Annotated in this window: 224 protein-coding genes and 1 tRNA gene; 118 read left to right on the top strand and 107 right to left on the bottom strand. The window is 64.0% G+C overall.

The genetic code is table 11. The annotated features are described in order from the left end of the window. The first annotated feature begins 43 nt into the window (after nucleotides 1-43). Together DYZ14_RS06785 and DYZ14_RS06780 are read left to right on the top strand one after the other, a co-directional pair. Nucleotides 44-919, top strand: coding sequence for a 23S rRNA (adenine(2030)-N(6))-methyltransferase RlmJ (locus DYZ14_RS06785; RefSeq protein WP_154719993.1), 876 nt, complete (start codon nucleotides 44-46; stop codon nucleotides 917-919). 80 nt (nucleotides 920-999) lie between these two features. Further along, the gene (locus DYZ14_RS06780; RefSeq protein ID WP_154719992.1) at nucleotides 1000-1404 is read left to right on the top strand and encodes a hypothetical protein; all 405 of its coding nucleotides are present in this window, start codon (nucleotides 1000-1002) and stop codon (nucleotides 1402-1404) included. A 1-nt stretch (nucleotide 1405) separates the two neighbouring features. On the opposite strand, the gene DYZ14_RS06775 is transcribed toward DYZ14_RS06780, so the two are convergent. Beyond that, entirely contained in the window at nucleotides 1406-2359 is a 954-nt protein-coding gene (locus tag DYZ14_RS06775; RefSeq protein ID WP_154719991.1) for a lysylphosphatidylglycerol synthase domain-containing protein, read from the bottom strand. 119 nt (nucleotides 2360-2478) lie between these two features. On the opposite strand from DYZ14_RS06775, the gene DYZ14_RS06770 reads away from it, so the two are divergent. Then, on the top strand, nucleotides 2479-3105 hold the full coding sequence (locus tag DYZ14_RS06770; RefSeq protein WP_232365451.1) for a ribonuclease T2 family protein: 627 nt from the start codon (nucleotides 2479-2481) through the stop codon (nucleotides 3103-3105). Between the two features lie 50 nt (nucleotides 3106-3155). Further along, on the top strand, nucleotides 3156-3752 hold the full coding sequence (locus DYZ14_RS06765) for a glutathione S-transferase (RefSeq protein ID WP_154719989.1): 597 nt from the start codon (nucleotides 3156-3158) through the stop codon (nucleotides 3750-3752). A gap of 78 nt (nucleotides 3753-3830) precedes the next feature. Here the strand turns inward: DYZ14_RS06765 and DYZ14_RS06760 are convergent, their stop codons facing one another. Further along, on the bottom strand, nucleotides 3831-4475 hold the full coding sequence (locus DYZ14_RS06760) for an outer membrane protein (protein WP_115670715.1): 645 nt from the start codon (nucleotides 4473-4475) through the stop codon (nucleotides 3831-3833). A gap of 364 nt (nucleotides 4476-4839) precedes the next feature. Here DYZ14_RS06760 and DYZ14_RS06755 point away from each other — a divergent pair, with 364 nt between their 5' ends. From DYZ14_RS06755 to DYZ14_RS06735, 5 genes are all read left to right on the top strand, one after another. Continuing rightward, nucleotides 4840-5607 carry an SDR family oxidoreductase gene (locus DYZ14_RS06755; protein WP_154719988.1) on the top strand — a complete coding sequence of 256 codons (768 nt, stop codon included), beginning with the start codon at nucleotides 4840-4842 and terminating at the stop codon, nucleotides 5605-5607. After that, a complete protein-coding gene (gene uvrC, locus DYZ14_RS06750; protein ID WP_154719987.1) occupies nucleotides 5604-7628 on the top strand; it encodes an excinuclease ABC subunit UvrC in 2025 nt (674 codons plus the stop codon). Before DYZ14_RS06755 ends, uvrC begins: the two co-directional genes overlap by 4 nt. 118 nt (nucleotides 7629-7746) lie before the next feature. Beyond that, on the top strand, nucleotides 7747-8328 hold the full coding sequence (pgsA, locus tag DYZ14_RS06745; RefSeq protein WP_115670712.1) for a CDP-diacylglycerol--glycerol-3-phosphate 3-phosphatidyltransferase: 582 nt from the start codon (nucleotides 7747-7749) through the stop codon (nucleotides 8326-8328). A gap of 2 nt (nucleotides 8329-8330) precedes the next feature. After that, entirely contained in the window at nucleotides 8331-8585 is a 255-nt protein-coding gene (gene moaD / locus DYZ14_RS06740) for a molybdopterin converting factor subunit 1 (protein ID WP_154719986.1), read from the top strand. A gap of 25 nt (nucleotides 8586-8610) precedes the next feature. Beyond that, entirely contained in the window at nucleotides 8611-9075 is a 465-nt protein-coding gene (locus tag DYZ14_RS06735; RefSeq protein ID WP_154719985.1) for a molybdenum cofactor biosynthesis protein MoaE, read from the top strand. On the opposite strand, the gene DYZ14_RS06730 is transcribed toward DYZ14_RS06735, so the two are convergent. After that, nucleotides 9076-9972, bottom strand: a complete 897-nt coding sequence (locus tag DYZ14_RS06730) for a branched-chain amino acid ABC transporter permease (RefSeq protein ID WP_154719984.1) — start codon at nucleotides 9970-9972, stop codon at nucleotides 9076-9078. A gap of 58 nt (nucleotides 9973-10030) precedes the next feature. Here DYZ14_RS06730 and DYZ14_RS06725 point away from each other — a divergent pair, with 58 nt between their 5' ends. Both DYZ14_RS06725 and DYZ14_RS06720 read left to right on the top strand, forming a co-directional pair. Next, a complete protein-coding gene (locus DYZ14_RS06725) occupies nucleotides 10031-10582 on the top strand; it encodes a CGNR zinc finger domain-containing protein (RefSeq protein WP_154719983.1) in 552 nt (183 codons plus the stop codon). A 68-nt stretch (nucleotides 10583-10650) separates the two neighbouring features. Beyond that, entirely contained in the window at nucleotides 10651-11088 is a 438-nt protein-coding gene (locus tag DYZ14_RS06720) for a hypothetical protein (protein ID WP_232365465.1), read from the top strand. Nucleotides 11089-11161: 73 nt separating this feature from the next. Here DYZ14_RS06720 and ndk read toward each other — a convergent pair whose 3' ends face one another. Next, a complete protein-coding gene (gene ndk / locus DYZ14_RS06715; protein ID WP_154719982.1) occupies nucleotides 11162-11584 on the bottom strand; it encodes a nucleoside-diphosphate kinase in 423 nt (140 codons plus the stop codon). A 106-nt stretch (nucleotides 11585-11690) separates the two neighbouring features. Next, the gene (locus DYZ14_RS06710) at nucleotides 11691-12374 is read right to left on the bottom strand and encodes a glutathione S-transferase family protein (RefSeq protein WP_154719981.1); all 684 of its coding nucleotides are present in this window, start codon (nucleotides 12372-12374) and stop codon (nucleotides 11691-11693) included. 139 nt (nucleotides 12375-12513) lie between these two features. Between DYZ14_RS06710 and DYZ14_RS06705 the strand changes: the two genes are divergently transcribed. After that, nucleotides 12514-13023: a DinB family protein gene (locus DYZ14_RS06705; RefSeq protein ID WP_154719980.1), complete on the top strand. Its 510-nt coding sequence runs from the start codon at nucleotides 12514-12516 to the stop codon at nucleotides 13021-13023. 80 nt (nucleotides 13024-13103) lie between these two features. Here the strand turns inward: DYZ14_RS06705 and DYZ14_RS06700 are convergent, their stop codons facing one another. Both DYZ14_RS06700 and DYZ14_RS06695 read right to left on the bottom strand, forming a co-directional pair. Then, complete coding sequence (locus DYZ14_RS06700) at nucleotides 13104-14699, bottom strand: methyl-accepting chemotaxis protein (protein WP_195949861.1); 1596 nt, start codon at nucleotides 14697-14699, stop codon at nucleotides 13104-13106. Between the two features lies 1 nt (nucleotide 14700). Further along, nucleotides 14701-15000: a hypothetical protein gene (locus DYZ14_RS06695; protein ID WP_154719978.1), complete on the bottom strand. Its 300-nt coding sequence runs from the start codon at nucleotides 14998-15000 to the stop codon at nucleotides 14701-14703. A gap of 340 nt (nucleotides 15001-15340) precedes the next feature. Between DYZ14_RS06695 and DYZ14_RS06690 the strand changes: the two genes are divergently transcribed. From DYZ14_RS06690 to DYZ14_RS06680, 3 genes are all read left to right on the top strand, one after another. After that, a complete protein-coding gene (locus tag DYZ14_RS06690) occupies nucleotides 15341-16435 on the top strand; it encodes a GGDEF domain-containing protein (RefSeq protein WP_154719977.1) in 1095 nt (364 codons plus the stop codon). A 126-nt stretch (nucleotides 16436-16561) separates the two neighbouring features. Further along, a complete protein-coding gene (locus DYZ14_RS06685) occupies nucleotides 16562-18451 on the top strand; it encodes an ABC-F family ATP-binding cassette domain-containing protein (RefSeq protein WP_154719976.1) in 1890 nt (629 codons plus the stop codon). 91 nt (nucleotides 18452-18542) lie between these two features. Continuing rightward, entirely contained in the window at nucleotides 18543-20282 is a 1740-nt protein-coding gene (locus DYZ14_RS06680; RefSeq protein ID WP_154719975.1) for a hypothetical protein, read from the top strand. A gap of 9 nt (nucleotides 20283-20291) precedes the next feature. Here the strand turns inward: DYZ14_RS06680 and DYZ14_RS06675 are convergent, their stop codons facing one another. Both DYZ14_RS06675 and DYZ14_RS06670 read right to left on the bottom strand, forming a co-directional pair. After that, nucleotides 20292-20741, bottom strand: a complete 450-nt coding sequence (locus DYZ14_RS06675; RefSeq protein WP_154719974.1) for a DNA polymerase III subunit chi — start codon at nucleotides 20739-20741, stop codon at nucleotides 20292-20294. 20 nt (nucleotides 20742-20761) lie between these two features. Further along, complete coding sequence (locus DYZ14_RS06670; protein ID WP_154719973.1) at nucleotides 20762-22273, bottom strand: leucyl aminopeptidase; 1512 nt, start codon at nucleotides 22271-22273, stop codon at nucleotides 20762-20764. Nucleotides 22274-22503: 230 nt separating this feature from the next. On the opposite strand from DYZ14_RS06670, the gene DYZ14_RS06665 reads away from it, so the two are divergent. From DYZ14_RS06665 to rsmA, 7 genes are all read left to right on the top strand, one after another. Next, entirely contained in the window at nucleotides 22504-23280 is a 777-nt protein-coding gene (locus tag DYZ14_RS06665; RefSeq protein WP_232365450.1) for a phosphatase PAP2 family protein, read from the top strand. A 109-nt stretch (nucleotides 23281-23389) separates the two neighbouring features. After that, nucleotides 23390-24568: an LptF/LptG family permease gene (locus DYZ14_RS06660; RefSeq protein WP_154719971.1), complete on the top strand. Its 1179-nt coding sequence runs from the start codon at nucleotides 23390-23392 to the stop codon at nucleotides 24566-24568. Further along, nucleotides 24565-25647: an LPS export ABC transporter permease LptG gene (gene lptG / locus DYZ14_RS06655; RefSeq protein ID WP_154719970.1), complete on the top strand. Its 1083-nt coding sequence runs from the start codon at nucleotides 24565-24567 to the stop codon at nucleotides 25645-25647. The genes DYZ14_RS06660 and lptG overlap by 4 nt, the downstream gene beginning before the upstream one ends. Then, a complete protein-coding gene (locus tag DYZ14_RS06650) occupies nucleotides 25647-28004 on the top strand; it encodes an LPS-assembly protein LptD (RefSeq protein WP_154719969.1) in 2358 nt (785 codons plus the stop codon). Before lptG ends, DYZ14_RS06650 begins: the two co-directional genes overlap by 1 nt. A gap of 150 nt (nucleotides 28005-28154) precedes the next feature. Then, nucleotides 28155-29093 carry a SurA N-terminal domain-containing protein gene (locus DYZ14_RS06645; protein WP_154720170.1) on the top strand — a complete coding sequence of 313 codons (939 nt, stop codon included), beginning with the start codon at nucleotides 28155-28157 and terminating at the stop codon, nucleotides 29091-29093. A gap of 12 nt (nucleotides 29094-29105) precedes the next feature. Further along, on the top strand, nucleotides 29106-30131 hold the full coding sequence (gene pdxA / locus DYZ14_RS06640) for a 4-hydroxythreonine-4-phosphate dehydrogenase PdxA (RefSeq protein ID WP_154719968.1): 1026 nt from the start codon (nucleotides 29106-29108) through the stop codon (nucleotides 30129-30131). Further along, the gene (rsmA, locus tag DYZ14_RS06635; RefSeq protein ID WP_154719967.1) at nucleotides 30131-30958 is read left to right on the top strand and encodes a 16S rRNA (adenine(1518)-N(6)/adenine(1519)-N(6))-dimethyltransferase RsmA; all 828 of its coding nucleotides are present in this window, start codon (nucleotides 30131-30133) and stop codon (nucleotides 30956-30958) included. The genes pdxA and rsmA overlap by 1 nt, the downstream gene beginning before the upstream one ends. A 19-nt stretch (nucleotides 30959-30977) precedes the next feature. On the opposite strand, the gene DYZ14_RS06630 is transcribed toward rsmA, so the two are convergent. After that, nucleotides 30978-31928, bottom strand: coding sequence for a LysR substrate-binding domain-containing protein (locus tag DYZ14_RS06630; RefSeq protein ID WP_154719966.1), 951 nt, complete (start codon nucleotides 31926-31928; stop codon nucleotides 30978-30980). A gap of 120 nt (nucleotides 31929-32048) precedes the next feature. On the opposite strand from DYZ14_RS06630, the gene DYZ14_RS06625 reads away from it, so the two are divergent. Both DYZ14_RS06625 and betC read left to right on the top strand, forming a co-directional pair. Continuing rightward, a complete protein-coding gene (locus tag DYZ14_RS06625; RefSeq protein WP_154720169.1) occupies nucleotides 32049-32990 on the top strand; it encodes a choline ABC transporter substrate-binding protein in 942 nt (313 codons plus the stop codon). A 1-nt stretch (nucleotide 32991) separates the two neighbouring features. Then, nucleotides 32992-34521, top strand: a complete 1530-nt coding sequence (gene betC, locus DYZ14_RS06620) for a choline-sulfatase (protein WP_154719965.1) — start codon at nucleotides 32992-32994, stop codon at nucleotides 34519-34521. A 129-nt stretch (nucleotides 34522-34650) separates the two neighbouring features. Here the strand turns inward: betC and DYZ14_RS06615 are convergent, their stop codons facing one another. From DYZ14_RS06615 to fabD, 8 genes are all read right to left on the bottom strand, one after another. After that, the gene (locus DYZ14_RS06615) at nucleotides 34651-36813 is read right to left on the bottom strand and encodes a methyl-accepting chemotaxis protein (RefSeq protein WP_195949859.1); all 2163 of its coding nucleotides are present in this window, start codon (nucleotides 36811-36813) and stop codon (nucleotides 34651-34653) included. A gap of 165 nt (nucleotides 36814-36978) precedes the next feature. After that, complete coding sequence (gene gmk / locus DYZ14_RS06610) at nucleotides 36979-37638, bottom strand: guanylate kinase (RefSeq protein WP_115670690.1); 660 nt, start codon at nucleotides 37636-37638, stop codon at nucleotides 36979-36981. A gap of 4 nt (nucleotides 37639-37642) precedes the next feature. Then, on the bottom strand, nucleotides 37643-38533 hold the full coding sequence (locus tag DYZ14_RS06605; protein ID WP_154719963.1) for a YicC/YloC family endoribonuclease: 891 nt from the start codon (nucleotides 38531-38533) through the stop codon (nucleotides 37643-37645). Nucleotides 38534-38555: 22 nt separating this feature from the next. Further along, a complete protein-coding gene (gene mltG / locus DYZ14_RS06600; protein WP_154719962.1) occupies nucleotides 38556-39770 on the bottom strand; it encodes an endolytic transglycosylase MltG in 1215 nt (404 codons plus the stop codon). Between the two features lie 114 nt (nucleotides 39771-39884). Beyond that, nucleotides 39885-41144 carry a beta-ketoacyl-ACP synthase II gene (fabF, locus tag DYZ14_RS06595; RefSeq protein WP_154719961.1) on the bottom strand — a complete coding sequence of 420 codons (1260 nt, stop codon included), beginning with the start codon at nucleotides 41142-41144 and terminating at the stop codon, nucleotides 39885-39887. Between the two features lie 118 nt (nucleotides 41145-41262). Continuing rightward, on the bottom strand, nucleotides 41263-41499 hold the full coding sequence (locus tag DYZ14_RS06590) for an acyl carrier protein (RefSeq protein WP_028736116.1): 237 nt from the start codon (nucleotides 41497-41499) through the stop codon (nucleotides 41263-41265). A 281-nt stretch (nucleotides 41500-41780) separates the two neighbouring features. Then, nucleotides 41781-42518, bottom strand: a complete 738-nt coding sequence (fabG, locus tag DYZ14_RS06585; protein WP_154719960.1) for a 3-oxoacyl-[acyl-carrier-protein] reductase — start codon at nucleotides 42516-42518, stop codon at nucleotides 41781-41783. Between the two features lie 34 nt (nucleotides 42519-42552). Beyond that, on the bottom strand, nucleotides 42553-43497 hold the full coding sequence (fabD, locus tag DYZ14_RS06580; RefSeq protein ID WP_154719959.1) for an ACP S-malonyltransferase: 945 nt from the start codon (nucleotides 43495-43497) through the stop codon (nucleotides 42553-42555). Nucleotides 43498-43709: 212 nt separating this feature from the next. Between fabD and DYZ14_RS06575 the strand changes: the two genes are divergently transcribed. From DYZ14_RS06575 to DYZ14_RS06520, 12 genes are all read left to right on the top strand, one after another. Beyond that, nucleotides 43710-44753, top strand: a complete 1044-nt coding sequence (locus DYZ14_RS06575; protein WP_154719958.1) for an aldo/keto reductase — start codon at nucleotides 43710-43712, stop codon at nucleotides 44751-44753. Nucleotides 44754-44761: 8 nt separating this feature from the next. Then, the gene (locus tag DYZ14_RS06570; protein WP_154719957.1) at nucleotides 44762-45274 is read left to right on the top strand and encodes a ClbS/DfsB family four-helix bundle protein; all 513 of its coding nucleotides are present in this window, start codon (nucleotides 44762-44764) and stop codon (nucleotides 45272-45274) included. Between the two features lie 272 nt (nucleotides 45275-45546). Further along, a complete protein-coding gene (gene rpsF, locus DYZ14_RS06565; protein ID WP_110793507.1) occupies nucleotides 45547-46008 on the top strand; it encodes a 30S ribosomal protein S6 in 462 nt (153 codons plus the stop codon). Nucleotides 46009-46031: 23 nt separating this feature from the next. Further along, nucleotides 46032-46280 carry a 30S ribosomal protein S18 gene (gene rpsR / locus DYZ14_RS06560; RefSeq protein ID WP_003502063.1) on the top strand — a complete coding sequence of 83 codons (249 nt, stop codon included), beginning with the start codon at nucleotides 46032-46034 and terminating at the stop codon, nucleotides 46278-46280. Nucleotides 46281-46475: 195 nt separating this feature from the next. Then, the gene (locus DYZ14_RS06555) at nucleotides 46476-47447 is read left to right on the top strand and encodes a DUF2232 domain-containing protein (RefSeq protein WP_154719956.1); all 972 of its coding nucleotides are present in this window, start codon (nucleotides 46476-46478) and stop codon (nucleotides 47445-47447) included. 24 nt (nucleotides 47448-47471) lie between these two features. Beyond that, complete coding sequence (gene rplI, locus DYZ14_RS06550) at nucleotides 47472-48047, top strand: 50S ribosomal protein L9 (protein WP_154719955.1); 576 nt, start codon at nucleotides 47472-47474, stop codon at nucleotides 48045-48047. A 325-nt stretch (nucleotides 48048-48372) separates the two neighbouring features. Beyond that, complete coding sequence (locus tag DYZ14_RS06545; RefSeq protein WP_115670680.1) at nucleotides 48373-49869, top strand: replicative DNA helicase; 1497 nt, start codon at nucleotides 48373-48375, stop codon at nucleotides 49867-49869. A 160-nt stretch (nucleotides 49870-50029) separates the two neighbouring features. Continuing rightward, on the top strand, nucleotides 50030-51190 hold the full coding sequence (alr, locus tag DYZ14_RS06540) for an alanine racemase (RefSeq protein ID WP_154719954.1): 1161 nt from the start codon (nucleotides 50030-50032) through the stop codon (nucleotides 51188-51190). Nucleotides 51191-51305: 115 nt separating this feature from the next. After that, entirely contained in the window at nucleotides 51306-52709 is a 1404-nt protein-coding gene (gene radA, locus DYZ14_RS06535) for a DNA repair protein RadA (protein WP_154719953.1), read from the top strand. Nucleotides 52710-52799: 90 nt separating this feature from the next. Continuing rightward, nucleotides 52800-53411: a CvpA family protein gene (locus tag DYZ14_RS06530; protein WP_115670676.1), complete on the top strand. Its 612-nt coding sequence runs from the start codon at nucleotides 52800-52802 to the stop codon at nucleotides 53409-53411. Between the two features lie 127 nt (nucleotides 53412-53538). Then, nucleotides 53539-55029 carry an amidophosphoribosyltransferase gene (purF, locus tag DYZ14_RS06525; protein WP_154719952.1) on the top strand — a complete coding sequence of 497 codons (1491 nt, stop codon included), beginning with the start codon at nucleotides 53539-53541 and terminating at the stop codon, nucleotides 55027-55029. A gap of 18 nt (nucleotides 55030-55047) precedes the next feature. Further along, nucleotides 55048-55788 (top strand): SDR family NAD(P)-dependent oxidoreductase, encoded by a 741-nt coding sequence (locus DYZ14_RS06520; RefSeq protein WP_154719951.1) that lies wholly within the window; start codon nucleotides 55048-55050, stop codon nucleotides 55786-55788. A 9-nt stretch (nucleotides 55789-55797) separates the two neighbouring features. Here DYZ14_RS06520 and DYZ14_RS06515 read toward each other — a convergent pair whose 3' ends face one another. Together DYZ14_RS06515 and DYZ14_RS06510 are read right to left on the bottom strand one after the other, a co-directional pair. Continuing rightward, on the bottom strand, nucleotides 55798-56547 hold the full coding sequence (locus tag DYZ14_RS06515) for a glycoside hydrolase family 25 protein (RefSeq protein WP_445292310.1): 750 nt from the start codon (nucleotides 56545-56547) through the stop codon (nucleotides 55798-55800). An 81-nt stretch (nucleotides 56548-56628) separates the two neighbouring features. Then, the gene (locus DYZ14_RS06510) at nucleotides 56629-57885 is read right to left on the bottom strand and encodes a GGDEF domain-containing protein (protein WP_154719950.1); all 1257 of its coding nucleotides are present in this window, start codon (nucleotides 57883-57885) and stop codon (nucleotides 56629-56631) included. Between the two features lie 216 nt (nucleotides 57886-58101). Here DYZ14_RS06510 and DYZ14_RS06505 point away from each other — a divergent pair, with 216 nt between their 5' ends. The 7 genes from DYZ14_RS06505 (at nucleotide 58102) to cimA (ending at nucleotide 64326) form a co-directional block, all read left to right on the top strand. Next, nucleotides 58102-58506: a hypothetical protein gene (locus DYZ14_RS06505; RefSeq protein WP_154719949.1), complete on the top strand. Its 405-nt coding sequence runs from the start codon at nucleotides 58102-58104 to the stop codon at nucleotides 58504-58506. Between the two features lie 205 nt (nucleotides 58507-58711). Next, nucleotides 58712-60196 (top strand): cysteine--tRNA ligase, encoded by a 1485-nt coding sequence (cysS, locus tag DYZ14_RS06500; RefSeq protein ID WP_154719948.1) that lies wholly within the window; start codon nucleotides 58712-58714, stop codon nucleotides 60194-60196. 42 nt (nucleotides 60197-60238) lie between these two features. Further along, the gene (locus tag DYZ14_RS06495) at nucleotides 60239-60724 is read left to right on the top strand and encodes a GFA family protein (protein ID WP_154719947.1); all 486 of its coding nucleotides are present in this window, start codon (nucleotides 60239-60241) and stop codon (nucleotides 60722-60724) included. Nucleotides 60725-60850: 126 nt separating this feature from the next. Further along, nucleotides 60851-61315 carry a GFA family protein gene (locus DYZ14_RS06490; RefSeq protein WP_445292308.1) on the top strand — a complete coding sequence of 155 codons (465 nt, stop codon included), beginning with the start codon at nucleotides 60851-60853 and terminating at the stop codon, nucleotides 61313-61315. A 2-nt stretch (nucleotides 61316-61317) separates the two neighbouring features. After that, the gene (pip, locus tag DYZ14_RS06485) at nucleotides 61318-62274 is read left to right on the top strand and encodes a prolyl aminopeptidase (RefSeq protein ID WP_154719945.1); all 957 of its coding nucleotides are present in this window, start codon (nucleotides 61318-61320) and stop codon (nucleotides 62272-62274) included. A gap of 1 nt (nucleotide 62275) precedes the next feature. Continuing rightward, nucleotides 62276-62713, top strand: a complete 438-nt coding sequence (locus tag DYZ14_RS06480) for a hypothetical protein (protein ID WP_154719944.1) — start codon at nucleotides 62276-62278, stop codon at nucleotides 62711-62713. Beyond that, nucleotides 62710-64326, top strand: coding sequence for a citramalate synthase (gene cimA / locus DYZ14_RS06475; protein ID WP_154719943.1), 1617 nt, complete (start codon nucleotides 62710-62712; stop codon nucleotides 64324-64326). The genes DYZ14_RS06480 and cimA overlap by 4 nt, the downstream gene beginning before the upstream one ends. A 5-nt stretch (nucleotides 64327-64331) precedes the next feature. On the opposite strand, the gene DYZ14_RS06470 is transcribed toward cimA, so the two are convergent. Beyond that, nucleotides 64332-65222 carry a protein-L-isoaspartate O-methyltransferase family protein gene (locus DYZ14_RS06470; RefSeq protein WP_154719942.1) on the bottom strand — a complete coding sequence of 297 codons (891 nt, stop codon included), beginning with the start codon at nucleotides 65220-65222 and terminating at the stop codon, nucleotides 64332-64334. 149 nt (nucleotides 65223-65371) lie between these two features. Between DYZ14_RS06470 and rarD the strand changes: the two genes are divergently transcribed. Next, the gene (rarD, locus tag DYZ14_RS06465) at nucleotides 65372-66283 is read left to right on the top strand and encodes an EamA family transporter RarD (protein ID WP_154719941.1); all 912 of its coding nucleotides are present in this window, start codon (nucleotides 65372-65374) and stop codon (nucleotides 66281-66283) included. 53 nt (nucleotides 66284-66336) lie between these two features. Next, nucleotides 66337-66666 carry a DHCW motif cupin fold protein gene (locus DYZ14_RS06460; RefSeq protein ID WP_154719940.1) on the top strand — a complete coding sequence of 110 codons (330 nt, stop codon included), beginning with the start codon at nucleotides 66337-66339 and terminating at the stop codon, nucleotides 66664-66666. A 12-nt stretch (nucleotides 66667-66678) separates the two neighbouring features. Here DYZ14_RS06460 and DYZ14_RS06455 read toward each other — a convergent pair whose 3' ends face one another. Beyond that, nucleotides 66679-67299, bottom strand: coding sequence for an LOG family protein (locus DYZ14_RS06455; RefSeq protein WP_154719939.1), 621 nt, complete (start codon nucleotides 67297-67299; stop codon nucleotides 66679-66681). Nucleotides 67300-67455: 156 nt separating this feature from the next. On the opposite strand from DYZ14_RS06455, the gene DYZ14_RS06450 reads away from it, so the two are divergent. Then, nucleotides 67456-69504, top strand: a complete 2049-nt coding sequence (locus DYZ14_RS06450; RefSeq protein ID WP_154719938.1) for a LysM peptidoglycan-binding domain-containing protein — start codon at nucleotides 67456-67458, stop codon at nucleotides 69502-69504. Nucleotides 69505-69635: 131 nt separating this feature from the next. Beyond that, nucleotides 69636-71522 carry an ABCB family ABC transporter ATP-binding protein/permease gene (locus DYZ14_RS06445; RefSeq protein WP_154719937.1) on the top strand — a complete coding sequence of 629 codons (1887 nt, stop codon included), beginning with the start codon at nucleotides 69636-69638 and terminating at the stop codon, nucleotides 71520-71522. Nucleotides 71523-71556: 34 nt separating this feature from the next. On the opposite strand, the gene DYZ14_RS06440 is transcribed toward DYZ14_RS06445, so the two are convergent. Next, nucleotides 71557-72843 carry a sensor domain-containing diguanylate cyclase gene (locus DYZ14_RS06440; protein ID WP_154719936.1) on the bottom strand — a complete coding sequence of 429 codons (1287 nt, stop codon included), beginning with the start codon at nucleotides 72841-72843 and terminating at the stop codon, nucleotides 71557-71559. 243 nt (nucleotides 72844-73086) lie between these two features. Here DYZ14_RS06440 and DYZ14_RS06435 point away from each other — a divergent pair, with 243 nt between their 5' ends. The 3 genes from DYZ14_RS06435 (at nucleotide 73087) to DYZ14_RS06425 (ending at nucleotide 74985) form a co-directional block, all read left to right on the top strand. Continuing rightward, entirely contained in the window at nucleotides 73087-73785 is a 699-nt protein-coding gene (locus DYZ14_RS06435; protein ID WP_154719935.1) for a phosphatidylserine decarboxylase, read from the top strand. A gap of 24 nt (nucleotides 73786-73809) precedes the next feature. Then, complete coding sequence (gene pssA, locus DYZ14_RS06430; RefSeq protein ID WP_154719934.1) at nucleotides 73810-74661, top strand: CDP-diacylglycerol--serine O-phosphatidyltransferase; 852 nt, start codon at nucleotides 73810-73812, stop codon at nucleotides 74659-74661. A 66-nt stretch (nucleotides 74662-74727) separates the two neighbouring features. Further along, a complete protein-coding gene (locus DYZ14_RS06425; protein WP_154719933.1) occupies nucleotides 74728-74985 on the top strand; it encodes a hypothetical protein in 258 nt (85 codons plus the stop codon). A gap of 19 nt (nucleotides 74986-75004) precedes the next feature. Here DYZ14_RS06425 and DYZ14_RS06420 read toward each other — a convergent pair whose 3' ends face one another. Continuing rightward, entirely contained in the window at nucleotides 75005-75769 is a 765-nt protein-coding gene (locus DYZ14_RS06420) for an SOS response-associated peptidase (RefSeq protein WP_154720167.1), read from the bottom strand. 155 nt (nucleotides 75770-75924) lie between these two features. Between DYZ14_RS06420 and DYZ14_RS06415 the strand changes: the two genes are divergently transcribed. From DYZ14_RS06415 to DYZ14_RS06375, 9 genes are all read left to right on the top strand, one after another. Then, entirely contained in the window at nucleotides 75925-76344 is a 420-nt protein-coding gene (locus DYZ14_RS06415; protein ID WP_154719932.1) for an NUDIX hydrolase, read from the top strand. Nucleotides 76345-76402: 58 nt separating this feature from the next. Continuing rightward, nucleotides 76403-76840: a TIGR02301 family protein gene (locus DYZ14_RS06410; RefSeq protein ID WP_154719931.1), complete on the top strand. Its 438-nt coding sequence runs from the start codon at nucleotides 76403-76405 to the stop codon at nucleotides 76838-76840. Nucleotides 76841-76939: 99 nt separating this feature from the next. After that, entirely contained in the window at nucleotides 76940-77197 is a 258-nt protein-coding gene (locus DYZ14_RS06405; protein WP_115670854.1) for a hypothetical protein, read from the top strand. A gap of 17 nt (nucleotides 77198-77214) precedes the next feature. Then, a complete protein-coding gene (locus DYZ14_RS06400; protein WP_154719930.1) occupies nucleotides 77215-77976 on the top strand; it encodes a hypothetical protein in 762 nt (253 codons plus the stop codon). A 134-nt stretch (nucleotides 77977-78110) separates the two neighbouring features. Continuing rightward, entirely contained in the window at nucleotides 78111-78962 is an 852-nt protein-coding gene (gene ygfZ / locus DYZ14_RS06395; protein WP_154719929.1) for a CAF17-like 4Fe-4S cluster assembly/insertion protein YgfZ, read from the top strand. 3 nt (nucleotides 78963-78965) lie between these two features. Continuing rightward, nucleotides 78966-79595 carry an HD family hydrolase gene (locus DYZ14_RS06390; RefSeq protein WP_154719928.1) on the top strand — a complete coding sequence of 210 codons (630 nt, stop codon included), beginning with the start codon at nucleotides 78966-78968 and terminating at the stop codon, nucleotides 79593-79595. After that, on the top strand, nucleotides 79592-80125 hold the full coding sequence (locus DYZ14_RS06385; protein WP_154719927.1) for a tyrosine phosphatase family protein: 534 nt from the start codon (nucleotides 79592-79594) through the stop codon (nucleotides 80123-80125). Before DYZ14_RS06390 ends, DYZ14_RS06385 begins: the two co-directional genes overlap by 4 nt. Next, nucleotides 80122-81093, top strand: a complete 972-nt coding sequence (locus DYZ14_RS06380) for an NUDIX hydrolase (protein ID WP_154719926.1) — start codon at nucleotides 80122-80124, stop codon at nucleotides 81091-81093. Before DYZ14_RS06385 ends, DYZ14_RS06380 begins: the two co-directional genes overlap by 4 nt. Before the next feature lie 107 nt (nucleotides 81094-81200). After that, nucleotides 81201-82085, top strand: coding sequence for a mechanosensitive ion channel family protein (locus DYZ14_RS06375; RefSeq protein ID WP_154719925.1), 885 nt, complete (start codon nucleotides 81201-81203; stop codon nucleotides 82083-82085). Nucleotides 82086-82114: 29 nt separating this feature from the next. Here the strand turns inward: DYZ14_RS06375 and DYZ14_RS06370 are convergent, their stop codons facing one another. From DYZ14_RS06370 to nadA, 4 genes are all read right to left on the bottom strand, one after another. Continuing rightward, complete coding sequence (locus tag DYZ14_RS06370; RefSeq protein WP_154719924.1) at nucleotides 82115-82747, bottom strand: EF-hand domain-containing protein; 633 nt, start codon at nucleotides 82745-82747, stop codon at nucleotides 82115-82117. 244 nt (nucleotides 82748-82991) lie between these two features. Continuing rightward, nucleotides 82992-83897 carry a carboxylating nicotinate-nucleotide diphosphorylase gene (nadC, locus tag DYZ14_RS06365; RefSeq protein ID WP_154719923.1) on the bottom strand — a complete coding sequence of 302 codons (906 nt, stop codon included), beginning with the start codon at nucleotides 83895-83897 and terminating at the stop codon, nucleotides 82992-82994. Nucleotides 83898-83919: 22 nt separating this feature from the next. Beyond that, on the bottom strand, nucleotides 83920-85512 hold the full coding sequence (locus DYZ14_RS06360; protein ID WP_195949857.1) for an L-aspartate oxidase: 1593 nt from the start codon (nucleotides 85510-85512) through the stop codon (nucleotides 83920-83922). A 35-nt stretch (nucleotides 85513-85547) separates the two neighbouring features. Continuing rightward, nucleotides 85548-86627, bottom strand: a complete 1080-nt coding sequence (gene nadA / locus DYZ14_RS06355) for a quinolinate synthase NadA (protein ID WP_154719922.1) — start codon at nucleotides 86625-86627, stop codon at nucleotides 85548-85550. Nucleotides 86628-86836: 209 nt separating this feature from the next. Between nadA and DYZ14_RS06350 the strand changes: the two genes are divergently transcribed. The 4 genes from DYZ14_RS06350 (at nucleotide 86837) to DYZ14_RS06335 (ending at nucleotide 90430) form a co-directional block, all read left to right on the top strand. Next, nucleotides 86837-87505, top strand: coding sequence for an HD domain-containing protein (locus DYZ14_RS06350; protein ID WP_154719921.1), 669 nt, complete (start codon nucleotides 86837-86839; stop codon nucleotides 87503-87505). A 9-nt stretch (nucleotides 87506-87514) separates the two neighbouring features. Beyond that, nucleotides 87515-88363 carry an MOSC domain-containing protein gene (locus DYZ14_RS06345; protein ID WP_154719920.1) on the top strand — a complete coding sequence of 283 codons (849 nt, stop codon included), beginning with the start codon at nucleotides 87515-87517 and terminating at the stop codon, nucleotides 88361-88363. A 207-nt stretch (nucleotides 88364-88570) separates the two neighbouring features. Next, the gene (locus DYZ14_RS06340; protein WP_115670645.1) at nucleotides 88571-89791 is read left to right on the top strand and encodes an MFS transporter; all 1221 of its coding nucleotides are present in this window, start codon (nucleotides 88571-88573) and stop codon (nucleotides 89789-89791) included. 387 nt (nucleotides 89792-90178) lie between these two features. Continuing rightward, nucleotides 90179-90430, top strand: a complete 252-nt coding sequence (locus DYZ14_RS06335; RefSeq protein ID WP_154719919.1) for a hypothetical protein — start codon at nucleotides 90179-90181, stop codon at nucleotides 90428-90430. Here DYZ14_RS06335 and recO read toward each other — a convergent pair. After that, nucleotides 90358-91131 (bottom strand): DNA repair protein RecO, encoded by a 774-nt coding sequence (gene recO, locus DYZ14_RS06330; RefSeq protein WP_154719918.1) that lies wholly within the window; start codon nucleotides 91129-91131, stop codon nucleotides 90358-90360. The two genes, DYZ14_RS06335 and recO, sit on opposite strands and share 73 nt — an antisense overlap. A 172-nt stretch (nucleotides 91132-91303) precedes the next feature. Between recO and DYZ14_RS06325 the strand changes: the two genes are divergently transcribed. After that, nucleotides 91304-92404 (top strand): AbrB family transcriptional regulator, encoded by a 1101-nt coding sequence (locus DYZ14_RS06325; protein ID WP_154719917.1) that lies wholly within the window; start codon nucleotides 91304-91306, stop codon nucleotides 92402-92404. 7 nt (nucleotides 92405-92411) lie between these two features. Here DYZ14_RS06325 and era read toward each other — a convergent pair whose 3' ends face one another. The 8 genes from era to rpoZ all read right to left on the bottom strand — a co-directional run bounded on the left by era (nucleotide 92412) and on the right by rpoZ (nucleotide 99272). Next, nucleotides 92412-93356, bottom strand: a complete 945-nt coding sequence (era, locus tag DYZ14_RS06320; protein WP_115670850.1) for a GTPase Era — start codon at nucleotides 93354-93356, stop codon at nucleotides 92412-92414. Between the two features lie 9 nt (nucleotides 93357-93365). Beyond that, nucleotides 93366-94088 carry a ribonuclease III gene (gene rnc, locus DYZ14_RS06315; RefSeq protein WP_154719916.1) on the bottom strand — a complete coding sequence of 241 codons (723 nt, stop codon included), beginning with the start codon at nucleotides 94086-94088 and terminating at the stop codon, nucleotides 93366-93368. Continuing rightward, nucleotides 94085-94822: a signal peptidase I gene (gene lepB / locus DYZ14_RS06310; protein ID WP_154719915.1), complete on the bottom strand. Its 738-nt coding sequence runs from the start codon at nucleotides 94820-94822 to the stop codon at nucleotides 94085-94087. The genes rnc and lepB overlap by 4 nt, the downstream gene beginning before the upstream one ends. Nucleotides 94823-94921: 99 nt before the next feature. Beyond that, nucleotides 94922-95326: a holo-ACP synthase gene (gene acpS / locus DYZ14_RS06305; protein ID WP_154719914.1), complete on the bottom strand. Its 405-nt coding sequence runs from the start codon at nucleotides 95324-95326 to the stop codon at nucleotides 94922-94924. 214 nt (nucleotides 95327-95540) lie between these two features. Continuing rightward, nucleotides 95541-95693: a DUF3563 family protein gene (locus DYZ14_RS06300; RefSeq protein WP_154719913.1), complete on the bottom strand. Its 153-nt coding sequence runs from the start codon at nucleotides 95691-95693 to the stop codon at nucleotides 95541-95543. Between the two features lie 156 nt (nucleotides 95694-95849). Next, entirely contained in the window at nucleotides 95850-96524 is a 675-nt protein-coding gene (locus DYZ14_RS06295; protein WP_154719912.1) for a hypothetical protein, read from the bottom strand. 29 nt (nucleotides 96525-96553) lie between these two features. Beyond that, complete coding sequence (locus DYZ14_RS06290) at nucleotides 96554-98776, bottom strand: RelA/SpoT family protein (protein ID WP_154719911.1); 2223 nt, start codon at nucleotides 98774-98776, stop codon at nucleotides 96554-96556. 94 nt (nucleotides 98777-98870) lie between these two features. Beyond that, nucleotides 98871-99272 carry a DNA-directed RNA polymerase subunit omega gene (gene rpoZ, locus DYZ14_RS06285; protein ID WP_154719910.1) on the bottom strand — a complete coding sequence of 134 codons (402 nt, stop codon included), beginning with the start codon at nucleotides 99270-99272 and terminating at the stop codon, nucleotides 98871-98873. Between the two features lie 299 nt (nucleotides 99273-99571). Here rpoZ and DYZ14_RS06280 point away from each other — a divergent pair, with 299 nt between their 5' ends. Beyond that, nucleotides 99572-100153: a LabA-like NYN domain-containing protein gene (locus tag DYZ14_RS06280; protein WP_154719909.1), complete on the top strand. Its 582-nt coding sequence runs from the start codon at nucleotides 99572-99574 to the stop codon at nucleotides 100151-100153. Between the two features lie 327 nt (nucleotides 100154-100480). Then, entirely contained in the window at nucleotides 100481-101980 is a 1500-nt protein-coding gene (locus DYZ14_RS06275; protein ID WP_154719908.1) for a globin-coupled sensor protein, read from the top strand. A 73-nt stretch (nucleotides 101981-102053) separates the two neighbouring features. Here DYZ14_RS06275 and DYZ14_RS06270 read toward each other — a convergent pair whose 3' ends face one another. From DYZ14_RS06270 to dapA, 3 genes are all read right to left on the bottom strand, one after another. Further along, nucleotides 102054-102470, bottom strand: a complete 417-nt coding sequence (locus DYZ14_RS06270; protein ID WP_154719907.1) for a DUF3830 family protein — start codon at nucleotides 102468-102470, stop codon at nucleotides 102054-102056. 6 nt (nucleotides 102471-102476) lie between these two features. Beyond that, nucleotides 102477-102956, bottom strand: a complete 480-nt coding sequence (gene smpB, locus DYZ14_RS06265) for an SsrA-binding protein SmpB (protein ID WP_115670631.1) — start codon at nucleotides 102954-102956, stop codon at nucleotides 102477-102479. Nucleotides 102957-103109: 153 nt separating this feature from the next. Further along, nucleotides 103110-103994, bottom strand: coding sequence for a 4-hydroxy-tetrahydrodipicolinate synthase (dapA, locus tag DYZ14_RS06260; RefSeq protein WP_154719906.1), 885 nt, complete (start codon nucleotides 103992-103994; stop codon nucleotides 103110-103112). Nucleotides 103995-104214: 220 nt separating this feature from the next. Here dapA and DYZ14_RS06255 point away from each other — a divergent pair, with 220 nt between their 5' ends. Then, nucleotides 104215-106281, top strand: coding sequence for a lytic transglycosylase domain-containing protein (locus tag DYZ14_RS06255; RefSeq protein ID WP_154719905.1), 2067 nt, complete (start codon nucleotides 104215-104217; stop codon nucleotides 106279-106281). A gap of 87 nt (nucleotides 106282-106368) precedes the next feature. Next, complete coding sequence (locus tag DYZ14_RS06250; protein ID WP_154719904.1) at nucleotides 106369-107256, top strand: alpha/beta fold hydrolase; 888 nt, start codon at nucleotides 106369-106371, stop codon at nucleotides 107254-107256. Between the two features lie 163 nt (nucleotides 107257-107419). Here the strand turns inward: DYZ14_RS06250 and DYZ14_RS06245 are convergent, their stop codons facing one another. After that, nucleotides 107420-108415 (bottom strand): porin, encoded by a 996-nt coding sequence (locus DYZ14_RS06245; protein ID WP_154719903.1) that lies wholly within the window; start codon nucleotides 108413-108415, stop codon nucleotides 107420-107422. Nucleotides 108416-109060: 645 nt separating this feature from the next. Here DYZ14_RS06245 and DYZ14_RS06240 point away from each other — a divergent pair. The 6 genes from DYZ14_RS06240 (at nucleotide 109061) to DYZ14_RS06215 (ending at nucleotide 114292) form a co-directional block, all read left to right on the top strand. Further along, a tRNA-Ser gene (locus DYZ14_RS06240) sits at nucleotides 109061-109151 on the top strand. Between the two features lie 289 nt (nucleotides 109152-109440). Beyond that, a complete protein-coding gene (locus tag DYZ14_RS06235) occupies nucleotides 109441-110436 on the top strand; it encodes a porin (protein WP_115670628.1) in 996 nt (331 codons plus the stop codon). A gap of 452 nt (nucleotides 110437-110888) precedes the next feature. Next, nucleotides 110889-112727, top strand: coding sequence for a methyl-accepting chemotaxis protein (locus DYZ14_RS06230; protein WP_154719902.1), 1839 nt, complete (start codon nucleotides 110889-110891; stop codon nucleotides 112725-112727). A 261-nt stretch (nucleotides 112728-112988) separates the two neighbouring features. After that, nucleotides 112989-113213 carry a DUF2247 family protein gene (locus DYZ14_RS24645; protein WP_154719901.1) on the top strand — a complete coding sequence of 75 codons (225 nt, stop codon included), beginning with the start codon at nucleotides 112989-112991 and terminating at the stop codon, nucleotides 113211-113213. Beyond that, nucleotides 113155-113538 (top strand): suppressor of fused domain protein, encoded by a 384-nt coding sequence (locus DYZ14_RS06220; protein WP_445292304.1) that lies wholly within the window; start codon nucleotides 113155-113157, stop codon nucleotides 113536-113538. Before DYZ14_RS24645 ends, DYZ14_RS06220 begins: the two co-directional genes overlap by 59 nt. Before the next feature lie 133 nt (nucleotides 113539-113671). Next, the gene (locus DYZ14_RS06215) at nucleotides 113672-114292 is read left to right on the top strand and encodes a hypothetical protein (RefSeq protein WP_154719899.1); all 621 of its coding nucleotides are present in this window, start codon (nucleotides 113672-113674) and stop codon (nucleotides 114290-114292) included. 245 nt (nucleotides 114293-114537) lie between these two features. Here the strand turns inward: DYZ14_RS06215 and DYZ14_RS06210 are convergent, their stop codons facing one another. Both DYZ14_RS06210 and DYZ14_RS06205 read right to left on the bottom strand, forming a co-directional pair. Then, a complete protein-coding gene (locus DYZ14_RS06210) occupies nucleotides 114538-115755 on the bottom strand; it encodes an NAD(P)/FAD-dependent oxidoreductase (RefSeq protein ID WP_154719898.1) in 1218 nt (405 codons plus the stop codon). A 194-nt stretch (nucleotides 115756-115949) separates the two neighbouring features. After that, a complete protein-coding gene (locus DYZ14_RS06205; RefSeq protein ID WP_154719897.1) occupies nucleotides 115950-116390 on the bottom strand; it encodes a glyoxalase superfamily protein in 441 nt (146 codons plus the stop codon). Between the two features lie 336 nt (nucleotides 116391-116726). Here DYZ14_RS06205 and DYZ14_RS06200 point away from each other — a divergent pair, with 336 nt between their 5' ends. After that, nucleotides 116727-117074, top strand: coding sequence for a hypothetical protein (locus DYZ14_RS06200; protein ID WP_154719896.1), 348 nt, complete (start codon nucleotides 116727-116729; stop codon nucleotides 117072-117074). Between the two features lie 80 nt (nucleotides 117075-117154). Here DYZ14_RS06200 and DYZ14_RS06195 read toward each other — a convergent pair whose 3' ends face one another. Together DYZ14_RS06195 and DYZ14_RS06190 are read right to left on the bottom strand one after the other, a co-directional pair. Continuing rightward, entirely contained in the window at nucleotides 117155-117607 is a 453-nt protein-coding gene (locus DYZ14_RS06195; protein WP_154719895.1) for a baeRF12 domain-containing protein, read from the bottom strand. 99 nt (nucleotides 117608-117706) lie between these two features. Next, entirely contained in the window at nucleotides 117707-119257 is a 1551-nt protein-coding gene (locus DYZ14_RS06190) for a right-handed parallel beta-helix repeat-containing protein (RefSeq protein ID WP_195949853.1), read from the bottom strand. Between the two features lie 249 nt (nucleotides 119258-119506). On the opposite strand from DYZ14_RS06190, the gene DYZ14_RS06185 reads away from it, so the two are divergent. Both DYZ14_RS06185 and DYZ14_RS06180 read left to right on the top strand, forming a co-directional pair. Further along, nucleotides 119507-119890, top strand: a complete 384-nt coding sequence (locus DYZ14_RS06185; RefSeq protein WP_115670622.1) for a PilZ domain-containing protein — start codon at nucleotides 119507-119509, stop codon at nucleotides 119888-119890. Between the two features lie 128 nt (nucleotides 119891-120018). Continuing rightward, nucleotides 120019-121128 (top strand): pyridoxal phosphate-dependent aminotransferase, encoded by a 1110-nt coding sequence (locus DYZ14_RS06180; protein WP_154719893.1) that lies wholly within the window; start codon nucleotides 120019-120021, stop codon nucleotides 121126-121128. Nucleotides 121129-121299: 171 nt separating this feature from the next. On the opposite strand, the gene DYZ14_RS06175 is transcribed toward DYZ14_RS06180, so the two are convergent. Then, nucleotides 121300-121566 carry a sel1 repeat family protein gene (locus tag DYZ14_RS06175; protein ID WP_115670620.1) on the bottom strand — a complete coding sequence of 89 codons (267 nt, stop codon included), beginning with the start codon at nucleotides 121564-121566 and terminating at the stop codon, nucleotides 121300-121302. 537 nt (nucleotides 121567-122103) lie between these two features. Between DYZ14_RS06175 and DYZ14_RS06170 the strand changes: the two genes are divergently transcribed. Beyond that, entirely contained in the window at nucleotides 122104-122445 is a 342-nt protein-coding gene (locus DYZ14_RS06170) for a DUF2147 domain-containing protein (RefSeq protein WP_115670619.1), read from the top strand. Between the two features lie 74 nt (nucleotides 122446-122519). On the opposite strand, the gene DYZ14_RS06165 is transcribed toward DYZ14_RS06170, so the two are convergent. Then, a complete protein-coding gene (locus DYZ14_RS06165) occupies nucleotides 122520-123212 on the bottom strand; it encodes a glutathione S-transferase family protein (RefSeq protein WP_154719892.1) in 693 nt (230 codons plus the stop codon). A 183-nt stretch (nucleotides 123213-123395) separates the two neighbouring features. Between DYZ14_RS06165 and DYZ14_RS06160 the strand changes: the two genes are divergently transcribed. The 3 genes from DYZ14_RS06160 to DYZ14_RS06155 all read left to right on the top strand — a co-directional run bounded on the left by DYZ14_RS06160 (nucleotide 123396) and on the right by DYZ14_RS06155 (nucleotide 125368). Continuing rightward, on the top strand, nucleotides 123396-123563 hold the full coding sequence (locus DYZ14_RS06160) for a hypothetical protein (RefSeq protein ID WP_154719891.1): 168 nt from the start codon (nucleotides 123396-123398) through the stop codon (nucleotides 123561-123563). 23 nt (nucleotides 123564-123586) lie between these two features. Next, nucleotides 123587-123763 (top strand): hypothetical protein, encoded by a 177-nt coding sequence (locus tag DYZ14_RS24105; protein ID WP_181904008.1) that lies wholly within the window; start codon nucleotides 123587-123589, stop codon nucleotides 123761-123763. A gap of 102 nt (nucleotides 123764-123865) precedes the next feature. Next, a complete protein-coding gene (locus DYZ14_RS06155; protein ID WP_154719890.1) occupies nucleotides 123866-125368 on the top strand; it encodes an AMP nucleosidase in 1503 nt (500 codons plus the stop codon). A gap of 61 nt (nucleotides 125369-125429) precedes the next feature. On the opposite strand, the gene DYZ14_RS06150 is transcribed toward DYZ14_RS06155, so the two are convergent. Beyond that, entirely contained in the window at nucleotides 125430-126404 is a 975-nt protein-coding gene (locus tag DYZ14_RS06150; RefSeq protein ID WP_154719889.1) for a lysylphosphatidylglycerol synthase domain-containing protein, read from the bottom strand. Nucleotides 126405-126497: 93 nt separating this feature from the next. Between DYZ14_RS06150 and DYZ14_RS06145 the strand changes: the two genes are divergently transcribed. Both DYZ14_RS06145 and DYZ14_RS06140 read left to right on the top strand, forming a co-directional pair. Continuing rightward, nucleotides 126498-127502: a glycosyltransferase family 2 protein gene (locus tag DYZ14_RS06145; protein WP_269749436.1), complete on the top strand. Its 1005-nt coding sequence runs from the start codon at nucleotides 126498-126500 to the stop codon at nucleotides 127500-127502. Nucleotide 127503: 1 nt separating this feature from the next. After that, entirely contained in the window at nucleotides 127504-129000 is a 1497-nt protein-coding gene (locus DYZ14_RS06140) for an ArnT family glycosyltransferase (protein WP_154719888.1), read from the top strand. 17 nt (nucleotides 129001-129017) lie between these two features. Here the strand turns inward: DYZ14_RS06140 and DYZ14_RS06135 are convergent, their stop codons facing one another. Further along, entirely contained in the window at nucleotides 129018-129488 is a 471-nt protein-coding gene (locus tag DYZ14_RS06135) for an OsmC family protein (RefSeq protein WP_154719887.1), read from the bottom strand. A 181-nt stretch (nucleotides 129489-129669) separates the two neighbouring features. Between DYZ14_RS06135 and DYZ14_RS06130 the strand changes: the two genes are divergently transcribed. Then, nucleotides 129670-130257 carry a PadR family transcriptional regulator gene (locus tag DYZ14_RS06130; RefSeq protein WP_154719886.1) on the top strand — a complete coding sequence of 196 codons (588 nt, stop codon included), beginning with the start codon at nucleotides 129670-129672 and terminating at the stop codon, nucleotides 130255-130257. A 2-nt stretch (nucleotides 130258-130259) separates the two neighbouring features. Then, nucleotides 130260-130547 (top strand): DUF2218 domain-containing protein, encoded by a 288-nt coding sequence (locus DYZ14_RS06125; protein WP_154719885.1) that lies wholly within the window; start codon nucleotides 130260-130262, stop codon nucleotides 130545-130547. Between the two features lie 102 nt (nucleotides 130548-130649). Here DYZ14_RS06125 and DYZ14_RS06120 read toward each other — a convergent pair whose 3' ends face one another. Beyond that, the gene (locus DYZ14_RS06120) at nucleotides 130650-131249 is read right to left on the bottom strand and encodes an imm11 family protein (protein ID WP_154719884.1); all 600 of its coding nucleotides are present in this window, start codon (nucleotides 131247-131249) and stop codon (nucleotides 130650-130652) included. Nucleotides 131250-131525: 276 nt separating this feature from the next. Next, nucleotides 131526-132896: an aspartate aminotransferase family protein gene (locus DYZ14_RS06115; protein WP_154719883.1), complete on the bottom strand. Its 1371-nt coding sequence runs from the start codon at nucleotides 132894-132896 to the stop codon at nucleotides 131526-131528. Between the two features lie 214 nt (nucleotides 132897-133110). Between DYZ14_RS06115 and DYZ14_RS06110 the strand changes: the two genes are divergently transcribed. Further along, nucleotides 133111-134469, top strand: coding sequence for a glutamine synthetase family protein (locus DYZ14_RS06110; RefSeq protein WP_154719882.1), 1359 nt, complete (start codon nucleotides 133111-133113; stop codon nucleotides 134467-134469). 230 nt (nucleotides 134470-134699) lie between these two features. Continuing rightward, complete coding sequence (locus DYZ14_RS06105; RefSeq protein WP_154719881.1) at nucleotides 134700-135362, top strand: outer membrane protein; 663 nt, start codon at nucleotides 134700-134702, stop codon at nucleotides 135360-135362. A gap of 72 nt (nucleotides 135363-135434) precedes the next feature. Here DYZ14_RS06105 and DYZ14_RS06100 read toward each other — a convergent pair whose 3' ends face one another. The 4 genes from DYZ14_RS06100 to DYZ14_RS06085 all read right to left on the bottom strand — a co-directional run bounded on the left by DYZ14_RS06100 (nucleotide 135435) and on the right by DYZ14_RS06085 (nucleotide 139107). Next, nucleotides 135435-136061 (bottom strand): nucleoside triphosphate hydrolase, encoded by a 627-nt coding sequence (locus tag DYZ14_RS06100; protein ID WP_154719880.1) that lies wholly within the window; start codon nucleotides 136059-136061, stop codon nucleotides 135435-135437. Continuing rightward, entirely contained in the window at nucleotides 136058-136840 is a 783-nt protein-coding gene (locus DYZ14_RS06095; RefSeq protein ID WP_154719879.1) for an ATP-binding cassette domain-containing protein, read from the bottom strand. Before DYZ14_RS06095 ends, DYZ14_RS06100 begins: the two co-directional genes overlap by 4 nt. Next, on the bottom strand, nucleotides 136840-137922 hold the full coding sequence (locus DYZ14_RS06090; protein ID WP_154719878.1) for an ABC transporter permease: 1083 nt from the start codon (nucleotides 137920-137922) through the stop codon (nucleotides 136840-136842). Before DYZ14_RS06090 ends, DYZ14_RS06095 begins: the two co-directional genes overlap by 1 nt. A 159-nt stretch (nucleotides 137923-138081) precedes the next feature. After that, nucleotides 138082-139107, bottom strand: coding sequence for a sugar ABC transporter substrate-binding protein (locus tag DYZ14_RS06085; RefSeq protein WP_154719877.1), 1026 nt, complete (start codon nucleotides 139105-139107; stop codon nucleotides 138082-138084). 236 nt (nucleotides 139108-139343) lie between these two features. Between DYZ14_RS06085 and DYZ14_RS06080 the strand changes: the two genes are divergently transcribed. After that, nucleotides 139344-140588 carry an ROK family transcriptional regulator gene (locus DYZ14_RS06080; protein ID WP_154719876.1) on the top strand — a complete coding sequence of 415 codons (1245 nt, stop codon included), beginning with the start codon at nucleotides 139344-139346 and terminating at the stop codon, nucleotides 140586-140588. Continuing rightward, entirely contained in the window at nucleotides 140572-141006 is a 435-nt protein-coding gene (locus DYZ14_RS06075; RefSeq protein ID WP_154719875.1) for an RbsD/FucU family protein, read from the top strand. The genes DYZ14_RS06080 and DYZ14_RS06075 overlap by 17 nt, the downstream gene beginning before the upstream one ends. A 20-nt stretch (nucleotides 141007-141026) precedes the next feature. On the opposite strand, the gene DYZ14_RS06070 is transcribed toward DYZ14_RS06075, so the two are convergent. Then, nucleotides 141027-141947 carry a diacylglycerol/lipid kinase family protein gene (locus tag DYZ14_RS06070; protein ID WP_154719874.1) on the bottom strand — a complete coding sequence of 307 codons (921 nt, stop codon included), beginning with the start codon at nucleotides 141945-141947 and terminating at the stop codon, nucleotides 141027-141029. On the opposite strand from DYZ14_RS06070, the gene DYZ14_RS06065 reads away from it, so the two are divergent. Further along, nucleotides 141937-142230: a hypothetical protein gene (locus DYZ14_RS06065; protein ID WP_154719873.1), complete on the top strand. Its 294-nt coding sequence runs from the start codon at nucleotides 141937-141939 to the stop codon at nucleotides 142228-142230. The two genes, DYZ14_RS06070 and DYZ14_RS06065, sit on opposite strands and share 11 nt — an antisense overlap. 4 nt (nucleotides 142231-142234) lie before the next feature. Next, nucleotides 142235-143470, top strand: coding sequence for an MFS transporter (locus DYZ14_RS06060; protein WP_154719872.1), 1236 nt, complete (start codon nucleotides 142235-142237; stop codon nucleotides 143468-143470). Here the strand turns inward: DYZ14_RS06060 and DYZ14_RS06055 are convergent. Further along, nucleotides 143459-143872, bottom strand: coding sequence for a winged helix-turn-helix transcriptional regulator (locus DYZ14_RS06055; protein WP_154719871.1), 414 nt, complete (start codon nucleotides 143870-143872; stop codon nucleotides 143459-143461). The genes DYZ14_RS06060 and DYZ14_RS06055 overlap by 12 nt on opposite strands. A gap of 122 nt (nucleotides 143873-143994) precedes the next feature. Between DYZ14_RS06055 and DYZ14_RS06050 the strand changes: the two genes are divergently transcribed. From DYZ14_RS06050 to DYZ14_RS06040, 3 genes are all read left to right on the top strand, one after another. Continuing rightward, entirely contained in the window at nucleotides 143995-145011 is a 1017-nt protein-coding gene (locus DYZ14_RS06050) for a zinc-binding alcohol dehydrogenase family protein (RefSeq protein WP_154719870.1), read from the top strand. 111 nt (nucleotides 145012-145122) lie between these two features. Continuing rightward, nucleotides 145123-145368: a type II toxin-antitoxin system ParD family antitoxin gene (locus DYZ14_RS06045; RefSeq protein ID WP_154719869.1), complete on the top strand. Its 246-nt coding sequence runs from the start codon at nucleotides 145123-145125 to the stop codon at nucleotides 145366-145368. 1 nt (nucleotide 145369) lies between these two features. Continuing rightward, complete coding sequence (locus DYZ14_RS06040) at nucleotides 145370-145678, top strand: type II toxin-antitoxin system RelE/ParE family toxin (protein WP_154719868.1); 309 nt, start codon at nucleotides 145370-145372, stop codon at nucleotides 145676-145678. A 1-nt stretch (nucleotide 145679) separates the two neighbouring features. Here the strand turns inward: DYZ14_RS06040 and DYZ14_RS06035 are convergent, their stop codons facing one another. Beyond that, nucleotides 145680-146156 (bottom strand): Lrp/AsnC family transcriptional regulator, encoded by a 477-nt coding sequence (locus DYZ14_RS06035; protein WP_154719867.1) that lies wholly within the window; start codon nucleotides 146154-146156, stop codon nucleotides 145680-145682. Nucleotides 146157-146281: 125 nt separating this feature from the next. Between DYZ14_RS06035 and DYZ14_RS06030 the strand changes: the two genes are divergently transcribed. Next, nucleotides 146282-147193 carry a DMT family transporter gene (locus DYZ14_RS06030; protein ID WP_154719866.1) on the top strand — a complete coding sequence of 304 codons (912 nt, stop codon included), beginning with the start codon at nucleotides 146282-146284 and terminating at the stop codon, nucleotides 147191-147193. Nucleotides 147194-147218: 25 nt separating this feature from the next. Here DYZ14_RS06030 and DYZ14_RS06025 read toward each other — a convergent pair whose 3' ends face one another. Next, nucleotides 147219-147833 (bottom strand): L,D-transpeptidase, encoded by a 615-nt coding sequence (locus DYZ14_RS06025; protein WP_154719865.1) that lies wholly within the window; start codon nucleotides 147831-147833, stop codon nucleotides 147219-147221. Nucleotides 147834-148106: 273 nt separating this feature from the next. Between DYZ14_RS06025 and DYZ14_RS06020 the strand changes: the two genes are divergently transcribed. Further along, nucleotides 148107-148502 carry a DoxX family protein gene (locus DYZ14_RS06020; RefSeq protein WP_154719864.1) on the top strand — a complete coding sequence of 132 codons (396 nt, stop codon included), beginning with the start codon at nucleotides 148107-148109 and terminating at the stop codon, nucleotides 148500-148502. 94 nt (nucleotides 148503-148596) lie between these two features. Here the strand turns inward: DYZ14_RS06020 and DYZ14_RS06015 are convergent, their stop codons facing one another. After that, nucleotides 148597-149703: a branched-chain amino acid aminotransferase gene (locus tag DYZ14_RS06015; protein WP_154719863.1), complete on the bottom strand. Its 1107-nt coding sequence runs from the start codon at nucleotides 149701-149703 to the stop codon at nucleotides 148597-148599. Nucleotides 149704-149937: 234 nt separating this feature from the next. Continuing rightward, nucleotides 149938-151602, bottom strand: coding sequence for an electron transfer flavoprotein-ubiquinone oxidoreductase (locus tag DYZ14_RS06010; RefSeq protein WP_154719862.1), 1665 nt, complete (start codon nucleotides 151600-151602; stop codon nucleotides 149938-149940). A gap of 305 nt (nucleotides 151603-151907) precedes the next feature. Between DYZ14_RS06010 and DYZ14_RS06005 the strand changes: the two genes are divergently transcribed. From DYZ14_RS06005 to DYZ14_RS05960, 10 genes are all read left to right on the top strand, one after another. Beyond that, a complete protein-coding gene (locus tag DYZ14_RS06005) occupies nucleotides 151908-153317 on the top strand; it encodes an FAD-binding oxidoreductase (protein ID WP_154719861.1) in 1410 nt (469 codons plus the stop codon). A gap of 145 nt (nucleotides 153318-153462) precedes the next feature. Beyond that, entirely contained in the window at nucleotides 153463-153765 is a 303-nt protein-coding gene (locus DYZ14_RS06000) for a putative quinol monooxygenase (RefSeq protein WP_154719860.1), read from the top strand. Nucleotides 153766-153769: 4 nt separating this feature from the next. Further along, on the top strand, nucleotides 153770-154522 hold the full coding sequence (locus DYZ14_RS05995) for a helix-turn-helix domain-containing protein (protein ID WP_154719859.1): 753 nt from the start codon (nucleotides 153770-153772) through the stop codon (nucleotides 154520-154522). Nucleotides 154523-154707: 185 nt separating this feature from the next. Continuing rightward, nucleotides 154708-155496, top strand: coding sequence for an SDR family oxidoreductase (locus DYZ14_RS05990; protein ID WP_154719858.1), 789 nt, complete (start codon nucleotides 154708-154710; stop codon nucleotides 155494-155496). Nucleotides 155497-155657: 161 nt separating this feature from the next. Then, nucleotides 155658-155882 (top strand): hypothetical protein, encoded by a 225-nt coding sequence (locus DYZ14_RS05985; RefSeq protein ID WP_154719857.1) that lies wholly within the window; start codon nucleotides 155658-155660, stop codon nucleotides 155880-155882. An 88-nt stretch (nucleotides 155883-155970) separates the two neighbouring features. Continuing rightward, on the top strand, nucleotides 155971-156165 hold the full coding sequence (locus tag DYZ14_RS05980; protein WP_154720164.1) for a hypothetical protein: 195 nt from the start codon (nucleotides 155971-155973) through the stop codon (nucleotides 156163-156165). 464 nt (nucleotides 156166-156629) lie between these two features. Then, nucleotides 156630-157949, top strand: coding sequence for an Hsp70 family protein (locus DYZ14_RS05975; protein WP_154719856.1), 1320 nt, complete (start codon nucleotides 156630-156632; stop codon nucleotides 157947-157949). Between the two features lie 799 nt (nucleotides 157950-158748). Next, nucleotides 158749-159621: a uracil-DNA glycosylase gene (locus DYZ14_RS05970; protein WP_154719855.1), complete on the top strand. Its 873-nt coding sequence runs from the start codon at nucleotides 158749-158751 to the stop codon at nucleotides 159619-159621. Nucleotides 159622-159793: 172 nt separating this feature from the next. Further along, nucleotides 159794-159985, top strand: coding sequence for a hypothetical protein (locus tag DYZ14_RS05965; RefSeq protein WP_154719854.1), 192 nt, complete (start codon nucleotides 159794-159796; stop codon nucleotides 159983-159985). A 132-nt stretch (nucleotides 159986-160117) separates the two neighbouring features. Further along, the gene (locus tag DYZ14_RS05960; RefSeq protein ID WP_154719853.1) at nucleotides 160118-160276 is read left to right on the top strand and encodes a hypothetical protein; all 159 of its coding nucleotides are present in this window, start codon (nucleotides 160118-160120) and stop codon (nucleotides 160274-160276) included. 30 nt (nucleotides 160277-160306) lie between these two features. Here the strand turns inward: DYZ14_RS05960 and DYZ14_RS05955 are convergent, their stop codons facing one another. Together DYZ14_RS05955 and DYZ14_RS05950 are read right to left on the bottom strand one after the other, a co-directional pair. Then, nucleotides 160307-161215: a hypothetical protein gene (locus DYZ14_RS05955; protein ID WP_154719852.1), complete on the bottom strand. Its 909-nt coding sequence runs from the start codon at nucleotides 161213-161215 to the stop codon at nucleotides 160307-160309. A 257-nt stretch (nucleotides 161216-161472) separates the two neighbouring features. Next, nucleotides 161473-162411, bottom strand: coding sequence for a DMT family transporter (locus DYZ14_RS05950; protein ID WP_154719851.1), 939 nt, complete (start codon nucleotides 162409-162411; stop codon nucleotides 161473-161475). A 373-nt stretch (nucleotides 162412-162784) separates the two neighbouring features. Between DYZ14_RS05950 and DYZ14_RS24555 the strand changes: the two genes are divergently transcribed. Both DYZ14_RS24555 and pepN read left to right on the top strand, forming a co-directional pair. Then, entirely contained in the window at nucleotides 162785-163894 is a 1110-nt protein-coding gene (locus tag DYZ14_RS24555; RefSeq protein WP_154719850.1) for a methyl-accepting chemotaxis protein, read from the top strand. A 258-nt stretch (nucleotides 163895-164152) separates the two neighbouring features. Then, nucleotides 164153-166801: an aminopeptidase N gene (gene pepN, locus DYZ14_RS05940; RefSeq protein WP_154719849.1), complete on the top strand. Its 2649-nt coding sequence runs from the start codon at nucleotides 164153-164155 to the stop codon at nucleotides 166799-166801. 103 nt (nucleotides 166802-166904) lie between these two features. On the opposite strand, the gene DYZ14_RS05935 is transcribed toward pepN, so the two are convergent. Next, nucleotides 166905-167897, bottom strand: coding sequence for a DUF4344 domain-containing metallopeptidase (locus DYZ14_RS05935; protein ID WP_154719848.1), 993 nt, complete (start codon nucleotides 167895-167897; stop codon nucleotides 166905-166907). A gap of 244 nt (nucleotides 167898-168141) precedes the next feature. Between DYZ14_RS05935 and DYZ14_RS05930 the strand changes: the two genes are divergently transcribed. Continuing rightward, nucleotides 168142-170481, top strand: a complete 2340-nt coding sequence (locus DYZ14_RS05930; protein WP_154719847.1) for a PAS domain-containing sensor histidine kinase — start codon at nucleotides 168142-168144, stop codon at nucleotides 170479-170481. A 39-nt stretch (nucleotides 170482-170520) separates the two neighbouring features. Here the strand turns inward: DYZ14_RS05930 and DYZ14_RS05925 are convergent, their stop codons facing one another. Further along, entirely contained in the window at nucleotides 170521-171570 is a 1050-nt protein-coding gene (locus tag DYZ14_RS05925) for a GlxA family transcriptional regulator (protein ID WP_154719846.1), read from the bottom strand. Between the two features lie 194 nt (nucleotides 171571-171764). On the opposite strand from DYZ14_RS05925, the gene DYZ14_RS05920 reads away from it, so the two are divergent. Continuing rightward, nucleotides 171765-172841, top strand: coding sequence for a class I SAM-dependent methyltransferase (locus DYZ14_RS05920; protein ID WP_154719845.1), 1077 nt, complete (start codon nucleotides 171765-171767; stop codon nucleotides 172839-172841). A gap of 215 nt (nucleotides 172842-173056) precedes the next feature. Here DYZ14_RS05920 and DYZ14_RS05915 read toward each other — a convergent pair whose 3' ends face one another. Continuing rightward, on the bottom strand, nucleotides 173057-176020 hold the full coding sequence (locus DYZ14_RS05915) for a bifunctional [glutamine synthetase] adenylyltransferase/[glutamine synthetase]-adenylyl-L-tyrosine phosphorylase (protein ID WP_195949867.1): 2964 nt from the start codon (nucleotides 176018-176020) through the stop codon (nucleotides 173057-173059). A gap of 296 nt (nucleotides 176021-176316) precedes the next feature. Here DYZ14_RS05915 and DYZ14_RS05910 point away from each other — a divergent pair, with 296 nt between their 5' ends. From DYZ14_RS05910 to DYZ14_RS05895, 4 genes are read left to right on the top strand one after another with little or no spacing between them, the layout of a single operon-like run. Beyond that, nucleotides 176317-176565 carry a FeoA family protein gene (locus DYZ14_RS05910; RefSeq protein ID WP_154719843.1) on the top strand — a complete coding sequence of 83 codons (249 nt, stop codon included), beginning with the start codon at nucleotides 176317-176319 and terminating at the stop codon, nucleotides 176563-176565. A 5-nt stretch (nucleotides 176566-176570) separates the two neighbouring features. Continuing rightward, entirely contained in the window at nucleotides 176571-176819 is a 249-nt protein-coding gene (locus DYZ14_RS05905; protein ID WP_154719842.1) for a FeoA family protein, read from the top strand. Nucleotides 176820-176857: 38 nt separating this feature from the next. Continuing rightward, entirely contained in the window at nucleotides 176858-179185 is a 2328-nt protein-coding gene (gene feoB, locus DYZ14_RS05900) for a Fe(2+) transporter permease subunit FeoB (RefSeq protein ID WP_154719841.1), read from the top strand. Further along, complete coding sequence (locus DYZ14_RS05895; RefSeq protein WP_154719840.1) at nucleotides 179185-179421, top strand: FeoC-like transcriptional regulator; 237 nt, start codon at nucleotides 179185-179187, stop codon at nucleotides 179419-179421. The genes feoB and DYZ14_RS05895 overlap by 1 nt, the downstream gene beginning before the upstream one ends. Nucleotides 179422-179462: 41 nt before the next feature. Here the strand turns inward: DYZ14_RS05895 and DYZ14_RS05890 are convergent, their stop codons facing one another. The 29 genes from DYZ14_RS05890 to DYZ14_RS05750 all read right to left on the bottom strand — a co-directional run bounded on the left by DYZ14_RS05890 (nucleotide 179463) and on the right by DYZ14_RS05750 (nucleotide 207319). Then, nucleotides 179463-180875, bottom strand: a complete 1413-nt coding sequence (locus tag DYZ14_RS05890) for a sensor histidine kinase (protein WP_154719839.1) — start codon at nucleotides 180873-180875, stop codon at nucleotides 179463-179465. 7 nt (nucleotides 180876-180882) lie between these two features. After that, nucleotides 180883-181641, bottom strand: a complete 759-nt coding sequence (locus DYZ14_RS05885) for a response regulator transcription factor (RefSeq protein WP_154719838.1) — start codon at nucleotides 181639-181641, stop codon at nucleotides 180883-180885. A gap of 84 nt (nucleotides 181642-181725) precedes the next feature. Continuing rightward, a complete protein-coding gene (locus DYZ14_RS05880) occupies nucleotides 181726-183279 on the bottom strand; it encodes a Do family serine endopeptidase (protein ID WP_232365448.1) in 1554 nt (517 codons plus the stop codon). 152 nt (nucleotides 183280-183431) lie between these two features. Then, nucleotides 183432-183863, bottom strand: coding sequence for a cytochrome c-type biogenesis protein (locus tag DYZ14_RS05875; protein ID WP_232365462.1), 432 nt, complete (start codon nucleotides 183861-183863; stop codon nucleotides 183432-183434). Between the two features lie 167 nt (nucleotides 183864-184030). Further along, nucleotides 184031-186022 carry a heme lyase CcmF/NrfE family subunit gene (locus DYZ14_RS05870; protein WP_154719835.1) on the bottom strand — a complete coding sequence of 664 codons (1992 nt, stop codon included), beginning with the start codon at nucleotides 186020-186022 and terminating at the stop codon, nucleotides 184031-184033. Beyond that, nucleotides 186019-186468, bottom strand: a complete 450-nt coding sequence (gene ccmE, locus DYZ14_RS05865; RefSeq protein ID WP_154719834.1) for a cytochrome c maturation protein CcmE — start codon at nucleotides 186466-186468, stop codon at nucleotides 186019-186021. Before ccmE ends, DYZ14_RS05870 begins: the two co-directional genes overlap by 4 nt. Beyond that, nucleotides 186465-187622: a c-type cytochrome biogenesis protein CcmI gene (ccmI, locus tag DYZ14_RS05860; protein WP_154719833.1), complete on the bottom strand. Its 1158-nt coding sequence runs from the start codon at nucleotides 187620-187622 to the stop codon at nucleotides 186465-186467. The genes ccmE and ccmI overlap by 4 nt, the downstream gene beginning before the upstream one ends. 117 nt (nucleotides 187623-187739) lie before the next feature. After that, complete coding sequence (locus DYZ14_RS05855) at nucleotides 187740-188165, bottom strand: hypothetical protein (protein WP_154720163.1); 426 nt, start codon at nucleotides 188163-188165, stop codon at nucleotides 187740-187742. A gap of 115 nt (nucleotides 188166-188280) precedes the next feature. After that, on the bottom strand, nucleotides 188281-189687 hold the full coding sequence (locus DYZ14_RS05850; protein WP_154719832.1) for an ATP-binding protein: 1407 nt from the start codon (nucleotides 189685-189687) through the stop codon (nucleotides 188281-188283). Continuing rightward, nucleotides 189684-190355 carry a response regulator gene (locus DYZ14_RS05845; RefSeq protein WP_154719831.1) on the bottom strand — a complete coding sequence of 224 codons (672 nt, stop codon included), beginning with the start codon at nucleotides 190353-190355 and terminating at the stop codon, nucleotides 189684-189686. Before DYZ14_RS05845 ends, DYZ14_RS05850 begins: the two co-directional genes overlap by 4 nt. Nucleotides 190356-190406: 51 nt before the next feature. Further along, nucleotides 190407-190694 (bottom strand): hypothetical protein, encoded by a 288-nt coding sequence (locus DYZ14_RS05840; protein WP_154719830.1) that lies wholly within the window; start codon nucleotides 190692-190694, stop codon nucleotides 190407-190409. 79 nt (nucleotides 190695-190773) lie between these two features. Then, nucleotides 190774-190998 (bottom strand): hypothetical protein, encoded by a 225-nt coding sequence (locus tag DYZ14_RS05835; RefSeq protein WP_154719829.1) that lies wholly within the window; start codon nucleotides 190996-190998, stop codon nucleotides 190774-190776. 410 nt (nucleotides 190999-191408) lie between these two features. Then, nucleotides 191409-195251 carry a baseplate multidomain protein megatron gene (locus tag DYZ14_RS05830; RefSeq protein WP_154719828.1) on the bottom strand — a complete coding sequence of 1281 codons (3843 nt, stop codon included), beginning with the start codon at nucleotides 195249-195251 and terminating at the stop codon, nucleotides 191409-191411. A 317-nt stretch (nucleotides 195252-195568) separates the two neighbouring features. Continuing rightward, a complete protein-coding gene (locus DYZ14_RS05825) occupies nucleotides 195569-196006 on the bottom strand; it encodes an NlpC/P60 family protein (protein ID WP_154719827.1) in 438 nt (145 codons plus the stop codon). 271 nt (nucleotides 196007-196277) lie between these two features. Then, nucleotides 196278-197171, bottom strand: a complete 894-nt coding sequence (locus DYZ14_RS05820; protein WP_154719826.1) for a DUF2163 domain-containing protein — start codon at nucleotides 197169-197171, stop codon at nucleotides 196278-196280. Continuing rightward, nucleotides 197168-197809: a DUF2460 domain-containing protein gene (locus tag DYZ14_RS05815; protein WP_154719825.1), complete on the bottom strand. Its 642-nt coding sequence runs from the start codon at nucleotides 197807-197809 to the stop codon at nucleotides 197168-197170. The genes DYZ14_RS05820 and DYZ14_RS05815 overlap by 4 nt, the downstream gene beginning before the upstream one ends. 83 nt (nucleotides 197810-197892) lie before the next feature. After that, nucleotides 197893-198486: a phage tail tape measure protein gene (locus tag DYZ14_RS05810; protein ID WP_154719824.1), complete on the bottom strand. Its 594-nt coding sequence runs from the start codon at nucleotides 198484-198486 to the stop codon at nucleotides 197893-197895. A gap of 430 nt (nucleotides 198487-198916) precedes the next feature. Beyond that, nucleotides 198917-199162, bottom strand: coding sequence for a rcc01693 family protein (locus DYZ14_RS24550; protein WP_154719823.1), 246 nt, complete (start codon nucleotides 199160-199162; stop codon nucleotides 198917-198919). Then, a complete protein-coding gene (locus DYZ14_RS05800) occupies nucleotides 199159-199536 on the bottom strand; it encodes a gene transfer agent family protein (protein ID WP_154719822.1) in 378 nt (125 codons plus the stop codon). The genes DYZ14_RS24550 and DYZ14_RS05800 overlap by 4 nt, the downstream gene beginning before the upstream one ends. Beyond that, entirely contained in the window at nucleotides 199536-199943 is a 408-nt protein-coding gene (locus DYZ14_RS05795) for a phage major tail protein, TP901-1 family (protein WP_154719821.1), read from the bottom strand. Before DYZ14_RS05795 ends, DYZ14_RS05800 begins: the two co-directional genes overlap by 1 nt. Nucleotides 199944-200157: 214 nt before the next feature. Next, nucleotides 200158-200556: a DUF3168 domain-containing protein gene (locus tag DYZ14_RS05790; protein ID WP_154719820.1), complete on the bottom strand. Its 399-nt coding sequence runs from the start codon at nucleotides 200554-200556 to the stop codon at nucleotides 200158-200160. Further along, nucleotides 200553-200810, bottom strand: a complete 258-nt coding sequence (locus DYZ14_RS05785) for a hypothetical protein (RefSeq protein ID WP_154719819.1) — start codon at nucleotides 200808-200810, stop codon at nucleotides 200553-200555. The genes DYZ14_RS05790 and DYZ14_RS05785 overlap by 4 nt, the downstream gene beginning before the upstream one ends. Then, nucleotides 200807-201142, bottom strand: a complete 336-nt coding sequence (locus tag DYZ14_RS05780; RefSeq protein WP_154720162.1) for a phage head closure protein — start codon at nucleotides 201140-201142, stop codon at nucleotides 200807-200809. Before DYZ14_RS05780 ends, DYZ14_RS05785 begins: the two co-directional genes overlap by 4 nt. Before the next feature lie 2 nt (nucleotides 201143-201144). Next, the gene (locus DYZ14_RS05775; protein WP_154719818.1) at nucleotides 201145-201714 is read right to left on the bottom strand and encodes a head-tail connector protein; all 570 of its coding nucleotides are present in this window, start codon (nucleotides 201712-201714) and stop codon (nucleotides 201145-201147) included. A gap of 556 nt (nucleotides 201715-202270) precedes the next feature. After that, the gene (locus DYZ14_RS05770; protein WP_232365446.1) at nucleotides 202271-203557 is read right to left on the bottom strand and encodes a phage major capsid protein; all 1287 of its coding nucleotides are present in this window, start codon (nucleotides 203555-203557) and stop codon (nucleotides 202271-202273) included. Between the two features lie 3 nt (nucleotides 203558-203560). After that, nucleotides 203561-204136 carry an HK97 family phage prohead protease gene (locus DYZ14_RS05765; protein ID WP_154719817.1) on the bottom strand — a complete coding sequence of 192 codons (576 nt, stop codon included), beginning with the start codon at nucleotides 204134-204136 and terminating at the stop codon, nucleotides 203561-203563. Nucleotides 204137-204417: 281 nt separating this feature from the next. Further along, the gene (locus DYZ14_RS05760; RefSeq protein ID WP_154719816.1) at nucleotides 204418-204738 is read right to left on the bottom strand and encodes a DUF6107 family protein; all 321 of its coding nucleotides are present in this window, start codon (nucleotides 204736-204738) and stop codon (nucleotides 204418-204420) included. Between the two features lie 556 nt (nucleotides 204739-205294). Continuing rightward, the gene (locus DYZ14_RS05755; protein ID WP_154719815.1) at nucleotides 205295-206506 is read right to left on the bottom strand and encodes a phage portal protein; all 1212 of its coding nucleotides are present in this window, start codon (nucleotides 206504-206506) and stop codon (nucleotides 205295-205297) included. A gap of 204 nt (nucleotides 206507-206710) precedes the next feature. Then, entirely contained in the window at nucleotides 206711-207319 is a 609-nt protein-coding gene (locus tag DYZ14_RS05750; RefSeq protein ID WP_154719814.1) for a glycoside hydrolase family 19 protein, read from the bottom strand. A 244-nt stretch (nucleotides 207320-207563) separates the two neighbouring features. Between DYZ14_RS05750 and DYZ14_RS24545 the strand changes: the two genes are divergently transcribed. Continuing rightward, the gene (locus tag DYZ14_RS24545) at nucleotides 207564-207695 is read left to right on the top strand and encodes a hypothetical protein (RefSeq protein ID WP_268877540.1); all 132 of its coding nucleotides are present in this window, start codon (nucleotides 207564-207566) and stop codon (nucleotides 207693-207695) included. 244 nt (nucleotides 207696-207939) lie between these two features. Here the strand turns inward: DYZ14_RS24545 and DYZ14_RS05745 are convergent, their stop codons facing one another. The 12 genes from DYZ14_RS05745 to DYZ14_RS05690 form a co-directional block, all read right to left on the bottom strand. Further along, nucleotides 207940-209181 (bottom strand): DNA-packaging protein, encoded by a 1242-nt coding sequence (locus DYZ14_RS05745; RefSeq protein WP_154720160.1) that lies wholly within the window; start codon nucleotides 209179-209181, stop codon nucleotides 207940-207942. A 499-nt stretch (nucleotides 209182-209680) separates the two neighbouring features. Beyond that, nucleotides 209681-210322: a hypothetical protein gene (locus DYZ14_RS05740; protein ID WP_154719813.1), complete on the bottom strand. Its 642-nt coding sequence runs from the start codon at nucleotides 210320-210322 to the stop codon at nucleotides 209681-209683. 475 nt (nucleotides 210323-210797) lie between these two features. Beyond that, a complete protein-coding gene (locus DYZ14_RS05735; protein WP_154719812.1) occupies nucleotides 210798-211145 on the bottom strand; it encodes a hypothetical protein in 348 nt (115 codons plus the stop codon). A 159-nt stretch (nucleotides 211146-211304) separates the two neighbouring features. After that, a complete protein-coding gene (locus DYZ14_RS05730) occupies nucleotides 211305-211658 on the bottom strand; it encodes a carboxymuconolactone decarboxylase family protein (protein WP_154719811.1) in 354 nt (117 codons plus the stop codon). A gap of 460 nt (nucleotides 211659-212118) precedes the next feature. Then, entirely contained in the window at nucleotides 212119-212325 is a 207-nt protein-coding gene (locus DYZ14_RS05725) for a heavy-metal-associated domain-containing protein (protein ID WP_154719810.1), read from the bottom strand. Between the two features lie 89 nt (nucleotides 212326-212414). Then, on the bottom strand, nucleotides 212415-212867 hold the full coding sequence (gene cueR, locus DYZ14_RS05720) for a Cu(I)-responsive transcriptional regulator (protein ID WP_154719809.1): 453 nt from the start codon (nucleotides 212865-212867) through the stop codon (nucleotides 212415-212417). Nucleotides 212868-212878: 11 nt separating this feature from the next. Next, nucleotides 212879-215389: a heavy metal translocating P-type ATPase gene (locus DYZ14_RS05715; RefSeq protein WP_195949849.1), complete on the bottom strand. Its 2511-nt coding sequence runs from the start codon at nucleotides 215387-215389 to the stop codon at nucleotides 212879-212881. Between the two features lie 186 nt (nucleotides 215390-215575). Then, nucleotides 215576-215875 (bottom strand): type II toxin-antitoxin system RelE/ParE family toxin, encoded by a 300-nt coding sequence (locus DYZ14_RS05710; RefSeq protein WP_154719808.1) that lies wholly within the window; start codon nucleotides 215873-215875, stop codon nucleotides 215576-215578. Continuing rightward, a complete protein-coding gene (locus DYZ14_RS05705) occupies nucleotides 215872-216180 on the bottom strand; it encodes a type II toxin-antitoxin system RelB/DinJ family antitoxin (RefSeq protein ID WP_154719807.1) in 309 nt (102 codons plus the stop codon). Before DYZ14_RS05705 ends, DYZ14_RS05710 begins: the two co-directional genes overlap by 4 nt. A 137-nt stretch (nucleotides 216181-216317) precedes the next feature. Further along, nucleotides 216318-218237 (bottom strand): FAD-binding monooxygenase, encoded by a 1920-nt coding sequence (locus tag DYZ14_RS05700; RefSeq protein ID WP_154719806.1) that lies wholly within the window; start codon nucleotides 218235-218237, stop codon nucleotides 216318-216320. Nucleotides 218238-218389: 152 nt separating this feature from the next. Further along, nucleotides 218390-219025, bottom strand: a complete 636-nt coding sequence (locus tag DYZ14_RS05695) for an NrsF family protein (protein WP_154719805.1) — start codon at nucleotides 219023-219025, stop codon at nucleotides 218390-218392. Continuing rightward, nucleotides 219022-219537, bottom strand: a complete 516-nt coding sequence (locus DYZ14_RS05690; protein WP_445292330.1) for a sigma-70 family RNA polymerase sigma factor — start codon at nucleotides 219535-219537, stop codon at nucleotides 219022-219024. The genes DYZ14_RS05695 and DYZ14_RS05690 overlap by 4 nt, the downstream gene beginning before the upstream one ends. 266 nt (nucleotides 219538-219803) lie before the next feature. On the opposite strand from DYZ14_RS05690, the gene DYZ14_RS05685 reads away from it, so the two are divergent. The 3 genes from DYZ14_RS05685 (at nucleotide 219804) to bufB (ending at nucleotide 221344) form a co-directional block, all read left to right on the top strand. Then, entirely contained in the window at nucleotides 219804-220076 is a 273-nt protein-coding gene (locus DYZ14_RS05685; protein WP_154719804.1) for a BufA1 family periplasmic bufferin-type metallophore, read from the top strand. Nucleotides 220077-220120: 44 nt separating this feature from the next. Next, the gene (locus DYZ14_RS05680) at nucleotides 220121-220411 is read left to right on the top strand and encodes a BufA1 family periplasmic bufferin-type metallophore (protein ID WP_154719803.1); all 291 of its coding nucleotides are present in this window, start codon (nucleotides 220121-220123) and stop codon (nucleotides 220409-220411) included. 78 nt (nucleotides 220412-220489) lie between these two features. Next, nucleotides 220490-221344: an MNIO family bufferin maturase gene (gene bufB / locus DYZ14_RS05675; protein ID WP_154719802.1), complete on the top strand. Its 855-nt coding sequence runs from the start codon at nucleotides 220490-220492 to the stop codon at nucleotides 221342-221344. The last annotated feature ends 99 nt before the right edge of the window (nucleotides 221345-221443 follow it).

The following is a 221443-nucleotide window of genomic DNA, read 5'->3' as shown; positions in this document are numbered from 1 at the left end:
AAAAGCCCCATTCCAACAAATCATCGAACGATCAGGACGACAGATGAACTATCGCCACATCTACCATGCGGGCAATTTCGCCGACGTGCTGAAGCATGCGGTGCTGGCGCGGCTGATCGTCTATCTGCAGCAGAAGGACAAGGCCTTCCGCCTGCTCGACACCCATGCCGGCATCGGCCTTTACGATCTGTCCTCCGAGGAGGCACAGAAGACCGGCGAATGGCGGGACGGCATCGGCAAGCTTCTGGATGCGGAACTGCCCGCGCCCGTCGCCACGATCCTCGCACCCTATCTCGACGCGGTCCGCAGCCTCAACCCTGAGGGCGAGATCACGCTCTATCCCGGCTCGCCGAAGCTTGCCCGCATGCTGTTCCGTCCGCAGGACCGTCTCTCGGCGATGGAACTCCACCCCGACGACAGCCGTCGGCTGGCCCGACTGTTCGAGGGCGACTACCAGGTCCGCGTCACCGAACTCGACGGCTGGCTGGCACTCGGCGCGCACCTGCCGCCGAAGGAGAAGCGCGGCATCGTGCTGGTCGATCCGCCCTTCGAAGAAGAGGGCGAATACGACCGGCTGATCGACGGGCTTTCGCGCGCCTGGCGCCGCTTCCCGGGCGGCGTCTATTGCCTGTGGTATCCGATCAAGAAAGGCGCTCCCATTGCCGCCTTCCACGAGGGGCTGAAGGCGCTCGAGATTCCCAAGATGCTGTGCGCCGAGCTTTCGGTGAAGAGCGACCGCGACACGACCGGACTGTCCGGCACCGGTCTCATCATCGTAAACCCGCCCTTCACGCTGAAGGACGAGCTGCACGCGACGCTTCCCGAGCTGAAGCGCGTGATGGCGCAGGATCGCTACGCCTCGCATCGGTGCTTCTGGCTGCGCGGCGAGACGACGGAGGCGGAGCGGCGGGACGACTGAGAGGTCGCACGAGCCCACCCTCGCCGCCCTTGACCTCGCCCTGCTTTGCCAACATTCTGACGGCAAAAGGGAGAGCCGCCATGTCCGCCCGCCTGCCGTTTCGCACGACGCTTTCGCTCATCAGCCTCCTGTTTCTGAGTGTCGCGACCGGAGCTTTGGCGGGTACGCCGTCCTGCGAACAGGTGACCGGCATGGTGTCCAGCCGCTTTGCCCAGAACATGCGCGGCTTTCTCGGCCTCGACCTGTCGATCGCCGAGTTCGGCCCCGTTCACCAAAGCAGGCTCGAGCCGCGCTACGACACGCATCCGGTCGAACGGCGCTACTGCGAGGCCAAGGTTACCACCACGGATGGCGAACAGCGCCGGCTCTGGTATGTGGTCGAAGACAATTGGGGCTATGCCGGGCTCGGCTCGTCGGTGGAGTTCTGCATGAGCGGCCTCGACCCGTGGCACGTCTACGGCGCGCACTGCAAGTCGCTGCGCTAGCTCAGCCCTCCCCGCCGCCGCCCGGCGCCTGGCCGGCGCGAAACTGCAACCGCTCGAAAATCGGGATCACCGGCAGGGCGATCACCAGCGGGATCAGCAGATAGAACAGGCGGAAGACCAGCAAGGCCGCGATGACGTCTGCCTGGTCCATTTCCGGCAGGCCCATGACGAAGACGAGTTCGAGGACGCCGAGTCCGCCCGGCGCATGCGAGATCAGCGCGGCGGAGAAGGACACCAGGAAGATGCCGAGCACCACGACGAAGCCGGGATTTCCGACGTCCGGAAGGGCGAAATAGATGATGCCCGCGGCGCCGATCAGTTCGAGCGGGCCGACCAGCAATTGCGGCAGCACGACGCGCGGTGCCGGATAGGTGATCTGGAAGGTTCCGATGCGCAAGGGACGGAGCCGCAGCAGGCTGGCAAGCGCATAGAGGCCGACCAGGGCAAGGATGACATAGCCGGTCGCCGTCGAGGCGCCGATCGGCAAGAGGTCGACGAAGCGCTCGGTGATGTCGGGTTCCAGCACGAGGACCAGACCGACGAGCAGCGCCGCCCCAAGCAGAAAGGTGAAAGAGCACATGGCAATCAGGCCACCGATCTCGCGTGCGCTCAAGCCCTTGGAGGAATAGGCCCGGTAGCGCACCATGCCGCCGGAAATGACCGAGGCGCCGACATTGTGCGAGAGCGCATAGGCCGTGAAGGAGGCGATGGCGATGAACAGCCAGTTGACCTTGCGGCCGAGGTGCATCAGCGCGATGCGGTCATATCCGGCAAGCGCCGCATAGGCCGCGAGCGAGCACAGGCCTGCCGAAATCCAGCTATCGGTCGGTATTCGGGAAAGGCTGTCTTGCAGGTCGCCAAATGACAGCCCGCGCAATTCCTTGTAGAGAAGCCAGGCGGATATCGCTATCGTCACGGCGCCGATCACGGGCCAGAAATATTGCTTCAGGGTCATCCAGTCTTGCCGATCATCTCTCCTCGATACCGAGCGCGCCGCCACAAGAGATCCGGCTGCCCGCGCATTTTGGAGGGGAAGGATTAATGGTTCAACCCGCGAGACGGTTTTTTGGGCTTATGCTTTGGTCCCTCGCCTCGCTTGGGGCGAGCGTCGCGCACGGCAATGACCGCGGGCGCGATTTCGACTTCTACGTCCTGTCGCTCTCCTGGTCGCCGACCTTCTGCACGACCGCGGATGCGGCGAGGAACCGCGATCAATGCGGGACGTCGCGCCAGTTCGGCCTGATCGTCCATGGCCTTTGGCCGCAATATGAGCGCGGCTATCCGGAAACATGCCCCAGCAACCAGCCGAGCCGGGTGCCGTCGAGCCTCGGCCGCCGGTATTTCGACATCATGCCGTCCATGGGGCTGATCGGCCATCAATGGCGCAAGCACGGAACCTGTTCCGGTCTCAGCCAGCAGGACTATTTTTCGACGATGCGCAAAGCCTTCGAGCGTGTGCGGATACCGCCGACGTTGACGCGTGCATCGCGGGAGACCAAGGTTGCGCCGGACAATCTCGAACAACAGTTCATTACCGCCAATAGGGGTCTCAGCCCGCGTGGTATCGCCGTCACCTGCGAGGCGGGCAAACTGGATGAGGTGCAGATCTGCCTGACAAGGGATCTTCGGTTTCGCACCTGCCCCGAGATCGACGGCAATGCCTGCCGTCAGCGCTCGATTTCCGTTCCGCCGATAGACTGAGACCACCATCGACCGAAAACGACCAGCCCCGCATCCAGGATGACCACCCGATGAAGCTACTCTACTCCCCGACCTCGCCCTATTCCTCCAAGGTCCGCATGGCGGCCCGTTATCTGGACATCGCCATCGAAGACGTGGCGGTCAACACGGCCGACGAGCCGCCAGCACTGATCGAAGCCAATCCGCTCGGCAAGATCCCGACCCTCATCACCGACGACGGCGAGGCGATTTTCGACAGCCGCGCCATCATGCACTACCTGCACCGAACGGCGAAGAAGCGGCTCTACCCCAAGAAGCACAGCAAGCGCACCGAAGCCGAAGTGCTGGAGGCCCTGTGCGACGGCATCAACGACAGCCTTCTGGCGATCGTCTATGAAAAGCGGCTGCGGCCGCCGGAGCTCCAGAGCCCGGATGCGATCCAGCGCCAATGGGCCAAGGTCGAGCGCGGCCTCGACCATCTGGAAAGACATATGCCGAAGTTCGGCAAGACGCTGCATGGTGGCCACTTCGCGCTTGCCTCGCTGCTCGGCTATCTCATGCTGCGCTTTCCCGGCGAATGGGAGAATGGCCACACGCGGCTTGCCGCCTGGCCTGGCAAGTTTGCCGATCGCTTCAAGCCCTATGCGGCACTGAAACCGCAGACCTGAGCGACACGGCGAACGTCGTTGAGACAACAAAAAAGCCGGGCGCAAACCCGGCTTTTCCGTAACTGCGTGTCGTTCGGATCAGAACTTGACGCCGATACCGACCTTGACCGAGTGATCGTCGAAACCGCGCGAAACGGTCGCGCCGTCGATGTCGAAGTCACGCGAAGCGTAGTCGGTGTAGCGATATTCGACGCGGGCCATGATGTTGTCGGTAACGAGGGCTTCGACACCGGCACCGACGGTGTAGCCGATGGCGGCCTTTTCGTCTTCGTCCGTCGCGCTCTCGATCGTGTGGTTGGCGGCGGCAATACCACCGGTACCGTAGATCAGGAACGGGTTCATGTCGTAACCGACGCGGGCGCGCAGCGAGCCGTTGACGCCCTGCTTGCCGTCGAGAACAGTGCCGGCCGAACCTTCGACGCCGCTGTAGCCGATGTCGGCTTCGGCACCGTAGACGATCTGGCCGCTCTGCATGTTGTAACCGCCATAGAGCGAACCGCCGACGCCATCAGCATCGCGTTCGTCGCTGCCGTCGAAGCGACCCCAGTCATAGGTGACCGCGCCACCGACATAGGCGCCGGTCCAGTTGCCAGCCGGAGCCACATAGGCTTCGGTCGCAGCCGGTGCTTCCGGAATCTGCTCGACGGCGTCCGCCGCCCTGGCAGCCTGGAAAGCCATCAGGCTGGTGGCGGAAGCCAGAAGAATCATAGTGAGGGTACGCATACGTGTCTCCTTTCAGTTCCGAGCCGCGCCCAATCAAAAATCAGGGCCGACCGAACGATAGATGTAAATCCCTGCCCGTTCCGAACTGAAGATGGGCCGCAATTGAGGATTTGAAAGAGCCGAAATATGAATTCATTGTGGCACACAGGTGACCGAATCTGGATGTTGCCTAAACGCAACAAAGGATTCATTAACCATAGCAATAACCACACGAAGATATACTCAGTAAACAGGAGATTAAACTGTAGAACTCTATCTTAATACGTTCATGCTCGGCAAGAAGAGATTTGCGGAAGCCCTATGCAAATCGCCTTGTGCAGACCTATATGCCAAGCACAACCATGGAAGACCAAGCAAGATCGCTATGAAAGACAACATTCCAAAGGCCGCTCTCGTCACCGGAGCGGCGAAGAGACTTGGGCGCGCCATCGCGCTGGATCTGGCGCGCCACGGTTTCGCCGTCGCGGTCCATGCGAACCGATCTCTCAACGAGGCGCAAGCCGTGGTCGACGAGATTCTGGGCTTTGGCGGGACCGCCGTCGCCCTGCAGGCCGACCTTCGCGACAGGCTTGCCACAGCTGCGCTCGTGCCGGATGCCGCGGCGGCGCTCGGCCCGATCGGCCTTCTGGTCAATAACGCCTCCGTCTTTCTGGACGACAGCGCGCAAGCCTTCGATGCCGACGTTTTCGACCAGCATTTCGACCTGCATGTGCGGGCACCGGCGATTCTCGCATCCTCCCTGCTGCAGGAGCTTCCGGCCCGGCAGAACGGCCTGATCGTCAATATCATCGACCAGCGGGTTCTGGCGCCGAAACCCACCTTCTTTTCCTACGGCCTGTCGAAATCGACGCTGCTGGCGGCTACCCACACCATGGCGCAGGCCTTTGCCCCACGTATCCGGGTCAATGGCATCGGGCCTGGGCCGACACTGAAGAGCGCCCGGCAGGCGGACGAGGATTTCCAGGCGCAGATCGACGCGCTTCCCCTGGGTCGCGGTCCGGAACTGGGGGAATTCGGGCGGACGATCCGCTTTCTTTTTGACACGCCGTCGATCACCGGCCAAATGATTGCGCTCGACGGCGGCCAGCATCTCGCCTGGCGTATGCCGGGCGAAACGGAGATCACTGAATGACCGGAGGAAAGCTGCCGGACGGCGGCATTCTCTATGACGGCACGGAAGAGGACGACGACATCGTCGTCGAAAGCGATGCGCAGCGTCCTCTGCTGGCCGTCGACTGGAGCCTGACAAATGTCAACGAGACCGGTCTCGTCGGCGCCGACCTGATCGGCGAATTCGTCAAGCAACTGCCAAACAGCCCCGGCGTCTATCGCATGCTCAATGCCGAAGGCGACGTGCTCTACGTGGGCAAGGCGCGCAGCCTGAAGAAGCGCGTCAGCAACTATGCCCAGGGGCGGCTCCATTCCAACCGACTGACGCGGATGGTGCGCGAAACCGCCAACATGGAATTCGTCACGACCCGCACCGAGGTCGAGGCCCTGCTGCTGGAAGCCAATCTGATCAAGCGCCTGCGCCCACGCTTCAACGTGCTGTTGCGCGACGACAAGAGCTTCCCTTACATACTGATCACCGGCGACAGCCGGGCACCGGCGATCTACAAGCACCGCGGTGCGCGCGGGCGCAAGGGCGACTATTTCGGCCCCTTTGCGTCGGCCAGCGCCGTCGGCCGCACGATCAATTCGCTGCAGCGCGCCTTCCTGCTTCGAACCTGCACCGACAGTGTCTTCGAAAGCCGCACCCGTCCCTGCCTGCTCTATCAGATCAAGCGCTGCTCGGCCCCATGCACCCATGAGATCGCCGATGACGATTATGCCGCGCTCGTCAGCGAGGCGAAGGACTTCCTCTCCGGCAAGAGCCAGAACGTCAAGGCTTCGATCGCCGCTGCCATGAACGAGGCGGCGGAGAACCTCGATTTCGAACGCGCCGCCGTCTTTCGCGACCGGTTGGCGGGCTTGAGCCACGTGCAGAGCCACCAGGGCATCAATCCGGCCAATGTCGAGGAAGCGGACGTGTTCGCCATTCATCACGAGGGCGGGCTCACCTGTATCCAGGTGTTCTTCTTCCGCGCCGGGCAGAACTGGGGCAACCAGGCCTATTTCCCCAAGGCCGATCCGCAGATGAGCGGCGCGGAAGTGCTCAACGCCTTCCTCGCCCAGTTCTACGACGACAAGCCCTGCCCGCGGCAGATCCTCTTGTCCGAGGTGATCGAGGAGCAGGAACTGCTCGCGGCCGCGCTCACCGCGCGTGCCGGCTACAAGGTGCAGATTCTCGTGCCGCAACGCGGCGACAAGAAGGATGTGGTCGATCACGTGGCAGCCAATGCCCGCGAGGCGCATGGCCGCAAGCTGGCCGAGACGGCATCGCAGGCGCGTCTGCTGCAGGGTTTCGCCGAGACCTTCGCCCTACCTTACGTGCCGCGCCGCATCGAGATCTACGACAATTCCCACATCATGGGCACCAATGCCGTCGGCGGCATGGTGGTCGCCGGGCCCGAGGGCTTCGTCAAGGGCCAGTACCGCAAGTTCAACATCAAGTCGGAAGACATCACGCCGGGCGACGACTTCGGCATGATGCGCGAGGTGATGACCCGGCGCTTCTCGCGCCTTCTCAAGGAAGAGGGAAAGCCCGACCGCAGCGTCATGCCCGAGGATTCGGCCGAGGCCGCCTTTCCCGCCTGGCCCGACGTGATCCTGATCGACGGCGGACAGGGACAGATGACGGCGGTGCGGGCCATTCTCGACGAACTCGGTATTGCCGACTGCGTGACCGCGATCGGCGTCGCCAAGGGTGTCGACCGCGATGCCGGGCGGGAGCGATTCTTCGCGCTGGGTCGCCCCGATTTCACCCTGCCGCCGCGCGATCCGGTGCTCTATTTCATCCAGCGCCTGCGCGACGAAGCCCACCGCTTTGCCATCGGCTCGCACCGCGCACGGCGCAAGAAGGAAATGGTGAAGAACCCGCTCGACGAGATCGCCGGCATCGGCCCGACGCGCAAGCGGGCGCTGCTGCAGCACTTTGGTACGGCCAAGGCCGTTTCCCGCGCCGCCGTTACCGACCTGACCGCTGTCGAGGGCATCTCCGAGGCCGTCGCCAGGCTGATTTACAACCATTTTCACGAAAAAGCCGCGGATTGACGCCACCAGACGCGCTTTGGCGGCTCACGACCTTAAGAACAATTAAGAAATCTTGTGTTGACGGTCGCGTCGGGAAACCGTCATCTACACGCCAAACTTATCCGACAGACAGGGCATCATGGCTTCGCGCGCTTACAATATCCCCAATCTCCTGACCTATGCCCGCATCCTCGCCGTGCCGTTGATCGTCGTGTGCTTCTTCATCGAGGGCCGGCTGGAGAGCTCCGACTTTGCCCGCTGGACCGGCCTTGGAATCTTCATCGTCGCCTCGATCACCGATTATCTCGACGGCTATCTCGCCCGCATCTGGAACCAGACCTCCAATATCGGTCGGATGCTCGATCCGATCGCCGACAAGCTGCTGGTCGCCTCGGTCCTGCTCTTGATGGCGGCCGACGGGACGATCGCCGGGTGGTCGCTCTGGGCCGCGATCACCATTCTTTGCCGCGAGATTCTTGTGTCCGGCCTGCGCGAGTATCTCGCCGCGCTCAAGGTCAGCGTGCCGGTGACCCGGATTGCCAAGTGGAAGACGACGGCGCAGATGTTCGCGCTCGCCTTCCTGCTGGCGGGGCCGGCCGGCGACAAGGTGCTGCCCTACACGACGGAAATGGGCATCACCCTCTTGTGGATCGCCGCCGTGCTGACATTTTATACCGGCTACGACTATTTCCGCGCCGGCGTGAAGCACATGGTGGACTGAAAATGACGAAGCTCGTTTATTTCGCCTGGGTCCGGGAACGGATCGGCAAGGGCGAGGAGGACATCGACCTCCCCGACCACGTGAAGACGGCGGGCGACCTCATCGCCCATCTGGCGACGCTCGGCGAGGAATACGAAAACGCCCTGCAGTTTCCCAAGGCCATCCGGGTTGCGATCAACCAGGAGCATGTCGAGCACGACGAGCCGATCGCCGGCGCCCGCGAGATCGGCCTGTTTCCGCCGATGACGGGCGGATAACGCTCGTCAAGGCAAGGATTGAAAGATGACCCGCCCTGCCCTCACCATCCGTGTCCAGCACGAGGACTTCGACCTTTCCGCCGAAAGCCGGGCGCTCACCCAGGGCCGAGCCGATATCGGCGCCGTCGTTTCCTTCGTCGGCCTGTGCCGCGACGAGGCCGGCACGCTTTCGACCCTCGAACTCGAGCACTATCCCGGCATGGCCGAGGCCGAAATCCGGCGCATCGGCGAGGAAGCGATTACCCGCTTCGGCCTGATCGGCCTCACCGCCATTCATCGTTTCGGCAAGATCGCCCCCGGCGGGCAGATCGTCCTAGTGATCGCCACCGCTTCGCATCGCCAGGCCGCCTTCGACGGCGCCAATTTCATGATGGACTACCTGAAGACCTCCGCCCCCTTCTGGAAGAAGGAACATCTGACGGACGGCACCGCAGGCGACTGGGTCTCGGCCAAGGATGCCGACGACCGCGCGCGCGACAAGTGGCGATAGTCAGGGGATGTCGCGCTCGCGGCGGCTGATGACCAGCACGAGCACCAGCCCGCTGATGACAGCCGCATCGCGCCAGAGCGTCGCCGCGTAGCCACTCCAAAGAGTCTCGGCGAATCCGACCGCTGCGGCACCGCAGGCCGAACGCGTTGGAACGCCATGGCCGCCCGCCGCCGCGATCAGCACGATCTTCAGACCGAGCATCAAGCCCGAGCCAAAGTCCATCGTGCCGTAGTAGGACGTGGCCAGCACGCCAGAGACGGCAGCGATGACCGCCGCGGGCAGATAGGAGAGCGTGAAGACGGTATCGGAATTGATGCCACACAGGCGTGCCGCCACCGGATCGTCGGCCACGGCGCGCCAGGCCCTGCCCGCGCGCGTGCGTCCCAGCGCCAGATGCCCCAGGGCCACCATGGCCGCCATGATCGCCGCATTGCCGAGCTGCATCACGGTAAGACCAACCTCGGATCCGTCTCCCACCGCCAATACGACGCGGTGGTGGAGGAGAGGCGAAATCCAGAGCTCCCGGCTGTCCATGGCCAGTCGCATCCCTTCGGACAGCACGATCAGAAGGCCAAGTGAGGCGACGATCACGGCGTTCGGGGAATGGGCGCGCAGGGGACGCATGACATAGTGGGCCACCGCGCCAGCCGTGGCCAGCGTGTAGAGGAGCGCCATGGCGGCCGCCAGCGAAAGGGTGGCCGGCAATACCAGGAAGAGCTGCTGCCAACCGAACTGGGCAAACAGCAGGAAGACCTGGCCGGAAAACGCGATGAGCGCGCCATAGGTGATGTCGGGTCGTCGCGTCATGCCGAAGATCACGGCGTAGCCGAAGGCGAGCGCCGCATAGAGCGCCGCGATCGGCACGGCATTGGCGATTTGCTGCAAGAGATAGACCATCATCTCCTCCCTGCGCATTTATAACTGGCAATTTGCCTTTTGCCAGTTATAATTTCGCATGACCTTTTCCTGGACTCCGCATCGTTTTTCCGGTGGCGCGCTCGCGCTCGATGTCGCCAACAGCGTGATCCTGCGCTTCGACCGCAACCGCAGCATCGACCGTTTCGCCGTCGAGGAGCAGTTCGTCGCCTTTCCGGCCGCAGCCGAACAGTTTTGCGCCGAACGCGCCCTGTTCGGCTCGATCACCCCGGTCGAGGCGTCCAACACCTATGGCTTCCTGCGCCTGCGCGAGACGATCGACCGGCATTTTCGCGCGCAAGTGCTGGGGCAGGCCAATCGCAAGACCCTGGCCGACCTGCTGGAGGCCGCGGCCTTGATGCTGCGTGCGGCATCGTCGGAGATGGCGCTCGAGGCGGCAACCGCGCGCTCGGCGCTGCACCTCGTCGCCATGCCGGAGCCGGATCGCCTGAAGATCTGCGGCAATTGCGGCTGGCTGTTTCTCGACCGCAGCAAGAACCGCAGCCGCACCTGGTGTGACATGGCCGTATGCGGCAACCGCATCAAGGCAAACCGCCACTATCAACGGGTCAGGCAGGGAGGCACGACGTGACAGACCTTTGGAAAGCCGTGAGCTTCGCGGCCCTGACCCTGGCGCTCACGGCTTGCCAGCGCGACGACATGGAGAAGCCGCTGGTCATCTCCGGCAAGGTGTTCATCTTCAACTATCGCGTGGCGCAGGCCACCGCCGTCATCACGCTGGCGCGCAATGGCGCCTTGCCGGACGAGAGCTATGTCGAGACGAGCTTCGAGAACCCGGCGGGCGGCGCGCCACACCTGACCCGGTCGAGGATCTTTCCCTTCTGGAAGAAGGTGACGGTCGAGAGCCCGCCGATGCGCTGCGTTGCAAAGGACCGTCCCTATGCGGTCGCGATCCGGATCGTCGATGCCGACGGGCGCGAATTGCAGTCGATCGAGACGACCATCGTCTCCAGCCTGGATCAGTCGATCCTGCCGTCGAAACCGCTGGTGGTCGGGCCGGTCTACACCAGGAACCCGGAGGTCTTCAAAGCCGACGGCAGCACGGATTATGCGCCGGATCTCTCCTGCCCGAAATGAAAGAACCGGGATCTTTCGACCCCGGTTCCCTCAAACTGTGCAAAGCCTTGTGCGGCCGTGCGCAAATCCCGATTCAGCCGACGATTTCGGTGTCCGAGAACCAGTACTTGATTTCCTGGGCAGCGGTTTCCGGGGCGTCAGAGCCGTGGACCGAGTTCTCGCCGATCGACAGGGCGTGGGTCTTGCGGATGGTGCCTTCGGCGGCCTGGGCCGGGTTGGTGGCGCCCATGATCTCGCGGTTCTTCAGGATGGCGTTTTCGCCTTCGAGAACCTGAACGACGGTCGGGCCCGAGGTCATGCCTTCAACCAGTTCGCCGAAGAAGGGGCGTTCCTTGTGCACGGCGTAAAAGCCTTCGGCTTCGCGCACGCTCATCCAGACGCGCTTGGAAGCGACGACACGCAGGCCGGCGTCTTCGAGCATCTTGGTGATGGCGCCCGTCAGGTTGCGCTTCGTTGCGTCCGGCTTGATCATCGAGAAGGTGCGTTCAATCGCCATCGGTCTAGTCCTTTTGTCCTATTGGGAAAGTGGGCGGTTTCTAGCCGTGTCAGGCCCTGAAAACAAGGGGTCCCAGCGAATTTCACGCCCGCGTCACACAACGACCTCAGGCAATCCGGCGCGCCTCTCCGTCATGAAGGTCGAGGCAGCGTTCGAACCAGTCGAGAACCGGATCATCGGCGGGAAGATGGACCGAACCACTGGTGATCTTCAGCCATTGGAGCGCCCCGAAGACGATGTAATCGGCAAACAGTGGCGCCTGGCCGCCGATGAAGGGCTGATGGCCAAGCATGTGGCGCAGCGGCTTCAACGTCGCCGGGAAGTCCCTGATCTCGGCATCCCGACCGGCCGCCACCTCCTCGACCGTGCGACCAAGCCGTTCCTTGCGGCTCTCGCGAAAATAGGCCTGGTCGTGCGGGTCGAGCATGTCATGGATCTGCTGTATGGCGATCCGTGTGACGGCAGGGTGGATGGTGGTCTGGGAATAGCTCTCGACGAACCGCGCCATCGCCTTGCCACCCTCGCCGGCGAACAGCGACGGCCGCTCCGGATAGGCCTCCTCCAGATGGAGTGCGATCGCAAAGCTGTCGGCGACCAGCCGGTCGCCGTCGCGCAGGACCGGCACGGTCTTCGACACACCGCCTTCGATTTCACTGATTGCGGTGAAGGGCAAGGGTTGCTCGACATAGGCGAGCCCCTTGTGCTTCAGCGCCATGACAACCTTCCAGCAATGGGGCGAAAATGGGCGGGCGCGGTCGGTGCCGCACAGGCTGTAAAGCGTTCTGGACATGGGGTCTTCCTCGTGGCGATTGTGGCCGACACTCGACCGCAAAAATTGCGAACAATCAATTCAGGAAATTTCATCGGTTTCATCACATCCGTTTGTGGCGATCTCGGCTAGGATGCGAGACACTTTCGGGAGAACAGCCATGCTGCAACATTTCCAGATGTTCGCCGCCTACAACCAGTGGGCCAATCGCACTCTCTACTCGGCGGCCCAAGACCTCACTGCGGAAGAGTTGAATGCCGACCGCGGCGCATTTTTCGGCTCGTTGTTCGCAACATTGACACACATCGTGGTCGCCGATCGGATCTGGCTCAGACGCTTCACGAATGCGGGACCTCTGCATTCGGCACTCGACGAGAAACCGTTTGAGACCTTCACCGAACTCGCACGGGCGAGACAGGACGAAGACCGGCGCATCATCGACTGGTGCGAGGCGCTCACGCAGGAGCAGTTAAGCGGCGACTTCACCTATAGTCCGATCACCAATCCCACACCGGTCAGCCAGAAGCTCGGACCAGCGCTCGCCCATCTGTTCAATCACCAGACCCATCACCGCGGACAGGCGCACGCCACCCTGACGGCGCTCGGCAAGCCGTCACTCTCGCTCGACCTGATCTACTTTCTTCGGCAGGAAGGACGGCAGTGGCTTTAGCCGCCCCCGCTTCCCGCAAACGAAAGAAGCCGGCGGATCGCTCCGCCGGCTTTCACCTTGATTGAGTTGCGCAGATCGGATCAGGCGGCGCGCTGCTGGCGAGCGTAGCTTTCCCCGGCCGAGATCTGGAAGCGGACCATCAATTGCTCGAGTTGCGAGGCTTCGTTGGCGAGCGACTGAATGGCGGCCGAGGATTCCTCGACCATCGCGGCGTTCTGCTGGGTGTTGCGGTCGATATGGCCGATCGCGGCATCGATCTCCGTGAGGCCGTTGGACTGCTCGCGCGCGCTGTGAACGATCTTGGCGACCTCCCGGCTGATGGACGTGACTTCGTTGGCGATCGTGTGCAGCGCCTCGCCCGTCTGGTCGACCAGGGCGACACCATTCTTGACCTCCGCACCCGACGCATTGATCAGCGCCTTGATGTCCTTTGCGGCATTTGCCGAGCGCTGGGCCAGTTCGCGCACTTCCTGGGCGACAACGGCAAAGCCCTTGCCGGCCTCGCCGGCGCGTGCCGCCTCGACACCGGCATTCAGCGCCAGAAGGTTGGTCTGGAAGGCGATCTCGTCGATCACGTTGATGATCTGGGAGATTTCGCGCGAGGATCCCTCGATCTTGCCCATGGCCTCGACCGCACTGGTGACGACCGAGCCGGAGCGTTCCGCACCCTGGCGAGCCGCCTCGACCATGCGGCCGACCTGGTCGGCGACGCTTGCCGTCTGCTTGACCGTTTCCGTCACATTGCTGAGCGCGCTTGCGGTTTCCTCGATCGAGGCGGCCTGGCGCTCGGTTCGTGAAGAAAGGTCGTGGTTCGCATGACTGATTTGACCCGTTCCATCGCGGATGATGCGGACCACCTGGCTGACCTGGCCGATGACCGATTCCAGCCCTTCCACTGAGGTATTGAACGAGCAGCGCAGCTTGTCGAGCTCCCCCTTGAACTCCTGCGAGATGCGATGGGTGAGATTGCCGGCGGCGAGTTGGCTCAGCGCTTCATCGAGCTTGCGCACGACGAAGTCGACGGCTTCGGCCTCGCGGGCCTTCTCCTGCTCGCGCTCGGCGCGCATCTCTTCGGCATGGGCGTCGGCCTGCCGGGCCTGCTCGGCCATCGTGGTTGCCTTGCGCTCCGCGCTGGTGGCCGCCTCGACGGCCGCCTCTGAGGCGACGAAGGCACTGACCACCGAATGGGTGAGCGCGATCAGCACGCCGCTCTGGAGCACCAGCACGACCGCATGCAGCACGACGCGGGAGAAATCGGATTCACCGGGGAAGATGGCGAACGGCATGACGAAGAAGAGAAGCACGTGGTGCACGGCGACCAGCGCCGCGTAGCCGACCAGTGCCCGCCAGTCGACCCACACCGCACAGATCGCCAGCGAGGCGAAGAAGTACATGTGGATGTCGATCTGCAACGGCGAACCGGCAAAGGCGTAGACCATGATGGCGACCGTGGCGGCGTGCGCCATCGATGTCACGATCCTGGTCGTCGGACCGGTGCGGTCCTTGGCCCACAAAAGCGTCGCCGAGCCGACGATCAGCAATGTGGCGGCGATGGAGAAGAGATCGAAGCCGTCGGCGCGCATGAAGTTGCGCAACGCGATCAGCGCGAAGTTCAGCCACAGAAGCGCGACGATGCCAATCGAGGCCTTGTGCCGCAGAGCATAGAGAGCATTCATGTCAATTCCCTTCAAGGCAGCCGACTGCCAGATCATGGTTCAGCACAAGGAGAGCCCCGGCCCGCATCAGGCGGCCGGTAAAGTCGTTCGCATCGGAGTAGGCAACCGATATCCAGTCATAGCGCCCGGACCAGACCAGCCGGCCTCCGGCATCGCCGATCACCTGCATATTGCCGCTCGCTTCACCGTCCGGGTCCGTCACGACCAGGACGAAAGGCCCGGCAGGGCGCGCCCAGACCGCCACGATCAGCAGCAGGAAGAACGCAAAATTCGCCAGGACGATCGACCTGTGGATTGCCATCAGCCGTTTTTCCCTGGTTTCATTCCCCGCACCCGCTCCTTCAGTGGCTCGCCGCTACGTATGGTCCAAAAGAGACCATCCGGGCCCCGCACTGCAAAATTAAGGTACAGGCTCGTAACTAAGAATTCATTAAATGGGGATTGCCGCATCGTCGCTGCCGACGAGTTGGGCAGATCCCGCCCAACTCCGCCGTATATTGGTGCAGGCAAGCAAACATTAACCGCGAGCGAAGGGAGGCGGGCGCGTGGGCGTGCCGCGGCGGCGATTTAACGGAATCCAGAAGGTTGCACGATATGCTCGCGTGAAAAGCCCGAACCGGCGCGCACCAAGGGGAAATACAATGCAGCAAGACGTCTATGGCGCATCTCGCAAGTCCCATCCGCCTCAGGCCGGCGCCCGGCAGGGATCGGGCCTGGACCCGCTGCAGAAGATCGCGAGCTTCATGGCAAAGCACGAGATCGCCGGATTGCCGCGCAACTACCACCTGGTTCACGAGGCATTCGACGGGCACAATCCCGGGCTTGCCCGCGACCTCGGCGCCCTTGGCCAGCGTCCCACGCAGCATGCCCTGGACCAGCTGGGCCTGAAGCATCGTCTTGCCAGCCATTGCGGGCTTGCCGAAGAGAAATTGCAGTCCGAGGGCGTGGCACTGCTCGCCAAGCTGAGCGAGCATGTCGGCCTCGGCATCCTGCACAAGCAGACCTTTGCGCACGCCCTCGAGACGATCAGCCGCTCGATCCGCGAGGACGAGACGCGCGGCATCGGAGAACTGATCGCCGAACTCGACTTCCTCGCGGCCGCGGCGGCGGATCTGCTGCAGACGGAAACCGAACTGGCCCTCAAATTGAAGAATGGTCTGCAGCAGATCGAAGCGGCAAACCGCGCGGCCGAGGCGGCCAAGGCGATGATGATGAAGGATGGGCTGACCGGCCTGCCCAATCGCCTCGCCTTCATGAAGCGGCTCGACGAACTTCTGGAAGACAGTGCCGCGCCCGCAGCGGCGCTGATCGTCGTCGACATCGATGACTTTCGCTCGATCAACCAGCAATTCGGCCAGGACGCCGGGAACCGGCTGCTGAAGCACATGGCCGCCATTTTTCGCAAGACGATCAAGAAGAACGATTTCGTCGCACGGATCGACGGTGATGCCTTTGCCTTCCTCTTCCGCGACGTCACGGTCGAAGACGCCCATGTGATCGCCGAGCGACTGCACGCCGCGATCGAGAACAATCTCGTCTTCGCCGCAGAACCGGGCGCCCATTCCGGTGGTCTCGGCCTGTCGATCGGTATTGCTCTCAGCCCCACGGCGGCCTCGCCGATGCAACTGCTCGCCAATGCCGAAAAAGCGCTTCATGTTGCCCGTGCCAATCCACGCCAGCCGATCGCCGTCTATCCGGCGGCGGTGGGCCGCGCCGCCGGACGCCAGGTCGCCTGACGGCTTGGTGGGCGCCGCTTGCGGCTGTTGCCGCGATGCCACCATGGCGCACGCTTGCTTGCCGCTGGCGGACACCCACCCGGCGACGCCTTGCCTTTGCACCCCACATCGGCCAAAACCGCCGGCATGATCACCATCAACGACATATCCGCGCGCATTGCCGGCCGCCTCCTGATCGACCATGCCAGCGTCGCGCTGCCCTCCGGCACCAAGGCCGGCCTCGTCGGCCGCAACGGCGCCGGCAAATCGACACTGTTTCGCATCATCACCGGCGACCTGTCGGCCGAGAGCGGCTCGATCTCCATCCCGAAGAACGCCCGCATCGGCCAGGTGGCGCAGGAAGCACCGGGAACGGAAGAATCGCTGATCTCCATCGTGCTCTCCGCCGACAAGGAGCGCGCCGCCTTGCTGGCAGAGGCAGAGACCGCGACCGATCCGCACCGTATCGCCGAGATCCAGACGCGGCTCGCCGACATCGGCTCGCATTCGGCCGAGGCGCGCGCCGCCACGATCCTGTCCGGGCTGGGTTTCGACCATGAGGCGCAGCTACGGCCGGCCTCGTCGTTTTCCGGCGGCTGGCGGATGCGCGTGGCGCTCGCCGCCGTGCTGTTCGCCGAACCGGATCTGCTGCTGCTCGACGAACCGACCAATTATCTCGACCTGGAAGGCACGCTGTGGCTGGAAGACTATGTGCGGCGCTATCCGCATACCGTCATCGTCATCAGCCACGACCGCGACCTGTTGAACACCGCCGTCAACTCGATCATCCATCTCGACCAGAAGAAGCTGACCTTCTACCGCGGCGGCTATGACCAGTTCGAGCGCCAGAAGGCCGAGGCCGACGAACTGCAGATGAAGGCCAAGGCGAAGAACGACGCCGCCCGCAAGCACCTGCAAAGCTTCATCGACCGTTTCAAGGCCAAGGCATCCAAGGCCAAGCAGGCGCAAAGCCGCGTGAAGGCGCTGGAGCGCATGGGCACCGTGGCCTCGGTGATCGAGGACCATGTCCAGCCGATCTCCTTTCCCCAGCCGGAAAAACAACCGGCCTCGCCGATCGTCGCGATCTCCGGTGGCGCCGTCGGCTACGAACCGGGCAAGCCGATCCTGAAGAACATCAACCTGCGCATCGACGCCGACGACCGCATCGCCCTTCTCGGCTCGAACGGCAACGGCAAGTCGACCTTCGCCAAGCTGATCGCCGGTCGTCTTGCGCTTCAGGCCGGCGAAATGAAGCTCGCGCCGAACCTCTCGGTCGGCTTCTTCGCCCAGCACCAGCTCGACGACCTGATCCCGGAGCAGACGCCGGTCGACCATGTGCGCCGCCTGATGCCCACCGAGCCTGAGGCCAAGGTTCGCGCCCGCGTCGCGCAAATGGGACTTGCTACGGAGAAGATGGCGACCGCCGCCAAGGATCTGTCGGGCGGCGAGAAGGCCCGGCTGCTGATGGGGCTTTCGGCCTTCCACGCCCCGAACCTCTTGATTCTCGACGAACCGACCAACCATCTCGACATCGACAGCCGCCGGGCCCTGATCGCCGCCCTCAACGACTATGACGGCGCCGTCATCCTGATCAGCCACGATCGCCACCTGATCGAGGCGACCGTGGACCGGCTATGGCTGGTCAACAATGGCACGGTCAGCGTCTTCGAAGGCGACATGGAGGAGTATCGCAGCCTGGTCGTCTCCTCCGGCAAGAAGAAAGACGAGAAGGACAAGTCGGACGCCGCGCAGGAGCAGGTCAACAAGGCCGACCAGCGCAAGCTCGCCGCAGAACGCCGTGCCTCGCTTGCCCCGCTGAAGAAAAAGATCAATGAAATCGAGTCTCTGACGAAGAAACTGGAGACATTGATTCAGGCGCTTGATGCGGAGCTTGCGGATCCGGTTCTCTACGAAAAGCATCCGGCCAAGGCCGCCGACAAGGCCAGGCAACGCGGCGAGGCCGCAGCAAAGCTCTTAGCGGCGGAGGAGCAATGGCTGGAACTGTCAGCGGAGTATGAAGAGGCGATGGCGTCTTAAGAGTTGAGAAGCAAAAATTATCGGTACTTTGCTGAGGTAAATGTGATATTCTTATTGTGATAGATCAGTTTTCTGTTGGGAGGATGACCCAATGAGTGCCAAGGCAATACTGATTTCTTTTTTTTCACTTCTCATAACTACCAGTACACCGGCGTTCGGACAGCAATCCCCATATGAGCATCAAAAATACTGGGATGGAGTTAAGTCTCCAAAGCTAAAATGGAGTGATGGCTGTACTCTGGATCCGGCGGTATTCGCGCGGGATAATCCTGCCTACACGTCTCCGCCCCTGATGGCGCTGGGTGACAGCCTCTACAACGGGGTACAATCTCTGCGCATAAACTGGTGGCTTTCGGAATGGTCTGCACCTTCTCTGATTGCCATCCGCCTCGGCCTGATTGAGGAGTTCGGGGCGGACAGAACTGGGAGGAGGCAGTTTTATGGGCCCCAATACCCAAGTCACGGGGGCCCTCCCGATGAGGTGCTCCACTATGGCTTCAATCTCGAAACACCGGGGCTGAAAAATGGACTGGCCAGAATAGGCAATCTGCTTTCCGTACCGGCCGGGCAGAGAAAAAACCTTGGCGAATTGCTGACCCATCGGCCGCCGAATGGTCGAGCGATGGTCGACAATCTGGCTTTTTCCGGTGCCAACTCGCGGGATCTCATCGACTGGACACCAGAAGACTATCGTGCACAGGCAATAATGGGCCTGGAGCGAATGCGGGACTGGCGGATCGATAGAGCGTTTGGAGCACTGGGCGACACTTTTACTTATGCGAATGCGGCATTTGTTCTTAATCCGATGCAGGACGATTGCCTGGAAAAACTCACCCCCTTGGAACAGGTGGAACTCCGGCGGCCGAAACGTCTGTTGATCAATATCGGCTCCAACAACGGTCTTTACAAAGTCGCATTTCAAGGCGTGGACATCGACGATATGAGAAGCTGCGGCGGGGCGGAGAGACTCGTCGGAGTGAGAGGCAAGCCGATATGCGTGCAGCCTATCAGACGCTTCCTGCAAACACAGTTCATCGAGGACATGGAGACGCTAACTGCGCGCCTGTCTCGCATCGACGGTCTTGAGTATGTTTACGTGAATAATCTTGCTCTTCCGAGCCAGACCGCAAATGTCATATTCAGCGGAAGCTCAAAAGAGCAGGGTATTTTCAAGCTAGACATATCGAACAATAGAGTTAAGCGCGAGGTAATTGACCGAGGCGACCGTTCTGTGGATGATGTGAATGAACATCTCCAGGAAATTCTTAGAGAATACAACACGCTTGGAGGGCCCCACTTCGTGTATGTGGACCAGTCGGAAGCTCTCCGTGTTAAAGACTACAAGAAGTGCGTCTATCTCGGAGAAGGCGCCTGCGCGGAGGAGAGGAGGCTGAAGGTCCCGAAATCCATGAGCGGCACACGACGGGACGTTTATTTCGACAACAGGCCAATGAAAGTGAGAGGAGGAAGCGGTTACATTACGGGTGACGCGTTCGCGTCCAAGATCGCCCAAGGTGGGCTTTTCAGTTTTGATAACATGCATCTTTCGTCACTTGGCTATGAACTAATGGCTTTGGCAGTTAGGGTCGCGATGAAACAGGAAAAGGATCCTGCACTCATTGTACTGCCGCGAGGTAAAAACGACAGATGCCCCGGTGCCGGTCAAACTAGAGAACACTTGAAAATTGGCGACTGCATTGGGCAATTAACCCAAGCCGGTTGGTCCGTTGCCGACTATACTCGCAGGGACTTCGTGTTCCAGCGACTGGGAGGGGACCGTGAAATGCGGAACAGGGAATTCATAAGCGCTGTCCTCGCGTTCATGAATTGACATCCCGGCTTACGCCTTCTTCTCCCAGCGCCCTTCGTTGGTCTGTTGCCAGTAGGTGAGCTTGTGGCCCTCGGCCTTCAGCTTCTTCCACTGGCCACGCGCGCCTTCGAGCTGTTCCTGGTCGTGCCCGTCGAAGACGAAGACCAGGCGGTCGTAGCCGAGCGCGTCCGGCGGCTCGGCGCCATCGACGATGAAGCGGACGGTTGCCCCGTTGATGTTGTCCGGCACGGTCGAGATCAGCACCGGCTGCCCTTCCGGCGCCTCGCCGGCATCGGTCCCGTGCGGCAGGAAACTCTCGTCGCGCCAGGTCCACAAATGCGTGTCGAGCGCATCGCGGCGCGCCGGATCGGCGGTCTGCACCGCCACCCTCCAGCCGCGCTCGACGCTCTTTTCGAGAAGCGGCGGCAGGGCATCCTCAAGCTTCGATTCCGTCAGATGGTAGAAGAGAATCTCGGCCAAGGCCCCTGCCCTTTCCAGTGTCACGCTTCGTAGTTGGCGCGGACCAGTTCGTCGAGCAGGCGCACGCCGAAGCCCGAGCCCCAGGACTGGTTGATCTCGTCCGACGGCGAAGCCATGGCCGTGCCGGCAATGTCGAGATGGGCCCAGGGCGTGTCCTTGACGAAGCGCTTGAGGAACTGCGCAGCCGTGATCGAACCCGCGTGGCGGCCGCTCGAGTTCCTCATGTCGGCGAACTTCGAATCGATCATCTTGTCGTAGTCCTTGCCCATCGGCAGGCGCCACAGGCGCTCGTTGGTGGCAAGACCTGCGGCGAGCAGCCTTTCCGAAAGCGCGTCGTCGTTGGAGAACAGGCCGGCATGCAGGTTGCCGAGCGCCACCAGGACGGCACCCGTCAGGGTCGCCAGGTTGACCATGAATTCCGGCTTGAAGCGGTCGTTGCAGTACCAGAGCGCATCTGCGAGCACGAGGCGACCCTCGGCGTCCGTGTTGATGACCTCGATGGTCTGGCCCGACATCGAGGTGACGATGTCGCCCGGACGCTGGGCATTGCCGTCCGGCATGTTCTCGACGAGGCCGATAATGCCGACGACATTGGCCTTGGCCTTGCGGGCGGCGAGCGTGTGCATCAGGCCGGTGACGGCGGCGGCCCCGCCCATGTCGCCCTTCATGTCTTCCATGCCGGCGGCCGGCTTGATCGAAATACCGCCGGTGTCGAACACCACGCCCTTGCCGACGAAGGCGATCGGCTTGTCCTTGGCCTTGCCGCCCTTCCACTGCATGACGACGAGACGGGGCGGGCGCACCGAGCCCTGCGCCACGCCGAGCAGCGCGCCCATGCCAAGCTTTTTCATGTCCTTCTCGCCGAGAATCTCGACCTCGACGCCGAGCGCCTCGAGCTTCTTGGCGGTCTCGGCGAATTCTTCCGGCCCCAGCACGTTGGCCGGCTCGTTGACGAGATTGCGGGCGAGGATCACCCCTTCGGCAATGGCCTCGGCATCGGCGAAGGCCTTCTTCGCCGCCGCCGCGTCTGTGGTGACGATGGTAACCTTCACATCCTTGTCGTCCGACGCGGCGTCGTCATCGCCATTGTTGTCGTTCTTCTTCTTTTTAGTCTTGTAGCTGTCGAACTTGTAGGCGCGCAGCAGCATGCCGAGCGCGAAGTCGGCTGCGGCCTTTGGCGAAATCGCCAAACCGTCAACGTCGAGGAAGACGGTGGCCTTGTCCGACCCCTTCAGCAGGCCGGTGGCCTTGCCGCCGGCCTTCAGCCAGTCGTGACCGGTCAGCGCATCCGCCTTGCCGAGCCCGACGACGACGATCCGATCGGCTTCCGAGCCGTGCGGCGCGACGATGTCGAGCGTACTCATCGACTTGCCGGTGAATTTTGCCACCTTGGCGGCGCGGGCATAGACGCCCGCCGGATCGGCCTCGACCGCCCCCGACGGCACATCCGCCTCGACCGTCTTCAACAGCACGGCAACACCACCCGTGACGCGATGGGACTTGGAGAATGTAATGTCGATCTTGCTGGCCATAGGGACTCCACGAGCATGGATGGATTTTGAGAGAAGCGGAGGCGATCTTGTCCTTTTCCGCTGCGAAGGCAAGGAAAACCGGATGCGGCACCACGACAATCCCCGATGGATGGGCGATGGACCGAACGTGATCGCTGAGCCTCTTGTCAGGGCAAGCCCAGTGCGGATAGGTTCCGCCCGCTTCGCGCCGGCCGCGCAGCAAGAGAGTGTTTTTCGAAATGGAACCGCCTTTGCCGAAGCCAAACGACCATGTCCTGTTCGATGCCGTTCGTCGAGACGCGGACGCCTATCGCGCCGTGGTGCTCGCGCTGGCGTTGTTCGCGTTCTGGTGGCTGCTGCTGGCGATCTTCCATTTCTTTCCCATGCTCGACATTGCCGCCAGTGCTGCCTTCTTCAAGAGCGCCGCGTGCCCCGAAGGAATGGCGGAAGGGGTCGTCTGTGGTGATTTCCCCTACCGGCTGGACGGCCTATTCGTCTTTCTGCGCAGGGTGCTGTTCTACGCGCCATCGGCCGCGGCCGTGGTCGTCGTGATCGCGCTGATCATGGCCTTGCAGCACCACGGAGCGACTTATGAACCGCAGAAGGTGCGCCGCTACGGCCTATCACTGATCGCCTTCTTCCTCGGCCCCTACGTTCTGGTGAACCTGCTGCTCAAGAGCTTTTCCGGCCGTCCACGGCCGCACCAGACGGACCTCTTCGGCGGAGAACTGCCTTTCATGCCGGCAGGCTCCTTCAGCGGGCAATGCGAGAACAACTGCTCGTTCATTTCCGGCGAGGCTGCCGGCGCCGGATGGCTGATCTGCCTGATTCCGCTTCTGCCGCAAAGGCTACGCCTCGTCATGGCGCCCGGCATAATCGCAGTGTCTGTGGTCACGCCGGCCTTGCGCTTCAGCTTCGGCGGTCACTATCTATCGGATGTCATGCTCGGCTGGCTGTCATCACCGGTCGTCTTCCTGCTGGTCGTGGCCGTGTTCGAAATAGCGCGGGTCAGGAAAAACGCAGTATGACACGCGGGAAAAGCGGGAGCGCGCTGTCGCCAAAATGCCGCAAGCGTCGTAGACAGAGCCAAACCTCACTCGTGGGCGCGATCCGATTGCAGCGCTCCCAGGCAACCGCATGAAGCTTCTCGAACTCTACATCCTGCGGCGTGTCGGCCAGATGTTCCTCACCGCGCTCCTGCCGGTGCTGGCAATCATCTGGACGACGCAGGTGCTGGCGCGAATCAATCTGGTCACCGACAGCGGCCAGTCGGTCGGATCGTTCATGAAGCTCGCGACGCTGATCCTGCCGACCATCATTCCCGCCGTCCTTCCCTTCGCGCTGGTGATCGGGATTACCCAGGCGCTGACGGCGATGAACAATGATTCGGAACTGGCGGTGATCGACGCGGCGGGTGCGCCGCGCCGTACGATCACCCGGCCGCTTCTGCTGTTTGCCGCGGCCCTCAGCGTCTTTTCCTTCCTCATGGCCAATTTCGTCGAGCCGAAGCTTCGGGTCGGCACGCGCGAGATGATCGCGGCCGCCTATGCCGACCTCTTGTCGACCGTGATCGAGGAGAAGAACTTCCGTCGCATCGAGGACGGTCTCTACGTGCAGATTTCCGAGCGCCTGTCGGGACGCGTGCTGCGCGGGCTGTTCGTCGCCGATTCGCGCGATCCCGCCTATTCGCTGATCTATTATGCCCGCGAGGGCGCCGTCGACGAGAGTGGCACGGCGCTGGTGATGAAGGACGGCGAAGTGCAGCGCAAAACGGCCGAAGGCGAAGTGTCGATCGTGCGATTCGATTCCTATTCCTTCGACCTGTCCGATCTGTCGCAGACCCGCAGCCAGGCCCGGCTGCATGCGATCGATCGGGACCTTTCCTTCCTGCTTAATCCCGATCCCGATGATCCGGACGTGCAGAAGAATGGCGGGGAATACCGGAGCGAACTGCATCGACGGATGAGCACCTGGGCGATGCCGCTGGTATTCGCCCTGATCTCGCTGGTCATCTGCGGCAATGCCCGTTCGCATCGCGAAGCCCGGCTGCATCCGATGGCCTCGTCGCTCGCCATCGCGCTCGGTCTCTATTGGCTGTCGAACTATACGGTGAAGCTGGCCGAAGGCGACGCGGTCTATGTGCCGCTCGTTTACGCCGTACCCGTGGTCGGCGGCGGCCTTTCCGCTTTCCTTCTGTTCAGCGGGCGCCAGTTACGCTTCCCCCGCTTTATCCGCCATCCAGCGGCGCGCCTGTGGAACGCCTTGTCGGCCTACGTCCCGCGTCGTGAATCATCCGGCAAGGGGTCGGCGCCATGATGTTCACGCTCGGCCGCTATTTCTTCCGTCGTTACGTGACGACGATGCTCTGGTTCCTCGCCGGGGTGATCGCCATCGGCTATCTGATCGACTTCAGCGAGACGTCCGGGCGACTTGCCGGTCGCGGCGTGTTTTCCGTCTGGGGCCTCTTGTGGCTGACGGCGCTTCGCCTGCCGCTGATCCTGCAGCAGACGATCCCCTTCATTACGCTGTTCGTCGGCATGACGACACTGATCGCCCTCAACCGGAAGTCCGAACTCGTCGTGGCCCGGGCGGCAGGCATTTCCGTCTGGCAGTTCATGGCACCCTTCCTTGTTGGCGCCTTTCTGGTCGGCCTCGCCACTTCCTTCGTCGTCAACCCGCTTGCGGCCTGGGGCCAGCGGCAGGCTTTGCAGATCGAGGCGAGTTCGCGCGAGAGCGGCGGACGGCCCTCCACCAATGCGGTGCCGTGGCTGCGGCAGATCAGCGGCAAGGCCGACGTCATCATCGGCGCCGAGACGGTGCTCGAGGACGGAACCTTCCTCGTCGATGCGGTGCTGATCCACTTCGACAGCGACGGCCGCATCATCCTGAGACAGGACGCGCACTCGGCCAAATTGAAAGATGGTTACTGGATGCTTACCGATGTGACGGAAACCCGTCCCGGCGAGATCCCCACCAGGCTCGCCACAGCCCAGGTCAGTACCAATTTGAAACAGGAATTCGTCCAGGAACGCCTGGCGCAGCCGGAGACCGTTGCTTTTTATGAGCTTTCTCGAAAGATCGCGGTGGCCAAATCATTCGGCGTGTCGACCAAAGCGCTTGAGACGCAATTCCATTCGCTTCTTTCGCTTCCCTTCCTGCTGGTCGCAATGACGCTGATTGCTGCAACCGTTTCATTAAAATTCAGCAGGTTCAACCAGTCGCGCTCGGTGATTCTGGGTGGAATCCTGTCCGGCTTCGTGCTTTATGTGGTGACCGTGCTTGTAAAAGCATTCGGAAGCAGCGGTGTCGTACCGCCGTTCGTCGCGGCCTGGGTTCCGGTCGTCGTGGCGATGGCCTTGGGAGCGACGATCCTGCTTCATCAGGAGGATGGTTAGTGGCGGTAAGTGACCGCGTGAATATCAGAAGGCTAGCCCTAGCCCTGCTGACGGGAGTCGCCGTGTGCGCTTTGGTGTCGCCGGCCGTCGTCGCGCGTGCGCAAGACAGCCAGCCGGCTGCTTCGCTTGGCACTGATATTCCCGAAGATGCAAAGCTTCTGTTGGCAGCCAATGAACTGCTCTATGATCGTGACGCTGAACGCGTGACGGCGATCGGCGGTGTGCAGATCAATTACGGCGGCTACCAGATGGTCGCGCGCAAGGTCGTCTACGACCAGAAGAGCGGCCGGATGACGGCCACCGGCAATATCGAGATGATCGAGCCGGGCGGCAACCGCATCTATGCCGACACGCTCGACGTGACCGACAATTTCGCCGACGGCTTCGTCGAGGCGCTGCGAATCGAAACCACCGACAACACCCGCCTTGCCGCTGAACGCGGCGAGCGGGTGAACGGCACGGACATGATTCTCCACAAGGGCGTCTACACCGCCTGCCTACCCTGCGCCGACCATCCGGAACGCCCGCCGCTCTGGCAGGTCAAGGCCGAGCGCGTCATCCAGAACGGCCAGAAGCACACAGTGCGGCTGGAAAAGGCACGATTCGAACTGTTCGGCCGCACCATCGCCGTCCTGCCGGCGATCGAAGTGCCCGATCATACGGTCAAGCGCAAATCCGGCTTCCTTTTCCCCGAGATGCGCACCTCGGAAAACCTCGGCTTCGGCCTGACGGTCCCCTACTATTTCGCCCTCTCCAACCAGCGTGACGCCACCGTCAAGGCGACCGGCTTCACCAGCCAGGGCGTTCTGCTGGAGGCGGAGATCCGCCAGCGATTCGAGCGTGGCACCGCGACCTTGCGTGCCGCCGGCATCGACCAGTTGCACCGCGAGAGTTTCGACGCCAACACCAGCGATGCCAATCGCGACCTGCGCGGCATGGTCGCGTCCGAAGGCAAGTTCGAGATCAATCCGCGCTGGACCTTCGGCTGGGACGTGATGCTGCAGAGCGACAACAACTTCGCTCGTACCTACAGCCTCGAGGGGCTGGACGACACAACCCATACGAACCAGATCTACCTGACCGGTCTCGGCAAGCGCAATTCCTTCGACATGCGCGGCTACTACTTCGACGTTCAGGATGCGGATACCGAAAACACCGCGGAGAAGATGCAGCCGACCGTGCTGCCGTCGGTCGATTATGCCTATTATGCGCCCGAGCCGGTCGCCGGCGGCCAGCTTTCGGGCAATCTGAACTTCACCGCCCTGTCGCGGTTCAAGTCGGATGAAGTCGACGTCGATACTAATGGTGACGGCATAGACGACCTGACGCGGTTCCGCGGCCTTGACGGCACCTCGAGCCGCCTGACCGGCGAACTCGAATGGAAGCGGACGCTCAGCGTCCCTGGCGGCCTGCAACTGACGCCGTTGCTTGCCGCACGCGGCGACGCCTATGGCCTCGATCTCAACGCGCCGGTTGGCTACACCGGCAACTTCACGACCGAAACGGCGGAAACCCGTTACATGATGACGGCCGGGCTCGAAGCCCGCTACCCCGTGCTTTTGACGACCAACAACAGCAGCCACATCATCGAGCCGATCGGCCAGATCTATGCGCGCAACGACGAGCAACTGGCCGGCCGTCTGCCGAACGAGGACGCCCAGAGCTTCGTCTTTGACGCCACCAACCTGTTCGACCGCGACAAGTTCTCCGGCTATGACCGGGTCGAAGGCGGCACTCGGGCCAATGTCGGGCTGCGCTATACCGGCTCGTTCGACAATGGTTTCGGCGTGCGCGGCGTCGTTGGGCAGTCCTACCACATCGCCGGCCTGAACTCCTTTGCCACCGACGACCTCGTCCAGGTCGGCGCGGATTCCGGCCTCGAGACCGAGGTTTCCGATTTCGTCGGCATGGCCGGCATCGACATGCCGAACGGCATGTCGGTCGCCACCAATCTGCGCCTTGACGAGCGCACGCTGGCGCTGCGCCGCACCGATGCTAACGTCTCCTTCTCCAACGAGAAGCTGCAGACGAGCCTGACCTACTCGCAGATCGCCGCGCAGCCGGAATACGGATTGTCGAAGCGCAATGACGAAATCCAGTCGGCGAGTTCGGTCAAGGTCAGCGAGTACTGGTCGCTGTTCGGCTCCGTCACCTGGGACATCGACGACAGCGTGATCAACCGCAAGGGCATCGGCGTCTCCTATGCCGACGAATGCACGGTCTTCTCGCTCGTCTACTCCGACAAGTACGATCCCGAGGAAGAATCGGCGAGCGACTGGTCGATCGGTGCGCGGCTGACTTTCCGCACGCTGGGCGACGTCAAGGTCGGCGATACGGAGCTCGCCGGGTTCAATTAAGCCCGGTTTCACGGCAAAACCCCTTGCGATTGGGGGTCATCGTCATTGTTTCGCCGCACGGATTGTGCAATCGGTGCGGCAGATTATACTTTCACCGGACTATGCGTAGGCGGGTTGAGCACTGTTTTGCTCCCGCTGGAAAGGAAGATGATGGCCATTGCAAAGAAGGGAAAGCGGATGCTGCTCGCCTGCACGGTCGCGCTGGCGATCATTGCGGGTGACGCGTCCGTCGTCAATGTCGCTCAGGCTGCGAGCCAGGTCGTCGCCGTCGTCAACAAGACGGCCATCACCAATGGCGACGTTGCCCGCCGGGTCGCCTTTCTTCGCCTTCAGCGCCGCAAGGGCAATCTGAACCAGATCGCCAAGGAAGAGATGATCGAGGAAGCCTTGAAGCGGCAGGAAATCGCCCGCGTCGGCATGTCGGTCAGCACGTCCGAGGTTGATGCGGCCTATGCGCGGTTTGCCTCGGGCAACAAGCTTTCGCCGCAGCAGATGACCCAGATCCTCGGCCAGGCCGGCGTCGGCGTCGAGCATTTCAAGGCCTATATCGCCGTTTCGATGAGCTGGCCGCGCCTGATCAACGCCCGGTACGGTTCCAAGAACAAGATGTCGAACCAGGATCTCGTCACCCGCCTCCTGGAAAACAAGCAGAAGCCGGTGACCACCGAATATTTCCTCAAGCAGGTCATTTTCGTCGTGCCCGCTTCGAAGAAGGGCATCACCGGCAAGCGCAAGGCCGAGGCGGAAGCCTCCCGCGCCAAGTTCCCGGGCTGCGACGGCGCCATGGACTTCGCCAAGAACTATCTCGACGTGTCGATCCGCAATCTCGGCCGCGTGCTCGAGCCCGAACTGCCGGCGGACTGGAAGCCGCTGATCGAGAAGGCCAAGGGCGGCACGACCGGCACACGCGTGACCGAGCGTGGCGTCGAGTTTCTGGCGATCTGCAACCAGCGCCAGGTCTCGGACGACGTGGCGGCCGAAGTCGTGTTCCGCGCCGAGGACCTCGGCAAGGAGAAGCAGGACGACAATCCGAATGCCAAGAAATACCTGGACGAACTGCGCGCGAAAGCACAGATCGTCAACAACTGAGCCGAGCACCGGATGACTCCTGCCGACCATCTTCCTCTTGCACTGAGCCAGGGCGACCCGGCAGGCATTGGTCCCGACATCGCGCTCGCCGCCTGGGTGAAGCGGGCGGAGCATCGGGTGCCGCCTTTCCTCTACATTGGCGACCCCGCCGTTCTTGCCGTTCGTGCACGCCAGCTCGATCTCGACGTGGCGCTCAAGGAAACCGATGCCGCCGGTGCGGTCTCCGTGTTCGACACGGCGCTTCCGGTTCTTTCCGTGCCGATCGGCTTCGATGTCGTTGCCGGCGAGCCGCATGTCGCCAATGCCAAGGGCACGATCGCGGCGATCGAAACCGCCGTTCAGCTGTGTTTCGATGGCAAGGCGCGCGCCATGGTCACCAACCCGATCGCCAAGTCCGTGCTTTACGAGGCGGGTTTCGGCTTTCCTGGCCACACCGAATTTCTCGCCGAACTCGCTAAGCGCCGCACCGGCGAGACCTATCGCCCGGTGATGATGCTGGCCGGTCCGAAAGTCCGCGCCGTGCCCGTGACGATCCACATCCCGATCAAGGACGTCCCCGGGGCGCTCAGCGAGGCCGTCATTGTCGAAACCTGCCGGATCGTCGCCGCCGATCTCAAGAACCGTTTCGGCATCGCCCATCCCCGCCTCGCCGTCGCCGGCCTCAACCCGCATGCCGGCGAAGGTGGCGCGATCGGCCACGAGGACGAGGGCATCATCCATCCGGCCGTCATGACGCTGCGCAGCGAGGGTATCGATGCCTTCGGCCCGCTGCCGGCCGACACCATGTTCCATGACGAGGCCCGCCGCCGCTACGACGTGGCGATCTGCATGTATCACGATCAGGCGCTGATCCCGGTCAAGGCCCTCGGCTTCGACGATTCGGTCAATGTCACGCTCGGCCTTCCCTTCGTCCGCACCTCGCCGGACCACGGGACCGCCTTCGGCATTGCCGGCCAGGGCATCGCCCGCGAGGACAGCCTGGTCGCGGCGCTGAAGCTCGCCGACGAGATCAGCCGGACGAGCGAAGCAAGATCCTGATGGCGGCCATCGACGGACTGCCGCCACTGCGCGACGTGATCGCCCGCCACGGGCTCGACGCGCGCAAGGCGCTCGGCCAGAACTTTCTGCTCGACCTAAACCTGACCCAGAAGATTGCCCGGACAGCCGGACCGCTCGAAGGCGTGACCGTGTTCGAGGTCGGCCCCGGCCCCGGCGGCCTGACGCGCGCCATCCTGTCGCTCGGCGCCAAGAAGGTCATTGCCGTCGAGCGCGACGCCCGCTGCCTGCCGGCGCTTGCCGAAATCGCCGAGCACTATCCCGGCCGTCTCGAGGTGATCGAGGGCGATGCGCTGAAAACCGATTTCGAGGCGATGGCGCCGGATGGTCCGGTGAAGATCATCGCCAACCTGCCCTATAATGTCGGCACGCAACTCCTGATCAACTGGCTTCTGCCGCGAAACTGGCCGCCGTTCTGGCAGTCGTTGACGCTGATGTTCCAGCGGGAAGTGGGCCTGCGCATCGTCGCCGACGAGAGCGACGATCACTATGGCCGGCTGGGCGTGCTGTGCGGCTGGCGCACCGAGGCACACATGGCCTTCGACGTACCGCCGCAGGCGTTTACACCACCGCCGAAGGTCACCTCCTCGGTCGTGCATTTGGTGCCGAGACAGGAACCGCTTCGCTGCGACGTGGAGAAGCTGGAACGCGTGACGCAGGCCGCCTTCGGGCAACGCCGCAAGATGCTGCGCCAGAGCCTGAAATCGCTCGGCGGCGAGGCGTTGCTGGCCAGGGCGGGGATCGATCCGGCGCGGCGAGCCGAGACCTTGTCGGTCGAGGAGTTCTGCCGCATCGCCAATCTTCTGTAACAAAAGACCTCGAGCGATTCTATTCCGAGGCTTCGTCTGCCGGTTCCAATGTGATATCCGCGCCCTTGGTACCGCCGCGTGCTTCCTTGACCAGCCAGGCGGCCAGTTGGGCGACGCTTGCTCGTCGCGCCCGAGGAACCAGAAGCCAATAGCCGCGATCCGCGCCTTCGAGCACGCCACCCGCCGGGCAGAGCAGACCACTGTCGAGTGTCTGGTCGACGAGGCCGAGCCATCCCAGGGCCAGACCCTGCCCTCCCAGCGCCGCCTGTATGACCATGGCATAGGTGTTGAAGCTCATGTCGCCATGGCCGGCATCCGGTTTGCGGCTCGTCTCCGTCCTGCCGAGATAGCTCGGCCACTCGAACCACGGCGACGGGACTGCCGCATCCAGATGGATGAGCGGAACTGCCGTCAGGGCTTCGGGATGATCGAACGGACCATGACGCTCGAGAAAGGCCGGTGTGCAGACCGGCACGACACGCTCCGGCATCAGCAGGATAGCATCCTGACCGAGCTCGCCATGCGAACCGAAGGCGACGGCGATGTCGGCCCCCTCCTCCCAGTCGCTGGCGAGGCGCTGCGTCGCGACGATCTGCAGATCCAGTTCGGGATGGGACTGGCGAAACGCGTGCATGCGGGGAATGAGCCAGAGGCTGGAGAAGGCATAATCGGTGCACAGCCGGATGACGGGCCTCTGGCTGGCGGCACGAATGACCCGCTCGACCTCATCCAGTTCCTGGACCGTGCGCGCGGCGATGTCGAACACCCGCCGGCCCTCGTCCGTCAGTGCCACGCCGCGATGCAGACGGCGCAACAGGGGCGCCCCGAAACTCTGCTCGAGGAGCCGGATCTGGTAGCTCACCGCCGGTTGGCTCAATCCCCGTGCACGTGCGGCGGCCGACAGGGAGCCACGCCGGCCGATCTCGACCAGAAGCCGCATCCATCCGAGGTCCACCGGCGCATCTGCCATAAGGTATCCTTATGTCAACGATCAGAACTTTCGAGCTTCACAGCCTAACGTAGTTTCCGCTTCAATAAACCTGGCGAATATCAAAAAAGAGGGAACGAAGACATGCACCAGAATAGAAGCATGACCAGGCTGTGGCTCGGCGGCGTCGCGCTCGCGGTTTCCATGGCCTTAGCCGCTCCGGCTCTGGCCGCCGATGCCGAGAGCTGCAAGACCATTCGCCTGTCTGATCCCGGTTGGACCGACATTACAGCCACCAATGGCGTCGCATCCGTGCTCCTCGAAGCGCTCGGCTATCAGCCCGAGGTCAAGACGCTCGCCGTGCCGATCGGCTACCAGTCGATGAAGAACGGCGAGATCGATGTCTTCCTCGGCAACTGGATGCCGGCGCAACAGGCCTTCATCGACGACCTGAACGCCGCCAAGGCGGTCGAGGTGCTGAACAAGAATCTCGAGGGCGCCAAGTTCACCCTGGCGGTGCCGACCGCCTCGGCCGAGAAAGGCGTGAAGGATTTCGCCGATCTCGAAAAGCATGGCGACGAGTTCGAACGCACGATCTACGGCATCGAGCCCGGCGCACCGGCCAATCTCAATATCCAGAAGATGATCGACGCCGGCGAGTTCGGCTTGAAGGACTGGAAGCTGGTCGAATCCGGCGAACAGGCCATGCTCTCGCAGGTCGAACGAGCGACGAAGGAAGGCAAGGGCGTGGTTTTCCTTGCCTGGGCACCGCATCCGATGAACGAGCGCTTCCAGATCACCTACCTCTCCGGCGGCGATGCCCATTTCGGACCCAATTACGGGGGCGCCGAGGTCTATACGCTGGCGCGGACCGGCTGGTCGGAAAGCTGCCCGAATGCGGCCGGTCTGTTCAAGCAGCTGAAGTTCGAAGTGAGCATGGAGAACGTGCTGATGGGCGAGATTCTCGGCGGCAAGGATTCCAAGGATGCGGCGAGCGCCTGGCTCAAGGCCAACCCCGCCGTGCTCGAAAGCTGGCTGTCCGGCGTAACGACGCTCGACGGCAAGCCCGGCGCGGAAGCCGTCAAGACGTCTCTCGGGCTCTGAGATGGACAGCATCGTGCAAGCCCGTCCGAACATCCTGATCCTGATGGTCGACCAGTTCAACGGCACGCTCTTCCCCGACGGGCCGGCTGAGTTTCTTCATGCACCGAATCTGAAATCCCTGGCGAAGCGCTCCGTGCGCTTCGCCAACACCTATACGGCCAGCCCGCTCTGCGCGCCGGCGCGGGCCTCGTTCATGTCGGGGCAATTGCCGAGCCGCACCCGCGTCTACGACAATGCGGCGGAATTCGCCTCCGACATTCCGACCTTCGCCCACCACCTGCGCAATGCCGGCTACCAGACCAGCCTGTCGGGCAAGATGCACTTCGTCGGCCCGGACCAGTTACACGGCTTCGAGGAGCGGCTGACCACCGATATCTACCCGGCCGACTTCGGCTGGACGCCGGACTATTCCAAACCCGGTGAACGCATCGACTGGTGGTACCATAATCTCGGCTCCGTCACCGGGGCGGGCGTGGCGGAGATCACCAACCAGATGGAGTATGACGACGAGGTCGCCTACCATGCGACACGCCGGCTCTACGATCTGTCGCGCGGCCAGGACGAGCGGCCGTGGTGCCTGACGGTGAGTTTCACCCATCCGCACGATCCTTACGTGGCAAGGCGCAAGTTCTGGGACCTCTACGAGGACTGCCCGGCGCTCGACCCCACCGTGCCGGCGATCCCCTATGACGCCCAGGACCCACATTCGAAGCGGCTGATGGATGCCTGCGACCATACGGCCTTTGCCATCAGCGACGAGGACATCCGTCGCGCCCGCCGCGGTTATTTCGCCAACATTTCCTATGTCGACGAGAAGATCGGCGAGATCCTCGACGTGCTGGAGCGGACCCGGATGGCGGACAATACGGCGATCCTGTTCGTCTCCGACCATGGCGACATGCTGGGCGAGCGCGGCCTGTGGTTCAAGATGAACTTCTTTGAAGGTTCGGCCCGCGTGCCGCTGATGTTGTCGGCGCCGGGGCTGGAGGCAAGGCTGGTGGCCGAGCCCGTTTCAACGCTCGACGTGACCCCGACGCTTGCCAGTCTTGCCGGCATCGACATGTCGACGCTTGCCGCCTGGACCGACGGCGAGGATCTGATGCCTCTGGCACGAGGTTCTGGCGAACGCGGTGCCGTGCCGATGGAATATGCGGCCGAGGGGTCGATCGCGCCGCTGGTCGCGATCCGGGACGGCAGCTTCAAGCTGACGCTGTGCGACCGAGATCCGCCGATCCTCGTCGATCTGGACAGCGATCCGCAGGAATTGCAGAACCTGGCAAGCCAGCCGGCCCATGCCGAGACCCTCCGGCGGCTCGAAGCTTTGGCGGCAGGGCGCTGGGATCTCAAGCGCTACGACGCCGCCGTGCGCGAGAGCCAGGCCCGGCGCCGCGTGGTCTATGCCGCCTTGCGCAACGGGGCTTACTTCCCCTGGGACTACCAGCCGCTGCAGAAGGCATCGGAGCGCTATATGCGCAATCACATGGACCTGAACATCCTTGAGGAGAGTCAGCGATTTCCGCGCGGCGAATAGGTCGGGAGAATGGGCGCGCTGCGCCGTCTGACGATCCCTGAAGGGGTTTGTTTGCGCTGGGGCATCATGACCAGGAAACGTGAACGGGGGCCTCAAGGCCCCCGTCACCCTTTCGGATGGACGAACCGATTACGCGGCGCGTAGGGAACGGCTGCGGCTGGCCTCGGCCAGGCGGAACAGCGCCACCTGCTCGTTCAGCCGGTCCGCCTCGTTGGCGAGACCGTGCGTGGCGGCGCTGGTTTCCTCGACCATGGCGGCGTTCTGCTGGGTCACCTGGTCCATCTGCCCGACGGCGGCGCTGATCTCGCCAAGCGCGGCGGACTGCTGGCGGGCGGCCGAGACGATCGCCATGATCTCGTCATTGATCGTTTCCACATGGGACTCGATGCCCTTCAGCGCCTCTCCCGTCTGCCCGACCAGCGTCACGCCGGTCCTCACCTCGCTCGCGGAACGGGCGATCAGTTCCTTGATCTCGCGGGCGGCATGGGCGGATCGCTGGGCGAGTTCGCGCACTTCCTGGGCGACGACGGCAAAGCCCTTGCCGGCCTCGCCCGCACGGGCCGCCTCGACCCCGGCATTGAGGGCCAGGAGGTTGGTCTGGAAGGCGATGTCATCGATGACGCCGATGATCTGGCCGATCTGACCCGAAGACTGCTCGATCCGCCCCATGGCGTCCACCGTCTGCCGGACGACTGCCTCGGAATGCCGGGCGTCCACCGTCGCACGCTGGACCAGCCCGCCGGCGTGTTCTGCCCTGCGGCTGACGTCGCGAATTCCCGAGGTGATCTCGGTGATCGAGGCCGAGGCCTCCTCCAGCGCGGCAGCCTGGCGCTCGGTACGATGGGCAAGGTCGTCGGCGGCCTGGCGGATTTCCAGCGAGCCATGGTGAATCGTCGACGTGCTTTCGCTGATCGAGGCAATCACCGTCTGGAGCTTGTCCAGCGAGGCGTTGAAGTTGAGGCGCAGCGCGTCCAGTGCCGGCGCAAAGCTCCGGTCGATGCGCTGCGTGAGATCGCCGGCGGAGAGATGGTCGAGACCGATGCCGAGTTGCTCCACCGCAAAGCCGATCTCGGCGGCACGTTCGGCCCGCTCGCTGTCGGCGGCATCGCGCCGGGCCTGTTCCACTTGTGCCAGGCGAGCCTCCTCCTCGCGCTCACGCCGGACGCGGTCCCGGGACATGGTGATGAAACTGCCCACGGCCTGCCCCATCGCCCCGATTTCGTCCCGGCTGTCGGACTGCGTCAGGTTCACGTCGACTTCGCCGGTCGCCAGCTTTTTCATCGCATTGGTCAACACGCCCAGCGGCCGGATCACGGTGAAGGCGAGCGATACGGCAAGGAGGAAGGCCAGCACCACGCCGCCGAGGCCAAGAGCCAGCACGGTAACGAAGCTCTGCATTTCAACGGCGGCAATGTGGTTAGCCTCGGTCACGATCGCCTTGAGGGTCGCATCCTCCGCCGTCTTCAGGCGCTGGATGCGTTCGCTCGCCAGGGAAAACCACTCGGGAGCCTTAAGACCGTTCAGATCGCCCGCGACGCCGCCCTTGAGGATGCGGGCACGCATGGTTTCCAGCGCTTCGCCATTGCCCTGCAATTCGCCCACCACCTGTTGGCGCAGGTCTCCTGGCAGAAGCTCTACATAAGCGTTGAGCAGCGCCGTCTGCGCGCCGAACAGGCCGGCAAAATCCATGAAGCGCCGTTCGTCGATGCGAGCGGCCGACAGGAAGGCATTGCCGAGCGCGCGCTCCTGGCCCGCCAGTTCCTTGGCGTTCATCAGGAGGTTGTAGGCGATCATGTGCCCGATCGTGCCCTCGCTGCCGATCGCCAGCGAAAAGTCGCGCGAAAGATCGGTCAGTTGGCCGATCAGACCCGTGTAGAACTTGAAAGAATCCGCCGCTGTGGCGGAGAGCCCGTCCACCGCCTTGCGTCGATCGGCCAGTTGGGCGAGTTCCGCCGCGACGCGATCGGTGCGCGCCTTGAGAGAAGAATTGTCCTCGGCAGCGACCGTGGCAAGAACGCCCGTCATGGCGACGACGTGCGGATCGCTCTTGCCTCGGGCTGCGGCCAGGGCATCCGCGCCCTGATTGCCCTGCGCACCGATGAAGCCGGCCGTCTGGCCGCGCTCGACCTGCAAGGCGTGCACCAGGCTGCCCAGGGTCGCGATCTCCTCCGTCGCTTCGACCAGGCGCTCGGCATGGCGGTAATTGTCATAGCTGGCGCTCATCTGCATCCAGGCCAGCACGACCACCGCCACGAGTGGAACGGCCATGGCCGCAGCAAGGCGCCATTTCACGGATATGTCTTTCAAACGCATTTTCTCGTCTCACGATGGGAGGATGGCACGCTCCTGGCGGGCCTTGTCGCGAAAACAAGTAAACGGCGCTCAACTATTAACTTTAGCTGAAGCTCACTTTGTATTTTCTAGCCTCGGCGGTGCCGATGCGCGCATGGGTCGCAGTCAGCGTCCGTCCGATTCGACGAGGGTGCTGACGAAGTCGAACAGCCCATGACGGCGGTCACGACGGAGCCGCTCGGCCTTGACGATCGACTGGACGGCGTCGAAAGCCGTCTGCAGGTCGTCGTTGACGATGACATAATCATACTCGCGCCAGTGGCCGATCTCGGAGCGGGAATTGGCAAGCCGCGTCTGGATGACCTCTTCGGTGTCCTCGGCGCGGCGATGCAGGCGCGACTGAAGCTCGGCCATGGTCGGCGGCAGGATGAAGATCGACACCACGTCCGCCTTCATCTTGTCCTGCAACTGCTGCGCACCCTGCCAGTCGATGTCGAACAGCATGTCACGGCCCTCGGACATGGCAAGCTCGACAGGCTCGCGCGGCGTGCCGTAGAAATTGCCGTGAACCTCGGCCCATTCCAGCAACGAGTCCGAATCGCGCATGCGCTCGAATTCGCGTTGCGAGGCGAAGTGGTAATGCACCCCCTCGATCTCGCTCTGGCGCCGCTGGCGCGTGGTGACGCTGACCGACATGCCGATCTGGCGGTCGCGCTCCATCAGCGTGCGAGCAATCGTCGACTTTCCCGCGCCCGAAGGCGACGAGATCACCAGCATCAACCCCCGGCGTGCGATCTGGACGACCGCCCCCTTGCCCTCTGCCATCAGTTCACTCCAAATTCTGGACCTGTTCGCGGAACTGGTCGATCACGACCTTCAACTCGATGCCCGCGGCGGTCACGGCCACGCCATTCGACTTCGAACAGATGGTATTCGATTCGCGGTTGAATTCCTGCGCAATGAAATCGAGCTTGCGACCGACGGGGCCGCCAAGCGCCAGGAGATCACGGGCGGCGGCGACATGCGCCTTCAGCCGGTCGATCTCCTCGCGCAGATCGGCGCGGGTGGCCAGAAGCGCCACCTCGGCATGCAGCCGGTCACGGTCGAGCGTGCCGGCGGCGCCCATCAGCGTGGCGATCTGGCTCTCCAGGCGCCGGGCAATTTCGCCGGGCTGGCGCGACGGATCGGCCTCGACGGTCAGCGCCAGCTCCTCGATACGCGTCACCTGGTCCGAAAGCAGTCGACAGAGCGCATCACCCTCGATGCGCCGCATCTCGCACAGCGCATGCACGGCCTGTTCCAGGCCGGCGAGAATATCCGCCTCGCGCCGGGAAACCGCTTCGGCGTCGTCGACCGCTTCCTTGAATTCGACGAGACCACGGATCGACAACAGGGCGTCGAGTCTCAGCGGCGCAGGATCGACCAGCGCCGCACCGAGTTCATCCCTTAATTTCAGCAGAGCATCGAGCGCGTCGCGATTGAGCACGGCCTCGACGCGGTTCTCGCTCACCTGCACCGTCAGTCCGACCTGGACATTGCCGCGCGTCACAAATTGCGACAGCAGACGCCGGATGTCGCTTTCAAGGCCTTCCATGCCCTGCGGAAGGCGCATCCGGATGTCGAGCCCCTTGCCATTGACCGAGCGTAGCTCCCAGGCCCAGCGATGCCGACCGCTGGTTCCCTCGCTCCGGGCAAAGCCGGTCATGGATTGCAGTGCCATCGCCCTGTCCTCGGTTAGCTGCTCAGCTCTTCTTCTTCGCGGCGGCGGCGTCCGGATCGGCTTCCGGCGGCGCATCGACCGCTGCACCCGGATCCTCCCCACGTTCGGCCTCGATCTTGCGCCAGTTGCGCACATTCGCATTGTGCTCGTCGAGCGTCGCGGCGAAGACATGGCCACCGGTCCCGTCCGCGACGAAGTACAGGTCCTTGGTCTTCCACGGATGGGCGACGGCCTCGAGCGCGGCGCGGCCCGGATTGGCGATCGGGCCCGGCGGCAGTCCCTTGATGACGTAGGTGTTGTACGGCGTTTCCTTCTTCAGATCCGACTGGTAGATCGGCCGGTCGGACGGCTTGCCGTCACCGCCGAACAGGCCGTAGACGATCGTCGGGTCGGACTGCAGCCGCATGCCCTTGGCCAGGCGATTGATGAACACTGACGCGACATGGGCGCGTTCGTCGTCCTTGCCCGTCTCCCGCTCGACAATCGACGCCAGGGTGACGAACTCTTCCTTCGTCTTGATCGGAAGGTCGGGATCCCGCTTTTCCCAGATCTGGTCGACGAGTCGCTGCTGCGCCGCCGCCATCTGGCTGACGATCTCGGTGCGCTTGGTGCCGCGCGAGAACTTGTAGGTATCCGGGCGCAGCGAACCCTCGACCGGCAGTTCGGCCGGCAGTTCGCCTTCCAGAACCGGATCGTCCGCCAGCCGCTTGAACATCTGCTTGACCGTCAGGCCCTCCGGCATCGAGACGGAGTAAAGAATTGACTTGCCCGACTTCAGCAGATCCATGACCTCCTTCATCGACGCGGACGCCTTGATCTCGTATTCGCCGGCCTTGAGGCTCTCGCCTTCCTGGAGGTAGGTCGCGGTCACATGGCGGAAGATGCGGGAATCGGTGATGATGCCGTTGCGCTCGAGGCTGCCGGCGATCTCGGCGAGGCCCGCGCCGCTGCGCACGACGAAATTGGTGTTGGTGGCGAGCGGACCGGGATTCTGGTAGGCCGACATCGCATAGAAGAACACGGCGACCGCAATCACGCAGACCGCCACCACCATCGTCATCAGGAAGTTGAGGAAAATCACCACCTGGCTGCGCGCCTTGCGCGAACGCCGGGGCGGAGCGGGAACGCGCTCCGGACGGAGTGCCTCGGTCGGAGACTTCGGAATGATCGGCCCCTTTGCAGAGGTTTCCGCTCCGCGGCCAAAGGAAATCCCGCTGTTCTGGCTATCGTCGGTCACAGGCAATCCTCTTCAGTTCGGTATCGCTGCTGTCTGGCCAAGCAATACGGCAAAAAGCAGGTGGAAGCGGGACTTGCGCCCCGGCATCCACAAACTTTGCCATGGTCGCGGCGCTCAGCCCTCGTAGCGCCGAAGCACCAGGGAGGCGTTCGTACCGCCAAATCCGAAGGAGTTGGACAGCGCGACGTTGATTTCGCGCTTGCGCGCCTTGTGGGGCACGAGGTCGATCGCCGTCTCGACATCGGGATTGTCGAGGTTGAGCGTCGGAGGTGCGACATTGTCGCGAATGGCAAGTGCGGAGAAGATCGCCTCCACGGCACCCGCCGCACCCAAAAGGTGGCCGATCGCCGACTTGGTCGAGGACATCGATATCTTCGAGGCCGACTCGCCGACGAGACGCTCGACCGCGCCAAGCTCGATGGTGTCGGCCATGGTCGATGTGCCATGGGCATTGATGTAGTCGACATCTGCCGGGGTGAGGCCGGCGCGCTTCAGCGCCATGGTCATGCAGCGGAATGCGCCATCGCCGTCCTCGGAGGGAGCGGTGATATGGAAGGCATCGCCGGACAGGCCGTAACCGACCACTTCGGCATAAATCTTGGCGCCGCGCGCCTTGGCGTGCTCAAGTTCCTCGAGCACGACGATGCCGGCCCCCTCGCCCATGACGAAGCCGTCGCGATCCCTGTCATAGGGACGCGATGCGGCCTTCGGATCGTCGTTGCGTGCCGTCGACAGCGCCTTGCAGGCGGCAAAGCCGGCGAGCGAAATGCGGCTGATCGGCGATTCCGTGCCGCCGGCCACCATGACGTCGGCGTCGCCGAATGCGATCAGGCGGGCCGCGTCACCGATCGCATGGGCGCCGGTGGAGCAGGCGGTGACGACCGAGTGATTGGGACCGCGCAGCTTGTGGCGGATGGATACCTGGCCAGAGGCCAGATTGATCAGTCGACCGGGAATGAAAAACGGCGACAGGCGACGGGGGCCCTTGTCGCGCAGGATGTAGCCGGCCTCGACGATGCCTTCGATGCCGCCGATGCCGGAGCCGATCAGAACGCCGGTGGCACACTGGTCGTCATCGGTCTTCGGATGCCAGCCGGCATCGTTCAGCGCCATGTCGGCGGCTGCGATCGCATAGATGATGAAATGATCGACCTTGCGTTGCTCCTTGAGCTCCATCCAGTCGTCGGGATTGAAGGCGCCCTCGGCATTGCCGGTCGGGATACGGCAGGCGACCTTGGCCGGCAGGTCATCGACCTCGAATTCGGTCACGAGGCGGGCACCACTTTCCCCGGCGAGAAGTTTCGACCAGGTTAGTTCAGTTCCACACCCTAGCGGAGATACCATGCCGGTACCGGTGATAACGACACGTCTCATCGCCCGTAGTCCACCCCACTCTTGCAGTCGATGCCATCAGAAAACAGTAAGGCCCGCATGTCGCGGGCCCCGGCGGGAAAGGCAGCCACAGCCGCCGTCCCGCTATGCATGCAATCGATCAGGGCTGAGCCTTTTCGATGAACTTTACGGCGTCGCCGACCGTCAGGATCGAGTCAGCCGCATCGTCCGGGATCTCGACGCCGAATTCTTCTTCGAAGGCCATGACTAGTTCGACCGTGTCGAGCGAGTCCGCACCCAGATCATCGATGAAGCTTGCGCCTTCAACAACCTTTTCAGCGTCTACGCCGAGATGATCAACAACAATTTTCTTAACGCGTTCTGCGATATCGCTCATGTCGGTTTCCTCGACCTTCTTAATCTCAGGGGCGTCTGGACGACTTCCCTACCCTGTTCAAACCGGCGAACACTTCATCGCCACCGGCAAACCCGTTCAGCCCCGTCTCAATGAACCAACCATACAATCAAGTGCATAGCAATCGCCTTGGGAGACGGAACGACTGTTCACAGTCATGGCCCGCTTAACACGGTTTAGCCGCGCCGCAAAGCCAGAAAAATCGCGCGAGGCCAGTGCTCAACACCCAATTGGGCAAGCAGTGGCTCACGCGCGAGACTTGCTCAGATCATCGCCATGCCGCCGTTGACGTGCAAAGTCTGCCCGGTCATGTAGCTCGCCTCGTTGGATGCGAGATAGACGACGGCGGAGGCGACTTCCGAGCCGGTGCCCATGCGACGCATCGGGATGGCGCCCATGATGGCGTCCTTCTGCTTGTCGTTGAGCTTGCCGGTCATGGCGCTTTCGATAAAGCCCGGAGCGACGCAGTTGACCGTCACGTTGCGGGTGGCGATTTCCTGAGCGAGCGACTTGGAGAAACCGATCATGCCGGCCTTGGAAGCGCAGTAGTTCGCCTGGCCCGGATTGCCCGTGACCCCGACGACCGAGGTGATGTTGATGATGCGGCCGAAGCGGCGGCGCATCATCGGATGGGTGAGTTCGCGCGTCAGGCGGAAGACCGCCGTCAGGTTGACTTCGAGCACTGCGTCCCAGTCGGCATCCTGCATTCGCACGAACAGGCCGTCCTTGGTGATGCCGGCATTATTGACCAGGATGTCGACGCCTTCGAGGTCCGCCTCGGCCTTCTCGCCGAGTGCCTTGACCTCGTCGCGGTCGGACAGGTTGGCCGGGAAGATCTTGACCCGGTCGCCGAGTTCGGCGGCGAGCGCCTCGAGCTTTTCGACGCGGGTGCCGTGCAGGCCGACGATGGCGCCCTGGGCGTGCAACTGCCTGGCGATTTCCTCGCCGATGCCACCGGTCGCGCCGGTGACGAGGGCCTTGCGGCCGGTCAGGTCAAACATGTTCCTAGTTCCTTGTTCCAGATCATCCAGACAATCAGCCGAGAAGCGCAGCAAGCGCCGCGTCGATGTCGGCCGCAGAATTGACGGCAATGCCGCTGACGTTCTTGTCGATGCGGCGGGCAAGCCCGGTCAGCACCTTGCCGGAGCCGATTTCATAGAGCGTGGTGACACCGTTAACGCCGAACCATTCGACGGTCTCGCGCCAGCGGACCTGGCCGGTCACCTGCTCGACCAGCAGGTCGGCGATTTCGCCGGCGTCGGTGACGGGGGCGGCACGCACGTTGGCGATCAGCGGTACGACCGGATCGTGCTTCTCGACCTTGGCCAGCGCCTCGCGCATGGCGTCGGCCGCCGGGCCCATCAGGGCCGAGTGGAAGGGAGCCGAGACCGGCAGCATAATGGCACGCTTGGCGCCTTTTTCGGTGGCAAGGGCCGCTGCCTTCTCGACGGCCGCCTTGGCGCCGGAGATGACCAGCTGGCCGCCGCCATTGTCGTTGGCGATCTGGCACGGTCCGGCAGCGGACGCCTCCTGGCAGGCAGCCTCCACATCGCCGTGCTCGAGGCCGATGATCGCCGCCATGGCGCCCTCGCCGACCGGAACGGCCGCCTGCATGGCATTGCCGCGAATGCGCAGCAGGCGCGCGGTGTCGGCGAGCGAGAAGGTGCCTGCGGCACAGAGCGCGGAATATTCGCCGAGCGAATGGCCGGCGACGAAGGAAACCCTGGATTTCAGGTCGAGGCCACGGGTCTGCATGACGCGGATCACCGCCATCGACACGGCCATCAATGCCGGCTGGGCGTTGGCGGTCAGGGTCAAGGTCTCTTCCGGTCCATCGAACATGGTGGCCGAGAGCTTTTCGCCGAGCGCCTCGTCGACTTCCGCAAAAACCGCCTTGGCTTCCGCATAGGTTTCGGCAAGCTCCTTGCCCATGCCGACGGCCTGACTGCCCTGGCCGGGGAATGTGAATGCAATGCTCATGGGGATATTCCTTCTCGGGATGATGTTCTTCCCTGACTTTTTCCTTTCCCATTGACGTGTTTTTCCGGTGAGTCAAGACCGGGGGCCCTCGGTGGACTTTTTGCCCACGGAACCGATTCGGCGCATTTTGCCCTTGCGAATGATCGAGGCGCCCCTAAATTTCCGCCGGTCCTCTCCACCTTTCCGAAGCCCCCACCACGGATTCCTTTTTCATGAAGCACAATACACTCGGCCGCACCGGCATCTCCGTCTCCGAAATCTGCCTCGGCACCATGACCTGGGGCTCGCAGAACACCGAAGCCGAAGCCTTCGAACAGATGGACTACGCCGTCGAACACGGCGTCAATTTCTTCGACACCGCCGAACTCTATCCGACCACGCCGCTTTCGCCCGAGACCTACGCATTGACCGAAACGATCATCGGCAACTGGTTCAAGAAGACCGGCAAGCGCAAGGACATCGTGCTCGCCACCAAGGTCGCCGGCGCCGGCCGGCCCTATATCCGCGAGGGCAAGCCGATTACCGGCGCTTCGATCCGCGAGGCGGTCGATGCCAGCCTCAAGCGCCTACAGACCGACTATATCGACCTCTACCAGATCCACTGGCCCAACCGCGGGCACTTCCACTTCCGTCAGGCCTGGACTTACAACCCTTACGGCCAGGACCGCGAACGTACTCTCGCCGACATGAACGAGAAGCTCGAAGCGCTCGACACCTGCGTCAAGGCCGGCAAGATCCGCGCCATCGGCCTGTCCAACGAGACGACCTGGGGCACGCAGAAGTTCATCGCGATCGCCGAAGCGCGCGGCCTGCCGCGCGTCGCCACGGTGCAGAACGAATACAGCCTGCTCTATCGTCACTATGACCTCGACATGGCGGAACTCTCCCACCACGAGGACGTCGGCCTGCTCGCCTATTCGCCGCTCGCCGCCGGACTTTTGACCGGCAAGTATCTCGGCGGCATCAAGCCGGCGGGTTCGCGCGCGGCGATCAACGGCGACCTCGGCGGTCGCCTGCAGCCGTTGCAGGAACCGGCGGTTCGCGCCTATGTCGACATGGCAGCGAAGCATGGCATTGACCCCTCGCAACTGGCCATCGCCTTCTGCCTGACGCGCCCCTTCATGGCGTCCGTCATCATCGGCGCGACGACGATGGAGCAGTTGAAGACCGACATCGGTTCGGCCGACATCACACTGTCGGACGAGATCCTGAAGGAGATCGGCAAGGTTCACCGGGTCTATCCAGCGCCGATCTGAGCGGCCCGATGACCGTTCCGGCGAACAGGGCCGCGCTCCTCGAGGCGATGACGCAGAACTTTGCCAGGCTCGAGGCCGAGCTTTCGTCGATCAGTCCCGCGGAGGCGCAGCATTCGGGCATGGAGGGCCATGCCCGGGATACGGTGATCAGCGTCAACGATCTCGTCGCCTATCTTTGCGGCTGGGGCGAACTGGTGCTGAAGTGGGTCGAATTGCGCGACCAGGGCCTGGAACCGGACTTTCCGGAAACCGGTTACAAATGGAACGAGCTCGGCGCGCTGGCGCAGAAATTCTACCGCGACCAGCAGGGCCTCGACCTTCCCGACCGCCTGGAAAGATTGAAAACCAACCATGCACGGCTCGTGGCGCTCGTCGATCATCTTGACGACGACGCGCTGTACGGGCGCTGCTGGTACAATCAATGGTCGCTCGGGCGCATGATCCAGTTCAACACTGCCTCGCCTTATGCCAATGCGCGGGCGCGAATCCGCAAGTGGAAGAAGGCGAAAGCGGCGGCCTGAGGGTTTTTCCCGGATTTGCCTTGCCATCGCGCCGAAAATCCGTATAAGCGCGCTGTTCACAACACCCGGTCTCCTGGCTGGTGGCTGAACGGAGGGCCGGCTTCCGATGCGGAAGCCGCAGGAACCGAAGGGTTTTCCGGCCTCCCGTGTCTCCGCTCTCGACCGTCTCGAACACAACGCTTTTCTTGCCTCGGCCTGGCCGAACAGGAGCAGTCGTTGAGGCTTAGCGCCGGATCCGGGTGATGACAACCGCAAGAAAGGCAAAGCTTACAATGGCTCTTTACGAACATGTATTCCTTGCCCGGCAGGATATGTCCGCACAGCAGGTTGATGCCCTCGTCGAACAGTACAAGGGTGTTATCGAAGCGAATGGCGGCAAGGTCGGGCGCGTAGAAAACTGGGGCCTCAAGTCCCTGACCTACCGCATCAAGAAGAACCGCAAGGCTCATTACGCCCTGATGGACATCGAAGCTCCGGGTGCAGCGATCCACGAGATGGAACGCCAGATGCGCATCAACGAAGACGTACTTCGTTACATGACCATCGCCGTGGAAGCCCACGAAGAAGGCCCGTCTGCCATGATGCAGAAGCGCGACCGTGACGACCGTCCGCGTCGTGACGGCGACGATCGTGGCCCGCGCCGCGAAGGTGGCTTCGGCGACCGTGGTCCGCGTCCGGACCGTGGCCCGCGCGAAGGTGGCTTCGAGCGTCGTCCGCGCGAAGACCGCGCGTAATCTGAGCAAAAGGAGAAATTACAATGGCTGATGCATCCTCTTCTCAGGCACGTCGTCCCTTCCATCGTCGTCGCAAGACCTGCCCCTTCTCGGGCGCCAATGCTCCGAAGATCGACTACAAGGACGTTCGCCTCCTGCAGCGCTACATTTCCGAGCGTGGCAAGATCGTTCCCTCGCGTATCACCGCGGTTTCCCAGAAGAAGCAGCGCGAACTGGCCCAGGCCATCAAGCGCGCCCGCTTCCTCGGCCTGCTGCCCTACGTCGTAGCGTAATCTGATCCGAAGCCTGCCGGTCACCGACCGGCGGGCTTCATCCCTTCCGCGTTGGGCGCGGATCGGAACCATGCCGAAGGTCGCTCGCTTGATGAAAAGCATGAACGACCTCAGGCGAAATCCCATGTTGGGGACGGACTTCAGGATTTGAATCCGATCCATCCCCTAACTGCTTGAACCGGCAGGACAGCGAACGTGAAACAAGTGAACGGACAATTGCTGCTGATCGGCGTGATCGCCGGTGTTACCGCCGCCCTGCTGGTGCTGGGCGCGAATGCGCAGCCGTCCTTTTCGTCTATTCTCTATGCGGCCTCCGCCCTGCCCGTGCTGATCGTCGGCCTCGGCTGGGGCAATGCCGCGGCGATCGCCGCCGTCGGCACCGCTGCCCTCCTGGGAGCGCTCGCCATCTCGCCGCTGTTTGCGTTGGCCATGGCGGTCTTTACGCTCCTGCCCGCCGGCTGGCTCAGCCATCTGGCCAATCTCGCCCGCCCGGCCTCCGAGATCGGCGGCCCTGACGACCTGATGGCCTGGTATCCGATGTCGGATATCCTGCTGCATCTGTGCGCCCTGGTCACGCTCGCAGTGATCTTCCTCGGCGTGATGATCGGCTATGGCCCCGAACTGACGGGCCAGATGGTCGACATGCTGTTTTCCTCGATCAATGCGCGCGATCCGAGCCTTGCGGCCGATCCGGCAGCTGTCGATCAGATCAAGGGCATGATGGTCCTGCTCCTGCCGATCGTCCAGGGCGGCATGTGGGTGCTGATGCTATTTGCCGCCTACTATATCGCCATGCGCGTCGTCAGCGCTTCGGGCCGGGCACTGCGTCCGCGCGAGGATCTGCCGTCGTCGCTCCGGATGAACCGCAATGCGGTCTTCGTCTTCCTCGCCGGCATCGTCGCCTGCTTCATCGGCGGCACGCCTGCCCTGATCGGCGCCACGGTCTGCGGCACCTTCGGCGCGGGTTTCCTGCTTGCCGGCTTCGGCTCGCTGCACCTGAGGACGCGCGGCAAGGACTGGCGCCTGCCGGTGCTGGTGCTTGCCTACCTGTCCGCGCCGATGATCCTGCCGGCCTTCCTCATTCTCGTCCTCGGACTTTCCGATACCCGGCGGACCGTGGCCCTGACCCCGGCTGCCAAGGCCGAAACCGACAATTCCAAGTCTTGAACTCAAACTGAAAGGAACAGAAACATGGACGTCATTCTTCTCGAACGCATCGCCAAGCTCGGCCAGATGGGCGAAACCGTCAAGGTTCGCGACGGCTTTGCCCGAAACTACCTCCTGCCGCTCGGCAAGGCTCTGCGCGCCAACGCCGCCAACAAGGCACGTTTCGATGCCGAGCGTGCGACGCTCGAAGCGCGTAACCTCGAGCGCAAGTCGGAAGCCCAGAAGGTCGCCGACGTGCTCGACGGCAAGTCGTTCATCGTCGTCCGCTCGGCCGGCGAAACCGGCCAGCTCTACGGTTCGGTCGCAGCTCGCGACGTCGTCGAAATCCTCGGCGCCGAAGACTTCGTCATCGGCCGCAACCAGGTCGAACTGAACACCCCGATCAAGACCATCGGCCTGCACAAGGTGGTCATCCACCTGCATTCCGAAGTCGAGATCTCGGTCGAACTGAACGTCGCCCGTTCGGCTGAAGAAGCAGAACGCCAGGCCAAGGGCGAAAGCCTCACCTCGGCCGACGCCATCTACGGCATCGACGAAGACGCACTTCGTCCGGAAGACTTCTTCGATCCGGAAGCCGACCGCGACGGCGACGAAGAATAAGCCTCAAGCCTTTGCCGAAAGATTGCGCCCGGGTCGGACGACCCGGGCGTTTTCGTTTTTTCGTGCCTCCCGGCACGAGGACAGGACGCAAGGCTTGCGGCAAATCTCAGCACTTTGCGATATGATCGGACGTGGTTGTCGATTCGTTTGGCTAAGGGCCTTGCAAGCGCTTTCCGCATCCGACGTGCGGATTTTCTTCCGCCCCCTGTGGATAAAAGGGGACAAGCCAGATGCGCGTGATTGAAGTTGACTCGCACCGGCCCAGCCGCCAAATCCTAGGACCAACACGATAGACATTCCCGAGAAGAAAAGACGGTAGCCCGCGATGAACGATGCTGCGCGCAAGATTGCCCCGCTTCAACCGGCCGAGCCCCATTACCGGGAAGCGCCGAACAATATCGAGGCCGAACAGGCCCTTCTGGGCGCGATCCTGGTCAACAACGACGCCTATTACCGCGTCTCCGACTTCCTCAAGCCAGACCACCTTTACGAGCCCCTGCACCGCAAGATATTCGAGGTCGCCTCGGAAATCATCCGCATGGGCAAAACGGCCAATCCGGTCACCATCAAGACCTTCCTGCCGGCCGATCAGAAGGTCGGCGATCTGACGGTTGCGCAGTACCTCGCGCGCCTGGCTTCCGAAGCCGTTACCATCATCAACGCCGAGGACTATGGCCGGGCGATCTACGATCTTGCGCTGCGTCGCGCCCTGATCCAGATCGGCGAAGACGTCGTCAACATCGCCTATGACGCTCCGCTCGACATGCCGCCGCAGGCGCAGATCGAGGACACCGAGCGCCGTCTCTTCGCCCTTGCCGAGAACGGCCGCTATGACGGCGGTTTCCAGTCGTTCAACGATGCGGTCGCGCAGGCGATCGACATGGCGGGCGCCGCCTTCGAGCGCGACGGCCACCTGTCGGGCATTTCCACCGGCATCATGTCGCTCGATGCCAAGATGGGCGGCCTGCAGCGCTCCGACTTGATCGTGCTCGCGGGACGTCCCGGCATGGGCAAGACCTCGCTTGCGACCAACATCGCCTACAATATCGCGGCGGCCTATGAGCCGGAAATCATGCCGGACGGCTCGTTCAAGGCCAAGAACGGCGGCGTCGTCGGCTTCTACTCGTTGGAAATGTCGTCCGAACAGCTCGCCACCCGTATCATTTCCGAGCAGACGGAAGTCTCGTCGTCGAAGATCCGCCGCGGCGACATCACCGAGGCCGATTTCGAGAAGCTGGTCGCCTGCAGCCAGATGATGCAGAAGGTGCCGCTGTTCATCGACCAGACCGGCGGTATTTCCATCGCCCAGCTGTCGGCGCGCGCCCGCCGCCTCAAGCGCCAGCGCGGCCTCGACTGCCTGGTGGTCGACTATATCCAGCTGATGACCGGCACCGGCAAGGCGGGCGAGAACCGCGTGCAGGAAATCACCCAGATCACCACGGGCCTGAAGGCGCTCGGCAAGGAACTCAATGTGCCGATCATCGCGCTGTCGCAGCTGTCGCGCGGTGTCGAAAGCCGCGAAGACAAACGTCCTCAGCTTTCCGACCTTCGCGAATCGGGCTCGATCGAGCAGGATGCCGACGTCGTGCTCTTCGTGTTCCGCGAGGAATATTACGTGAAGAACAGCGAACCACGCGACCTGGCAGACCCGAAATATCCGGAATGGGAAGCGCTGATGGACAAGGTCAAGGGCACGGCCGACGTCATCATCGCCAAGCAGCGTCACGGACCGACCGGCACCGTCAAGCTGGCCTTCCAGTCGGAATTCACCCGCTTTGCCGACTTGGCCGATCCGAGCTTCGTCGAATATCAGGAGCCTTGAGCGGTGGTGTCGAGCGCGGTTCGCACTCGACACCACCGCAGACCCGCATGCGTTCCAAACAATTGTGCATTGCGAGAATTTGGCAGCCCTTGGCGTTCTCGAACGCGGGAAAAATGCTAGGGTCAATACCAATATCTTTTGACGAGTGGTGCACCAAAGAATGACCGCCTTCGATCTTACCGACGCCTCCGATGAATTCCTCGCCGCTCCGCTGCGTCTGACCATCGACCTTTCCGCCATTGCCGAGAACTGGCGCGACATGGCTCGCCGCTCTGGCAAGGCGCGCACGGCCGCCGTGGTCAAGGCGGACGCCTACGGCCTTGGCATCGAGGATGTCGGCCAGACGCTCTATCATGCCGGCGCGCGTGATTTCTTCGTCGCGGTGCCTGCCGAAGGCGCGACGCTCAGGCCCTATGCGCCCGAGGCACGGATCTTCGTACTCTCCGGCATCTGGCCGGGCATGGAGGCCATCTTCTTCGAGCACGATCTGGTGCCGGTCATCGCCTCGCAGGAACAGCTCGCCTTCTGGATGTCGGTCGTCGCCGAGCATGGGGATCACCCATGCGCGCTGCATGTCGATACCGGCTTCAACCGTCTCGGCCTGCCGCTCGAGGATGCCTTGGCGCTGGCCGACGACGTGTCGCGCCCGGCAAGCTTCTCGCCCGTGCTCGTTCTCAGCCACCTTGCCTGCGGCGACGATCCGGCCTCGCCGATGAACCGCCAGCAACTTGAATCCTTCCGCAGGGTTAGCACCGCCTTCGAAGGCATTGATTCAAGCCTTTCAGCGTCTGCCGGAACTTTCCTGGGCGCCGACTATCACTTCGACCTGACCCGTCCCGGCATTGCGCTTTATGGCGGCGAAGCCGTCAACGGGATGGACAACCCGATGCGACCCGCCGTGACGGCCGAGGCCCGCATCCTGCAGATCCGTGAAGCCAAGGCCGGGGAGACGGTCAGCTACGGCGGCACAGCCATGCTCAGCCGCGACAGCCGGCTGGCCATCGTCTCGGCCGGCTATGCCGACGGCTATCTGCGCGCCCTTTCGGGTAGCGGCGTGCCCTTGCGCGAGACCGGCATTCCCGGCGCCTTCGGCTTCATCGCCGGTTACAAGGTGCCGGTCGTCGGCCGCGTCACCATGGACCTGACGATCTTTGACGTCACCGATGTTCCGCCGAACGCGATTGCCGCGGGCGACTATATCGAACTGTTCGGCGCCAACATGCCCCTCGACTATGTCGCACGCGCCGCCGGCACCATCGGCTACGAATTGCTGACCAGTGTCGGCCTGCGTTACGAACGCCGCTATATCGACGCGCTCTGAAGACTCGCGGGCTGAAGACTTGCGGGAGCCGCTTGCCTCTTGTGGCGTTTTCTCCTAACTGAGAGAGCGATATTCACTCTTTGTTCCGCATTTGCGCGGCGACGGACTCCACGGCATGGCAAAAGCGAAGACCCAATTCATCTGCCAAAACTGCGGCACGGTGCATAACCGCTGGGCGGGCAAATGCGACGGCTGCGGCGAATGGAACACCATCGTCGAGGAAGATCCGATGGGCGGCATCGGTTCCGGCCCCGGCAAGACGCCGAAGAAGGGCCGCCCGGTCACCCTCACCTCGCTGTCCGGCGAGATCGAGGAAGCGCCGCGCATCCCGACCGGCATGGGCGAACTCGACCGCGCGACCGGCGGCGGCTTCGTGCGCGGCTCGGCGGTCCTGATCGGGGGCGATCCCGGCATCGGCAAATCGACGCTTCTGATGCAGGCGGCGGCTGCCCTGTCGCGCAAGGGGCATCGCGTGATCTACGTCTCGGGGGAAGAGGCCGTCGCGCAGGTTCGGCTGCGTGCCCAGCGTCTTCATGCCGCCGACACCGAGGTTCTTCTTGCCGCCGAGACCAATGTCGAGGACATCCTCGCCACGATTTCCGAGGGCAAGCGTCCCGATCTGGTCATCATCGATTCGATCCAGACGCTGTGGAGCGACACGGCGGATTCGGCGCCCGGCACCGTCACCCAGGTCAGGACCGGCGTGCAGGCAATGATCCGCTTCGCCAAGCAGACCGGCGCCACGATGGTGCTGGTCGGCCATGTCACCAAGGACGGCCAGATCGCCGGGCCGCGCGTGGTCGAGCACATGGTCGATGCCGTGCTCTACTTCGAGGGCGATCGCGGCCATCACTACCGCATCCTGCGCACGGTAAAGAACCGCTTCGGCCCGACCGACGAGATCGGCGTGTTCGAAATGTCCGACAAGGGCCTGCGCGAGGTTGCCAACCCGTCGGAACTCTTCCTCGGCGAACGCAATGCCAATTCGCCCGGCGCCGCCGTGTTTGCCGGCATGGAGGGCACCCGGCCCGTTCTGGTCGAAGTGCAGGCGCTGGTGGCACCGACGACGCTCGGCACGCCGCGCCGCGCCGTGGTCGGCTGGGATTCGTCGCGTCTTGCGATGATCCTCGCCGTGCTCGAAGCCCATTGCGGCGTTCGGCTCGGACAACACGACGTCTACCTGAATGTCGCCGGTGGATACCGCATATCGGAGCCGGCGGCCGACATGGCCATTGCCTCGGCCCTTGTTTCGTCGCTGGCCGGTCTTGCCCTTCCCGCCGATTGCGTCTATTTCGGCGAAGTCAGCCTGTCGGGTGCCGTCCGTGCCGTCTCGCACACCGCTCAAAGGCTGAAGGAAGCGGAAAAGCTCGGCTTCTCCTCCGCTGTTTTGCCCGCCGCCTCGTCGGAACTGCCGAAGGGGACGACGGGAAAGTGGAATGAAGTCGAAAACCTGCCCGATCTCGTGGCGCGGATTGCCGGTTCCCGGCTGAAGGCGCGCTCGGAAGAGGCCGGCGACTGATCCAATCCGGCGCGCCCGGCCGGTTGAAGCGGCAGCGGTCGCATTGGCAATCATGCGGGCGTTGGCCGGCAAGTCTTGGAGTTGGTATTTATGCCCATTACGATTTTTGACGGTATTGTCATCGGCGTCGTGCTGTTCTCGGCCGTGCTCGCCATGGTGCGCGGTTTCTCGCGCGAAGTCCTTTCGATCGCCAGTTGGGCCGGCGCGGTTGCCGCCGCCTATTATCTCTATCCGATGCTCGTGCCCTACGTGAAGAACTACACGAGCGACGACCGCATCGCGGTTGCCGGCTCGGCCGGCATCATCTTCCTCGTCGCGCTGATCGTCATCTCGTTCATCACCAGCCGGATCGCCGATTTCATCATCGACAGCCGCATCGGCGCGCTCGACCGCACGCTGGGCTTCCTGTTCGGAGCGGCGCGCGGCATCCTGCTGCTGGTCGTCGCCGTCGCCTTCTGGAACTGGCTGGTCGACGTCAAGCATCGGCCGGACTGGGTCAACAACGCCAAGTCCAAGCCCTTCCTCGACACGCTGGTGCTGAAGCTCGAAGCCGTTTTGCCGGAAGACATCGAGCCGCAGATCCGCTCCCGCATTCTCGGCAAGCAGGAACCTGCCGCAGAGGCGCCTGCAGACCAGGCTCCGGCGGATCAGGCGCCCGCAGAACAGGCACCGGCCGAAGACGCGCCGGCCGCCAACAACTGACCGGGCTGCGGCCTTGGGCCGCGCCCTCGAAATCCCCAAGCGGGCGCCGCCGGATCAGGACAGACCGGCGGCTTCCGTGTTAAAGCCGTCCCGGCGCATCTGTCCGATCGAGCAAAGGCCTGCTTCCATGTCTCAGTCTGATTTTTCCGGTTTCGAATGGACGCTCGAAGACGACACGCTCCATGAGGAATGCGGGGTGTTCGGCATTCTGGGCCACACCGACGCGGCAACCCTGACCGCGCTCGGCCTGCATGCGCTGCAGCATCGCGGCCAGGAAGCGGCCGGCATCGTCTCCTTCGACGGTCGGCAGTTCCACACCGAAAAACACATGGGCCTGGTCGGCGACCACTATACCAACCCGGCGACGCTGGCGAAGATGCCGGGTTCGGCTGCGATCGGCCACACGCGCTATTCGACCACCGGCGAAGTGGCGCTGCGCAACGTGCAGCCGCTGTTTGCCGAACTGGAAGAAGGCGGCATCGCCATTGCCCATAACGGCAATTTCACCAATGGCCTGACGCTGCGCCGCCAGATCATCGCCACAGGCGCCATCTGTCAGTCGACCTCGGACACCGAAGTCGTGCTGCATCTCATCGCCCGCTCGCGCCATTCCTCCACCGCCGATCGCTTCATCGACGCCATCCGCCAGATGGAAGGCGGTTATTCGATGCTGGCGATGACGCGCACCAAGCTGATTGCCGCCCGCGACCCGATCGGCATCCGCCCGCTCGTCATGGGCGAACTCGACGGCAAACCGATCTTCTGCTCGGAAACCTGCGCGCTCGACATCATCGGCGCCAAGTTCGTCCGCGACGTCGAGAACGGTGAAGTCATCATCTGCGAGATCCAGCCCGACGGCTCGATCACCATCGACGCCCGCAAGCCGGCCAAGCCGCAGCCCGAGCGGCTCTGCCTGTTCGAATATGTGTACTTCGCCCGCCCTGACAGCGTCGTCGGCGGCCGCAACGTCTACCAGACGCGCAAGGCCATGGGCATGAACCTTGCCGCCGAAGCGCCCTGCGACGCCGACGTGGTCGTGCCGGTTCCCGATGGCGGCACACCGGCAGCGCTCGGCTATGCCCAGGCGAGCGGCATTCCGTTCGAATACGGCATCATCCGCAACCACTATGTCGGCCGCACCTTCATCGAGCCGACCCAGCAGATCCGCGCCTTCGGCGTCAAGCTCAAGCATTCCGCCAACCGGGCGATGATCGAGGGCAAGCGGGTCGTGCTGGTCGACGATTCGATCGTGCGTGGGACCACCTCGGTCAAGATCATCCAGATGATCCGCGATGCCGGCGCCAAGGAAGTGCATATCCGCGTCGCCTCCCCGATGATCTTCCACCCCGACTTCTACGGCATCGACACCCCCGACGCGGACAAGCTGCTGGCCAACCAGTATTCCGGCGTCGATGCGATGGCCAAATATATCGGCGCGGACTCGCTTGCCTTCCTGTCGATCGACGGGCTTTACCAGGCCGTTGGCGGCAAGCCGCGCGACAACGCCGCGCCCCAGTTCACCGACCACTATTTCACCGGCGACTATCCGACCCGTCTGCTCGACAAGGAAGGCGAGAAGATGGGCCGCAAGGTCTCCATGCTGGCCACCAACGGCTGAGCTTGAAGGATAGATATCATGACTGTTGACCTTAAGGGCCGTATCGCGCTCGTCACCGGCGCCTCGCGCGGCATCGGCTATTACACCGCCCTGGAGCTTGCCAAGGCGGGTGCGCATGTGATCGCCTGCGCCCGCACGGTCGGCGGCCTGGAAGAACTCGACGATGCGATCAAGGCGGTCGGCGGCAGCGCCACCCTCGTGCCGTTCGATCTGGCCGACATGAACGCCATCGACGCATTGGGTGCATCGATCGACGAGCGCTGGGGCAAGCTCGACATCCTGGTCGCCAATGCCGGCATTCTCGGCGTGATTTCGCCGATCGGCCATATCGAGGCGAAGGTGTTCGAGAAGGTGATGACCATCAACGTCACCGCCACCTGGCGCCTCATCCGCTCGCTCGAACCGCTGCTGGTCAAGTCCGACCAGGGCCGCGCACTGATCCTGTCCTCGGCCGCAGCCCACAAGTGCCGGCCGTTCTGGGGCGTCTATTCAGCCTCCAAGGCCGCCGTCGAGGCGCTGGCCCGCACCTGGGCCGGCGAAACCCAGCGCCTGCCGCTGCGCATCGTCTCGGTCGACCCCGGCCCGACCCGTACCGCGATGCGCGCGCAGGCCATGCCGGGCGAGGATCCGAGCACCGTTCCGCACCCGTCGGAAGTTGCCGCAAGGCTTCTGCCGCTCTGCGGTCCCGAGCTGACGGAAACCGGCAAGCTGTTCGTCGTCCGCGAGGAGAGACTCAAGGATTATCGCCTGCCGGAGTGATCGGCACGGTCATTTTCCCGCTCCTGTTCGGAAAAGGCTAGCGAATCCCTCCTCGGACGGACACAGGACATTCAGGTCGACGGGGCCTTGAATGCCGTCCAGGGAGCCGTTGTCGGCAAACTGCCAGATCGACCAGCGACGGCAGTCCTGCTGCTTCGGCTCACGGGCGATACTGCGCAGCCAGAGAAAGTGCTCCGGAAAGACCGCCTCGTTTCCCCTCAGGTAGCGATCGTGGAAATCCTCGTCGACGTAGAAGATCGGCTTGCCCGGAAACACCGCGCCGAGTTCGTCCATGAAGGCGTGGAGTCCTGCGGCCAGTTCATCCACTGTCGGCACCTTGTCGCAATTGCCGTGGAACTCGATGTCGACCGCGATCGGAAGCGTGTCCGGCTCGCGCGGCACCGTGGCGATTACATTTCGCGCCTGATCCCTGCCCGGCCGGCAGAAGGTGAAGAAGTGATAGGCGCCGCGCACGATGCCGGCCTGTTTGGCGCGTTGCCAGTTCTCGGCGAACTTGCGATCCCGGAAATCGCCGCCCTCGGTCGCCTTGATGATGGCGAAGCGCGCCCTCTGCTGCATGGCAAGCCTTGGCCAATCGATGTCGCCCTGGTGGTGGCTGACGTCGATGCCCTGGATCGGGTAGTCCTTGGGGGACGGAGGTTCGAAGGGGGCCATTTCGGTTCCATACCAGACATGGAGCGCTCCCGCAGCGGCAAGAATCACCGCACCGATGATGATCGTCTTGATCGAATTCCTCACGACGACGCTCCTTTCTCCCCGCCCCCGCCCCGCGATCGACAAGGGGCCGGACGGCGTCATCGGGACAGTTTATGACCGATCTCAATTGCGGCCATCGGCCCGCGTCACCCGCTTGTGCCCCAGCGGCTGATTGGCGGCGTTCGGCTGCGCATGGTCTTTTGCGAGCATGGTCCGCCGAGCAAAACCCGGGACGTGCCTGCGAACCCGGTTTCGACCGTCGGCCTTCGCCTGGTAGAGCGCAACGTCGGCGGCGGCGAGCAGCGGATCGAGACTTGGTGCCGCCTCGTCGGTCGCGGCGACCCCGATGCTGACCGTCACCAGAACGGAGCGTCCGTCGACCGCCGTGTGCAGGCGTTCGACGGCCCTGCGCATGGCCTCGGCGATATCGGCGCCTTCCGAGATCCCGGCATTCGGGATCAGGCAGGCGAATTCTTCCCCGCCTATACGAGCGAGGAGCCAGTCGGACTGCATCCGTCCTTCCAGCAAGGCCGAGAACTCCATCAGCACCTTGTCGCCGGCGGCATGGCCATAAGTGTCGTTGATCTGCTTGAAATGGTCGATGTCGAAGAGCAGGAGCGCGGCCGGCGCGGATTGGCGGGACAGCATCGCCTCGGCCTCGGCGACAAACGAACGGCGATTGCGGACATTGGTCAACGGATCCCGTTCGGATACGAGCCGGCTTCTGCGCTCGTCGCGCTCCAGCGCCAGGATCATCAAGGTGATGACGGAAAGAATGATCAGGAGCGTCTGCGCAAGGGAGGCGAGAACGAACCACGTCGGATACGGACCCTGATCGGTATAGACCGGTCCGAAGGCGAACGTGCCGACGAGCACCAGGTACCAGACGACGGCGCGGGCACAATGCACGCCCGCCGCCAACTTGCGGGACGGCAAGGGCTCCCTCAGCCTGCCTCGCCAGATTTCCAGCGCGCCGAGCAGGGAATAGGTGCCCATGATCAAGCCGAGAACGGTCGTACGTACATTGATGGATGATTGAAACAGCGGCGTGAAGAACAGGCAGGCCCAGATGATCGCACCGGCAGCGGCATGCAGGTAGCGGGGTCGCTTCCCTTCGAAGACGACGATTGCCTGCCAGAACAGGCCCATCGCAAGCATGCTGGCACCGAGGCCGAGGCCGGAGGAGACCGGGAAGGGCAACGCGCCACGCATCGCGTGGAGAATGGTCCCGACGAAGCCGACCGTGGCCGCGAAGGTCAGGATGCCGAGAAGGACGCTGTCGCGACGCCGGCGCCAAAGCGTGCCGACCAAAAGCGCGGAGATCAGCGTCGAGCAGGCGTGGAACACAAAAATCGTCGGAAGATGCAGCAATTGATCCATGGGAGTGTAAGAGCGTCCATCGCGCGACTGAATTTTCTGGATGATGGCGCATCTTGCCTTTCAGAACCCTTACACGGCATCAACGGGAACGCCCAAAATTGGTCTTGCAGCATTGCCCCTTTCCCGCTCCACCGGGCCTTCCCGCGTCGCTCCTGTCCTTCCTTCCGGACCAGGGCGACGCTATTCTGTTGCATCTCCATGCTGGAACTCTTCGCCATGACCTTCCTACGCTATGCAACCGTGGCCTTTCTCCTTGGCGCCAGCCCGAGCCTTGCCGACGATCTGGTTGCCTTGAGCACCACTGCGACCGCGATCACCGGCGACATCAGCTTCGATGATTTCGAAATGGTTTTCGAAAACGGCGAAAGGATCGAGTTCGAGGACCTGATCGCCGATCATTTCACGGTGGACGGCAAGGACGTGCCGGCCTCCGTCTACAGCGTGAAGGCGCCCGGCAATCCGGTACTGCTGAACGGCAACCGCCTCTGCGGCGAAAGCCCGGTCACCTATCTCGCCTCCTGGCTGGACGGCGATGTGACCATGGTCGCCGTGTTCGAGACGACGGAGGCGCCGACACGCAACGACAGCATGTGTGCTCTCTACACCTACGTCTATCCCTGACATTGCCGCGCGATGGGGGACCTCCCCCTTGACCTCGCCTTCGGCCCAAGCCATAACTCGCCCCATGAAAACGACCATCTGCATTATTTGCGGGATCATTATTCGCTAGCGTCAGCGCTGGCCCGGCCGTTTTCGTCTCCCGACCCAAGTCCCAGATGACAAACGCCCCGGTCCAGCCGGACGGGTTGGCTATCGGGAGACGGGAATGGCGACGAGCCTCAAGCTTTACAACACATTGACGCGCGACAAGGTCGAGTTCGCCCCGATCGATGCCGAAAAGGTGCGCATCTATGTGTGCGGCCCGACCGTCTACGACTTCGCCCATATCGGCAATGCGCGCCCGGTGATCGTTTTCGACGTGCTCTACCGGCTGCTGCGCCACGTCTATGGCGCGGATCACGTCACCTATGTGCGCAACATCACCGACGTGGACGACAAGATCAACGCCCGGGCACTGCGCGATTTCGGCGCGAAGATCGCCGATGGCTCGATGACGCTGAATGACGCCATCCGGGCCGTGACGGAAAAGACCGAGAGCCAGTTCCACGCCGACGTCGCGGCGCTGGGCTGCCTCAAGCCCACAGTCGAGCCGCGCGCGACCGACAATATCGTTCAGATGATCGCTATTATCCAACGGCTGCTCGACCAGGGCCACGCCTATGTGGCCTCCGGCTCCGAAGGCCAGGAGGTGCTGTTCGCCACCGCCTCCATGGCCGACTACGGCCAGCTTTCCAAGCGCAAGCTCGAGGACCAGCAGGCCGGTGCCCGCATCGCCGTCGAAGCCCACAAGATGAACCCCGGCGATTTCGTGCTGTGGAAACAATCGGCCGATACCGAGCCGGGCTGGAGCGCCAGTTTCGCCTTCGAGGGCAAGACGGTGGCGATCCACGGCCGCCCCGGCTGGCATATCGAATGCTCGGCCATGTCGGACCGTTATCTGTGGGAGGAGATCAAGGATCGGCTTTCGCCGCGCGCCAAGGCCCGCCCGCACCAGTTCGACATCCATGGCGGCGGTCTCGACCTGATCTTCCCGCATCACGAGAACGAGATCGCCCAGTCCTGCTGCGCCTTCGACACCGACGTCATGGCCAATGTCTGGATGCACAACGGCTTCCTGCAGGTCGAGGGCCGCAAGATGTCGAAGTCGGAGGGCAATTTCGTCACGATCAACGAGTTGCTGGAGACGGACAAGTTCGGCGGCCGCAAATGGCCGGGCGAAGTGCTCCGCCTCGCCATGCTGATGACGCATTACCGCGAGCCGATCGATTTTTCGGTGAAGCGGCTGGAAGAGGCGGAGCGGCTGCTCGCCAAGTGGCCGGTGGCCGAGGCCGGTGACGCCGCGCCCGACGCTGCGGTCATCGAGGCGCTCGGCGACGATCTCAACACGGTTGCCGCCATCCAGAGCGTGCATGCACTGGCCCAGGCCGCCAATGCCGATGCGTCGAAGCTTGGCGTGTTTGCCGCCAGCGCCGCCCTGCTCGGCATCGTCCCAAAGAAGGCAGCCCTGAGCGACGACCTTGCCGCCGCCGTCGAGGCGCTCGTCGCCATGCGTCTGGAAATGCTGAAGACGAAGAACTTCGCCGAGGCCGACAAGATCCGCGACGATCTGCTGGCCAAGGGCATCCAGCTCAAGGACGGCAAGGACAAGGAAACCGGCGAGCGGGTGACCACCTGGGAGGTCAAACGGTAGGATGTTGGCCGTGGCGCGACATGCCCCAAAAGGAGAACCATCATGACCGATGCCATCTACACCGGCGGATGCCAGTGCGGCGCGATCCGCTTTCGGGTCGCGGGCGTTCTCAAGGATTCGTCGATCTGCCATTGCCGGATGTGCCAGAAGGCCTTTGGCGCCTATTATGCGCCGCTCGTCTCGACCCGGGGAGCGGACCTCGAATGGACGCGTGGGCGCCCGAAGACCTTCCGTTCGTCGAACTTCGCCAGTCGCGGCTTTTGCGACAATTGCGGTACGCCGCTGACGTATGAGGCACCCGACGGCGTGGCGATTGCCGCCGGTGCCTTTGACGATCCCTGGCTTCTGCCTCCGGTCGTGCAGTTCGGGATCGAATGTAAGATCGACTTCGTCGACCGCCTGCACAAATTGCCCGGCCACCGCACGGAAGAGGATGCCGACGAGGCCCCGTTCGTGCTGGAGATCGTGTCCTTCCAGCATCCCGACCACGATACCGACGGCACCTGGCCGAAGGAGATCCCACAATGACGCAGAAAAATCCCAATACCCAGATGCCGAAATGGCTGCTCTACGGCCTGATCGGCAAGGGCATCGTGGTCGTCCTCATCACCGTCGGCGTCGTCGCCTACGTGGCACTGCGCTAGGAGACAATTGATGGACGGAGTTTTCACCGGCGGATGCCAGTGCGGCGCGGTCAGGTTTCGGGCGGAGAAGCTCGGTCGGCCGTCGATCTGCCATTGCCGCATGTGCCAGAAGGCATTCGGCTCGTTGTTCGGCGCGCTGGTGACGGCCGACCATGCGCACCTGACCTGGACCCGCGGCCAACCCTCGCTTTTCCGCTCCTCGGCCAAGGTCAAGCGCGGCTTCTGCAACAAGTGCGGCACGCCGCTGTCCTACCATGTCGGCGAAAGCATCGAGCTTGCGATCGGCGCCTTCGACCATCCGGAAGCGCTCGAACCGCAGGTGCAGGTCAACCACGACAAGCGCCTGCCCTGGATCGACCACCTGTTCGACAAGCCGGCGGTGAAGACACCGGAAATGGAGGCGTTCTTTGCCTCGGTCGTTTCCAACCAGCATCCCGACCATGATACGGCGGTCTGGCCGCCCGAAGAGGATTGACCATGACCAGTGACTTGCGCGGCTTCTACCCGGAGATCGAACCGTTCGAGGCCGGCTTTCTCGATGTCGGCGACGGCCATACGATCTACTGGGAACGCGTCGGCACCCGGGGTGCCAAGCCCGCCGTCTTCCTGCATGGCGGTCCGGGCGGCGGCACCAGCCCGACGCAGCGGCGCCTGTTCGACCCCGCGCTCTACGACGTCCTGCTGTTCGACCAGCGCGGCTGCGGCAAGTCGACCCCGCATGCCGGACTGGACGCCAATACCACCTGGCACCTGGTGGCCGACATGGAACGGCTTCGCACGCTGATGGGCGTCGAGAAATGGCTGGTCTTCGGCGGCTCCTGGGGCTCGACGCTGGCTCTCGCCTATGCGGAGACGCATCCGGAGCATGTGTCTGAACTGGTCCTGCGCGGCATCTACACGCTGACTAAGGCGGAGCTCGACTGGTACTACCAGTTCGGCGTGTCGGAAATGTTCCCCGACCGGTGGGAGCTCTTTCAGGCACCGATCCCGGAGGATGAGCGCCACGACATGATGGGCGCCTATCGTCGCTATCTCACCGGCACGGACAAGAAGAAGCAGCTCGAATGCGCGATTGCCTGGAGCACCTGGGAAGGCGCGACCATCACGCTTCTGCCCAATCCGGACTATGCCGCGCATTTCGGCGAGGACGATTATGCGATCGCCTTTGCCCGGATCGAGAACCATTTCTTCGTCCATGCCGGCTGGCTGGAGGAAGGGCAGTTGCTGCGCGACGCCCATAAGCTCAAGGACATTCCGGGCGTCATTGTCCACGGCCGCTACGACATGCCCTGCCCGGCCAAGTATGCCTGGCAGTTGCACAAGGCCTGGCCCAAGGCCGATTTCCACCTGATCGAGGGAGCGGGACATGCCTATCTCGAGCCCGGTATCCTCGACCAGCTGATCCGCGCGACGGACCGGTTCGCGGGGAAATAGAATGAGCAATGGGGGAAGGCATCAGACACAGTGGGCTGCGCAGTTCGCTGTCGCAAGCGAGCTTTGCAAGAGAGGCTGCGATGTCGGATTCACAATGGGTCATAATACGCCGCTAGCAGATCTCTTTGTTTTGGCACCCGACAAAAAGACGACTTTCTTGGTCGACGTGAAGGGGATGAAAACGAAAAATTTTTGGCAGATAAAACAGAAAAAACAAACGGATAATCTGTTTTACGTTCTGGCCTACGTTCCCACTGGCTTGCCCAACAGATTCTTCATATTCAACCAGAAACGCCTAACCGAAGCGATGAACAACTATCAATTTAGCGGCGTAAAGTTTGATCTTCGCTTCTCAGGCATCAACTGGGGCATGGCTCTCCCACAGGAAGGCATGTGGGAGGAGCTACCCATTGCAGACAAGGTAGAGGCAGCACAATGAGCATAGAAAGAATCTACCTCTTCGACACGACGCTGCGGGACGGCCAGCAGACGCCGGGTGTCGATTTTTCGGTCGAGGACAAGATTGCCATCGCCGCCATGCTGGACGAGTTCGGTCTCGACTATGTCGAGGGCGGCTATCCGGGCGCCAACCCGACGGACACGGCCTTCTTCGCCAAGAAGCGCACCACGCGGGCCTCCTTCGTCGCCTTCGGCATGACCAAGCGGGCCGGCGTCTCGGCCTCTAACGATCCGGGTCTTACGCAGCTGCTGCAGGCCAGGAGCGATGCCGTCTGCCTGGTCGCCAAGACCTGGGACTATCATGTGGAGGTGGCGCTCGGCTGCACCAACGACGAAAACCTCGACAGCATCCGCGAGAGCGTCGAGGCGGTCGCCGCCGCGGGCAAGCAGCCGATGGTCGATTGCGAACATTTCTTCGACGGCTACAAGGCCAATCCCGCCTACGCGCTGGCCTGCGCCAGGGCGGCCTATGAGGCCGGGGCGCGCTGGGTGGTGTTGTGCGACACCAATGGCGGCACACAGCCGGCGGAAATCCGCGACATCGTCCAGGCGGTGATCGCCGCCGGTGTTCCCGGCGCCTCGCTCGGCATCCATGCCCACAACGATGCCGGCCAGGCGGTTGCCAATTCGCTAGCCGCCGTGGAAGCCGGCGTACGCCAAATCCAGGGCACGCTGAACGGCATCGGCGAGCGTTGCGGCAATGCCAATCTGGTGACGATCATCCCGACGCTCTGTCTGAAGGAGACCTATGCGTCGCGCTTCGAAACGGCGATCGACACGGACAAGCTGGTCGAGCTCACCCGGCTGTCGCACGCCTTCGACGAGCTCTTGAACCGCTCGCCCGACCATCAGGCGCCCTATGTCGGGGCGTCTGCCTTCGCCACCAAGGCCGGCATCCATGCCTCGGCGCTGCTGAAGGACCCGCGCACTTACGAGCATGTCGTGCCCGACAGCGTCGGCAATTTCCGCAAGGTCATGGTTTCCGATCAGGGCGGCAAGGCGAATTTCATCAACGCGTTGAAGCGGCGCGGCATCGAGGTCGACAGACAGGATCCGCGCCTCGACAAGCTGATTGCGATCGTCAAAGAGCGCGAGGCGTCGGGCTATGCCTATGAGGGCGCGGATGCGAGCTTCGAACTGCTGGCGCGTCGCACGCTCGGCACCGTGCCGGACTTCTTCGCGGTGGAGAGTTTCCGCGTTATGGTCGAGCGCCGCTTCGACAGCCATGGCCGGCTGAAGACCGTGTCCGAGGCGGTGGTGAAGATGGTGATCGACGGCAAGACCGTGATGTCGGTCGCCGAAGGCGACGGTCCGGTCAACGCGCTCGACCTGGCGCTGCGCAAGGATATCGGCAAGTTCCAGGCCGAGATCGCCGATCTCGAGCTTGCCGACTACAAGGTGCGCATCCTCAACGGCGGCACCGAAGCCATCACCCGCGTGCTGATCGAATCCACCGACGATACCGGCGTGCGCTGGTGGACCGTCGGCGTGTCGGAAAACATCATCGACGCCTCGTTCCAGGCGCTGATGGATTCGGTCGTCTACAAGCTGATGAAGAACCGACAGTTGGCGGGCAAGATCGCGGCGGAATAGCGGCGTCACTCCGCCGCGGCAACGGCCAGCGCATGGGTGGACAGCCCCCAGTCCGGCTCGGAGTACCATTCGTCCTCCGCCGGTATGCCCTTCCAGCGCAGGCTCTGGACCGCCCGCCAATTGTCGGCGAAGGCGGCGCGCAGGCGCGTGTGGCAGGCCCAGTCGGACGGGGTCACCCCCTCGCCCCAGATGAACGAGACGCCTTCGATGAACCGGGCGGAGTAGCCTCCGGCTTCCCATCTCACCAGCAGGAACCCGGCCATGGCGGTGTATTCCGGACCCTTGTTGCGCCCCTCGAAGACGGGGACGCCCAGCGGGAACAGCAGCCTTCCACCCGGCCTTAGCCGCTCGATCCAGGCCTCGGCCGGCCGGTCGACGGCGAAATTGACGTAGATGATGTCGGCCTCGTGCTTCGGCCATTCCAGGGCATTGCCGCAGACAACCTCGACGTTGAGGTGGCCGGCCAGGCAGGTCCGCGCCCGGTCGGCAAGCACGGCATCGTATTCGACGGCAAGCACACGCCCCTGCGCGCCGACAAGCTCAGCCAGGATTGCGGTGTAATAGCCTGTTCCGGCACCCGCATGGACCACCGTTTCGCCCGCCTGGGGCGACAGCGAATGAAGGGCCAGCGCGTGTAGCGAGGGGCTGCCATTGTTGACGCCGCGCGAGGCGTCGAGAGCCACCAACACATCCTCATAGAGCGTCGCCACGTCATGCGAGGGCGCCTCACGATAGCCGCCACGCTCCTGTATCAGCCAGGGCGGCGGGCCGAGGAAATCCTCGCGCCTGACCCGCGAAAAGGCATCCGCCAGGCGGTCATCCGACAGGACACCCGCCTTCTGCAGCATCCGCACCGCATAGTGCCGACGCTGCTCCATGGTCGAACCGGCCAGCATGATCCGCCTCCATCTGCGTGGCCCCCGACTGCAAATTTGCCGTGTGCACGCATCAAAAGCAATCGACCATTGTTCACCCGAATGAATTTGCCCATTCGCAAGCCATCCGATAACTCGCATGGCCGAGATATCGATCAGGAATGTCCATCATGACCGAACAGATTGCACCTGCGGTGAAGAACGAGGACAGCGCGCGCGGATTTGCCTTCGCTTTCGCGGCCTATTTCATGTGGGGCTTCCTGCCGCTCTACCTCAAGCTGGTGGCGCATATTCCGCCGATGGAGGTGGTTGCCAACCGCATCGTCTGGTCGCTGCCGATCACCGGTGTCATTCTGTATTTCCTCAAGCGCGGCGGCGACGTTTGGAAGGCGATCCGCACGCCGTCCATGCTCGCCATGGCGTTCGTCACGGCCACCCTCGTGACGATCAACTGGCTGGTCTATGTCTATGCGATCACCTCCGGCCAGGCCCTGCAGGGCGCACTCGGCTACTACATCAACCCGCTGATCTCGGTGCTGATCGGCGCCATCCTGCTCAAGGAGCGGATGATGCTGCCGCAGAAGATCGCCGTGCTCCTGGCGGCAATCGCGGTTGCCATCCTCACCTATGATGCCGGCGGGCTGCCATGGATCTCGCTGGCGCTTGCCTTCAGCTGGGGCTTTTACGCCTTCTTCCGCAAGACGCTGCCGATCGGGCCCAACCAGGGCTTCTTCCTCGAAGTCCTGATCCTGTCCGTACCGGCCTGCCTCTATATCCTGTTCATTGAACTGGCCGGCACCGGGCATCTGTCCAACGGCTCCGGCGCAACCGATATCGGCCTTCTGTTCTTCAGCGGCATTGCCACGGCCATCCCGCTGATGACCTACGCCAACGGGGCAAAGCTGCTCCGGCTGTCAACGATCGGCATGATGCAGTACATCGCGCCGACCATGGTGTTCATCACTGCGGTCTTCGTATTTAACGAGCCCTTCGGACAGACGAAGTTCATTGCCTTCCTGTTCATCTGGGCCGCCCTGATCACCTATTCCTGGCCGATGATCCGCGAGTATCGCAACCGCTGAAAGGCGGGCTCGGGCGGGCGGCCGCTCGGCCCAAAACAAATCGGAGACGTCAGATGCAGATGTCGGACATTCCCTTCGGCACCACCGACTGGAGCATGGTCGAGACGACGGAGCATAAGGGGGAGACGGGCTCCGCCAGCTGGCGCACACGCCAATTCGGTCCGGTCCGGGTTCGGATGGTCGAATACACGCCCGGCTATCTGGCGGATCACTGGTGCGTCAAGGGGCATGTCCTGCTCTGCCTCGAGGGCGAACTGACAACCGAGCTTGCCGACGGCCGCGTCTTCGTACTGAAACCGGGCATGAGCTATCAGGTGGCCGACAATGCCGAGCCGCACCGCTCCTCCACAAAGATCGGCGCCCGGCTGTTCATCGTCGATTGACCGGCTCTGGCCTCAAAGCCGGGAAATGACCTCGTCGGCCCCGTCGAGGTCGGTGACCGTTTCGAGCTTCTCGAGGATCGCCGGCACGATGTCGTCGATCTCGGCGATCACCATCGGCTGAACCCTGTGGGCGGTATGGATGAAGCCCTGCTCGCGCATGTGGCGCACGAGGTCGAGCATCGGATCCCAGAAACCGTTGACATTGGCAAACACCATCGGCTTCTCGTGTCGGCCGAGCTGCGCCCAGGTCATGATCTCGACGATCTCTTCCAGCGTGCCAATCCCGCCCGGCAGGGTGACGAAGGCATCGGCGCGCTCGAACATGGCGTGCTTGCGCTCGTGCATGTCCCTGGTCACGATCAGTTCGTCGAGCTGGCCCAGAGAATGGCGCGTGGCTTCCATGTCGACGAGGAATTCCGGGATGATGCCGGTCACCTTCCCGCCGTTCGACAGGACGCCGCTGGCGACGGCGCCCATGATCCCCTTGGTGCCGCCGCCATAGACCAGCTGCAGACCATGTGCCGCGATCGAGCGGCCGAGCGCACGGCCCGCGGCGAGGTAAGACGGATCGCGTCCGGGCTGGGAACCGCAATAGACGCAGACGGATCGAATCGAAGATGCTTTTTCACTCATGTCCGAAACATGAGCGTGGAGCGACGGCGAGGTCAACAAAATTGACGGAAAGCTGTTTGCCACAATCCCGAATCCCTTGGGAACGCTTGTGAAAGTCGAAATATGGGGCTAGCAATTTTTAGAGATTATGGCGGCTGTTCCGCCCGGAGACTGACGATGATGAAAAACCGCGCCCTTTGGGTCGCCCTGTTGGTGCTCGGCGTTTCGACCCTGCTGATGGTGTTCTTCGTCCTGCCGCGCGTCTCGCCGGTCAAGGAGGATGCGTCGAAGGTCGCGACCCCGGCCGTCGACACAGCCAAGGACGCGGCGACACAGGCGGAATCAGCCGTGGCGGATACTGCCAAGGCGGCAGCTGAAAAGATGGACCGGCTGAAGGCGGAGGCTGTAACCGCGGTGACCGGCATGAAGGCGTTGTTTGCCGAGGGCCGTACGCCTGCGGCCGACGCGTTCGCCACCGCCAAGGCCGTAGCGAGGGCAGCCGTCCAGGCGCTCGTCACCCTCGACATTCCGGCCGGCATCGACGCGACGCTCGACACGGCGATGAAGACGGCCCGCGACGGCGCCGCCCAGGCACTCTCCCTGATCGAGGCGCTGCCCGACGATCCGGCCAAGGCCGCCGGGCTGATCGCCGCGATCGAAGGTGCGCTTACGGGCACAGCGACACCGGAGGCGGCCCCTTCCGCCCCCGCGCCAGCGCCCGACAACGCCGCCGACGCCGCCTTGCCGCGCTTCGACATCCTGCGCGTCGAGCCCGACGGTTCGACCGTGATCGCCGGCAATGCGGCTGCGGGTTCGAGGCTGGAGATCATGTCCGGCGACAAGGTGATCGCCACGCTCGACGTCGATCCGAGCGGCGATTTTGCCGCCGTACTCGACCAGCCGCTGCCGCCCGGCGACCACAGCCTGCAGCTCAAGGCGACCGGCAAGGACGGAAAGTCGGTCACGTCGGAGGAAGTCGCGACGATCTCCGTTCCCGCCAATGCGGACGGCAAGCTGCTCGCCATGGTGTCCAAGCCCGGCGAAGCGAGCCGGCTGATCACTTTGCCGGAAAGCGTCAATTCCGCAGCCAAGCAGGAGCGTGTCGCGGCGGCCGACGGCGCAAGTACGCCAGCAGCGCCGGCAGCGCCCGAGAGTGGCCAGACCGCAACCGCGCCGACGGCCGACCAGCCGGCAGCCGGTGACGGTGCGGCGGTCGTGAACCCGGAAATCCAGGTGTCCGCCGTCGAAATAGAGGGCGACCGCATCTTCATAGCCGGCAAGGCGCCGGTCGGCGGTACGGTCCGGGGCTTTGCGGACGACACGGTCATCGGCAATGCCGTGGCCGACGCCAGCGGCAATTTCGTCATCGAAGGGCGCATCACGCTTTCGGTCGGCGCGCATGTCATTCACGCCGAACTGCTCGATACCGCCGGTCAGGTGGTCGTGCGGACCTCGGTGCCGTTCAATCGCCCGGAAGGCGAACAGGTTTCCGTCGTCGCGCAGAACAGCCAGACGGCCTCGGGTCAGGGCGGCGCCATGGTGCCGGTCGATCTCGCCGCCTTCGAAAAGTTGCGTGGCTCGCTCGGCCAGGCCTTCGCCCTGCTGCAAGGTCTCTATGCGGACGGAAAGAAGCCGGTTCTCGAAGAGCTTGCCGCCGCCCGCTCGGCGAGCGAAATCAGCTTGAAGTCGATCGCCGATTTCCGCCCCGCGGCAGCGGCAGCCAAGCCAATCGTCGACTTCGTCGCGGCAACGGCGGTGAAGGCGGCAAAGGCCTATACCGCCCTCCAGGGCCTGCCGAACGATATCGAGGCGGTCGGCGCCGAACTGCCGAAGATCGCCGCGCTGGTCGAGGCGGTCCTTTCGCCTTCGGCACCGTCGTCGGATCTGGCCTTGCCCACCGCGGAAGCCCCGGCCACCCCGGGCACCGCGCCCGCTGAACCGGTCACGCCTCAGACGACGGCCGCCGCGCCGAAGACGATCGAGCAGCCGCCGCTGACCGAAAGTCGCAACAGCGTGATCATCCGTCGCGGCGATACGCTGTGGCAGATCTCGCGCCGCGTCTACGGCCAGGGCGTGCGCTACACGACGATCTACCTCGCCAATTCCAATCTGATCAACAATCCTGACCTGATCGAGCCGGGCCAGGTATTCGAGGTTCCGAGCGAAGCTTTGCCCGATGCGGAGGAAATCCACCGCAGGCGCCTGAGCGGCGAAAGCGGCAACTAGGCCGGCGGGGAAGTTTCTCCGCCACGACATTGCATTGGGCAAGGTGAGGCCCTATGTGCGAGATCAGGCGGCGGCTCCCAAGGGGTCGCCGCTTTTTTGGCGCGAAAGAGACTTTCGGGGTGGATCAAGGAATGGCTGGCAACAAAAAGACGGTTTCGGCAGACAGCAGCAATCCCCTCAATACGCTCGTCAACCTCTGGCCCTATATGTGGCCGCGCGACCGGCTGGACCTCAAGATGCGGGTCGTCTGGGCAACAGTCTTCCTGCTCGTTTCGAAACTCGTCCTGATCCTCGTCCCCTACTTCTTCAAATGGGCGACCGACGCGCTCAACGGCAAGCTCGACATGGCCGGCATACTGCCCGCCTTCCTGCTCGGCGCCGTGGCGCTGGTCATCGTCTACAACCTCACCCGCATCGCCCAGGTCGGCCTCAACCAGTTGCGCGACGCGCTGTTTGCCAGCGTCGGGCAATATGCGGTGCGCCAACTCGCCTACCGGACCTTCGTGCACATGCACAAGCTGTCGCTGCGCTTCCATCTGGAGCGCAAGACCGGCGGCCTGTCGCGCATCATCGAGCGCGGCACCAAGGGCATCGAGACGATCGTCCGCTTCACCATATTAAACTCGGTTCCGACCTTCATCGAATTCCTGCTGACCGCGGCGATCTTCTGGTGGGGTTACGGCTTCTCCTATCTCGCGGTCACCGCCGTCACGGTCTGGGCCTATATCTGGTTCACCATCCGCGCCAGCGACTGGCGGATCGGCATCCGCCGCTCGATGAACGACAGCGATACCGACGCCAACACCAAGGCGATCGATTCGCTGCTCAACTTCGAAACGGTCAAATATTTCGGCAATGAAGACATGGAAGCGAGCCGTTTCGACCAGTCGATGGCGCGCTACGAGAAGTCGGCGACCCAGGTCTGGACCTCGCTCGGCTGGCTGAACTTCGGCCAGGGCGTGATCTTCGGCCTCGGAACGACCGTGATGATGGTGATGTCAGCCATGGCGGTGAGCCGTGGCGAGCAGACGATCGGCGATTTCGTCTTCGTCAACGCCATGCTCCTGCAGCTCGCCGTACCGCTCAATTTCATCGGTTTCGTCTACCGGGAAATCCGCCAGGGCCTGACCGACATCGAACAGATGTTCGACCTGCTCGAGGTCGAGGCGGAGGTGGTGGACAAGCCCGGAGCACCTGACCTCGTCATCGGACAGGGCGCCATCGTATTCAAGGACGTGCATTTCGCCTATGACCCGCAGCGCCCCATTCTCAAGGGCGTGTCGTTCGAAGTGCCGGCCGGCAAGACGGTCGCCGTGGTCGGCCCCTCCGGTGCCGGCAAGTCGACCATCTCGCGTCTTCTCTATCGATTCTACGACATCCAGCAGGGGTCGATCACCATCGACGGCCAGGACGTGCGCGACGTCACCCAGAAGAGCCTGCGCTCGGCGATCGGCATGGTGCCGCAGGACACCGTGCTGTTCAACGACACGATCGCCTACAATATCCGCTACGGGCGACCGTCGGCCAGTGACGCCGAGATCACCCAAGCCGCCGACGTCGCCCAGATCGGCCACTTCATCACCGACCTGCCGGACGGTTTCCAGACCAAGGTCGGCGAGCGCGGGCTGAAGCTCTCGGGCGGGGAAAAGCAACGCGTGGCGATCGCCCGCACCGTGCTGAAGGCGCCGCCGATCCTCATCCTCGACGAGGCGACCTCGGCGCTGGATACCACGACCGAGCAGGAGATCCAGGCGGCGCTCGACATCGTGTCGAAGAACCGCACCACGCTCGTCATTGCCCATCGGCTCTCCACCGTCGTCGACGCCGACGAGATCATCGTGCTCAAGGGAGGCGAGATCGCCGAGCGCGGCACGCATGCGGCATTGCTCGACTTGGGCGGGCTTTATGCCTCGATGTGGAACCGCCAGCGCGAGGCGACCCAGGCGGAGGAACACCTGCGTCAGGTGCGCGAGAGCGACGAATTGGGGATCGTGGTGCGCAAGCCGCCAGCGGTCTGAGCCACGGACCGCGGCCGGAGCGGGTGGCCTCGGCTTAAGCCGCGACGCAAAGTCGATTGCGGCCGCTGTTCTTGGCCCGATAGAGCGCGTCGTCAGCGCGCTTCAATGCCTCATCCAGGTTCTCTTCCCGGGGGCGGAAAGCGGCAAGACCGATGCTGACCGTGCCGGCCAGCGCCGACAAGGCTGTCGTCTGACAAATGCGCTCGACTTCCATGCGCATGCGATCGGCGGTTTGTTTTGCCTCGGTGATCGACCCGCCGATGAACAGCGCGTAGAACTCCTCCCCGCCGGCGCGGGCGATGACATTGCCCTTGCCGACCGTTTTCTCCAGTGTTCCGGCGATCATCCGCAGTGCATTGTCGCCTTCGGCATGGCCGAGCCTGTCGTTGATCAGCTTGAAGTGGTCGACATCAATGACCGCGACCGCCAGGGGCTTGTCGTCATCACGGGCCTGTTGCACCATCTGCTCGGCCAGATCGAAGAACTTGCGACGGTTATAGGCATTGGTCAGCGGATCGCGCTCGGCGGCCTCGGTCAGGCGTGCTTCGAGCGTCTTGCGCTCGGTGATGTCGAGGATGGCTCCGGCAATGCCACGGACACGCCCGTCCCCACCCTTGATCGCCGCCTTGTGGAACATGACATGGCGCCGCGTTCCGCCCGAGTGGCAGACCTCGCTCTCGTAGACCTGGGTGCCGCCGCGCTCCAGCAGTTCATCGTCGGCTGCCTGGTAGCGCTGGGCCAAGGCTTCGGGCGCCACGTCGTAGACGGAGCGGCCGACCACGCCGTCCGGCGGGCTGCCGATGAACTCGGCGAAGGCACCGTTGCAGCCGACATAGATACCTTCCGAGTTCTTGAAGAAGATCGGCGCCGGCAGGTTGTCGATGCAGGCCTGCAGGTAGTCACGCTCCATGGCGAGGCAGGCATGCTCGGTCTGCGCACCGCGCGCCCGTTCGATCGCCCGGCTTGTTCGGGCGAGACAGATGGCGACATCTTCCGCCGAAGTCGGATCGACGACATCGTCGGCGCCGAGCGTGATCGCGCGCTGGATCCAGGCGGGGCTCAACCTGTCGGAGGCAAGGACGAGATAAGCGTGCTCGCCCAGCGTTCGGCGCAGTTCCCCGATGGCGCTGCCCAGGCGCTCGGCCTCGACCGGCACGAAGTAGGCCACCGGCGCCTTCGGAATCTCGATCGAAACCGGCGCGGCCACGCCATGTTCAGCTACAAATCGCGGGATCGGGCGCCCGTCGACCGCCAGCCAGAAAACCGCGCGGTGTCCCGTCAGATCGGGTTGCCGGATCACTTTTTGTTCAATACTGGACAATTATGCTTCCATCATGCGGGGGATGCCGGATGAGAACTTTCCAAAACGGGCCGATGCAAGTTTTTACCTATCGTTCTAGGGGGGAAATATTGACGGATGGTGCACGCGGCCCCACCTACCAAAAATGGTCGGACCGAAGCTCGTGATGACGCGGCATGGGGTTTCCGATGCGAGAGCATTGCCCCCGGCACGCTTTCGGGTTAGTCAGCCACGTCGATCCTTTGCAGCGAAACGAGGTTTTTCATGGATCTGTTCGAGAGTATCCGTAAGGCTATCGTGCCTGTGCACAAGGAAGGCTATCCCTTCGTCGCCATCTTCTTCGTCGCCTCCCTGATCCTCGGCTGGATCTTCGAGCCGCTGTTCTGGGTCGGAATGGTGCTGACCCTGTGGTGCGCCTATTTCTTCCGCGATCCTGAGCGCGTCACGCCGCAGGATGACGACCTCGTCGTCAGCCCGGCCGATGGCCGCGTCTCCGCCATCCAGATGACCGTTCCGCCAGAGGAATTGCACCTGGGCATCGAGCCGATGCTGCGCATCTCGGTCTTCATGAACGTGTTCAACTGCCATGTGAACCGCTCGCCGGTGCGCGGCCGGATCGACAACATCGTCTATCGCGAAGGCAGCTTCCTCAATGCCGAGCTGGACAAGGCGAGCGAAGACAATGAGCGCAACGGCCTGGTCATTGAGACCGGCCATGGCAAGATCGGCGTCGTGCAGATCGCCGGCCTGGTGGCCCGCCGCATCGTCTGCTGGGCCAATCCCAACGATCCGCTGGCCGCCGGCGAGCGCTTTGGCCTCATTCGCTTCGGCTCGCGTCTTGATGTCTTCCTGCCCGCCGGTGCCGAACCGCGGGTGTCGATCGGCCAGACCGCCATTGCCGGCGAGACGGTGATCGCCGAGTTCGGCTCGACCAAGGGGCCCGTGGTCAGCCGCCGCAGCTGAGGCGAGGAAGGACTAGAGAGCGCCATGCAGACGCAGAAGCCGCCGGCCGAAGAGAATGGGCATCACGATCGTGCAAGAGGACCGCGGCTGCGCGAAATTCCGTTGCGCCTGGTCGTGCCCAATCTGATCACCGTGCTGGCGATCTGCGCCGGCCTGACCGGCATTCGCCTGGCCTTCGAGAATCGCTATGAACTGGCCGTCATGATGGTGCTGGCGGCGGCCTTCCTGGACGGGATCGACGGACGTATCGCGCGCATGATGAAGGCCACGTCCAAGTTCGGCGCGCAGATGGATTCGCTTGCCGACATCGTCAATTTCGGTGTCGCCCCCGCCCTGGTGCTCTACGTCTTCATCCTCGACCAGGCCAGGTCGTTCGGCTGGATCGCCGCCCTGATCTATGCGATCGCCGCCGGGTTGCGCCTGGCGCGCTTCAATGTCATGGCCGAGCGCGAGACCAAGGTTCCGTGGCAGTCGGAATTCTTCGTCGGCGTGCCTGCCCCGGCCGGCGCCATGCTCGTGTTGCTGCCGGTCTATCTGGGCTTTCTTGGGGTGCCGCCGAGCGCGCCGGTGGCTTTTGCGGGCTCCGTCTACACCATCCTGATCGCCTATCTGCTGGTCAGCCGCCTGCCCGTCTGGTCGGGCAAGTCGGAGACCAGCCGCATTCGCCGCGATCTCGTCCTGCCGATGATCCTCGGCGTGGTGCTCTATGTGGCACTGCTGATGAGCTTTACCTGGGAGGTGCTGTCGCTCACGGTCCTCGGCTATATTCTCTCCCTGCCCTTCGGTGCCCGCTTTTGGCACCGCCGCTACGGCACGCTGACCATCGGCGAAGAGGCTCCGGAAAAGGGTCTCTCCGAGATCGATCGCGGCCTCTAAGGCACGTTTCCACCACCGGACGGCATGTTTTTTCCGCGAGAATGGCGCTCAACTCGCGAAATATGCTTGCTTCTGATCAAAATTGATTTGCGTGGATGCCTGCGTCACGCTTTTGTCATGATCTGCTCAAATAGAGCGAAAAAGCAAAAACAAGAAAATATCTGGGAAACGCTGCAGGAGCATGACATGACCACCAAGGCCCCCGCCGAGCAAAAGCCGGCGCCACAGAATCTCGATTCCTATTATCGTCCACTCGGCCTGAAAGCTGTTCTCGCCGCGGCATTGATGCTGAAGCGCAAGCCAGCCAAGAAGGCCACCGCCTGAAGGCTGGAGCGTTTCCTGGCTAGAACAAGCTCATCTGGCCACCGCCGGATGACGTCTTCTTCGGCTTGGCCACCGCCAGGCTTTCCCCGACGGGTGCTTGCACTTCCGGTCCGGTGTTCTTGACCTTGTTGACTAGGTCGGAAACGGGGACGGCCTCGAAAAAATCCTCCTCGGCAGATGTCATCAGATCGGCGACGTGCCGAGGCTCTCCGCTCTTGCAGTCGAGCCAGCGCTCGTAATCCTCCGGCTTGATCACGACCGGCATGCGGTCGTGAATGCGGCCGATCGTCTGGTTCGAATTGACCGTCAGAATCGCGGCCGTATCGACTTCGGAACCGTCCGCGGACGCCCAGGTCTCCATCAGCCCGGCGAAGGCAACGATCTTGCCGTGGCGCGGCCTGATCCAATAGGCCTGCGATTTCTCGCCGCTCTCCTTCGCCGGCCGATGCCACTCGTAAAAACCGGAGGCGGGGACCAGCACGCGACGGTGGCGCATGGCGGCCCGGAACGAGGCCTTGCCGATCGCCGTTTCCGCGCGGGCATTGATCAGCAGCGGAAACTCCTTCGGATCCTTGACCCAGGACGGCATCAGCCCCCAGCGGACGAGGACGGCCTTGCGATCCGGCAGATTGCTGCCCGGCTCGTGTCGGTCGCCGGCGACGACGACCAGGATCGGCTGGGTCGGGGCGATATTATAGCGCGGCGGGAAATCTTCGAGCTCCAGAAGCCCGAGGAATTCCCGAACATCTTCGGGTGTCGCCGTCAGTGAAAAGCGTCCGCACATGAGGATGTGCATCGCACCTGGCGCCGTACCGGTCAAGCCGCCGCCGCCGTGCATGGTCGCTTGCAGCCTCCGGCAAAGCTGTCGATAGTCGGAGGGTCGATTCTCCGCCGGGCGAACGTGCCTGCCGACGAGATCCATCAGGAGATCCGGTCATCATGCGTACCCGCCCACGCCTCGCCTCCTCCGCAATCGTCGAACGCGACGGCCGGTTCCTGCTGGTGCGCCGCCGCAATCCGCCAGCCGCGGATCTGTTCGCCTTTCCCGGCGGCAGAGCGGAGCCTGGCGAAACACCGGAGGAAACGGCGATCCGGGAACTGTTCGAGGAGACCGGTCTCCTCGGACGCGAGCCCCGCCTGTTCGAAACGGTCGAACTCTTTCCCGAGGACGGTACGCCGGAAAGCCATTTCCTGCTTTCGGTGTTCCGCGTCGAGGCCGAGCCGGAAACCGTGGCGATCGCCGATGACGACGCACTTGAGGCAGGGTGGTTCCTGCCGGAGGAGATCAGCCGACTACCGGTCCCAGACAGCGTGCGCGCCTGTATCGAGAGACTGGTCAGGGCCGGCGAAGCGGGTTAAACAATCACATGGCGCATCGATCGCCCAACACGTGACGGAAGCGACGACAAGGCAGGGCATGCGCGCGACAAGATCTTTTGCCACGGCAGTCTTCGCCTTAGCCCTGTTCGCGCTCGGCCCGGCCTCGGCAATGGCTCAATCGGCCGATGCCCCCGCGGCACAGGAGCCAGTTCCGGAAACGGTGGAAAAGCCGGCGCCCTACGACGACAAGCTCGCCCGCCTGTCCGAGATCCTGGGCGCGGTGCATTACCTGCGCAATCTATGCAACACGGACGGCGAGCCGGGATGGCGTGAAGCCATGCAGGCGCTGATCGACACGGAGACGGCGAGCGAGCCGAAACGGCGGGCACGCATGGTCGCCGCCTATAATCGCGGCTACCGATCCTTTGCCTCCGTCTATACGACCTGCACCGCGTCGGCGGTCGCGGCGGAGGGGCTCTACCGTAACGAAGGCGCAACACTGGCCGTCGAAATCGCCGCCCGCTATGGAAATTAACGATTAATTCACCTGTTTTGGTCTCGGGCCGTGTCGTTTTGATAAAAGACTGATAGTGTCATTAACAGGTGAGTAAGGACTACGCTTCGGGGAATGACCATGGAACCGCGCCGCAACGAGATCGACGACATGATCGTGCATGAGAAGACGCAGGTTGCGCTGGAGTACCAGAACGAAGCCTGGGCCGATGGCATCGCCGACGGCATCGAGCCGGAAATCATCGCCGACGCAGCCTTTGCACTGGCCATGCGCGAGACCATTCGCATTCATGGAGAGGGCGGAGCGGAGGCGATCCTCGATTCGCTGCGCGCCCGCATGCTGGCCGGAGAATTCTCCCCCGAACGGCGTATGCAGTAAGAGGCTCAGAGGCTGTCATGCAAAGCAGGCCGAAGCCCTCATGGCGCGATCGCCTCGCGCCCCTTTTGTCCGTTGCGCTGGCGCTTGGCTTGACGTTCGGCGCCGTTGGTCCCGCCTTGGCGCTTTCCGACATCCCGCCTTTGCCGGCGCCGCAGCAGGATCCCGCCACACCGCAACAACCGGTTGAGGGCGAGGAAACCGAGGAGCTTCCCGATTCCGGACCGATGGGTATTCCCGACCCCGATCCGCTGATCAACAAGCCGGCCGATGCCGTGCCTCCGGGTGAGGCACAGGCCGATCCCGACCAACCGCCCCCGGAGGTCATCTACGACCTGTCCAAGGCACCGGAACCGGTGCGGCGCATGCGGGACCTGCTGATCGAGGCCGCGACCTCCGGCGATATCGAACGCCTGCGCGTGCTGATGAATCCCGGTCCGAATCAGACCCGGATCGTTCTGGAAAGCAGTGATGCGGATCCGGTCGCCGCGCTCAAGCAATTGTCGGGGGACGAGGAAGGGCTCGAGATCCTCGCAATCATGATCGACATCCTGTCGACCGGCTTCGTCAGGGTCGATGCCGGGACGCCGGACGAGGCTTATGTCTGGCCCTATTTCGCCGAGAAACCGCTGGCGCTGCTGACACTGCCGGAAAAGGTGGAACTGCTGCGGATCGTCACGGCCGGCGATGTCGCCGAGATGCAGGAACTGGGCAATTACAACTTCTTCCGCATGGGCATTTCGCCCGACGGACAGTGGAAATTCCTGACCGCCGGCGACTGAGCCTTTTTCGCTTAGCAGGCCACCGGCGGTACGCCTTCATGGTGGATGATTTACCCTCGGCGGATCGGAAATGATTCCCTTTTTCGATCCGATGTTCTAACTCTCGGGCATCGACCAACCGGAAGGGACCGACGATGCCAGAAGCCTCCTTGCCCGATCGTGCCCTGATCCAGGTGTCCGGTGCCGATGCCGAGCATTTCCTCCACAATCTGGTGACCACCGACATTGCCGCCCTGCCGCAAGGCGAGGCCTGGCCCGGCGCGCTTCTGACGCCCCAGGGCAAGATCTTGTTCGATTTCCTCGTCTGGCGCGACGGCGACAGCTTCGTGCTGGACACCTCCATCGGCCAGCGCGAGGCGCTAGTGAAGCGTCTCCTCATGTACCGGCTGCGAGCCGCCGTCGAGATTTCGCCTGCTGAGCCGACCGGCGTGATCGTCGGCTGGGGCGAGGATGCGGGCCGTGATCTGGGCGGGACGGGCGTCGTCGACCACCGCTTTGCGGTCGCGGGCATTCGGGTGACGCGCAAGCCGGGCGGCGCGGGCGCGGGATCGTCGCAAGGCTACGACGCCTTGCGCGTGCTTTCCGGCATTGCCGAATCCGGCTCAGACTACGCCCTTCAGGACGCTTTTCCCCATGATGTCCTGTTCGACCTTGCGGGCGGTGTCTCGTTCAGGAAGGGCTGCTACGTCGGCCAGGAAGTGGTGTCGCGCATGCAGCATCGCGGTACGGCGCGGCGTCGGCTGGTTCTGGTGACGGCGGAGACCGCCCTGCCCGCAACCGGAGCCGAGATCCTCGCGGGCGGCAAGCCGATCGGCACGTTGGGAACAGTCGCCGGCAATCGGGGTCTCGCGATCGTGCGCATCGACCGCGCCGGTGAAGCCATTGCGGCAGGCACGGCGATCCGCGCCGACGAAACCGAGCTGAGCCTTCAGCTTCCCGGCTGGTCCGGGCTGGCCTTTCCCAGCAGTGCCGCCGAGGAGGGCTGAGCCATGGCAGATGCCGCCGGTCTCCCGGGACGCGCCTGGCAGCGCATGCTGTCGGGTCGCAGGCTGGACCTGCTCGATCCCTCGCCGCTCGACGTGGAGATTTCCGACATAGCCCACGGGCTGGCGCGTGTCGCCCGCTGGAACGGCCAGACCTCGGGCGACCATGCCTTTTCGGTAGCCCAGCACAGCCTGATGGTCGAGGACATCTTCCGCCGCCTCAATCCCAAGGCGAGTGCCGAGGAACTGCAGATGGCGCTGTTGCACGACGGCCCGGAATATGTGATCGGCGACATGATTTCGCCGTTCAAGGCGGTCGTCGGTGGTGGCTACAAACTGGTGGAAAAACGGCTGGAGGCGGCGATCCACCTGCGCTTCGGCCTGCCGGCCCATCCGACCCGGACACTCAAGGACCAGATCAAGAAGGCCGACAGGATTTCCGCCTATTTCGAGGCGACCGAACTTGCCGGCTTTTCTCAATCAGAGGCCCGCAAGTTCTTCGGCCAGCCACGCGGCATTTCCCGCGACATGTTGCCGACGACGCCGCTGCCGGCCCTTCAGGCGCAAGCGCTGTTTCTGCAGCGCTTCGACGCCATCGAGGCTTGCCGCGCCCGCCGAACGAAGGTGGCGTCATGAGCCTGATCGTCGTCTCGCCCCTGTCGCGCATCGCCGAGATCGCCGTCCGCCACAAGGCGCGCGAAATGATCACGCTGATGGCCGAGAAGCAGGATTTCCACCGCCCGGCGGTGATTTCGGCGGACCGGCACCTGAAGCTCGGCGTCAACGACATCACATTTGCCGGCACCGGCGACCTAATCGCGCCGCAGGAGCGGCATGTGCAGCAGGTGATCGACTTCGCCCGCGCATGGGATCAGAGCGCGCCGCTGCTCATCCATTGCTGGATGGGCGTATCGCGCTCGCCGGCGGCGGCGTTGATCGCCAGCCTCGCCGTCGCCCCGCATGACGACGACGAGGCACTGGCGCAGCGGCTGCGGGCCGCATCGCCCTTTGCCACGCCCAATTCCCGCCTGGTGGAGATCGGCGACAGCCTGCTTGGCCGCGGCGGACGGTTAAAAGCCGCGGTCAAGGCGATCGGACGGGGCGCGGATGCCGACGGCGATGCCCCCTTCGTGCTTCACCTGCCAGACCCGGCGCAGACCCGATGACGAGCCGGACCACATCGGTCGAGATCGGCCTCAACGCCGCGATCGTCGCGGTCACGGGCGGCACCCCGCGCATTCTGGTGGTGAGCGATCCGACCAGCACGCTGGAAAGCCTGCCATTTGGCCCTTTCGACCCCGTCCGTCATCGGACGATGGAGATGTCGCTGCGCACCACGGTGACCGCCCAGACCGAACTGCACATGGGCTATATCGAGCAGCTCTACACCTTCGGTGACCGGGGCCGGCACAAGATGGCCGGCGATGTCGGTCCGCATGTGGTGTCCGTCGGCTATCTGGCGCTGACGCGCATGGACCCGGCGCGCGAGGCCGGCCTTGATGCCGCCGGCGTGCATTGGCGCGACTGGTACGGTTATCTGCCGTGGGAGGATTGGCGCCACGGCCGACCGGCGGTAATCGACCGGGTGATCCTGCCGGCGCTCATGCAATGGGCGGGCGAAGACCCCGCCGAGGACAAGGCGGAGATGCGGCCGTCGCGCCGTTCGCGGCTGAAGCTCGCCTTCGGTCTCGACGATTTCCCCTTCGACGAGGAGCGGGTTCTGGAACGCTATGAACTGCTCTACGAGGCGGGACTGGTGGAGGAGGCGGTGCTGGACGGCCGGGTCGCGGCGCGGCGCGTGTCGGCGCCGCTCGGCATTGCCATGCTTGCCGACCATCGGCGGATCGCCGCGACCGCGCTCGCACGGCTGCGCGGCAAGATCAAATATCGCCCGGTGGTCTTCGAACTGATGGCGCCGGAGTTCACCCTCACCGAATTGCAGGCGACCGTCGAGGCGATCTCCGGCCGGCACCTGCACAAGCAGAATTTCCGCCGACTGGTCGAAGGCGCCGAACTGGTCGAGCCAACCGGCGAGACGCTGGCGACCGGGGGGCGGCCCGCGGCCCTTTTCCGCTTCCGCCGACAGATTCTTGAGGAAAGGCCGGCGCCGGGCCTGAAGCTCGGCGGACGCTGATCCCGACGCATTGCGCGGGCCAATGCCAGAAACGCCCGCTTGACCCCGAGGCGCCCTGCCCCATCTAGCCCCTTGACGAAACCTGACGTGAAGGAGTGACCCAGTCGATGGAGCAGCAGGCGAGTGAATTCATCATCGCGACGCGCACTGCGCTCAGCCAGGCAAGTGCGCTTGCCGTGCAGTACTCGTTCTCGATCGTCGGCGCCCTGCTGCTTCTGGTCGTCGGCTGGACGCTCGCCTCGCTCCTCAGCCGCTGGGCGCATGAAGGACTGCTGCGCGTCAGGGGCATTGACGAGACGCTTGCCCGCTTCTTCGCCAATGTCATCCGCTATGCCGCGCTGCTGCTCGTCTTTGTCACGGTGCTCGGCCAGTTCGGCGTTCAGACCGCCTCGATCATTGCCGCGCTCGGCGCAGCGGGCCTGGCCGTCGGTCTTGCCCTCCAGGGAACGCTGCAGAACATCGCCGCCGGGATCATGCTTCTGGTGCTTCGGCCCTTTCGGGTGGGAGAATATATCGACACGGGAGAAATCTCCGGGACCGTCCGGGAAATCGGATTGTTCGCCACGGAGCTAAAGACACCGGACGGCCTCTACCGACTGGCGCCGAACTCTACCTTGTGGAACGTGCCGATCACCAATTTCAGCCGCGAAAGCACACGTCGCTTCGAGTTGAAGGTGGGTATCGGTTACGATGACGACATTGACCTTGCCCAGCGCCTGATGCGGGAACTGGCGCAGAACGACCGGCGCGTATTGAAGGAACCGCCGGTCGAGACCTTCGTCGATGAACTGGCCGACAGCGCCGTGGTGCTGACACTGTGGTACTGGACGGCTGCCGCAGACTTCTGGCCGACCTCGCGCGACATGATCAAGTCCGTCAAGCAGGCCTTCGACGAGAACGGAATTTCCATCCCGTTCCCGCAGGTGACCTACAATGCTCGCTTGCCGGGCCTCGCGCAGCCTACCGCCAGAGCAGAGCCGGAAGACGCATAGTCACGGCGCAAGAGCGAGCATACTGCCGATCAGATCGTGAGCTTGATATCTGACGGCGCCTCGCCTTCGCTCTCCTGCTGCTCCGTAAAGGCCGAGTAGGCCGCGATGACCTGCTTCATCTCTTCCAGCACATCGAACAGGCTGACGGTGTCGTCGTCCTCGGCCGACTGGTCATCGACCGGCGGCGGAGGCGGCGGCGGGCCTTCGGGTCGCAGTTCCTCCATCGCGGTGACGAACTGGTCTTCCGTCAGCGATCCGGTGCCTTCTCCGTCGAGCTTGGCAAAGAGGGCCGTTGCATCGTCCTCGCTCATGTCCTCGGGCCGGGCTGCAATGAATTCGGCTTCGGTCACCTTGCCGTCGCCATCGACATCGATCTTGGCGAACAGATCGGCGGCGGACTGGCGATCATCCGCCTGGGAATCGGTTTCTCCGCCGGAATTGGCGAGCAACATGGCCATGACGCCACCGGCCACCTGGGAGGAGACACCGCTTGCGGCGTTCTCGTTCTCGACCGTCGGATCCTGGGTGCGCTGCCGACCGCTCGCCTTTTCCGCGGCGGCCAGTTCTTCCGCACTGACGATTCCGTCTCCGTTGGTATCGAGGCTGGAAAGCGATGTCGAATAAAGAGAGTTGCCGCTGAGCGACGAAGATATACTGGTCATGCAAATCCCCTCAAGTATCGGCTCAATATGGGTGTGTCCCAGTACGCAATACTCAATCAGCGGGATGTCTTCGGGCTAAGGGATTCGCGCAAATCGGTCAAAAGCCAATAATGATCTACGATAAGTAGTTTGCGTACTTCCTAACATAGTTCAACTGTTTGAACGCATGGAGTTTCCCACGGCCGGTGTGACCAAGCGCACGAAGGCGCAAGGGTAGCGACCGCGACCAAAGAACTGATTTTCGTCAGTCGATGACCACATCCAGCCCGATATCGAGGGTCGGCGCCGCCATGGTCACCTTCGAGGTGGAGATGTAATCGACGCCGGTTTCCGCTATCGCCCGGATCGTCTGGATGTTGACGTTGCCGGACGCTTCCAGCATGACGCGGCCCTTGGCTGCGGGATAATCGGCGCTCGAAAGGCCATGATGCTGCCGGTTGATCTCGACCGCCTCGCCCAAGAGATCCGGCCCCATATTGTCGAGCAGAATCGCATCGGGTCGCGCGCCAAGCGCCTCGCGCATCTGGTGAAGATTGTCGACCTCGACCTCGACCTTCACCAGATGTCCGGCATAGGCGCGGGCAGCGTCGATGGCGGCAGCGACGCCGCCGGCAACGGCGATATGGTTGTCCTTGATGAGGATGGCGTCGTCCAGGCCGAAGCGATGGTTGGAGCCGCCGCCGAGGCGTACCGCATATTTCTCCACCGCCCGCAGTCCCGGCAGGGTCTTGCGCGTGCAGGTGACGCGGGCGCGGGTATGGGCGATCTCGGCGGCGAAGCGTGCCGTATAGGTCGCGACGCCCGAAAGATGCATAAGGAAATTCAGCGCGACCCGTTCGGCCGAAAGGATGGAGCGCGCCGGGCCTTCGACGCGGACCAGTGCATCGCCGGGTTTCACCCGATCTCCGTCCGCGACCCTGGCCTCGAACACCACCGAGGGATCGACGAGCCGGAAGGCGGCGCGCGCCAGCTCGATGCCGGCGATCACGCCGTCCTCGCGGCTGTTGAGCGCGGCCTGCGCACGCTTCTCCGGTCCGATCGTCGCATAGGTGGTGATGTCGCCGGCGCGGCCGAGATCCTCGATCAGCGCCGCCCGCACCTGGTCCTCGACCATCAGCGGGAGCAATACGGGGCGAAGGGGCTCGGTCATCGGATACTACCTCTGTCTTGGATCAGCCGGCGATTTCGGCGGCGATGCGTTCGGCATCCTTGAGGGTCATGAAGGTGCGATGGCGCAGGGCCTCCACCGGTTCCGGGAAGTCGGAGCGGTAGTGGCCCCCACGGCTCTCCTCGCGCTTCAACGCCGCCGTCGCGATGAGTTTGGCAGCCGTCGCCATGTTGGAGAAGCGGACCCGCTTGTTGATGCCCTCGAGACGGACGATCTCGCGGATCAGGTCCTTCAGCCCTTCGGCATCACGGATGACGCCGGCATGGGCCGACATCCCGCGGCGCAGCGCCTTGAGTTCGGCGCTGTCTTCCAGCGTCACCAACTCGTCGTTCTCGCCGGCATCCTTCGGCCATTCGTAGAGCGAGGATTCGGGCAGCATGCCCTTGATGTTCTCGGCAATCCGGGCGGCAAAGACGACGGCTTCGAGCAGCGAGTTGGAGGCGAGCCGGTTGGCCCCGTGCACGCCGGTCGAGGTCACCTCGCCGGCCGCCCAAAGCCCATCGACGGTGGTCTTACCGTCGGCATCCACCAGCACGCCGCCCATGTGATAATGCACGGCCGGGACGACCGGGATCGGCTGGGTGACGGGGTCGATCCCCGCCGCCATGCACGAGGCGTAGACAGTCGGGAAGAGATCGGGGAAATGCGCGCCGACCGCCTTGGTGCAGTCGAGGAAGGCGCCGCGGCCGGCCTTGACCTCGGCAAAGACGCCGCGCGCCACGATGTCGCGTGGAGCCAACTCGGCATCGGCATGCAGGTCGGTCATGAAGCGATGGCCGGCCCGGTTGATCAGGATCGCGCCGTCGCCGCGCAGTGCTTCGGTGGCCAGCGGCGCCGGGTCCTGGCCGATGTCGATGGCGGTCGGGTGGTACTGGACGAATTCCGCGTCGGCGATCATCGCACCCGCCTTGGCCGCCATGCCGAGCCCGGCGCCGCGCGCCTCGGCGGGATTGGTGGTCACCTGGTAGAGATGGCCGATGCCGCCCGAGCACAGAACCACGGCGCGGGCCGGGAAAGCGACGCGGGTCTTCGACTGGCCTGCGTCGGGGCGGGCGATGACGCCAGAGACGAAGCGCCCCTCGGCCACCAGCTCCTCGACGACATAGCCTTCCATCACCCGGATTGACGGCGTCTTGCGCACGGTAGCGATCAGCGCCTCCATGATGGCGCGGCCGGCCTGGTCACCCTTGACTCGGACGATGCGGCGCTCGGAATGGGCGGCCTCGCGCGACAGCAGCAATTGTCCCTCGAGATCGCGGTCGAAGGGGACGCCATAGCCGAGAAGGTCGCGGATGCGGTCCGGGCCTTCCGAGATCATCAGCCGGGCGATACGTTCATCGACGATGCCGGCACCGGCGGCCAGCGTGTCGGCCAGATGCTTGTCGAAGGTGTCGCCGGGGCTCATGGCGGCGGCGATGCCGCCTTGCGCCCAGGCGGAGGACGCCCCCTGGCCGATCGGGGCTGCGGCAAGCACCGTCACCGGACGCGGCGCCAGTTTGAGGGCGCAGAACAGGCCGGCAAGGCCTCCACCGATGATGACGATATCGTCGACGCCCTGCCAGGACTGCGGGCGCATGGATTCCAGTTTCGTCGACATTCAGGCAATCTCCACCGGCGACAGGCCGGGCCTCGTCAATGCTTCAGATTGATCATCCGCTCCACCGCAAGGCGGGCGCGGTCGGCGATCGCCGCATCGACGGTCACCTCTTCCGTCATGAACAGCAGGCTGTCGAGGATCTTCGGCAACGTGATGCGCTTCATGTGCGGACAGAGATTGCACGGCTTGACGAAATCGACGTCTGGCACCTCGGCCTGGATATTGGAGGCCATGGAGCATTCGGTCACCAGCAGAACACGACCCGGGCGCTTCGTCTTGACATAGTCGATCATGCCCGAGGTCGAGCCGGCATAGTCGGACACCGCCAGAACGCTCGGATGGCATTCCGGATGGGCGACGATCTCGATCGACGGATCGGCCGCCTTGTATTCCATCAGCTCTTCCGCGGTGAAGCGCTCGTGCACCTCGCAATGGCCCTGCCAGGTGAGGATCTTTTTCTTCGTCTGCTTGGCGACGTTCATCGCCAGATATTCGTCCGGAATGCAGAGCACCGTGTCGGATTCGAAGCTGTCGACGACGGCGACCGCATTGGATGAGGTGCAGCAGATGTCGGTCTCGGCCTTCACGTCGGCCGAGGTGTTGACATAGGTGACGACCGGCACGCCCGGATAGCGGGCCTTGAGCGCCCGCACATCGGCACCGGTGATCGATTCCGACAGCGAGCAGCCGGCGCGGCTATCGGGGATCAGCACGGTTTTCTGCGGATTGAGCAGTTTCGAGGTCTCGGCCATGAAGTGCACGCCGCACTGAACGATGATCTCGGCATCGACACGCGTCGCATCGCGGGCAAGCTGCAGCGAATCGCCCTTGATGTCGGCGACGCAGTGGAAGATCTCCGGCGTCTGGTAATTGTGCGCGAGAATGACCGCGCCGCGTTCCTTCTTGATGCGGTTGATCGCATGGATATAAGGCGCGAAGACCGGCCATTCGATCGCCGGGATGAAGGCCTTCACCCGCTCGTAGAGATGTTCCGTTTCCTTGGCGACGGCCGGCGTGAAGGACAGATCGGGGCGCTCGATGACGCCGAAGCGCTGCGCTGCGGTCTGAGGCCGGCGCGCCTGCGCGAGTTCTCCGCCTTGGGTGAAATGTGCCATGCCGAAACCTCCCCGACTGGGCACCACTTATGCTCAACTTGAGCAAAAATGGGATCAAAGAAAACCGGCGGATGCCGGTGCCGTTGATTTAGAAAGTTTTGTGACGGATTGCAAGGGCCATTGCCCGGCCGGCCAAAATGCCGCGCAGACGCCGCGTCCGTCATGACGGGCATTGACCTTGAACCGGGCCGCCGCCAAGAATGCGCGCCATGAATGACAGCCCCTCGCCCGCCGCCCTCGGGCCCGCCCATTTCGCCCCGCAGGCGGCGCTTGCCGAGGCGCTCCTGCCCCATGCCGTATCCGGCGACGACGGATCGCACGACCTCGCCCATATCCACCGGGTTTTTCGCAATGCCATGCGCATCGCCGAGCGAGAGGGCGGCGATCGTCGCATTCTTGCGGCTGCGGTGCTTTTGCATGATTGCGTGGCGGTGGAGAAGAGCTCGCCGCTTCGATCGCAGGCGTCCCGGCTTGCGGCGGACAAGGCGACCGGCCTGCTCACCGCGCTCCATTGGGAAGCACCTGACATCGCCGCCGTGGCCCATGCCATCACCGCGCACAGTTTCTCTGCCAATATCGCGCCGGAAACGCTGGAGGCGAAGATCCTGCAGGACGCGGACCGGCTCGACGCAATCGGCATGATCGGGGCGGCGCGCTGTTTCTATACCGCCGGCCGGATGGGCTCGGCGCTCTATGACCCCGTGGATCCGCTGGCGGAGCGTCGGGCCCTGGACGACCGGGCCTTTGCCATCGACCATTTCGCGGCGAAACTGTTCAAGCTCTCCGACAATTTCCAGACCGCTGCCGGCGCCGCGATCGCGCACGAGCGCCACGAACGGCTGCAGGCCGTCCTCACGCAATTCATCGATGAGATCTGAGGCTAAGAAATGCACGTCAGCGAACTTCACATCTATCCCTTCAAGAGCGGGCGCGGGATTGCGCTGCCGGCGGCGAAGGTCGACGCGCGCGGTCTTGTCGGTGACCGGCGTATGATGCTCGCCGACCCGTCCGGGCATTTCATCACCCAGCGGGAACTGCCGGCGCTCGCGACGCTGACCGCCCTTCCCCAGTCGACCCACCTCCACCTGTCGCTTGCCGACGGCCGCGAGATGATGGTTGCCCCGCCGCATCCCGAGCGTCGCATGAGCGTGGCGATCTGGAAATCGATCGTCGACGTCGCGGTCGCGGAGGACAGCGTCAACGAGCGCCTCTCCGGATGGTTTGGCCGCCCGGTAAAGCTCGTCTTCTTCGACGGCGAGGCCGAGCGTACGGCCAGCAGCGAGTGGGCTGGCCCCGACGCGCCGGTCACCTTTACCGACGGCTATCAGGTCTTGGTCACCACCACGGGATCCCTTGCCGCGCTCAATGCCGACATGGCGGGTCACGGCGAAGGCAGCGTCGGCATGGAGCGCTTCCGCCCGAACATCGTCATCGACTGCGACGAAGCCTGGGCCGAAGATCGCTGGGCGGCGATCGAGATCGGCGGCATCCGCTTCGATCTGGTCAAGCCTTGCGCCCGCTGCATCATGACAACGCAGGACCAGCAGACGGGATCGCGCGAAATCGCCAATCCCATGCCGGCCATGGGGCGCATCCGCATGTCGGCCGACCGCCGGGTCCCCGGCCCGTTGTTTGGCTGGAATGCCGTGCCGCGCGGGGAAGGTCGGCTCTCGCTCGGGGACACGGTGCGCGTGGTGGAGGAAAGCATGCAAGGATGGGCGATCAAAGCCCGATAGGATGGCTTGTCCTTCGTACCGCCGGCAATCCGACCGCGCCTCCCCCTCCAACTGTGGCTCTGCCGAGCCGATGGCCTTGTCTCCCTTTCAAATTTTCTGTCGCAGAGCCGAGTCTCGATCAATTTCCCTGATGAGCGCTTCACGAAAAGGCGCTTTTCGTGCACAGATCCGCGGCATATCGTCCGAGCTCCAAGAGGAGACGATTCCATGGCCACGACTGCACGCAACCCCATGCCCTGGCTGATCATCATCAGCGGATCGCTGATCGCCATGCTGACCTTCGGGCCGCGTTCGGCCATGGGCTTCTTCCAGCTGCCGATGCTCGCCGATACCGGCTGGGACCGCTCCACCTTCGCGCTGGCCATGGCGCTGCAGAATCTGTGCTGGGGCCTCGGACAGCCGCTTTTCGGAGCGCTCGCCGACAAATACGGTACGGCGCGCATTCTGACGCTGTGTGGCCTGCTCTATGCGGGTGGCCTGCTGATGATGGCGAATGCCGGCGCGCCGCTTTGGCTGCACATCGGCGGTGGTGTGCTGATCGGGCTTGCGATCGCCGCCGGCTCCTTCGGCGTGGTGCTTTCGGCCTTTGCCCGCAACGTGACGCCGGAGCAGCGCTCACTGGCGTTTGGCATCGGCACCGCGGCCGGTTCGGCCGGCATGTTCCTTTTCGCCCCGCTCAGCCAGGCGCTGATCTCCTCCTTCGGCTGGTCGGACAGTCTCGTCTACATGGGCGCGCTGATGCTCATCGTGCCGCTGCTCGCCTACCCTCTGCGCGGCAATGCCAATTCCGGGACGCAAGGACAGAGCCAGTTCAAGCAATCCGTCGGAGACGCGCTGAAAGAGGCCTTCGCCCACAAGAGCTATCTGCTTTTGACCAGCGGCTTCTTTGTCTGCGGCTTCCAGGTCGCCTTCATCACCGCACATTTTCCCGCCTATCTCGGCGATATCGGCATCGACGCACGCTATGCGGTGATTTCCATGGCGCTGATCGGCTTCTTCAATATTATCGGCTCGCTTGCCTCGGGCGTGATCGGTCAGCGCTATTCCAAGCCCTATTTCCTCGCGCTGATCTATATCGCCCGCTCCGTCGCCGTGACGCTGTTCCTGCTTCTGCCCCAGTCGCCGACCTCGGTGGTCGTGTTTGCCATCGTCATGGGTCTGCTGTGGCTCTCCACCGTGCCGCCGACCAATGCGCTCGTCGCCATCATGTTCGGCACACGCCATCTCGGCCTGCTCGGCGGGCTGGTCTTCCTGTCACACCAGATCGGCTCTTTCCTCGGCGTCTGGATGGGCGGCTATCTCTATGACCGTCTCGGCTCCTATGACAGCGTGTGGTGGTTTGGCGTGGCACTCGGCATCTTCGCCGCGATTGTCCATTGGCCGATCCGCGAAAGGCCCGTCGAGCGGGCGGTTCCTGCGGCGGCCTGAAAGGCCTGGATCAGGAGCATTTTTTAACGATTGCGGCAGGACGGATTATTTTTGCCGCAATGCACACATATTAAAACCGTCACAGAATATTATTTTGCTTTTCACTGAAGGTCGGTTGACGCGGGTGACCTGCGCACCTACCTTGATGCAGCCGGTTCGAACCGGAAGAAACCGGGTCTCGGAAGAGAGGCCCTTGCCAAAAAGGAGGTCAGCGAAATGCGTGTTGTTTTCCATCATGCCGCCCGCCCTTGGCAGAAATCCCCGCTCGGTGTGGTGGCAACCAATCTCTGCCGTCGCTTCTGTCGAATGTGACGCTGCACAGGCACTGAATTCTACAATCGACGCAATATTGTATGTCTGCGCGACCGCGCAGGCGGGGAAATCGTTATGGAAAAGCAAGTCATCGAATATGCCGGGGTTCCGGTCGGGATCACCATTCCGGATGGTGATCGCCTGAAGTTCATCGCCGTCAAATATCCGGTCATCGCGCTGGACGGTGGCACCTATCGCAACATCGGCGAACTCCAGAACGCCATCCACCGGCATATCCAGGAAACCAGCGACGATCACGAGATGTTTCGGGTTGCCGCCAATGGCGGGCCGGCTTCCGGCGCCCGCAAGGTCTTCAGCGCTGCCTGACAGAACCCCTCACGCGCCGCGCCGGCCTCGAGCCCGCGCGGCTCGTAGACATGGCGGTTGAGGAAGAACCCGGTCAGCCGGAAGGCCGCAGCAAGGCTGTCGCTGTCGGCCGCCTTGGAAGCACCGGACCTCAGAAATGGCGGCAGCACCAGCATCCTGTCCGCCCAGGGCAATCCGGCATCGCGGCTCACCGCCCGGCCCGTCTTGGGCGACACGAAAGCCAGATCCTCGCGCTGGCCCGTGGCGGCGCATCGCTCCAGATCCAGCCCGTAGCCGAGATCATCCAATATCGCGAGTTCGAAACGAATGAACAATTCGCCGGCCGTCGCCGGGTCATCGAGATGTTCCAGGATGACGTCGAGAGCCTCGAACAGATGCGAATGCGGTTCGCGCTCCGGCAGCAGGCGCAACAGCGCCGCCAGCGCCTGCACGCCATAGACGGCGGTGGCGCTTTCCATCAGCCGCGCCGCACGCTGGGTAATCGGCTCCACGCGGAATTCGCCGAGATGGTCTTCCAGCCGGGCCCGCCAGACCACCTCCACCCGATTGCCGGGCTGGAGCACCGGCTGCATGGTGCGCGAGCGCCCGCCCCGCACCATGCCGAGATGGCGGCCGCGGGTGCGCGTCATCACCTCGGCGATGACACTCGTCTCGCCGTGGCGCCGCGCGCCGAGGAATATTGCTTCGTCCGTCCACTGCATGGTCCTGTTCTAGCCGATTTGTGCGCTCGCGGACAGACGAGACGCGGACCCGCCGTGGATCAAAGGTCAGATGGAAATGATATTCGCCAAGTTTTCACACGGGGCTTGAGCGAATCGGTATAGTCGGGGGCCGACACCTCTCCCGCGCACGCGACCCTCAGGCTTCCCCCCAATGCAGCCATCGCCCTCCGGCTCCCCCGACCACACGCCCGATCCCGGCTTCCTGACCGGACTGCCGGCTCCGGCGCGCTGGCTGGTCCTGGTCTGCGCGTCGATCGGCTTTTCGCTGGTGCTGCAACTCCTGCACCTGCCGGGTTCGCTGCTGCTCGGCCCGATGGTCGCCGCGATCGTCGTCGCCACGAACGGTGCCCGGCTATCGGTCCACCGCATCCCCTATATCGCCGCCCATTCCCTGCTCGGCTGCGTCATCGCGCGCTCGCTCGATGCCGAGATCATCAAGACCTTCGCCGCCGACTGGCCGATCTTCCTGGCGATCGTGCTGGCGGTCATCGGTGCCAGCAGCCTGATGGGCTATCTCATGGCCAAGGGTGGCACGTTGCCGGGCACAACGGCGATCTGGGGCACATCGGCGGGTGCTGCCTCGGCCATGATGCTGATGGCCGAAGCCCATGGCGGCGATGTTCGGCTCGTCGCCTTCATGCAATATCTGCGGGTGGTATGCGTCGCCTCCGCCGCCTCGCTCGTCGCGGCCCTGGCCTTTCATGCCAGCGGCGGCCCCGCCCCTCAGATCGTCTGGTTTCCAGCCGTCGACTGGATTGAACTCGCCAAGACGCTGGCCGTGTCCTTCGCCGCGAGTGCGCTCGGCGCGCGCCTGAAAATCCCGGCCGGCACCATGCTTTTGCCGCTGATCGCCACCGCTGCCCTGCATTCGGCGGGCATGATTACCATCGACCTTCCGCCATGGCTCTTGGCCATCGGCTATGCGACGCTCGGCTGGAAGATCGGATTGAGCTTTACCCGCCGCATCCTGCGCCATGCCGCCCATGCGCTGCCGCAGATCCTTGCCTCGATCGTCGTGCTGATCGTCTTTTGCGCCGGGCTCGCGGCACTGCTGACCTACCAGTTCGGCATCGACCCGCTCACCGCCTATCTGGCGACCAGCCCCGGTGGCCTCGATTCGGTCGCCATCATCGCCGCCTCGACGCCGGTCGACATCTCGTTCGTCATGGCGCTGCAGACGGCGCGGCTGTTTCTGGTGTTGTTGCTCGGCGGGCCGATCTCGAAATTCGTCGCCCGCCGCATCGAGCGCTAGGACGCGCTCAATTCCTCGGAAATTCGAGCCCCATTTCGCGGAAGCGCTCCGGATCGTCGCCCCAGTTCTCGCGCACCTTGACGAACAGGAAGAGATGCACGGGCTGCTCGAGGATTTCCGAGAGCTCCTTGCGCGACGCCGTCGAGATCGACTTGATCGCATCGCCGCCCTTGCCGAGGACGATCTTCTTCTGGCTGTCGCGCTCGACATAGATGACCTGCTCGATCCTGACCGAGCCGTCCTTGCGCTCTTCCCACTTTTCCGTCTCGACATGCGAGGAATAGGGGAGTTCCTGATGGAGCCTGAGGAACAGCTTTTCGCGGGTGATTTCGGCGGCGAGCTGGCGCATGGGCAGGTCGGAGATCTGGTCTTCCGGATAGTACCACGGACCTTCCGGCAGGCGCTTGGCGAGGAAATCCATCAAGTCGTCGCAGCCGGAGCCGGTCGTTGCCGAGACCATGAAGGTTTGCTCGAAGGCGATGGCCTCGTTCGCCTTGGCGGCGAGCTTCAGCAGATCTTCGTGGCGAACCCGGTCGATCTTGTTGAGCACCAGGATCTTCGGCTGGTGCACGTCTTTCAGCCCCTCGAGGATGGCTTCGGCATCGCCTCGCAGCCCCCGCTCGCTGTCGATCAGGAGCAGGATGAGGTCGGCATCCTTGGCGCCGCCCCAGGCGGACGTCACCATGGCGCGATCAAGCCTGCGGCGCGGCTTGAAGATGCCGGGCGTGTCCATGAAGACGATCTGGGCATTGTCGTGGATGGCGATGCCGCGCACGATGGCGCGGGTCGTCTGCACCTTATGACTGACGATCGACACCTTGGCGCCGACGAGGCGGTTGAGCAGCGTCGACTTGCCGGCATTGGTCGGGCCGATCAGGGCCACGAAGCCGGAATGCGTGGGCTTGTCGTCAACGGCTGCGCCTTCGACGGAGGGGTTTTCGGTATCGCTCATGGTTTCCAATCAGCCTGCGTCCGTGGACTGCGTCCAGACGCCTTCGCGTTCGAGTATTTTCGTGGCGGCGACCTGCTCGGCGGCGCGCTTGGAGCGGTCCGTTCCGGTTTCAGGTGCAATGCCGGGGATTTCGACAATCACCGTGAAGAGGGGATCATGATCCGGTCCGGCGCGTTCGGCAATCCGGTAAGCGGGCGTCTTGGCGAATTTCGCATGCGCCCATTCCTGCAGTTCGGTCTTGGCATCGCGTCGCGCACCATCGGCCCGGCTCGCCTTTTCCTGCCAGAAGCGCAGGACGAAACCGCGTGCAGCCTCCAGCCCTGCGTCGAGATAGATCGCCGCGATCAGGCTTTCCACCACGTCGGCACGGACATTGAGCATGGCCTTTCCGGTCAGTTTCTTGACGTCGGAGCCGGTACGGATGAAGCGGTGCAGTTCCAGATCGTCGGCGATCGCGGCGCAGGCCTCGGCGCTGACCAGCTGGTTGAAACGCACGGAAAGCTCGCCTTCGGTGGCATTGCGGAAGGTCTTGAACAGCAGTTCGGCAATGCACAGACCGAGAACCCGGTCGCCGAGAAACTCCAGGCGCTCATAATCGCCCCCCTTGGCCGAGGGCGTCGCGCTCGAATGGGTGAGCGCGCGGTCAAGCCTCTCCTTCTCGGCGAAGGTGTGGCCGATCGCGGTTTCGATCCGCGTCCGGTCCTCCTCGCCGAGCCCCTTCGGTCTTCTCATTCGACCACCTTGAACAGGCGATCCCAACGCATGTTGGACGGCCATTTCCACACTTCGCGGAACGAAGTGTCATTGCCGAGCGAGAAGAAGATCACCGAAGCGCGGCCGATCAGGTTTTCCGCCGGCACGAAACCGACGTCGAAACGGCTGTCGAGCGAATTGTCGCGGTTGTCGCCCATCATGAAATAGTGGCCTTCGGGCACGATCCGCTCGGGCGTGTTGTCGCCGCGGGTGTTCTGATGCTGATCGAGCGTGTCGTAGCTGACGCCATTGTCCATGGTTTCGCGGAAGACCGGCACGTCCGTGCCCGGATCGAGGCTGTAGTCCGAGGTGAAACGGCCGTCCTCGGCGCGCGGCACCGGCTTTCCGTTGATGTGGAGGATGCCGTCGATGACCTGGATCCGGTCGCCCGGCAGGCCGACAACGCGCTTGATGTAGTCGATCTTGGGGTTGGGCGGGAAGCGGAAGACGGCAATGTCGCCGCGCTCCGGTTCGCTGCCGAAGATGCGGCCTTCGAACAGGTCCGGCGAGAACGGCAGGGAATATTTCGAATAGCCGTAGGAGAACTTGTTGACGAAGATGTAGTCGCCGACCAGCAGCGTCGGCATCATCGAACCCGACGGAATGGTGAAGGGCTGGAACAGGACCGTGCGGATGACCATGGCCAGGAGCAGGGCCTGGATGATGACCTTGATATTCTCCCAGAGAACACTGTGCTTCTTTTCAGCTTCCACGCCGTCAATTCCTTTTCTGGCAAATCCTGCCCTGTCTAGTCGGTTCGCGTCGCTGCGGCAACGGCAGAGGCGCGGAAAATGCCCGGTCCGGCGGGGTGCTCAGTCGCGCACCGGCCGCGCCTCGATGATGACGAAGGCCTGGGCCAGCGGATAGTCGTCGGTGATGGTCAGATGGACCAGCGGCTCATGGCCCGCCGGCATCATGCCCTGCAGGACTTCGGCTGCACCGCCGGTCAGGTGCATGGTGGGCTTGCCGCTTCGGGCATTGACCACGCCCATGTCCTTCCAGAACACGCCCTGGGCCATGCCGGTCCCGAGCGCCTTGGACATGGCCTCCTTGGCGGCAAAGCGCTTGGCATAGGATTCGGCGCGGTTCTTTCGGCCATCGGACCTTTGTCGCTCGATCTCGGTGAAGCAGCGTTGGGTGAAGCGCTCGCCGAAGCGTTCGAGCGATTGCTCGATGCGGCGAATGTCGATGAGGTCGCTGCCGATGCCGATGATCATAGGCGATCACCCGCCAGCACCAAATGCTCTGGCGAAGCCGGATATCGGCAGGATGAAAGGGGATCAGGGGCTTCAGCCCGGCAGCGAAGGGTCAGCATGGACCACATGTAGTGGATGCCCCCATCTTCCGACAAGTCAGGCGGGCGAAAATCGTCCGCAGACATTCGCAACGGTGCGCAAGAACCCTGCGCACCACCGTGGGTCGCGTCCGCGATCAGAAGCGGCTGCGGAACAGGCCGCGCTCGATTTCGCGCTGGCGGAATTCCAGGTCGACCATGTCGCGGGCGCCGTTGAGATAGGCCATTTCGCGTTCGGTGGAGGTGGGAACGCGAAGGGCGTTGGCAATCTTGCGAAGGGGCTTGAACATTTTTCGTTTCCTCAGATCATTTCTCTTATCTGAGGTGAATATAATTGTGCAGCGCACAAACGACCAGATCCGAAAGAGGAACGCAGGCATGCGGCCTTTGCATGCCGGCTTAAGGAAGGCTTAAATCACCGTAAACCACGTTAATGGCTGGCCAGCCTACTGCCCGGCAGCCCGGAGCAGACGCGGACGGATCTCGTCGTCCCAGATCAGATCCCGGCAATCGGCCAAATCCGTCCGATCGAGGCGGAAGAGCTTGTCATCGGCGGCAAAATCCGCCCCCTCCCCGTCGTTGCAAAGGCTCGGTGGGGCGGGCATGTCGACCATGATGGCCCCTCCCCCGGCCTTCCTGAGGGCAAAGGGGCCACCATCACATTCCATGCCGCAGGCCAGCACATCACCTCGACCCTCTTTGCACTCTCCCGAGAATTCGGCCAATCCTCCGTCCCGGAACCGGGCCTTGAAGTTGAGGATGCTCGCCCCCGCGCCCGGCCAGTCCGGACGATAGGCGAGCATGGCTATTTCCGAGACGTTCTGGCCGGGATGGCTGCGCAAATGAGCGGGATCGTATCGCCTTGAATAACAGGCCCAACCAAGTTCCCGGTCTTGAAGGACGCGGCCATAGAGAAACCGCTGCTCGACGTCGCCGGCATGAGCGATCCAGCCGGAAAAGGGTTCGGCCAGCAAGACCAAAAGCAAGACGGAGAACACCTTGATCACGGCTGCCACTCCTCGCAAGGACTTCGCTGCTGAGTGAACCGTATTCACGGCACTCCACAGCGCATGGTCAGAGTGAAGCATTGGCGACGGACAATCAATTGGCCTCGTCTTCATTGCCCCATCGCGGGGACGATGCGGCCCCGTCAGTCGTAAACCCGCTTGACGGTCGAGATGCAGTCCAGTTCCTTCATCTCGACCAGCAACTGGTTGAGTTGGCGCAGGTCCCAGACTTCGACATCGATCGCCATCTCGGTAAAGTCGGTGGCGACCCGCATCATCGACAGGGTGCGGATATTGATGTCGAGCCGCGCCACCGTCTGTGCCACCGTTGCCAGCGTCCCCGGTTCGTTGATCGCGTTGATCAGGATACGGGCCATGAAGCGCGACTTGTTGGCCTCGTCGAGATCCCAGCGCACATCGATCCAGCGTTCCGGCTCGTCGTCGAACTTTTGCAGGGCGGACGCCTGGATCGGGTAGATGGTGATCCCCTTGCCGTCCTCCATGATGCCGACGATGCGATCGCCGGGCACGGCGCCGGCCGGCCCGAAATGCACGCTTGCATTGCCGCCCAGGCCGCGGATCGGCAGTCGCTCCTCGCCGTCGGCCGCGTCGCCCTCGACGGGGCGCGCCTTGCCGGGGATCTTGAAGACCATGCCATTGGCACTGTTCATCGCGAACCAGCCTTCGTCGCTCGAAGGCTTCACCGTGACCCGTTCATCCTGGTAGTCGGGATAGACGGCGCGCAGGACGTCGATCGACGACAGTTCGCCGCGACCGACGGCGGCAATGGCATCCTCGACGTCGCGTTGGCCGAGACGGTGCAGGACCGGCCGCAGGCCGTCGCGCGAAAAGATCTTGCCGGCGCGCTCGAAGGTTCGCTCGAGGATGCGATGGCCAAGGCCGGCATACTGCTTGCGGATCGCCATGCGCGTGGCGCGCCGGATCGCGGCACGGGCCTTGCCGGTGACGACGATCTCCTCCCAGGCCGCCGGCGGTACCTGGACGCCGGAGCGGATGATCTCGACCTCGTCGCCATTCGACAGGCGGGTGACCAGCGGCATGATCGAACCGTTGATCTTGGCGCCGACCGTGGTGTCGCCGATATTGGTGTGGACGGCATAGGCGAAATCGATCGGGGTCGCGCCGCGCGGAAGCGCGATCAGCTTGCCCTTCGGCGTGAAGCAGAAGACCTGGTCCTGGAAAAGCTCGAGCTTGGTATGCTCGAGGAACTCCTCCGGGCTGTCGCCCTCGGCCAGGGCCTCGATCGTATGGCGCAGCCACGAATAGGCATTGCTCTCGCGCGACAGAAGTTCGCCGTCGCCCCCGCCCTCGCCATCCTTGTAGAGCGCATGCGCGGCAATGCCGTATTCGGCGATCTCGTGCATGCGCTTGGTGCGGATCTGCAGCTCGATGCGCTGACGTGACGGACCGACGATGGTCGTGTGGATCGAACGATAGTCGTTCTGCTTGGGCGTCGAGATATAGTCCTTGAACCGACCCGGCACGACACGCCAGCGGGTGTGGACGATCCCGAGCGCGCGGTAGCAGGACGGAATATCGTCGACGATGATGCGGAAACCGTAGACGTCGGAGAGCTGTTCGAAGGACAGCGACTTCGACTGCATCTTGCGGAAGACCGAATAGGGCTGCTTCTGGCGCCCCTTGACCCAGGCGTTCAGCAGTCCGTTGGCGACCAGCAGTTCGCGCAATTCGTCCTCGATCTTCTTGACCAGGCCTTCATTGCGCTGGGAGAGCTCGGCGAGCCGCTGCGTGACGGTCTCGTAGGCTTCCGGATTGATGTAGCGGAAGGACAGGTCTTCCAGCTCGTCGCGCATGTCCTGCATGCCCATGCGACCGGCGAGCGGCGCATAGATTTCCATCGTCTCCTCGGAAATGCGGGCGCGCTTGTCGTCGCGCATGTGCTCGAGCGTGCGCATATTGTGCAGGCGATCGGCCAATTTGACCAGAAGGACACGCACGTCGTCGGAGATCGCCAGCAGCAGCTTGCGCAGGTTTTCCGCCTGCTTGGCCTTCTTCGACACGAGGTCGAGCTTTTTCAGCTTGGTCAGCCCCTCGACCAGACGGCCGATGTCCTCGCCGAACAGTTCGTCGATTTCCTGCCGCGTCGCGGAGGTATCCTCGATCGTGTCGTGCAGCAGCGCCACCGCGATGGTCGACTCGTCGAGATGCATGTCGGTCAGGATGGCGGCGACTTCGAGCGGGTGGGAAATGTAAGGGTCGCCACTGGCACGCGTCTGCTTGCCATGCTTCTGCATGGCATAGACATAGGCTTTGTTGAGCAGAGCTTCGTTGGCATCGGGCTTGTATTTCTGAACCCGCTCGACGAGCTCGTATTGCCGCATCATGCCCAGGTGCTCCATAAACGAAAAGCGCGCCAATCGACAGGGATTGGCGCACAACGGCGGGTTTCCGAGACTTTAAAGCCCTATTGCTTGACGATTAGTAATCGTCGCTCTTTTCCGGCGGAACAAGTCCTTCGATACCGGCCAGAAGATCTTCTTCCGACATCTGGTCGAAGCTGACGGCCTCCGGCATTTCATCCTCGTCGTCGCTCTTGGCGGCAACCGCGCCGGCGCCGATGAGGGTGCCCGTATCCTGCTCCGGCTCGTCGACCTCGACATGCTTCTGCAGCGAATGGATCAGGTCTTCCTTGAGGTCGCCGGGCGAGAGCGTCTCGTCGGCAATCTCGCGCAGAGCCACCACCGGGTTCTTGTCCTTGTCGCGATCGACCGTGATCGGCGCGCCCTGCGAGATCTGGCGGGCGCGATGGCTGGCGAGCAGAACGAGCTCGAAGCGGTTATCTACTTTGTCGATGCAGTCTTCAACGGTGACACGGGCCATTGCCTGTCCTTTGCGCTCGGGAATTTAAGGATTTAGCAGCCCGATACAATCAATGGAAGGCAATTTCAAGTTTTTCGTCACCGAAGCGTCGTCCACACCGGGACCGCCGGGCAAAAAATCACCGCCGGACCGGCCTATTTCAACCTCTGCGTGCTTGGAATATGATATTCCCTGCCCTAGATAAATCGTATATGAATATTTCATAATTTAAGTGGACTATTCATGAGTGAAAAGGCAAGGTTTTGTTTTGATTGTCTTTTATCACTAGTTCTGTATTTCCGACAAAGGAATTTGGCACGATGTTTGATCCTCGGGAAAAAATCGCACTCTTCATCGACGGCGCGAACCTCTATGCGGCATCGAAGAGCCTCGGCTTCGACATCGACTATCGTAAATTGCTGAAGGCGTTCCAGAAACGCGGCTATCTGCTACGCGCCTACTACTACACCGCACTGATCGAGGATCAGGAATATTCCTCGATCCGCCCCCTGATCGATTGGCTCGACTATAACGGCTACAAGGTCATCACCAAGCCGGCGAAGGAGTTCACCGACTCGATGGGCCGCCGCAAGGTCAAGGGCAACATGGACATTGAATTGGCGATCGACGCCATGGAACAGTCCGAGACGGTCGACCATCTGGTCATCTTCTCCGGCGACGGCGATTTCACCACCCTGGTCGAGGCATTGCAGCGCAAGGGCCGCAAGGTCTCGGTCGTCTCGACCATGGCGACCCAGCCGCCGATGATCGCCGACGACCTGCGCCGGCAGTCGGACCATTTCATCGACCTGATTTCGCTCAAGGCCGAAATCGGCCGCGATCCGAGCGAACGCCCGGTTCGCCAGGTCGAGACCGCGCCCGCCTCTGAAACCGAAGCGTGATCCCGGTCAGCCTCCGCTGACGGCCAATGCGCGACGCCTGAAAGGGTGCGGCCGTGGACAACGCCCGGATAAGCCTGTCGCGCCCATTACCTCATTGAAAAGCCTCAACAAACAGACGCTTCGCCGGCAACGGTCGGGGGCGCTGTCGATGCCGAGTTCCTTTTCGGCACAGCTTTTTTTGATCATTGCCAACTAATTTACGCGTTTCAATTCGCCGCTTCATCCTTCCTTAATCACGGCGAAGCTACGGCCGCGTCTCGTGATTTACCGCGGCCTCTGACGAGCCTATCACGGCCGCCAATATCAATTTAATTATAGGTCATAAACATGTCCCCCTTTGATCGCCAGACCGCCCACCTGCACGACCGTTTGCATTTCCTCGGTCTCGGCAATGCCGAAAGGCAACGGCTCGCCAGCCTGCAGCCGTTGATCCGGCAGGCCATCGGCCCGGCCCTGGACGCGTTCTACGGCATGGCGAAATCCCATGGGGAAACGGCACGTTTCTTCGCCAGTGATGCCCACATTGCCCATGCCAAACAGAAGCAGGAGCAGCACTGGTCGCTGATCAGTTCCGGCAAGCTGGATGACCAGTATGTGGAGGCGGTGTCGAAGATCGGGCGCACCCATGCGCGGCTGGGGCTCGAGCCTCGCTGGTACATCGGTGCCTATGCCCTGGTCCTGGAGGGCATCATGGAAGCCCTGATCGCCGATGAGATGAGAGGTTTTCTCCAGAGGCGCAAGGCAAAGCGCCTGGCCGAGAACATGACGACAATCGTAAAGGCGGCCATGCTGGACATGGACTATTCCATATCGGTCTATCTCGACACCCTGGCCGCAGAGCGGGCGCGTGCCGAGGAGGAACGCCAGAGGCTTGAACATGAACAGGACATGGCGCTCGACGCTCTCGATGCCGCGCTCGTGCGGCTCAGCAACCGTGACCTGACGGCCACTGTCGAAGGTGAACTGGCGCCGCGCTTCGACAAACTGCGTATGAACTTCAATACCACCGTGCAGACGCTCGGGGCTGCCTTTGCCGAGATTTCCGGCGAGGCTGCCCGCACGGCCGCCAACACGCGCGAACTGACCCGGGCGACCGACGAGATGGCGCGGCGGACCGAGCAGCAGGCAGCGGCGCTCGAGCAGACGGCGGCGGCTCTCGACGAGATCACCACGGTTGCCCAGCAGACCGCGCAACGCACGCGGGAAGCCCGCGAGGCCGACGAAGCCGTGCGTTCCGGTCTCGTGGTCGACGAGGCGATCGAGGCCATGGGCGACATTGAATCCTCATCGAAGAAGATCACCCAGATCATCAGCGTCATCGACGAAATCTCGTTCCAGACAAATCTTCTGGCGCTGAATGCCGGGGTCGAGGCCGCGCGGGCCGGCGAAAGCGGTCGCGGCTTTGCCGTCGTCGCCCAGGAAGTACGTGAACTCGCCCAGCGTTCGGCGGCCGCGGCAAAGGAGATCAAGGTCCTGATCGATCGTTCGTCACAGGACGTGGCCCGGGGTGTCGGCCTCGTCAACAAGACGGGCGCGGCCCTCAAGACGATCGGCACGCAGGTGCAGGCCGTCAACACGCATATCGCAGCGATCACGACGTCGTCCCAGGAGCAGTCGGCGGGCATTGCCGAGATCAATACGGCCATCAACAGCATGGACCAGATGACCCAGCAGAACGCCGCCATGGTGGAAGAAACACACGCCTCCACACAATCGCTCCTGCAGATCTCCCAGGAGCTCAATCATCTGGTGCAGCGCTTCACGCTCTCCCGGACCATGCCGGTCGCCGCACCAGCGCAGGACTACCGGCCGCGCTACGCCGCCTAGGGTTTGTCAGGGAGAAGCGGGATCCGGTTTCTCCGAAGAGACAATGCCGTGCCCCCCCTCGGGGCGCGGCTTGTCAGATCGCTTCGAAACGGATCGGCTGGGCGCCCTGCCACAATACCATCCGGCCCATGGCTTCCAGGTTCTCAGCTCCGTCGACCACGGTAAGGAAATGATTTCCGGCAAGCGCCCCCATCTTGCTGGCGAAATGTGAACTGCCATAGGCGAAGAGAAGTTCGGTTTCGCTATAGCCGCCCGGATAGAGCAGGATGTCGCCGCGTGACGGGTGGCAGGTGTGGTTCTCATACCCGGCACCGAACTGGAAGTCGCCAAGCGGCACCCAGACGGCCTCACCGCTCCAGCGGGAATGGATCGTCTGGTTGCTGAAGGGCAGGAAGGTCTCGAATATCCGGCAGGTCTCCGGTGCCTTCTGCCGCTCGAAGCGCGCGGTGAAAACGAAGGGGCCGACACTGACTTTCAGCAGATCAGTCATTCTCACTCAGCCGCCGGTCTTCAGCAGTCGCGATTTCTGCCGGTTCCAGTCGCGTTCCTTCTCCGTCTCGCGCTTGTCGTGCAGCTTCTTGCCCTTGGCGAGCGCCAGTTCGAGCTTGGCGCGACCCTTCTCGTTGAAATAGATCTTGAGCGGGACCAGCGTCATGCCCTCGCGATTGATCGCCTGACGCAGCCGGTTGATCTCGCGCTTGTTGAGCAAAAGCTTGCGACGGCGGCGCGGTTCATGGTTGAAGCGGTTGGCCTGGAGATATTCCGGCAAATGCGAATTGATCAGCCAGATCTCGTCGCCCTCGTCCGAGGCATAGGATTCGGCGATGTTCGCCTTGCCTTCGCGCAACGACTTGACCTCGGTGCCGGTCAGCTGAAGACCGGCCTCGTAGGTGTCGATGATCTCGTAGTTGAAGCGGGCCTTGCGGTTCTCCGCGACAATCTTGTTGACGGTGCGCTGGCTGCCTCTGGGTGCCATGGTGATGATCCGATCCGCCCGGAATGCTTGTTCTTGGCCGGGCGGCGGGCATCCGTCCGGCTCTTGTCGTCATTATGTAATATAGCGCCTCTGGCAAATAAAGAAGCCGGACGGAAAACCGCCCGGCCTCTTCACTTCAAGGGTTTTCCCCGGTCAGCCGAGAAGGCCGGCGTGCTTCAGCGCCGCATCGATCGCAGCTTCGGTGGAGGCTTCCAGCGTCGGCAGAAGCGGCAGGCGCACCGCGCGGTTCATCCGGCCGAGCCTGGACAGCGCATATTTCGCACCGCACAGACCCGGCTCCAGAAAGATCGCCTTGTGCAGCGGCATCAGGCGATCCTGGTAGGCGAGCGCCTTCTTGTAATCGCCGGCAAGCGTCGCCGCCTGGAACTCCGCACAGAGCTTTGGCGCGACATTGGCGGTGACCGAGATACAGCCGACGCCGCCATGGGCGTTGAAGCCGAGAGCGGTCGCATCCTCGCCCGAAAGCTGGATGAAGTCGTTGCCGCAGGTGATGCGCTGCTCGGAGACACGCTCGAGCTTGCCGGTCGCATCCTTGACGCCGACGATGTTCCTGTGGGCCTTGGCCAGCACGCCCATGGTCTCCGGGCTCATGTCGACGACCGAGCGGCCGGGAATGTTGTAGATGAAGATCGGCAGCGTGACGGCGTCGGCGATTGCGGCAAAATGGGCGACGAGGCCCTTCTGCGTCGGCTTGTTGTAATAGGGCGTGACGACCAGCAGCGCATCGGCGCCGACCTTTTCGGCATGCTGGGCAAGCTCGATGGCTTCGCGGGTATTGTTCGAGCCTGCGCCGGCGATGACCGGCACGCGCTTGTTGGCCGCTTCGATGCACAGTTCGACGACCCGTTTATGCTCGGCATGGGAAAGCGTCGGCGATTCACCGGTGGTGCCGACCGGCACCAGGCCGCTGGACCCCTCGGTGATCTGCCAATCCACATGGGCGGCAAAGGACTGCTCGTCGACGGCGCCGCTTTCGGTGAAGGGCGTGACGAGTGCGGGAATGGATCCCTGGAACATGCAGTAAAACTCCTTCAGGCCGACATCCATGCTTCGGCCGCATTCCTTGGCTACAAAGCGCGCACATTACTTGGCGGATAAGGGCGCGACAAGCCGAGCGGCGGGGCTTTTGTTTCGGTTTCCCGCGCTTGGAAGATCATATTTTGCCTGTCCGCTAGGATTTCGTTAATCTTGCGAATGACTAATGGAGGACATGCGCATTTTCCAGCGGGCAATCGAGATGAGGAAGACCATTCTCCTCGCATCCGTCGTCGGTTTCAGCCTCACGGCGCTCGCCTGCGCCAGCGAGCCGCTTGACCTCGCGGACCTGCCCGTGCCCTCCCCCAAGCCCTCCATGCCCCAGGCCGCCGTGGCCCCGCCGCCTTCGCTGGAAATCACCGGCACCATCCCGCGCGGTGCCAGGATCAATTCGGCAAGCCCGCTCCTGAAAGCGGGCCTCGACGCCCTGTCCGACCGCAAGGCGGCGGAGGCGGTTGCCATTCGCGACCGCATGCCCGCCGGCCTGGACAGGCACATGCTCACCTGGTCGATCGCCGTCTCCGGCCTGCCCGGCGTCGCCTCGTCGGAAATCGCCAGGGCGCAGCGGGAACTGCAGGGCTGGCCGGGCCTCAAGGCCTTTCGCGCCGCTTCCGAGCGGGCGCTCTACCGCGAAGATCCCCCGGCCGAAGAGGTGATCGCCGCCTTCGGTGCGACCGCACCGGAGACCGCGGAGGGAGCGATCGTGCTCGCCCGCGCGCTACTCGCCACCGGGCAGAAGGCAAAGGCGGCCGAGGTCGTCAAAAAGCCGTGGCGCGAAGACCTGCTCGACACGGCCATGGAAGACCGCATCCTCAAGGCGTTTTCCGACCTGCTGACCGTGGCCGACCATAAGGCCCGCATGGACTACCTGCTTTATCGCGGGCGCACGGCGCAGGCGAAACGCTTCTCTTCGCTCGGCGAGGCGCAATCTCTCTATAATGCCTGGGTCGCCGTGCTGACCAGATCGTCCAAGGCGGCGGCGCTGCTTGCGGCCGTCGATCCGCGCTGGCGCGCCGATCCGGGCTATCTGTTTGCGCGCATCGAACACCTGCGCCATCAGGAAAAATATGAGGAAGCGGCAAAGCTGATCGCCGCTGCGCCGCGCGATCCGGCAAAACTCATCAATACCGGCGAGTGGTGGAACGAACAGCGCATCGTCGCGCGCGGGCTTGCCGACCGGGGCAAGTTCAAGGCGGCCTATGAAATCACCTCGAGGCACTCGGCCACCGAACGCGTCGACGTCGTCGACGCCGAATTCCATGCCGGATGGTATGCCCTGCGTCATCTCCAGGACCCCAATGCGGCTGCCGGCCATTTCGCCAAGATCCTGCAGGTGTCCGACAGGCCGCTTTCGGCGTCGCGCGCCTGGTACTGGCTCGGCCGCACATCGGAGGTCACTGGGGACGGCAAGGCGCAGGAACATTTCACCCAGGCGGCACGCTTTGCCAGCACCTTCTACGGTCAACTGGCCGCCGCGCGGCTGAAAAACAGCCGGCTGGACATTCCCTATCCGATGCCGAGCGCCGAGGACAAGCAGAGCTTCGCACGACGCGAGGCCGTGCAGGCGATCGCCCGCTATGAGGCGGCCGGACACGCCTGGCGCGCCGAGAGCCTTTACCGCGCCTTGGCCGAACAACTCGACCGGCCGGGCGAACTGGCGCTCCTGACCGCGAGGGCGGAACGATCCGGCGATCACCATTTGTCACTGCAGATCGGCAAGATCGCCTATGCCCGCGGCATCAACGTGCCGGCGCTGGCCTTCCCTGTCGGCGTCATTCCGGCCTCGGCCAATATCGAGGGATCGGGCAAGGCGTTGGCCTATGCGATTGCCAGGCAGGAAAGCGCATTCAACCCTGCTGCGGTCTCGCCGGCCGATGCGCGGGGCCTTCTGCAACTGATGCCGGGGACGGCCAAGGCGGTGGCCAAACGCCATGGCCTTGCCTTCGCACCGGAGAAACTGACCCGCGATGCAGGTTATAACGCCACCCTTGGCGCCCATTATCTCGGCGAGCAGATCGACGCCTTCGGCGGGTCCTACATCCTGACCTTCATCGCCTACAATGCCGGACCGCGGCGCGTTCCGGAATGGATCGCCCGCTACGGCGACCCCCGGGGCAAGCCGATCGACGAGGTAGTCGACTGGATCGAGCGCATCCCCTTCCCCGAGACGCGAAACTATGTCCAGCGGATCATGGAAAACTACCAGATCTACAAGAGCAGGCTTGGCCAGACGTCGGATATCGTCGCGGATCTGCGCTTTGGGCGGTGAGTTCTGCTGCCGCCCCGCTGAACTCCGGCTTTGGCCACCGGCAAAACTGCGCTAGATCTGGCTTGTGACACCGAACCGGAGGGCGGGATGACAGGCAGGGACAGGCAGGATTTCGCGACCCGTTTCATTCAGACCGCGGACGGTCTTTCGCTCCACATCCGGATCTATGGCGAGGGCCTGCCCGGCCCCCCGGTGATCTGCCTGCCGGGCCTCACCCGCAATTCCCGTGATTTCCACCAGCTTGCGGTGATTCTATCGCGATCCGCCAATCCGTCGCGGGTGATTACCGTTGATTCGCGCGGCCGGGGACTGTCCGATCGCGACAGCGACAAGAGCCGCTACATGCTTCCCGTCGAGGCGCTAGACGTCGTCACCGTCCTCGACACATTGGCCATCGACCGCGCCGCCTTCATCGGCACCTCGCGCGGTGGGCTGATTCTCCACCTTCTCACCGCAAGCCACCCCGAACGCCTTGCCGCCGTTGTGCTCAACGATATCGGCCCGGTGATCGAACGGGAAGGGTTGGAGCAGATAAAGGCCTATCTCGGGCGTGAGCAGAAGGCGCCCAACGACATGGACGAGGCCGCCGCCGTGCTGCGCGCGATCCATGGGGATGCCTTTCCGGCGCTTCAGCCGGAGGACTGGCGGGACATGGCGGATGCGATCTACCGCGAGATCGACGGCCGGATTGTTGCCGATTTCGACCCGGCCATCGCCGCGCAGATGGCCAGCGCCGACCTCAGCCAACCGGTTCCCGATCTATGGGTGAATTTCGAGGCGTTTGGCGACACGCCGCTGATGGCGATCCGCGGCGAGACGTCAAAACTCCTGTCGCCTGAGACGCTCAAAGAGATGACTTCGCGGCATCCGGGACTGGTCAGCGTCACGGCCGCGGGACAGGGGCACGCCCCGATCCTGCATCTGGATGGCCTGGCGGCGCGCATCGGCGAATTCCTCACCGCCGCGCTGGCCTGAGCTCGACACCGCGGCGTCCGACGCCACGTTTCAATTCCCCGACAGAGCCTGCCCCACCGCCACGACACGCCGCGTGCCCGAGCGAGCCACATCCTTGGCTCAGCCCAAACGGAAAAAGCCCGGTCTTGCGACCGGGCTTTCCCTATAAGATCCGGAGATCCTATTAGAACGAACGCTGCAGGCGAACGTAACCGGTCCAGACGCCATCGGCGGCTGCATCCTGGTCGAAGTAGTTGGCAGTCGTCTTGAATGCCAGACCTTCGGCAACCTGGTAGTCGAGGGTCACGCCAGCCTTCCAGGCGTCGTTGCCGTCGACGAAGCCGTAATCCCAGAAGTACTGGGCAGCCGGGGTCAGCTTGAGCTTGTCGGTCAGCTTTGCTGCGTATTCGGCAGCAACGGTCCACTCAGCTGCGCTGTAGTACTGGTTGATGCCGGTCGAGTACACGCCAGCAACGCCGAGCGTGCCCGGGCCGAGGTCAGCGGTGACGATCAGGCGAACAGCGCCTTCTTCGTTAGCGAAGTCATAGGCGCCGAGCAGGGCAGCGTTGGCAACGCCGAACGAGCCGGAGACCATGCCTTCGATGCCGATGCCGTCATTTTCGCCAGGAGCGGTGGCGTTCAGTTCGTCGATGAATACACCGGCGGTGAAGGCGTCGGAAGCATATTCGTAACCGACAGCGTTCAGACGGTTAGAACCGAGCACGTCGGTTTCACCCGACAGGCCGAGGTCCCAGTAGTTGTACATGTAACCAACCTTGAAGCCGCCAGCCGTGATGAAGGCTTCTTCGAGGTAGGCAACGCCATTGGTGTAGTCTTCGTTACCGTTGGCCAGGATCGAGATGTAGGAACCGATCGTGCCGATTTCCGAGTCGTTCTTGGCGCTGACGCGCAGTGCGCCGCGGGTAAACATGTTGAAAGCGAACTCCTCAGGAGCGCGGCCTTCTACGTGCGACCAGTCGATCTGTGCACGAACGTAACCGCCTACCTTGAGGCAGGTTTCGGTGCCGGGGATGTAGAAATAGCCGGTGCCGAAAGCGTCGCAAACGCGAACGTATTCCATCGGCTCGGGTTCAGCTGCAACGATAGCGTCGGCAGCCTGTGCGCCGGTTACTGCAACGAGAGCTGCAGCGGAGCCGAGAAGAAGGCTCTTGATGTTCATATTGACCTCCAGTCAAGTTTCGTATGGGTCTGGGTTCTTTGGCTGAAGGACAGCATTCCCTGCCCCATCCCCTTCGGTTTTCAGAAGACGGACGATCCACCGCCTCGCTTCCGAAATCGAAAATACAAAACGCCGCCGGTCATGCAATCGCCAAACGGTCAAAAGCCACACAACCCATCGCCCTTCCCATCGCCCTGTTGCCGAAAGGACACAAACACGCCCTCGAGACCGGCTTCGCGTTTACCTCTTGTTAAGAAACCCCTTATGAAAAAGGCACTTAGCACGCGATAGCGAAAGATCGTCGCGGCTCATTCACCGACTCACATCCCGAAACGGGACAACAGGAGAGCGCCCTCTGTGGCTGCCTGCAGGGCGGATCGTGTCTCGCCGAATGGCGCCGTTGGACGGATGGGAGCCTGTCTCGACAGAATCGCAAAGGTACCCAGACCTTCGAATCGAAGTCTCAACGAGATTTCGCAGAATCACAAACCATCCTGGTGGCCGGCCATCCCGAAGACGATAGCGAGCAAGGCAGCAGCCTCCTTCCTTATATATGGACTCGGGTGAGAGACAGCGTCCGGAAAATGCGGGCCACGACGAAAAGACCTTGCATTCACCCCATCAAGCAAATAATCAGGCCGCACCGGAGAGGTGGCCGAGTGGTCGAAGGCGCTCCCCTGCTAAGGGAGTATACGTCAAAAGCGTATCGAGGGTTCGAATCCCTTCCTCTCCGCCATCATCAAATTTCCTCCACCATCGGAACGTCTGCGGGATCATGTGCGTCCACCCCATAGGCCGCCCACCGGACAGCCCGCGAGTGCGCGTTTTCGGCAACAGCTTGGGGGAAACAAGACGAACCGTTTCCCTTTGCGTGTTTTTGACACTTACATGACGGTCGCATTTGCGTATTCTGTTTGCAGGAAGCGAGGCGGTGGATCGTCCGTCTTCCTTAAACCAGAGAATGGGTTTCAGGAGCGGCCTCCCAGCGTTTCCCTTGACCCATCCGAACTTGACCGGAGATCATTATGAACATCAAGAGCCTCCTTATCGGCTCCGCTGCAGCTCTGGCTGTAGTATCTGGCGCGCAGGCTGCCGACGCCATCGTTGCAGCTGAACCCGAGCCGATGGAATACGTTCGCGTTTGCGACGCTTTCGGCACCGGCTATTTCTACATCCCCGGCACCGAAACCTGCCTCAAGATCGGCGGTTACGTTCGTGCGCAGATCGACTGGTCGCATGTAGACGGTCGCGTTCCTGAAGAATTCGCCGTCAACATGTGGACCCGCGGCGCACTGCGCGTCAGCGCCATGAACGACTCGGAAATCGGCACGATCGGCTCCTACATCTCGATCCTGGCCGAAGGCAATGAAGACTACACGAATGAGGCTGCCTACCTCGAAGAAGCCTACATCACGGCTGGCGGCTTCAAGGTCGGTTACATGTACAACTACTGGGACAACGATCTGTCGGGTGAAACCGACGTGCTCGGTTCCAACCGTCTGAACGCAGTTGGTTACGAGTACTCGTCCGACGCCTTCACCGCCGGTGTATTCATCGACGAACTGCGGGCCACGGCTCCTGGCGAAAATGACGGCGTTGGTGTTGAAGCCCAGATCGCTGGCACCTTTGGCGTTGCCAATGCCGCCCTTCTCGGCGCCTACGACTTCGCTCGCGAAGAAGGCGCTGTTCGCCTGATCGTCACCGCTGACCTCGGCCCGGGCACGCTCGGCGTTGCCGGCGTCTACTCGACCGGCGTCAACCAGTACTATGACGTTGCCGAATGGACGGTTGCTGCCGAATACGCAGCGAAGCTGACCGACAAGCTCAAGCTGACCCCGGCTGCCCAGTACTTCTGGGATTACGGCTTCGTCGACGGCAACGACGCCTGGAAGGCTGGCGTGACCCTCGACTACCAGGTTGCCGAAGGTCTGGCATTCAAGACGACTGCCAACTACTTCGACGAAGATGCAGCTGCCGATGGCGTCTGGAGCGGTTTCGTTCGCCTGCAGCGTTCGTTCTAATAGGATCTCCGGATCTTATAGGGAAAGCCCGGTCGCAAGACCGGGCTTTTTCCGTTTATGACTTCGGGTTCTGCGCCGGCCAAGGCGCCACGCCTGAAGCGAGGAACGTATCCGATCTGGGGATTATGTGGAGGATGATCAGCCGAGCGCGTGCACAGTCGGTCCGTTCACCTCGTCCACATAGGATCGACCGAGGGGGGAACTGACTGAATTCACCGGCGCGGTCAGGTCTTCCGCCATTTAACTCCCCGCCTCCCGCGAGTGTCTCCCGCCCCCCTTGCCCGGTTGCAGCCTTCGCTGATCAGCGTCGGACAGGCCCATAAGGTCGCCAAACCGCGACGAAAGGATCGGTAGGCCTGGCCTGCTTTGCGAATCATCATGGATGACGCGAATCGAGCGGCCGCGATGTCCGGGAGGGACGGTCGCCGCACCGGTTTGCCACGGGGGGTGGCATGAGGATCTTGAAGGGCCGGGGCGCGATCAGCCTTTCGGCGATCGCATCGACGCTGCTGCTGGCCGGAGCGACATGTCTCGGTATCGTCCTTTGGACCCTGGTTCCAGCGCTTGGCGCCCGGCTGGGAATGACCGCCTTTGCCGGGCGGGCGGGCGCGATCGCCGCCATCCTGTTCGCTGCGGCGGCGCTCGTGCCGACGAGCAGGCGACTGGCCGGTGCGGGTGGCACGTCGCTTGACGCAATGGCAAAGACCCTGACCGAAACCGCGTCCCGCGCCACGAACATGGAGATGCTGGCGCTGGCCCAGCAAAGCCTGGACAACAACCTGCAGATCCTCGAAGCCGAACTTCGCCAGCGCGGCGAACCCCGGGTCCGCGACAATGCGCTCTACTATGGCGACACGCGAATCAATGACGATACCGCCATCGTCGACGCCGTCCGCGCCAGGGCCGGGGGAACGGCCACCATTTTCCTCGGCGACCTGCGAATCGCCACCAATGTGACCAAGCCGGACGGTAGCCGGGCGACCGGCACGCGCCTGACCGCCGAGAGCGTGATCGACACGGTCTTGCACCAGGGCAAGGCGTTCCGCGGCGAGGCCGAAATTCTCGGCGAGGCCTATTACACCATCTATGAGCCGGTACTCAGTGACGGCCGCGTGGTCGGCATTCTCTATGTCGGGTTGCGCAAGGCGGAATTCGCCGCCCGCCACGGCGAAGGCGCGGGCGGCACGGGCGCCGACGACCCGGCGGCGGCAATCGCCCGCGCGCTTTCCGCGCTCGACCGCTCCGCCAGGACGCAGGAGGAGATGGCGCGGGCGGCAATCGTCCAGCGCCAGGAGGCCGAAGACCTCAGGCGCCAGCACGAGGCGCGCCGCCAGGCGCAAGCCGCCGAGCAGCGCCAGGTGGTGGGGGATCTCTCGGCCGCGCTCGAACATCTGGCGCAGGGCGACCTGACCCGACCGATCGCAGCCCCCTTCCCGCCCGACTACGAATCACTGCGGCTGAACTACAATAGCGCCCTCCATCGTCTGCACGACGCCATTGCCGAGATTTCGAGCGGCGTCGACAGCCTGCGCGAAGGGTCGAACGGCATCAGCAGCGCCGCCGACCAGCTCGCCCATCGCACCGAGCAGCAGGCGGCAAGCCTCGAGGAAACGGCCGCCGCACTCAACGAAATCACCGCGACGGTGCAGGCCACCTCGGCCGGCGCCAGCAAGGCCCGGGAAACGGTCGAAAACACCCATGCCGATGTGGAGCGCAGCGGCCGGACCATGAGCCAGGCGGTTAGCGCCATGGAGCGCATCGAGGCTTCGGCCCGCCAGATGGAACAGATCATCGGCGTGATCGACGAAATCGCCTTCCAGACCAATCTGCTCGCCCTCAATGCCGGGGTCGAGGCGGCGCGGGCGGGCGAATCGGGGCGCGGTTTTGCCGTGGTGGCGCAGGAAGTCCGGGCGCTCGCCCAGCGGGCCGCCGACGCCGCCCGGGAAATCCGCCAGCTGATCTCCGGCTCGAACGAGCAGGTGGCGCTCGGAGCAAGTCTCGTCAACCAGACGGGCGAGGCCCTCACCAAGGTGGTGGGCCAGGTCGGCGAAATCGCCCGGCTCATTTCCGAAATCGCCAGCTCCGCCGTCGAACAGGCCAACGGCCTCGAGGAGGTCAATGGCGCCGTCAACCAGATGGACCAGTTCACCCAGCAGAATGCCGTGATGGTCGAGGAGAGCAATGCCGCAAGCCATGCGATCCGCATGGAAGCCGATCGCCTGAGCAACAAGGTCTCCGTCTTCACGGTCCAGGCGCAGGCGTCCTCATCGAAGGATACGGCAGCGGCCTGATTGTCGGCGAAACCAGGTCGTGCTGACTAATATTCAATGAGCTCAAACCTCTGGCGACTGAAGGAAACGCAACGCTAGTGGGTGCCCACGAAACGCGGGGGCCATTCAGCCGCGCCCAAGACTTGACCCAATTTTCAGGGAAAATGGATGGAGTTAAGGGCAGATTTGAGTTTATGGTCGATCGGCCAGGGAACTTAACCTGTCAGAGATCCATGCCGAACGGCACGATCATGTAACTTCTCAGCATGCCCTGAGGTCACAATGAACATCCCATTGAGCTTTTCGATGAAAAGAGCGCCATTGACATGGGGCGATGTTGTTTGGGCATATCACAAGAACATACTTTCCTGGAAAGACCTCGTATCGTTTGCCGATTTCCGATTATCGTCTGGATATTTCAAAGATAAAGAAATGGAGATTTCGCTCCTTGGGAAAGAGAGAATCGCTGACATCTCGGCGGCCGCGGATTCCCTTGCCGAAGAATAGTTTCGCGGAGGTGGCGCGCATATTGGCGAACGTGGAGGATTATCAGCGCGCAAATGGACGGCACATCGGCTTCGGCGAGACGATGGGTCTCGATGGCACATGGCCATCCCTGTTGACCCAAGAGGCTTCCGCCCTCATTTTTCTGCCGTGCAGCGTTTCTTTGGATCTACAGCCGCTCACCGATGAATTCCTGCTTGACGACGAGAAGGTGAAGTTTGCCCTGGTCGTTCCGATCACTGACGACGACATACGGATTCGTCACGAACAGGGGCTCGATGCCCTGTTCAGCAGGTGGGATGAGGTGGGTAAGAACGTAATGATGTGAAGTCGAAGACCCGCAGCATGGAGTAGAGTTTCGATTTACGTCCCAATTCACCATAGGGCGGACTCACAGGCCGTAAGTGCGTTACGTATGTTTCAAGAGAAAGATGCTCAACCGCCGATAGTCAGGATGAACTATGAAGGAAATTCGGCAGGCTTTATTGAACGCGGTTGGATATGGGATTCTTGAATTTGGCTTTGGTCGAAAAGCTGCTGGACAGTCATTTAGACGAGAATTTCCTGGCGGTGAATGTCGCCTTCACCTTGGTTTTATTACTCACAGGGCGGACTTTGACGTGACTGCAGATGTAGCAGTCAGATTTCATGCCCTTGAAGAGTTGGTAAATAAAAACGTCAGATCTATTTCTGACCGAGAGCAACGATCGACGAGTTCCTTGGGCGCAGAATTGGGAAATATTGCGGGTGTCGGGCAGATGCGCTGGCATGCGGCAACAATCGACGATCTGGATTCTGTGACCGCTGGTATCTTGAACGCCTTTAAGGAGATTGGACTTCCCTATCTGGAGGTAGCATCAACCATGGAAGGTGCATACAAGCTGCTAAGCGCTCACGGAAGGGACTCCTGGCTCCATAACCCGATACACTCGGCACGGGCGAAGCGTGTCGTCGGACTTGCAAAGCTCCTCAAGAAGGAGGACGAGATTCCTCTCAAAACTGCCGAATATGTGAATCTGCTGGAGAGTAACGGGAGCCTGGCTCTTGCAGATTTCCGCGATTTTCTGTCACGACTGGCATGAGTGACCTGGAAGAAGCTGAGTTTTTAGGTTCAACGAGTATTTGAACTCAGACCTAGTTCCACCGAGCCTCCTGATATTTTCGAGCAGAGGACGAACGCACCGGGGCGTTCGCCGCTCAATTCTGCCTCCCGATGCAGCCAATCGTTCCTAGCGCAGAATCTTGCGCAAGCTTCAAAAGCCAGTCGCCATGAGGGTGGTCACGGCGGCCGCCAGCGGCAGATTCCGCCCCCCCGCTCAGACCCAAACTAAGCCAGCAAGAGCTTCAACTCGCTGCCGGGATCGGCGATTACGGCGCGGTCGGGGGTGCGGCCCATCTCCAGCAGCTTCTTGCCGGTCACATAGGCCTTGGCATCGTTGATCGCATCGACGGCGATGAATTCGCCCTTGGCGAAGTACCAGATCGACAGGCTGCCCTCGCGCCCGCCGGGGCGCACCACGGTCTCGTCATAGCCGAGATTGAAGCCGGCGATCTGCAGCTTGACGTCGTACTGGTCGGACCAGAACCAGGGCTTTGGCCGATAGGGCTCGACGCCGCCGGCCATGGCGGCGGCGGCGGCTTCCGCCTGGTCGACGGCGTTCTGCACCGATTCGAGGCGAATCTTCTGGCCTTTCCAGTCGAAGGCGGCGCAGTCGCCCATGGCATAGACGGAGGGATCGGAGGTGAGGCCGAAGGCGTCGACGACGATGCCGCCGGCGGTCTCGATACCGGCGCGCGCGGCCAGCCCGTCATTGGCATTGACGCCGATGCCGGCGATCACGATGTCCGCATCGACGCGCGAGCCGTCGGACAGTTCGGCTGCGACGACCCGGCCGTTTTCGCCGATCAGCCGGCCAAGCCCGGTCTTTTCGCGGATGACGACGCCGTGGCCGATATGGATGGCACGCATGGCATCGGCCGTTTCCTTCGCCGCGACCCGGGCCAGAATGCGGTCGGCCATCTCGATCAGCGTCACCTCGAGCCCCAAATGGCGGGCAACGGCCGCGGCCTCAAGGCCGATATAGCCACCGCCGACGATCAGCAGACGCCGGCCCGGCTTCATCTCGGCGGCGAGGCGGTCGGCATCGGCCTTGTCGCGTACGGTGTAGACGCCCTCGAGATCGCCGCCGATCGCGTCCGGCAGCCGCCGCGGCGTCGCGCCGGTGGCGATCGCCAGCGTGTCATAAGATATGGTCGAGCCGTCGAACAGGCGCACGGTCTTCTCTGCCCGGTCGATGTCCTCGACAGGGGTCGACAGGCGGATCTCGACGTCGTTTTCGCCGTACCAGGCCTCGGGACGGAACAGCAGTCGGTCGAAGCTCATCTCGCCCAGCAGGTATTTCTTCGACAGCGGCGGGCGCTGGTAGGGAAGGCAGTCTTCCGCGCCGAGGATGGTGATCGGCCGGGTGTCCTTCAGGCTGCGCAGTTTTGCCGCCAGTGCAAAGGCCGCCTGCCCTGCCCCGATGATGACCAGTCTGCCTGTCACGTGAAGCTCCCGATGCCGGTTCTGGAAGGTCGCGCCGATCGCCGCTTCGGGCCGCGCGAGAAGGAAGGCCAAGGGGTAACGCGCCGATACCGGCCCGTCAAGCTGGACGGCGAGCTCGAGCAGGCCGCACGCGTTTCACGACAGCGAACGGCCCGGCCGGCACATCGAGCGTGCCGGCCGGGCCGGGTGACGGGTCAGAGGTCGAGCACGAGGTGCGGCCGACCGTTGGAGGTGTGGCGGGGCGAGACGCCCTTGCCGTCGATCGTCGCGGTGACGCGCTGGCGAAAGGCCGAGAAGCTGTCAAAGGTGACGACATCGACCGGATCGTCGAAATGCAGCGTGATCGCGTAATAGCTGCTCTGCGAAAGCCGCGACAGGGAAAGCACCTTGCCGCGAAAGCGCTGGCCGAGATATTCGCCGGAAACGACCGCGCCGACGGCAACGGGGGCCGGCTCGGCATTGTCGCTGCGGACGGCGAGCGCCGATATGGTGTTCCAGTCACGCGCACCGTGGCTCTTCGCCACCAGTTCGAGTGCTGCGCTGTGAGTGACGGGGGTTCCGCTGCCGGACATGGCGTCGCGCAGACGCCGGGCCTGGGATTTCAGTTCGTCAATCGTCAGTGTGGCCATGGACATGGCAAACCTCTTCTCTGATGGCATGCGAAAGGATCGAAGGGAGCCCGCATTGCCCCCATCGCGCATGCGCGAAAAAGGGTTCATTCCATGTCTCAAGAGGACTTCACCAAGGGCATATCACCCGCGGGCGGCCGGCGCCTCGAACCGGGACCACATATGGAAAGCGAGAGGGCGCCTGTCAAGTCGGCGAAGCGAGCAGGCATTGGCACGCGGTCTTGCGCTCCGGCCGCTGCGGCGAAGCGCGCACGCCCTTTGTCTTTTACATATGTCGTTCAGAAAGCGTCAGGGAAGTTGCGCTAAAATGAGACCCTAAAAAGCAATCTTGGGGAGGTTGTCATGCCGCTGCAGGTCATACCGGACGCCAAACAGAACATTCCGCCGGACAAGGTCTACGAGAAGTTCACGATCGATCGCCCCGGCAAGATCATTTTCGTCGGCCGTCATCTCAGCACCAAGAACAACCTGCGCTGCCTGATCCATTCCATCTCGCTCTACGGTGCCGAACTCGAAGTCAGCCCGCATGTGCCGGTTCCGAGCAATTTCTTCCTGGAAATCCTCGGCATTCACGACGAGATCGGCTGCACGCTGATCCGCCGCGAGGAAGAGAAGGTCACCGTCGGCTTCAACATGCTGATCGATGCCGAATTCCTGCACCACGTCGTACGCTTGTCCTTCGAACTCTGAAACCTGATGACTTCAGCGACAAGAGGCCTTGCGCGTTCTCGCCCAAGGCCTCTAGTCCGTTCGCTTGGCCGCAGGGCGGACTATTTCAGCGCTGCCAGATGCTTCTCGATCTCGGGAACCGTCATTTTCACAAGATCCTTGTCGACCTCGGCGCGAAGAACGCCTTCCGGCAGAGATGCGAGTTCCGGCCGCAGGATGCCGAGCGCCTTCGGCGGCGCGACCAGGATCATCGCCTTGATTTCATGCGATTGCACGAGTTTCTCGATCTTTCCGGCGACCTCTTTCAGGAAGTCCGCCTCGGCCTGCTCGTGCCAGTCGGTATCCTCCATGGCGCTACGGCCGGCGCCCTGCGACTGGTGAACCCGGCCCGGCCGATCGGAGCCCAGATCGCGGGTGGCCTCGTCCGGCTGGGACTGGTGGTCGACGACCGTCAGGTTGACCAGGCCGGCATCGCCATCATTGCGCAGGAAGAGTGCCTTGGCACCGTCGCAAACGATCACCCAGGATTTGTGGCCAATATCGAAACGGCTCATGACTTTCTCCCTTTTTTGGCGAGGCGGTTCCGCCTCTCTTTTAATACTAGGCCCCTCGGACCGCCCATTCAAGGCGCACCACTTGCCTTGGGGTCGCAGTCATGGCGCGGCGGAAAGCCTTGCCACCGTGGGCGCATCGAGCGGATGGTGGTCGACCGCGGCGCCGCCGTCAATGGCGCGCCCGGTCTCGGAAATGCCGTCGCCGTTTGCGTCGGCAAAGCCCTCCGCCGTTTCATCGAAATCGTCGTAGTGATTGCCATGGGCACCATCGTCCCATCGGTTCGAGGCGGGAACGAGGCTTTGCAGCATGGCGCCCAGCATCGCCTCGCGCACCGAGCGGTTGGCGCGCAACTGCTGCTTGACCGGTTCCGGATAGGGCAGGCTGTCGATCACGCCGGAAAGGTCGTCGACCGTCAGCCGCCGGCCGGAGGAGTCGAAGGCGTTGACGCCGTTCCCCGCCATGTCGTTCAGCGTCAGCAGATTGTCGGCCGAAGGCGTGGCAAGCGGATTGCCGCCGCCGATGCGGATGCCATGGGTCTTGTTGTCCGCGACCGTGTTGCGGTTGATGCGGTTGGCGCTCGAACTGACGAGAAAGATGCCGATCGCGTTTTCCGTCACCGGATTGGCCCGGATCTCGTTGCGATCTGAACCGCTTACAAAAATGCCAGCGCCGAGATTGTCAAACACGCGGTTGCGGGCGATCAGGCTGTCCTCGGTGCTGCACAGGATATAGATGCCACTGCCGATTGCGTCGCGGTCGATGACCCCTACGCCGGAGAGGCCGAGGCTGGCCGCCACCGTCTTCTCCATCAGTTCCATCTGCGCGACATCATGCCTGCGCTCGATCCCCGTCGCGTGGACGACATTGTCCTCGATGGCGATGCGGCGGCTGTGCCAGGTGACGGATATGCCGTAGCTGCCGTTGCCGCGAACCTCGTTGCGGGTGATGAGCAGATCCTCGCTGCGTTGGGCCTTGGCATTGTCGGCGGCGATCCTGGCGACCGAAGCCGGATCGCCCAGGCTGGCGAAGGGCGATCGGCGATCCGCATGCAGGACGTCGATCGAGACGCCGGTCTCGTTGCGCAGGATCGTATTGCCGATGACGCGGTGTTCGCGACCGCCGAAGATTGCGATGCCGTCGCGGGCATTGTCCTCGACCTGCGAGGCTTCGATCGTCGAGCCCCGGCCGCCCAGCATCACGACGCCCCAGTCATTACCGGTGAGATGCAGATTGCTGAGCGTCGCGCCATCCGCGGCTAGGGTTATTCCGGCATCGCCCCACAAGAAGAAGGGATCGTCGACCTTCCCGGAATTGCGGATCTCCAGGTCTTCGACCGTCACGCCTTCGGCGCGGATCGTCAGCACCGTTCCTTTGCCGCCGCCATCGAGAACCGGACGCTCCGCCCCTTGTGGCCGTCCGCTCAGCATTATCCGCCGTTCGATGAGGAAATTGCCCATGTACGGCCCGCCGGAAACCTCGATCACATCGCCGTCGCGGGCGCTGGACAGGGCATCCTGCAGGCCGTCGAAACTCTCTCCCGTCGTTACGTTGCGTATGACGCCCGAAGCCGCAAGCGCGACCGGTCCGCAAGCCGCGCCTGTGAGCAGGCAAACCAGAGCAAGGGCCAAGCCCAAGAACGGCTTACGCATTCGCGGCATCTCCTCCATCCCTTCACATCACCCTAGATGAACGCGGACCCGCCAAAATTGATCAGGATCAACAGGAACACCGGACCTGGGGCCAAGGCGTGCAGGTGGCCACCTGAGGCTCGAAATCCGATTTCCGTTGGAAAACGTGGGAATTCATAAAACCTTAGCGTTCCCGTTGACCCCACCACAATGCTTTTGCTGCAGCCTCCCCTTCAAGAAACCGCCGCAGGGCGCAAAAAGGGGAATGCCATGCAGGATGGAACACATCTGGCGGCAGTGAGCTCGGAAATGTACGAGCGCAAGTGGGAGCGGTTCTATGTGCGCCGGCCGGCCCGCATCATGGCCGTCAGCCCGGGCTTGAGCGGCATCACCATGCGCAGCGGCGAAGTGGTGGACATCTCCCAGGGCGGCGCTGCCCTCGAGATCACCACGACGATCGGGCTGTCATCCCACTACTATATCCAGGTCATCGGGCTCGCCGACCGGATCGGTTGCGCCGAGGTCTATCGCAACGGCAGCCGTGTGGGGGTGAAGTTCATCTGCCCCATTCCAGAACACGTGCTGCACTCCATCGTGCGCGCCGATTTCATCATGGGCGAGAGGGTCAGGCAACCCGCTCCGGCCTATCGCTAGGCGCGGCCCTTCACAGGGGAAAGATATGCCCGCGGACCCGGCACTTCCGGCAAGGCCTGCTCTTGCGCGGGACGCAATTGGACCTATTGTGGGCCGGATTTCAATTTTCCAGGATTCTCAAGAACAGCATGTCCGGCTTCTCGCGCTTCACCCCCTTGATCAGCGCCCTTCCCGCAACCGTGCCCTTTGTCGGGCCAGAGGCCATCGAACGGCAGCGTGGCCTGCCGGTCAAAGCCCGGATCGGTGCCAATGAAAGCGGCTTCGGCCCTGCCCCGTCCGTGCTCGCGGCGATCCGCGAAAAGGCCGGCGAGATCTGGAAATACAACGATCCGGAAAACTTCGCCCTGAAGACGGCGCTCGCCGCCCATCTTGGGCTCGCCCCGGCCAATATCGTCGTCGGCGAAGGCGTCGATGACCTGCTCGGCCTGATCGTCCGGCTGATCATCGAGCCCGGCATGCCGGTCGTCACCTCGCTCGGCGGCTATCCGACCTTCAACTTCCACGTCAACGGATTTGGCGGACGGCTCGTCACCACGCCTTATGTCGACGACCGCGAAGATCTTGACGGCCTGCTGGCGGCGGTGAAGCGGGAAAATGCCCCGCTCGTCTATTTCGCCAATCCGGACAATCCGATGGGCAGCTGGTGGGATGCCGACAGCATCGTCGCCTTTGCCCGGGCGCTGCCCGAGACGACGCTGCTCATTCTCGACGAGGCCTATTGCGAGACGGCGCCCGCTGGCTCGGCGCCGCCGGCCGATGTGCTGATCGACCTGCCGAACGTGCTTCGCATGCGCACCTTTTCCAAGGCCTATGGGCTGGCCGGCGCGCGCGTCGGTTACGCCTTCGGCACGCCGGAGACAGTTCTTGCCTTCGACAAGATTCGCAACCATTTCGGCATGCCGCGCCTGTCGACCGAAGCCGCGCTCGCCGCCCTTGCCGACCAGGCCTACCTGACGGACGTGGTTGCCCGCATCGTGGCGGCGCGCGAGCGGATCGCCGCGATCGCCACGGCCAACGGGCTTGTTCCCTTGCCCTCGGCCACCAATTTCGTCGCCATCGACTGCGGCCGCGACGGTGTTCACGCTCGCGCCATCGTCGACGGACTGATGCAACATGGCGTGTTCATTCGCATGCCGGGCGTTGCCCCGCTCAACCGCTGCATTCGCGTGTCGACCGGACTGCCCGCCGACATGGACCTGTTCGAGGAAGCCCTGCCGAAGGTGCTGAAGGCGCTCTGATCGGGTAGGCATAGGCGCAAATAAAAAGAACCGCGCCGGCCTTGTTCCTGCCGGTCGCGGTTCTCATGTGTTGGCCAAGGCCCCGTCCAAAGGTCCCCCGCCACGCTCCCCTCTCCCAGGGTTTTTCTTGTCTGTTGAACCCGGTATCATACCGGGAATTGATCGAGACGATCAGTGCATCGTCATCCATTCGCGGGCGGCGCGCAGCGCCTCGGCGAGTTCGCCCTTGCTCATCGTCTGGGCCAGATCGGCGCGGAGTTCCGCGGCGCGCTCGCAGCCCTTGATGGCGGCGATGTTCAGCCACTTGTGCGCCGAGACGAGATCGATGGAACAGCCGCGGCCGGTTGCATACATCAGTCCCATGTCGCAGAAGACATCGGCGCGGGTTTCGCCACCCATAGTGGCCATTTCGGAATTGTGCATTTCAAAGCGTGCCATCGGTTTTGTCCCTGTCTAGCCTAACGGTTTAAACTGTCCCTGTTTTGGCCCTTGAGAGGCCTTCCTTTGGAACCCTGGCCGTCTGTCGCGGCGTCTTATGGGTCCCTCCGGAGCGGCGGGTTTTCCCAGCTCGTTTGATGACTTCACTATGCCAAAGGGCTTTCAACGGGCGCTTAAAATCCATGATTAATTTGCTGAAAACAAAGTACAAATGCTTTGTAAACTTGGTTTTTCGTTAAGCATCGGGGCGCCTGCATTCCAAGGCTTTCGGCTCAAAATTTACGAAAGTTTCAGACATGGATTTAAACCGAACGATAACCACGAAAACGACTGGGCTTTTGCGCCGGCGCGACTTGAGACGCGAAAACCATCGTTTTCCAAGCCGCGCAAAAGCCCGCGACGGCTATTTACCTTTACGTTTGCGTAAGATAATTTTCGCTGGCTGACCCATGGACGGCCATCTGGATGGTTTCGACATGCCGGCATTGGAGCGCCGGTCGGTCAGCATTGGGCTCATTTCGGGAGGAGAGTTACACAATGCGCATGATTATCGTCGCCGCGGTTGCGGCCCTGGCATTTTCGACCGCCGCGGTTCAGGCTGCCGAACCGATCGAAGGCAACTGGAAGACGGCAAGCGGCGCCACCGCGCAGATCGCCCCTTGCGGCGGCAGCTTCTGCGTGACGCTGAAGAGCGGCAAGCATGCCGGCAAGCAGATCGGCAAGATGGCCGGCGCCGGCGGTGCCTACAAGGGTACCATCACCGATCCGGACGCGGACAAGACCTATTCCGGCTCCGGCAAGGTATCCGGCAATTCGCTGAAGATGCAGGGCTGCGTCATGTCGGTCTTCTGCAAGACCCAGACCTGGTCGCGTCTCTGAGACATCGCAATCGCCAAGAATGAGGAAAGGCCCGGCAAGCGTTTGCCGGGCCTTTCTCTTTAAGGACAATTGTTTCAGCGCGCCTTCTGGCCGAACAGAACCTTCTTGGCCTCGTCATCCTGGGCGATGTTCTGGCGCTTTTCCTGACCAACCGCAATGCCGCGCTCGACCGCGGGGCGCGCCATGACACGCTCGAACCAGGCCTTGAGATTGGGAAAATCGTCGAGGTCCTGGCCCTGGTTCTTGTGCGGCACCACCCAGCCGACGCAAGCGATGTCGGCGATCGAGTAGTCACCCGCCAGGTAATCGCGATCGGCGAGGCGCCGGTTCATCACGCCATAGAGCCGGTTCACCTCGTTGGTGTAGCGATTGATGCCGTATTCGATCTTCTCCGGCGCATACTGGCGGAAGTGGTGCGCCTGGCCGGCCATCGGACCGAGCCCGCCCATCTGCCAGAACAGCCACTGGTCGACTTCCGTGCGGGCCCGCTCGTCGCTCGGATAGAGCTTGCCGTATTTGCGACCGAGATATTGCAGGATGGCGCCGGACTCGAAGATCGAGATCGGTTCGCCGCCCGGGCCGTCCGGATCGATGATCGCCGGCATGCGGTTGTTCGGGGCGATCTTGAGGAAGTCCGGCTCGAACTGCTCGCCCTTGCCGATGTTGACGTACTTCACCTCGTAGGGAACGCCGAGCTCCTCGAGCATGATGGAGATCTTCCAGCCGTTCGGCGTCGGCCAGTAATAGAGTTCGATCGGCTTGGTCATGGTCTCTCTCCGGTTCCTCGGGGTGATGGTCTGGTTGTCCCCAAGAGTTAGACGCAGCCGGCGGATCTTCAAGTGAATTCCCCTTAACCGATCTGAATGCCAGATGAACCACCACCTCAGGACGCGTTCAGGCCCGTTCGTTCATAAAGGCATCATCGAAACGACGAAGCAGGAGACACGGGAATGACCAAGGTAGCAAGACGGATGACGATCTTCAGCCTCGCCATGACGATCTTCGCCATGCTGGTCGCGGGTCTGGTGACCGCCGGCAGCGGTGCGGCCGGCCGCCCCGTCTCGGTGTCATCCGCGTGCCTGTCGTCGACCGCCGCCTTCTGCAACGCCACCTTTTGACCGCCAGCCCCGAGGACACCACCATGAGCGCAGCCATCAGCCCCCTCGCCGCCCTCTGCCTGCGCTGCACGCTGGCCGTCGGCCTCTTTCTCGGCCCGCTGGTCGCGGTCGGCATTGCCCGGTCGGAGGAGATTAAACTGGCCAAAAACGGCGCCGGCCTTGTGCTCTTCGTCAGCCTGCAGCGCCAGTCGATGAGCTGATCGCCGGCGGACCGGCCAACAGCATTTTCCCCGCCGAAGTTCTCATGAATTCAGAGCTTGTAGCGTCGTTTGCTTGTCAACAAGTCTTCACTATAATGCCTCATGAGCAAACGAATCCATTTCCACTCGCCCATCAATTTCATCAGTCCAGAGCCCTTTGAGCCGCAGGTCTTCACCGATGCCGGGGCGGCGGTCGATGCGTTGACCGCGCTCTACGAGCGCAACACGGCCTTTCTGATCGACGGCTTCTCCTCTCTTGCCAAGGGTGCGCCGATCTCCGCGCGCTACCGGGCGTTCTATCCCCAGGTCGCCATGGAAACGACCAGTTTCGGCCATGTCGACACGCGCCTCTCCTACGGCCATGTCACCGCCCCTGGGCGCTACACCACGACGATCACCCGGCCGCAACTCTTCCGCCACTATCTCGAGGAACAGCTCGGTTTGCTGATCCGCAACCACCAGGTCCCGGTGGTCGTGTCGGAATCGGAAACGCCGATCCCCCTGCATTTTGCCTTCGGCGAGGGCGCGCATGTCGAGGCGGCGGCGACCGGCCTGATGGACATGCCGCTGCGCGACCTGTTCGACACGCCGGACCTCACCGTCACCGACGACGAGATCGCCAATGGCGAATATGATCCGCGGCCCGGCGAACCGCAGCCGCTCGCGCCCTTCACGGCGCAGCGCATCGACTACTCATTGGCACGCCTGTCGCACTACACCGCGACGAGTGCCGCCCATTTCCAGAACTTCGTGCTGTTCACCAACTACCAGTTCTACATCGACGAGTTCTGCGCCTATGCCCGCAAGCTGATGGCCGAGGGTGGCGAGGGCTATACCGCCTTCGTCGAGCCCGGCAATCTCGTGACGCTGCCCGGCGACAGCGAGCCGAGCGAAGGCGTGGCGATCGGGCGGCTGCCGCAGATGCCCGCCTATCACCTCAAGGGCAAGGGCCATGCCGGCATAACCATGATCAATATCGGCGTAGGTCCGTCCAACGCGAAGACCATCACCGACCATGTCGCGGTACTACGGCCGCATGCCTGGCTGATGCTCGGCCACTGCGCGGGCCTGCGCAATTCGCAGCGTCTCGGCGACTACGTGCTGGCCCATGCCTATGTGCGCGAGGACCATGTGCTCGACGACGATCTGCCGGTCTGGGTGCCGATCCCGGCGCTGGCCGAGGTGCAGTTGGCGCTGGAAGACGCCGTCGAGGAGATCACCGGCTATGAGGGCTTCGAGCTGAAGCGCATCATGCGGACCGGCACCGTCGCCACCATCGACAACCGCAACTGGGAACTGCGCGACCAGCGCGGCCCGGTCAAGCGCCTGTCGCAGTCGCGGGCGATTGCGCTCGATATGGAATCGGCGACCATCGCCGCCAACGGCTTCCGCTTCCGCGTGCCCTACGGCACGCTGCTTTGCGTGTCCGACAAGCCGCTGCACGGCGAACTGAAGCTGCCGGGCATGGCGACCGCCTTCTACAAGACGCAGGTCAGCCAGCATCTGCAGATCGGCATCCGGGCGCTGCAGAAGCTCGGCGCCATGCCGAAGGAGAAGCTGCATTCGCGCAAGCTCAGAAGCTTCTTCGAGACGGCGTTCCAGTAAGGTCCAGCACCCTGATCCGCCAACCATATCCGGGGACTGTTTGAAAATCAGGACGGGTCGCTCAGCGGCCGGCCCTGAGACGCCTCAACTCGTTGAGCGCCAGCGACAGCACGGTGCCGGTCAGCGCCGAGAGAATGATCATCAGGTGCATGTTGATGCTGGCGCGGGCCAGCATGTCCATGGCCGCCCCGGCGGTCGGCGCGCCGAGCGCAACGGCGCCGGCGACGATGCCGGCCGAATAGGTGCCGACACCGGCCGGGGCATGGAAGGGCAGAACCGAGGATAGCTCCCCGCCGAGCGCCCCGCCAAAGGTGGCGGCAAGCGGCGCGACCCCCATCAGGCCCAACGCCCAGGCGAAAACCAGCACCTTGACGCCCCAGTTGATCACCGTCGCCAGCCAGGCGCGCAGCAGCGCGGCAAGGTCGGCCGGCAGGCCATCGACGATGCCGTCGAGGATGCGGGCCAGCTTGCCCCTGAGGCGCGGGCGAAGGGCGGCCAGCACCGGCCCCTTCAGCAGGAAGGCCGGGATGGGCGCGACGAGGAAGGCGAGCCAGACGACGACGGGCAACAGCTTCGCTTCCGACGCCAAAACGAGCCCCAGCCCGCCGGCGGCCAGAAGCGCATGCAGGTCGAGCAGCCGCATGACAAGCAGCGCCGAGGTGCCATGCAGCAGCGGCACGGAAAACTCTGAGCGCATCAGCAGCGGAAAGCTCGTCTCGCCGCTGCGGAAGGGCAGCATGATATTGAGGAGATTGTGCACCTGCGCCAGATGGAAAAGCTCGACGAACCGGCCCGATGTCTCTTGCGGGAAATAGTCGTAGAGCCGCCAGGCGCGGACGAAATAGGTGGAGACCAGCAGACCGATCACGGCTGCCACGGTGCCGTAGCCGATGGCGCGCCACTCCGCGACGATCGAGCCCCAGCCCCAGACATAGTGCACGAAGGCGGCATAGGCGAGGATCGCGGCCGCTGCGATCAGCGACAGCCGATGGCGCACCAGCGCCGACGGCCGGCGGTTCTGCTCGTCTGTCTGCATGGGGGGACCTGAGAAGTTCCGAATTGCGCTCTTTGCTTGGTTCCTATAACAACCGCGACAGCAAAAGCCAGCCATTTCCGGAGTATCAAACCCGTGTCGTTCGAGCGCCTTTCCCCACCCACCCAGGACGGCACGGCCGTCTATGAGGTCGAACTTTCTCTCGTCATTCCGGTGATGAACGAGGAGGAGAGCCTGCGCCCGATGATCGACCGGGTGATCGAGGCGATGAAGGGCTTCGACAAGAGCTGGGAACTGATCCTGATCGACGACGGCTCGACCGACAAGACGCTCAGCATTGCCCGCGACTATCTCGGCCGTGAGGGGCTCGACCTGCGGATCATCGAATTCCAGCGCAATTTCGGCAAGGCATCCGGCCTGCAGGCAGGCTTCGACGCGGCACGCGGCCGGCTGATCGCCACGCTCGACGGCGACCTGCAGAACGACCCCTATGACATCCCCTCCATGGTCGCCGAGCTCAATGCGCGCGACCTCGACCTGCTGTGCGGCTGGCGCAAGGCGCGTCAGGATGCGCTGGTGCTGCGCAAGATCCCGTCCTGGTGCGCCAACCGGCTGATCGGCGCGGCCACCGGCGTGAAGATCCATGACAATGGCTGCGGCCTGAAGCTCTACCGCTCGGAGGTCATCCGGCAGGTCCGCATTCTCGGCGGCATGCACCGCTTCATCCCGGCCTGGGTCGCCTCCGTCGTCCCGAGTTCGCGGATCGGCGAGTGCGTCGTGACCCACCATGCCCGCCAGTTCGGCGAATCCAAATACGGCATTTCGCGCACCATCCGCGTCTTCCTCGATCTGCTGTCGGTGCTGTTCTTCATGCGCTTCAAGCAGCGTCCGGGGCATTTCTTCGGAACGATCGGGCTTCTGATCGGCGCGATCAGCTCGCTCATCCTGCTCTATCTCGCCTGGGTCAAGTTCGGCCTCGGCGAAGACATCGGCACGCGGCCGCTGCTGCTCGTCGGCGTCATGCTGTTCCTCACCTCGATCCAGATGATCACCACCGGCATTCTCGCCGAAATGCTGGCGCGTTCCGACGACACGACGAAGAACTATATCGTCCGGAAGACCTATCAGAAGGACGCCTGACATGGTCGCCGCGCTTCGGGAAAGGCCTTATCTGGTCTTCGCGCTGCTCGGCGCCTATTTCATCGCCAATGTGATCATCCGCCTCTCGCTGCCGCATTCGCTCGAACTCGACGAAGGCCAGCAACTGTTTCTGGCGCAATGGCTGGCTGTCGGCTACGATAGCCAGCCGCCCTTCTACAACTGGCTGCAATACGGGGTCGAACAGGTGCTCGGGCCGACGCTCGCCTCGCTGTCCGTCCTGAAGAACCTCGTCCTCTTCCTCTCCTACCTGTTCTTCGGGCTGACCGCCTTCTCGTTGCTGCGCTCGCGCGACCTGGCGATCATCGCCACGCTCGGCCTGCTCACCATGCCGCAGGTCAGCTTCGAGGCGCAGCGCGACCTGACCCATACGGTGGCGGTGATCTTCACCGCCTGCCTCTTCCTCTTTTCGCTCGTCAGAGCGATCCGCGCACCAAGCCTCTTTAGCTATGCACTGACCGGCCTTGCCATCGGCCTTGGCCTCATCGCCAAGTATAATTTCGTTCTTCTCCCGGCCGCCGCCCTTCTCGCCATGCTCGCCGAGCCGGAATTCCGCCGCCGCGTGTTCGACTGGCGCATCCTTTTGACCGCAGTGATCGCGCTCATCGTGGTCCTGCCGCACGGGCTGTGGTTCCTCGATCATCTCGACGCCGCCACCGGCCGCACCATCGGCAAGCTGACGGCGGAGGAGACCTCCAGCCGGCTGTCGCAGATCATGACCGGCGTGTCCTCGCTGGCGCTGGCCTTTGCTGGCTTTGCCACGCTGACCCTCGTTCTGTTCGCCATCGTCTTCGGCCGCGACATGATGGCGGCGTGGAAGGCCTCCAGTCCCTGGAGCCGGCTGATCGGGCGGATCATGCTGATTTCGGCCGTTGCCTTGGTCGCGGTGGTGCTGTTCGGCGCGAGCAATATCAAGGATCGCTGGCTGACGCCGATCTACCTGGCCCTGCCGCTTTATCTCTGCCTGAAGATCGAGGCCGCCGGTCTCGCCTCTGAACGCCAGCTCAAGCGGTTTCTGCCGATCGGTCTGACGCTCATGGTGCTGATCCCGCTCGTGCTTTTCGTGCGCATCCCGCTGCATGGGCAACTTGGCAAGTATGAGAAGCTCAACGTACCCTATGAAGCGGCCGTTGCGCAGATCCTGTCGTCGGAGCCGAACCCGCCTTCGCTGATCCTTGCCAGCGACCAGCAGATGGCCGGCAATATCCGCCTCAATGCGCCTGAGATCCCGGTGACCATCCCCGGCTACGAGGCCTTCGAAGAGCCCTTCGCCTTCGACGCCACGCATCCGGTTCTGGTGGTCTGGCGCAATCGCGGCCGAGAGACCATGCCGCTGCCGGAAGACGTCGGCCAATGGCTTGCCGCCCACGGCAACCTACAGGTCGGCGAGACGAAGACCATCGCCCTGCCCTATATCTTCGGGCGCGAGGGCGACCTCTACCACTTCGCCTACGCCTTCCTCTATCCGCAGGCGAACTGAGGGGCTGATCGCCCGGTTCACCCCAGGATGATCACCGGCTCGCAACGCACCGGGAAATTCACCGAATTGGCGATGAAGCATTTCTCATGCGCGTCATCGTGCAGCTGTTCCGCCCGCTCAGCATCGCCTGCCGAAATGGTCACGCGCGGCCGCAGCACCACGTCGGTGAAGCGGCCGCCGCCGGTGTCGTCCGTTACCATCGTGCCCTCGGCATGGTCTTCATAGGCCGTCACGACGACACCGTTGACCGCGCAGAAATGTAGGTACCACAGCTTGTGGCAGGCGGAGATCGAAGCCACCAGCAGATCTTCCGGGTTCCACCGCTCGGCGTCGCCGCGGAAGGCGGGATCGGCCGAGCCGGGAATGTCGGGTTTTCCGTCACAAGAAATCACATGGTCGCGCGAATAGTCGCGGTAGCCGGACGTACCGGTGCCGCGATTGCCGGTCCAGGTGACGGCAACCCGGTATTCGTGGTGATGCCCTGCCATGCTCTCTTCCTCCCGAAGCTTGATTCTGTTGCAGCACGATAGGTCAATGACCACACCTCTCCAAGGCAGCCGCGTCGAACCCAAACTCCAGAAGAACGAAAAAATGTAAAGATGGCCCTTGCAACGAACAGCATAAGATATATCTTAGATACAGTTTTATTTTACAGAAAGAGGAACGCAGATGACACACACGAATTTTGAAGGCCATGGCCGGGGTTTCGGCCACCGGGGTTGGCATGCCATGCGGGAAGGCGCGCCCGGCGGCCGCTTCGACGGTCCGCACCGGGGTCGCGGCCACGGCGGCGAGCGCCGCCGCATGTTCGAGAGCGGCGAGCTACGGCTCGTCCTGCTCAAGCTGATCGAGGAACAGCCGCGCCACGGCTATGATCTGATCCGCGAGATCGAAAACCGCTCCGGCGGCGCCTATGCCCCGAGCCCGGGCGTGGTCTATCCGACCATGACGCTGCTGCTCGACATGGGCCTTGCCGAGGAAGAGGCGAGCGAAGGCCCACGCAAGCTGCTCGCCATCACCGAGGCCGGACGCACCCATCTTGCCGAGAGGGCCGACGAGGTGGCGACCGCCATGGAGCGGCTGGCCGCCCTTGCCAAGCTCAGCGCACGCACGGATGCCGCGCCGGTTCGCCGCGCCATGCAGAACCTCAAGGCAGCCCTCCAGGACCGCCTGTCGCAGGAGAGCGTCACCCGCGAAATCCAGCTCGAAGTGGCCCGCCTGATCGACGAGGCGGCCGGCAAGATCGAGAGGCTCTGACCATGACCAAGGCAATCGCGGTCGTGCCGACCGAGAACGGCTGGAAATACCTGCAGCAACTCTGCAAGCACTGGAGCCACAAGCTCGACGTCGAGCTCAGAGAAAAGAGCGGCGTCGTTCGCTTCGCCGAGGCGGTCGCCACCATGAGCGCCGACGACAAGGCGCTCACGGTGGAAGTCGAGGCGGCCTCGGACGAGGTGCTGGAGCGGATGAAGGGCGTGGTGTCGAGCCATCTCGACCGCTTCGCCTTCCGCGAGGCGCCACTGCCGTTCGAGTGGCAGGGCGCGTAGCGCGAACATTCGGCGCATCCGGATAAGGCGAGAGCGCGATCCTCAGCTCCGGCCCGCCCATCCATTCCCCCGCAAGCGACTTTCATCAAGGGCGACAGGTGATCAGTCGGTCTCCGGAAAATGCTGGTAATGCGCACCGGTCACTCCCGCCGCATCCAGCTTAGCTTTCAGCGTCTCGCTTATGGCTGGCGTCGGCGCCGCAATGAACTTGTCGATCCAGACATGATGATCGCCGATCTGGGACCGGCTGAAAACCAGATGTTTCGTCTTGTCACCCTTGAGATGCCAGAGATTCCTGAATTCGAATGTCGTCATCTGGCGGTCAACGGTGTCAAGCCTGCTACAAGGAACAAACCAGAAGCGATGAGCGGCATGGCTGCCATCCTTCCAGACGAATTCCACCGGGAAGAACTGATGGATACCGGGTTCCAGCCTCTCGACGGCCGCCTTGAATTTTTCGTCCACGAACAAGCCGAAACCACCGTAGATGTCTGTAATCTTTCGCTTGGGTCCCTCAAGCTCGATGCACGTCGGTATATGGTCTGCCTCGAAGGCACGCCCCCTATAGGCGTAGGTCGCCCAGATACGAACACCTTCGTCCCGCGACAAGTCTATCGGCTGGATCTTGTCGATGTCCCCGTCCAACGCCTTCATGCCGTAGCTGTAGGTTTCCTCATTCTTGTGGCTCAAGAAGTAGACCATCAAATCCCCCGCGAACGAATGGCTGCTCATCCTGCCAAAAATACGGTCCAGCAGACCCGTTTCTGACGCGTCACATGGATCCAAGCCGATACGACCAAAGCAAGATAGCCCGCATTGGTTGCGGCTGAGTCTACAACACAGGGGAATGGGTCGTTAATTCGAAGGAACCAGGACGAGCGGCGGATCCGCGAAAAGGGCGGATCTGCATGCTGCACATAAAGAGCGGTAGCCAAAAGCTCTTGTGGGAGGCCTCGCGCCCGCGCGCCTTGCCGTCCGCTATTCCTTGTGATTGTCCTTCAGCCAGTCGAGCCCCTTGCGCAACGTATCGACCGCCTGGTCGACCTCGGAACGGGAAATGATCAGCGGCGGCGAAAACAGCATGCGGTCGCCGGTGGCGCGCAGGATCACGCCATTGTCGACGCACTGGTTGCGCACCAGCGTGCCAACTTCGTCCGGCTTGGCGAAACGGCGACGGGTTGCCTTGTCGGCGGCGATCTGCACTGCGCCCATCAGGCCGACGCTGACGGCCTCGCCGACAAGGTCGTGATCCGTGAGCGACTGGAGCGCCTGTTGCAGATACGGTCCGATATCGTCGCGCACCCGCTCGACCAGGCCCTCTTCCTCGATGATCCGCAAATTCTCGATGGCGGCGGCGGCCGCCACCGGATGGCCGGAATAAGTGTAGCCGTGGTAGAAATCGCCGAGTTCCTCGATCATCACCTTGGCCACCCGCTCGGAGACCAGAACGCCGCCGATCGGCAGGTAGCCGGAGGATAGGCCCTTGGCGATCGGCGCGAGGTCCGGTTCGAAATCGTAATACTGATGGCCGAACCAGGTGCCGAGGCGACCGAAGCCACAGATGACTTCGTCGGCGACCAGCAGGATCTTGTATTTGGCGGCAATGCGCTTGATTTCCGGCCAGTAGGTCGAGGGCGGAACGATGACGCCACCGGCGCCCTGGATCGGTTCGGCGACGAAGGCGGCGACATTCTCCTCGCCAAGCTCGAGGATCTTGTCCTCCAGTTCCTTTGCCACCTTGAGACCGAATTCCTCCGGCGAAAGGTCACCGCCCTCGGCATACCAGTAGGGCTGGTTGATGTGGTGGATGCCCGGGATCGGCAGGTTGCCCTGTTCGTGCATCCATTTCATGCCGCCGAGCGAGGCGCCGGCGACCGTCGAACCGTGATAGGCGTTCTTGCGGGCGATCACCTGGGTCTTCGTTTCGTGGCCGAGCGCCTTCCAGTAGACCCGCGCCATGCGGAACCAGGTGTCGGAGGCCTCAGAGCCCGAATTGGTGAAGAAGACATGGTTGAGCTTGCCGCGCGTATGGCCGGCGATCTTCTGGGCCAAGAGCGTCGCCGGCGGGGTCGTCGTGCCGAAGAAGGTGTTGTAATAGGGCAGTTCCTGCATCTGCGCGTAAGCTGCATCGGCGATCGACTGGCGGCCGTAGCCGACATTGACGCACCACAGGCCGGCAAAGGCGTCGAGATACTGCTTGCCGTTGGAATCCCAAATATGCACGCCGTCGGCCCGGTTGATGATCTTGGTGCCGGCGTCGTTGAGCTTCTTCATGTCCGAGAAGGGGTGCAGATGATGGGCAGCGTCAATGGCACCGAGATTGGAAGGGGCAACGGCAGTCTTCGTCATGGCAAAAATCCTTGCGCAAGGTGCACTCGCAAGGACGGGCGCGCACCGGCGGCTCAAGGCCGGTCCGAGACGTCCTGCTTTTCCTTGCCTGATTGAAAGGCGGAAGTTTATCGGCTACGAACATGGCCTTCCAAAAAGCGTTTGGCAAGGGCGTCGAAAAGCCGCCGTCCCGGCCGCAATCGACCTTTCCGCCAGCCCAGCGAGAGCCCTTTTCATGACGAATGCATCCAAGGCCGCCGAACCCCTCGCAGCCGATCCCTCCGCGCGTATCGAAGTCCTGCTCGTCGGCATGAACGGCGACTTGCGGGGCAAGATGATCCCGATCAAGGCCGAGGACAAGGTCTGGAAGAACACGGTCAGGCTGCCTGCCTCCACCCAGTCGCTCGACATCTGGGGCGACGACAATGACGACATCACCAAGATCTCGCTGACGCTCGGCGATCCGGACGGCATCTGCGTGGCCGACCGCAATTCGCTGACCACCCTGCCCTGGGGCCCGGCCGGCTCCAAGCAGGTGCTGGCCACCATGCATACGCTCGACGGCAATCCGCACTACATCTGTCCACGCGCCATTCTCGCCAATGTGATGAAGCGCTTCGAGGCGCGTGGCCTCACGCCGGTCGTCGCCACCGAACTCGAGTTCTACGTGGTCGAGCCGGACTTCCGCGAGACCGGCAAGCCGATGCCGCCGAAGGCGCTGGTGATGAACGGCGAGGCCGAGGGCTTCCAGCTCTACGACATGCGCGCGACCGCGGCGATGGAGGATTTCCTCGGCACCGTGCGCCGCTATTGCGACGAGATGGGCCTGCCGGCAGATGCCACGACCGCCGAGTTCGGCGCAGGCCAGTTCGAGGTCAACCTGCTTCACAAGCCGGACGCCATGGCAGCGGCCGATGACTGCATCTACCTCAAGCGCGTCGTCGATTTCGCTGCACGCCGCCATGGCTTGAAGGCCACCTGCATGGCCAAGCCCTATGCCGACCAGGCGGGCTCCGGCCTGCATGTCCATGCCTCGATCCTCGACCGCGACGGCAAGAATATCCTCGACGCCAAGGGCGGCGATCCCGTCAAGCTGAAGTCGATCACGGCGGGCATGCTGAAGTCCATGCAGGACGCGCAGCTGATCTTTGCGCCGTTCGCCAATTCCTACCGGCGCTTCCAGCCGGGCTCGTTCGCGCCGGACAAGGTCGACTGGGGTTTCGGCAATCGCGGCACAGCGATCCGCATCCCGGACAGCGAAGGTCCGGCCGCCCGTGTCGAGCATCGCGTGGCCGGCGCCGACGCCCATCCGCACCTGCTGCTCGCCGCCATCCTCGGCGGCATCCTGCTCGGCCTCGACGCGGATCTCGATCCGGGTCCGGTGACGACGCCCGACAGCGCGCCGGAAAACCCGGCCATGCTGACCCACGATTTCCTCACCGCCGTCGATCGCTTCCGCAACTCGCCCTTCATCGCCGACGTCTTCGGCGCCGAATACCAGCGGATCTACGGCGAGACCAAGCGCAAGGAGGCGATCACCTACCTGCGGACAGTGTCGAGCTTCGACTACCAGACCTATCTGCCACGGATATGAACGCTAAGGTCCCAGGCTCGTCTCCGGGCCGATCTGGTGCCGCCAAGCCCGCTGGCCAGGAGAAAGTGCATCTCCGGCGGTGGGCGGATGCACCCGACTTGACGCCGGTCAAGTCCACACGCGCTGGTGTTACTTTTCGGCTACTCACTCGCCAAATAGATTCTGTCGAATTGTGTTTTCACTCATCGTGATATAACAATACAACCTCATTCAATGAGGGGATTCGAGTGATGGTCAAGCATCTCATCAGCACCGCTTTATTCGCGGCCTTAGTGACGCCGGTCGCGGCTGCGGATATGTCGACACCTCTGGACACAACAGTCGTCAGCGACTGGACCGGGTTTTATGTCGGCGGCCACTTAGGCGGCGGACGGTCTATCATCGACTGGACGTTCGACCCCATTGGTACCACCGCCGACCACGAGGGCGACGGTGTCCTCGGCGGCGCGCAGGTCGGATACAACTTCCAGTCCGGCGCCTGGGTGTTCGGTGCGGAAGCCGACATTTCCGCATCCGGCATAGAGGGCGACACTGACTGCCCCAACCCGGTCTTCACCTGCTCCAGCGAAGCGCAATGGCTTTCGACCGTTCGCGGTCGCATCGGCTATAGCTTCGACAATCTGCTGGTTTACGGCACCGGCGGTCTCGGCATCGGCCGCTTCGAGATGAGCACCGACGACGGAGCGGGCGACGACGGCAGCGACAGCAAGACCGATACCGGCTGGGTTGCCGGTGCGGGTGTCGAATACGCTTTCTCGCCGCGGTGGTCGGTCAAGGCGGAATACATGTATTACGACTTCGGCAGTTCCAGCTATGAAGTCTACCCGGGCTCGGACGCTGACATCGATCAGCGCTTCCACACCGGCAAGATCGGCGTGAATTTCAAGTTCTGATTGATCACTGTACGAACGCACATTCAAAAGGGCTGCCCGCGGGGCGGCCCTTTTTGCCTTTTGCGGGCCGGTTCAGAAGTCGCCGATGCTCAAGTCGGCCGGACGGCTATTGTCAACGACCAGCCGTGCATTGGGCAGGTCGTTGCCGTTGAGCTTCCAGTCGATGCCTGCGGCGTCGAGATTGTAGCCCTGCCAGCGGGCCGTCAGCCGTCGCTCCAACTCCTCCATGGAGGGGGAAACGAAAATCGAAAAATCGAAAAGCGGCGCCAGGCCGGACCACGGCGCCCGGTCCAAAAGCAGGTAATTGCCCTCGACCAGCACGATGCGGTCCTGCGGTGCGATGCTGCGGGCCGAGGCGATGGCGATCTCGCGGTCGCGATCGAACACCGGCACCAGCACGTCTTCGTCCCCTGCCCTCACTGCGCGCACGATGTCGGCAAAGCCGCGCACATCGAAGGTTTCCGGCGCGCCCTTGCGCGGCAAGAGGCCGCGTTCCGCAAGGATGCCATTGTCCATGTGGAAGCCGTCCATCGGCAGGACCACCGCACGTTCTTCGCGCGCGCAGAGTATCTCGGCCAGGCGCTCGGCGAGCGTCGACTTGCCGGCCCCCGGCGGCCCGGCGATCGCCACGAGAAAACGGCGCGCCCCTTCGGCGCGCCGTATGATGGTTGCGGTAATGTCGTCAGCCTTAAGGCTCATGCGGCGAGTGCCTCGCTCGGGGCTTCCTTGGCGCCGGTCATGAAGGCCACGGCGTCGGACATGGTATAGTCCTTCGGATTGACGACGCAAAGACGGCGGCCGAGCCTGTGAATGTGGATGCGGTCGGCGACTTCGAAGACATGCGGCATGTTGTGGCTGATCAGCACGATCGGGATGCCGCGCGAGCGCACGTCCTGGATGAGTTCCAGCACGCGGCGGCTTTCCTTGACGCCGAGTGCCGCCGTCGGCTCGTCGAGAATGATGACCTTGGAGCCGAAGGCTGCGGCGCGGGCAACGGCCACGCCCTGGCGCTGGCCGCCCGACAGCGTCTCTACCGCCTGGTTGATGTTCTGGATGGTCATCAGGCCGAGCTCGGAGAGCTTGTCGCGCGAGAACTTCTCCATGGCCGGACGGTCAAGCGAGCGGAAGACGCTGCCCATGATACCCGGCTTGCGCAGTTCGCGGCCGAGGAACATGTTGTCGGCGATCGACAGCGCCGGCGAGAGCGCAAGGTTCTGGTAGACGGTCTCGATGCCGGCCTTGCGCGCCTCGATCGGCGAGCGGAACTGCACGGTCTGGCCTTCCAGCCGGATCTCGCCCTCGTCCGGCGCAATCGCGCCGGAGATCGCCTTGATCATCGAGGACTTGCCGGCACCGTTGTCGCCGATGACAGCGAGGATCTCGCCCGGGTAGAGGTCGAAGTCGGCATTGTCGAGGGCGGTGACGCGACCGTAGCGCTTGACGAGGCCGCGAGCGGTGAGAATGGGTTCCTGAGCCATCAGCCTGCTACCTTTCTGATCCACTGGTCGATTGCCACGGCGGTGATGATGAGGACGCCGATCAAGAGATAGGTCCACTGCGGATCGGTGCCGATGAGGCGAAGGCCGAGCGAGAAGACGCCGACGATCAAAGCACCGAACAGCATGCCGAGGATAGAGCCGCGGCCACCGAAAAGCGAGATGCCGCCGATCACCACGGCCGTGATGCTCTCGATATTGGCGAACTGGCCGGCGGTCGGGGAAACCGAGCCGATGCGGCCGATGAGGGCCCAGCCGGCGAGCGCGCAGATCAGGCCCGACAGCGTGTAAACCGAGACCAGCATGCGCTTGACGTTGACGCCGGCGAGCTCCGCCGCATCCGGGTCGTCGCCGACGGCATAGACATGGCGACCCCAGGCAGTGCGGTTGAGCACGTACCAGAGCAGTGCCACGAGCAGGACCATGAAGATCACGCCATAGGTGAAGACGGCGCTGCCGATGCGCAGGTTCTGGCCGAAGAACTGCAGGATCGGCGCGTTGGCCGCGATGTCCTGGCTGCGGATCGTCTCATTGGCCGAATAGAGGAAGTTGGAGGCGAGCACGATCTGCCACATGCCGAGCGTGACGATGAAGGGCGGCAGCTTCATGCGGGCGACCAACTGGCCGTTGATCCAGCCGCAGGCCGCGCCGACGGCCAGGCCGCAGAGAACGGCGAGGGCCGGCGGCAGGCCGTAGCGGAAGGTGAACTGGCCCATGACCACCGACGACAGCACCATGATGGCGCCGACGGAAAGGTCGATGCCGGCGGTGAGGATCACCAGCGTCTGGGCGGCGCCGACAATGCCGACGATCGCCACCTGCTGCAGAATGAGGGTCAACGTGAAAGCGGAGAAGAATTTCCCCTGGAGCACCACGCCGAACACGACGAGCGACAGCACCAGCACGATCAGCGGCACCGCCGCCGGGCTCGAATGCAGGAAGTGCTGGAACTTCTGCAAGGGTGTCTTGTCATGGGTATCGAAGGAGGCGACCTGGGTCGAACTCCCGGTCAGTACCTTCTCGAATTCCTGGCTTGGTTGCGAAACCGGATCTGCAGACTGCATCGCATCGTCCTCCCTGGCTGTCCCGCGCGTGTCTCTGCTGGATTTGAGCGACCGGCCCTTAGCCCTATGGGCCGATCGCGTGAACCGTGATCGCGCGTTGCGGGGGACCTGACGTTCCCCCGCGCCGCTTTGCCGACGCGATCACGATCAAGTCAGGGCTTAGCCCCAGCACTTGTCCTTGCCGGTCTTGGTGTCGATCGACTCGACGCCGGCGGCCGGCTTGTCGGTGACGAGCGCCACACCGGTGTCGAAGAAGTTCTTGCCTTCGGTTGCGGCCGGCTTCTCGCCGGTGTCGGCGAACTTCTTGATCGCCTCGATGCCCATGGAGGCCATCAGCAGCGGATACTGCTGCGAGGTCGCGCCGATCACGCCTTCGGCGACATTCTGTACGCCCGGGCAACCGCCGTCGACCGAAACGATCAGCACGTCCTTCTCGCGTCCGACGGCCTTCAGCGCTTCATAGGCGCCGGCAGCGGCAGGTTCGTTGATGGTGTGCACGACGTTGATCGTCGGGTCCTTCTGCAGGAGGTTTTCCATGGCGGTGCGGCCGCCTTCCTCGTTGCCGTTGGTCACGTCATGGCCGACAATGCGCGGATCGCTCTCGTCGCCGATCTTGTTGATGTCGGCAACGTCGATGCCAAAACCCTTCATGAAGCCCTGGTTGCGCAGCACGTCGACCGACGGCTGCGACGGGGTCAGGTTGAGGAAGGCGATCTTGGCGTCCTTGGCGGCGTCGCCGAGCGTGGCGGCAGCCCATTTGCCGATCAGTTCGCCGGCCAGCAGGTTGTCGGTGGCAAAGGTCTGGTCGGCGGCGTCGATCGGCTCGAGCGGGGTGTCGAGGGCGATGACCAGCAGGCCGGCGTCGCGGGCCTTCTGAACGGCCGGGACGATGCCCTTGGTGTCGGACGCAGTCAAAAGGATGCCCTTGGCGCCGTCGGCGATGCAGGTTTCGATGGCGGCGACCTGGCTTTCCGAATCGCCGTCGATCTTGCCGGCATAGGACTTCAGCGTCACGCCGAGTTCAGCGGCCTTGGCGGTCGCGCCTTCCTTCATCTTGACGAAGAAGGGGTTGGTGTCGGTCTTGGTGATCAGGCAGGCCGAAACGTCGGCGGCGCTCGCCGGAGCCGCCAAAACGGTGCCGAGGGCAAGGGCAGCAAGCGAGGCGGCGAAAAGAGACTTCTTCATGTGATTCCTCCCGAAAAACGACAGATCCGGACCCTCCGGACCGTGAACGTGGACCCGATGCGCTCCCACGCCGGGTGGGCGATCCTCTTCGAGCCCGCCATTCCTCCACGCCCCATTAAGAACATCAGGGTTTCCTTATTGTCAATAAATAAATCCAGTTGAATTATTAATTCGCTGTGACATGCTGGCAGCCACGATCTATAAGACAGCCGGGAGCGACCGAAGGAGGAGCGGCCATGGCAGTGTCGGAAGGCCCGGGCGGGGCAAGCGAGCAATCGCCGTCGACCACTGCCGGCGGCGCCAACCAGGTGCGCGTGCGCGCCTATAACGAACGGCTGGTGCTGTCGCATGTCCGGCGCAACAGCGGCATATCGAAGGCCGAGATCGCCAGGCTCACCGGTCTATCTGCCCAGACCGTGTCGGTCATCATGCGGGCATTGGAAAAAGACGGCCTGCTGGTGCGCGGCAAGCCCGTGCGCGGCCGGGTCGGCCAGCCCTCGGTGCCGATGCATCTCAATCCCGATGCGGTGCTGTCGTTCGGCGTCAAGATCGGCCGACGCAGCGCAGATCTCGTCCTCATGGACTTCGTCGGCGCGATCCGCCTCAACCGTCACCTGACCTATCCCTATCCCAATCCGGCCGAAATCCTCGACTTCGTGGTCAGGGGGATCGGCGAACTGCAGCAGGAGCTTTCAGCCTCGCAGCGCAGCGCCATCGCCGGGGTCGGCATTGCCGCGCCCTTCGAGCTGTGGAACTGGGCGCGCGAGGTCGGCGCGCCGGACGGTGCGATGGAGGCCTGGCGCGGCTTTGATCTGCAGGCCGAGGTGGCGAGCCGCCTGCCCTATCCGGTCTACCTGCAAAACGACGCCACCAGCGCCTGCGGCGCCGAACTGGTGTTCGGCGTCGGTCCTCGCTATCCGGATTTCGTCTATTTCTATGTGGGTTCCTTCATCGGTGGCGGGATCGTGCTCAACTCCTCGGTCTTCGTCGGAAGAACCGGAACCGCCGGCGCGATCGGCCCGCTGCCGGTGCGCAACAAGCATGGCGAAACCCGGCAATTGCTGGAGATCGCCTCGATCTTCGTCCTTGAAAAACTGCTGCGCGAGCGCGGCATCGATCCGCAGCCGCTGTGGTATGCCGCCGATCAATGGATCGATTTCGGCGAGCCGCTGGACATCTGGGTCCGCGACTGCGCCGCAGCGCTGGCCCAGGCGATCGTCGCGGCCTCGTCGATCATCGACTTTTCCGCCGCCATCATCGACGGCGGCTTCCCGGACTGGGTGCGCGCCCGACTCGTCAGGGCGACGATCGAGGAGATCGGCAAGCTGGACCTGCAGGGCATTGTCTTTCCCGACATCATCGAGGGCGCGGTCGGTGCGCAAGCCCGCGCCATCGGCGGCGCCAGCCTGCCGATCTTTGCCCGCTATCTCATCGACCAGACCGTCTTGTTCAAGGAAATCGACCATGCTGAAGGGAATTGACCCGCTATTGAGCCCCGATCTGCTGGCGACGCTGCGCGCCATGGGCCATGGCGACGAGATCGCCGTCGTCGACGGCAATTACCCCGCCCTCGAGCATGCCAGGCGCCTGGTCCGCCTCGACGGCCATGGCATCGTCGCCGTGATCAACGCCATCCTCACCGTGCTGCCGATCGACGATTTCGTGCCCGAGGCGATCTTCCGCTCGACCGTCGGCGCGGACGCCGAGCGGCTCGACCCGATCCACCAGCAGATGATCGCCTGCTGCGCCCGGCATGAACCCGAACGCCGGGTGGTGCCGCTGGTCGGCCAGGATTTCTACAAAAGGGTCAAGGCTGCCCATACGGTGGTCCAGACGGGCGAGCCGGTCCTCTATGCCAACATCATCCTGCGCAAGGGTGTGATCTACCCGCAGACATAGCCGGGAACGACGGTTTGCGATCAAGCCGAAGGCGGAGCCGCCGCGGGCACCAGGACCTTGAGTTCTCCGGCATGCACCCGGATGTCGACATCGCGCGGCATCCGCAGCAATTCGCCGTCGACGACACAGAGCGCCCCGTGGCGGCGCTTGGGGAAATGCAGTCTCACGCGTTCGGCGGTGGTGGCGTTGACGGCCTCGTTGTCCTTCAGCCGACCGCGAAGAATGTCGAGCGCCAGTTTGGCAACACCGACCGGCTTCAACGGATCCGCCAGATAGACGCCGAGCTTGCCGCTGGTCAGGTCGTCCGCGAAGAAAAGCGGGTTCTCGCCGAACGGATTGTTGGATACCGAAATCGCCGAAACCACGCGATGCTCGTTTCGCCCGTCATGGTCGATGTCGAACACGACCTCGAAACGCGACGGGCGGAGCATGACGCCGAGCGCCGCGCGCGTGCTCGCCCGCATCTTGCCTAGTCGGGATGCAAAATCCATGGCATTGCGCATGCGCACCATGCGGGCATGCAGGCCGGCGGAAAACTGATGAACGAAGGGACGGTCATTGACCGTTGCGATATCGACGGACTGAACCCGCCCCTCGGAAAGCGTCTCAAGAACTGCGTGAATATCGAGCGGCAGCTTCAGCGAGCGGGCAAAGAGGTTCATCGTTCCTGCCGGGACGACGCCGAGCGGTATCCCCGCCTTCCAGGCGATGCCGGCGGCCGCCGAAATCGTGCCGTCGCCGCCTCCGGCGATCAGCGCGTCCAGCCCCTCTTCGCGTGCCGACGCCTCCAGCCGCTCCACCACGTCGCGCCCGGCCACCACGTCGAAGGAGATCTCATGGCCGGCGGCGCGGAAGATCTCGTCCGCGCGGGCGCAATAGGCGTCCATGTCGGTGGTCTTGAACGTGCCGCCGTCCCGATTGAATACCGCTTTGAGTTTCATGGATCCTTTTCCGCTCCGCCATCCGGCAGGAATTCCGCAGTTGCGGGCAGCACAAATCAACGCGGCGTGCCGGGAATGGTTTCGCCGCCACCCTCAAGATCGGGATACGCAGGGCGAAAATCAAGCGGCCGGGCACGTCGCCTTTGCCGCGCCGCACAAAAACATGATAGTCGCCAAATCAATTCCAGACAGATTCCCGCAACCGGCACACCCGGATGCCTTCACACCAGACCGCTCCTCCCTGCCCTTCCTCGACCGCAACGAAGCGGCCGACCCAAGGTGATCGCATGACCGACTGTACTGCCCTTCGTCCCGATATCGGAACCCTCGGCGAGACGGCCGCCGCAACGCCGGCGCTGACGCCGCTGATGATGATCCTGATCGAGATCGCGCTTGCCGCGGGCGGCTTCGGCATCGGCACCGGCGAATTCGTCATCATGGGGCTTTTGCCGGAGGTGGCGACGACCTATGGCGTGAGCGTTCCCGAGGCCGGCCGGGTGATCAGTGCCTACGCGCTCGGCGTGGTGATCGGCGCGCCGATCATTGCGGTTCTCGCCGCCAAGCTGTCGCGCCGCACCCTGCTCCTGGCCCTGATGGGCGTGTTCGCCATCGGCAATGTCATGAGCGCGCTGGCGCCCGACTTTCTCTCCTTCACCGCACTGCGCTTCATCACCGGCCTGCCGCACGGCGCCTATTTCGGCGTGGCGGCCCTGGTCGCCGCATCGATGGTGCCGCCGCATCGTCGCGCCCGCGCCGTGGGCCGCGTCATGCTCGGGCTCACCATCGCCACCCTGATCGGCACGCCGATCGCCACCTTGCTCGGCCAGATGATGAGCTGGCGGGCCGCCTTCCTGATGGTCGGCGCCATCGCCGTGCTGACCGTCGTGTTGATTGCGCTCTATTTGCCGAAGGACAAGGTGGCCGACGGCGCCAGCATCCGCCGCGAACTCGGCGCTTTCGGCCGGCTGCAGGTCTGGCTGACGCTCGCCGTCGCCGCCGTCGGCTTTGGCGGCATGTTTTCGATCTTCAGCTATATCGCCAAGACCACCACCGACACCGCCGGCCTTCCGGCCAGCATGGTGGCGATCGTTCTGGCGCTGTTCGGCATCGGCATGAATGTCGGCAATGTCGTGGGCAGCCGCATGGCCGATTATTCGCTGAAGGGCACGATCGGCGGCATGCTGGCCTTCAATGTCGTGCTGATGAGCATCTTTTCGCTGACGGCGCATGATCCCGTCATGCTGTGCATCTGCGTGTTTCTCACCGGCTGCGGCTTTGCCGCCTGCCCGGCCGTGCAGACCCGGCTGATGGATGTCGCGGCCGATGCCCAGACGCTCGCGGCGGCGTCCAACCACTCCGCCTTCAACATCGCCAATGCACTCGGCGCCTGGCTCGGCGGCCTCGTCATCACCTGGGGCTATGGCTATGGCGCGACCGGTTTTGTCGGCGCCGCATTGTCGGCGCTCGGGCTGGTGATCTTCCTGGTCTCGGTCATGATCGAGAAGCGCAGTTCAGGCCGCTGAGCGCGCAACCGCATCGACAGCATCCGCCGCCTCGTCCGGGAGGGCAACGGTCTTCACCCCGTTTCGACACTTCACGTGGCCCTTGCCCCAGGTGTCGAGCGCCAGGATCACCGGCTCAAGGCTCAGGCCGAGCGGGGTGAGCGAATAATCGACCCGCGGCGGCACGACGGCAAAGACCTTGCGCGCGACGATGCCGGCCTCCTCCAGCTCGCGCAGCTGCTTGGTCAGCATGCGCTGGGTCACGGCGGAGAGCCTGCGCCTGAGCTCGTTGAAGCGCAGCGTACCGTCGTTCAGCAGGTGATAGAGGATCACGCCCTTCCACTTGCCGTCGAGCAGGCTCAGGGTCGATTCGACCGGACAGCCGGGGAAATTGTTCGTCAGTTTGGCGCGCGGGCGGGACATCTACAGTATCCTTTTTGATACTACATACATTTTATGCCCCTATAGACAGAAAATGTGCATTCTTGCATCGTGAGAATATACGTAGCAATTGAAGGACGTGCAAACCTTCAAGGAGACTGTCCATGCGCGCCGTCGGCTACCAGACACCCCAACCCATCGCTGCGGAGACCTCGCTGGTCGATATCGACCTCCCCGTTCCGGAGGCCAGGGGCCATGACCTGCTGGTCGAGGTCAAGGCGGTTTCGGTCAATCCGGTCGACACCAAGGTCCGATCCGCCGCACAGCCGGAACCCGGCCAGCACCGCATTCTCGGCTATGACGCCTCGGGCGTGGTCAAGGCGGTCGGCGAAAACGTCACCCTGTTCAAGCCCGGCGACGAGGTTTTCTATGCCGGCGTGATCAACCGCCCGGGCACCAACAGCGAATTCCACCTGGTGGACGAGCGCATCGTCGGATTGAAGCCGAAGAGCCTGAGCTTCGCCGAAGCGGCTGCGATCCCGCTGACCGCGATCACCGCCTATGAAATGCTGTTCCATCGCCTCAAGGTGCGCGATGAAGTGGTTGGCGCCAATAACGCCCTGCTGGTCACCGGCGGCGCCGGCGGCGTCGGCTCGATGGCGATCCAGCTCGCCCGGACGCTGACCGATCTCACCATCATCACCACCACGTCGCGGCCCGAGACCAGCCAGTGGGTCAAGGATCTCGGTGCCCATCACGTGCTCGATCACAGCAATGCGCTCTCGCCGCAATATGCGGCACTCGGCATCGGCGCACCGGCTTTCGTCTTCTCGGTCACCCGCAGCGACCTGCATGCCGCCGATCTGCTGGCGATCATCGCGCCGCAGGGCCGCTTCGGCATCATCGACGAAATCAAGGGCGGCTTCGACGTCATGCCGTTCAAGGGCAAGGCCGTGTCGATCCACTGGGAATCGATGTTCACCCGCGCCGTCTTCCAGACGGCGGACATGATCGAGCAGCACAAGCTGCTCGGCCACGTCGCCGAACTGGTCGACAGCGGCCAGATCCGCACGACGCTGACCGAAACGCTGGGCACCATCAACGCCGCCAACCTGAAGAAGGCGCACGCCCTGATCGAGTCCGGCCGGACCAAGGGCAAGATCGTGCTCGAAGGCTTCTGACCACGGGAACGAGGCGGGGTTTGCTCCGCCTCGCAACCTGTCCAGCAATGTCAAATATTGCGTCATTTCTGTTATCGATATAGGCTTTCTCTTGCAATCGGAGAGCCTGCCATGAACGTCTCGCTGGGCGAACGCTGGGAAAAATTCGTCGAAAACACTGTAAAATCGGGGCGTTACGGCTCGGCGAGCGAAGTTGTGCGCGAAGGGCTGCGACTGGTCGAGGAACGCGAAACCAAACTGTCGGCGCTGCGTGAAACACTTGATCGCTCGATTGCTGCCGGCGGCGACATCAGCGACGAGGCGCTGGACGCTGAACTTGAGAAGAAGGCCGCTCAACTGACCGCCAAGGACGACTGACTTGGCCAGGCTCCGCTATCTCGACAGCGCCAGGGCCGACTTCCTTTCGATACTCGATTATGTCTACCGCGAGAGCGGGGACGTCGCTCTGGCCAGGCAGTTCGTGGAAAAGCTACGGGGACATTGCCGACACTTGGCGAGCCTGCCAGGCAATATGGGTCGGCCACAGCCGGAACTGCGTCCCGATGTTCGTAGCGTCGCCTTCGGCTCCTATATGATCTTCTTCCGCTATGTGGGCGACGACTTCCAGGTGATCAATGTTCTGGAGGGACACCGCGACATCGACGCCTATTTCGGTAAGACGGAATAGCTCACCCCTTGACCGCCGGCAGCTTCAGCGGGCCGCCGGTCTTGACGGAGCGGATGGCGAAGTTCGACTGGATGTCCGTGACATGCGGCAGGACCAGCAGTTTGTCGGTCAGAAGCGCCTCATAGGCAGCGAGATTCTCGACGACCACCTCGGCCATGAAATCGGAATGGCCGGAAATCATGTAGCAGCCGACCACTTCCGGCAGATCCTGCAGCGCCTGCTGGAAGGCTTGGGCATGTTCACGGGTGTGGTGCGCCACCTTGAAGGCGACGAAGACCGTCAACTCGAGGCCCAGCGCGCGCCGGTCTATATCGGCGCGGTAGCCGCGGATGATGCCGGCCTGCTCCAGCATGCGGATCCGCCTCAGGCAGGGAGACGGCGACAGATTGACCCGTTCGGCGATCTCGACATTGGTCGCCCGCGCATCGGCCTGCAGCGCCGCGAGGATGGCAAGATCGAATTTGTCGAGTTTTAGCATATCTACAACTTATGTTACCCTTCAACGCAATTTTGTGCCAATCAAGACGATCAGGCAAGCGTAAATGGCAAGGACACGCCAAGGGCGCCGAGGCTATTCTGGCCCCGTCTTTCCAGGAGTGCCTCATGACCGCTGCCAGCCCCGCCACCCGACCTCCGCTATCCGCCGGCCTCGGCGCCGCCTCTGCCCTGTCGGTCGTGCTGATCTGGGCGGCCTGGCTGATTTCGACGCGCCACAGCGTCGGCACCTCGCTTACCGCGCTCGACCTCAGCCTGCTGCGCTACGGCGTGCCTGCCCTCCTGCTTGCGCCCTTCTGGCTGCGCACCGGGCTATGGCCCAAGGGCACGCCGAAATGGACGTTGGTGCTGATGGTGCTCGGTTCCGGCGCGCCGTTCTTCCAACTGGTCGGCTTCGGCATGAAGGCGACGCCCGCCTCTGCCGCCGGCGTGCTCTTGCCCGGCGTCATGCCGCTGGCGGCAGCGCTGATCGGCATCCTGCTTCTGGGCGAACGACCCGACCGCATGCGCAAGCTCGGCATGCTGGCGATCCTGGCCGGTGGCGTCCTGCTGCTGGTGGACAATCTGTCATCCGGCCGCCTGTCCTGGGTCAGCTATACGGTCCTGCCGGCCGGCGCGACGCTCTGGGCGATCTACACCCACGCCTTCCGCAAGTCGGGGCTTTCGGCCTTCGAGGGCGGCGCGCTGATCTGCGTCTGGTCGACGATCATCAACCTTGCGCTCTTGCCCGTCCTCGGCACGCATCTGCTGACCGCGCCAATCGCAGAAACGGGGCTGCAATTCATCACGCAGGGTCTGCTCTCCGGCCTGCTGGCAACCGTTCTCTATGGTGCGGCGGTGCGCAGTCTCGGCGGGACGCAGGCCGCGGCCTATACCGCCGTCACGCCGGTTGCAGCGGCAATCGGCGGCGCGCTTCTGCTTGGCGAACCCTTGGGCGTCGTGACGATCGTCGCGACGCTGGTCACCGGTGCCGGCGTCCTGTTGTCGACCGGCCTGCTCTCGGCGCGGGCCGGCCGTTGAGGCTTGCTTCAATCGCACGCAGGCCTCAGGCCTGCAGCACCACGACCCGGCCGCCGACCTTGGCGCGCTCATAGAGGTCGATCACGTCGTGGTTCATCATGCGGATGCAGCCGGACGACATGGCCTGGCCGATCGACCAAGGCTGGTTGGTGCCGTGGATGCGGAACATGGTGTCGTTGCCGCCGCGATAGAGATAGAGCGCGCGGGCGCCGAGCGGATTGTTGATGCCGCCCGGCACGCCGCCAGCATATTTCATGTTCTTTTCCGGATTGGTGCGCAGCATATTGGGCGACGGCGTCCAGCTCGGCCATTCCGCCTTGCGGCCGATGGAGGCGACCCCGGCCAGCGCATAGCCATTGCGGCCGACGCCCACCCCGTAGCGCATGGCGCGGCCATTGCCGAGAACGTAATAGAGCCGGCGCGCCGGTGTGTCGACGACGATCGTGCCGGCCGGCTGGCTCGTCTCATAGGCGACCTCCTGGCGGCGCAGCTCCGGCTTGATCTTGTCGATCGGCACCTTCTTCAACGGATGCGGTTCATTCGGACGCGCATCATACATGGACTGCTGGCTCGGTCCGGTCTGGCAAGCGGCAAGCAGTAGCGGCAGGCCGATCAGCAGGCTGCGGCGGGAAATCGTCATTCTAGGCCCCCAGAAGAAGTGTCGAATATCGGGGTCCAGATTAGGTAGTTTATGGTTAACGCCCGGTTAAGCCGTTGAAGGGATGGTTAACCATGTTGGAGTTCGCAACCGGTCTCTCCCCGGCCCTTATACCGCTGTGACACCTGGCGGATTGCACAGCAAGGCGAAGCCGCCGCGAGACTAGGGGAAAACGACGGCAACATGCTAAATTTGACCATTGCCAATACTTGAGGGACTGGCAGACTGCGCCCCGCAATCGAGGGGGATATTTTCATGCAAAATTTCGTTACTGCGATGACTGCCACGACATGGTTCGGTTATCTCGCCCGTGTCGTTTTGACCTACATGTTCTGGGCGAGCGGTATTGCCAAGCTCGTCGATTTTCAAGGCGCCGTCGGGGAGATGGCCCATTTCGGTCTCAACCCGCCCGCCGCCTTCGCCGTCGCCACCATTGTCGTGCAACTCGTCGGTTCGGCGCTCATCATCCTTGATCGCTGGACCTGGCTCGGGGCCGGCATGCTCGGCGTCTTCACCGCTCTGACGATCCCGATCGCCCACACGTTCTGGACGATGGAAGAACCGTTCAAGACGATCGAGTTCTACGTGGTGATGGAACATATCACCGTCATCGGCGCGCTGATGGTGGTGGCATGGAAAGCGGAACGGTAGCGCCGCAGACACCCGCCGCAGACCTCCGAAAATGACAAAGGCCCGTTCGCGCTGCGAACGGGCCTCATGTCTTCAGGCGATTGCCCCCGCCAGATCAGACGCCGTCGATGACGTGGATCCAGCCGTGGCGGTCATTGCTCTGACCGCGCTGGATGCCGACCAGCGCGTCGCGCAGCCGTGTCGTGACCGGACCGGTCTCGCCGCCGCCGATCTGGAATTCGCCCTGCGGATACCGAACCGTGCCGATGGCGGCGACCACGGCGGCGGTGCCGCAGGCAAAGGCCTCCTTCAGCTTGCCGCTTGCCGCATCGGCCTTCCACTCGTCGAAGGAATAGGGCTTCTCGTTGACGGTCACGCCCTCTTCGCGGGCGAGCGTGATCAGCGACTTCCGGGTTATGCCGGGCAAAATCGTTCCGCCGAGCGGCGGGGTGACGATCGAGCCGTCGTCCATGACGAAGAACACGTTCATGCCGCCCAGTTCCTCGACCCACTTATGCTCGGCGGCATCCAGGAAAACGACCTGATCGCAGCCCTTGGCATAGGCTTCGGCCTGGGCGACGAGGCTTGCCGCATAATTGCCGCCGCACTTGGCAGCGCCGGTGCCGCCGGGTGCGGCGCGGGTATAGTCCTGCGACACCCAGATGCTGACCGGCTTGGCGCCGCCCTTGAAATAGGGCCCGACCGGGGATGCGATGACGCAGAAGATATATTCCTTCGACGGCCTAACCCCGAGGAAGGTCTCGCTGGCAAACATGAAGGGGCGCAGATAGAGGCTGCTACCCTCGGCCTTGGGGATCCATTTGGCATCAAGCTCGACCAGCTTCTCGACCGCTGCGAGGAAATCGGCCTCCGGCAGTTCCGGCATGGCCATGCGCCGCGCCGATTCGTTGAAGCGCCGGGCGTTTTCCTCCGGGCGGAACAGCACGGCGCGGCCGTCGGCGGTGCGGTAGGCCTTCATGCCCTCGAATATTTCCTGGGCATAGTGCAACACGCTCGAAGCCGGGTCGATCGCGAACGGCGCGCGGGCGGTAATTTCGGCGGAGTGCCAGCCTTTGCCCTCGCTCCAGCGGATCACCGCCATGTGATCGGTAAACAGCGTACCGAAACCGAGGTTCTCGAAGGCTGCGAGACGGTCTGCCTCGGGCATGGGGTTGGCGTTGGGCTTGATGTCGAAGGAAAGCGGCGCGGAATTCGATGGCATGAAGGGAAGCTTTCAACTGATCCTGAACATCGGCGCAAACTGCCCCTTTGCAGGGCATTTTTCAAGCCAGAACGACCAAGGATCGGTACGCCCGAGCGCGGCTCCACGGCAAGCCCGCATCGTGCGGGAGCGATTCGGAAGGGAGGCAAGGAAATAGCCCCGTCCGCGTCAGCGTGGACAGGGCCAATGCCTGCTTCGGTTCAGTGAGGCGAAACGCCCTCCGTACCCTCAAAATCACATGTTCGGATAGACCGGACCTTCGGCGCCCTGCGGCGGCACCCAGTTGATGTTCTGGTTCGGGTCCTTGATGTCGCAGGTCTTGCAGTGGACGCAGTTCTGCGCGTTGATCACGTAGACCTGTTCACCATCCTTCTCCACCCATTCATAGACGCCGGCCGGGCAATAGCGGGTCGACGGACCGGCGAAGACGCCGAGTTCCGAACGCTTCTGCAGATCCATGTCCTTGACCTGGAGGTGAACCGGCTGGTCTTCCTCATGGTTGGTGTTCGACAGGAACACCGACGACAGGCGGTCGAAGGTGAGCACGCCGTCCGGCTTGGGATAGGCGATCGGCTTGTGCTTCGCGGCCGGTTCAAGCGAGGCCGCGTCGGTCTTGCCGTGCTTCAGCGTGCCGAAGAAGGAGAAGCCGAACAGGGTATTGGTCCACATGTCGAGACCGCCCAGGCCGACGCCGAGCGCGGTGCCGAGCTTCGACCACAGCGGCTTGACGTTTCTGACGCGCCTCAGGTCCGTGCCGATATCGGTTGCGCGCCATTCGTTCTCGATCTCGACCGGCTCGTCATTGGCGCGGCCGCTCGCGATGGCTTCGGCGATCTTGTCGGCCGCCAGCATGCCGGACATCACGGCATTGTGGCTGCCCTTGATGCGCGGCACATTGACCAGGCCGGCGGAACAGCCGATCAGCGCGCCGCCCGGGAAGGAGAGCTTCGGCACCGACTGGTAGCCGCCTTCGGTGATGGCGCGGGCGCCATAGGACAGGCGCTTGGCCCCTTCGAAGGTCGGGGCGATCGTCGGATGGGTCTTGAAGCGCTGGAACTCCTCGAACGGGTAGATATAGGGGTTCTTGTAGTTCAGGTGGACAACGAAGCCGACTGCCACCAGATTGTCTTCCAGGTGATAGAGGAAGGAGCCGCCGCCGGTCTTCATGTCGAGCGGCCAGCCGAAGGAGTGCTGGACCAGACCCGGCTTGTGGTGTTCGGGCTTGACCTGCCAGAGTTCCTTCAGGCCGATGCCGAACTTCTGCGGCTCGCGATCCTTCGACAGGTCGAATTTGGCGATCAGTTGCTTGGCGAGCGAACCGCGCACGCCCTCGCCGATCAGCACATATTTGCCGAGCAGCTCCATGCCGCGGGTGTAGTTCGGGCCCGGCTCGCCATTCTTCTCGATACCCATGTCGCCGGTGGCGACGCCGATCACCGCGCCCTCACCGTTGTAGAGCAGTTCGGTCGCGGCAAAGCCCGGATAGATCTCGACACCCAGCGCCTCGGCATGGGTGGCGAGCCAGCGACAGACATTGCCCAGCGAGACGATGTAATTGCCGTGATTGTTCATCAGCGGCGGCATGAACATGTTCGGCAAACGGATCGAGCCGGCCGGTCCGAGGAACAGGAACTGGTCGTCCTTTACCTGGGTCTTGAACGGATGATCGGTCTCCTCGCGCCAGTCCGGCAGCAGCTTGTCGATGCCGACCGGGTCGACCACGGCGCCAGACAGGATATGCGCGCCGACTTCCGAGCCCTTTTCCAAGACCACGACAGTGAGCTCGGGATTGACCTGTTTCAGGCGAATTGCCGCCGACAGGCCGGCAGGGCCGGCGCCGACGATGACCACGTCGAATTCCATGCTCTCGCGTTCGGGCAGTTCCAGTTGCTCGCTCATCGTCTCTCTCCGCTCGGCCGATCCCAGTCTTCGGCCTCTTCCTTGTCAAAACACAAGCGCCTTGTCGAGCCGCGATGCGACATGCCGTGGCTCGAAATAATGGCTTGGCGATATTCCCGGACAGAATATCTAACGCTTACGTTAACGTCAATGTTTCGTCCGAAGATCAACGCTCCGGAGCCGATCCGGCTTTGGCCAATTCGGCCCCTGCGCGGCTTGGTGATTGTCCCCGGCGCCGCTGCAAACTAAACATCGCCGGAAGGGGCTCGAACCGCGCGACGCCCGACGACACAGGATCTGCACGAATGCCCCAAAGACCAGGAACCCGGTTCACCGCGACGGAACTGCTGGAGAGGCTGGCCGGCCTTCATCCCGATCTCCTGATCCTTGGTCCGGCAGACCTGCAGGGCCGGCATCCGGGCGAACATGCCGAGAATTTAGCCGGCGGCGTGATGGCGCAGCCCGGTTCGACGGCGGCGGCAGCCGCTCTGGTTTCGTGGTGCGCCGCGCATGACGTCGCCATCGTGCCGCAGGGCGGGCTGACCGGTCTCGTCGGCGGCAATGTCAGTCATGCCGGCGAGGTGATCCTCTCCTCTGCCCGACTGAACCGGATCGTCGCCATCCATCCGGAGGAAATGACGGTCGTGGTGGAGGCCGGCGTGCCGCTCGAGACGCTGCAGCAGGCGATCGCCGCCCATGGGCTGACCACCGGCATCGACCTCGGCTCGCGCGGTTCGGCCACGATCGGCGGCATGGTCTCGACCAATGCCGGCGGCATTCTCGCCTTCCGCAACGGCGTGATGCGCCACCAGGTCCTCGGCCTCGAGGCGGTGCTGCCGTCCGGCGCCGTGTTTTCCGACCTCACCCGCGTGGTGAAAGTCTCGGCCGGACCGGACCTCAAGCACCTGTTCATCGGCGGCGAAGGCGCCTTCGGTTTTGTCACCCAGGTGGTGCTGAAGCTGGAGCCGCAGCGGCCCGCCCGCGCCACCGCCTTTCTCGGCGTGGCCGATGCGGCCGCAGCACTTGCCGTCATCCGGCATTTCCGCAGCCTCTCCTCCGTGACGCTCGAAGGCGCGGAAATGATGTGGCCGCGCTATATCCGCGACGGCGCGGCGCTCAAGGGTTTCGATCTCTCCTGGCTGGAAGACGGCGCCGCGGCCCTGCTGATCGAGGTCTCGGCGGAAACGGTCGAGGCGGCGACGGCAGCCCTGGAACAGGGACTTGAAACGCTCTGGGAGCCGGCCGGCCTCAAGGGCGGCGTGATCGCCCAGTCGCTCGACCAGGCGAAAAAGTTCTGGGACATTCGCGAGGATTCAGGCTTCTACTATCCGGCGATCCCGCACGCCCCTTCCTTCGACATCTCGGTGCCGCCGACCTATCTCGACGCCTATGTCGCCGGCCTCGACTCCCGGCTGAAGGCGATCGATCCGAGCTTTGAGGCCTATGTCTACGGCCATGTCGCCGACGGCAACCTGCATCTCACTCTGATCAAGCCAGGCCCGTTGCCTGTGGACGAACTTCTGGCCGTGGAAAACGCCATCTACACCGGCATCGTCGAGGCCGGCGGCTCGTTTTCCGCCGAACACGGCGTCGGCACCGAAAAACGCCACGCTTACGAGACCTTCGCCTCGCCGGAAAAGCAGGCGCTGGCGCGGACGATCAAGCAGGCGATTGATCCGAAAGGGATCCTCAATCCGGGCAAGGTGCCGTTCTGACTTTGCATGCGGAACTGGCCGTTCCGAGAAAATAGCTGTCCTTTACGCGTTGGCGCGGCTGGTCGTCGTCTGGCAATCATGGGTTTCGGGAAGATATGCCGTTAGCACTTCCCCTCATTGAAGCGAGACACCGAAAGGACTGCCCATGCTCGTCGCCCATGTGCGCTTCCGCGTATCCGAAGACGACCGCCAGCAGGCGCTCGATATCCTGATGACGAACGCCCCCGCCATCCGCGCCACGAAAGGTTGCCTGGCCTTTGTTCCATTCCTCGATCCGACCGACCGGCAGGGTCTTGGCGTGCTGCACGAATGGCAAAGCGGTGAAGACTTTGCAGCCTATGTCGCCTCGCCCGCATTTGTCGAAACAGCCGCGATCCTGCGTCCCCTGATGACGGCGGCGCCGGTCAGCCGTCGCTTTGACGCGAGGCTGATCGAGACGGTAAACTGAACGCATGAGACCGGACGCCTATTGTTTTCACCAGAGTTTCGAGCCCGCCGGCCCCTCCGAATTCCGGATGGACCGGCACTATCTGCTCTATGCGATGGAAGGAACGATCCGGCTGGAAGCGAACGGCCGGCGCTGGACCCTGCCGCCAGCGCGCGCGGCACTGATTACGGCCGGCCATCCGATCACGATTTCGATCCTGTCCCGGCTGACCTGCGCATCGGTGCTCTATACGCACGCATTTGCACCCCCTCCACCGCAGGTTCTGTCGGTGTTCGATGTCTCGCCGCTGGCCCGCGAACTGATCGCCGAATGCCGCGAATGGGGTCTGGAAAGCGGCCCGCTGTCGCCCTATGCGCAGAGGATCTTCGAAACGCTGGTGGCCGTTTGCATGAGACTCGCCGAAACGCCGAGCCCTTGCGTGCTGCCGGCACCGGCGAGCCCCGCCCTTGCCCGGGCGCTGGCACTGACCGAGGAACTGGCTGACGGCACCCCCGTTTTTGCCGAAATCGCCAAGGCCACCGGCCAGTCTCCCCGCGCGCTCGCCCGCCGTTTCTCGACGGAGATGGGGATGACCTGGCGCGAGGCGCTTCGGCGCATCCGCCTGATCCGCGCGGTCGAGGCGCTGGCCTCCAGCGACGCGCCAATCACCGAGATCGCGCTTGGCGTCGGCTACAATTCTCTGTCGGCCTTCAATACAGCCTTCCGCGACTTGATGGGCAAGGGCCCGCGCGAGTACCGCGCGAGCTTCCGGGATTGACAAGACCCGCCGGGACCGCTCCTGCCGTCTGCCTGCCGCGCGGCGCTCGCACCACGACGGCGCCACAGGGTGTCCGAACCAGGCGACGCCCTCGCGCTTTTCCCTTCCCAAAGCTGCGGGCCACCCTATAACCTTCCCTCCGACACCGCTTGCGGCGGACACAAACACCAGGGAAGGAAACAGACATGGATCTCGGAATTTCGGGCAAGCGGGCGCTTGTGCTCGCCTCGTCGCGCGGGCTTGGGCTCGGCATTGCCAAGGCGCTCGCCGATGAGGGCGCGCATGTGCTCTTGTGCGGTCGCAGCGCCGACAAGCTGAAGGCCAATGCCGACGCCATCAATGCCGAAGGCCGCGGCAAGGCCGACTGGGTCGAGGCGGATCTGTCCGACGCCAATTTCGTCGACACCATGCTCGCCGCCGTCCATCACAAGCTCGGCGGCATCGACATCCTGGTCAACAATACCGGCGGCCCCACCCCGGGCACGGCCGAGGAGATGACGGCGGAAAAGCTCTACAATTTCTTCCAGTCGATGGTGGTGCGCGTCATCACGCTCACCAATGCACTCCTGCCGCTGATGCAGACGCAAGGCTTCGGCCGCATCCTCACCGTCGCCTCGTCCGGCGTCTTCGAGCCGATCCCCAACCTGGCGCTGTCCAACACGCTGCGCGCAGCTCTGGTCGGCTGGAACAAGACGCTTGCGACCGAGGTCGCCTCCTACGGCGTCACCGCCAACATGCTGCTGCCGGGCCGCATTCATACCGACCGGATCGATGAACTGGACGCCGCCAATGCCAAGAAGGCCGGCAAGACGGTCGACGAGGTGCGTGCCGCATCGGTAAAGTCGATCCCGGCCGGCCGTCTCGGCAAGGTCGAGGAATTTGCCGCCGCCGCCGCCTTCCTGTGCTCGGTGCCTGCCTCCTATGTCACGGGCACGATGATGCGGGTCGATGGCGGAGCGTCAAAGTCGATCTGAACGACGCCAGCACACCCGGCCGATGGAGCCCCGCGACACCCTGTGTTCGCGGGGTTTTTGCTTTATTAGCCCCCCAAGTATGAGCGGAGGGATTTCGCTGGTGTCCGGCTCAGACTCGACTATAGTGGGTGCGACAAATTGTTCCATGGGAGGAGAGACTATTGGGGCAGATTCGCCAATTATTCACCGTCGTCGGGGCCCTGACGCTGCTTGTCGGAATAGCCTGGGTGGCCCATGGTACCGGCCTGTTCCGCCTGCCCGGCACTGACTTCATGCCAAACGAAAGCGTGTGGACGATCAACGGCTTGCTGGTCGCAGCCTTCGGCCTGGTGGTCTTCGTCGGCGCCCGCTGGTTCCTGCGCCGGGAGCATTCGACGGCAAACTGACGGTCGTGCCCGGCCAGGTCGGACCTAGATTCACGGCCGCGCCGCCGGCGCGGTCGGTTGCGCTTCAGAAGGATCACGTGCCATGCCGATGCGACGCATCCTCACCCTGCTCGGCGCGCTCGCCGTGCTGATGGGCCTCATCTGGATGGGTCAGGGCAGCGGCTATTTTCCCTATCCCGCGTCCAGCTTCATGATCGACCAGAGCCCGTGGATCGCCTATGGCGCCGGCCTCGCCATTGTCGGCATGGTGCTGATCGCGATCGCGCGGCGCTCGGGGCGGTAGGTCGGTCGCAGTGACGGGAAGCGCGGCGTGCGGGGCCTCCTCTCCCTTGGTGGGAGAGGAAGCGATTTCGGCATCTTAGGCCGAAGGCGTAAGTGCCAGAAATCGCAGGTGAGGGGGAAACCAGGTGACCACCCCCTCTCTTGGAATTTTTAACACTTAGCTTTCAGCTAAGGTGTTGAAATTCCATTCTCCCCCACCAAGGGGGAGAAGAAGCCATCATCGCCTTACACCCCCTCCCCTTTAGGGGATAGGATACGAAACCACGAACTTGGCGAAAGCCACGTCCTGGGGTTTGTTAGTGAGGGGTGAGGAAACCCGCGTGATCACCCTCACCGCTCGCCCCTTGCCTTCCCCCTCCCCTTCATGGCAATAGGCGCCCTCTCCACTGCGGGCGCTCATAGCGCCCTGTTCATCTTCGGGCTCTGCCCGGCTTCACAACCGACAGACGACGAGGGAGCGCGGCGATGGCTCATGCGCTGGGGCTTGATTTCGGCACGACCAACACGGTGATGGCGCTTTCCGATAGCGTGGGGGCCGACAGCGCAGGCGCCGACCGTCCGGGGGCCACCCATTCGATCCGCTTTTCCTCGCCGGCGGGGACGAGCGACAGCATGCGCACGGCGCTGTCCTTCATGAAGGACCGCCAGCTTGGTGCCGGCGCGCTGAAGGTCGAGGCCGGACAGGCGGCAATCCGCGCCTTCATCGACAATCCGGGCGACTGCCGCTTCCTGCAGTCGATCAAGACCTTTGCCGCCTCGGCGCTGTTCCAGGGCACGCTGATCCATGCCCGGCGCTTCCAGTTCGAGGACCTGATGGAGGTCTTCCTCAGGCGCCTGGAAGCCTATGCCGGCGAGGGCTGGCCATCGGGGGCGAAACGCATCGTCGCCGGGCGCCCTGTGCATTTTGCCGGCGCGAGCCCCGATCCGCAGCTGGCGATCACCCGCTACAACGAGGCGCTTTCGCGCTTCGGCTTTCCCGAGATCCACTATGTCTACGAGCCGGTGGCGGCCGCCTTCTATTTCGCCCAGCACCTCAAGCAGGATGCGACCGTGCTGGTCGCCGACTTCGGCGGCGGCACCACCGACTATTCGCTGATCCGCTTCGAGACCAGCGCCGGCAAGCTATCCGCCACCCCGGTCGGCTATTCCGGCGTCGGCATTGCCGGCGACCAGTTCGACGCCCGCATCATCGAGCATCTGGTGGCGCCGGAAATCGGCAAGGGCAGCCAGTTCAAGAGCTTCGACAAGGTGCTCGACGTGCCGAGCAATTACTACACCTCGTTCTCGCGCTGGAACCAGCTCTCGGTGTTCAAGTCCTCGCGCGAATATGCCGACCTCAAATCGCTGGTGCGCCAGAGCCTCGAGCCGGACAAGCTCGAACTGTTCATCGATCTCGTCGAACATGACGAGGGCTATCCGCTCTACCAGGCGGTCTCAGCCACCAAGATGGCGCTGTCATCGGCCGACGAGGCGGAATTCCGCTTCGCGCCGCTCGGGCGGGCCGGGGAAAAGTCGGTGAAGCGCGCCGAATTCGAGGGCTGGATCGCCGAGGATCTGGCGCGCATCGAAGGGGCGCTCGACGAGGTTTTGACCACGACCAACACGCCGGGCACAATCGACAAGGTCTTCCTCACCGGCGGCACGTCGTTCGTTCCGGCCGTGCGCCGCATCTTCACCGACCGCTTCAACGCAAACCGCATCGAGACCGGCGGCGAACTCGTCTCGATCGCCCACGGCCTGGCGCTGATCGGCGAGCGTGACGACATAGCGCAATGGGTGGCATGAGACGAGATCGTCGCCATCCCTCCCAAACCCTCCCCACAAAGGGGAGGGCTTAACCCGCCGAGCGTGACATATCTCAGTCATCCCCGGTGACTATTGCCATCCGTGGCAACTATTGCTGAATCCCGGTGGCTAATTGCCGATCCCGGTGGCTGCTTCCAAAACCTGGCAGCGGGTCTTCTCCCCCCCTTGTAGGGAGATGGCCGGCAGGCCAGAGGGGGTTCTCTCCCCCCAGGTGGGGGAGAATGGAATTTCAACATCTTAGCGAAGCTAGGTGTTAGAAATTCCAAGAGAGGGAGTCGGTCGCCTCGTTTCCCCTTCACCTGCGATTTCTGACACTTGCGCCTTCGGCCCAAGATGCCGAAATCGCGTCCTCTCCCACCAGGGGAGAGGAGACCGCCGCATCCACCGGCCTGGCTTCGTCCCCTCATCCAGCCTGCGGGCCACCTTCTCCCCGACGGGGAGAAGCGGGTGCCCGCCGCGGCCCTTGCTGCCCCCTCGCATCCGTGGGAGCCGTCCGCCGCCACGCTTCCGGCCTCCTCGCCCCAGCGGGGAGAGGTCCGCCGAGCGTAGCGGAGGCGGGGTGAGGGGGAGCCCGGCGCGCCACGGCCGATGGGGCTGCGTTGCTCCGATTGCTCTCTCCCCTGCCCCGACCGCATGCACTGGCCCGGCTTCGCCCCCCTCATCCGGCCCTTCGGGCCACCTTCTCCCCGCTGGGGAGAAGAGGGTGTCCGCCGCGACGCTTCCGTCCACCCCGCAGGAAACAGTTTCCTTCCGCCGATCCCTGCACTAGAACGGGGACATGATCCTAGCCCGCGACATGACGCCCGCCGAACTGGCCGCCCTTCTGCATTTCCATGCGGATGCCGGCGTCGAATGGCTGGTGGAGGACGAGCCGGTCGACCGGGTCGCGGAATTTGCCGCCGAGCGCGCGGCGCGCAATGTCCGGGCACCGGCCGCCGTCGCCATGGCGCAAGCCCAGACCGTGCAGACGACCTCCGGCCGCACCCGGCCCGAGGCGCCGCCGCCGGTGCGAGGCCCCGCCCCGTCGGCCCTGCCGGCCATTCCCGACGAGCACGCCGTCACCGAGGCGCGCTTTGCCGCCGAAAGCGCCCGTTCGCTGGCCGAGCTGAAAACCGCGCTCGAGGGTTTCGCCGGCTGCAACCTGAAGACCAGCGCCCGCTCGACCATCTTTGCCGCCGGCGATCCGTCAAGCCGCATCATGGTGATCGGACCGATGCCGAGCGCCGACGACGACCGCGAGGGCGTCGCCTTTTCCGGCCGCGCCGGTCTCCTGCTCGACCGCATGCTGGGCGCCATCGGCCTCAAGCGCGAGGCGGTCCTGATCTCCACGGTGATCCCCTGGCGCCCGCCCGGCGACCGCGCCCCGTCCGTGCCCGAGGTGGCGATCTGCCGGCCGTTCATCGAGCGGCAGGTCGAACTGGCCGAGCCGAAGGCCGTGCTTTTGTTCGGCAACCTGACCGCCCGGTTCTTCTTCAACGAGACCGGCACGATCCACGCGCTGCGCGGCCAGTGGCGCGACATCGCCTGCGGCAATCATGCTGTTCCGGCAATCGCCACCCTGCATCCGCAGGAGCTGTTGACCGCGCCGGCCAGCAAGGCGCTCGCCTGGCGCGACCTGCAGGCCTTCGCCCACAGGCTCGCTGAGGGCTGAACGGCCCTTAGACGAAGTTCGTCCAAAAATTCGGCATTTGTGACATTCGTGCGACCGAACCATGCGTATTGCGCATGGCTGCAACGCGTCCGCGCGCGCTTGAATCGTTCATGCTGCACTGCGATATATTGAGTCGCTCATGGGGGGAGTCGCAAGACAAGGAACAAAGGTCATGACCGTTCGTGCCCGCCCCATGCACTGCAAGTTCGAGACGCTGCGCCTTGCCGCCGAGCCGCTGCGCAGCGGCCAGCCCTATCACCGCTTCGGCTCCGCCACCTGCGAACAACTGACCGCCCGGGTTTTTGCCCGCCGCGGCATGATCACGCGGCCGGCAACCATTTTCGCCGACTTCCGCGAGGCGTGACGCCGGCCCCGCGAGGGCTATCAGCCCTTGTGCGTCGCACAATGGAGGCGACGCCATAGCTCATCAAGCCGCTTCATACGTTCATCTTCTCGCCGTTTCCAGGCCATGTCGATAATGCAAAGGAAGACCACCATGACCACGATGTTCCATCCGCTCCGCAGCCTCAAGGCGGCCGTCAGCCAGATCGGAAGCGCCATCGATGCCTCGGAAGCCTATAGCCAGGCCGCTTCGGGACGCTCCAGGCGCACGGCGCGCGGCGAAAACGCCCTGGTCCGCCACATCCCGCTGTAACGGCTTACCGGGCGCAAGCGGCGGGACGGCTCAGCCGTCCACCTTCGCCAGCAATTGAACCGGGGCCTCGCGCGTCTCGGCGGGAGCCACCAGCCTCAAGGCATGGTCGAAGGCCTCGTCGATGATCGAGAACTTGATCGCCTGCCAGCCGCAATATTCTTCCAGCAGGTCGGCCATGAACCAGAGATGGGTCTTCTTGCCCTCGTCCTGCCATTGCAGCCCCCCGGCCTCGACGGCGCGGCGCAGCAGCCGTTGCAGATGGGTGCGCGACATCATGAAATGCTCAGCCATGGCGCGGGCATCGACCCGGCCGACGTCATAGCGCTCTGCCGCCGGATCGGTTGCCTCTATGCGCCGCACCAGTTCGTCCATCACCAGGCCGCCGGCCTCCGTCCACAGGAACATCGCCACGCGCGGCGGCGGTTCGCGCCAGCCGTCGTGCGCGAACGAGCGCCGGGCCGCTTGGGGCTGGATCAGCTTGAACAGTTCCGGGCGTGCCACCAGTGTCTCGGCCCGGCTTCCGCCGTCGACCCGATCGAGCGTCGCCAGATTGGCAAGGATCCAGCGCATCATCGCGGCCTGGGTCACTTCCGTCGCCTCGAAGCGGCGCGGCCGTCGCGTCGCCTCATCGGCAAGGCGGATGAAGCGATAGGAGAGAAGCTGGTCGAGGAAGTTGAGGACCGTGTTGCGGCTCGCGGCATTGGAGGCGGTAATCATGTCGCGCAGCCGCGACGCCGTCAGCCCCGATCCGGGCACGTCCGGATCATGTTCGATATGCAGCGCGAAGGCGCACTGGCTGAGCAGCCAGCGCTGGTGCGAGGAAAGCAGCCGCGCCAGACGCGGATTGCCGTCATATTCGCCCTGCAGGTCGCCCGCATAGACGCGCAGTGCCTCGCAAAAGGCGGGACTGGAGCGGAGATGGTCAGCCGAGAGCGCCAAGGCGTGCCCTCCCCTTCGCCTTGACGCATCGATCACGCATCAACCGTGGCCGGCTGTCGGCGCCCGGCCGCGCTGTGCGGTCCGGATGGGTCATTTCGCAGTCCAGGGTCATGAAATTCTACGTCGATCGGGTTGGGTTTGCTCTCGGCGGCGCCCGCTAGACTAGCCACAACCTTCCCCCTGTTTCAATCTTTATCGCCCTGACGCAAGAAAAGAAAAGCCGGAACGGTAAAACGGGACCGATCTTGTCGCCGCGGTCAGCCCTGCGGGGTCGCCGCCTTGCGCGCGGCGCGGCGCTCCAGGCCGAGCCGGTGTTCGCGGTAGATGATGAAGATCCCGGCCCCGACGACGATCGCCGCGCCGACCAGGGTGGTCAGGGTCGGCACCTCGTCGAACAACAGATAGGCGATGACCGAGCCGAGGATGATCGAGGTGTATTCGAACGGCGCCACGGTCGAGACGTCGGCATGGCGGTAACTCTCGGTCAACAGGATCTGGCCCAGCCCGCCGAAGAAACCGGCCAGCGCCATCAGCCCCAGCGCCTCCCAGCTCAGCACCTGCCAGCCGAAGAACCAGGTGACGGCCGAGAGCAGCGAGGCGGTGAGCGAGAAGAACAGGACGATGGTCGCAGTCTTTTCCTCCTGCACAAGCTGGCGCACCTGCAGCATGGCGGCCGCGCCGAGACCGGCCGAGACGAGCACGGCCAGCGCGCCGGTCGCCGCGGTCGAGCCGAAGCCCTGCTGGCTGAACAGCGTCAGCTTCGGCCAGGAAATGATCATCACCCCGATCAAGCCGACGAAGACCGCCGTCCAGCGATAGGCCCTGACCGTCTCGCCGAGAAAGAGGGCGGCAAAGACGACCGCCAGAAGCGGCATGGCATAGCCGATGGCGATCGCATCCGGCAGCGGCAGAAGCACCAGGCCGTAAAAGCCGACGCCCATGGCGGCGACGCCGATCAGGCCCCGCTTCAGGTGGCCCAACGGATTGCTGGTCTGGAAGGCGGACCGCAGTTCGCCGCGAAGCGCAAGATAGACCAGGATCGGCACGATGGCGAAGGCGGAGCGGTAGAAGGTAATCTGACCGGAGGGCATGCCGGAGCCCGCCAGCTTGATCGAGGCCTGCATGCCGACGAAGACGGTGACGGAGGCAATTTTCATCAATATGCCGCGAAGCGGATTTGTAGCGGCAACGGCCATCGGCGGAACTCGGTATCTGGGAGGCGGTGTCTGGGGGCGATGTCTGGGACGCGGGGAAGGGAGCGGAGGAAAGGAAGACGCCAGCGCTCGCGCGCTTGACAGAATCCTGTTTTGCCAGAGTGGCACTTCCAAGGCGCCCGGACAAGGCCATGTTGCGTAGGCAAACACTCAACCCCTGCCTGCAATATAGGCAATTGCACAAATAATGCCACCAGATACAACAAGCAAATCAGATTTATATACTTTTGGATTTATACATGATTAACCAATGTCAAGGATTATACTTCAAAGACCAATCCCTGTATTGCCTTCGCCCGCTCGGTCGTCTCTCGACCTCCGGACGCGCGATCAACTTGCCCGCGGTGAATCTCCGATGTCCGATCTCGCGCCGAAGCAGAAACCCGCCACCGTCGATGCGGCCACGCCGCGCTCCATGCGCGTCGTCACCGAGGGGATCGGCGTCGATCTCGAGCGGTTCAGCGCCGACAATACCCATGTCGTCCGGCAGATCCGGCTGCTTGCCATCAATGCGCTGATCGAGGCGGCGCGCGCAGGCGAGACCGGCAAAGGTTTTGCGGTCGTGGCCCACGAGGTGCAGCGCCTAGCCCAGGGTGCCGCCGAAATCGCCGCCCGTTTCCAGGAAAACGTGCTTGGCCGCATCGGGCTGGGCCGGGAGATGGCCGACGCCTTGGTCGGCGAGATGGAAGGCGTGCGGCTGACCGACCTTGCCCAGACGCTGGTGCAATTCATCGTCCGCAACCTGTTCGAGCGCACCGCCGATGTGCGCTGGTGGGCGACCGATCCGGCGCTCTGGCAGGCGCTTGGCGATCCGACCGCCGAGCGCCTCGCCTATGCCGCAGAGCGGCTCGGCGTGATCAACCGCTTCTATTCCGTCTATCTCGACCTGGTGATGACCGATTCGAGCGGCCGCGTCGTCGCCTCCGCCAATCCACGCTTCCAACGCGGCCTGAAAGACCGCAACCTTGCCGGCGATCCGTGGTTTGTCGCCGCAAAGAACTGCGCGAGCGGCGACGACTATATCGTCGACGAGGTCAAGCCCAGCTCGCTGCACGACAACCGCGACGTGCTGGTCTATGCCACCGGCATCCGCGAGGGCGGCCAGACCGACGGCCGGCTGGTCGGGACGCTCGGCGTCTATTTCGACTGGCAGGCGCAGGGCCAGGCGATCGTCGAGAAGGAGGCCAATCTGCCGCCGCAAGTGGCGGAGAAGACGGAAGTCCTGCTGCTGGACGGAGCGCTGCGGGTGATCGCCTCCAGCAACCCGGCGCGACGCTACACCCATTTCGCGCTCGCCAACCCGGATCAGGCCATGCGCGGCAGCTATTACGACCATTCCGGCTCGATCGTCGCCTTTGCCAGGACGCTCGGCTACGAGGATTATGACGGGCTCGGCTGGTACGGCGTCATCATCCAGCAGACCGAAAACGAAGATGCCATCCGCGCCCGGCTCGGCATCCGGTAGGCGCTTTGAACAAGGCTTCGGCAGGCGCGAAGTCGCTGCCACATGTCTTGGTTATTACTGCCAAGCGCGAGCACATATCCAGCAATGCGAATAGAATTGCTCAGGTCCGCGCCCTCGACAGAGACGGTTTATTTCTAGGCTTTTTAACAATCGTTCAGAAATGTGTGTCAGTATCTGCGACGAAATCACATCCTTGCAGGCGCATGTTCGGTTATCATGATCACGCAAGGCGGCTCACGGACGAGATCAGGATAGACAATGCGAACAGACACCGGCCGGATCATCCATCTGGCAGACTACCGCCCCACCGACTTCGTCCTGGAACGCGTGGATCTCACCTTCGAACTCGATCCGACCGAGACCAAGGTTGAGGCGCGTCTGATCTTCCACCGCCGCGAAGGTGCCGACCCCAATGCCCCGCTGGTGCTCGATGGGGACGAGCTGAAGATGACCGGCCTGCTGTTCGACCAGATCGAGCTTGCGCCCGAGCGTTATACCGAGACGCCCGACAGCCTGACGATCCGCGACCTGCCGGCAAGCGTCCCCTTCGAGATCACCATCACCACGCTGATCAATCCGGAGGCCAATACCCAGTTGATGGGCCTCTATCGCTCGAACGGCATCTACTGCACCCAGTGCGAGGCGGAAGGCTTCCGCCGCATCACTTTCTTCCCCGACCGCCCGGACGTGCTCGCCGTCTATACGGTCAACATCATCGCCGACAAGGCCGCCAACCCGCTGCTTTTATCCAACGGCAACTTCCTCGGCGGCGCCGGCTATGGCGAAGGCAAGCATTTCGCCGCCTGGTTCGACCCGCATCCGAAGCCGTCCTATCTGTTTGCCCTGGTCGCCGGCGATCTCGGCGTGGTCGAGGATACCTTCGTCACCATGTCGGAGCGCGAGGTGGCGCTGAAGATCTATGTCGAGCATGGCAAGGAGGCCCGCGCGGCCTATGCCATGGACGCGCTGAAGCGCTCGATGAAATGGGACCAGGAAGTGTTCGGCCGCGAATACGATCTCGACATCTTCATGATCGTCGCCGTCTCCGACTTCAACATGGGGGCGATGGAGAACAAGGGTCTCAACATCTTCAACGACAAATATGTGCTGGCCGACCCGGAGACCGCAACCGACCAGGACTATGCCAATATCGAGGCGATCATCGCCCACGAGTACTTCCACAACTGGACCGGCAACCGCATCACCTGCCGCGACTGGTTCCAGCTGTGCCTGAAGGAAGGCCTGACCGTCTATCGCGACCACGAATTCTCCGCCGACCAGCGCTCGCGCGCCGTCAAGCGAATCGCCGAGGTCCGGCACCTGCGCTCGGAGCAGTTCCCCGAGGATTCAGGTCCGCTCGCTCATCCGGTGCGTCCGACAAAGTATCGCGAAATCAACAATTTCTACACGACGACCGTCTACGAGAAGGGCTCGGAAGTCACCCGCATGATCGCGACCATTCTTGGTCGCGACGGGTTCAAGAAGGGCATGGACCTCTATTTCGAGCGCCATGACGGCGACGCCGCCACCGTCGAGGACTTCGTCAAGTGCTTCGAGGATGCGAGCGGTCGCGATCTCACCCAGTTCTCGCTCTGGTACCACCAGGCCGGCACGCCGCAGATCACCGTCTCGTCGTCCTACGACGCGAGCGCCAAGACCTTTTCGCTTTCGCTTGAGCAGATGGTTCCCGCGACCCCCGGCCAGACGGCCAAGGAGCCCATGCACATTCCGCTGAAGTTTACGCTGATCGGCGAAAACGGCGCGGAAGCACAACCGAGCGCGGTGAGCGGCGGCGAGGTCACCGGCGACGTCCTGCACCTCACCGAACGCAGCCAGACCTTCGTGTTCGCCGGCATCGGCGCGCGGCCGGTCGTTTCGCTCAACCGTGGCTTCTCCGCACCGGTGAACCTGCACTTTTCCCAGACCACCGACGACCTCGCCCATATTGCCCGCCATGACAGCGATCTCTTCGCCCGCTGGCAGGCGATCACCGATCTGGCCCTTCCCAACCTCACCGCCGCCGCCAAGGCAGCTGCGGGTGGCAAGCCGGTCGAATGCGACGCCTCGCTTTGCGATGCGCTGCTGGCGATTGCCTCGGACGACAGTCTCGAGCCGGCCTTCCGCGCCCAGGCTCTGGCGCTGCCGAGCGAATCCGACATTGCCCGCGAGCTCGGCGCCAACAACGACCCGGACGCCATCCACCAGGGTCGTCAGGCGATCCTGTCCGCGATCGCCACGGCCGGCGCTTCCACGTTCCGCAGCCTTTATGACGGGCTTGCCGCATCGACCCCGTTCAGCCCCGATGCCGCCGGTGCCGGTCGTCGAGCGCTGCGCAATGCCGCCCTCAGCTTCCTGGCGCTCAGCGACAACAGTCCGGCCGGCGCGGCGGAAGCCTATGCCAAGGCCGACAACATGACGGACCTGTCGCAGGCGCTGACCGTGCTCGCCCATCGCTTCCCGGATGCGACCGAGACCCATGCCGCGCTTTCATCCTTCGAGAGCCGTTTCGCCGCCAATGCGCTGGTGCTCGACAAGTGGTTCTCGATCCAGGCGACCATTCCGGGCGAAGGCGCACTCGACCGCGTGATGCGCCTGATGCAGAACCCGCATTTCACCGCGTCCAACCCGAACCGGGTGCGCGCGCTGATCGGCACTTTTGCCTTTGCCAACCCGACCGGCTTCAACCGGCCGGACGGCAAGGCCTATCACTTCTTCGCCGAAGAGATCCTGGCGATCGACAAGCGCAATCCGCAGCTTGCCGCCCGCCTGTTGACGGCCCTGCGCTCCTGGCGCCTGCTCGAGCCGGTGCGCGCCGATCAGGCCCGCGAGGCGCTGATGACCATCGAACGCGCGCCGTCGCTGTCGTCCGACGTCGCCGACATCGTCGAGCGGATGTTGAAGGGCTGACTTTTCTAAAATCACGTCCGGAATCGATGCTCACCGGTTCCGGACGCCATGCCACACCCCGGCAAGCCCATGCGTCGAGCGAGGTTCTCCGGCGGACGCGGCGTCAGCCGGAGCGCGACCCTCCGGCCCGGGGCGACCCGGCATCGCGCTCACGCGGCGGGCTCGGCTGTCCGACGTCCCGGTCTTCGACCGCTTCCTCGTCTTCGACCGTGTCGTCTTCGCTCCTATCCTCTTCCCCGTCCGGATTGTCGATATACCACTGCGCATCGAGCTCGGCGCTGTTGAGTAGATCCTCGTAGCACAGCGTCATTTCCCGATCGTCCGGGCTCCAGAAGGCATTGGCCTCGCCGCATTCGGTCGCCGTCAGCTTGATCCCGTCCTTGAGCTTGTAGCTGCCGGAAAAAGCCGCGGCGACCATTTCCATGACGCCCGCCGTCTTGATCAGCTCGCGGAAATGGGCGAGCCGCGGGTCCCTGGTCGGTGCATAGGTGATCTTGAACGCGGTCTTGTCGCCCTTGGCCGCCTCGTGCGGTCCGAGCACCTTTTCCCAGCTTCGCAGCAGGCTCTGGTATTCTACAAGGCATTCCTCGAAGCGGTAGTCGGGGTATTCGATGGATTGGGCGAAGTCGTGGAACCGTTTCTTGTCCTTGCCGACCATCAGGCACACGGTCGAATAGGCGCGCTGCTCGTCGAGACCGTGGCTGTCCCAGAACGCCATGTCCTCCTCGTCTTCCTTGGCGCCGGCAGTGAGGAACCAGACATTGGCCCAATCCTCGACCACGCTGTTGAAATCCTCGTCTTCCGCTTCCAACAGGAGCAGGACCGCCAACGCATCGACCGCGTCCTCCTCCTTGCCCAGTACGGGAAGCGAAAATTCCGAAATGAGCATGTGGCCCGCCTCGTGAAAGACGGTGGCGATGGCGTTGTTGAGGGCAAACTGGTCGGCTTCCGCGGCCTGTTCCGCGGTGATCTCGCCATAGAGTTCCGGCGGCTTCGGCTCGACGGCGAGGACGGGCCGAGCGCCCAGCAGCAAGGCCAGGACGGCAAGGGCCGTCGCGGCCCGCGACGGTGACCGGCGAAGTGGTGTCGAACCCATGTCGGAAACTCTCCTTCGGGCCCTGCCCGCATTGATCGGCGGCCCTATCGATAGGCGACGGAGGGGGATGTTTTCAATCAGATTCAAGCGTTTGGCACGGACTGCACAAAAAAAGCCGATTCGGATTAAGGGCTTAAGATTTTGTTCACCAAACCCGTCTGGACAAGGCGAATCACGGATGATTCATTGAGTCAGATTCGGGCGAGCGGCGGTTCGGATCACGCGAGGGATCGAGGCAGGGACAATGTCGAACGTGCGGCGGGCAACCGCAGCCGATGAGCGGTTGCGACTCAATTTTGCAGTCATTGTGGCATTTTTCAACCGCCTGCGCGATCGCATCGCGGGCATGAACAATCCCGACAAGGGGCCGTCCCGGTGGATCGAGACCGCATTGCGCCGGTCGATCCCGGTGCTCATCCTTGCCTTCCTGTGCGTCGTGGCGCTGGCGCGACTGGCCGGCATGATCAACGAGCACGGCCGCCTGGAAGACAATGTGCGCCAGACCACGGCGCTGGTCGCCACCACCGCGAGGGCCGCCCTTCTCGGGCATGAAGCGCTGTTTGTCACCGCCGACCGCGCGGCGGCGCAAGCCGCCCTGCAGGCCCTGCTGCCGAATGAACGCCTGGTGGGCCAGGCCTTCGTGCTGATGGTCGATCCGTCGGGCCGCATCTTCGCCTCGTCTTCGGCCGGTGCCGGCTATGTCGGCCTGCCGCTCGCCAATCTGCTGCCGCAGGTCGCCACGATCCACCGCTTCGCCGAGGGCGGCGGCATCGAGACCGACATTGGCGGAGAACGCCATTTCGCCGTGCTGACCCCGATCGGCACCGATGGCGCGCTCCTGCTCACCGCCCATTCGCTGCAGCCGGGCATGGCCTTCTTCCGCAGCGAGATCGCCCTCAACGTCACGCTGTTCGCCGGCATATCGCTGATCCTCAGCGTCATTCTCTACGCTTATTTCCAGCAGGTGAAGCGCGCCCGCGACGCCGACGAGATCTTCCTCGAAAGCAATATGCGGGTCGAGGCGGCCCTGTCGCGCGGCCGCTGCGGCCTTTGGGATTTCGACCTCGCCAACCGCAAGCTGTTCTGGTCGCGCTCGATGTACGAAATGCTGGGGCTTCCGCCGTCGAGCGAGGTGATGGCCTTTGCCGATGCGGCGCGTCTGATGCATCCGGACGACGGCAATCTCTTTGCGCTCGCCCGCGCCGTCGGCCGCGGCAAGTCGAAGCAGATCGACCAGATTTTCCGTATGCGCCATGCCCAGGGCCATTATGTCTGGATGCGGGCCCGCGCCCAGGTCATCTGCTCCCACAACGGCTGCATGCACGTCATCGGCATCGCCATGGACGTCACCGAGCAGCATCGCCTCGCCCAGCGCTATGCCGAGGCCGACCAGCGCCTTGCCGACGCGATCGAGTGCACGTCGGAAGCCTTCGTGCTGTGGGACAAGAACGACCGCCTGGTCATGTGCAACGGCCATTTCCAGCACGTCTACGGCCTGCCGGACAGCATCCTCGTGCCCGGTACCGAGCGCGCCGTGGTTCAGGCCGCCGCCCAGCGGCCGATCATCCAGCGCCGCGTCGCCGATCCCGACCAGAGCGGCTCGTCGCGCACCACCGAGGTGCAGCTCGCCGACGAACGCTGGCTGCAGATCAACGAGCGTCGCACCCGCGACGGAGGCCTCGTCTCCGTCGGCACCGACATCACCCTCTTGAAGCGCCACCAGGAGCGCCTGCGCGAACAGGAACGCCGGCTGATGGCCAATATCGGCGACCTCTCCTCGTCGCAGAGGAAGCTGGAGCTTCAGAAGGCCGCACTTTCGGTCGCCAATGCCAATTACCAGGCGGAGAAGGAGCGCGCCGAGGCCGCCAACAAGGCGAAATCGGAATTCCTCGCCAATATGAGCCACGAACTGCGCACGCCGCTCAATGCCATTCTCGGCTTCTCCGAGATCTTGCTCGCCGGCATGTTCGGGCCGATCGGCTCGCCGAAATATTCCGAATATGCCCGCGACATCCACGAGAGCGGCAAGCACCTGCTCAACGTCATCAACGATATTCTCGACATGTCGAAAATCGAGGCGGGGCAGATGAAGCTTCGCTGCGAGAATATCGACCTCGACGCGCTGATCGAAGAAAGCCTGCGCCTGACCGCCATTCCCGCCGAGGAGAAGAATGTCCGCATCGAACAGCGCATCACGTCCGGGCTTTCCATGACCGCCGACCGGCGCTCGATGAAACAGATCCTGCTCAACATCCTGTCGAATGCCGTCAAGTTCACCGAGCCGGGCGGGCGGGTCGCCGTTCGCGCCCGCAAGATCGGCGATCAGTTGGCGATCACCATCGCCGATACCGGCATCGGCATTCCCAAGTCAGCGCTTGGCAAGATCGGCCAGCCCTTCGAGCAGGTGCAGAGCCAGTATGCCAAGAGCAATGGCGGCTCGGGCCTTGGCCTTGCCATCTCCCGCTCGCTGGTCAACCTGCATGGCGGCAACCTTCGGATCCGCTCCTGCGAGGGCAAGGGGACCGTGGTTTCGGTCCGCATCCCGGACGTCCTGGTGATCGAGACGGCCCGCAAGCGGGCGTGAGAATAGAGCGGGATTGCCCAGGATGCGTCCCGACACCGTTCAGGCCCTGCCCCTCGGGCGGGCAAAGTCTGGAACCTTGAAGCGCCTTCGATAGGCGCCGGGCGTCAGGCCCGTCAGACGCTTGAAGAGCCGGCGAAAGAAGGCCGGTTCCTCATAACCGACCTGCCAACTGATCTCGTCCACCGGAGCCTCGGTCCGTTCCAGCCGGCGTTTGGCATCCTCCACCCTCAGTCGCTGCACATAGGCAAGCGGCGCGAGGCCCGTGGCAGTGGTGAAACGCCGCTTGAAGGTGCGTTCCGACAGACCGGTCAGCCGGACCATCTCGCCGAGGGGATCGACGACCGAGAAATGCGTGGCGAGCCAATCCTGCGCGACACTGATCACCTGGTCGCCATGATCCATTCGCCCCGCAAAGACCATATAGGGCGCAAGTCCGTCCTGGTGCCATTGCAGGGCGAAGAAGCGTGCGACCGCCTGGGCAGCCGTCGCTCCGGCATGGCGGCCGATCAGGTAGAGCGCCAGGTCGTGCCACGTCATGGAAGCACCCGAGGTAATCAGTTCATCCCGCTCGCCGGCCACGACCAGCACCTTCTCCGGATGTACGCGCACCTCGGGGAACGCGGCAGAGAAGGCCTTGGCGTAGTCGAAATGCACCGTGGCATCGACGCCGTCGAAGAGCCCGGTCTCTGCCAGCAGGAATAAGCCGGAGCAGGCCGAGCACAAGAGCGCCCCGCGGCGATGCATGGCGCGCAGCCATTCGACCAGTTCCGGGTGTCGCCCCTTCGCCCAGCCGCCGGGGCCCACGACGACGGAGGGCACGATGACGATATCCGTGGTGGCAAGCTCGGCAATGCTGCGCTGGACGGTGATCGGCACGCGGCTCGCAAGTTGCAGCGGGCCTGTTTGGAGGCCGACGATCTCGACCCGGAACGGCGGTGCCTGGTCCGGAGCACGTCCCGGTGTCGGCAGGATGGCGAAGGCGCTCATCACGTCGAACATGCCGGTAAGCGTCGATATCCCGGCCTCCGGATTGGCGACAAGGCTCACATGCAGCGGCGCATATCCCGTCTGGTCAGGCTCAACCGGCATCTCCCCTCCTCCCGGATGCTGAGCGGCAAAGATAACCCGGATGGCCTTACCGTGCCATCGGGGCAAATCCGTTTCGCCCGTATCCTCATGGCGCAAACGACCCGATTGTGGACAATCCCGCTCTCCCGTCTCCCCGCGCCGCCTGCGATCCTCAGCCTCGGATCCCCGCAGGTTTCAAGGAATGGAGAGAAGAAATGGACCACATCCACAAGAAAGCAATCGACCCGGCCAAGCTCGATGCCGTCATCGGCCGCGCGGTCGCCGATCTCTCGGCCGGCTATGGCGGCGTGATGGTCAGCCTCGGCAACCGTCTCGGCCTCTACAAGGCGCTGGCCGAGACCGGCCCGCTCACCTCGCGCGAGCTGGCAAGCCGCACGGGCTGCGCCGAGCGCTATGTGCGCGAATGGCTGGGCTCGCAGGTCGCCGGCGCCTATGCCACCTACCATGCCATCAGCGACACCTACGAGCTGACGCCGGAACAGGCCTTCGTGTTCGCCAACGAGGAAAGCCCCGTCTTCATTCCCAATGCCTGGGCGATCCCCGCCTCGATGTGGGCGGACGAGATGAAGGCGGTCGAGGCCTTTCGCACCGGCAAGGGCATTCCCTGGGGCGATCATGACGGGCGTCTGCAATGCGGCATCGCCGCCTTCTACGGCAATGCCTACAAGGCGAGCCTGGTGCCGGAATGGCTGCCGGCGCTGACCGGCGTGGTCGACAAGCTGAAGGCCGGCGCGCTGGTCGCCGATATCGGCTGCGGCTATGGCCATTCGACCGTGCAGATGGCCGAGGCCTTCCCCGCCTCGACCTTCCGCGGCTTCGACACCCATGGCGAATCCGTCATCGCGGCCCGCAAGGTCGCCGCCGAGGCGGGCGTTGCCAACCGCGTCTCCTTCGAGACCGCAAGCGCGAGCACCTATCCCGGCACCGGCTACGACCTGATCTGCTTTTTCGATTGCCTGCACGACATGGGCGATCCGATCGCAGCGGCGGAACACGCCGCGAAGGCGATAGCACCCGACGGAACCGTGATGCTGGTCGAACCCTTCGCCAATGACCGGGTCGAGGACAATGTCTCGCCGATCGCGCGGATGTATTATGCCGCCTCGACGACGATCTGCTGCGCCCATGCGATCTCCGACGGCGGCCGACTGGTGCTCGGCGCGCAGGCCGGCGAGGCTCGCCTCGCCGACGTTTTCCGCAAGGCCGGCTTCACCCGCTTCCGCCGCGCGCTTGCAACGCCGTTCAACCTGGTGCTGGAGGCGAAGCTGTAGGACGCAGCCCGGACAGAGACCTGCCTTCCTGGCCCCAGTTCCATCGCCCTGGCGATGCGCCCGGTCCCGGCCCCGCCGCTATCTCCCCGACATGCGGCAGGTCCGGGACCGGGCAGGAGCGTCCTGCGCTCATTGCAAGGACGAAGCCGCTTTCAAGATCGTCTCCGATACGAAGGGCACGGACGATCTGCCGTCCGCGTCTCCGCCCCGCCCCCCTACCCCTTCACCACGCCTTGAAACACCTTGCGCACCGCCTTCGACAACCTTTTCACCTCAGCCTCCAGCGCCTTCAGGTCCGGGCTGTCGCCGGCACGGCAGACGAGGTCGACGAGGCCGGCCGGAACCGTTGCGGGATCGAACCCGCCGTCGACGCAAAGCCGGATCACCTGCGACAGCTCGGTATAAAGCCTCAACGCCACCAGGCAGAGATCGAGGTCGTTCGGATCCATCAGGTCGGCACCGAGCCGCTTCAGCGCTTCGGCTGTCGATAGCCCGTCCACCTCGGCGGCGACGCCGCGCCCGCGGGCGATCAGCGCCAGATGCTGGGCGATGAATTCGATGTCGATCAGCCCGCCGGGAATGAGCTTCAGGTCCCAGATGTCCTTCGGAGGCTTCTCCTTGTCGATCATCGCCCGCATTTCGGCGACGTCGGCGGCGGTCTTGGCCTCCTCGCGCGGCTTGGCGAGCACGGCCGAAATCACCGCCCGGGTGGCGTCCTTCAGTTCCTCGTCACCGGCAATTAAGCGGGCACGGGTGAGCGCCATGTGCTCCCAGGTCCAGGCCTCCTCGAACTGGTATTTCTCAAAGGCTCTGAGCCGGGTCGCCACCGGCCCCTTGTTGCCGGAGGGACGAAGCCGCATGTCGACCTCGTAGAGCACGCCCTCCGCCGTCGGCGCCGAGAGCGCCGCGATCAGCCGCTGGGTGAGCCGCGTATAGTAGCGCACCGGATCGAGCGGTTTTGCCCCGTCGGACTCGCCCGCCTCGTCGGCATGCTCGTAGAGCAGGATCAGGTCGACGTCGGAGCCGGCGGTGAGTTCGAAGGAACCCAGCTTGCCCATGCCGGCCAGCGCCACCTTGCCGCCGGCAATCCTGCCGTGCACGGTTTCCATCTCGGCGACCACGGCCTTGAGCGCCTCCTCGATGATCAGGCCGGCAAGGTCGGTAAAGGCATGACCGGCCTGCGCGCCGCCGATCGTGCCGGTCAGAAGCCTAATGCCGATCAGGAAGCGCTGCTCGGCGGCGAAGATGCGCAACCGGTCGAGGATTTCCTCGTAATGGCGGCTGCCCTGGAGGAACGAGGCCAGCCGCTTCGCCAGATAATCGCGCGTCGGCAGTTCGACCATCAGGCCCGGATCGAGCATGCCGTCGAAGACATGCGGCCGCCGGGCAATGATCTCGGCCAGACGCGGCGCGGACGACATGATGTTGACGATCAGGTCGAGCAGGGCCGGATTGCTGGTCAGCAGCGAAAACAGCTGGATGCCGGCCGGCAGGCCCGAAATGAAGCTGTCGAAGCGCAGCAGCGCCTCGTTGGCCCGCCGGCTCTCGCCAAACGTCTTCAGGAGCTGCGGCGTGAGTTCCGTCAGCCGCTCGCGGGCTTCGACCGATTGCGTGGCGCGATAGCGGCCATAATGCCAGGTGCGGATGACGCGGGAAATGTCCTCAGGCCGCTCGAAGCCCAGCCCCTTCAACGTCTTCAGCGTATCGGGATCGTCCTTCTGGCCGGTGAAGACCAGGTTGCCCGAGGCCGAGGACAGGACCTCCTCCTGCTCGAACAGCCGCGCATAGCGCTTCTCCACCGTCTTCAGCACGCTTTCCAGCCGGGCGGAAAAGCTCGTCGTGTCGCCAAAGCCTGCCATATAGGCAATGCGGCGAAGCTCGGTCTCTGTTTCAGGCAGGAGATGGGTCTGCTCGTCATGCACCATCTGGATGCGGTGCTCGATATCGCGCAGGAACCAGTAGGCCTCGATCAGTTCGTCGCGGGTGGCGGCGTCGATCCAGCGGGCGGCGGTAAGCGCATGCAGCGCGGCTTCGGTCGGTCTCAGCCGCAGGTCCGGCATCCGCCCGCCGGCGATCAACTGCTGGGTCTGCGCGAAGAACTCGATCTCGCGGATGCCGCCGCGGCCGAGCTTGACATTGTGCCCCTTCACCGCGATCGCGCCGTGCCCCTTGTGCACGTGGATCTGCCGCTTGATCGAATGAATGTCGGCGATCGCCGCATAATCGAGATATTTGCGGAAGACGAAGGGCACGAGTTCGCGCAGGAAATTCTGCCCCGCCTTCAGGTCGCCGCCCACGGGCCGCGCCTTGATATAGGCGGCGCGCTCCCAGTTCTGCCCCCTGCCCTCGTAGTAGAGCAACGCCGCCTCGACCGGTACGGCGAGCGGCGTCGAGCCCGGATCGGGACGCAGCCTCAGGTCGGTGCGGAAGACATAGCCGTCACCGGTGCGGTCCTGCAGGATGCGCACGAGCCGCCGCATCATTCGGCCATAGGTTTCCGTCGCATCCTCGGGCGAGACAAGAATGCCGGCTTCCGCCTCGAAGAAGACGACGAGGTCGATGTCGGAGGAATAGTTGAGCTCGCAAGCGCCGAGCTTGCCCATGCCGAGCACGATCAGCCCGCTGCCGAGCGAGGGCGCCTGCCGGTCGACGAGTTTGAGCTTGCCCGTGTCTTCGCCGACGATCAGCAGGTGATCGATCGCGGATGCGACGCAGGCGTCCGCCATCGCCGACAGCCATCGCGTCGTGTCGCGGGCGGTAAAGATACGGGCGAGATCGGCGAGCGCGGTGATGAAGGAGAGCTTGCGCTTGGCGGTCCTCAGCCGCGTCATCACCTGCGCTTCCGTGGCGACCGCCACACCGTCTTCGCCGCGCCAGGCATTGCGGGCATCGGCGACCAGGCTTTCCAGCAGCGGTTCGAGCGGTTCTTCCAGCGCCAGCGCCAGCGTCGCCGGGTCGAGCATGGCCATGTCGCGCAGATAGGGCGAAAGAGACAGCGCCGAGGTCACGAAGGCCCTGAGCGGTCCATCACGGGCCAGCAGTTCGGCGATCGCCGGCTGCTGCTTGGCGGCATCTTTCAGCAGAGAGACAACCGATTTCTGTTCCGTCTGGTTGAGCGGACGGATCACCCCGTCCGCGACCTCGGCCAGCCTTTTCGTCGTCGTCTCGTTCATCGCCAGCCTCCCCGCACGCGCCGTCTGCAAGATCGTTCTTAGCGAATCTCGCCGCCCGTTGGAAAGTTAGGCCTTATGCCCGGCAAAGGCCATGCTCGCGATCAGCGTCCGATCCGCCATGCCCTGCGTCAATTTGTTTGTTGAAGAACAAACTCATATTTCGGTAGGTCTATACAAACAGAGCGCGGAGTGCGCGTCCGTCAAGGTGGCGACGTCCTTTCGCCAGTTGGGAATGATACGCATTTGCATTGTCATCTGGTGCGGAACCCGCTCCGCAATGCCGAAACGCCGTGGAGAACACAATGACGACAGCATCGCTTTCCTATCCGCTGGCCATGGCGCGCCCCGGCGAGAAAGTCAGGATCGTCGGGCTCGGCGGCGGACGAAACCTCGACCGCCGCCTGAGCGACCTTGGCCTCGCCGTCGGCAGCGCCATCCGCGTGGTGCAAAACCAGATGACCGGGCCGATGATCGTCGCCGTGCATGAAAGCCGGGTCGGGCTCGGCATGGGCATGGCGCAGAAGATGACCGTCGAACCCCTGGGCGAGTGACCATCATGACCCTGCTCAACGAACTGCCGATCGGCGCGACTGCCCGTGTCACCGGTTATAGCGACCGGAATGACCCGTCACGGCGCCGCCTTTTGTCGATGGGTCTCACGCCGGGCGCCGTCGTCACCGTCACGCGGCGGGCGCCGCTCGGCGATCCGGTGGAACTGACGCTGCGCGGCACGGCGCTTTGCCTGCGTCGCGAAGAGGCGCGGATCGTCACCGTCGAGCCGCTCACTGAAACCCTTCCCGCCTAGCCCCTGGGCTCCCCGCACCAACATCGCGGAAGCAAACGATGAAACAGATCACCGTCGCCGTCGTCGGCAATCCCAATTGCGGCAAGACCACTCTTTTCAATGCGCTCACCGGCTCGCGCCAGAAGGTCGGCAACTGGCCGGGCGTAACGGTGGAGAAGAAGACCGGCACCATGCTGCTCGACGGCGTGCCGGCGACGCTGGTCGATCTGCCCGGCACCTATTCGCTCGGCTCGCTCGAAACCTCGCTCGACGAGCGCATTGCCCTCGATTACGCCGTCTCCGGCGCCGCCGACGTCCTGGTCAATATCGTCGACGCCTCCAATCTGGAGCGCCATCTTTTCCTGACGACCCAGCTTCTCGAAATGCGCGTACCGATGCTGGTCGTCCTCAACATGATGGACGTCGCCCGACAGAACGGGGTCGAGATCGACATCGACGCGCTGGCCGCCCATCTGGGCTGTCCGGTCGTGCCGGTCATCGCCGCCAAGGGCACCGGCCTTGACGCCATGAAACGCGCCATTGCCGAGGTCGCCGCATCGCGGGCCGTGCCGCATGCCTTCTGCCGCTATGACGTGGCGGTCGAAAGGACGATCGAAAGCTTCATCGACCGGATGCCGGAAAACGCCGCCGACAGACGCTGGCAGTTGGTGCAGATCTTCGACGGCGACCGCAGCCGGCTTGCCGCCCTGCCCCCGGCCCTCGTCGCCGACATCGACGCCGCCATGGCCGCGCTGGAGGACGAATGCGGCGAGGATCTCGACATCCTGATCGCCGACCGCCGCTATGCCTTCGCCGGCAAGGCAGTCGCCGCTTCCGTCGAGCGCCCGCGCGAGGCCTCGCAATCGCTGACCGACCGCATCGACCGGATCGTGCTGCACCGCGTGCTCGGCATCCCGATCTTCCTTGCCGTCATGTATCTGATGTTCATGTGGACCATCAATGTCGGCTCGGCCTTCATCGACTTCTTCGACCTTGGCGTCGGCGCGGTCCTGGTCGACGGGCTCGGCCATGCCATGCGTTCGGCCGGTTCGCCGGAATGGCTGGCGGTCCTGGTCGCCGACGGCATCGGCGGCGGCATCCAGACGGTCGCCACCTTCATTCCGGTCATCGCCTTCCTCTACATCTTCCTGTCCATCCTCGAGGACAGTGGTTACCTCGCCCGCGCCGCCTTCGTCATGGACCGCTTCATGCGCATGGCCGGGCTGCCGGGCAAGGCCTTCGTGCCGCTGATCGTCGGCTTCGGCTGCAATGTGCCGGCGATCATGGGCACCCGCACGCTGGACAATGACAGCGACCGCAAGACGGCGATCATGATGGCGCCCTTCATGTCCTGCGGTGCGCGGCTTCCCGTCTATGCGCTGTTTGCCGCCGCCTTCTTCCCGACCAACGGCCAGAACCTCGTCTTCGGCCTCTATATCACCGGCATCGCGGTTGCGATCATGACCGGCTACATCATGAAGATGACGATCACCCGGGGTCATGTCTCGCCGCTGGTGATGGAACTGCCGCCCTATCACCTGCCGACCTTCCGAAATGTCGCGCTCCACACCTGGGAGCGGCTGAAAGGTTTCGTCCTGCGCGCCGGGCGCGTCATCGTGCTGATGGTCGCCTTCCTTTCCATCCTCAACGCCATGGATACGAGCGGCAATTTCGGACATGCTGAGAGCGATTCCTCGATCCTCGCCTTCGCCAGTCGCACCGCTGCTCCCGTCTTTGCCCCTATGGGCCTCGACGAACGCAACTGGCCGGCGATCGTCGGCATCGTCACCGGCGTCTTCGCCAAGGAAGCCGTCGTCGGCACGCTCGATTCCCTCTACGGCGCCCTGGCAAGGGATGCCGCGAGCGAGGCCCTGGAAGAGCCCCGCACGACGCTCGAGATCATCGAGAGCGGCCTCAGAGACGCCGTCGCCTCCGTTCCCGCCAATCTTGCGGATCTCGCCGGAAAGATCACCGATCCGCTCGGCCTCTCCATCGGCGACGTCACCTCGCCCGATGCCGCAGCCGCCGAGCTGGCGGTCGAGCGGGCGACCTTCGCCGAGATGCAGGCGCGCTTTGCGGGCAGCGCCGGCGCCTTCGCCTACATGCTGTTCATCCTGCTCTATACACCGTGCGTCGCGGCAACCGGCGCGATCTACCGCGAGGCCGGCGCGCGCTGGATGACGGCCGCCCTCGCCTGGACGACCGGCATCGCCTATGGCGCCTCGATCATGGCCTACCAGATTGCGACCTTTTCCGAGGCACCGGCGCACGCGGCCGGCTGGATCGCCGGCGTGCTCGCCGCTTTCGCCCTCACCATCGTCGCCTTGAGGCACAATTCGGCGCGACACCACCGCTCGATCGCGTTGGCAAAGGCGGGAGGCCGCTGATGGCAAGCCTGATCGAACTGCGCAATATCCTGCGCCGCGATGAGCGCGCCTCCCTGCTCAGCCTTTCCTTGGAAAGCCACAGCGAACTCGGCGCGGTCGAGGCCATGATGCGGGTTTGGGAACAGAAGGGCCGCGTGCGGCGCTCAGCTCCGGCGGCAGACGCCTGCGGCGGATGCGGCGGATGCACGAAAGGTTGTCCGCCCGCCCAGATCGTCTTCGAATGGCTCGGAGATTGAGGGAGCCGGATCAAGGGCGCGACGCCGTCTCGCGCTGGCGCTCAGGCCCTCTGTCCGGGAAAGACCATGCTCGCGGTCAGGCCGCGCGCGGCGCCGCCATCCGGGTTCGTGTCGGAAAGCTCCAGCCTGCCCCCATGCAGTGCCATGATCGCCTCGACCAGCGACAGACCGAGCCCGGTGCCGGGCTTGCTGCGGCTGGCGTCGAGACGGACGAAGCGCTTCACCACCGCCTCGCGCTTGTCCGCGTCGATGCCGGGGCCGTTGTCGGCGACCGATAGTTGAAGCGCACCGCCCGCCTTGCCGACTGTCACGACGATCTTTCGCTCGCCTTCGGCTGTCGCACCGTATTTGATGGCGTTGTCGATCAGGTTGGAAAGCGCCTGGCCCACCAGTTCGCGGTTGCCCCTGACCGACAGGCCGGGCGCGATCCGCGTTTCCAGTTCCAGCCCCGCCTCCTCTGCCACCGGTTCGTAAAGTTCGGCGCTGTCGGCGGCGATGGCCGAAAGGTCGATGTCGGACAGTTCGGCGGCGATCGATCCCGCCTCGACGCGGGAGATCATCAAGAGCGCGTTGAAGGTGCGGATCAACTGGTCGGATTCGGTTATGATGCCTTCGAGTGCTGCGCGCCGCGCCGTCTCGTCGATTTCCGCCAGCGCATCGGATGCCTTGTTGCGCAGGCGCGTCAGCGGCGTCTTCAGGTCATGGGCAATATTGTCGGACACCTGGCGCAGCCCCTCGTTCAGCCTCTCGATCCGCCCGAGCATCTCGTTGAGCGAGGAGGACAGCCGGTCGAACTCGTCGCCGGAACCGGACACCGGAAGACGCTGCGACAGGTCGCCCGCCATGATCTTGTGGCTCGCCGCCGAAACCCGGTCGATGCGTTTCAGCGCATTGCGGCCGATGGCGAACCAGATGATGACGGCGCCCAGCCCCATGATGGCGAGCGCCACCATGAGCGCCTGGCGCACCAGCAGACGCAGCTTGCTCGGCTCGCCGAGGTCGCGCCCGACCAGCACCCTGAGCTTGTTGTCGAGGAAGAAGACATGGCCCGCCGCCACGTGCCGCTGCACGTCGCCGCTCTCGTTGTAGCGCTCGTAGCGGAACGGATGGTCGGTCCAGCCCTCGTGGTCGAACAGGCCGGGCTCCACCGAGGCGACGTTGCCGGCGAGGATTTCCCCGTTCGGACCGGCGATGACGTAGAGATTGGCGCCGGGCTGGCGGGCGCGCCGCTCCATCATGCCGAGCAGGCGGTTGATGCCGCCGCGCTCGAAGGCGGTCTCGATCTCCTTGACCTCCTCGTTGAGCGTCTCGCGCGTTTGGACATAGAGGATGCGCTCCGACATCGCCGTCACATAAATGACCAGCAGTGCCGCACAGAGGGCGAACAGCGCGATATAGAGTGCCGACAGCCGAACCGCGGTCGACTTGAACAGGAGCTTGGCGCGGGCGTTCATGGCAGGCTCAGGCCTCGTCCTTGATCATGTAGCCCGCACCCCGCACCGTCTTCAGAAGCGGCTTGTCGAAATCCTTCTCGATCTTCGAGCGCAGCCGCGAGACATGCACGTCGATGACATTGGTCTGCGGGTCGAAGTGATAGTCCCAGACGTTTTCGAGCAGCATGGTGCGGGTCACCACCTGGCCGGCATTCTTCATCAGATATTCGAGCAGCCGGTATTCGCGCGGCTGCAAGGGGATCTCCTTGCCGGCGCGGCGCACCTCGTGCGACAGACGGTCGAGTTCCAGGTCGCCGACCCGATAGACCATGTCCTGTTCGGGCTTGCCCTTGCGCCGGCCCAGCACCTCGACGCGGGCCAGAAGCTCGGAAAAGGCATAGGGCTTGGGCAGGTAGTCGTCGCCGCCGGCGCGAAGGCCGGTGACCCGGTCGTCCACCTGGCCGAGCGCCGAGAGAATCAACACCGGCGTATCGACGCCGCGTTTCCTCAATTCGCTGATGACGGAAAGCCCGTCGCGACGCGGCAGCATGCGGTCGACGACCATCACGTCATAACCGTTCTCTGAGCCCATGAAGAGGCCGCTTTCCCCGTCGCTGGCGTGATCGGCGACAATGCCCGCCTCGCGAAAGGCCTTGGTGATATAGGCGGCGGCTTCGAGATCGTCTTCGATGACAAGTATTTTCATGCGCGCGACATTACCGCCTGCTGTGGTCGTGGCACAACCGGAATCGCCCGGCTGCGGCCCTTGGCCCTGCCCGGTGTTCATGATGGACGTCCTTCTCGGCAAAAGAAAAAGGGCGCCGCGTCGACTAAGACTGCGGCGCCCTTGGATCAGGTCGGTTTAGCGCCATCAGCCCTGTTGGATCGGCAGGGCGACGAAGCGGCTGCCGTTCTCGGATTCGATCTGGAACAGCGCCTTGGTGCGGCCGTCCTTCTTCGCCTGTTCGAGCACCTTCAGAACATCGTCGGCGGTGGCCACCGACTGGTTGTTGACCGAGGTGATCTTCTCGCCGGCCTTCATGCCCTTGTCGGCGGCGTCCGAGTCCGGATCGACGTCGACGATGGTCAGGCCCTTGCCGTCCTCGGCCGGGGTAACGGAGAGACCCATGCCGGCCAGCGCCTGTTCGGTCGCCGGAGCCTGGGGCTCGCCGTTCTGGCTTTCGGGTCCGGCCAGCGCCTGCTCGCTCGGCAATTGTCCAAGCTCGACCTTGAGGCTCGACGCCTCGCCTTCGCGCCAGATCGATACGTCGACCGTGGTGCCCGGATCGAAGGCGGCGATGCGCTTGGCCAGGTCGCGCGGATCCTTGACCGGCTCGCCATTGACGGCGGTGATGACGTCACCCTGCTTGATGCCGGCCTTGCCGCCGGGCGAGCCCGCCTGCGGGGCGACCACGAGGGCGCCGCTTGCCTCCGACAGACCGAGCGAGTCGGCGATATCCTGCGTGACCGGCTGGATCTGCACGCCGAGCCAGCCGCGCTCGACCGTGCCGCCATCCTTGAGCTTTTCGATCACATCCTTGGCGACCGAGGCCGGGATGGCGAAAGCGATGCCGACATTGCCGCCCGAGGGCGAGAAGATCGCGGTGTTGATGCCGACCACTTCGCCGGCCAGGTTGAAGTCCGGACCGCCGGAATTGCCGCGGTTCACGGCCGCGTCGATCTGGATGTAGTCGTCATAGGGGCCGGAGCCGATGTCGCGGCCGCGGGCCGAGATGATGCCGGCCGTCACCGTGCCGCCCAGGCCGAACGGGTTGCCGACCGCCACGACCCAGTCGCCGACGCGCATGTTCTCGTCCTCGGCGAAGGTCACATAGGTGAACTTCTGCTTCGGATTGTCGACCTTGAGCAGGGCGAGATCGGTGCGGCTGTCCTTGCCGACCAGCTTGGCGTCGAGTTCCTTGCCGTCGTTCATCACGATGGTAAAGGCGGCGCCGTCATCGATGACGTGGTTGTTGGTGACGATATAACCGTCCTCGGAGATGAAGAAGCCGGACCCTTGCGAGGTCGGGCGCAGACGCCCCTTGCCGCCATGCGGCATGCGGTCAGGGCGGCGCTCGCCGTACTGTTCGCCATCAGGGCCGCCGAATTCCTTGAAGAAACGCTTCAGCGGATGATCGTCGGGCAGGTCTTCAAAACCGCGGCCGCCGAAACCGAAGGAGAAATTGCTGCTGTCGGTGGTCTGTTCGACATTGGACTGGACACGGACCGAGACGACGGCCGGAGACACAGCCTCGACGACGTCGGCGAAGCTCGGCACCTGCGCCGCCTCGACCTTCACGGCCTCGGCATAGGCGGGCGCCACGGCAACCGGAAGCGCGCCGGCCAGCATTGCGACGGCCAAACCCGCAGCGGTCGAGTTCTTCAGGATTGTCTTGAGCTTGGAGCGACCAATGGGTGCGGACATGTGTTCTACCTTCATCTGTTCTTCTGACTGGAGCCCCGAAAAACCCCGGGGGAAGCGGTGGATGATGTAGATATAGGGCGCCTCACCTTACTGCGAACTGTACGGGAGATGAAATCTTTGTAATCTTTCGGGACGTCGAAACCAGCGGCCGCTCACTCGTCGAGCAGCTTGCCGAGCCGGGCCTCTTCCTCGTCCGAAAGCCGCTTCGGCTCCGGCCTGCTGCGTCCGCGTGCATAGGCGACGGCAACGACCAGCCCGACCACGAACAGAAATGCCGGCGCGCCCCACAGGATCAGCGTCTTGGCCGACAGACGCGGGTTCAAAAGCACGAATTCGCCGTAGCGCGACACGACATAGCTGATCACCTGCTCGTCGCTGTCGCCCGCCACGATGCGCTCGCGCACCAAAAGGCGCAGGTCGCGCGCCAGATCGGCATTGGAATCGTCGATCGACTGGTTCTGGCAGACCATGCAGCGCAGATTGGCCGAAAGATCCCGCGCCCGCTGCTCCAGCTTCGGATCGGCAAGCCTCTCGCTCGGATCGACGGCGAGTGCCGGAAGGGGGGCGAGGAGGAGAAAAATCAGAAGGAACGAACCAAAGCCCCCTCTGGCCTGCCGGCCATCTCCCCCACAAGGGGGGAGAAGACGCACGGCAAGGCTCCGCGCCCACATTGACAGCCAGCTGAGACGAAAAAGCCCCTCCCCCTTGTGGGGAGGGGTTGGGGAGGGGTTTGTACCGTGATGAGTGTCTTTCATTCCGCCGCCTCCAACGCCCCAGGTGCGGCCGTCTTGGCATGCCGCTTCGGCACGCCGACACGCAGGCGCCGGTCGGAGAGCGAGACGAAGCCGGCGACCATCATGACCAGCGCACCGTACCAGATGCACAGGATGTAGGGCTTCCACCAGATGCGCACGACGATGCCGCCGCTGTCCATCATGTCGCCGAGCGACACGTAGAGCTGGCTGACGCCGAAGGTGCGGATTCCGGCTTCGGTGGTCGGCATGCGCCGCGCTGTATATAGCCGCTTCGACGACCAGACGTCGCCCTTGTCGATGCCGGCCTCGCGGATGGTGAAATGGCCGCGATCCTCGGTATAGTTCGGGCCGACGGCCGACTTCATGCCGTCAAAGGTGACGGTGTAGCCGCCCGCCTCCACCGTCATGCCGGGCTTCATTTCGACCACGGTCTCGGTCTCGAAGGTCGTCACCGCGACGATGCCGAGCACGGTCACGCCGAGGCCGAAATGAGCAAGCGCCGTACCGATCGCCGAGCGCGGCAGGCCGTTGAGGCGCCGCAGCGCCACCCCGGTTCCAACCTTGCCGAAGCCTGCGCGATACCAGAGATCGGAGAGAGCGCCGAAGATCAGGAAGAAGCCGGCGGCAAGGCCGAACACGGCCAGCACCGGGCCGCCGTTCTCGACATAGTAGAGCGCCACGGCGAGCACGAAAGCGATGCCGGCGGCAAAATAGAGCCGCTGCAAGGCTGCATATAGATCGCCGCGCCTCCAGGCGAGCATCGGGCCGAACGGTACGGCGACGAGAAGCGGCGCCATCAGCAGGCCGAAGGTCAGGTTGAAGAAGGGCGCGCCCACCGAGATCTTCTCGCCGGTCAGCGTTTCGAGCAGCAGCGGGTAGAGCGTGCCGATCAGGACGGTAGCGGTAGACACCGTCAGGATCAGGTTGTTGAGCACCAGCGCGCCCTCGCGGGAGATCGGGTGGAAGATCCCGCCGGCCTTCAGCAGGGGAGCCCGGAAGGCGAACAACGCGAAGGCGCCGCCGATGAACAGCGTCAGGATACCGAGGATGAAGATGCCGCGGCTCGGATCGGTGGCAAAGGCATGGACCGAGGTCAACACGCCGGACCGCACCAGGAAGGTCCCGAGCAGCGACAGCGAGAAGGTCATGATGGCGAGCAGCACCGTCCAGATCTTCAGGGCATCGCGCTTTTCCATCACCAGCGCCGAATGCAAGAGCGCCGTGCCGGCAAGCCAGGGCATGAAGGAGGCGTTCTCGACCGGGTCCCAGAACCACCAGCCACCCCAGCCGAGCTCGTAATAAGCCCAGTAGGAGCCCATGGCGATGCCGGCGGTCAGGAAGGTCCAGGCGGCGAGTGTCCACGGGCGCACCCAGCGCGCCCAGGCGGCGTCGATCCGCCCGTCAATCAAAGCGGCGATGGCAAAGGAGAAGCAGACGGAAAAGCCGACATAGCCGAGATAGAGCAGCGGCGGATGGATGGCGAGTCCGACGTCCTGCAGGATCGGGTTCAGGTCCTTGCCCTCGGCCGGGATCGGCGACAGGCGGACGAACGGGTTCGAGGTCAGCAGGATGAACAGCAGGAAGGCGGAGGAAATCCACGCCTGCACGGCCAGCACATTGGCCTTCAGCCGGTCCGGCAGGTTGGCGCCGAAAAAGGCGACGAGCGCGGAAAACAGCGTGAGGATCAACAGCCAGAGCATCATCGACCCTTCGTGATTGCCCCAGACTGCGGAATAGCGATAGATCGCCGGCATCATCGAATGGGAGTTTTCCCAGACGTTCTTCACCGAAAAGTCCGAGACCACATAGGCCCAGGTCAGCGCAGAAAAGGAGAAGGCGACGAGCAGGAACTGCGCCATGGTCCCGGTGACTGCGACCGCCATCAGGGCCGCGTCGCCGCGCTTGGCGCCGATCACCGGCAGGATGGCGATGATGATCGATGCGGCCAGTGCCAGCACCAGGGCATAGTGGCCAAGTTCGATGATCATTGGGTCTTTTCCTCCTCCTGCCAGACACCGTCTTCCTTCAGCCGGTCGGCAACTTCCTTCGGCATGTAGTTCTCGTCATGCTTGGCCAGCACGCTGTCGGCGGAAAAGACCGTGCTGCCGGCCTCGAACTTGCCCTCTGTCACCACGCCCTGACCTTCGCGGAACAGGTCCGGCAGGATGCCGACATAGGTGACGGGAATGGTCGCCGTGCCGTCGGTGACGGAGAACTTGACGGTCGATCCCTCGCCGCGCACCACCGAGCCCGCCTCGACGAGGCCACCGAGGCGAATGCGCGTGCCAGGCCCGACCGCCGTCTTCTCGAGATCGGCCGGCATGTAGAAATAGGCGACCGACTGACCGAAGGCGAACATCACCAGAAGCACTGCGGCGATGATGAAGCTCATTCCGCCGGCGATCACGGCCAGTCTTTTCTGCTTGCGGGTCATTTCAATGCCTCCTCAACCGGCAGGCCGAGTTCGCGGCCCATCGCGATCAACTGCTTGCCTTCGTCCTTCTCCGCCGGAAAGGCCTGAAGGGCTGTCTTCAGGGCCGCGAGCGCCTTGTCCTTCTCGCTCAGCATCGCATAGGAGCGAACGAGGCGCATCCAGCCTTCGAAATTGTTCGGGTCTTCCTTGAGCTTGGCGTCCAGCCCCTCGACCATGCCGCGGATCATCGCATTGCGGTCGCCCGCCGACATGCCGGCCGCGGCCTCGACATCGCTTTCGCTCGGGCCGCCCGGCGCCTTGGAGGCGGCCTGCCCGGGCGAACCCGCAGCCGGCGCGCCGCCATTGCTGGCGATATGCTCCTGCACCAGCGGCAGCCAGGGCGCGTCGGCCGGCGAGGCCTTGGCGATCGCCTGGAAAGCGATCAGGGCCTCGGCCTTCTTACCGGCCTGCTCGAGTGCAAGCGCCAGATAGAACTGCGCACGCGGATCGCGCGGATCCAGCTTCAGCGCTTCGGCGAAGGCCGAGCGCGCGTCGTCGGTGACGATCCCGTCATTGCCGGCGACCAGCACCTCGCCGATCCCGTTCATCCGCGCCGGGTTGGTGCCCAGCAGGCGGATGGCGTTGCGGTAGGCCAGTTCGGCATCACCAAGGCGCTGCATCTTGAAATAGATCGGCGCCAGCACGTCCCAGCCCGAGCCGTCATTGGGATTTGCGGCCAGATGACGTTCGACCTTGGCGACCAGGAGTTCGATATTGCCTTCCGGATTTTCCAGCCGCGCGGCCAGCGGTGCGGCCGGCATGTCGGGATTGCCGGTCTTCAGGTAGAGCCCAAGCCCTACCGCGGGAAGACAGAGAATGACGAAGGCCTGCGCGAGCTTGTTCAGGCTGCTTGTCCGGCCGATCTCGCCGGGGATCTCGCCCTTTCCCGAAACCGCCAGCAGCCGGCGGCCGATCTCGGCGCGGGCGTAGGACGCGTCCTCGGCGGAGATCAACCCTTGCGCCTTGTCACGCTCGAGTTCCTTCAACTGGTCGCGATAGACGGCGGCTTCGCCGGCATCGTCTATGGGCGTGGGCTCGGTCCCCTTGAGAAGGGGATAAAGAAGGGCGACGGCCACGGCCACCGTCAGAAAGGCAGATACGATCCAGAACAACATGATGCCCAATTACTGCAAGCCGAGGCTCGACGCTACAAACAAACTGCCTATGACGCAAAGTTGAGGCGTTTGGCCGCAAGCCGATCGTTAAGGCAGCGCATCCCGGCCGGCCTTGACTTACGTCAAGGGTGTCCAGGTCCCGTTCGGGTTGCGGCAGGCGGCGCCGCGCGCCTCGATCTGCCTGCCCTTGTCGTTCAGCTTGTGGACATACTGGCGGCAATTCTGCTGGCCGACCTGATAGGGCGCGGCCGCAACCACCTGGCCGCTGACGCTCTGCCCGACCCAGGCCACCGGCTGGAAGCCCGGCGCCGCTTCCAGAGCGCGGTACTCGGCCTCCAGCGCCCGCTGCAATTCGCTATTGCTCAGCTTCACGCCGGCGCGCGAGACGATGCCGCCCTGGAGTGCCGAAATATAGAGCGCAGAGGAATTGGTCTTGTCCGAAGACAACAGCCCACCTTTCGATCCGCCGCCGGTCGTGCAGGCGGAAAGCACGAATGCGGCCAGCGCCGTCACTACCACGCCCTTAAAGCGAGAAAACCCCATCGGAACAGCCCCAGTCCCATCCTTGGAACGATCGATCATAACGCCTGTCCTCGCCGTGCTGCGGTACACCCATGGCATCTTTATGGCCGCCCTTGTTTTTTCACAACAAAATTGATCATGCAGTGTCCCGTGTCACAGCCGGCAGCAATAAAGTCGCCTTCAATCCGCCGATCTGGGCGCGGGAAAGGCCGAAAGCCCCCTGATATTCGCTGGAAATCTCCTTGACGATCGACAGGCCGAGCCCGGTGCCCGGCTTGCTCTCGTCCAGCCGCTTGCCGCGCTTCAGCGCCTCGCCGATCTCCTCCGGCGCCAGACCCGGACCATCGTCCTCGACGGTAACCTCGATCCAGCCGCGCCGCGCGCCCTCGCCCACCGTTTGCGGTTCGTGGGTCGCTGCCATGGCAACCAGAACGACCCGCGAACCGGCAAAGCGGGCGGCGTTTTCCAGGAGATTGCCGACGGTCTCCTCGACGTCCTGCTGCTCCATCGCAAAGGCGAGGCCAGGCGCCACCTCGAGGGTGAAGTCGACCTGCGGATTGAGCCGCCGCATGACGCGCACCAGCCTTTCCAGCACCGGCTCCGCCTCGCAGCGCGCCAGCACCGAATCGCGCTGGGCGGCGATGCGCGCGCGGTTGAGATAGGTGCCCACCTGCGCCTGCATGGCTTCCGCCTGGCTGCGCACCACCTCGCCCTGCGCCTTGTCCAGCCCGCGCGCCTCGTTGAGCAGAACGGCGATCGGCGTCTTCAGCGAATGGGCAAGATTGCCGACCTGCATGCGGGCCCGCTCGACGATGCGGCGGTTGCTTTCGATCAGCGCGTTGATTTCGTTGGCCAGCGGCTGGATCTCGCGGGGATAGTCCCCCTCGATCCGCTCCGCCTCGCCGCCGCGGATCTTCTCCAGCGCCCGGCGCGCCCGGTCCAGCGGCTTCAGCCCGATCAGGATGGCAAGCCCGTTGACCACCAGGCCGCCGATGCCGAACAGGGCCAGTCCGGCATAGAGCCTTGTGGAGAAAAAGCCGATCTCCTCCTCGACCACGTCGACATTGCCCGATACGCGAAAGCGCGCCGCCCGGTCTCCGCCATCGAGCACCACCTCGGTCTCGGCCACCAGGATCTTGTTCCCTGCCGCGTCGACCATCGGATAGAAGCGCTCGTAGTGCTCGTCGAAGGGCACCTGCTCGAGGCTTGGAACCGCAAGCTCGGCCATGCCGAGCGAGGTCGAGGCAAGCGGCGCGGCGGAGAAATCACCGAGCGGCTCGACCAGCCAGTACCATCCGGTCTCCGGCTGGGAAAAGCGCAGGTCCCCGAGTTCGGGACTGCCCGACAGGCTGTCGCCGTCGCCGATCGAGACGGAATTGATGACGTTGTAGAGCTGGGCGCGCAGGAGATTGTTGAACCCCCGCTCAACCCCCTGCCGGTAGAAGGCCGAGATCACCAGCGCGATGGTGATCAGCGAGACCGCCGACCACAGCGTGGCCATCAGCAGCACGCGGACGGTCAGCGACCGGGAGACGGGAATCATTTCGCCTCTTGCGGGGCTTGGATGCGATAGCCGAGACCGCGCACGGTCTCGATCATGTCGATGCCGATCTTCTTGCGCAACCGGCCGACGAACACTTCGATGGTGTTCGAATCGCGGTCGAAGTCCTGGTCATAGAGATGCTCGACCAGCTCGGTGCGCGACACGACCTCGCCCATGTGATGCATGAGGTAGGACAGCAGCCGATACTCGTGCGAGGTGAGCTTCAAGGCCTTGCCGTCGACGGTCGCCTTGGAGCTCTTGGTGTCGAGCCGGACCGGACCGCAGGTAATCTCGGAAGAGGCATGGCCGGCGGCACGGCGGATCAGCGCGCGGATACGGGCCAGCACTTCCTCGAGATGGAATGGCTTGGCGACATAGTCGTCGGCGCCGGCGTCGATGCCGGCGACCTTGTCGCTCCAGCGGTCGCGGGCGGTCAGCAGCAGCACCGGCATGACGCGACCGGCGGTCCGCCATTTTTCCAGCACGGTGATGCCGTCCATTTCCGGCAGGCCGATATCGAGGATCACGGCATCATAGGGCTCGGTATCGCCGAGAAAATGCCCCTCTTCGCCGTCGAAGGCCTTGTCGACGACATAGCCTGCCTCCTGCAACGCCTCGACGAGCTGCCGGTTGAGGTTGACATCGTCCTCGACGACCAGAATGCGCATCTATCCCGCCCCTTGTTCTCGCTCGAGCGCCGCGGTTTCCCGCGGCACGGATCAGTTGGAAACCCGCATGGTGACCTTGCGCGGGCGCTCGTTGCCGCTGCCCGGAATGAGCACCGTGATGACGCATTCATTGCCGGATTGGCGCACCGAGAGCAACTGCCCGCCGACCTCCTCGACCACGCGATAGGCGGCGCTGCGGCAGTCCACCCCGCCGCCATTATCACCGGACGATTGCACAAGCACGAGCGGCGGCGTCATGGCACCGGTGCCGACGCGTTCTGCGACGGGCGATGCCGCCAGTCCGACCGCCAGGCCTGCGATGATCATGATGGATGCCATTGCTTCTTCTTCCACACGACGTCTAACTCTCGCATTCTATCTATCGCATGCCTTCTGAATGGCAAATGAATGCGCCCGATCAATTGCGCCGGCCGCCGAGATCGATCGGCCCGCTCGCCCGGACGCGACCGTAGATCGCCAACATTCCGCCCAGCGCTCCGGCGATTGTCGCCAAAGCATCGGCGAGGTTCGCCTGTTCGGCAAGCCCCATTTCGACACCGACATGCCTCAAAAGCGGCGCCGCCATCGCAATCAGCGCGCCCCAAACCGTCTTCGACTGATACCACTGCTTCATGTCGAGCATCTCGCTCTCCCTTTTTTCCTGGATCGTTGTTGGAAGTGGATGGGGTTTATGAGATCCCCCGTTTCGGGGGCGGCGTGTGCCGATGGGATGAGTTGTCCAGGCGTTCTGTCGTTGCCTTGGCGACCGAAAATAGCTGCCAGAACCTGAGCAGATGCCCCTCACCCTGACCCTCTCCCCGCAGGCGGAGAGAGGGGTCGGCAAGGCGGTGCCGCTTGGTCCTTCTCCCCGTTAACGGGGGTGAGGAATGGTCGGCGAAGCCGACGAAACGATCCAGTGAATCGTTTCGAATGACGAACGCCCTGAGCCCAGGCGAAGGGCCGGCCGAGGTGCCGGCAGGCGGATGAGGGGCAGTCACCGGAGACCAATCATGATGGACGGTTGGCAGGGAAGAAATGCAAAAGCCCGCACCCTCACCCCACCACCAGCTCCGCCTCGCTCGCAATCCCCTCGGCCACGCGCCCCAGCTGTCGCACCCGCACGCGAATACTTGCCTGCAGACTTCCAAAATCCGAAAGCTCCTGCGCCTGCGAATAGACGAACCGCGCCTCGCCGACCTCCACCATTCGCCGGACCGCGGCCCCGTCGAGGATCGCCAGCCGATGGGCCTCGGCCAATTCATCGAGCGGCACCTCTGCCGGCAGCCAACTGTCTGCATCGACGCGGGACCTGCGAACCCAGGAGAACACGACGTCGCCGTCGCCGGACCGCCGGGCCCTCAGATGCACCGGCGACAGCGGCGTCTGCGCTCGCACCCCTCCGGCAAAGCTGCCGAGCGCGACCATCTCGGCGGCCATGCCGAGCGGCTCGGCGATGTAGTCGCGCGACAGCCCCGCCTCCTCGGCCGAAAGCCCGAGCGGCTTAACCGCCGCGTCGAGCACAACGACGGTCGCGCCGGCATCCGCCCCAGCGGCCATCGCATCCTCGGTCCCCGCCAGACCGCGCAGCAACGCCGTCAACCGCCAGCGCCCGGCCGAGATTTCCTCCGCTCCGGCATAGCCGATCACCTCCCACGCCCCATTCAGCGCGCGCAGCGCCAGTCTGTTTTCCCCCTCGAGCACGGCGAGCGGACTTGCCGAGGCAAGGCTGCCGAAGGAGAGATCCACCACCAGCGCCTGCGAATGGTCGAATCGGCCGGAGACGCCGCCGGACAGTGCGACCGCCAGCCGGCCCAGTCTCGCCGGTCTGTCGAGCATGGCCCGCGCGCGAAAAACGCCATTCCCGGCAGAGGACGAGATCGCCATGCGCCGCCAGGGCCGCGCCAGGCCGGCCACGCAGGCGAAATCCGCGGCCTCGCCGACCGTGTAACGCGGCAGATCCATCAAGGTGACAACGGGATCAAAGCCGACCGAGCCCGGCCGGTCCGGCGTGCGCCCCGTCCCCGCACTCGCCGTCGTCGCCGAGACCGCCGCAGCCACTTCGCGCAGGCTCAGCCGCCGCACCAACCCGTCATCGATCTCGCCGACCAGAAACCGCCCCTCCGGCCCCTCGGACAGCGAAAGTACATCGCCCGGCTGGACCGAAAGCTCCGCCGGCCCGAGCGAAAATTCCAGCCGCCGCCGTCCGATGCGATGGTCGCGCAACATGCCCTCGGCGAGCGACAGCGCCGTCTCCTCCGCCAGAACCGCCGGCAGGTCGCGCGCCATCTGCCTTTTCGTTTCCGCCTCGATCCGCCGCGAGCGGGCCGAGGCCTCGCCGTAATCGCTGGCCGGGTCGTAATAGGTGAGCGAAGCTTCCGCGGCAAAATCGCTGTCGTGGCCGCGCGTCTCGCGCCACAGCGGCTCGTCCTTCACATCGGCCAGCACCTCCACCTGCCGCGCCGGCAGGCTCGCCGCCATGCGCGACCGGAATATAAGCCGCGCCCCGTCCTCGACGATGTCGATCAGGAAGCTCTCCGCCAGCGGCTCGATCAGGCTTCTCGCCGAGGCGAGATCGCCCTGCACATAGCCCGTGAGGTCGCCGCTCACCTCCGACACGTCGTAATCGGCAAAGCCATGATCCTCGAGCAGGGCTGCGAGCACATCGGCGAGCGTTCCCGCCCCCAGCCGCCCGTTCAGCCAATGGCCGGTGCGCCAGTTCGTGCCGTCGGCCCAGAGATCGAGATCCTGCGGAAAAGCCGGCTGCGGCCGCGCATCCCAGGTCCACAGGAAGATCTGAGCCGGATCGACCATGCCCGCCGGCGTTTCCCCGCCCTGCCAATGCCCAAGATGCGCTTCGAGAAACCGCCGCTGCTGGCTGTCGGACCGCGCCCCGCTGGAGAAATAGGGCAGCGCGCCTTCCGCCGATTTCGGATCGCCGAACACGTTCGGCTGGTTCCCCCCCTTGTCGACCGCGGCGCAGCCGAGCTCGGTGAACCAGAGCGGCTTCATCCCCGGCGTCCAGGCGCTCGGCGCCGGCTTTTCCGCCCCGCCGATCCGGTCGAAGTGCAGATTGCTCCACCAGCCTTCGATATCCTTGAAGCGAAACACCCAGAGCTTGCCCGCCAGCCCGTCGCTGATCGGTGAGCGCACGCGCCCCGCCCGGTCGGCCTCGCTGGCATAATACCAGTCGAACCCCTCGCCCGCCGCGATCTGCCCGGCCATGGCCTTACCGTCATCAGCCAGCCGGAACCCGTCCGGATTGGCGTTCTCCAGATCCGCATCCCGCCAATCGGACAGCGGCATGTAATTGTCGATCCCGACCGCATCGATCGCCGGATGAGCCCAGAGAGGATCGAGATGGAAGAAGACATCGCCCGAGCCGTCCGCCGGATGATGGCCGAAATATTCGCTCCAGTCGGCGCCGTAGGTGATCTTCGTCGAGGCCCCGAGGATTGCCCGCACGTCCGCCGCGAGATCCGCCAGCGCCGCAACGAAGGGAAAGCCGTCGGCTTCATCGCGGAGCGTGGTCAGACCGCGCAATTCCGAGCCGATCAGGAAACCATCCACCCCGCCGGCCGCTTCCGCCAGCAGCGCATAATGCAGCACCATGCGGCGATAGCCCTCATCGCTGCCCTCATAGGAAACCGTGGTGCCCGAAACGTTAAAATCGCTTGCCCCGGCCGCCCCGCAGAAATCCGCGATCATGCCGGGGATCGCCGCCGACCGGTCGGGCGACCCTGGCCATCCCGGCGCCGGATGGCAGGTGATCCGCCCGCGCCAGGGATAGGCCGCCTGCTCCGTCCCGCCATAGGGATCGGGCAGGCCATTGCCGTGTGGAATATCCATCATGACGAAGGGATAGAGCACCACCTTCAGCCCGCGCGCCTTGAGGTCGGCAATCGCCTCGACCACGCTTCTGTCGTCCGGCGTGCCGCCATAGGCCGGGCCGCCGTCGTGGCGGCTGACCAGATAGGCCGCATTGCGCGTCACGCCCGACACCCGCCAGTCCCGGCTCTCGTTGCGGCTCCCAACCTCGACGCCCGGCACCACCCGGCACTCTCCGGCGCGCAGATCGGTGCCGAACCAGGACACAACCAGCGCGACAGTCTCGAGATTGGGGCAGAGCGCCTGCAGTTCGTCGATCGAGGCCTGCCAGTCGGTATGGGCGACCAGCGTATTGCGATTGAGAATGCGCGAGGCGCCCTCGCCCGTCCGTTCCCTGACCTGCGCCGTCGCATAGCCATGCTCGGTCGAACCGGGAATGACGGTTACCGCCTTGACCATGCCTTCCAACGCCCCGACCGGCCGAATGACCTCGAACTGCAGCAGCGGAATACGATTGCCGAAATCGTCCAGCGGCAGCCGCTCGAACACCACATAGGAAAGCCCGCGATAGGCCGGCGCATTGCCTGCCCCCTGTTTCGCCTCGATCAGCGGATCGGGCAACTGGTCCTCCGCCCCGGGGTAGAAGCGCATCTCGATCTCGGTGAGGTCGATCTCCTGCCCGTCGGCCCAGACCCGCCGGACCAGAGCCACCTCCCCTTCGCAGAGTCCGACCGCCAGATTGGCGAAATAGCGATAGGTCTTCACCCGCGTGCCGGTCGCCTTGGCGCCGGTCCGCTCGGTCGTCGCCTCCTCCTCGAAGCGCGTCGCCCAGATCAGCGTGCCGCCGAGCCGCGCCGTGCCGTAGAGCCTCGGGATCGCCGCCCCCTCGGCCGCCCCCGGCAGGCGCGCCGCCGAAAGCCGTGCGCCCGACAGCGTCGTTCCGCCGCCGATCAGCGCCCGGTCGAGCATGTTGCCGGCGAGCGCCCCCGCCGCCCGGCCGATGACCGCGCCGAGCGGCCCGAACACCGAACCCAGCGCCGCACCGGCCGCCTGGAAGAGGATTGTCGCCATGGATACCCCTTGCGGCACCCGTCTGGATGCTCGCCTAGATTGTGACAGGATATGGAGGTTCGGGAGCAGAAGCAGCAAGCGCCGCGCCAGCCGGCGCGTCGGCGAAGACGGGCTCCGCCGACCGTGGCAAAGGCCTTGCTCTCGAATGTGGAGGTAGTGCTATGAGGTCTTGGCCAATTGGCATTACGCTGATCTTGAGGATAACCCGGACGGGCTGGTCTATGACCGTCCGGGTCAACTTCAAACATTAGCAAAGGGTGGGCGAGTTAGCAGCCTCGTCCACCACTCCAGCAAGATACGGCAAAACCCGCCCGTTTTCAAGAAATCTCCGGGAACCGGTAGATCCCGGCAACGCGCCTGCGCCAGGCCGGCACCAGCGCCGAACGGATCACCGCCGCCTGCTCATAGGCGTGGATGAAGGCGTCGGCGCCGTCGAGAATGCCGGCATGCTTGGCGGCAAATTGCGGGCGAAAGCGGAAGACCAGCAGATCTCCCGGTCGCGCCGCAACAAAACCCGGCACCGCCGCGCAATGCCGCCCCGCCGCCTCCAGCAACCGCTCCTGCCCGCCGCGTTCCGCCCAGTCCGCCGCATAGGGTGCCACCAGCTCCGGCTCCGCCCCATAGATTTCCCGCCAGATCCCCCGCACCAGCCCCAGGCAATCGCAGCCGACACCCTTCGTCGATCCCTGATGCCGATAGGGCGTACCGATCCATTGCCCAGCGATCGCAACCACGCGGTTTCCGATGGCGGTCATGGGTTGTGCTCCTTGGAACGCACGAGATCGCTCGCGACGGCGATAGCATCGACTTGGCGGCAGAGCTTCGCCGGCCCGTCTTCTCCCTTGGTGGGAGAAGAAGCGAAATCGAGGGCTTAGCCGAAGGCTAAACCTCAGATTTCGCAGATGAGGGGGATGGATGGGGCGTCATTCGCCCCCTCACCTGCAATTTCTAGCACTTGGCTTGCGCCAAGATGCTGAAATTGCTTCCTCTCCCACAAGAGGAGAGGAGCCCGTCCCCATCCCCCCCTCACTCGAACAGCGCCGTCCCGTCATGCGTGCTCTCGCCCTTCACATAGGAATAGGCGAAATCGCTGCCCGGCATATGCGGGAACCCGCGAAAGTTGAGGCCGTTGCCAAACCGGTCGCGACAGGTCGAAAACCCCTTGTCGCAACCAACCGTCACGGTCACCGCGTCGCCGACCGCGGCTGCGCTCTCCAGCGGCAACCACAGCGTCAGCCGCGTGCCGCCGGAGACCGCGACATTGCCGTCGATCTCGACCGTCAGCCCCTCGTTCACGCCCGCGTCGAAGCGCAGCGTGCCGAGCCGGAAATGCCCGTCCTCGAATCCGCCGAGCCCGGACACCAAAACCCGGTCACGCCCCTCGACCGCCGTCACCATGCCCGCCGCCCGCCGCCCGGCGATGGACAGGTCCACCCCGCAGCGCCCGTCACCGAGACTCGCATCGCAGCGCCGGCCATAAATCCGACCCTGCTCCTGCGACAGGCGGTGGGCAAAGCTCCTGAGTTCCGCGGCAAAGGCCGCGCCCGCCCGCGACACCTCGCCGATCTCCTGCACCTTCAAAAGCAGGTGCTGCGCCTCCGGCGCCTGCCAGTTGACGGTAAACACCTCGACCCGTGCGCCGTCATAGCGCCCGGCGACCAGGTCCGCCTCGCTGATCGCCGCGCTCGAAAAGCCGCCGGTCACCTCGGCGCCCGGTGCCGCCAGCCCGTTCACCGCCCGCGCCTCGGTTCCGGCAAAGCCGCTCGCGGCAAGAAACTGCGTGCCGGCAAAGGTCAGGTCGCGGTCATGCTCGGTAAAGCCGAGCACCACCCCGTCACGCCGCGTCACCCGCCAGCAGCGGCAGAGCGTCGTGGCGTCGCCCGAGAGATGGTCGGCAAGTGCATCGGGTATCTCTCTCATGGCAGGATCTCCACCAGCGGAATGGCCGGAATGCGCCCGGCGCGAAAGGCCTCGAGATTGACGTCGATGCGATCGGTGTCGAAGCGCACCGGCACGTCGAATTCGAACCCGGCCTGCACCAGCGCGCCGGAAGGCGGAATATATTCCTCGAAAAACATGACGATGCCCGTCACCGGATCGCTGCTGAAACCAGACGGCGACAATTCCACCCCGTCAACCGCGACCCTGACCGTTCCCGCCACCGGCTTCAAAATCTCGCGCCGCCATTCGCCGCCCGCATCGCCATAGGTCTTGGCCAGCTGGAATGTCGCCGTCACCCCGTCGCCCGTGCCGATCGCCTGGTCGAAGGGCGACACCGTCTCGCCCGGCCCGCAGGATTTCGCGTCGAGCGGGTCGCGAAAGCGAAAGCCATAGAGCTGCCCGCCGCGCGCCTCGAAGAAGGCGACGACCGCATAAAGGTCGTCGACCGCCCTCAGACCCGACCCCGCGTCATAGACCCGCCGCGAATGGCGCCACCTTGCATTGCGCGCCTCGCGCCCATTGGTCAGGTCAACAATATCGGTCAGCCGCTTAGGCCCGCCGCTGGTCGACAGCGACAACCGCAGCGGAAACCGTACCTCGTGGAAACCATTGCTCATGGTTCAGGGTCCTTTGTTCGAAGGCGTTGGAGGAAGGCCCGGGCGACGCCACCCACCAGCAGCACGCCGGCGCGAGACGCTGCTCAGAGATGCCGCCGCCCGCGCCCGACGCTGCGCGCCAGCATGGCGGTGATCTGGCCCTCGCTGCGGGCAAAACTCGCCGCATCGCTCGCCGTCACCTGGAAATTGATCTGCGTCGTCTGACCAGCGGCACCGGCTGCCACCCCGAGCGATCCGTCCGAACCGCGCTTCAGCGGCAAGATCGCCTCGGCGCCCGCCTCGCCCATCAGACCGAGATCGCCGCCGAGCGGAAAATAGGTCGGCGCCGACACCACGCCGCCGGCCGCAAACGGCGTCACCCGCCCCGGCACGCCGCCCGTCGCAAACGGCATGATCGCCCCGAACCCCGCCGTCAGCCCGGAAATCAGCCCGGTCATCGTATTGCCAAGCAGCCCTTCGAGCGGTTTCAGCCCGGCCGACAGTGCAATGTCGGAAAGCCGCGTGCCGACCGCCCTCAGCGTATCCTCCAACCCCTTGCCGCCCACCGTCGCGCCCTTCAGCGCCGAGGCCAGCGCCGCCCCGAAACTCCGCGACCGCCCCTCGAGATCGTCCAGCACCTTCAGCGCGTCTGCCGCATCGAGATCGAGGGAAAGCGCAATCATGTCGTCGTCGGCCATGGATAAGTCCTCTGTGTCACCGTTGTGTTTCCTTTTTCTCCGCGTCGGGGGTGAGAAGGGTGCGCAGTGCCGTAAGGGGGCGAAGCTCCACGCCTCCCATCATCCTGAGGCCCCCACAGGGGCCTCGAAGGATCGAGGCCACCTCGGCGCTGATTCGGATCCTTCTCCCCGTTCGCGGGGGTGAGGAATGGTCGGCGCAGCTTGAGCGGCGCACGAAGCGGGCTCCCTCTTCTCCCCAGCGGGGAGAAGGTGGCCCTCAGGGCCGGATGAGGGGGGCGCGAAGCGCAAAAGCCGTGCCGTGCAGCCCCCTCATCGCCTCGTCCTGAGCCTGTCGAAGGGCGCTCGGCACATCTCCCCGAGGGGAGAAGAAAGAGCCCGGAGACGCCGCCGGTATCCCATATGCGATAACCCTCCCCTTGAGGGGGAGATGTCACGCAGTGACAGAGGGGGATGAACCGCCGACAGCATCATCCGGAAAAGCCCTCATCAAGCCCTCCAGCCCCGCCCGCGAAAGCCGTGCCGACCGCGGCGCAAACGCCCCGGCCATGGCGGCAAACTCGACGAGGCTCAAATCCCAGAACACGCCCGGAGGAAGCCGCAGGCGACAAAGCCCGGCATCGAGCACCGCCTCCCAGGGGAAGGGTCGCGTCGTCGCCTCGCCGCCTGCGGCCCTCAAGGGTCCGGCGCGGCTGCTCCGCGCTCCGCCTCCGGCGCAAATGTCGCGACCAGCAGGTCACGCACGATCGCCGCCGCGCCGGCAATGCCGCCCTCGACCGCCATCTCGGCCAGGTCCTCGTCGTTCAATCGGTTGCCGCCGCCGCGTAAGCCCGCGCCGAGGATATGCATCAGATCCTGTGCCCTCAGCCGGCCTGCGGCAAAGCGCTGGCCGAGATCGGCCAGGCTTTCCGCCCCGAACGCCGTTTCCAGTTCGGCCAGTGCGCCCAGCGTCAGGCAGAGGATCCGGCGCTCGCCGCCGATCACCGCCTCCACCTCGCCGCGCCGCCGGTTGGCCCGCCCGAGCACCGCCAAACCATCGCCCCCGCCGCGCATCACAGCACCGCGAAGGAAAGCGCGCCGGCCGATTCCAGCGCGATCTCGAAAGTCAGTTCGCCGTCATGCGAACCCGCATATTCCAGCGCGGTGACCTGGAACGGCCCGCTCACCGTGCCGAAGTTAGGGATCACCACCTGCCAGGCGAGAACGTCGCCGGCAAAGAAGGCTCCCCGCACCAGCGCATCCGAGGCCTGGTCCTTGAACAGCCCGGCGCCCGAAAGTGCTGCGCGCTGCACGCCCGCCCCGCCGAGCAGCTCGCGCCAGCGCCCGACGCTTTCCGCATCGGTCACGTCGACGGTCTGCGCGTTGAAGGAAAGCCGCTTGGAGCGCAGCCCCGCCACCGTTACGAAACCCGCCCCGTCCTGGACCTTCAAGAGCAGGTCCTTGCCCTTCTGTGCCACCATGTCGAAATCCTCTTCTATTTAAGGAGATTGTTCCGTCTTTTGCCGATCGAGGCCGGCGGGTCGCCTTCTCCCCGTTCACGGGGGTCCGGAATGGTCGGCGAGGCCGACGAAACGATCCAGTGAACCGTTTCGAATGGCGAACGCCCTGAGCCCAAGCGAAGGGCTGGCAGAGGTGGCGGCAGCCCAGTGAGCGGCGACACCGGCGCGCAACGCCTCACTCCACCACCGCCCGAAACGCCAGTTCGGCGACGAAAAATCCGGTCTTTGCCTCGCGGCGGCTGACCGTCCGGCGATGCCGGAGGCTCACCAGCCTGTGGCCGGCCAGCGCCAGATCGACGTCGTCGAGCAGGCCCTGCACGGCATCAGCGATCGCCTCCGCCGCGCGCCGCCCCTCGCCAGACCAGGCCTCCAGCGTCAGGAGAATTTCAAATCCCGCTTCGCTCGCCGTCGAATAGTCCCGGCACTCGACCGCCCCCAGCACCAGCGCCGGCAGGTCGAGCCCGCTCGCCCGCCGGTCGCGCATCCCGCCGGCGCCAATCAGGGCGGCAAGCCCGGCATCGCCCGCCAGCCGCCCCTGGATGGCGGCCAGAAACTCGTTCACGGCACTGCTCATGACCCAGCCTCGCTTTCTTCAACGTCGCGACGAGCCTTGCCGACGGACGTACCGCCGCCCCGTCCGATGGCCCCGCCGTCGCCCGAGGACGCCAGCCGACGAACCGCCAGAGGCCCATCCGGCCCATGACCGCCCGCGCGCTGCCCGATCTGCAGGTCGATCCGCCGCGCGACCCCGCCCGAAAGCGCGCGACGAAGCGCCAGCCCCAGGTCCTCGCCCGTCTGCGCCAGAGATGCCCGTATCCTGGCCTTCATCGGCCCTCCTCCCGGCAGCGGCAGAGGAGAAGGCGGCCGGTCTCGTCCGGATCGCGCACGCTCTCGATGGCAAACCGCCGCGTACCCTTGATGAGCCGCATCCCCGCCGCCACCTCGGCGCGAAAACGCAGCCAGACCTGGTGCGTGACGATCACCCGCCCCGCGCCCGCCACCTCCTCGACATCGGCCGTCAGCGGCTCGATCCGCGCCCAGAGATCGGCAGCGGTCTCGAAGTCGACCGTCGCGCCACCCTGCCCGTCCGGGCTCTCGACCGGCCGCTCCAGCCTGAGCCGGGCGGTCAATGCCCCCGGGTCGAAATCGACAAGCCCCATGGTCAAAGCCCCCTTCGGCAATAGGGCGCGATCAGCCGTTCATAGCCGGGCGGCATGACTGCCGGCTGTGCCTCGACCGGGATCGCCCCGCGCAGGGCAAACATCGCCGCCACATGCAGCAACATCGCCCGTTTGAGCGTGTCGGGCACATCCGCGCCGCTCGCGCCGAATCCGGCGACGAAATCGATCTCGATGCCGTTCATGGCCCGCGCTGGTACCGGCGGATCGCGCAGCCACAGCCGCGCCGGCCGCGCCTCGCCGTCCAGCAGATGGTCGGCCAGCGGAACCGCCGTGGCATTGCCCTTATCGTCATAGACGGTCACGCCCGTCACTTCGCGCACCGGACCACAGCCGATGCGGATCACCCCGTCCGCTGGCCACGTATCGAGGCAAAGCCTAAACGGCCGGCTAGTCAGCACCCGCGCGGTCTCGCGCTCCAGATGCTCGCGGGCGACCATGACCAGCTGCGCGATCAACGCATCCTCGTCATTGCCGTCCACCCGCAGATGCGCCTTGGCCTCAACCAGCGTCACCGCCTCGGCCGCCGGCGGCGCCGTCGGAAATAGAGTCATGAAAGTCTCCTGGAGTTGAATTTTGAAAGCGGCACGCCGCAGCGCGTCGTCGAAAAGCTCTTCTCCCCGACGGGGAGAAGTGCCGAACGCAGTGAGGCGATGAGGGGGCCAAGTGCGCCGCCATTCTGTGGCTTCGCCCCCCTCATCCGGCGCTCCGCGCCACCTTCTCCCCGCTGGGGAGAAGACAAGCCTCGGCCGTTCGACAAATGCCCCTCACCCAGACCCTCTCCCCGCAGGCGGATGAGGGGCACTGCCCAAGGCAGCCGGATCGACGGGCAAGTCGCAGCGAGTCGTGGGAAACCCCTTCTCCCAGCGGGGAGAAGTGCCGAACGCAGTGAGGCGATGAGGGGGCCAAGTGCGCCGCCATTCTGTGGCTTCGCCACCCTCATCCGGCGCTCCGCGCCACCTTCTCCCCGCTGGGGAGAAGACAAGCCTCAGCCGTAGCGCGCCCTCCTCTCCCCAGCGAGGGAGAGGATAGAAAACCGCGAGCTTAGCCCGAAGGGCTCAAGTCGCAGATTTTCTTGGCGAGGAGGACGGTGCCTGCTGCGACCGGAACTCAGCTCGCCGCAAACTTCACCAGCTTGATCGCCTCGAAGTTCTGCACCCCGCCGCCGACGCGCTTGGTGGTGTAGAACAGCACATAGGGCTTGGCGGAATAGGGATCGCGCAGCACCCTGACGCCGACCCGGTCGACCACCAGATAGCCCGAGCGGAAGTCGCCAAACGCGATCGCCGTGGCATTGGCGGCGATCGCCGGCATGTCTTCCGCCTCCGCCACCGGAAAGCCGATGAGCGAGGCGGCCTCGCCCGGCCGGGCCGGCGGCTGCCAGAGATAGTTGCCGTCGGCATCCTTGAACTTGCGGATCTCGCCTTGCGTCTTGCGGCTCATGACGAAGCTGGCATTCTGCCGGTGCCCGGCCTTCAGCGCATAGACCAGATCGACCAGCACGTCCGACGGCCCGGATGCCGCAAAACCGCCCGCGACCCCGGTCGGAAGATAGCCGATCTTGCCCCATTCCCAGGCGCCGTCGGCCACCTGGTCATAGCTCAAGAACCCCTTCGGCTTGTTCACCCCGTCGCCGGTCACGAAAGCCGTGCCCTCCTGCTCGGCAAAGGCGATGTCCACTTCCGAGGCGATCCAGGCCTCGATATCGACCGCCGCATCGTCGAGCAGCGCCTGGCTCGCCGCCGGCATGGCATAGAGCTCCATGGTCGGGAAGGACAGTTCTGCCAGTTGGGCGTTACCCGTCTGTGGCCGCGCCGCGGTCTCGGCCACCCAGCCGGCGGTCATGCCGGCCGGCGAGAACGGCTTCTTCAGCACCGAGCCCGAGACCTGGCGAACCGTCGACAGCGCCCGGATCGGCGAGACGACGGAAAGCCTGCGGCCGATCTCGGTGTCGGTCTCCGCCGGCACGAGATAGCCGCCGTCGGCCGGCGCACCCGCGCTCATCGCCTTCGCCTCCAGTTCGCGCAGGCCTGCCTCGTCGCCGCGGCGGATATAGGCCTCGAAGGCCGCCTTGTGCTCGGCCGCCTCCGGCCCGTCCGCCTCCCCGCCGCGGCCGAGCGGCGGGCGCATCTTCTTCAGCACCAGTTCGTCGAGCATGCGGCCCTGCTCGTCCATCGCCTTGTTGATCCGCTCCATCTTGTCGCGGGTCACCACGTCGGCGGAAAGCTTCTGCTCGATCTCGGAGAGCCTGCGGTCGTTGACGTCCTTGAACGCCTCGAAGGCGCCCATGAAATCCTCGAACGCCGCCGTCACGCTGTCGGGCACGGCCTTCACCTCCGGTGCCGTCCGCTTGCGCGGGGCATCGGCCGTCTGCTTTTCCATCGCTGCATCGCTCATCTGTCATCCTTTCCTGAAGACATCCATGGCCATTGTCCGCGCCGCCCGGCGCATGGCGCGGACGAGCTCGGTTTCCTTGTCGCGGAAGAACCGCGCATGCTTGACGTTCGAAACCCGGGCCGCCGGCAGCATCGGGAAGGTCACCACCGAGATCTCCCAGAGGTCGGCCTCGAGAATGCGGCGCACACCGGTCTTGCGGTCGCTCCTCGAGCGCACGGTGCGAAAGCCGATCGACAGCCCGTCGAGCGCGCCCGACTTCATCAGCGCATGCACCTCGCGGGCCCGCGCCACGCCAAACGAAAGCTGCCCCTCGACATAGAGCCCGCGGGCGTCCTCGCGGATCAGCCGCCAGGCGCCGATCGGCTCGGCCGGGTCATGCTGGAACAGCATGCGCACCCCCTTGGCGCCGCGCTTCGCCAGCGACTTCCCGAAGGCCCCCGGCTCGATCGCATCGCGCCCGAGATCGACCTCGCCGAACAGGCTGGCATAACCCGAGAACGACCCGTCGCCCTCCACCCCGTTCAACGTCAGGTTGACGAATTTTTCCGTCAGCGAAACGGGCCCGCGATAAGCGTGCATGGCATTCTCCTCATGATCTTGGATGGTTGTCTGGGGGCCACGGCCCCTCTTCTCCCCGACGGGGGTGAGGAATGGTCGGCGCAGCCGACGAAACGATCCAGTGAATCGTTTCGAATGACGAACGCCCTGAGCAAAAGCGAAGGGCCGGCAGAGGTGGCCCGAAGGGCCGGATGAGGGGGGCGAAGCCAGCCGAGTGCCGCGCACTCGGCCCCCTCACCGCCTCGTCCTGAGCCTATCGAAGGGCGCTCGGCACTTCTCCCCGCTGGGGAGAAGGGGACCCCTCACACGCCCGGCCGCTGCCCGTAGCGGGCAAACACCCGCACCAGCAGCCCCAGCCCCCACCAGGCGGAAAGGCTTGCTGCCGTCGCGCCGGCGAGCATGGTCTCCGGCGGCGACAGTCCGGCCGCGACATCGAGCTTGCGCACGATCCAAAGCCCCGCCGGCCCGCCGAAGATCATGCCGCAGCAGACCCCGGTCAGGAACCGCACCGCCGCCTCGCGCCGGCCCTTGGGCAAAAGGTAGACGAGCGAGATCGCCGACCCCGCCACCGCCCCGATCACGCGGGCGCTCCACACGCCGCCGTCATGGCTGAAGTCAGTCATTTGTTAATCTCTCATCGCTAAAATAGTGATCAGTCTAAGGCCCGCGCCGATGCCGACCCTCACGCCTCGACCCGTTCGAGACCGCCTCGATCTGCGTCTTCTGACGCCCGATCCGACCTGCGAACAGGGCAGTTCCCCCTGCGCAACCCGCTTCACGCAACACTTCAAGCGGCCGCGTTTTCCCGAGTCGATTGAATCGCTTGCAGCCGGTTCTTGAGAGCCTGATTCACGTCCCGCATGTGCCGCTTCAACAGCCTCATCTTCCGATTCAGCTTGAAGTCGCCGGGCCTACTGCCGCCGCGCCCACGTCCCCTCTTCTCCCCAGCGGGGAGAAGGTGGCGCGTAGCGCCGGATGAGGGGGGCGAAGCCACTTGATGGCGGCGCACTTGGCCCCCTCATCGCCTCACTGCGTTCGGCACTTCTCCCCGATGGGGAGAAGAGGATTTCAACCAGGCACCGCGGACGGCGTTTCGAATGACGAACGCCTGAGCCAGAGCGAAGGGTCGGCAGAATGCCGACAGTCTGGCGTAGAGCAAGGTGAGGCCAAATCCACCCCTCAATACCCCACGGCCTGCCGCTTCTCCTCCTCGGTAAGGAAATCCGCCGCGCCCAACCTCGCCCAGAGCGCGTCGCGTTCGGCGGCCAGTCCGGCCACCTGGTCGAGGTCGGGCACGAGCCTCAGCGGCTCCCCATAGAGCCCCGAGAGGAAGCCGGAGACACTCGCCGCGGTGCGCGACACCAGCGGCAAAACGGTCAGCCGGTAAAAGGCCCGGTTCGCCTCCTGGTAGTTGGCATAGGTGTTGTCTCCGGGAATGCCGAGCAGCATGGGCGGCACGCCGAAGGCCAGCGCCACGTCGCGCGCCGCCCCGTTGCGCGCCTCGACGAAATCCATGTCCTTGGGCGACAGCCCCATGGATTTCCAGTCAAGCCCGCCCTCGAGCAACAGCGGTCGCCCGGCCCGCATCGGCCCGGAATAACCCTCGTCGAGCTCCACCTTCAGCCGCTCATACTGGTCGACGGAGAGATTGCCGCCCTCCTTGGGCTGGTAGACCAGCGCGCCCGAGGGACGGGCGGAATTGTCGAGCAGCGCCTTGTTCCAGCGCGCCGCGGCATTGTGCAGGTCGAGCGCAACTTGCGCTGCCGCGAGCGGCGGAAAACCGAGGTGGTCGTCGAGCGGATGGAAGAGTTTCAGATGCAGCAGCCCGCCGCCCCGCCCTGCCCCGCCTGCAGCCCCGCTTGCGCCGTCACCGCCCATCGACCCGCCGCCGGCCGGAATCCGCCGCCTTTGCGATCCCGTGCGATAGTCATAGGCCTCCGGCCAGCCATCGGCGCCGGCCACCACCGACACCCGGTCGGGCCTCAGCAAATGCAGTTCGGCCGGCCGCAGGCCGATCGCCAGCGCCTCGACATAGGCATTGCCGGACAGGAGCAGATGGCCGTAGAGCGCCTCGAGGAAATCCGCTCCGCCCATGCGGGCATTGGGCTTTGCCAGAAGCGCCAGCGCCGGATGCCCGTCGATCTCCGTCTCCGCCCGATAGGCCAGCCAGGGAATGGCGGCTGCGGCTTCCGCCACCAGCCGCACCGTGCGGTGCGCCACCGGGTTCCTCATGAAGCCCTCGCGCGACAACGAAGCATAGGAGCGCCCCGACCAGCGCGCCTCGCCCTCGCCCGCCACCAGCGACAGCCCCTGCACGCCGACAGCCTTGCTCTCGGCCACGGCACCTTGCTCCGGGGCGAAGGCCCACGGCAGTCGAAACGACAATTTCATCGGAATTTTCCTGTTGTTGGCTCGTGATGGCGATGGGACAGGAGAAGCCCCGTTCGGAGCTCGGCTGCCCCTCACCCTGACCTCTCCTCGAAAGCGGGGAGAGGGGATGGCCAGAGCGTTGCCGCTTGTCCCTTCTCCCCAGCGGGGAGAAGGTGCCGGCAGGCGGATGAGGGGCAGATTTCCGTTCCCCCCACCACACCCGGCCTAGCCCAGTGCCGCCAGGAACGCCCGGCCGTAGCCCGCCACCAGCGCCGCCCGGTCGCGGCCGTTGACGGTGCGGCGCGCGCCTAGCCAGTCGGCTCGTCGCCCGTCGAAGGCGTCGGCCAGCTTCACGCCGCTGAACAGCCCGTCGCGCATGCCGATGACCAATATCCTCACCGCCACGTCGAGCTCCATCGCCCGGCCCGGCTCGCCGACCAGGTCGACGCCCGTCGCCTCCGCCAGCTTCTCATAATTGCGCCGATGGGTGATCTGCACCAGCCCGCGACCGAACCAGCTCTTGCCTTCGGCGTCCAGGCGCCAATAGGGCCGGCGCACCTGCGGCAGGAGGCCTGCGGCATAGGCCCGGTCCAGCCGGGCGATCGCCGCCGCGTCGCTTTGCGCAAAGGTCTCGCGCACCGGCTGCATGCGCCCGCCCGTCTCGTGAAAGGCGGTCGCCAGGCAATAGGCAAGGCGCCGCGGATCTTCGGCGTCGCCAAGCGCCCGCCAGCCGGCGACGAGCGCCGCCATGCCGGACACCTGGCCCGCCGTCAGCCGGCCGGGAAAGGGGTCGCGACGGACCGCCTTGAAGAATCGCTGATCGTCGAATGTCATCTTGCTCTCCTCGTCGAAATACCGGTTTTTTCATGCCTGCGCGGCCAGTGTGCCGGGCAAGCGAAGTCGCTTCGGCCCGGCGGTTAACCACGGCCAAAATTTTCCTGTTCGATTAAATCGTTTGAAGGAATTTCAATCGTTTAGAGCGAGGCGTCGGCATATTTACAAAAATTTAACACTGTGGAACTTTCCGCCGCATTCGGTGTTTGAGCCCCGAGACGAACCCCCGTGAGGAGTTAGAGCCATGCAGATCAACAGCACGACCCAGACCAAGGCTCCCGCCGCCACCATCCCGGCCCATGTGCTGGAGCGCCTGGAAAACGAATGGCGCCAGATGCGCCAGAGCGCCTCCCAGCCGGCCTCCGCCGCCAAGTAAGCGCTCATACCCACCGCCTCGACCGGCGCCCTTCGGTGCCGGTTTTGTTTTGGGCGGAGGCGACTTCTCTCCCCTGGTGGGAGAGAAAGGAATTTCAGCATCTTAGCTTCAGCTAAGTGCTAGAAATTCCAAGTGAGGGGGTACCTCTCATACATCGATGCCGATCCAGCCCCCATTGCTTCGCCGCTCACCGGAAGGAGCCTCGCAGGTTCAAGGTCACCCACGCACCGAGCCTCCGACGCCCTCAAACCCCGCGAATGCGCGGCTCGCCCGTCCCCTCCAGCATCAGCGCCGTCAGCGCCCAGACCAGCGCGTCCAGCCGGTCGGGCGAGCGGCCGGACGACAGACCGTCCGGGCCGAAGTCGCACATCTGGTCTTCCAGTTCGGCGAAGCGGGCGGCATGCACCACCCGGCCCTGCTCGTAGAGCGCCGCCACCGGCTCGGCGCGCAGATATTTCCCCCGGGTCGCGCGAACCATGGTCACCGGCAGGTTCGCCTCGATGCTCTTCAACGTCGCCGCCACCATGTCGCCGCCCTGGTTGACCTCCGCCACCACCCGGTCCGCCTCGAACCGGCGATAGGCATGGACCACCGCGCGCGCCCAGTCGGCCGGGCTCCTGCCCTCGACCGATGCGTCGGCCAGAACCGCGGCGCGGCCATTGTCCATCAGTCCGGCCACGACGATGCCGCAGACCGAAGCCGGGCCGCTGCCGGCCGGCGGATCGACAGCCACGACGATCCGCCGCAAGGGCTCGATCAGCCGCACCGTAAGCGCTTCCAGCCGGTCGCGCCGCCACAGGCCGTCCTCGCGGTCCTCGATCAATTCGCCGCCCAGTTCCTGGCGCCCGAGCCGCGTGCCGCCATAGCGTCGCTCCAGCGCGGCGATGAAGCCCGGCGCGAGATTGTCGCGGTTGTCGGCGGTCGAAAGGCGCGTCACCCGCGTTTCCGCATCGCCGATCAACCGCTTCAACAGCGGCACGGCGCGCGGCGTGGTGGTCACCAGCTGGCGTGGCCGCTCGCCCAGCCTGAGAGCGAATTGCAGCATGTCAAACGTCTCCTCGGCATGTTTCCATTTCGCCAGTTCGTCGCACCAGGCATAGTGAAATTGTGGCCCGCGCAGGCTTTCCGGATCCTCCGAGGAGAAGATCTGGGCCATCGCCCCGTTCGGCCAGACGATCCGCCGCCGCGAGATTTCCACCTCCGGCCGCAGGCGCCGGGCAATCCGTGCAATGCCCGAGGCCCCGTCGATCATCACCTCGCGGGCATCGCCCAGCGTCTCGGCAATGAGCGCGATCCTCAAGTCCGTGCGGGGTCCGGCGGAAAGCGCCAGCCCGTGCACCCATTCGGCTCCGGCCCGCGTCTTGCCCGATCCGCGCCCGCCCATGACCAGCCATGTCCCCCAGTCACCCTGGGGAGGCCTCTGCTCGTCGCGGCCGGAAATCTCCCAGCCGCGTCCGATCCGCCGGCTGGCCAGAAGCCCGCGCATGGTGATCAGGGCGGCAAGTTCTTTCTCCAGCGCCTCAGCGGGCGCATCGGCCGTTTCCTCTGCCGCCGTAACCGGCGGCTCCGGATCGCGAGGCGCGGTCGGCGAGCCTGCATCACCCATCGCGACTTCAAGCTCGGCGTCAGCCGCGGATGCCAAAGGCTCTGCACCGCCGGCCGTAGCCTCTGTCAGACTGCCGGAGAGCGTATCGTCGCCAGCGGCGACTTTACCAGGCTCATCATCCCACCCGGCGCCCTTGCAGCAAACCATTGTGCCGACGCCCATCGTGACCGTTGGCACCGCCTCCTTGAGGGGATGATCCGCCGCGCCGAACGCCGCAGACGCTTCGGTCTGGTGAAGGTTCGCCCCAAGCCTGCCGGCCAATTCCTTCCCGCTGCCAACCGCTGAACGAGCAAGTCCCCTCAGCTGCATCTGAATGCGGTCCTCGTGATCACCGAGAATTCCGCCGGCCTGTTTGCCCCGACGCACGGCGATCTTGGCCTCAGCCTTTCCCTGCATCCGGCGTCGATGCCGGCTCGATTGCCCCACCGATCCCAACGGCGGCGGACCCTTCGGCGGCGTTTTGCCAGGCGACGAGCCGGACTCTTGCCCGTGCTTCCGCCTGGTTTTCGATGATGCGGAGCAGTTCCGCCTTGATCGCTTCTTCATCCTCGCCCTCGCCGCTCAGAAGCGCCGCGTCCTCGCGGTCGCGCGCCAGCTGGCGTTGCAGACTGTCGATCTTCTCCAGTGTGCGCACGATCAGCGCCATCGCATCGGTCGCCGCCTTGGCGTCGCCACGCGCCGCCTTGGCGGCCGCCTCGTCGGCGCCGTCGATCAGCCGCTCGGCCGTGGCGCGCAGCTTGCGAAACAGCTCGAACTGCGCGCGCATCTCGCCCGTCAGGTCGTCGAGCAGCGCCGCCAGCCGATCGAGCGGCGAGAGCGCATCGCCGGATTTCACCTCCAGCACCCTCCCCGCCCCATCCGCCGCCAAAGCGATCTCTGGCCCGCTCTCGCGTCCGCCCTCAGACCCGTAGCGAGGCCCACAGTCAGGCCCGTTTTCCGGCCCGCCTTCCGCCCCGCGCCACCCGTCCTCGCCCGGCGAAAGGCCCAGCAGCCCGAGCGAAAGCTCTTGCACGTCATCCATGATGATCTCCCTGTCTCGACGGGTGCGGCGCCTTCTCTCCCCTGGTGGGAGAGAAAGCAAAATCGAGGGCTTGGCCGCCAGGCCAACCTCAGATTTTGCCAGTGAGGGGGTCCGAGGGACGCGGGGGCCGCCCAGCCCGATCTCCCCCCTTGAGGGGGAGATGTCCCGAAGGGACAGAGGGGGGTGAGCCCGGCACCGCAGGGCCTCAAAGCGTCGGCCCCGCGCCCAAGAAAAAAGGCCCGGTCCCCCGAGCCTTCATCCAAATCCTCGTGCCGGTCCCGCCCGCCGAAGCCCTCCTCATCCCGAGGTGCCCCGCAGTGCCGGGCCTCGAAGGATGCGGCCCCGCCGCAGTTTTCCGACTGTGCCTGAACCCTACCAGACGACCGTCACACCGTCAAGGTATTTATTCCTATTGTGCATATTTTCCTTGCCAGAGCCTGGAGAAGCCCAACGCAGCCGACGAAAGCGCGCCGCCTCACGGAATCAGCGTCTTCTCCTTGCGCACCTTCAACCCCATGGAAAGCCGGGCGCAGGCCGGTAGCGTCTCGCCCTCCAGCACGGCCACCACGGAGCGGCCGGCCTTGGGGTCACAGAACAGTTCGACCACGCCGTCCGGCAGGCAGCGGATCACCCGCTCGCGGCCGTCCATGGTTCGGCGGACGATGAAATCGCGGCGGCGCTTGAAGTCCGGCGTGGTGTCGGAAAAGGCTCTTTCGCATTCGCTGAGCGAGGTCGCCGCCTTCTCGTAAAAGGTCGGTTCGCCGGCCATGGCCAGCGCCGGCAGGCCAAGAAGCCCAAGCGAAATCAACACCAGTTTACGCATCGAAAGACCTCCGGGGGATTCGTCGTGCCCCAGTCTAGCGCCCGGGGCCCCGGCGCGAAACCGCCAAATCCGGACCAATCGACGGCCAGGGCCGGGCCGCCCGGTCCCCCGCAAACGGGGGAGACGTCCTGGCGGGCGCCAAGGGAAAAAGGCGTCCCGTTATTCGGCGCCGCCGCCATACTGCTCCCAGGCGGCCATGGCATGCGCCGCATACATCAGCGACGGGCCACCGCCCATGTAGATCGCCATGCCCAGCGTTTCCTGAAATTCGGCGCGGCTGCAGCCGAGCTTGACCAGGGTTTCGGTGTGGAAGCCGATGCAGCCGTCGCAACGGGTGGCAATGGCGATGCCGAGCGCCACCAGTTCCTTGGTCTTCTTGTCGAGCGCACCATCCTTGGTGGCTGCCTGCGCCATGGCAGAAAAACCGGCCATCACCTCGGGAATATCCCGGCGCAACGTCTTGGAATGCGCGGAAATGTCCTTGGTGATGTCGGGATAGAATTTTGCGGTCATGGTAGAGCCCTTGCTTGAAAAAATAGGATGATTGCTATCTATCGCGCGAATCTCGACGCGGCCTTGCGTTAAATCAAGTCTCGCGCGGTTCCGGCGAAAGTCCGCAAGGCTATTCGCCGCTGCATGAAGCCTTGATGAAACGGCCAGATCGACGAGACCGGACAACCTGCATCCTCTGCAGGACCGGGCCTGCCGATGCGGAACGGCACGCCCCGCGACCTCAGCTCTACCTTCCCAGCCCGATCACGCTCGATCGGGAACGGTCGCCGGAGATCGCTCCCCGGCCCCATTCGTTCCCAACAAAAAGCGGCGGCCGGGGATCGCTCCCCGGCCCCTGTCTACCCCACAGAAAAACAGCGGCCGGGAGTTACCTCCCGGCCCCAATCTTCACCCGTAAAAAAACGGCGGCCGGGAGTTTCCTCCCGGCCGCCGGCCCCTTACCCCCCAGGGCCCCACGCCGTCAGGCGCTTTTCCGGACCGGCGTATAGCCGGCCTCGCGTATCGCTTCCTCGGCCTTCGCCGCATCGCCCTCGACCGCCACTTCGTGCGCCTTGAGGTCGATCCTCACCGCAGCACCCGGCAGCGCCTCGCTGAGCGCCCTGGTGATCGCCTTCTCGCAGTGGCCGCAGGTCATGTCCTCGACCTGAAACAATTGGGTCACGCTCATTCCTTGTCCTTTCCTGGCAGACGTTCGCGTCATCCCCTTCATGCACCTTCCCACCAAGGGAAGGTCAAGGGGTAAAACGCACGGCCCGCTCAAGCCCGGCCCGCCAGCCGCGCGACCGACCGGCGCGGCGAAGGCTGCGGCTCCCGCGCCGTCTTGCCACCGGACAGATCGGCGAGAATCGGACAATTCGGGCGCTCGTCGCCATGGCAACAGTCGGCCAATTGCTTCAGCGTCGCCACCATGGCCTGCATGCCGGCAATCTTCTCCTCCAGTTCGCCGACATGGTCGAGCGCCAGCCTCTTCACCTCGGCGCTGGTGCGGTCCTTGTCGGCCCAGAGCTTCAGGAGCTGCTCGGTCTCCTCCAGCGAAAAGCCGAGCGATCGGGCGCGCCGCACGAAGCGCAGCCGGTGCACCTCGTCCTCGCCATAGACGCGGTAGTTGCTGGCCGTCCGATGCGCCGGGCGCACCAGGCCGATCTCCTCGTAATAGCGGATCATCTTCGCCGAAACGCCCGAGGCCTCCGCTGCCTCACCGATGTTCATCCCGTCGATCCTCATTGCCCCTGGCCGCCTGCAAGATCGGTGACCCGTGCCGCCTTGAGCCTCAGTGCATTGGTCAGCACGAAGACGCTCGAAAGACCCATGGCGCCCGCCCCGACCATGGGCGACAGCAACACGCCGAAATTCGGGTAAAGGATGCCCGCGGCAACCGGGATCAGCAAGACGTTGTAGCCGAATGCCCAAAAAAGGTTCTGGCCGATATTGCGGATCACCGCGCGGCTGAGCTCGATCGCATGCAGCGCCGAGCCGAGATCGCCGCCGACCAGCACCACGTCGGCGCTCTCGATCGCAACATCCGTTCCGGTGCCGATGGCAATGCCGGTATCGGCGGTGGCGAGCGCCGGCGCGTCGTTGATGCCGTCGCCGATGAAGGCGACCTTGCGGCCCTTTTCCTTCAGCGCGTTGATCACTGCCACCTTGCCGTCCGGCAGAACCTCGGCCACCACCTCGTCAATGCCGGTCGCCCGGCCGATGGCCTCAGCCGTCGCGCGGTTGTCGCCGGTCACCATGACCACGGAAAGGCCAAGGTCTTTCAAGGCCTTGATCGCCGCAATGCTGGTCTCCTTCAGCGGATCGGAGACGGCAAGGGCTGCCGCGAGCTTCCCGTCGATCGCCACGTAGAGCGGCGTCTTGCCCTCGTTCGCCAGCCGCTTCGCCACCGTGGCAAAGGGCGTAACGTCGAGCCCGAGTCTGGCCATGTAGCGGTCGGCGCCGGCCGCAACCGTGCGGCCCGAGACCGTGCCGGTGATGCCATAGCCGGCCACCGCCTCGACACCCTCGGCCGTGGCTATGGCCAGCCCGCGGGCTTCGGCGCCCTTGACGATCGCCTCGCCGACCGGGTGCTCGGAGCGCGCCTCCAGGCTCGCGGCGAGAGCCAGCACCTCTGCCTCGGCAAAGCCGTCGGCCACCGCGACATCGGTCAGTTCCGGCCGGCCCTTGGTGATCGTGCCGGTCTTATCCATCACCACGGTGTCGACGTCGCGCAGCGTCTGCAGCGCCTCACCCTTGCGAAACAGCACGCCGAGTTCGGCGGCCCTGCCCGTGCCGACCATGATCGATGTCGGAGTGGCAAGCCCCATGGCGCAGGGGCAGGCGATGATCAGAACGGCCACCGCCGCGACCAGGCCATAGGTATAGGCCGGCTCCGGCCCGATGAGGATCCAGACGAGGAAGGTCACGGCGGCGATCGCCATGACGGCCGGCACGAACCAGGCGGTCACCCTGTCGACCATCATCTGGATCGGCAGCTTGGCCCCTTGCGCCTCGCCGACCATGCGGATGATCTGCGACAGCATCATGTCGGCGCCGACCTTGTCGGCCCGGAAGCGGAACGAACCCTTGCCGTTGATCGTGCCGCCGATAACGATGGCGCCTTCGCCCTTCTCGACCGGCAGCGGCTCGCCGGAAATCATCGCCTCGTCGACATGCGAGGCACCGTCGATCACGGTTCCATCGACCGGAATGCGCTCGCCCGGACGGATCACCACGACATCGCCGACGACCACGTCGGCGGCGGCAATGTCCAGCGTGCGCCCCTCGCGTTCGACGCGGGCGGTCTTGGCCTGGAGCCCGGCGAGCTTCCTGATCGCCGCCCCGGTGCGCCCCTTGGCGCGGGCTTCCAGGAGCCGGCCAAGCAGGATCAGCGTGACGATGACGGTCGCGGCTTCATAATAGACATAACGTGCCTCGGCCGGCAGAACGGCGGGTGCAAAGGTGGTCACCAGCGAATAGAAATAGGCGGCGCCGGTGCCGATCGCCACCAGCGAATTCATGTCCGGCCCGCCGCGGAGCAGCGCCGGCACGCCCTTCATGAAGAAGCGCCGGCCGGGTCCGGCAAGCACGCCGGTCGCCAGCGCGAACTGGATATAATTCAACAGGTTGCCGGGGAAGAGATCCATCAGCGTGTGATGCAGCGGCGGATAGAGATGGCTGCCCATTTCCATGACGAAGAGCGGCAGCGTCAGAACCAGCGCGATCCAGAAATCGCGCGTCAGCCGGCCGATCTCGCGTTCCTTGGCCTCTTCATGCGTGTCCGTCTCGCCGGCCTCGGCCTCCAGCTTCGCCTTGTAGCCGGCCTTCTCGACCGCCTTGACCATGGCCGGCACGGCAGACCTGCCGCCAAGTACCGTCACTACCGCCTTGGCGGTCGCGAGATTGACCGAGGCCGTCTCGACCGCGGCTACGCTTCTCAGCGCCTTTTCCACCCGCGCCACGCAGGAGGCGCAGGTCATCTCCTCGATGTCGAGGATCACGGTTTCGGCCCTCGCCTCGTATCCGGCATCTTTCACCGCCTTGACCAGCGCTTGCGCCGAAAAGCCCGGCCCCGGCGTCACCGACAGCGTCTCGGTGGCGAAATTGACCGCACTCGCCTCGACGCCCGCCACCTTGGCCGCAGCCTTTTCCACCCGCTTGACGCAGGAGGCGCAGGTCATGCCCTCGACCGGCAGGATGATCGGCTGGAGCGCCGGGATTTGCGGCGGATTGATCTTTACCTGTTCGTTCATCTCATCACCTCTCGCCCGCGCCGGGCCTTGCCCCGAATATAGGTCGCAACAACCGCCAGGACACGGAAATATCCCATCAGCCCATGCCGCGAACTTCTTCCGCGGCGGGCCACTGAACCCTAGATGCACCTTCCCATCATGGGAGGGTCAAGGGGTCGGGTGGTGATTTTGTCGAGATACTTGTCCCTAGTCTCGATCATCGGCCGGGCCAGGCGGCCAGCGTTGGGCTCCGTGAAGGACGCGAAGGATACGAACTCGATCCGACAACACGGCATAGATTGCGATGTATGGCATACCCGCAATGACGAGTTCCCGCGTTCCCTCAACCCGTCCTGGTCGGCCGCTTTCGGGAAAATCCTTCAATTGGTGAAGAGCGGAAGCGATCTTCTCGTCGACAGCGATGGCGGCACGCGGACTGTCCGCCTCGATATGATCGAAGATCAAGGTCCGGTCAGCCAAGGCATAAGCCGACCAGACGAGTTTCATGATGCACCGCCGCCAACTTTGTCCCGGGCCGACGCGCGGCGCTGGGCAAAACGCGCCGCGACCTCGTCATCCGCGACGTCCGGCCGTTCGTCCCGGATGGCTCGCAAAACCTTCTCGCGGAACCAGGCATCATGCTCCGCATCGTCGGCAATGAGTTCGATCGGCAAAACCCCTTCGTTGGCAGTCCGCGTCAACAGGATGCGCACGGCATCCGAAACGGTAAGCCCCATGCGCTCCAGCACGGCCGCCGCCCGATCTCGGACTTCGGCATCGATTCGGGCCTGTACAACGGCGTTGGAAGGCATGGTGTCATCCTCGTTGGCGAGCCACCAACGTAGTTCAAGTGAATGACAGAAACAAGTTTAGCTCGCAAGGCAAGCCCCGGAAAGATGCTGACCGTCACGCGGGCGCTTGCGGCCTTTCTTGGATTCGCCTGCCCCCCTCACCCCCGCTCCACCATGAACCTATCGAAATAGCCGCCAAGCGCCTCATACGCGTCGAGCGGCAAAACATGCGCCACATACTGGTCCGGCCGGACCACGACCAGGCAGCCGCGCTCCCGGTCGATGCCGCGCAGGTCGAAGATGTCGGGGCCGAATTTCAGGTCGGGGCAGAACATCTTCTCATAGTCGGTCAGGCCGTAGCGCCCCTTGGCGGGCTTCAACAGCGCCGGCAGGGAGTCGAGCTTGAGCGCGCGGTGGTCCTGCTGGAAGATCGCCCTCAAATCGATGACGGAATCGATGTCGGCGCCGGCCGGGGTGAAGCGGCGGATCGGCGAGCGGTCGGAGGTCTCGAGGAATTCGCAGAGCGCGTGGATCGCCGAACCCGACGCTGACGGGTCCTGCCGGTCGGCAAAGGCATAGAGGCGGAAGCGGCCGTCGGCGAGCCCGACATGACCGAGGTGAACCGGCCTGGCATCGGCAAGCCGAATGACCGGAGCGGAATGGAAGCGCATGCCGATCTCAAAGCCTTGCGCCAGATGCTGGTGGGTCGGCTCGCCCTGGATGATCGAGGAGCGGTAGCGCGTCGCGGTGCCGGCGGTAAAGCGGCCCTGCTTGACGAAATAGCGCTGGAATTCGGCCGGGTCGACCGCATCGGCGCCGGCCCCTTCCGTGCCCTTCGGCGGGGCGGAGAACATCTTGGCGAATTCGCGGTCGAAGTCGATCAGTTCCTTGGCGATCGCCTGGCGCTCGAACGAATAAGTGTCGAGCAACGCCGGGCCGCTTTGCCCCTCCAGCACCGCCGCCAGCTTCCAGCCGAGATTGAAGGTGTCCTGCATCGACACGTTCATCCCCTGCCCGGCCTTGGGGCTGTGGGTATGGCAGGCATCGCCGGCGATGAAGACGCGCGGCAGGCGGCGGCCCACCTCCGCCTCGGCCACGTCGTCGAAGCGGTCGGTCAGGCGCTGGCCGATCTCGTAGACCGACCACCAGGCGATCTCCTTCACGTCGAGCGTATAGGGATGGAGAATGCGCCTGGCCGCCGCCACCAGCTGGTCGGCGGTGATGGCGCGATTGGAGACGCGTTCGTCGGCCTTCAGCTTGTCGAGCTCGATATAGAGCCTGACCAGATAGCCGCCCTCACGCGGAATGATCAGGATATTGCCTTCATTGGCCGAATGGATCGCGGCTTTCAGCCTGATGTCGGGGAAATCGCTGACGGCGAGAACGTCCATCACGCCCCAGGCCTGGTTGGCGGAATCGCCCTTCAATTCGCGGCCGATCGCCTTGCGCACCGCGCTTCTGGCGCCGTCGCAGCCGACCACGTAACGCGCCTTCACCGTCTCCACCTCGCCCTCATGGCCGGGGTCGAGCCGTTCGAGGCGGACCGTCACCGGATGGCCGGAGGTGGCCGATGGGTCGACGTCGAGATCGAGCACGCGACGCGCATAATCCGGCTCCAGCCGGTGCGGCGCGTAGCGCATGACATCGAGATAGAAGTCGTGCACGCGGGCCTGATTGAGGATCACATGGGGAAATTCCGACAGCCCGTCCTCGGTGTCCTGGATCCGGCCGTGGCGGACGATGGTCTTCCGGCCCTGGTCGTCCGGCTTCCAGAAGGTCGTCTCGTTGACGAAATAGGCTTCCCGGAGCACCCGGTCGGCGAAACCGAAGGCGTTGAACATTTCCATCGTCCGGCAGGCAATGCCGTCGGCCTGGCCAAGCGTGATCGGGCCGGCACGCTGCTCGACGATGCGCACCGAAATGCCGGGAAAGGCACAGAGCTGGGCGGCGAGCGTCAGCCCGGCCGGCCCGGTGCCGACGATCAGCACATCGACTTCGCTGGCGGATGCTGTGTTCTTGACAAGCGGCTCGGCAATCGCCGGATCGCCGGTGCGGAAACCGTTTTGATGAAACTGCATGATGTCTCTTCTCCCCAGACTTCAGAGGCGGGCAACCGGCCTCCCCGGCCGTCGCGTCATCCGCCTCGCCACACCCTCCCGGTGGGCCGATCGATTTGATAAGTATACTTCTTATTATGATCTGTCAATCGGTCGAATCATGCCATGCGCCTCTACCAGCGCAGGAAGCGGCGGCCGATGGCGTAGCCGGCGGCGGTGACGAAGGCGATGGCGAGCGTATACCAGGTGGCGACGAAAAGCGGGCTGTCGTCCGGGCAGTGCCAGGCATAGAGCGCCGCGCCGATCGCGCCGGAGGCAAGACCGACGGCCGCCCCGGCCCGGCCGGGATTTTCCGGGGCACCGGTGCGTAGCGCCGCCATCAGCGCGACGAAGGGCACGAGCGAGAGCGTCGGGATGAACTGCAGGCAGAAGGCGGCGTGGTGGCCGATCAGTTCCGTCGCCCAGGCCTGCGACGGCAGGACGAAGAGTTCGCTCGCCACGGCAAGGCCGACGAGCAGCACGAGGCCGGCGAGCCCGAGCGCAAAACCCCGCGTCGAGGCCCCCGGCCGACCGATGCGGGCAACCAGACCGAAAGCGGTCGCCGCCAGCGCCAAGGTCAGGCTGATCTTGAAGACGACCCGGACCGTGCCGATCACCTGATCGAGGTTGGATCGGAGCCCGACGGTTGCCAGCAGCAGCACGGCCGATGCGACAATGCCGGCGCCCAGCGCCAGCGCCAGCGACCGCCCGAGGCGCCGGCGAACCGGCGTATCTTCGGCAAGCAGCCTGATCAGGTCTTCCGTCTTCACGTCTCACTCCGATAAAGGGCGGCCAGGGATTTCAACGCCCGGTGCAGCGCCACCCGCACCGCACCTTCGCTCATCTTCAATCGGGCCGCCGTCTCGCCGACACCCGCCCCGTTCAGCGAAATGGAGCGGACGATGTCGCGCTGCGGGTCCTTCAGCCGCGCCAGCAGGGTCTCGACGTCCATCCGATCGGTCGCGTCGGTGCGCTCGGCGGCGGCCAGCGTTTCCATCACGTCCTCGATCGGCACGCTGACATGGCGGCCCCGGCGCCTCAGGCTGTCGATCAGCTTGTGGCGCACGATGGTCGAGAGCCAGGGGCCGATCGGCCGCGCCGGGTCCCAGGTGCCGCGCTTCAGGTGCACCGCGATCAGCACTTCCTGCACAATGTCCTCGGCTTCGCCGGCGGGCGCGCCGAACTGTTCGCAGCGGCGCTTCGCCATGGTGCGCAGATGCGGCGTGACGGCGGACAGGAAACGCTGATAGGCCTGCGCGTCGCCGTCAAGCGCGCCGCGCATCCAGTCCGCCCACTCGCTTTCCCGCTCCGCCTGCCTCACATATCCCTCTACGTCGCCACACACGTTTTTGTTACCGGCGCCGCGCGCCACGCCTGATATTCCACCCAAGCCGCTGAAACGGCTTGGTATTTTATTCCGTCCTCGACCGCCGCCCGGACCGGGAGGCAAAAACACCGGCAAAGGGCGGCGTAACATTTCCTCGCCCCGGCCCGTAGCTCCCGATGTCCAGGCCAATTCCGGCCTGTCACCTGAAGGGAGAACCCACGATGAAAAACAGCTTCGTCACTCTGGCGCTCGCCGGCTCGCTTGCAACCGCGCTTGCCTCCGTCGCCGTGCCCGCCGCTGCCCAGGATGCCGCCAAGGAGAAATGCTACGGCGTCGCGATGAAGGGCCAGAACGATTGCGCCGCCGGCGCGCATGACTGCGCCGGCAAGGCGACCATGGACTATGACAAGCAGTCCTTCAAGCTGGTGCCCGCCGGCACCTGCGCGACGATGATGGCACCGGACGGCAGCCACGGCTCGCTGACCCCGGCCTGATCCTTAGCGCCGCAACCGTCTCCATTCTCATCAAAGGACAAGACATGACCAGAAACACCCATGCGCTCGCCGCCTCGCTCGCCACGGCACTCACCCTTGCCGCCGCCCTGCCGGGCGCGGCTGTCGCCCAGGATGCCACCAAGGAGAAATGCTACGGCGTGGCGCTGAAAGGCCAGAACGACTGCGCCGCCGGTCCCGGCACCACCTGCGCCGGAACCTCCAAGATCGACTACCAGAAGAATGCCTGGAAGCTCGTGCCGGCCGGCAGCTGCATGACCATGATGACGCCGGACGGTGCGCACGGCACGCTGGAGCCCGGTCCGGCACCGGCCTGAGCGAGGTCCACCCCAAGGCGGCGGCGCGGAGCTTCGCGCCGCCACCTCCCTCCCCCTCGCGCAAGACGGAGAAGACCGATGAAACCCGCAAGCCTGCCGCCCCGCGCCGGGGTCGGCTTCAAGCCCGAGCATTTCTCAGCCATCGACCAAGCCCCGCAGCCGCTCGGTTTCTTCGAGGTGCATGCGGAGAACTACATGGGCGCCGGCGGCCCGCCGCATGCCAAGCTCACCCGCCTGCGCCAGGACTATGCGCTCTCCATCCACGGCGTCGGCCTGTCGATCGGCGCCATGCAGCCGCTCGACCGCGACCACCTCGCCCGGCTGAAAAGCTTGTGCGACCGCTACGAGCCGGAGAGCTTTTCCGAACATCTCGCCTGGTCGAGCCATGGCGGAGTCTTTCTCAACGACCTCTTGCCGCTGCCCTATACCGAGGCGACGCTTGCCCGCGTCGCCGAGCACATCGACACCGTGCAGGATCTTCTCAAGCAGCAGATGCTGCTGGAGAACCCGGCGACCTATCTGACCTTCACGGAGAGCACGATCGAGGAGACCGATTTCCTCGCCGAACTGGTGCGCCTGACCGGCTGCGGACTGCTGCTCGACGTCAACAATGTCTTCGTCGCCGCGACCAATCACAATCTCGACCCGCGCGCCTATCTCGCCTCCTTTCCGCTCGCCGCTGTGCGGGAAATCCATCTGAGCGGTCATTCCGAGACGATCGATGATGCCGGTGCGCTACTCTTGATCGACAGCCACGACACGCCGGTCAAGGACCCGGTCTGGACGCTCTATGAAGAAGTGCTGGAGCGCACCGGGCCGATCGCCAGCCTGATCGAATGGGACAATGACGTGCCGGACTGGCCGGTGCTGCTTTCCCAAGCTGCGGCGGCCAATGCGCGGCTCGACGCCACAGCCCGCCGCCGGGCCGCGTGAGGCCGCCATGAAGCATGCCCGCACACCCGCCGCGAAATCTGCCGTCAGGCCCGCCACCCGATGCGAGGCGCCTGCGATCCCGCCTGCGCTCCTTCCCCC

Origin of the sequence: Ciceribacter sp. T2.26MG-112.2 (assembly GCF_900492205.1) — a bacterium.
GTDB classification, from domain to species: domain Bacteria; phylum Pseudomonadota; class Alphaproteobacteria; order Rhizobiales; family Rhizobiaceae; genus Allorhizobium; species Allorhizobium naphthalenivorans_A.
This window is presented reverse-complemented; position numbering and strand designations above follow the sequence as displayed.

What these genes read in the sequence shown, in the direction of transcription:
- DYZ14_RS06035 (WP_154719867.1), bottom strand. Translation starts at nt 146,156, where the DNA reads ATGCTAAAACTCGACAAATTCGATCTTGCCATCCTCGCGGCGCTGCAG.
- DYZ14_RS06375 (WP_154719925.1), top strand. Translation starts at nt 81,201, where the DNA reads ATGGAGCAGCAGGCGAGTGAATTCATCATCGCGACGCGCACTGCGCTC.
- DYZ14_RS06370 (WP_154719924.1), bottom strand. Translation starts at nt 82,747, where the DNA reads ATGACCAGTATATCTTCGTCGCTCAGCGGCAACTCTCTTTATTCGACA.
- DYZ14_RS05970 (WP_154719855.1), top strand. Translation starts at nt 158,749, where the DNA reads ATGATCCTAGCCCGCGACATGACGCCCGCCGAACTGGCCGCCCTTCTG.
- DYZ14_RS05725 (WP_154719810.1), bottom strand. Translation starts at nt 212,325, where the DNA reads ATGAGCGTGACCCAATTGTTTCAGGTCGAGGACATGACCTGCGGCCAC.
- DYZ14_RS06350 (WP_154719921.1), top strand. Translation starts at nt 86,837, where the DNA reads ATGAATGACAGCCCCTCGCCCGCCGCCCTCGGGCCCGCCCATTTCGCC.
- DYZ14_RS06110 (WP_154719882.1), top strand. Translation starts at nt 133,111, where the DNA reads ATGACGAATGCATCCAAGGCCGCCGAACCCCTCGCAGCCGATCCCTCC.
- DYZ14_RS06710 (WP_154719981.1), bottom strand. Translation starts at nt 12,374, where the DNA reads ATGTCCAGAACGCTTTACAGCCTGTGCGGCACCGACCGCGCCCGCCCA.
- DYZ14_RS05905 (WP_154719842.1), top strand. Translation starts at nt 176,571, where the DNA reads ATGACCCTGCTCAACGAACTGCCGATCGGCGCGACTGCCCGTGTCACC.
- DYZ14_RS06505 (WP_154719949.1), top strand. Translation starts at nt 58,102, where the DNA reads ATGACCTTCCTACGCTATGCAACCGTGGCCTTTCTCCTTGGCGCCAGC.
- DYZ14_RS05810 (WP_154719824.1), bottom strand. Translation starts at nt 198,486, where the DNA reads ATGGCCGACGACGACATGATTGCGCTTTCCCTCGATCTCGATGCGGCA.
- DYZ14_RS06455 (WP_154719939.1), bottom strand. Translation starts at nt 67,299, where the DNA reads ATGAGTGAAAAAGCATCTTCGATTCGATCCGTCTGCGTCTATTGCGGT.
- DYZ14_RS05745 (WP_154720160.1), bottom strand. Translation starts at nt 209,181, where the DNA reads ATGCGCGGGCTTCTGGCCAGCCGGCGGATCGGACGCGGCTGGGAGATT.
- DYZ14_RS06780 (WP_154719992.1), top strand. Translation starts at nt 1,000, where the DNA reads ATGTCCGCCCGCCTGCCGTTTCGCACGACGCTTTCGCTCATCAGCCTC.
- DYZ14_RS06495 (WP_154719947.1), top strand. Translation starts at nt 60,239, where the DNA reads ATGACCGATGCCATCTACACCGGCGGATGCCAGTGCGGCGCGATCCGC.
- DYZ14_RS05765 (WP_154719817.1), bottom strand. Translation starts at nt 204,136, where the DNA reads ATGCACGCTTATCGCGGGCCCGTTTCGCTGACGGAAAAATTCGTCAAC.
- DYZ14_RS05980 (WP_154720164.1), top strand. Translation starts at nt 155,971, where the DNA reads ATGCGACGCATCCTCACCCTGCTCGGCGCGCTCGCCGTGCTGATGGGC.
- DYZ14_RS06045 (WP_154719869.1), top strand. Translation starts at nt 145,123, where the DNA reads ATGAACGTCTCGCTGGGCGAACGCTGGGAAAAATTCGTCGAAAACACT.
- DYZ14_RS06335 (WP_154719919.1), top strand. Translation starts at nt 90,179, where the DNA reads ATGGAAAAGCAAGTCATCGAATATGCCGGGGTTCCGGTCGGGATCACC.
- rarD (WP_154719941.1), top strand. Translation starts at nt 65,372, where the DNA reads ATGACCGAACAGATTGCACCTGCGGTGAAGAACGAGGACAGCGCGCGC.
- DYZ14_RS05975 (WP_154719856.1), top strand. Translation starts at nt 156,630, where the DNA reads ATGGCTCATGCGCTGGGGCTTGATTTCGGCACGACCAACACGGTGATG.
- DYZ14_RS06180 (WP_154719893.1), top strand. Translation starts at nt 120,019, where the DNA reads ATGTCCGGCTTCTCGCGCTTCACCCCCTTGATCAGCGCCCTTCCCGCA.
- DYZ14_RS06025 (WP_154719865.1), bottom strand. Translation starts at nt 147,833, where the DNA reads ATGACGATTTCCCGCCGCAGCCTGCTGATCGGCCTGCCGCTACTGCTT.
- rpsF (WP_110793507.1), top strand. Translation starts at nt 45,547, where the DNA reads ATGGCTCTTTACGAACATGTATTCCTTGCCCGGCAGGATATGTCCGCA.
- DYZ14_RS06735 (WP_154719985.1), top strand. Translation starts at nt 8,611, where the DNA reads ATGACCCGCCCTGCCCTCACCATCCGTGTCCAGCACGAGGACTTCGAC.
- fabD (WP_154719959.1), bottom strand. Translation starts at nt 43,497, where the DNA reads ATGAGCATTGCATTCACATTCCCCGGCCAGGGCAGTCAGGCCGTCGGC.
- DYZ14_RS05775 (WP_154719818.1), bottom strand. Translation starts at nt 201,714, where the DNA reads ATGACTCTATTTCCGACGGCGCCGCCGGCGGCCGAGGCGGTGACGCTG.
- moaD (WP_154719986.1), top strand. Translation starts at nt 8,331, where the DNA reads ATGACGAAGCTCGTTTATTTCGCCTGGGTCCGGGAACGGATCGGCAAG.
- DYZ14_RS06670 (WP_154719973.1), bottom strand. Translation starts at nt 22,273, where the DNA reads ATGGCCAGCAAGATCGACATTACATTCTCCAAGTCCCATCGCGTCACG.
- DYZ14_RS06760 (WP_115670715.1), bottom strand. Translation starts at nt 4,475, where the DNA reads ATGCGTACCCTCACTATGATTCTTCTGGCTTCCGCCACCAGCCTGATG.
- DYZ14_RS06185 (WP_115670622.1), top strand. Translation starts at nt 119,507, where the DNA reads ATGCAGGATGGAACACATCTGGCGGCAGTGAGCTCGGAAATGTACGAG.
- DYZ14_RS06380 (WP_154719926.1), top strand. Translation starts at nt 80,122, where the DNA reads ATGACGAGCCGGACCACATCGGTCGAGATCGGCCTCAACGCCGCGATC.
- pip (WP_154719945.1), top strand. Translation starts at nt 61,318, where the DNA reads ATGACCAGTGACTTGCGCGGCTTCTACCCGGAGATCGAACCGTTCGAG.
- DYZ14_RS05870 (WP_154719835.1), bottom strand. Translation starts at nt 186,022, where the DNA reads ATGATCATCGAACTTGGCCACTATGCCCTGGTGCTGGCACTGGCCGCA.
- nadC (WP_154719923.1), bottom strand. Translation starts at nt 83,897, where the DNA reads ATGACCGAGCCCCTTCGCCCCGTATTGCTCCCGCTGATGGTCGAGGAC.
- DYZ14_RS06490 (WP_445292308.1), top strand. Translation starts at nt 60,851, where the DNA reads ATGGACGGAGTTTTCACCGGCGGATGCCAGTGCGGCGCGGTCAGGTTT.
- recO (WP_154719918.1), bottom strand. Translation starts at nt 91,131, where the DNA reads ATGCAGTGGACGGACGAAGCAATATTCCTCGGCGCGCGGCGCCACGGC.
- DYZ14_RS06730 (WP_154719984.1), bottom strand. Translation starts at nt 9,972, where the DNA reads ATGGTCTATCTCTTGCAGCAAATCGCCAATGCCGTGCCGATCGCGGCG.
- DYZ14_RS06070 (WP_154719874.1), bottom strand. Translation starts at nt 141,947, where the DNA reads ATGAAACTCAAAGCGGTATTCAATCGGGACGGCGGCACGTTCAAGACC.
- cimA (WP_154719943.1), top strand. Translation starts at nt 62,710, where the DNA reads ATGAGCATAGAAAGAATCTACCTCTTCGACACGACGCTGCGGGACGGC.
- DYZ14_RS24545 (WP_268877540.1), top strand. Translation starts at nt 207,564, where the DNA reads ATGCAGATCAACAGCACGACCCAGACCAAGGCTCCCGCCGCCACCATC.
- DYZ14_RS06015 (WP_154719863.1), bottom strand. Translation starts at nt 149,703, where the DNA reads ATGCCATCGAATTCCGCGCCGCTTTCCTTCGACATCAAGCCCAACGCC.
- DYZ14_RS06625 (WP_154720169.1), top strand. Translation starts at nt 32,049, where the DNA reads ATGACCAGGCTGTGGCTCGGCGGCGTCGCGCTCGCGGTTTCCATGGCC.
- DYZ14_RS06705 (WP_154719980.1), top strand. Translation starts at nt 12,514, where the DNA reads ATGCTGCAACATTTCCAGATGTTCGCCGCCTACAACCAGTGGGCCAAT.
- DYZ14_RS06725 (WP_154719983.1), top strand. Translation starts at nt 10,031, where the DNA reads ATGACCTTTTCCTGGACTCCGCATCGTTTTTCCGGTGGCGCGCTCGCG.
- DYZ14_RS06360 (WP_195949857.1), bottom strand. Translation starts at nt 85,512, where the DNA reads ATGTCGACGAAACTGGAATCCATGCGCCCGCAGTCCTGGCAGGGCGTC.
- DYZ14_RS05780 (WP_154720162.1), bottom strand. Translation starts at nt 201,142, where the DNA reads ATGGGGCTTGTCGATTTCGACCCGGGGGCATTGACCGCCCGGCTCAGG.
- DYZ14_RS05820 (WP_154719826.1), bottom strand. Translation starts at nt 197,171, where the DNA reads ATGAGAGAGATACCCGATGCACTTGCCGACCATCTCTCGGGCGACGCC.
- DYZ14_RS05755 (WP_154719815.1), bottom strand. Translation starts at nt 206,506, where the DNA reads ATGAAATTGTCGTTTCGACTGCCGTGGGCCTTCGCCCCGGAGCAAGGT.
- nadA (WP_154719922.1), bottom strand. Translation starts at nt 86,627, where the DNA reads ATGGCACATTTCACCCAAGGCGGAGAACTCGCGCAGGCGCGCCGGCCT.
- DYZ14_RS05690 (WP_445292330.1), bottom strand. Translation starts at nt 219,537, where the DNA reads ATGCGCGGCGCGCTTGACGGCGACGCGCAGGCCTATCAGCGTTTCCTG.
- DYZ14_RS06115 (WP_154719883.1), bottom strand. Translation starts at nt 132,896, where the DNA reads ATGACGAAGACTGCCGTTGCCCCTTCCAATCTCGGTGCCATTGACGCT.
- DYZ14_RS06660 (WP_154719971.1), top strand. Translation starts at nt 23,390, where the DNA reads ATGAAGCTTCTCGAACTCTACATCCTGCGGCGTGTCGGCCAGATGTTC.
- rnc (WP_154719916.1), bottom strand. Translation starts at nt 94,088, where the DNA reads ATGAGAAGACCGAAGGGGCTCGGCGAGGAGGACCGGACGCGGATCGAA.
- DYZ14_RS06005 (WP_154719861.1), top strand. Translation starts at nt 151,908, where the DNA reads ATGCCCCAAAGACCAGGAACCCGGTTCACCGCGACGGAACTGCTGGAG.
- DYZ14_RS05795 (WP_154719821.1), bottom strand. Translation starts at nt 199,943, where the DNA reads ATGGTGGCACAGAAGGGCAAGGACCTGCTCTTGAAGGTCCAGGACGGG.
- DYZ14_RS06050 (WP_154719870.1), top strand. Translation starts at nt 143,995, where the DNA reads ATGCGCGCCGTCGGCTACCAGACACCCCAACCCATCGCTGCGGAGACC.
- DYZ14_RS06480 (WP_154719944.1), top strand. Translation starts at nt 62,276, where the DNA reads ATGAGCAATGGGGGAAGGCATCAGACACAGTGGGCTGCGCAGTTCGCT.
- cueR (WP_154719809.1), bottom strand. Translation starts at nt 212,867, where the DNA reads ATGAACATCGGTGAGGCAGCGGAGGCCTCGGGCGTTTCGGCGAAGATG.
- DYZ14_RS06460 (WP_154719940.1), top strand. Translation starts at nt 66,337, where the DNA reads ATGCAGATGTCGGACATTCCCTTCGGCACCACCGACTGGAGCATGGTC.
- DYZ14_RS06340 (WP_115670645.1), top strand. Translation starts at nt 88,571, where the DNA reads ATGGCCACGACTGCACGCAACCCCATGCCCTGGCTGATCATCATCAGC.
- DYZ14_RS05830 (WP_154719828.1), bottom strand. Translation starts at nt 195,251, where the DNA reads ATGGCGACAATCCTCTTCCAGGCGGCCGGTGCGGCGCTGGGTTCGGTG.
- DYZ14_RS06100 (WP_154719880.1), bottom strand. Translation starts at nt 136,061, where the DNA reads ATGAGCCTTAAGGCTGACGACATTACCGCAACCATCATACGGCGCGCC.
- DYZ14_RS05960 (WP_154719853.1), top strand. Translation starts at nt 160,118, where the DNA reads ATGACCACGATGTTCCATCCGCTCCGCAGCCTCAAGGCGGCCGTCAGC.
- DYZ14_RS05735 (WP_154719812.1), bottom strand. Translation starts at nt 211,145, where the DNA reads ATGCGTAAACTGGTGTTGATTTCGCTTGGGCTTCTTGGCCTGCCGGCG.
- fabG (WP_154719960.1), bottom strand. Translation starts at nt 42,518, where the DNA reads ATGTTTGACCTGACCGGCCGCAAGGCCCTCGTCACCGGCGCGACCGGT.
- DYZ14_RS06245 (WP_154719903.1), bottom strand. Translation starts at nt 108,415, where the DNA reads ATGAACATCAAGAGCCTTCTTCTCGGCTCCGCTGCAGCTCTCGTTGCA.
- DYZ14_RS06765 (WP_154719989.1), top strand. Translation starts at nt 3,156, where the DNA reads ATGAAGCTACTCTACTCCCCGACCTCGCCCTATTCCTCCAAGGTCCGC.
- DYZ14_RS06190 (WP_195949853.1), bottom strand. Translation starts at nt 119,257, where the DNA reads ATGCGTAAGCCGTTCTTGGGCTTGGCCCTTGCTCTGGTTTGCCTGCTC.
- DYZ14_RS05885 (WP_154719838.1), bottom strand. Translation starts at nt 181,641, where the DNA reads ATGAACACCGGGCAGGGCCAAGGGCCGCAGCCGGGCGATTCCGGTTGT.
- rsmA (WP_154719967.1), top strand. Translation starts at nt 30,131, where the DNA reads ATGGCGGCCATCGACGGACTGCCGCCACTGCGCGACGTGATCGCCCGC.
- DYZ14_RS06255 (WP_154719905.1), top strand. Translation starts at nt 104,215, where the DNA reads ATGAGGAAGACCATTCTCCTCGCATCCGTCGTCGGTTTCAGCCTCACG.
- DYZ14_RS06520 (WP_154719951.1), top strand. Translation starts at nt 55,048, where the DNA reads ATGACTGTTGACCTTAAGGGCCGTATCGCGCTCGTCACCGGCGCCTCG.
- DYZ14_RS06195 (WP_154719895.1), bottom strand. Translation starts at nt 117,607, where the DNA reads ATGAGCCGTTTCGATATTGGCCACAAATCCTGGGTGATCGTTTGCGAC.
- cysS (WP_154719948.1), top strand. Translation starts at nt 58,712, where the DNA reads ATGGCGACGAGCCTCAAGCTTTACAACACATTGACGCGCGACAAGGTC.
- DYZ14_RS05700 (WP_154719806.1), bottom strand. Translation starts at nt 218,237, where the DNA reads ATGCAGTTTCATCAAAACGGTTTCCGCACCGGCGATCCGGCGATTGCC.
- acpS (WP_154719914.1), bottom strand. Translation starts at nt 95,326, where the DNA reads ATGATCATCGGCATCGGCAGCGACCTCATCGACATTCGCCGCATCGAG.
- era (WP_115670850.1), bottom strand. Translation starts at nt 93,356, where the DNA reads ATGAGCGATACCGAAAACCCCTCCGTCGAAGGCGCAGCCGTTGACGAC.
- DYZ14_RS05685 (WP_154719804.1), top strand. Translation starts at nt 219,804, where the DNA reads ATGAAAAACAGCTTCGTCACTCTGGCGCTCGCCGGCTCGCTTGCAACC.
- DYZ14_RS05715 (WP_195949849.1), bottom strand. Translation starts at nt 215,389, where the DNA reads ATGAACGAACAGGTAAAGATCAATCCGCCGCAAATCCCGGCGCTCCAG.
- DYZ14_RS05965 (WP_154719854.1), top strand. Translation starts at nt 159,794, where the DNA reads ATGACCGTTCGTGCCCGCCCCATGCACTGCAAGTTCGAGACGCTGCGC.
- DYZ14_RS06590 (WP_028736116.1), bottom strand. Translation starts at nt 41,499, where the DNA reads ATGAGCGATATCGCAGAACGCGTTAAGAAAATTGTTGTTGATCATCTC.
- DYZ14_RS05930 (WP_154719847.1), top strand. Translation starts at nt 168,142, where the DNA reads ATGTCGAACGTGCGGCGGGCAACCGCAGCCGATGAGCGGTTGCGACTC.
- DYZ14_RS05750 (WP_154719814.1), bottom strand. Translation starts at nt 207,319, where the DNA reads ATGACATTCGACGATCAGCGATTCTTCAAGGCGGTCCGTCGCGACCCC.
- DYZ14_RS06280 (WP_154719909.1), top strand. Translation starts at nt 99,572, where the DNA reads ATGTTTGATCCTCGGGAAAAAATCGCACTCTTCATCGACGGCGCGAAC.
- DYZ14_RS05995 (WP_154719859.1), top strand. Translation starts at nt 153,770, where the DNA reads ATGAGACCGGACGCCTATTGTTTTCACCAGAGTTTCGAGCCCGCCGGC.
- DYZ14_RS06120 (WP_154719884.1), bottom strand. Translation starts at nt 131,249, where the DNA reads ATGGTCTACTTCTTGAGCCACAAGAATGAGGAAACCTACAGCTACGGC.
- DYZ14_RS06575 (WP_154719958.1), top strand. Translation starts at nt 43,710, where the DNA reads ATGAAGCACAATACACTCGGCCGCACCGGCATCTCCGTCTCCGAAATC.
- DYZ14_RS06510 (WP_154719950.1), bottom strand. Translation starts at nt 57,885, where the DNA reads ATGGATCAATTGCTGCATCTTCCGACGATTTTTGTGTTCCACGCCTGC.
- DYZ14_RS05770 (WP_232365446.1), bottom strand. Translation starts at nt 203,557, where the DNA reads ATGAGCGATGCAGCGATGGAAAAGCAGACGGCCGATGCCCCGCGCAAG.
- DYZ14_RS06060 (WP_154719872.1), top strand. Translation starts at nt 142,235, where the DNA reads ATGACCGACTGTACTGCCCTTCGTCCCGATATCGGAACCCTCGGCGAG.
- DYZ14_RS06700 (WP_195949861.1), bottom strand. Translation starts at nt 14,699, where the DNA reads ATGAATGCTCTCTATGCTCTGCGGCACAAGGCCTCGATTGGCATCGTC.
- DYZ14_RS06530 (WP_115670676.1), top strand. Translation starts at nt 52,800, where the DNA reads ATGCCCATTACGATTTTTGACGGTATTGTCATCGGCGTCGTGCTGTTC.
- DYZ14_RS06250 (WP_154719904.1), top strand. Translation starts at nt 106,369, where the DNA reads ATGACAGGCAGGGACAGGCAGGATTTCGCGACCCGTTTCATTCAGACC.
- DYZ14_RS06415 (WP_154719932.1), top strand. Translation starts at nt 75,925, where the DNA reads ATGCGTACCCGCCCACGCCTCGCCTCCTCCGCAATCGTCGAACGCGAC.
- DYZ14_RS05790 (WP_154719820.1), bottom strand. Translation starts at nt 200,556, where the DNA reads ATGAGCAGTGCCGTGAACGAGTTTCTGGCCGCCATCCAGGGGCGGCTG.
- DYZ14_RS05840 (WP_154719830.1), bottom strand. Translation starts at nt 190,694, where the DNA reads ATGGCATCCATCATGATCATCGCAGGCCTGGCGGTCGGACTGGCGGCA.
- DYZ14_RS06055 (WP_154719871.1), bottom strand. Translation starts at nt 143,872, where the DNA reads ATGTCCCGCCCGCGCGCCAAACTGACGAACAATTTCCCCGGCTGTCCG.
- DYZ14_RS06095 (WP_154719879.1), bottom strand. Translation starts at nt 136,840, where the DNA reads ATGGCTCAGGAACCCATTCTCACCGCTCGCGGCCTCGTCAAGCGCTAC.
- DYZ14_RS05785 (WP_154719819.1), bottom strand. Translation starts at nt 200,810, where the DNA reads ATGAAGGCCAGGATACGGGCATCTCTGGCGCAGACGGGCGAGGACCTG.
- ygfZ (WP_154719929.1), top strand. Translation starts at nt 78,111, where the DNA reads ATGCCAGAAGCCTCCTTGCCCGATCGTGCCCTGATCCAGGTGTCCGGT.
- DYZ14_RS06775 (WP_154719991.1), bottom strand. Translation starts at nt 2,359, where the DNA reads ATGACCCTGAAGCAATATTTCTGGCCCGTGATCGGCGCCGTGACGATA.
- DYZ14_RS05815 (WP_154719825.1), bottom strand. Translation starts at nt 197,809, where the DNA reads ATGAGCAATGGTTTCCACGAGGTACGGTTTCCGCTGCGGTTGTCGCTG.
- DYZ14_RS05990 (WP_154719858.1), top strand. Translation starts at nt 154,708, where the DNA reads ATGGATCTCGGAATTTCGGGCAAGCGGGCGCTTGTGCTCGCCTCGTCG.
- ccmE (WP_154719834.1), bottom strand. Translation starts at nt 186,468, where the DNA reads ATGACCCGCAAGCAGAAAAGACTGGCCGTGATCGCCGGCGGAATGAGC.
- DYZ14_RS06165 (WP_154719892.1), bottom strand. Translation starts at nt 123,212, where the DNA reads ATGACCAAGCCGATCGAACTCTATTACTGGCCGACGCCGAACGGCTGG.
- DYZ14_RS06125 (WP_154719885.1), top strand. Translation starts at nt 130,260, where the DNA reads ATGACCAAGGCAATCGCGGTCGTGCCGACCGAGAACGGCTGGAAATAC.
- fabF (WP_154719961.1), bottom strand. Translation starts at nt 41,144, where the DNA reads ATGAGACGTGTCGTTATCACCGGTACCGGCATGGTATCTCCGCTAGGG.
- DYZ14_RS24105 (WP_181904008.1), top strand. Translation starts at nt 123,587, where the DNA reads ATGAGCGCAGCCATCAGCCCCCTCGCCGCCCTCTGCCTGCGCTGCACG.
- rplI (WP_154719955.1), top strand. Translation starts at nt 47,472, where the DNA reads ATGGACGTCATTCTTCTCGAACGCATCGCCAAGCTCGGCCAGATGGGC.
- dapA (WP_154719906.1), bottom strand. Translation starts at nt 103,994, where the DNA reads ATGTTCCAGGGATCCATTCCCGCACTCGTCACGCCCTTCACCGAAAGC.
- DYZ14_RS06090 (WP_154719878.1), bottom strand. Translation starts at nt 137,922, where the DNA reads ATGCAGTCTGCAGATCCGGTTTCGCAACCAAGCCAGGAATTCGAGAAG.
- DYZ14_RS06545 (WP_115670680.1), top strand. Translation starts at nt 48,373, where the DNA reads ATGAACGATGCTGCGCGCAAGATTGCCCCGCTTCAACCGGCCGAGCCC.
- DYZ14_RS06720 (WP_232365465.1), top strand. Translation starts at nt 10,651, where the DNA reads ATGGAGAAGCCGCTGGTCATCTCCGGCAAGGTGTTCATCTTCAACTAT.
- DYZ14_RS06155 (WP_154719890.1), top strand. Translation starts at nt 123,866, where the DNA reads ATGAGCAAACGAATCCATTTCCACTCGCCCATCAATTTCATCAGTCCA.
- DYZ14_RS06785 (WP_154719993.1), top strand. Translation starts at nt 44, where the DNA reads ATGAACTATCGCCACATCTACCATGCGGGCAATTTCGCCGACGTGCTG.
- purF (WP_154719952.1), top strand. Translation starts at nt 53,539, where the DNA reads ATGTCTCAGTCTGATTTTTCCGGTTTCGAATGGACGCTCGAAGACGAC.
- DYZ14_RS06205 (WP_154719897.1), bottom strand. Translation starts at nt 116,390, where the DNA reads ATGTCCATGGCCACACTGACGATTGACGAACTGAAATCCCAGGCCCGG.
- DYZ14_RS06275 (WP_154719908.1), top strand. Translation starts at nt 100,481, where the DNA reads ATGTCCCCCTTTGATCGCCAGACCGCCCACCTGCACGACCGTTTGCAT.
- DYZ14_RS06160 (WP_154719891.1), top strand. Translation starts at nt 123,396, where the DNA reads ATGACCAAGGTAGCAAGACGGATGACGATCTTCAGCCTCGCCATGACG.
- DYZ14_RS06755 (WP_154719988.1), top strand. Translation starts at nt 4,840, where the DNA reads ATGAAAGACAACATTCCAAAGGCCGCTCTCGTCACCGGAGCGGCGAAG.
- DYZ14_RS05920 (WP_154719845.1), top strand. Translation starts at nt 171,765, where the DNA reads ATGGACCACATCCACAAGAAAGCAATCGACCCGGCCAAGCTCGATGCC.
- DYZ14_RS05845 (WP_154719831.1), bottom strand. Translation starts at nt 190,355, where the DNA reads ATGCGCATTCTGGTCGTCGAGGACGATGTCAACCTCAACCGGCAGCTC.
- DYZ14_RS06570 (WP_154719957.1), top strand. Translation starts at nt 44,762, where the DNA reads ATGACCGTTCCGGCGAACAGGGCCGCGCTCCTCGAGGCGATGACGCAG.
- DYZ14_RS05890 (WP_154719839.1), bottom strand. Translation starts at nt 180,875, where the DNA reads ATGAACGCCCGCGCCAAGCTCCTGTTCAAGTCGACCGCGGTTCGGCTG.
- DYZ14_RS06405 (WP_115670854.1), top strand. Translation starts at nt 76,940, where the DNA reads ATGGAACCGCGCCGCAACGAGATCGACGACATGATCGTGCATGAGAAG.
- DYZ14_RS06270 (WP_154719907.1), bottom strand. Translation starts at nt 102,470, where the DNA reads ATGACTGATCTGCTGAAAGTCAGTGTCGGCCCCTTCGTTTTCACCGCG.
- DYZ14_RS06150 (WP_154719889.1), bottom strand. Translation starts at nt 126,404, where the DNA reads ATGCAGACAGACGAGCAGAACCGCCGGCCGTCGGCGCTGGTGCGCCAT.
- DYZ14_RS06685 (WP_154719976.1), top strand. Translation starts at nt 16,562, where the DNA reads ATGATCACCATCAACGACATATCCGCGCGCATTGCCGGCCGCCTCCTG.
- DYZ14_RS05935 (WP_154719848.1), bottom strand. Translation starts at nt 167,897, where the DNA reads ATGGGTTCGACACCACTTCGCCGGTCACCGTCGCGGGCCGCGACGGCC.
- DYZ14_RS05825 (WP_154719827.1), bottom strand. Translation starts at nt 196,006, where the DNA reads ATGACCGCCATCGGAAACCGCGTGGTTGCGATCGCTGGGCAATGGATC.
- DYZ14_RS05925 (WP_154719846.1), bottom strand. Translation starts at nt 171,570, where the DNA reads ATGCCGGTTGAGCCTGACCAGACGGGATATGCGCCGCTGCATGTGAGC.
- DYZ14_RS06695 (WP_154719978.1), bottom strand. Translation starts at nt 15,000, where the DNA reads ATGGCAATCCACAGGTCGATCGTCCTGGCGAATTTTGCGTTCTTCCTG.
- DYZ14_RS05850 (WP_154719832.1), bottom strand. Translation starts at nt 189,687, where the DNA reads ATGATTCCCGTCTCCCGGTCGCTGACCGTCCGCGTGCTGCTGATGGCC.
- DYZ14_RS05705 (WP_154719807.1), bottom strand. Translation starts at nt 216,180, where the DNA reads ATGCCTTCCAACGCCGTTGTACAGGCCCGAATCGATGCCGAAGTCCGA.
- DYZ14_RS06130 (WP_154719886.1), top strand. Translation starts at nt 129,670, where the DNA reads ATGACACACACGAATTTTGAAGGCCATGGCCGGGGTTTCGGCCACCGG.
- DYZ14_RS06075 (WP_154719875.1), top strand. Translation starts at nt 140,572, where the DNA reads ATGCTGAAGGGAATTGACCCGCTATTGAGCCCCGATCTGCTGGCGACG.
- DYZ14_RS06010 (WP_154719862.1), bottom strand. Translation starts at nt 151,602, where the DNA reads ATGAGCGAGCAACTGGAACTGCCCGAACGCGAGAGCATGGAATTCGAC.
- DYZ14_RS06385 (WP_154719927.1), top strand. Translation starts at nt 79,592, where the DNA reads ATGAGCCTGATCGTCGTCTCGCCCCTGTCGCGCATCGCCGAGATCGCC.
- DYZ14_RS06030 (WP_154719866.1), top strand. Translation starts at nt 146,282, where the DNA reads ATGACCGCTGCCAGCCCCGCCACCCGACCTCCGCTATCCGCCGGCCTC.
- bufB (WP_154719802.1), top strand. Translation starts at nt 220,490, where the DNA reads ATGAAACCCGCAAGCCTGCCGCCCCGCGCCGGGGTCGGCTTCAAGCCC.
- lptG (WP_154719970.1), top strand. Translation starts at nt 24,565, where the DNA reads ATGATGTTCACGCTCGGCCGCTATTTCTTCCGTCGTTACGTGACGACG.
- DYZ14_RS06690 (WP_154719977.1), top strand. Translation starts at nt 15,341, where the DNA reads ATGCAGCAAGACGTCTATGGCGCATCTCGCAAGTCCCATCCGCCTCAG.
- DYZ14_RS05800 (WP_154719822.1), bottom strand. Translation starts at nt 199,536, where the DNA reads ATGCGCGGCGGGGGCGATGGTTTGGCGGTGCTCGGGCGGGCCAACCGG.
- DYZ14_RS06470 (WP_154719942.1), bottom strand. Translation starts at nt 65,222, where the DNA reads ATGCTGGCCGGTTCGACCATGGAGCAGCGTCGGCACTATGCGGTGCGG.
- DYZ14_RS05895 (WP_154719840.1), top strand. Translation starts at nt 179,185, where the DNA reads ATGGCAAGCCTGATCGAACTGCGCAATATCCTGCGCCGCGATGAGCGC.
- DYZ14_RS06140 (WP_154719888.1), top strand. Translation starts at nt 127,504, where the DNA reads ATGGTCGCCGCGCTTCGGGAAAGGCCTTATCTGGTCTTCGCGCTGCTC.
- DYZ14_RS06085 (WP_154719877.1), bottom strand. Translation starts at nt 139,107, where the DNA reads ATGAAGAAGTCTCTTTTCGCCGCCTCGCTTGCTGCCCTTGCCCTCGGC.
- ccmI (WP_154719833.1), bottom strand. Translation starts at nt 187,622, where the DNA reads ATGTTGTTCTGGATCGTATCTGCCTTTCTGACGGTGGCCGTGGCCGTC.
- DYZ14_RS06170 (WP_115670619.1), top strand. Translation starts at nt 122,104, where the DNA reads ATGCGCATGATTATCGTCGCCGCGGTTGCGGCCCTGGCATTTTCGACC.
- DYZ14_RS06200 (WP_154719896.1), top strand. Translation starts at nt 116,727, where the DNA reads ATGCCGCTGCAGGTCATACCGGACGCCAAACAGAACATTCCGCCGGAC.
- DYZ14_RS06770 (WP_232365451.1), top strand. Translation starts at nt 2,479, where the DNA reads ATGCTTTGGTCCCTCGCCTCGCTTGGGGCGAGCGTCGCGCACGGCAAT.
- DYZ14_RS06175 (WP_115670620.1), bottom strand. Translation starts at nt 121,566, where the DNA reads ATGGCACGCTTTGAAATGCACAATTCCGAAATGGCCACTATGGGTGGC.
- DYZ14_RS06020 (WP_154719864.1), top strand. Translation starts at nt 148,107, where the DNA reads ATGCAAAATTTCGTTACTGCGATGACTGCCACGACATGGTTCGGTTAT.
- DYZ14_RS06135 (WP_154719887.1), bottom strand. Translation starts at nt 129,488, where the DNA reads ATGGCAGGGCATCACCACGAATACCGGGTTGCCGTCACCTGGACCGGC.
- DYZ14_RS06605 (WP_154719963.1), bottom strand. Translation starts at nt 38,533, where the DNA reads ATGGCACTGCAATCCATGACCGGCTTTGCCCGGAGCGAGGGAACCAGC.
- rpoZ (WP_154719910.1), bottom strand. Translation starts at nt 99,272, where the DNA reads ATGGCCCGTGTCACCGTTGAAGACTGCATCGACAAAGTAGATAACCGC.
- pgsA (WP_115670712.1), top strand. Translation starts at nt 7,747, where the DNA reads ATGGCTTCGCGCGCTTACAATATCCCCAATCTCCTGACCTATGCCCGC.
- pepN (WP_154719849.1), top strand. Translation starts at nt 164,153, where the DNA reads ATGCGAACAGACACCGGCCGGATCATCCATCTGGCAGACTACCGCCCC.
- DYZ14_RS05835 (WP_154719829.1), bottom strand. Translation starts at nt 190,998, where the DNA reads ATGCTCGACATGAAGCAGTGGTATCAGTCGAAGACGGTTTGGGGCGCG.
- DYZ14_RS06435 (WP_154719935.1), top strand. Translation starts at nt 73,087, where the DNA reads ATGGATCTGTTCGAGAGTATCCGTAAGGCTATCGTGCCTGTGCACAAG.
- DYZ14_RS05880 (WP_232365448.1), bottom strand. Translation starts at nt 183,279, where the DNA reads ATGTCCGCACCCATTGGTCGCTCCAAGCTCAAGACAATCCTGAAGAAC.
- radA (WP_154719953.1), top strand. Translation starts at nt 51,306, where the DNA reads ATGGCAAAAGCGAAGACCCAATTCATCTGCCAAAACTGCGGCACGGTG.
- gmk (WP_115670690.1), bottom strand. Translation starts at nt 37,638, where the DNA reads ATGGCAGAGGGCAAGGGGGCGGTCGTCCAGATCGCACGCCGGGGGTTG.
- DYZ14_RS06300 (WP_154719913.1), bottom strand. Translation starts at nt 95,693, where the DNA reads ATGTTCAAGCCCCTTCGCAAGATTGCCAACGCCCTTCGCGTTCCCACC.
- DYZ14_RS06630 (WP_154719966.1), bottom strand. Translation starts at nt 31,928, where the DNA reads ATGGCAGATGCGCCGGTGGACCTCGGATGGATGCGGCTTCTGGTCGAG.
- DYZ14_RS06450 (WP_154719938.1), top strand. Translation starts at nt 67,456, where the DNA reads ATGATGAAAAACCGCGCCCTTTGGGTCGCCCTGTTGGTGCTCGGCGTT.
- DYZ14_RS05950 (WP_154719851.1), bottom strand. Translation starts at nt 162,411, where the DNA reads ATGGCCGTTGCCGCTACAAATCCGCTTCGCGGCATATTGATGAAAATT.
- DYZ14_RS24555 (WP_154719850.1), top strand. Translation starts at nt 162,785, where the DNA reads ATGTCCGATCTCGCGCCGAAGCAGAAACCCGCCACCGTCGATGCGGCC.
- DYZ14_RS06645 (WP_154720170.1), top strand. Translation starts at nt 28,155, where the DNA reads ATGGCCATTGCAAAGAAGGGAAAGCGGATGCTGCTCGCCTGCACGGTC.
- betC (WP_154719965.1), top strand. Translation starts at nt 32,992, where the DNA reads ATGGACAGCATCGTGCAAGCCCGTCCGAACATCCTGATCCTGATGGTC.
- DYZ14_RS05760 (WP_154719816.1), bottom strand. Translation starts at nt 204,738, where the DNA reads ATGACTGACTTCAGCCATGACGGCGGCGTGTGGAGCGCCCGCGTGATC.
- DYZ14_RS06390 (WP_154719928.1), top strand. Translation starts at nt 78,966, where the DNA reads ATGGCAGATGCCGCCGGTCTCCCGGGACGCGCCTGGCAGCGCATGCTG.
- DYZ14_RS24645 (WP_154719901.1), top strand. Translation starts at nt 112,989, where the DNA reads ATGAACATCCCATTGAGCTTTTCGATGAAAAGAGCGCCATTGACATGG.
- DYZ14_RS06445 (WP_154719937.1), top strand. Translation starts at nt 69,636, where the DNA reads ATGGCTGGCAACAAAAAGACGGTTTCGGCAGACAGCAGCAATCCCCTC.
- DYZ14_RS05855 (WP_154720163.1), bottom strand. Translation starts at nt 188,165, where the DNA reads ATGGGGTTTTCTCGCTTTAAGGGCGTGGTAGTGACGGCGCTGGCCGCA.
- pssA (WP_154719934.1), top strand. Translation starts at nt 73,810, where the DNA reads ATGCAGACGCAGAAGCCGCCGGCCGAAGAGAATGGGCATCACGATCGT.
- DYZ14_RS05710 (WP_154719808.1), bottom strand. Translation starts at nt 215,875, where the DNA reads ATGAAACTCGTCTGGTCGGCTTATGCCTTGGCTGACCGGACCTTGATC.
- smpB (WP_115670631.1), bottom strand. Translation starts at nt 102,956, where the DNA reads ATGGCACCCAGAGGCAGCCAGCGCACCGTCAACAAGATTGTCGCGGAG.
- DYZ14_RS05730 (WP_154719811.1), bottom strand. Translation starts at nt 211,658, where the DNA reads ATGACCGCAAAATTCTATCCCGACATCACCAAGGACATTTCCGCGCAT.
- DYZ14_RS05740 (WP_154719813.1), bottom strand. Translation starts at nt 210,322, where the DNA reads ATGGATGACGTGCAAGAGCTTTCGCTCGGGCTGCTGGGCCTTTCGCCG.
- DYZ14_RS06680 (WP_154719975.1), top strand. Translation starts at nt 18,543, where the DNA reads ATGAGTGCCAAGGCAATACTGATTTCTTTTTTTTCACTTCTCATAACT.
- DYZ14_RS06230 (WP_154719902.1), top strand. Translation starts at nt 110,889, where the DNA reads ATGAGGATCTTGAAGGGCCGGGGCGCGATCAGCCTTTCGGCGATCGCA.
- DYZ14_RS06400 (WP_154719930.1), top strand. Translation starts at nt 77,215, where the DNA reads ATGCAAAGCAGGCCGAAGCCCTCATGGCGCGATCGCCTCGCGCCCCTT.
- uvrC (WP_154719987.1), top strand. Translation starts at nt 5,604, where the DNA reads ATGACCGGAGGAAAGCTGCCGGACGGCGGCATTCTCTATGACGGCACG.
- rpsR (WP_003502063.1), top strand. Translation starts at nt 46,032, where the DNA reads ATGGCTGATGCATCCTCTTCTCAGGCACGTCGTCCCTTCCATCGTCGT.
- DYZ14_RS06290 (WP_154719911.1), bottom strand. Translation starts at nt 98,776, where the DNA reads ATGATGCGGCAATACGAGCTCGTCGAGCGGGTTCAGAAATACAAGCCC.
- DYZ14_RS06410 (WP_154719931.1), top strand. Translation starts at nt 76,403, where the DNA reads ATGCGCGCGACAAGATCTTTTGCCACGGCAGTCTTCGCCTTAGCCCTG.
- feoB (WP_154719841.1), top strand. Translation starts at nt 176,858, where the DNA reads ATGAAACAGATCACCGTCGCCGTCGTCGGCAATCCCAATTGCGGCAAG.
- DYZ14_RS06080 (WP_154719876.1), top strand. Translation starts at nt 139,344, where the DNA reads ATGGCAGTGTCGGAAGGCCCGGGCGGGGCAAGCGAGCAATCGCCGTCG.
- DYZ14_RS06215 (WP_154719899.1), top strand. Translation starts at nt 113,672, where the DNA reads ATGAAGGAAATTCGGCAGGCTTTATTGAACGCGGTTGGATATGGGATT.
- DYZ14_RS06105 (WP_154719881.1), top strand. Translation starts at nt 134,700, where the DNA reads ATGGTCAAGCATCTCATCAGCACCGCTTTATTCGCGGCCTTAGTGACG.
- DYZ14_RS06235 (WP_115670628.1), top strand. Translation starts at nt 109,441, where the DNA reads ATGAACATCAAGAGCCTCCTTATCGGCTCCGCTGCAGCTCTGGCTGTA.
- DYZ14_RS06325 (WP_154719917.1), top strand. Translation starts at nt 91,304, where the DNA reads ATGCAGCCATCGCCCTCCGGCTCCCCCGACCACACGCCCGATCCCGGC.
- pdxA (WP_154719968.1), top strand. Translation starts at nt 29,106, where the DNA reads ATGACTCCTGCCGACCATCTTCCTCTTGCACTGAGCCAGGGCGACCCG.
- DYZ14_RS05680 (WP_154719803.1), top strand. Translation starts at nt 220,121, where the DNA reads ATGACCAGAAACACCCATGCGCTCGCCGCCTCGCTCGCCACGGCACTC.
- alr (WP_154719954.1), top strand. Translation starts at nt 50,030, where the DNA reads ATGACCGCCTTCGATCTTACCGACGCCTCCGATGAATTCCTCGCCGCT.
- DYZ14_RS06000 (WP_154719860.1), top strand. Translation starts at nt 153,463, where the DNA reads ATGCTCGTCGCCCATGTGCGCTTCCGCGTATCCGAAGACGACCGCCAG.
- DYZ14_RS06295 (WP_154719912.1), bottom strand. Translation starts at nt 96,524, where the DNA reads ATGAAGACGAGGCCAATTGATTGTCCGTCGCCAATGCTTCACTCTGAC.
- DYZ14_RS06420 (WP_154720167.1), bottom strand. Translation starts at nt 75,769, where the DNA reads ATGTGCGGACGCTTTTCACTGACGGCGACACCCGAAGATGTTCGGGAA.
- DYZ14_RS05910 (WP_154719843.1), top strand. Translation starts at nt 176,317, where the DNA reads ATGACGACAGCATCGCTTTCCTATCCGCTGGCCATGGCGCGCCCCGGC.
- ndk (WP_154719982.1), bottom strand. Translation starts at nt 11,584, where the DNA reads ATGGCGATTGAACGCACCTTCTCGATGATCAAGCCGGACGCAACGAAG.
- DYZ14_RS06345 (WP_154719920.1), top strand. Translation starts at nt 87,515, where the DNA reads ATGCACGTCAGCGAACTTCACATCTATCCCTTCAAGAGCGGGCGCGGG.